Annotated in this window: 202 protein-coding genes (2 of these 202 cut by a window edge); 104 read left to right on the plus strand and 98 right to left on the minus strand. The window is 71.8% G+C overall.

The annotated features are described in order from the left end of the window. The 3 genes in view from aztC to aztB are tightly spaced (each overlapping or abutting the next) and all read right to left on the minus strand, a layout consistent with a single transcriptional unit that may run on beyond the window. Window positions 1–572, minus strand: the 5' portion of a protein-coding gene (gene aztC / locus JHE00_RS03850) for a zinc ABC transporter substrate-binding protein AztC (RefSeq protein WP_200314767.1). The gene continues 337 nt to the left of window position 1, outside the view; only the first 572 of its 909 coding nucleotides appear in the window; its start codon is at window positions 570–572; its stop codon lies beyond the left edge, outside the window. Then, the gene (locus tag JHE00_RS03855; RefSeq protein WP_200314769.1) at window positions 569–1,747 is read right to left on the minus strand and encodes a hypothetical protein; all 1,179 of its coding nucleotides are present in this window, start codon (window positions 1,745–1,747) and stop codon (window positions 569–571) included. The genes aztC and JHE00_RS03855 overlap by 4 nt, the downstream gene beginning before the upstream one ends. After that, window positions 1,744–2,595 (minus strand): zinc ABC transporter permease AztB, encoded by an 852-nt coding sequence (gene aztB, locus JHE00_RS03860; protein ID WP_200314771.1) that lies wholly within the window; start codon window positions 2,593–2,595, stop codon window positions 1,744–1,746. The genes JHE00_RS03855 and aztB overlap by 4 nt, the downstream gene beginning before the upstream one ends. A 50-nt stretch (window positions 2,596–2,645) precedes the next feature. Between aztB and aztA the strand changes: the two genes are divergently transcribed. Further along, the gene (gene aztA / locus JHE00_RS03865) at window positions 2,646–3,374 is read left to right on the plus strand and encodes a zinc ABC transporter ATP-binding protein AztA (RefSeq protein WP_200314773.1); all 729 of its coding nucleotides are present in this window, start codon (window positions 2,646–2,648) and stop codon (window positions 3,372–3,374) included. Here aztA and JHE00_RS03870 read toward each other — a convergent pair. Next, window positions 3,371–3,907, minus strand: a complete 537-nt coding sequence (locus JHE00_RS03870) for a GNAT family N-acetyltransferase (protein WP_200314775.1) — start codon at window positions 3,905–3,907, stop codon at window positions 3,371–3,373. The two genes, aztA and JHE00_RS03870, sit on opposite strands and share 4 nt — an antisense overlap. A 50-nt stretch (window positions 3,908–3,957) precedes the next feature. On the opposite strand from JHE00_RS03870, the gene JHE00_RS03875 reads away from it, so the two are divergent. Further along, window positions 3,958–5,523 carry a molybdopterin-dependent oxidoreductase gene (locus tag JHE00_RS03875; protein WP_200314777.1) on the plus strand — a complete coding sequence of 522 codons (1,566 nt, stop codon included), beginning with the start codon at window positions 3,958–3,960 and terminating at the stop codon, window positions 5,521–5,523. 89 nt (window positions 5,524–5,612) lie between these two features. Here the strand turns inward: JHE00_RS03875 and JHE00_RS03880 are convergent, their stop codons facing one another. Beyond that, window positions 5,613–5,918 (minus strand): VOC family protein, encoded by a 306-nt coding sequence (locus JHE00_RS03880; RefSeq protein WP_200314779.1) that lies wholly within the window; start codon window positions 5,916–5,918, stop codon window positions 5,613–5,615. Window positions 5,919–6,009: 91 nt separating this feature from the next. Between JHE00_RS03880 and JHE00_RS03885 the strand changes: the two genes are divergently transcribed. Further along, the gene (locus tag JHE00_RS03885) at window positions 6,010–6,708 is read left to right on the plus strand and encodes an HAD-IA family hydrolase (RefSeq protein ID WP_200314781.1); all 699 of its coding nucleotides are present in this window, start codon (window positions 6,010–6,012) and stop codon (window positions 6,706–6,708) included. A 22-nt stretch (window positions 6,709–6,730) separates the two neighbouring features. Here the strand turns inward: JHE00_RS03885 and JHE00_RS03890 are convergent, their stop codons facing one another. The 4 genes from JHE00_RS03890 to JHE00_RS35760 form a co-directional block, all read right to left on the minus strand. Beyond that, on the minus strand, window positions 6,731–9,793 hold the full coding sequence (locus JHE00_RS03890) for a BTAD domain-containing putative transcriptional regulator (RefSeq protein WP_200314783.1): 3,063 nt from the start codon (window positions 9,791–9,793) through the stop codon (window positions 6,731–6,733). 383 nt (window positions 9,794–10,176) lie between these two features. Further along, on the minus strand, window positions 10,177–10,317 hold the full coding sequence (locus JHE00_RS03895; protein WP_200314785.1) for a hypothetical protein: 141 nt from the start codon (window positions 10,315–10,317) through the stop codon (window positions 10,177–10,179). Window positions 10,318–10,487: 170 nt separating this feature from the next. Continuing rightward, window positions 10,488–12,224 (minus strand): bacterial transcriptional activator domain-containing protein, encoded by a 1,737-nt coding sequence (locus tag JHE00_RS03900; protein ID WP_200314787.1) that lies wholly within the window; start codon window positions 12,222–12,224, stop codon window positions 10,488–10,490. Continuing rightward, a complete protein-coding gene (locus JHE00_RS35760; RefSeq protein ID WP_200314789.1) occupies window positions 12,221–13,126 on the minus strand; it encodes an SseB family protein in 906 nt (301 codons plus the stop codon). Before JHE00_RS35760 ends, JHE00_RS03900 begins: the two co-directional genes overlap by 4 nt. Window positions 13,127–13,170: 44 nt before the next feature. Between JHE00_RS35760 and JHE00_RS03910 the strand changes: the two genes are divergently transcribed. Then, on the plus strand, window positions 13,171–14,853 hold the full coding sequence (locus tag JHE00_RS03910) for a right-handed parallel beta-helix repeat-containing protein (protein WP_200314791.1): 1,683 nt from the start codon (window positions 13,171–13,173) through the stop codon (window positions 14,851–14,853). A 10-nt stretch (window positions 14,854–14,863) separates the two neighbouring features. On the opposite strand, the gene JHE00_RS03915 is transcribed toward JHE00_RS03910, so the two are convergent. Genes JHE00_RS03915 through JHE00_RS03925 form a run of 3 tightly spaced genes read right to left on the minus strand, consistent with a single transcriptional unit; the run spans window position 14,864 to window position 40,936 of the window. Continuing rightward, window positions 14,864–40,177, minus strand: coding sequence for a WXG100-like domain-containing protein (locus JHE00_RS03915; RefSeq protein WP_200314793.1), 25,314 nt, complete (start codon window positions 40,175–40,177; stop codon window positions 14,864–14,866). A gap of 29 nt (window positions 40,178–40,206) precedes the next feature. After that, window positions 40,207–40,527 (minus strand): hypothetical protein, encoded by a 321-nt coding sequence (locus JHE00_RS03920; RefSeq protein WP_200314795.1) that lies wholly within the window; start codon window positions 40,525–40,527, stop codon window positions 40,207–40,209. Then, a complete protein-coding gene (locus tag JHE00_RS03925; RefSeq protein WP_200314797.1) occupies window positions 40,520–40,936 on the minus strand; it encodes a YbaB/EbfC family nucleoid-associated protein in 417 nt (138 codons plus the stop codon). The genes JHE00_RS03920 and JHE00_RS03925 overlap by 8 nt, the downstream gene beginning before the upstream one ends. Window positions 40,937–40,979: 43 nt before the next feature. Between JHE00_RS03925 and JHE00_RS03930 the strand changes: the two genes are divergently transcribed. Further along, the gene (locus tag JHE00_RS03930) at window positions 40,980–42,248 is read left to right on the plus strand and encodes a S8 family serine peptidase (RefSeq protein WP_200314799.1); all 1,269 of its coding nucleotides are present in this window, start codon (window positions 40,980–40,982) and stop codon (window positions 42,246–42,248) included. 65 nt (window positions 42,249–42,313) lie between these two features. Here the strand turns inward: JHE00_RS03930 and JHE00_RS03935 are convergent, their stop codons facing one another. From JHE00_RS03935 to eccD, 4 genes are all read right to left on the minus strand, one after another. After that, window positions 42,314–42,607: a hypothetical protein gene (locus JHE00_RS03935; protein ID WP_200314801.1), complete on the minus strand. Its 294-nt coding sequence runs from the start codon at window positions 42,605–42,607 to the stop codon at window positions 42,314–42,316. Between the two features lie 30 nt (window positions 42,608–42,637). Continuing rightward, a complete protein-coding gene (locus tag JHE00_RS03940) occupies window positions 42,638–42,955 on the minus strand; it encodes a WXG100 family type VII secretion target (protein WP_200314803.1) in 318 nt (105 codons plus the stop codon). A gap of 151 nt (window positions 42,956–43,106) precedes the next feature. After that, window positions 43,107–44,522 (minus strand): type VII secretion protein EccB, encoded by a 1,416-nt coding sequence (gene eccB, locus JHE00_RS03945; RefSeq protein WP_200314805.1) that lies wholly within the window; start codon window positions 44,520–44,522, stop codon window positions 43,107–43,109. A gap of 1 nt (window position 44,523) precedes the next feature. Continuing rightward, complete coding sequence (gene eccD, locus JHE00_RS03950; protein ID WP_200314807.1) at window positions 44,524–45,924, minus strand: type VII secretion integral membrane protein EccD; 1,401 nt, start codon at window positions 45,922–45,924, stop codon at window positions 44,524–44,526. Between the two features lie 36 nt (window positions 45,925–45,960). On the opposite strand from eccD, the gene eccCa reads away from it, so the two are divergent. Genes eccCa through JHE00_RS35765 form a run of 5 tightly spaced genes read left to right on the plus strand, consistent with a single transcriptional unit; the run spans window position 45,961 to window position 55,047 of the window. Then, window positions 45,961–50,037, plus strand: a complete 4,077-nt coding sequence (gene eccCa, locus JHE00_RS03955) for a type VII secretion protein EccCa (RefSeq protein WP_307831805.1) — start codon at window positions 45,961–45,963, stop codon at window positions 50,035–50,037. Window positions 50,038–50,095: 58 nt separating this feature from the next. After that, window positions 50,096–50,866: a hypothetical protein gene (locus JHE00_RS03960; protein WP_200314809.1), complete on the plus strand. Its 771-nt coding sequence runs from the start codon at window positions 50,096–50,098 to the stop codon at window positions 50,864–50,866. A 31-nt stretch (window positions 50,867–50,897) separates the two neighbouring features. After that, complete coding sequence (locus JHE00_RS03965; RefSeq protein WP_200314811.1) at window positions 50,898–52,946, plus strand: WXG100 family type VII secretion target; 2,049 nt, start codon at window positions 50,898–50,900, stop codon at window positions 52,944–52,946. Window positions 52,947–52,964: 18 nt separating this feature from the next. Beyond that, a complete protein-coding gene (locus JHE00_RS03970) occupies window positions 52,965–53,654 on the plus strand; it encodes a response regulator transcription factor (protein WP_200314813.1) in 690 nt (229 codons plus the stop codon). Between the two features lie 4 nt (window positions 53,655–53,658). Continuing rightward, a complete protein-coding gene (locus tag JHE00_RS35765) occupies window positions 53,659–55,047 on the plus strand; it encodes a sensor histidine kinase (RefSeq protein ID WP_200314815.1) in 1,389 nt (462 codons plus the stop codon). A 298-nt stretch (window positions 55,048–55,345) separates the two neighbouring features. Here JHE00_RS35765 and JHE00_RS03980 read toward each other — a convergent pair whose 3' ends face one another. Beyond that, window positions 55,346–56,287, minus strand: a complete 942-nt coding sequence (locus JHE00_RS03980; protein ID WP_200314817.1) for a hypothetical protein — start codon at window positions 56,285–56,287, stop codon at window positions 55,346–55,348. Next, window positions 56,284–57,402 (minus strand): type VII secretion protein EccE, encoded by a 1,119-nt coding sequence (locus JHE00_RS03985; protein WP_200314819.1) that lies wholly within the window; start codon window positions 57,400–57,402, stop codon window positions 56,284–56,286. The genes JHE00_RS03980 and JHE00_RS03985 overlap by 4 nt, the downstream gene beginning before the upstream one ends. Before the next feature lie 194 nt (window positions 57,403–57,596). On the opposite strand from JHE00_RS03985, the gene JHE00_RS03990 reads away from it, so the two are divergent. After that, entirely contained in the window at window positions 57,597–58,541 is a 945-nt protein-coding gene (locus tag JHE00_RS03990) for a sigma-70 family RNA polymerase sigma factor (protein WP_307831806.1), read from the plus strand. A 70-nt stretch (window positions 58,542–58,611) separates the two neighbouring features. Here the strand turns inward: JHE00_RS03990 and JHE00_RS03995 are convergent, their stop codons facing one another. From JHE00_RS03995 to JHE00_RS04010, 4 genes are all read right to left on the minus strand, one after another. Next, window positions 58,612–60,120, minus strand: coding sequence for an FAD-dependent oxidoreductase (locus JHE00_RS03995; protein ID WP_200314821.1), 1,509 nt, complete (start codon window positions 60,118–60,120; stop codon window positions 58,612–58,614). A 3-nt stretch (window positions 60,121–60,123) separates the two neighbouring features. Beyond that, on the minus strand, window positions 60,124–61,035 hold the full coding sequence (locus JHE00_RS04000; RefSeq protein WP_200314823.1) for an AurF N-oxygenase family protein: 912 nt from the start codon (window positions 61,033–61,035) through the stop codon (window positions 60,124–60,126). Between the two features lie 100 nt (window positions 61,036–61,135). Then, window positions 61,136–61,924 carry an IclR family transcriptional regulator domain-containing protein gene (locus JHE00_RS04005; protein WP_307831807.1) on the minus strand — a complete coding sequence of 263 codons (789 nt, stop codon included), beginning with the start codon at window positions 61,922–61,924 and terminating at the stop codon, window positions 61,136–61,138. 31 nt (window positions 61,925–61,955) lie between these two features. Beyond that, on the minus strand, window positions 61,956–63,134 hold the full coding sequence (locus tag JHE00_RS04010; RefSeq protein WP_230422790.1) for an FAD-dependent monooxygenase: 1,179 nt from the start codon (window positions 63,132–63,134) through the stop codon (window positions 61,956–61,958). Window positions 63,135–63,391: 257 nt separating this feature from the next. Here JHE00_RS04010 and JHE00_RS04015 point away from each other — a divergent pair, with 257 nt between their 5' ends. Together JHE00_RS04015 and JHE00_RS04020 are read left to right on the plus strand one after the other, a co-directional pair. Then, the gene (locus tag JHE00_RS04015) at window positions 63,392–64,603 is read left to right on the plus strand and encodes a bile acid:sodium symporter family protein (RefSeq protein ID WP_200314827.1); all 1,212 of its coding nucleotides are present in this window, start codon (window positions 63,392–63,394) and stop codon (window positions 64,601–64,603) included. A 136-nt stretch (window positions 64,604–64,739) separates the two neighbouring features. Next, window positions 64,740–65,306, plus strand: a complete 567-nt coding sequence (locus tag JHE00_RS04020) for a hypothetical protein (RefSeq protein WP_200314829.1) — start codon at window positions 64,740–64,742, stop codon at window positions 65,304–65,306. A gap of 90 nt (window positions 65,307–65,396) precedes the next feature. Here the strand turns inward: JHE00_RS04020 and JHE00_RS04025 are convergent, their stop codons facing one another. Next, window positions 65,397–65,825, minus strand: coding sequence for an organic hydroperoxide resistance protein (locus tag JHE00_RS04025; RefSeq protein ID WP_200314831.1), 429 nt, complete (start codon window positions 65,823–65,825; stop codon window positions 65,397–65,399). A 130-nt stretch (window positions 65,826–65,955) separates the two neighbouring features. Between JHE00_RS04025 and JHE00_RS04030 the strand changes: the two genes are divergently transcribed. Both JHE00_RS04030 and JHE00_RS04035 read left to right on the plus strand, forming a co-directional pair. Beyond that, window positions 65,956–66,606: a pentapeptide repeat-containing protein gene (locus JHE00_RS04030; RefSeq protein ID WP_200314833.1), complete on the plus strand. Its 651-nt coding sequence runs from the start codon at window positions 65,956–65,958 to the stop codon at window positions 66,604–66,606. Window positions 66,607–66,664: 58 nt separating this feature from the next. Beyond that, on the plus strand, window positions 66,665–67,273 hold the full coding sequence (locus JHE00_RS04035; protein WP_200314835.1) for a TetR/AcrR family transcriptional regulator: 609 nt from the start codon (window positions 66,665–66,667) through the stop codon (window positions 67,271–67,273). A gap of 158 nt (window positions 67,274–67,431) precedes the next feature. Here the strand turns inward: JHE00_RS04035 and JHE00_RS04040 are convergent, their stop codons facing one another. Further along, on the minus strand, window positions 67,432–68,022 hold the full coding sequence (locus JHE00_RS04040) for a TetR/AcrR family transcriptional regulator (RefSeq protein WP_200314837.1): 591 nt from the start codon (window positions 68,020–68,022) through the stop codon (window positions 67,432–67,434). A gap of 103 nt (window positions 68,023–68,125) precedes the next feature. Between JHE00_RS04040 and JHE00_RS04045 the strand changes: the two genes are divergently transcribed. From JHE00_RS04045 to JHE00_RS04055, 3 genes are all read left to right on the plus strand, one after another. Beyond that, on the plus strand, window positions 68,126–69,643 hold the full coding sequence (locus tag JHE00_RS04045; RefSeq protein WP_307831808.1) for an MFS transporter: 1,518 nt from the start codon (window positions 68,126–68,128) through the stop codon (window positions 69,641–69,643). 107 nt (window positions 69,644–69,750) lie between these two features. Then, window positions 69,751–70,056, plus strand: a complete 306-nt coding sequence (locus tag JHE00_RS04050; protein WP_200314841.1) for a DUF1905 domain-containing protein — start codon at window positions 69,751–69,753, stop codon at window positions 70,054–70,056. Between the two features lie 168 nt (window positions 70,057–70,224). Then, window positions 70,225–70,428, plus strand: a complete 204-nt coding sequence (locus JHE00_RS04055) for a hypothetical protein (RefSeq protein WP_200314843.1) — start codon at window positions 70,225–70,227, stop codon at window positions 70,426–70,428. A gap of 54 nt (window positions 70,429–70,482) precedes the next feature. On the opposite strand, the gene JHE00_RS04060 is transcribed toward JHE00_RS04055, so the two are convergent. The 3 genes from JHE00_RS04060 to JHE00_RS04070 form a co-directional block, all read right to left on the minus strand. Further along, window positions 70,483–72,006, minus strand: coding sequence for a catalase (locus JHE00_RS04060; RefSeq protein ID WP_200314845.1), 1,524 nt, complete (start codon window positions 72,004–72,006; stop codon window positions 70,483–70,485). Next, a complete protein-coding gene (locus JHE00_RS04065; RefSeq protein ID WP_200314848.1) occupies window positions 72,003–72,449 on the minus strand; it encodes a Fur family transcriptional regulator in 447 nt (148 codons plus the stop codon). The genes JHE00_RS04060 and JHE00_RS04065 overlap by 4 nt, the downstream gene beginning before the upstream one ends. A 115-nt stretch (window positions 72,450–72,564) precedes the next feature. After that, a complete protein-coding gene (locus JHE00_RS04070; RefSeq protein WP_200314850.1) occupies window positions 72,565–73,083 on the minus strand; it encodes a nuclear transport factor 2 family protein in 519 nt (172 codons plus the stop codon). An 89-nt stretch (window positions 73,084–73,172) separates the two neighbouring features. Between JHE00_RS04070 and JHE00_RS04075 the strand changes: the two genes are divergently transcribed. Together JHE00_RS04075 and JHE00_RS04080 are read left to right on the plus strand one after the other, a co-directional pair. Beyond that, window positions 73,173–73,928, plus strand: coding sequence for an SDR family NAD(P)-dependent oxidoreductase (locus tag JHE00_RS04075; protein WP_200314852.1), 756 nt, complete (start codon window positions 73,173–73,175; stop codon window positions 73,926–73,928). Then, the gene (locus JHE00_RS04080; protein WP_200314854.1) at window positions 73,925–74,650 is read left to right on the plus strand and encodes an SDR family NAD(P)-dependent oxidoreductase; all 726 of its coding nucleotides are present in this window, start codon (window positions 73,925–73,927) and stop codon (window positions 74,648–74,650) included. The genes JHE00_RS04075 and JHE00_RS04080 overlap by 4 nt, the downstream gene beginning before the upstream one ends. A 36-nt stretch (window positions 74,651–74,686) precedes the next feature. Here the strand turns inward: JHE00_RS04080 and JHE00_RS04085 are convergent, their stop codons facing one another. The 4 genes from JHE00_RS04085 to JHE00_RS04100 are packed head-to-tail and all read right to left on the minus strand — an operon-like array spanning window position 74,687 to window position 79,205. Beyond that, entirely contained in the window at window positions 74,687–76,705 is a 2,019-nt protein-coding gene (locus tag JHE00_RS04085) for an acetate--CoA ligase family protein (protein ID WP_200314856.1), read from the minus strand. A gap of 33 nt (window positions 76,706–76,738) precedes the next feature. Further along, window positions 76,739–77,560 (minus strand): enoyl-CoA hydratase/isomerase family protein, encoded by an 822-nt coding sequence (locus tag JHE00_RS04090; RefSeq protein WP_200314858.1) that lies wholly within the window; start codon window positions 77,558–77,560, stop codon window positions 76,739–76,741. A gap of 38 nt (window positions 77,561–77,598) precedes the next feature. Further along, a complete protein-coding gene (locus tag JHE00_RS04095) occupies window positions 77,599–78,237 on the minus strand; it encodes a 3,4-dihydroxy-2-butanone-4-phosphate synthase (RefSeq protein WP_200314860.1) in 639 nt (212 codons plus the stop codon). Further along, window positions 78,234–79,205 carry a phosphotriesterase family protein gene (locus tag JHE00_RS04100; protein ID WP_200314862.1) on the minus strand — a complete coding sequence of 324 codons (972 nt, stop codon included), beginning with the start codon at window positions 79,203–79,205 and terminating at the stop codon, window positions 78,234–78,236. The genes JHE00_RS04095 and JHE00_RS04100 overlap by 4 nt, the downstream gene beginning before the upstream one ends. 154 nt (window positions 79,206–79,359) lie before the next feature. Here JHE00_RS04100 and JHE00_RS04105 point away from each other — a divergent pair, with 154 nt between their 5' ends. The 7 genes from JHE00_RS04105 (at window position 79,360) to JHE00_RS04135 (ending at window position 86,086) form a co-directional block, all read left to right on the plus strand. After that, window positions 79,360–80,412: an LLM class flavin-dependent oxidoreductase gene (locus JHE00_RS04105; RefSeq protein WP_200314864.1), complete on the plus strand. Its 1,053-nt coding sequence runs from the start codon at window positions 79,360–79,362 to the stop codon at window positions 80,410–80,412. A 62-nt stretch (window positions 80,413–80,474) separates the two neighbouring features. Beyond that, entirely contained in the window at window positions 80,475–81,197 is a 723-nt protein-coding gene (locus tag JHE00_RS04110; protein WP_200314866.1) for a TetR/AcrR family transcriptional regulator, read from the plus strand. Between the two features lie 5 nt (window positions 81,198–81,202). After that, on the plus strand, window positions 81,203–82,435 hold the full coding sequence (locus tag JHE00_RS04115; RefSeq protein ID WP_200314868.1) for an acyl-CoA dehydrogenase family protein: 1,233 nt from the start codon (window positions 81,203–81,205) through the stop codon (window positions 82,433–82,435). Between the two features lie 9 nt (window positions 82,436–82,444). Further along, a complete protein-coding gene (locus JHE00_RS04120) occupies window positions 82,445–83,377 on the plus strand; it encodes a cyclase family protein (RefSeq protein WP_200314870.1) in 933 nt (310 codons plus the stop codon). 34 nt (window positions 83,378–83,411) lie between these two features. Continuing rightward, window positions 83,412–83,903: a flavin reductase family protein gene (locus JHE00_RS04125; protein WP_200314872.1), complete on the plus strand. Its 492-nt coding sequence runs from the start codon at window positions 83,412–83,414 to the stop codon at window positions 83,901–83,903. A gap of 104 nt (window positions 83,904–84,007) precedes the next feature. Beyond that, window positions 84,008–85,315 carry an MFS transporter gene (locus JHE00_RS04130; protein WP_200314874.1) on the plus strand — a complete coding sequence of 436 codons (1,308 nt, stop codon included), beginning with the start codon at window positions 84,008–84,010 and terminating at the stop codon, window positions 85,313–85,315. A gap of 369 nt (window positions 85,316–85,684) precedes the next feature. Beyond that, window positions 85,685–86,086 carry an STAS domain-containing protein gene (locus JHE00_RS04135; RefSeq protein WP_307831809.1) on the plus strand — a complete coding sequence of 134 codons (402 nt, stop codon included), beginning with the start codon at window positions 85,685–85,687 and terminating at the stop codon, window positions 86,084–86,086. 19 nt (window positions 86,087–86,105) lie between these two features. On the opposite strand, the gene JHE00_RS04140 is transcribed toward JHE00_RS04135, so the two are convergent. Continuing rightward, window positions 86,106–86,798: a TetR/AcrR family transcriptional regulator gene (locus JHE00_RS04140; RefSeq protein ID WP_200314878.1), complete on the minus strand. Its 693-nt coding sequence runs from the start codon at window positions 86,796–86,798 to the stop codon at window positions 86,106–86,108. A 168-nt stretch (window positions 86,799–86,966) separates the two neighbouring features. On the opposite strand from JHE00_RS04140, the gene JHE00_RS35495 reads away from it, so the two are divergent. The 3 genes from JHE00_RS35495 to JHE00_RS04150 all read left to right on the plus strand — a co-directional run bounded on the left by JHE00_RS35495 (window position 86,967) and on the right by JHE00_RS04150 (window position 88,227). Next, the gene (locus JHE00_RS35495) at window positions 86,967–87,092 is read left to right on the plus strand and encodes a hypothetical protein (RefSeq protein WP_268958181.1); all 126 of its coding nucleotides are present in this window, start codon (window positions 86,967–86,969) and stop codon (window positions 87,090–87,092) included. An 11-nt stretch (window positions 87,093–87,103) separates the two neighbouring features. Beyond that, the gene (locus tag JHE00_RS04145; protein ID WP_200314880.1) at window positions 87,104–87,280 is read left to right on the plus strand and encodes a hypothetical protein; all 177 of its coding nucleotides are present in this window, start codon (window positions 87,104–87,106) and stop codon (window positions 87,278–87,280) included. A gap of 392 nt (window positions 87,281–87,672) precedes the next feature. Continuing rightward, complete coding sequence (locus JHE00_RS04150) at window positions 87,673–88,227, plus strand: Uma2 family endonuclease (RefSeq protein WP_230422792.1); 555 nt, start codon at window positions 87,673–87,675, stop codon at window positions 88,225–88,227. Here the strand turns inward: JHE00_RS04150 and JHE00_RS04155 are convergent. Continuing rightward, window positions 88,224–88,709, minus strand: coding sequence for a MarR family winged helix-turn-helix transcriptional regulator (locus JHE00_RS04155; protein ID WP_200314882.1), 486 nt, complete (start codon window positions 88,707–88,709; stop codon window positions 88,224–88,226). The two genes, JHE00_RS04150 and JHE00_RS04155, sit on opposite strands and share 4 nt — an antisense overlap. Window positions 88,710–88,771: 62 nt before the next feature. Here JHE00_RS04155 and JHE00_RS04160 point away from each other — a divergent pair, with 62 nt between their 5' ends. Continuing rightward, on the plus strand, window positions 88,772–89,329 hold the full coding sequence (locus JHE00_RS04160) for a DUF6506 family protein (protein WP_200314884.1): 558 nt from the start codon (window positions 88,772–88,774) through the stop codon (window positions 89,327–89,329). 12 nt (window positions 89,330–89,341) lie between these two features. On the opposite strand, the gene JHE00_RS04165 is transcribed toward JHE00_RS04160, so the two are convergent. Beyond that, a complete protein-coding gene (locus tag JHE00_RS04165; protein ID WP_200314886.1) occupies window positions 89,342–89,851 on the minus strand; it encodes a hypothetical protein in 510 nt (169 codons plus the stop codon). 248 nt (window positions 89,852–90,099) lie between these two features. On the opposite strand from JHE00_RS04165, the gene JHE00_RS04170 reads away from it, so the two are divergent. Then, the gene (locus tag JHE00_RS04170; RefSeq protein WP_200314888.1) at window positions 90,100–90,447 is read left to right on the plus strand and encodes a hypothetical protein; all 348 of its coding nucleotides are present in this window, start codon (window positions 90,100–90,102) and stop codon (window positions 90,445–90,447) included. Between the two features lie 66 nt (window positions 90,448–90,513). Here the strand turns inward: JHE00_RS04170 and JHE00_RS04175 are convergent, their stop codons facing one another. Together JHE00_RS04175 and JHE00_RS04180 are read right to left on the minus strand one after the other, a co-directional pair. Further along, a complete protein-coding gene (locus JHE00_RS04175; protein ID WP_200314891.1) occupies window positions 90,514–90,747 on the minus strand; it encodes a hypothetical protein in 234 nt (77 codons plus the stop codon). 173 nt (window positions 90,748–90,920) lie between these two features. After that, the gene (locus tag JHE00_RS04180; protein ID WP_200314893.1) at window positions 90,921–91,916 is read right to left on the minus strand and encodes a sugar-binding transcriptional regulator; all 996 of its coding nucleotides are present in this window, start codon (window positions 91,914–91,916) and stop codon (window positions 90,921–90,923) included. 157 nt (window positions 91,917–92,073) lie between these two features. Here JHE00_RS04180 and JHE00_RS04185 point away from each other — a divergent pair, with 157 nt between their 5' ends. The 3 genes from JHE00_RS04185 to JHE00_RS04195 all read left to right on the plus strand — a co-directional run bounded on the left by JHE00_RS04185 (window position 92,074) and on the right by JHE00_RS04195 (window position 95,650). Then, a complete protein-coding gene (locus JHE00_RS04185) occupies window positions 92,074–93,384 on the plus strand; it encodes an MFS transporter (RefSeq protein ID WP_200314894.1) in 1,311 nt (436 codons plus the stop codon). A gap of 26 nt (window positions 93,385–93,410) precedes the next feature. Then, a complete protein-coding gene (locus JHE00_RS04190; RefSeq protein ID WP_200314896.1) occupies window positions 93,411–94,853 on the plus strand; it encodes a sulfatase family protein in 1,443 nt (480 codons plus the stop codon). 101 nt (window positions 94,854–94,954) lie between these two features. Further along, window positions 94,955–95,650 carry a flavin reductase family protein gene (locus JHE00_RS04195; protein ID WP_372440350.1) on the plus strand — a complete coding sequence of 232 codons (696 nt, stop codon included), beginning with the start codon at window positions 94,955–94,957 and terminating at the stop codon, window positions 95,648–95,650. Window positions 95,651–95,660: 10 nt separating this feature from the next. Here JHE00_RS04195 and JHE00_RS04200 read toward each other — a convergent pair whose 3' ends face one another. Further along, complete coding sequence (locus JHE00_RS04200; RefSeq protein ID WP_230422794.1) at window positions 95,661–96,263, minus strand: TetR/AcrR family transcriptional regulator; 603 nt, start codon at window positions 96,261–96,263, stop codon at window positions 95,661–95,663. A 105-nt stretch (window positions 96,264–96,368) separates the two neighbouring features. Between JHE00_RS04200 and JHE00_RS04205 the strand changes: the two genes are divergently transcribed. Beyond that, complete coding sequence (locus JHE00_RS04205) at window positions 96,369–97,418, plus strand: NAD(P)-dependent alcohol dehydrogenase (RefSeq protein ID WP_200314902.1); 1,050 nt, start codon at window positions 96,369–96,371, stop codon at window positions 97,416–97,418. 65 nt (window positions 97,419–97,483) lie between these two features. Here the strand turns inward: JHE00_RS04205 and JHE00_RS04210 are convergent, their stop codons facing one another. After that, window positions 97,484–98,026, minus strand: a complete 543-nt coding sequence (locus tag JHE00_RS04210; RefSeq protein WP_200314904.1) for a hypothetical protein — start codon at window positions 98,024–98,026, stop codon at window positions 97,484–97,486. Between the two features lie 97 nt (window positions 98,027–98,123). On the opposite strand from JHE00_RS04210, the gene JHE00_RS04215 reads away from it, so the two are divergent. From JHE00_RS04215 to JHE00_RS04225, 3 genes are read left to right on the plus strand one after another with little or no spacing between them, the layout of a single operon-like run. Next, window positions 98,124–98,441 (plus strand): type VII secretion target, encoded by a 318-nt coding sequence (locus JHE00_RS04215; protein ID WP_200314906.1) that lies wholly within the window; start codon window positions 98,124–98,126, stop codon window positions 98,439–98,441. Between the two features lies 1 nt (window position 98,442). Continuing rightward, window positions 98,443–99,162, plus strand: coding sequence for a hypothetical protein (locus tag JHE00_RS04220; RefSeq protein WP_200314908.1), 720 nt, complete (start codon window positions 98,443–98,445; stop codon window positions 99,160–99,162). A gap of 1 nt (window position 99,163) precedes the next feature. After that, the gene (locus JHE00_RS04225; protein WP_200314910.1) at window positions 99,164–99,553 is read left to right on the plus strand and encodes a hypothetical protein; all 390 of its coding nucleotides are present in this window, start codon (window positions 99,164–99,166) and stop codon (window positions 99,551–99,553) included. Window positions 99,554–99,575: 22 nt separating this feature from the next. On the opposite strand, the gene JHE00_RS04230 is transcribed toward JHE00_RS04225, so the two are convergent. After that, window positions 99,576–99,884: a hypothetical protein gene (locus tag JHE00_RS04230; RefSeq protein ID WP_230422795.1), complete on the minus strand. Its 309-nt coding sequence runs from the start codon at window positions 99,882–99,884 to the stop codon at window positions 99,576–99,578. Between the two features lie 124 nt (window positions 99,885–100,008). Here JHE00_RS04230 and JHE00_RS04235 point away from each other — a divergent pair, with 124 nt between their 5' ends. The 3 genes from JHE00_RS04235 to JHE00_RS04245 are packed head-to-tail and all read left to right on the plus strand — an operon-like array spanning window position 100,009 to window position 101,511. Continuing rightward, window positions 100,009–100,434, plus strand: coding sequence for a VOC family protein (locus tag JHE00_RS04235; RefSeq protein ID WP_200314912.1), 426 nt, complete (start codon window positions 100,009–100,011; stop codon window positions 100,432–100,434). A gap of 17 nt (window positions 100,435–100,451) precedes the next feature. Then, window positions 100,452–101,087, plus strand: a complete 636-nt coding sequence (locus tag JHE00_RS04240; RefSeq protein ID WP_307831810.1) for a GntR family transcriptional regulator — start codon at window positions 100,452–100,454, stop codon at window positions 101,085–101,087. Between the two features lie 10 nt (window positions 101,088–101,097). Continuing rightward, window positions 101,098–101,511, plus strand: a complete 414-nt coding sequence (locus tag JHE00_RS04245) for an OsmC family protein (protein WP_200314916.1) — start codon at window positions 101,098–101,100, stop codon at window positions 101,509–101,511. 21 nt (window positions 101,512–101,532) lie between these two features. On the opposite strand, the gene JHE00_RS04250 is transcribed toward JHE00_RS04245, so the two are convergent. After that, complete coding sequence (locus JHE00_RS04250) at window positions 101,533–102,345, minus strand: DeoR/GlpR family DNA-binding transcription regulator (protein ID WP_200314918.1); 813 nt, start codon at window positions 102,343–102,345, stop codon at window positions 101,533–101,535. Between the two features lie 134 nt (window positions 102,346–102,479). On the opposite strand from JHE00_RS04250, the gene JHE00_RS04255 reads away from it, so the two are divergent. From JHE00_RS04255 to JHE00_RS04265, 3 genes are all read left to right on the plus strand, one after another. Next, on the plus strand, window positions 102,480–103,790 hold the full coding sequence (locus tag JHE00_RS04255) for a homoserine dehydrogenase (RefSeq protein WP_200314920.1): 1,311 nt from the start codon (window positions 102,480–102,482) through the stop codon (window positions 103,788–103,790). Further along, window positions 103,787–105,109 (plus strand): SLC13 family permease, encoded by a 1,323-nt coding sequence (locus JHE00_RS04260; RefSeq protein ID WP_200314921.1) that lies wholly within the window; start codon window positions 103,787–103,789, stop codon window positions 105,107–105,109. The genes JHE00_RS04255 and JHE00_RS04260 overlap by 4 nt, the downstream gene beginning before the upstream one ends. A 125-nt stretch (window positions 105,110–105,234) precedes the next feature. Further along, window positions 105,235–106,167 (plus strand): HTD2 family dehydratase, encoded by a 933-nt coding sequence (locus JHE00_RS04265; RefSeq protein ID WP_200314922.1) that lies wholly within the window; start codon window positions 105,235–105,237, stop codon window positions 106,165–106,167. A 5-nt stretch (window positions 106,168–106,172) separates the two neighbouring features. Here the strand turns inward: JHE00_RS04265 and JHE00_RS04270 are convergent, their stop codons facing one another. The 3 genes from JHE00_RS04270 to JHE00_RS04280 all read right to left on the minus strand — a co-directional run bounded on the left by JHE00_RS04270 (window position 106,173) and on the right by JHE00_RS04280 (window position 109,662). Next, window positions 106,173–107,777: a GMC family oxidoreductase gene (locus JHE00_RS04270; protein ID WP_200314923.1), complete on the minus strand. Its 1,605-nt coding sequence runs from the start codon at window positions 107,775–107,777 to the stop codon at window positions 106,173–106,175. 81 nt (window positions 107,778–107,858) lie between these two features. Next, complete coding sequence (locus tag JHE00_RS04275) at window positions 107,859–108,164, minus strand: hypothetical protein (protein ID WP_200314924.1); 306 nt, start codon at window positions 108,162–108,164, stop codon at window positions 107,859–107,861. Then, complete coding sequence (locus JHE00_RS04280; protein WP_200314925.1) at window positions 108,157–109,662, minus strand: FGGY-family carbohydrate kinase; 1,506 nt, start codon at window positions 109,660–109,662, stop codon at window positions 108,157–108,159. Before JHE00_RS04280 ends, JHE00_RS04275 begins: the two co-directional genes overlap by 8 nt. Window positions 109,663–109,782: 120 nt before the next feature. Between JHE00_RS04280 and JHE00_RS04285 the strand changes: the two genes are divergently transcribed. The 8 genes from JHE00_RS04285 to JHE00_RS04320 are packed head-to-tail and all read left to right on the plus strand — an operon-like array spanning window position 109,783 to window position 120,341. Then, window positions 109,783–110,784 carry an Lrp/AsnC family transcriptional regulator gene (locus tag JHE00_RS04285; RefSeq protein WP_200314926.1) on the plus strand — a complete coding sequence of 334 codons (1,002 nt, stop codon included), beginning with the start codon at window positions 109,783–109,785 and terminating at the stop codon, window positions 110,782–110,784. Beyond that, on the plus strand, window positions 110,781–111,695 hold the full coding sequence (locus JHE00_RS04290) for a polysaccharide deacetylase family protein (protein ID WP_200314928.1): 915 nt from the start codon (window positions 110,781–110,783) through the stop codon (window positions 111,693–111,695). The genes JHE00_RS04285 and JHE00_RS04290 overlap by 4 nt, the downstream gene beginning before the upstream one ends. Further along, window positions 111,692–113,317 carry an ABC transporter substrate-binding protein gene (locus JHE00_RS04295; protein ID WP_200314930.1) on the plus strand — a complete coding sequence of 542 codons (1,626 nt, stop codon included), beginning with the start codon at window positions 111,692–111,694 and terminating at the stop codon, window positions 113,315–113,317. The genes JHE00_RS04290 and JHE00_RS04295 overlap by 4 nt, the downstream gene beginning before the upstream one ends. Further along, window positions 113,314–114,321: an ABC transporter permease gene (locus JHE00_RS04300; protein WP_200314932.1), complete on the plus strand. Its 1,008-nt coding sequence runs from the start codon at window positions 113,314–113,316 to the stop codon at window positions 114,319–114,321. Before JHE00_RS04295 ends, JHE00_RS04300 begins: the two co-directional genes overlap by 4 nt. Further along, window positions 114,314–116,050, plus strand: coding sequence for a dipeptide/oligopeptide/nickel ABC transporter permease/ATP-binding protein (locus JHE00_RS04305; protein ID WP_200314934.1), 1,737 nt, complete (start codon window positions 114,314–114,316; stop codon window positions 116,048–116,050). Before JHE00_RS04300 ends, JHE00_RS04305 begins: the two co-directional genes overlap by 8 nt. Beyond that, the gene (locus JHE00_RS04310; protein WP_200314936.1) at window positions 116,047–116,853 is read left to right on the plus strand and encodes an ATP-binding cassette domain-containing protein; all 807 of its coding nucleotides are present in this window, start codon (window positions 116,047–116,049) and stop codon (window positions 116,851–116,853) included. Before JHE00_RS04305 ends, JHE00_RS04310 begins: the two co-directional genes overlap by 4 nt. Beyond that, entirely contained in the window at window positions 116,850–119,027 is a 2,178-nt protein-coding gene (locus JHE00_RS35770) for a zinc-dependent metalloprotease (protein ID WP_200314938.1), read from the plus strand. Before JHE00_RS04310 ends, JHE00_RS35770 begins: the two co-directional genes overlap by 4 nt. Window positions 119,028–119,066: 39 nt before the next feature. Continuing rightward, a complete protein-coding gene (locus JHE00_RS04320) occupies window positions 119,067–120,341 on the plus strand; it encodes an amidohydrolase (protein WP_200314940.1) in 1,275 nt (424 codons plus the stop codon). 7 nt (window positions 120,342–120,348) lie between these two features. Here JHE00_RS04320 and JHE00_RS04325 read toward each other — a convergent pair whose 3' ends face one another. From JHE00_RS04325 to JHE00_RS04345, 5 genes are all read right to left on the minus strand, one after another. Continuing rightward, the gene (locus JHE00_RS04325; RefSeq protein WP_200314942.1) at window positions 120,349–120,969 is read right to left on the minus strand and encodes a GyrI-like domain-containing protein; all 621 of its coding nucleotides are present in this window, start codon (window positions 120,967–120,969) and stop codon (window positions 120,349–120,351) included. After that, window positions 120,966–121,526 (minus strand): PadR family transcriptional regulator, encoded by a 561-nt coding sequence (locus JHE00_RS04330; RefSeq protein WP_307831811.1) that lies wholly within the window; start codon window positions 121,524–121,526, stop codon window positions 120,966–120,968. The genes JHE00_RS04325 and JHE00_RS04330 overlap by 4 nt, the downstream gene beginning before the upstream one ends. Before the next feature lie 71 nt (window positions 121,527–121,597). Continuing rightward, window positions 121,598–122,167, minus strand: coding sequence for a DJ-1/PfpI family protein (locus JHE00_RS04335; protein ID WP_200314944.1), 570 nt, complete (start codon window positions 122,165–122,167; stop codon window positions 121,598–121,600). A gap of 9 nt (window positions 122,168–122,176) precedes the next feature. Then, window positions 122,177–122,821, minus strand: coding sequence for a VC0807 family protein (locus JHE00_RS04340; RefSeq protein ID WP_200314946.1), 645 nt, complete (start codon window positions 122,819–122,821; stop codon window positions 122,177–122,179). After that, window positions 122,818–123,711, minus strand: a complete 894-nt coding sequence (locus JHE00_RS04345; protein ID WP_200314948.1) for an alpha/beta fold hydrolase — start codon at window positions 123,709–123,711, stop codon at window positions 122,818–122,820. Before JHE00_RS04345 ends, JHE00_RS04340 begins: the two co-directional genes overlap by 4 nt. An 85-nt stretch (window positions 123,712–123,796) precedes the next feature. Here JHE00_RS04345 and JHE00_RS04350 point away from each other — a divergent pair, with 85 nt between their 5' ends. Continuing rightward, on the plus strand, window positions 123,797–124,363 hold the full coding sequence (locus JHE00_RS04350) for a TetR/AcrR family transcriptional regulator (RefSeq protein ID WP_200314950.1): 567 nt from the start codon (window positions 123,797–123,799) through the stop codon (window positions 124,361–124,363). A 184-nt stretch (window positions 124,364–124,547) separates the two neighbouring features. On the opposite strand, the gene JHE00_RS04355 is transcribed toward JHE00_RS04350, so the two are convergent. Then, window positions 124,548–125,786: a calcium:cation antiporter family protein gene (locus JHE00_RS04355; protein WP_200314952.1), complete on the minus strand. Its 1,239-nt coding sequence runs from the start codon at window positions 125,784–125,786 to the stop codon at window positions 124,548–124,550. A gap of 273 nt (window positions 125,787–126,059) precedes the next feature. Here JHE00_RS04355 and JHE00_RS04360 point away from each other — a divergent pair, with 273 nt between their 5' ends. Together JHE00_RS04360 and JHE00_RS04365 are read left to right on the plus strand one after the other, a co-directional pair. Continuing rightward, a complete protein-coding gene (locus JHE00_RS04360) occupies window positions 126,060–126,425 on the plus strand; it encodes an ArsR/SmtB family transcription factor (RefSeq protein WP_200314954.1) in 366 nt (121 codons plus the stop codon). A 323-nt stretch (window positions 126,426–126,748) separates the two neighbouring features. Beyond that, window positions 126,749–127,141, plus strand: coding sequence for an STAS domain-containing protein (locus JHE00_RS04365; RefSeq protein WP_200314955.1), 393 nt, complete (start codon window positions 126,749–126,751; stop codon window positions 127,139–127,141). A gap of 27 nt (window positions 127,142–127,168) precedes the next feature. Here the strand turns inward: JHE00_RS04365 and JHE00_RS04370 are convergent, their stop codons facing one another. Next, window positions 127,169–128,719 (minus strand): alpha/beta fold hydrolase, encoded by a 1,551-nt coding sequence (locus tag JHE00_RS04370; RefSeq protein ID WP_200314956.1) that lies wholly within the window; start codon window positions 128,717–128,719, stop codon window positions 127,169–127,171. A gap of 30 nt (window positions 128,720–128,749) precedes the next feature. Beyond that, window positions 128,750–129,703 carry a DMT family transporter gene (locus JHE00_RS04375; RefSeq protein WP_200314957.1) on the minus strand — a complete coding sequence of 318 codons (954 nt, stop codon included), beginning with the start codon at window positions 129,701–129,703 and terminating at the stop codon, window positions 128,750–128,752. Between the two features lie 74 nt (window positions 129,704–129,777). On the opposite strand from JHE00_RS04375, the gene JHE00_RS04380 reads away from it, so the two are divergent. Continuing rightward, entirely contained in the window at window positions 129,778–130,677 is a 900-nt protein-coding gene (locus tag JHE00_RS04380) for a LysR family transcriptional regulator (protein WP_200314958.1), read from the plus strand. Window positions 130,678–130,752: 75 nt separating this feature from the next. Here JHE00_RS04380 and JHE00_RS04385 read toward each other — a convergent pair whose 3' ends face one another. Next, window positions 130,753–132,123 (minus strand): FAD-binding oxidoreductase, encoded by a 1,371-nt coding sequence (locus JHE00_RS04385; RefSeq protein ID WP_200314959.1) that lies wholly within the window; start codon window positions 132,121–132,123, stop codon window positions 130,753–130,755. A gap of 218 nt (window positions 132,124–132,341) precedes the next feature. Here JHE00_RS04385 and JHE00_RS04390 point away from each other — a divergent pair, with 218 nt between their 5' ends. Together JHE00_RS04390 and JHE00_RS04395 are read left to right on the plus strand one after the other, a co-directional pair. Next, on the plus strand, window positions 132,342–135,629 hold the full coding sequence (locus tag JHE00_RS04390; RefSeq protein WP_200314960.1) for an error-prone DNA polymerase: 3,288 nt from the start codon (window positions 132,342–132,344) through the stop codon (window positions 135,627–135,629). Window positions 135,630–135,709: 80 nt separating this feature from the next. Continuing rightward, window positions 135,710–136,891 carry a 4-hydroxybenzoate 3-monooxygenase gene (locus tag JHE00_RS04395; protein ID WP_200314961.1) on the plus strand — a complete coding sequence of 394 codons (1,182 nt, stop codon included), beginning with the start codon at window positions 135,710–135,712 and terminating at the stop codon, window positions 136,889–136,891. Window positions 136,892–136,982: 91 nt separating this feature from the next. Here JHE00_RS04395 and JHE00_RS04400 read toward each other — a convergent pair whose 3' ends face one another. Further along, window positions 136,983–137,441 carry a GNAT family N-acetyltransferase gene (locus JHE00_RS04400; RefSeq protein WP_200314963.1) on the minus strand — a complete coding sequence of 153 codons (459 nt, stop codon included), beginning with the start codon at window positions 137,439–137,441 and terminating at the stop codon, window positions 136,983–136,985. A 53-nt stretch (window positions 137,442–137,494) separates the two neighbouring features. Between JHE00_RS04400 and JHE00_RS36045 the strand changes: the two genes are divergently transcribed. Then, a complete protein-coding gene (locus JHE00_RS36045; protein WP_372440354.1) occupies window positions 137,495–137,722 on the plus strand; it encodes a hypothetical protein in 228 nt (75 codons plus the stop codon). Here JHE00_RS36045 and JHE00_RS04410 read toward each other — a convergent pair. From JHE00_RS04410 to JHE00_RS04440, 7 genes are all read right to left on the minus strand, one after another. After that, window positions 137,685–138,455 (minus strand): endonuclease I family protein, encoded by a 771-nt coding sequence (locus JHE00_RS04410; protein ID WP_200314967.1) that lies wholly within the window; start codon window positions 138,453–138,455, stop codon window positions 137,685–137,687. The genes JHE00_RS36045 and JHE00_RS04410 overlap by 38 nt on opposite strands. 142 nt (window positions 138,456–138,597) lie before the next feature. Then, entirely contained in the window at window positions 138,598–139,035 is a 438-nt protein-coding gene (locus JHE00_RS04415) for a PPC domain-containing DNA-binding protein (RefSeq protein WP_200314969.1), read from the minus strand. Then, window positions 139,032–139,940: an NAD(P)-dependent oxidoreductase gene (locus tag JHE00_RS04420; RefSeq protein WP_200314971.1), complete on the minus strand. Its 909-nt coding sequence runs from the start codon at window positions 139,938–139,940 to the stop codon at window positions 139,032–139,034. The genes JHE00_RS04415 and JHE00_RS04420 overlap by 4 nt, the downstream gene beginning before the upstream one ends. After that, the gene (locus JHE00_RS04425) at window positions 139,937–141,388 is read right to left on the minus strand and encodes an MFS transporter (RefSeq protein WP_200314973.1); all 1,452 of its coding nucleotides are present in this window, start codon (window positions 141,386–141,388) and stop codon (window positions 139,937–139,939) included. The genes JHE00_RS04420 and JHE00_RS04425 overlap by 4 nt, the downstream gene beginning before the upstream one ends. Window positions 141,389–141,433: 45 nt before the next feature. Continuing rightward, window positions 141,434–141,904: an RpiB/LacA/LacB family sugar-phosphate isomerase gene (locus JHE00_RS04430; RefSeq protein ID WP_200314975.1), complete on the minus strand. Its 471-nt coding sequence runs from the start codon at window positions 141,902–141,904 to the stop codon at window positions 141,434–141,436. 30 nt (window positions 141,905–141,934) lie between these two features. Continuing rightward, on the minus strand, window positions 141,935–142,831 hold the full coding sequence (locus tag JHE00_RS04435; protein ID WP_200314977.1) for a PfkB family carbohydrate kinase: 897 nt from the start codon (window positions 142,829–142,831) through the stop codon (window positions 141,935–141,937). Beyond that, complete coding sequence (locus JHE00_RS04440) at window positions 142,828–143,814, minus strand: LacI family DNA-binding transcriptional regulator (protein ID WP_200314979.1); 987 nt, start codon at window positions 143,812–143,814, stop codon at window positions 142,828–142,830. The genes JHE00_RS04435 and JHE00_RS04440 overlap by 4 nt, the downstream gene beginning before the upstream one ends. 250 nt (window positions 143,815–144,064) lie before the next feature. Here JHE00_RS04440 and JHE00_RS04445 point away from each other — a divergent pair, with 250 nt between their 5' ends. The 4 genes from JHE00_RS04445 to JHE00_RS35505 all read left to right on the plus strand — a co-directional run bounded on the left by JHE00_RS04445 (window position 144,065) and on the right by JHE00_RS35505 (window position 149,724). Beyond that, a complete protein-coding gene (locus tag JHE00_RS04445) occupies window positions 144,065–144,538 on the plus strand; it encodes a hypothetical protein (RefSeq protein WP_200314982.1) in 474 nt (157 codons plus the stop codon). A gap of 7 nt (window positions 144,539–144,545) precedes the next feature. Continuing rightward, window positions 144,546–148,796 carry a cation-translocating P-type ATPase gene (locus JHE00_RS04450; RefSeq protein WP_230422797.1) on the plus strand — a complete coding sequence of 1,417 codons (4,251 nt, stop codon included), beginning with the start codon at window positions 144,546–144,548 and terminating at the stop codon, window positions 148,794–148,796. Window positions 148,797–149,282: 486 nt separating this feature from the next. Beyond that, window positions 149,283–149,558 (plus strand): hypothetical protein, encoded by a 276-nt coding sequence (locus tag JHE00_RS04455; protein WP_200314984.1) that lies wholly within the window; start codon window positions 149,283–149,285, stop codon window positions 149,556–149,558. 37 nt (window positions 149,559–149,595) lie between these two features. Beyond that, window positions 149,596–149,724, plus strand: coding sequence for a hypothetical protein (locus JHE00_RS35505; RefSeq protein ID WP_268958183.1), 129 nt, complete (start codon window positions 149,596–149,598; stop codon window positions 149,722–149,724). Window positions 149,725–149,878: 154 nt separating this feature from the next. Here JHE00_RS35505 and JHE00_RS04460 read toward each other — a convergent pair whose 3' ends face one another. Then, window positions 149,879–151,315 (minus strand): NAD-dependent succinate-semialdehyde dehydrogenase, encoded by a 1,437-nt coding sequence (locus tag JHE00_RS04460; RefSeq protein ID WP_200314986.1) that lies wholly within the window; start codon window positions 151,313–151,315, stop codon window positions 149,879–149,881. Window positions 151,316–151,507: 192 nt separating this feature from the next. Beyond that, complete coding sequence (locus JHE00_RS04465) at window positions 151,508–151,723, minus strand: hypothetical protein (protein WP_200314988.1); 216 nt, start codon at window positions 151,721–151,723, stop codon at window positions 151,508–151,510. A gap of 131 nt (window positions 151,724–151,854) precedes the next feature. On the opposite strand from JHE00_RS04465, the gene JHE00_RS04470 reads away from it, so the two are divergent. From JHE00_RS04470 to JHE00_RS04520, 11 genes are all read left to right on the plus strand, one after another. Next, the gene (locus tag JHE00_RS04470; protein ID WP_200314990.1) at window positions 151,855–154,236 is read left to right on the plus strand and encodes a helix-turn-helix domain-containing protein; all 2,382 of its coding nucleotides are present in this window, start codon (window positions 151,855–151,857) and stop codon (window positions 154,234–154,236) included. Between the two features lie 127 nt (window positions 154,237–154,363). Beyond that, window positions 154,364–155,584 (plus strand): hypothetical protein, encoded by a 1,221-nt coding sequence (locus JHE00_RS04475; protein ID WP_200314992.1) that lies wholly within the window; start codon window positions 154,364–154,366, stop codon window positions 155,582–155,584. After that, window positions 155,581–155,931, plus strand: a complete 351-nt coding sequence (locus JHE00_RS04480) for a hypothetical protein (RefSeq protein ID WP_200314994.1) — start codon at window positions 155,581–155,583, stop codon at window positions 155,929–155,931. Before JHE00_RS04475 ends, JHE00_RS04480 begins: the two co-directional genes overlap by 4 nt. Further along, entirely contained in the window at window positions 155,928–156,737 is an 810-nt protein-coding gene (locus tag JHE00_RS04485) for an ESX secretion-associated protein EspG (protein WP_200314996.1), read from the plus strand. Before JHE00_RS04480 ends, JHE00_RS04485 begins: the two co-directional genes overlap by 4 nt. Before the next feature lie 32 nt (window positions 156,738–156,769). After that, the gene (locus JHE00_RS04490) at window positions 156,770–157,117 is read left to right on the plus strand and encodes a YbaB/EbfC family nucleoid-associated protein (protein ID WP_200314998.1); all 348 of its coding nucleotides are present in this window, start codon (window positions 156,770–156,772) and stop codon (window positions 157,115–157,117) included. Next, window positions 157,114–157,446 (plus strand): type VII secretion target, encoded by a 333-nt coding sequence (locus JHE00_RS04495; RefSeq protein WP_200315000.1) that lies wholly within the window; start codon window positions 157,114–157,116, stop codon window positions 157,444–157,446. Before JHE00_RS04490 ends, JHE00_RS04495 begins: the two co-directional genes overlap by 4 nt. Further along, a complete protein-coding gene (locus JHE00_RS04500) occupies window positions 157,443–158,402 on the plus strand; it encodes a hypothetical protein (RefSeq protein ID WP_307831812.1) in 960 nt (319 codons plus the stop codon). Before JHE00_RS04495 ends, JHE00_RS04500 begins: the two co-directional genes overlap by 4 nt. Before the next feature lie 35 nt (window positions 158,403–158,437). Continuing rightward, entirely contained in the window at window positions 158,438–159,703 is a 1,266-nt protein-coding gene (locus JHE00_RS04505) for a hypothetical protein (protein WP_200315002.1), read from the plus strand. Window positions 159,704–159,718: 15 nt separating this feature from the next. Next, window positions 159,719–160,177: a hypothetical protein gene (locus tag JHE00_RS04510; RefSeq protein WP_200315004.1), complete on the plus strand. Its 459-nt coding sequence runs from the start codon at window positions 159,719–159,721 to the stop codon at window positions 160,175–160,177. A 13-nt stretch (window positions 160,178–160,190) separates the two neighbouring features. Further along, window positions 160,191–161,333, plus strand: a complete 1,143-nt coding sequence (locus JHE00_RS04515; protein WP_200315006.1) for an alpha/beta hydrolase — start codon at window positions 160,191–160,193, stop codon at window positions 161,331–161,333. A gap of 155 nt (window positions 161,334–161,488) precedes the next feature. Beyond that, window positions 161,489–162,526: an alpha/beta hydrolase family protein gene (locus tag JHE00_RS04520; RefSeq protein ID WP_200315008.1), complete on the plus strand. Its 1,038-nt coding sequence runs from the start codon at window positions 161,489–161,491 to the stop codon at window positions 162,524–162,526. Here JHE00_RS04520 and JHE00_RS04525 read toward each other — a convergent pair. Both JHE00_RS04525 and JHE00_RS04530 read right to left on the minus strand, forming a co-directional pair. Beyond that, window positions 162,493–163,101: a TetR/AcrR family transcriptional regulator gene (locus JHE00_RS04525; protein WP_230422798.1), complete on the minus strand. Its 609-nt coding sequence runs from the start codon at window positions 163,099–163,101 to the stop codon at window positions 162,493–162,495. The genes JHE00_RS04520 and JHE00_RS04525 overlap by 34 nt on opposite strands. Before the next feature lie 24 nt (window positions 163,102–163,125). After that, window positions 163,126–164,622: an MFS transporter gene (locus JHE00_RS04530; protein ID WP_307831813.1), complete on the minus strand. Its 1,497-nt coding sequence runs from the start codon at window positions 164,620–164,622 to the stop codon at window positions 163,126–163,128. 107 nt (window positions 164,623–164,729) lie between these two features. Between JHE00_RS04530 and JHE00_RS04535 the strand changes: the two genes are divergently transcribed. Continuing rightward, window positions 164,730–165,617, plus strand: coding sequence for a DUF2268 domain-containing putative Zn-dependent protease (locus JHE00_RS04535; RefSeq protein ID WP_200315010.1), 888 nt, complete (start codon window positions 164,730–164,732; stop codon window positions 165,615–165,617). Between the two features lie 18 nt (window positions 165,618–165,635). Here the strand turns inward: JHE00_RS04535 and JHE00_RS04540 are convergent, their stop codons facing one another. The 7 genes from JHE00_RS04540 to JHE00_RS04570 all read right to left on the minus strand — a co-directional run bounded on the left by JHE00_RS04540 (window position 165,636) and on the right by JHE00_RS04570 (window position 171,948). After that, window positions 165,636–166,559: a hypothetical protein gene (locus JHE00_RS04540; protein ID WP_200315012.1), complete on the minus strand. Its 924-nt coding sequence runs from the start codon at window positions 166,557–166,559 to the stop codon at window positions 165,636–165,638. Next, entirely contained in the window at window positions 166,556–167,941 is a 1,386-nt protein-coding gene (locus JHE00_RS04545) for a hypothetical protein (protein ID WP_200315014.1), read from the minus strand. The genes JHE00_RS04540 and JHE00_RS04545 overlap by 4 nt, the downstream gene beginning before the upstream one ends. A gap of 180 nt (window positions 167,942–168,121) precedes the next feature. Beyond that, on the minus strand, window positions 168,122–169,048 hold the full coding sequence (locus JHE00_RS04550; protein WP_200315016.1) for a hypothetical protein: 927 nt from the start codon (window positions 169,046–169,048) through the stop codon (window positions 168,122–168,124). Then, window positions 169,045–170,412, minus strand: a complete 1,368-nt coding sequence (locus JHE00_RS04555; RefSeq protein ID WP_200315018.1) for a V-type proton ATPase subunit F family protein — start codon at window positions 170,410–170,412, stop codon at window positions 169,045–169,047. The genes JHE00_RS04550 and JHE00_RS04555 overlap by 4 nt, the downstream gene beginning before the upstream one ends. After that, the gene (locus tag JHE00_RS04560) at window positions 170,405–170,716 is read right to left on the minus strand and encodes a DUF6403 family protein (RefSeq protein ID WP_200315020.1); all 312 of its coding nucleotides are present in this window, start codon (window positions 170,714–170,716) and stop codon (window positions 170,405–170,407) included. Before JHE00_RS04560 ends, JHE00_RS04555 begins: the two co-directional genes overlap by 8 nt. A gap of 259 nt (window positions 170,717–170,975) precedes the next feature. Next, window positions 170,976–171,596, minus strand: coding sequence for an antibiotic biosynthesis monooxygenase (locus tag JHE00_RS04565; RefSeq protein WP_200315022.1), 621 nt, complete (start codon window positions 171,594–171,596; stop codon window positions 170,976–170,978). 139 nt (window positions 171,597–171,735) lie between these two features. Continuing rightward, entirely contained in the window at window positions 171,736–171,948 is a 213-nt protein-coding gene (locus tag JHE00_RS04570) for a hypothetical protein (RefSeq protein WP_200315024.1), read from the minus strand. Between the two features lie 114 nt (window positions 171,949–172,062). Between JHE00_RS04570 and JHE00_RS04575 the strand changes: the two genes are divergently transcribed. Beyond that, window positions 172,063–172,680, plus strand: a complete 618-nt coding sequence (locus JHE00_RS04575) for a hypothetical protein (protein ID WP_200315026.1) — start codon at window positions 172,063–172,065, stop codon at window positions 172,678–172,680. A 315-nt stretch (window positions 172,681–172,995) separates the two neighbouring features. Continuing rightward, window positions 172,996–173,940: a GH12 family glycosyl hydrolase domain-containing protein gene (locus JHE00_RS04580; RefSeq protein ID WP_230422799.1), complete on the plus strand. Its 945-nt coding sequence runs from the start codon at window positions 172,996–172,998 to the stop codon at window positions 173,938–173,940. Window positions 173,941–173,946: 6 nt separating this feature from the next. Here JHE00_RS04580 and JHE00_RS04585 read toward each other — a convergent pair whose 3' ends face one another. The 5 genes from JHE00_RS04585 to JHE00_RS04605 form a co-directional block, all read right to left on the minus strand. Further along, window positions 173,947–175,362, minus strand: coding sequence for an Nramp family divalent metal transporter (locus JHE00_RS04585; RefSeq protein ID WP_200315028.1), 1,416 nt, complete (start codon window positions 175,360–175,362; stop codon window positions 173,947–173,949). Window positions 175,363–175,419: 57 nt separating this feature from the next. Continuing rightward, the gene (locus JHE00_RS04590; protein WP_200315030.1) at window positions 175,420–176,037 is read right to left on the minus strand and encodes a bifunctional 4-hydroxy-2-oxoglutarate aldolase/2-dehydro-3-deoxy-phosphogluconate aldolase; all 618 of its coding nucleotides are present in this window, start codon (window positions 176,035–176,037) and stop codon (window positions 175,420–175,422) included. 26 nt (window positions 176,038–176,063) lie between these two features. After that, on the minus strand, window positions 176,064–177,794 hold the full coding sequence (locus JHE00_RS04595) for an IlvD/Edd family dehydratase (protein WP_200315032.1): 1,731 nt from the start codon (window positions 177,792–177,794) through the stop codon (window positions 176,064–176,066). Between the two features lie 115 nt (window positions 177,795–177,909). After that, a complete protein-coding gene (locus tag JHE00_RS04600) occupies window positions 177,910–179,046 on the minus strand; it encodes a mandelate racemase/muconate lactonizing enzyme family protein (RefSeq protein WP_200315034.1) in 1,137 nt (378 codons plus the stop codon). Continuing rightward, window positions 179,043–179,711 (minus strand): GntR family transcriptional regulator, encoded by a 669-nt coding sequence (locus tag JHE00_RS04605; RefSeq protein ID WP_200315036.1) that lies wholly within the window; start codon window positions 179,709–179,711, stop codon window positions 179,043–179,045. The genes JHE00_RS04600 and JHE00_RS04605 overlap by 4 nt, the downstream gene beginning before the upstream one ends. A gap of 123 nt (window positions 179,712–179,834) precedes the next feature. On the opposite strand from JHE00_RS04605, the gene JHE00_RS04610 reads away from it, so the two are divergent. From JHE00_RS04610 to JHE00_RS04625, 4 genes are all read left to right on the plus strand, one after another. Next, window positions 179,835–180,431 carry a TetR/AcrR family transcriptional regulator gene (locus JHE00_RS04610; protein ID WP_200315038.1) on the plus strand — a complete coding sequence of 199 codons (597 nt, stop codon included), beginning with the start codon at window positions 179,835–179,837 and terminating at the stop codon, window positions 180,429–180,431. A gap of 5 nt (window positions 180,432–180,436) precedes the next feature. Beyond that, the gene (locus JHE00_RS04615) at window positions 180,437–182,614 is read left to right on the plus strand and encodes an MMPL family transporter (RefSeq protein ID WP_200315040.1); all 2,178 of its coding nucleotides are present in this window, start codon (window positions 180,437–180,439) and stop codon (window positions 182,612–182,614) included. A 161-nt stretch (window positions 182,615–182,775) separates the two neighbouring features. Continuing rightward, window positions 182,776–185,373, plus strand: coding sequence for a Na+/H+ antiporter NhaA (gene nhaA, locus JHE00_RS04620; RefSeq protein WP_200315042.1), 2,598 nt, complete (start codon window positions 182,776–182,778; stop codon window positions 185,371–185,373). A gap of 36 nt (window positions 185,374–185,409) precedes the next feature. Beyond that, the gene (locus tag JHE00_RS04625) at window positions 185,410–186,054 is read left to right on the plus strand and encodes a 4a-hydroxytetrahydrobiopterin dehydratase (RefSeq protein WP_200315044.1); all 645 of its coding nucleotides are present in this window, start codon (window positions 185,410–185,412) and stop codon (window positions 186,052–186,054) included. A gap of 2 nt (window positions 186,055–186,056) precedes the next feature. On the opposite strand, the gene JHE00_RS04630 is transcribed toward JHE00_RS04625, so the two are convergent. Both JHE00_RS04630 and JHE00_RS04635 read right to left on the minus strand, forming a co-directional pair. Next, window positions 186,057–186,836: a FadR/GntR family transcriptional regulator gene (locus JHE00_RS04630; protein WP_200315046.1), complete on the minus strand. Its 780-nt coding sequence runs from the start codon at window positions 186,834–186,836 to the stop codon at window positions 186,057–186,059. Further along, on the minus strand, window positions 186,833–188,419 hold the full coding sequence (locus JHE00_RS04635) for an SLC13 family permease (protein ID WP_307831814.1): 1,587 nt from the start codon (window positions 188,417–188,419) through the stop codon (window positions 186,833–186,835). Before JHE00_RS04635 ends, JHE00_RS04630 begins: the two co-directional genes overlap by 4 nt. Window positions 188,420–188,589: 170 nt before the next feature. Here JHE00_RS04635 and JHE00_RS04640 point away from each other — a divergent pair, with 170 nt between their 5' ends. Genes JHE00_RS04640 through JHE00_RS04660 form a run of 5 tightly spaced genes read left to right on the plus strand, consistent with a single transcriptional unit; the run spans window position 188,590 to window position 192,438 of the window. Then, window positions 188,590–189,669, plus strand: a complete 1,080-nt coding sequence (locus JHE00_RS04640; RefSeq protein ID WP_307831815.1) for an isocitrate/isopropylmalate dehydrogenase family protein — start codon at window positions 188,590–188,592, stop codon at window positions 189,667–189,669. Further along, complete coding sequence (locus tag JHE00_RS04645; protein WP_200315050.1) at window positions 189,669–190,088, plus strand: VOC family protein; 420 nt, start codon at window positions 189,669–189,671, stop codon at window positions 190,086–190,088. Before JHE00_RS04640 ends, JHE00_RS04645 begins: the two co-directional genes overlap by 1 nt. Next, complete coding sequence (locus JHE00_RS04650) at window positions 190,085–191,350, plus strand: four-carbon acid sugar kinase family protein (protein ID WP_200315053.1); 1,266 nt, start codon at window positions 190,085–190,087, stop codon at window positions 191,348–191,350. The genes JHE00_RS04645 and JHE00_RS04650 overlap by 4 nt, the downstream gene beginning before the upstream one ends. Then, a complete protein-coding gene (locus JHE00_RS04655; protein WP_200315055.1) occupies window positions 191,347–192,162 on the plus strand; it encodes a class II fructose-bisphosphate aldolase in 816 nt (271 codons plus the stop codon). The genes JHE00_RS04650 and JHE00_RS04655 overlap by 4 nt, the downstream gene beginning before the upstream one ends. 9 nt (window positions 192,163–192,171) lie before the next feature. Continuing rightward, a complete protein-coding gene (locus JHE00_RS04660) occupies window positions 192,172–192,438 on the plus strand; it encodes a hypothetical protein (RefSeq protein ID WP_200315057.1) in 267 nt (88 codons plus the stop codon). Window positions 192,439–192,475: 37 nt separating this feature from the next. Here JHE00_RS04660 and JHE00_RS04665 read toward each other — a convergent pair whose 3' ends face one another. Beyond that, complete coding sequence (locus JHE00_RS04665; protein ID WP_200315059.1) at window positions 192,476–193,657, minus strand: helix-turn-helix domain-containing protein; 1,182 nt, start codon at window positions 193,655–193,657, stop codon at window positions 192,476–192,478. 141 nt (window positions 193,658–193,798) lie between these two features. Here JHE00_RS04665 and JHE00_RS04670 point away from each other — a divergent pair, with 141 nt between their 5' ends. Together JHE00_RS04670 and JHE00_RS04675 are read left to right on the plus strand one after the other, a co-directional pair. Beyond that, window positions 193,799–194,140 carry a hypothetical protein gene (locus tag JHE00_RS04670; RefSeq protein ID WP_200315061.1) on the plus strand — a complete coding sequence of 114 codons (342 nt, stop codon included), beginning with the start codon at window positions 193,799–193,801 and terminating at the stop codon, window positions 194,138–194,140. A gap of 42 nt (window positions 194,141–194,182) precedes the next feature. Then, complete coding sequence (locus JHE00_RS04675) at window positions 194,183–194,944, plus strand: haloacid dehalogenase type II (protein WP_200315063.1); 762 nt, start codon at window positions 194,183–194,185, stop codon at window positions 194,942–194,944. Between the two features lie 238 nt (window positions 194,945–195,182). On the opposite strand, the gene JHE00_RS04680 is transcribed toward JHE00_RS04675, so the two are convergent. Next, window positions 195,183–195,413, minus strand: coding sequence for a hypothetical protein (locus JHE00_RS04680; RefSeq protein WP_200315876.1), 231 nt, complete (start codon window positions 195,411–195,413; stop codon window positions 195,183–195,185). 54 nt (window positions 195,414–195,467) lie between these two features. Between JHE00_RS04680 and JHE00_RS04685 the strand changes: the two genes are divergently transcribed. After that, window positions 195,468–196,199: a TetR/AcrR family transcriptional regulator gene (locus JHE00_RS04685; protein ID WP_307831816.1), complete on the plus strand. Its 732-nt coding sequence runs from the start codon at window positions 195,468–195,470 to the stop codon at window positions 196,197–196,199. On the opposite strand, the gene JHE00_RS04690 is transcribed toward JHE00_RS04685, so the two are convergent. Beyond that, window positions 196,145–196,948, minus strand: a complete 804-nt coding sequence (locus tag JHE00_RS04690; protein ID WP_307831817.1) for a sulfite exporter TauE/SafE family protein — start codon at window positions 196,946–196,948, stop codon at window positions 196,145–196,147. The two genes, JHE00_RS04685 and JHE00_RS04690, sit on opposite strands and share 55 nt — an antisense overlap. A gap of 85 nt (window positions 196,949–197,033) precedes the next feature. Between JHE00_RS04690 and JHE00_RS04695 the strand changes: the two genes are divergently transcribed. Then, window positions 197,034–197,795, plus strand: coding sequence for an AraC family transcriptional regulator (locus JHE00_RS04695; protein WP_200315067.1), 762 nt, complete (start codon window positions 197,034–197,036; stop codon window positions 197,793–197,795). Window positions 197,796–197,850: 55 nt separating this feature from the next. Here the strand turns inward: JHE00_RS04695 and JHE00_RS04700 are convergent, their stop codons facing one another. The 3 genes from JHE00_RS04700 to JHE00_RS04710 are packed head-to-tail and all read right to left on the minus strand — an operon-like array spanning window position 197,851 to window position 200,848. Next, window positions 197,851–198,327, minus strand: a complete 477-nt coding sequence (locus JHE00_RS04700) for a MarR family winged helix-turn-helix transcriptional regulator (protein WP_307831818.1) — start codon at window positions 198,325–198,327, stop codon at window positions 197,851–197,853. A gap of 17 nt (window positions 198,328–198,344) precedes the next feature. Next, the gene (locus JHE00_RS04705) at window positions 198,345–200,381 is read right to left on the minus strand and encodes a molybdopterin cofactor-binding domain-containing protein (RefSeq protein ID WP_200315069.1); all 2,037 of its coding nucleotides are present in this window, start codon (window positions 200,379–200,381) and stop codon (window positions 198,345–198,347) included. Then, complete coding sequence (locus JHE00_RS04710) at window positions 200,378–200,848, minus strand: (2Fe-2S)-binding protein (RefSeq protein ID WP_200315071.1); 471 nt, start codon at window positions 200,846–200,848, stop codon at window positions 200,378–200,380. Before JHE00_RS04710 ends, JHE00_RS04705 begins: the two co-directional genes overlap by 4 nt. Before the next feature lie 26 nt (window positions 200,849–200,874). On the opposite strand from JHE00_RS04710, the gene JHE00_RS04715 reads away from it, so the two are divergent. Next, window positions 200,875–201,987 carry a hypothetical protein gene (locus JHE00_RS04715; protein ID WP_200315073.1) on the plus strand — a complete coding sequence of 371 codons (1,113 nt, stop codon included), beginning with the start codon at window positions 200,875–200,877 and terminating at the stop codon, window positions 201,985–201,987. Window positions 201,988–202,021: 34 nt separating this feature from the next. Here the strand turns inward: JHE00_RS04715 and JHE00_RS04720 are convergent, their stop codons facing one another. Continuing rightward, window positions 202,022–202,684, minus strand: coding sequence for a GNAT family N-acetyltransferase (locus tag JHE00_RS04720; protein ID WP_307831819.1), 663 nt, complete (start codon window positions 202,682–202,684; stop codon window positions 202,022–202,024). Between the two features lie 49 nt (window positions 202,685–202,733). On the opposite strand from JHE00_RS04720, the gene dprE1 reads away from it, so the two are divergent. Then, the gene (gene dprE1 / locus JHE00_RS04725; RefSeq protein ID WP_200315075.1) at window positions 202,734–204,131 is read left to right on the plus strand and encodes a decaprenylphosphoryl-beta-D-ribose oxidase; all 1,398 of its coding nucleotides are present in this window, start codon (window positions 202,734–202,736) and stop codon (window positions 204,129–204,131) included. Between the two features lie 34 nt (window positions 204,132–204,165). On the opposite strand, the gene JHE00_RS04730 is transcribed toward dprE1, so the two are convergent. Beyond that, on the minus strand, window positions 204,166–204,885 hold the full coding sequence (locus JHE00_RS04730; protein ID WP_230422800.1) for an alpha/beta hydrolase family protein: 720 nt from the start codon (window positions 204,883–204,885) through the stop codon (window positions 204,166–204,168). Window positions 204,886–204,991: 106 nt separating this feature from the next. Beyond that, a complete protein-coding gene (locus JHE00_RS04735; RefSeq protein WP_200315079.1) occupies window positions 204,992–205,906 on the minus strand; it encodes a PaaX family transcriptional regulator in 915 nt (304 codons plus the stop codon). A gap of 274 nt (window positions 205,907–206,180) precedes the next feature. Here JHE00_RS04735 and JHE00_RS04740 point away from each other — a divergent pair, with 274 nt between their 5' ends. Together JHE00_RS04740 and JHE00_RS04745 are read left to right on the plus strand one after the other, a co-directional pair. Continuing rightward, entirely contained in the window at window positions 206,181–207,644 is a 1,464-nt protein-coding gene (locus tag JHE00_RS04740) for an aromatic amino acid ammonia-lyase (RefSeq protein WP_200315081.1), read from the plus strand. A 47-nt stretch (window positions 207,645–207,691) separates the two neighbouring features. Continuing rightward, window positions 207,692–209,392 (plus strand): FAD-dependent oxidoreductase, encoded by a 1,701-nt coding sequence (locus JHE00_RS04745; protein ID WP_200315083.1) that lies wholly within the window; start codon window positions 207,692–207,694, stop codon window positions 209,390–209,392. A 105-nt stretch (window positions 209,393–209,497) separates the two neighbouring features. Here JHE00_RS04745 and JHE00_RS35510 read toward each other — a convergent pair whose 3' ends face one another. Further along, window positions 209,498–210,061: a permease-like cell division protein FtsX gene (locus tag JHE00_RS35510; protein ID WP_200315085.1), complete on the minus strand. Its 564-nt coding sequence runs from the start codon at window positions 210,059–210,061 to the stop codon at window positions 209,498–209,500. Between the two features lie 85 nt (window positions 210,062–210,146). On the opposite strand from JHE00_RS35510, the gene JHE00_RS04755 reads away from it, so the two are divergent. From JHE00_RS04755 to JHE00_RS04770, 4 genes are all read left to right on the plus strand, one after another. After that, window positions 210,147–211,295, plus strand: coding sequence for a low temperature requirement protein A (locus JHE00_RS04755; RefSeq protein WP_200315087.1), 1,149 nt, complete (start codon window positions 210,147–210,149; stop codon window positions 211,293–211,295). Window positions 211,296–211,400: 105 nt separating this feature from the next. Further along, window positions 211,401–211,808 (plus strand): RidA family protein, encoded by a 408-nt coding sequence (locus JHE00_RS34900; RefSeq protein ID WP_200315089.1) that lies wholly within the window; start codon window positions 211,401–211,403, stop codon window positions 211,806–211,808. Beyond that, a complete protein-coding gene (locus tag JHE00_RS04765) occupies window positions 211,801–212,688 on the plus strand; it encodes an amidohydrolase family protein (protein ID WP_200315091.1) in 888 nt (295 codons plus the stop codon). Before JHE00_RS34900 ends, JHE00_RS04765 begins: the two co-directional genes overlap by 8 nt. Then, the gene (locus JHE00_RS04770; RefSeq protein WP_200315093.1) at window positions 212,681–214,018 is read left to right on the plus strand and encodes an MFS transporter; all 1,338 of its coding nucleotides are present in this window, start codon (window positions 212,681–212,683) and stop codon (window positions 214,016–214,018) included. The genes JHE00_RS04765 and JHE00_RS04770 overlap by 8 nt, the downstream gene beginning before the upstream one ends. On the opposite strand, the gene JHE00_RS04775 is transcribed toward JHE00_RS04770, so the two are convergent. Then, the gene (locus JHE00_RS04775) at window positions 214,005–214,925 is read right to left on the minus strand and encodes a LysR substrate-binding domain-containing protein (RefSeq protein ID WP_200315095.1); all 921 of its coding nucleotides are present in this window, start codon (window positions 214,923–214,925) and stop codon (window positions 214,005–214,007) included. The genes JHE00_RS04770 and JHE00_RS04775 overlap by 14 nt on opposite strands. A 47-nt stretch (window positions 214,926–214,972) precedes the next feature. On the opposite strand from JHE00_RS04775, the gene dapA reads away from it, so the two are divergent. Genes dapA through JHE00_RS04790 form a run of 3 tightly spaced genes read left to right on the plus strand, consistent with a single transcriptional unit; the run spans window position 214,973 to window position 217,289 of the window. Beyond that, window positions 214,973–215,881: a 4-hydroxy-tetrahydrodipicolinate synthase gene (gene dapA, locus JHE00_RS04780; RefSeq protein WP_200315097.1), complete on the plus strand. Its 909-nt coding sequence runs from the start codon at window positions 214,973–214,975 to the stop codon at window positions 215,879–215,881. Beyond that, on the plus strand, window positions 215,878–216,618 hold the full coding sequence (locus tag JHE00_RS04785) for an RraA family protein (protein WP_200315099.1): 741 nt from the start codon (window positions 215,878–215,880) through the stop codon (window positions 216,616–216,618). The genes dapA and JHE00_RS04785 overlap by 4 nt, the downstream gene beginning before the upstream one ends. Next, window positions 216,615–217,289: a flavin reductase family protein gene (locus tag JHE00_RS04790; protein WP_200315101.1), complete on the plus strand. Its 675-nt coding sequence runs from the start codon at window positions 216,615–216,617 to the stop codon at window positions 217,287–217,289. Before JHE00_RS04785 ends, JHE00_RS04790 begins: the two co-directional genes overlap by 4 nt. On the opposite strand, the gene JHE00_RS04795 is transcribed toward JHE00_RS04790, so the two are convergent. Next, window positions 217,271–217,777 (minus strand): hypothetical protein, encoded by a 507-nt coding sequence (locus tag JHE00_RS04795; RefSeq protein ID WP_200315103.1) that lies wholly within the window; start codon window positions 217,775–217,777, stop codon window positions 217,271–217,273. The genes JHE00_RS04790 and JHE00_RS04795 overlap by 19 nt on opposite strands. 194 nt (window positions 217,778–217,971) lie before the next feature. Between JHE00_RS04795 and JHE00_RS04800 the strand changes: the two genes are divergently transcribed. Continuing rightward, a complete protein-coding gene (locus JHE00_RS04800) occupies window positions 217,972–218,337 on the plus strand; it encodes a hypothetical protein (RefSeq protein WP_200315105.1) in 366 nt (121 codons plus the stop codon). Here JHE00_RS04800 and JHE00_RS04805 read toward each other — a convergent pair. The 6 genes from JHE00_RS04805 to JHE00_RS04830 form a co-directional block, all read right to left on the minus strand. Next, window positions 218,325–218,507 carry a hypothetical protein gene (locus tag JHE00_RS04805; RefSeq protein WP_200315107.1) on the minus strand — a complete coding sequence of 61 codons (183 nt, stop codon included), beginning with the start codon at window positions 218,505–218,507 and terminating at the stop codon, window positions 218,325–218,327. The two genes, JHE00_RS04800 and JHE00_RS04805, sit on opposite strands and share 13 nt — an antisense overlap. A gap of 113 nt (window positions 218,508–218,620) precedes the next feature. Next, window positions 218,621–219,994 (minus strand): MmgE/PrpD family protein, encoded by a 1,374-nt coding sequence (locus tag JHE00_RS04810; protein ID WP_200315109.1) that lies wholly within the window; start codon window positions 219,992–219,994, stop codon window positions 218,621–218,623. Beyond that, on the minus strand, window positions 219,994–221,373 hold the full coding sequence (locus JHE00_RS04815; protein WP_200315111.1) for an MmgE/PrpD family protein: 1,380 nt from the start codon (window positions 221,371–221,373) through the stop codon (window positions 219,994–219,996). The genes JHE00_RS04810 and JHE00_RS04815 overlap by 1 nt, the downstream gene beginning before the upstream one ends. Next, complete coding sequence (locus JHE00_RS04820; RefSeq protein WP_200315113.1) at window positions 221,366–222,715, minus strand: MFS transporter; 1,350 nt, start codon at window positions 222,713–222,715, stop codon at window positions 221,366–221,368. Before JHE00_RS04820 ends, JHE00_RS04815 begins: the two co-directional genes overlap by 8 nt. Window positions 222,716–222,750: 35 nt before the next feature. Then, entirely contained in the window at window positions 222,751–224,169 is a 1,419-nt protein-coding gene (locus JHE00_RS04825) for an FAD-dependent oxidoreductase (RefSeq protein ID WP_200315115.1), read from the minus strand. Between the two features lie 26 nt (window positions 224,170–224,195). Next, complete coding sequence (locus JHE00_RS04830) at window positions 224,196–225,533, minus strand: MFS transporter (protein ID WP_200315117.1); 1,338 nt, start codon at window positions 225,531–225,533, stop codon at window positions 224,196–224,198. A 237-nt stretch (window positions 225,534–225,770) separates the two neighbouring features. On the opposite strand from JHE00_RS04830, the gene JHE00_RS04835 reads away from it, so the two are divergent. After that, window positions 225,771–226,451, plus strand: coding sequence for a GntR family transcriptional regulator (locus JHE00_RS04835; RefSeq protein ID WP_200315119.1), 681 nt, complete (start codon window positions 225,771–225,773; stop codon window positions 226,449–226,451). A 28-nt stretch (window positions 226,452–226,479) separates the two neighbouring features. Here the strand turns inward: JHE00_RS04835 and JHE00_RS04840 are convergent, their stop codons facing one another. Both JHE00_RS04840 and JHE00_RS04845 read right to left on the minus strand, forming a co-directional pair. Then, entirely contained in the window at window positions 226,480–227,184 is a 705-nt protein-coding gene (locus JHE00_RS04840; protein WP_200315121.1) for an isochorismatase family protein, read from the minus strand. After that, on the minus strand, window positions 227,181–227,937 hold the 3' portion of the coding sequence (locus tag JHE00_RS04845; protein WP_200315123.1) for a dihydroorotase. It continues 656 nt past the right edge of the window; only the last 757 of its 1,413 coding nucleotides appear in the window; its start codon lies beyond the right edge, outside the window; it ends in the stop codon at window positions 227,181–227,183. The genes JHE00_RS04840 and JHE00_RS04845 overlap by 4 nt, the downstream gene beginning before the upstream one ends.

A 227,937-nucleotide genomic window follows, 5' to 3' on the forward strand; every position in this document is an offset into this window, starting at 1 on the left:
ACGAGCTTGCGCCGCTGCTCGGGGATCTCGGCGAAGCGCTCGGTCATCCACCGGTCCAGCTCGTCCACGCGCTCCAGGTACGCGGCGGCGTTCGCCCGGACAGCGGCTTCGTCCACGCCCTCGACGTCGCGCACCACGCGTTCGGTGATCACCTCGACCGCGGTGCGCACCCGCGCGGGGTCGGTCCAGAAGTGCGGGTCGGACGCGCCGTCCTGCTCGTCGCCGCGATAGCGGATGGGGTCCACCTCGTCGCCCACCGCCAGCGTCGGCACTCCGGCCTCGGCGGCGGCGTCGACGTTGCGCTGCACGCCCTCCTCCAGGCCGAGTCCGTTGTGGACGACCAGCCCCGCCTGCTCGAGCATCGCCGCCTCCTGCGCCGAGATCGCGAACGAGTGCGGGTCGGCGTTGGGCTTCATGAGCACCGTCACCGGGGCCTCGTCGCCGACGACCTCACGGGTGAGGTCCCCGAGGATGTTGGTGGTCACCACCACGCCGCCACCCGAGCCGGACGCGGTGCACCCGGTGAGCGCGAGCAGCAGCGCGAGGACGAGTGCCAGCGGGCGCGCCCTCACCGGCCCGTCTCCACGACGTGCGACGGGGTGATGCCGGTGTCGAACGTGCGGGCCACGCGCAGCGAGTCGTTGTAGTCGATCTCGTGGACGCGCTTGCCCGCCGGGTCGTTGACGTAGGCGCGGTTGGTGTCGACCTGGATCGACGGCGTCGCCCCGTCGGGCACGCCGCCCTCCAGCAGCGGCCTGCTCGCCTGATGCTCACCGGTGACGGCGTCGTAGGCGTGCAGCACCCCGTCGGGCGTGAGCGCGAGCAGCGGCGCGCCCTCCCCGACGACGTTCACGGCGGCCACGGACCCCGTCTCGACGAAGGTCCACGCTCGTTCGGACACGTCCAGCGACCAGACGCCGCGCTCCCCGGCCGTCGCGGCGAGCGTCGCACTGCCCGGCCGGTGGGTGAACTCCGACGCGCGCTCGCCCTCGGGAACCGGCTCGGGGTACGGGATCTTCTCGCCGGTGAACTCGCCGTCGTCCTCGCTGACCAGCAGGGCTCCGTCGGCGCAGCCGAACACGACGCCACGCCGCGTCACCGCGGTGCCCTCGGGCTCGGGACAGCGCTCGGCGACGGGAGAACCGCCACTGCCGTCCCGGGCGGCGACGCGCAACTGATCGCCCTCGGCGAGCAGCAGCTTCTGCTCGTAGGGCACCGCGAGGCCGTCGAGGGACTCGCCGGGCGGCACCTCGCCGTCCTCGAGCGCGGGGCGGTCGAGCACGCTGGTGGTGCCATCGGCCAGCGGCACGGTCGTGACGGCCGGGTCGGTGTGCGCGGCGACGGCCCGGCCGTCGAGCCTGCCCGCCCCGCCGATGGCGGCGCGGTAGTAGTGCACGTGGTCGCCGTGGTCGACCATCCAGGCGCCGCTGTCGATCACGTGCGTCGCGCCGCCGGTGGCGAGGTAGGCGAAACGGCCGTCGGTGCTGATGTCGCGCACGCCCGCCACGTCGTCGAGTTCGGTGACCTCTTCGGTCAGCAGGTCGAGCACCCGGACGGCGCCACTACCCGCGTCGGCGAGCACGAGCCGCGACTGCGCCTCGGCGGTCTCCTCGGCGCCCTCGACGTAGCCGTGCGGCACGCTCGACCCGGCGGGCTCGGCAGGCGCGTCAGGTTCGGCGCCGCCGCAGGCGCTCAGCAGCAATCCCGCGGCCGCCACCAGCACGGCGGCCTTGTTGTGTCCTCTCACGATGACGTCGCGATCCCCTCTTCGGTGGTGGTTCGGCTGTCGCGGACGCGACTGGCCAGTGCGGAGACGAAGAACAGCGCCACGGCGACGGCGGCGATGGTCGCGCCCGCCGCGGTACCCCAGTGCCACGAGACGAGCAGCCCGGTGCCGGTGGCGAGGCAGCCGAGCAGTGCGGCGCCGAGCATGATCAGCGGGATCCTGCTCGCCCAGAACATGGCCGCCGCGGGTGGCGCGATGAGCAGGCCGAACACCAGCAGCGTGCCGACGACGTGGAACGACGCGACGATCGCGAGCGTGAGCAGGCCCAGCAGCACCGCGTGGGCGAGCTTCGGTCGCAGGCCGAGGGTGTGGGCGGTACGGGTGTCGAAGCTCAGCGCCAGGAACGCGCGGTAGCCCAGCGCCGAGACCACCGCCGCCACCCCGAGCGCGACGGCCAGCTGAACGAGGTCGGTGTCGCGGACCGCGAGCACGTCACCGAACAGGAAGCCGGTGAGGTCCACGGCGAAGGACTGCGAGTGCGACACGATGATCACGCCGATCGCGAGCATGCCGACGAACAGCAGTCCGATGGCCGTGTCCTGGGAGAACCGGCGCGAGCGCCCCAGCGCGGTCACGCCGAGTGCCATCACCCCGGCGCTCACCGCCGCGCCCACGAGCAGGTTGCCGCCCGCCATCGAGGCCAGCGCGACCCCGGGCAGCATCCCGTGCGACATCGCGTCGCCGAGGAAGGCCATGCCGCGCAGCACCACCCAGGTCCCGGCCAGTGCGCAGATCAGCGACACGAGTACGCCGCCCCACAGAGCCCGCTGGACGAAGGAGACCTCGAACGGGGCGAACAACCATTCCACGACGAGTCACCCTATAGTGAAAACGAATGTCGTTTCAAACAGAAGGTGTCATGACGCACAGCGAGAACTCGGGCGAGGTCAGGATCGACGGGCTGACGGCCGGCTACGCGGGCAGGACCGTGCTGCACGGGATCACCGCGCGCCTGCCGCACGCGAGCGTGACGGCGATACTGGGACCCAACGGCTCAGGCAAGTCCACGCTGCTCGGCGCCGTCGCGGGCGTGGTTCCCACCACCGGCGGCACCGTGACGCTGCCACCCGGCGTGCGCCCGGCGTTCGTCGTGCAGCGCAGCGCCGTGTCGGACCGGTTGCCGATCACCGTGCGCGAGACGGTGGCCATGGGCCGCTGGGCTCACCGGGGGCCGTGGCGCCGGCTGTCCCGAGAGGACCACGACGTCGTCGCGGAGTCACTGGCCGCGCTCGGGATCTCCGATCTCGCCGCGCGCCGCCTCGGGTCGCTGTCCGGCGGACAGCGACAGCGCGCGCTCGTGGCGCAGGGACTCGCACAGCGTTCAGCGGTACTGCTGCTCGACGAGCCCTCGACCGGGCTCGACGTACCCGCCCGCGAGGCCATCGCCACGGCGCTCGCCGACGCCGCCGCGGCCGGCACCACCGTGGTGCACGTGACCCACGACCTCGACGAGGCCGAGTCCGCGGGGCACTGCCTGCTGCTGCGGGAGGGACGGCTGCTCGCCGCGGGCGCGCCCGCGGCGGTGCTCACCGGCACCACTCTCGACGCGGCGTGGGGCCTGCGCCGCGCACGATTCGATGTGGACTAGCGAGGGCGGTCCGCGCGCAAGACGTGGTGCTGCCCGTCGTCGGCGGCGTTCTCGGGCTCCAGGTGGCCCGTCACCGTGTGGTTGTAGCCGGCCGAGCGCAGCGCCGACCACGACGCGACGTTGCTCGCCACCACGGGAACGACGATCGCCGGGGCGTCGGGGTACTCAGCCCAGCACAACCGGGTGAACTCGCGGACGAGACCGGTGCCGAGGCCCTGACCGAGCACGTCCGGCTCCCCGAGGAAGTAGTCGATCGTGAGCGCGCCGGCGGGCACGTCCGCGAGCTCGATCAGGTCCTGATGGTCGTCGGGGTAGTCGAAGATCCGGCAGCGCTGCGCGAAACCGATGGGCCTGCCGTCGAGCTCCACCACGAAGTCCTCGGAGGGCTCGGTGCCCTCGATGCTGCCCGCGAAGTCGCGCTCCACCGCCTCGTCGCTGGTGTCGTGCTGCCAGAACCGGTCGACGTGCGGCGTGCGCAGCCACCGCTGGATCACCGGGAGGTCCTCGCGTGTCGTGCGCCGGAAGCTCAGCACGTCGCCGAGCTTATCCCCATCCGTGGCCGCGGCGGCTCCGAATTCCGGGCATGACCGCACGCGAACGGGACGTTGGCACCCCACGGCTGAGCTGGTGGCACGCCGTGCTGCTCGGCGTCCTCGCTCTGGCAGCCGCACTGGCCGCCGGGCACCTGGTGGCCGGGTTCATCAGTGTCAACGCCTCCCCCTACCTCGCGGTGGGCAACGGCGCGATCGACCTGACGCCGACGTGGCTCAAGGACTACGCGGTCCGGACTTTCGGCGTCTACGACAAGATCGTGCTGCTCGGCGGTATGGCCGTGGTGCTGGTGCTCGTGTCGGCGCTGGCGGGTCTGGCCTCCCGGCGTCGCCCGCTGCCCGGGCTGACGGTGATCGCGGTGTTCGGGCTGGTCGGCGTGCTCGCCGTCGCCGTGCGCCCCGACCTCGACGTCGTCGCGGTGCTGGCCCCGCTGGCCAGTCTCGGCATCGGGGTGGGCGTCTTCGCCTGGCTGCACCGGCTCGGCCTCGCCAGGGCGGGCGCGCGCGACGCCGAGGAGTCCACGACGGAGCCCAGCAGGCGCGTGGTGCTGCTGGCCGGTGCCGGGGTGGCGCTCGGCGCCGGCGTCGCCGGCGCGGGCGGTCAGCTGCTGACGCGCACCAAGGACGCGGCGTCGTCGCGGGCCGCCATCGGCAGGCTGGTGCCCGCCCAGCGGGCGCCGGCCATCCCCGCGGACGCGGACTTCGCCAAGCTCGGCACGCCGACGTTTCTGACCCCCAACGAGAACTTCTACCGCGTGGACACGGCGCTGACGGTGCCCCAGCTGCGGGCCGAGGACTGGAGTCTGCGCCTGCACGGCATGGTGGAGCGGGAGCTCACGGTCGACTACGCCGACATCCGCGACCGCCCGCTCGTCGAGCGGACCATCACCATGACCTGTGTGTCCAACGAGGTCGGCGGCGAGTACGTCTCCACGGCCAACTTCATCGGCATCGACCTCGGCGACCTGCTGCGCGAGGCCGGTATCCAGCGCGGCGCCGAACAGGTCTTCTCCACCAGTGTGGACGGCTACACCGCGGGCAGCCCCGTGGCGGCGGCACTGGACCGCGACCGGGGCGCGATGCTCGCCATCGGCATGAACGGCGAACCCCTCCCGCTGGAGCACGGCTTTCCCGCCCGGCTGGTCATCCCAGGACTTTACGGCTACGTGTCGGCCACCAAATGGGTCACCGATCTCGAGATCACCACGTGGGACGCCCGGCGGCCGTACTGGCTGGAACGCAACTGGGCCAGGGAGGCGCCGATCAAGACGCAGTCCCGCATCGACACGCCGAAGGGCTTCGACTCGGTTCCGGCGGGCACGGTGCGGGTGGCCGGGATCGCGTGGGCCCAGCACACAGGAATCGAGAAGGTCGAGGTGCGGCTCGACAAGGGGCCGTGGCAGGAAGCCGAGCTCACCCGCGAGGTCAACCTCGACACCTGGCGCATGTGGTGGGCCGAGCTCGACGTCCCGGCGGGCAGCCACCAGGTGGTCTGCCGCGCCACCGACAAGTCCGGCCACACCCAGACCGACGAGCGGATGGGCACCGTGCCCGACGGCGCCACCGGCTGGCACGTCATCACCTTCACCGCGGCGTAGGCGGCCCTCGACCAGCCCGGCCGGGGTGGCTGCCCACACCCACGATCCACCCCGGCCGGGTTTCCACCGGGTTCAGCGCCGCCGGGCGGCTACACCTCGGAGTAGAAGCTGAGTTTGTTCCCGTCGGGGTCGAGGAAGTCGAAGTAGTCGACGGCCCCCGGGACGTGCTCGAGGTGCCCGACCTCGATCCCCGCACCGACAAGACGTTCCCGCTCCGCGGCGGCGTCACCGACTCCGAATCGGGTCACCACTTCCGCCGTGCCCAGCTGGAACTCCACCACGCCGTCAGCGGGGGCGAGGTCGGGACTCGACAACTCGAATACCTGCCGATACGACGTCACGGCGCGGTCGAGGTCGCTCACCGGGAGCCCGACGGTCACGCTCTGCACGTCCATGCCTTCATTCTGGCGTGCCGCGCTGTGACACCGTGGACCCCGGCATCGCCGCCGTCGGGACGGACACCCAGGCCATCGAGTGAGGAGCACCATGTTCGACAACTACGACGCGCTGAGCTTCGACTGCTACGGCACCCTGATCGACTGGGAGGCGGGCATCGCCGCGGTGATCGGGCCGTGGGCGCGCCGGTTCGACTCGACGCTCACCGACGAGCAGGTGCTCGTCGCCTACGCCGACGAGGAGGCCAGGGTCGCCAAGGAGGCTCCGGCCACCCTGTACCCCGACGTGCTCGCCGAGGCGTTCCGCGCCACCGGCCGCAAGCTCGGGCACCCCGTCACCGACGCCGAGGCCGAGCGGCTCGGGTCGTCGGTGCCGGACTGGCCCGCGTTCGCCGACTCCCACGACGCGCTCGCAGCACTCGGCGAACGGTTCCAGCTCGTCATTCTCTCCAATGTGGACCGGCAGAGCTTCGAGGGCAGCAGGCAGCGCCTCGATGTCGAGTTCGACCACATCATCACCGCGCAGGACGTGGGCAGCTACAAGCCAGCGCAACGCAACTTCGACGTGCTCACCGACTACGCGCGGGACAAGGGCCTGCGCCTGCTGCACGTGGCGCAGAGCCTGTTCCACGACCATGTTCCCGCGCGGCGAGCCGGCCTGCCCGGTGTGTGGATCAACCGCAGGCACGACCGGCCGGGCTGGGGCGCCACCCCCGACCCTGGCCGGTCGGTGACGCCGGACTGGGAGTACCCGTCGATGGCCGCGTTCGCCGAGGCGGCCCGGGGCTGACGAGCGGGTGCGGACGCCGCGCTCACGCGGGCGCGGCGTCCGCGCCCAGCTCGCGCTCGGCCGCGTCCAGTACCTTGCGGACGTCCTCCACGTGTGGGTGCCGCAGGTCCTCGAGGATGACGATGGCCTCGCGATAGCACTCGAGCGCCCTGGGGATGCGGCCGATCTCGCGATACAGATCGCCGAGCGCCTCGAGGTTCTCGGCCTGCCCGGACCGGGACCGGTGCCGCCGGTCGATGTCGAGCGCCTGGTTCAGCGCCCGCTCCGCGTCGTCGAAGCGGCCCAGCTTGATCAGCGACTCCCCGAAGCTGTGCAGGGTGGAGGCGCAGTTGCGCGGGTCGTCGATCTCGTTCATCCGCTCGAGCGCCTGGCCGAAGAAGCCCAGCGCCTCGGTGTACTCACCGAGCAGTTCGTGGACGTGGCCGAGGTTGTTCAGCACGCGCGCGCCCAGGAACCCGTTGCCGCGCGTGAGGTCGATCTCCCGTGCTTCCCTGAGCAGCCCGATCGACGCCTGCAGGTCACCGCGCATCGCCACCGCGGCGCCGAGGTTGTTCAGACTGCGCAGCAGGCAGTCGGGGTCGTCGAGCTCGCGGCTGATCTCCAGCGACTGCCGCAGGTGCCCCACCGACTCGTCGGGATTTCCCCGCTGTCCGTAGGCGATCCCGAGGTCGCTGAGAGCCCACGCCTCACCGAACCGGTCACCGTCGTTGCGGGCCGCGAGCAGTCCCTTGTGGGCGATGGCGATCCAGATCGTCCAGTCACTGCGGCGTTCCAGGTAGGCCCGCAGTACGAGCGACTGACGCCACGCGACGCCCCACAGCTCGTGCTCGATGGCCACGTCGATCGCGGCGACGAGCGTGGCGTGCTCGGTCTCGAGCCAGAACAGAGTCGCATCGGTGCCGTCGAAGGACGGGACGGCCGCGGGTGCGGGTATCCCGTCGAGCGGCACCTCGTCGCTGCGCACGAGGACCCGCCGGGCGGCCGCGCTCGCGTGCAGGCACCACTCCAGCAACCGGGAGATCGCCTCCCCGCGATGCTCGGGCGCGTCCTGCGCGACGAGGTCGCGGGCGTAGTCGCGGAGCAGATCGTGCAGGCGGTACCGGTCGCCCGCCACCGCGCTCACGAGATTCTCGTCCGCGAGGTGGTCCAGCACCCGCTGCGCGACGGCGTGCGCGACCCCGGCCAGCGCGGCGACCGACCACGCGGTGAAGTCGTCGCCGGGATGCAGACCCAGCAGCCGGAAGACGCGCTGCGACTCCGGGCTCAGCGCGAGGTAGGACAGGTCGAAGGCGGCGCGCACGCGCCGGGTGCCCGCCGCGAGCTCGCTCGTGCGGTCCTCGGCCGCCCGCAGCCGGGAGGCGAGGTCGCCGATGCTCCACGTGGGCCTGGCCTGCAGGCGATGGGCCATCAGCGCGACCGCGAGCGGCAGCCGTCCGCACAGGTCGATCACCTTGTGCGCCGCGGCCTCCTCGCCCGCGACCCGGCGTTCGCCGATCACTCTGGCGAGCAGGGACCGGCCGTCGGCGGGCGTGAGCACGTCGAGCGGGAGCAGCTGCGCGCCGTCGAGTGCGAGCGCGCGGCGGCTGGTGACCAGCACCAGGTGCGTCGGACCCGCGGGCAGCAGTGGCAGGACCTGGTCCTCGCTGGCCGCGTTGTCGAGCAGCACCAGCACCTTCTTGTCGTGCAGCCGGTCCCGGTACAGCGCCGCGCGGGCGTCGGTCTCGGCCGGGATCTGGTCTCCGGACACGCCGAGCAGGTGCAGGAACGAGGCCAGTACCGTGGCGGGGTCCGCGGCGGGCTGGTCGGCGTGGCCGTTGAGGTCGACGTAGAGCTGCTGGTCGCCGTACTTGCCCTCGGACAGCAGCCGGTGCGCCAGCCGCACGGCCAGGCGGGTCTTGCCGACCCCCGCCATGCCGACGATGCTCGTGATCGCGGTCGCGGTGCCCGCCTCACCCGCACCCGTGAGGTTGCCGTGCAACGTCCGCAGCTCGGCCGCGCGGCCGGTGAACTCGGCGATGTCGCGGGGCAGTTGCCGGTGCGCGCGGGTCACGGTGCCGACCGGCGCCGGGCGGTCCACCTCCTGACGCAGCACCCGCTGGTGCGCCTCGGCCAGCTCCGCGCCGGGAACCACACCGAGCTCGTCGGCGAGGTGCCTGCGCAGCTCCGAGAACACCGAGAGTGCCGCGGCCTGCTGCCCGCTGCCGGCCAGCGCGATCATCAGCGCGGCGTGTGCGGCCTCGTGCAACGGGTCGGACTCCACGACCTCGCGCAGGGCCGCGACCGCGTCGCCGTGCCTGCCCGCCTCCGCCGAGACCTTGGCATAGTCGAGCACCACCGAGTTGCGTTCCGCGCCCAGCGCCACCGCGGCGGGATGCACGTGCAGCACGGGCAGATCGCCGAGCGGGTCGCCATCCCACAGCTCCGCGGCCTGCCCGAGCGCGGCGCACGCCCCGGCGAGGTCTCCCCGCTGCCACGCGAGCTTTCCCTCCTCAGCCAGCTGCCGGAACCTCAGCACGTCGAGCTGCTGGTGCGTCACCGTCAGCTGGTAACCGAGCTGGGTCGCGGTCAGCACGCGGCCTGCCTGGGCGTCACCCTGACGCGACGCCAGCCGCCTGCGCAGGCGCGACACGTTGGTCTGCAACAACTCCACGGCGGTGGGCGGCGGTTTGCCCTCCCAGACCACCTCCATCAGCTCGTCCCTGCTCACCGGCGCGTTCGGCGAGAGCGCGAGCATGCCGAGCAGCAACCGCTGACGCACCGAGCCGAGGTCGACGTCGCGGTCGTCCACCCGTACCGAGAGCGGCCCCAGCACGCGCAACCACAGGTCGTAGCCAGGGGTCTCGCTCTGCTGGACGAGCAGCTCCAGATCCGCCGTCTCCTCATGGGTCAGTCCGAGAGCGAGAGCGAGTCTGCGCAGCGTCGCCAGCCGGGGTCTGGCGACGCGGCCCTGTTCGAGGTCCCGCAGCCAGGCGACGCTCATGCCGGCGAGATCCGCGGCCTGCTGCTGGGTCAGTCCAGAGCGCGCGCGGAAGTCACGGATCGATTGGTCCAGCCTCCGGCCCTGACGGCCAGACGTGGCGTTCATTCCGCTCACCGTGCCGCACGATGAGATCGGCTACGTAGCACCGAGGTCATGTCGGGGGCCCATCCGTCCTGATTCGCGGACCATGTCTTTGCCCAGCCTCGGATGCCGGAAACGCGAAGTTGGTTCCCTTCTCCTCGGCCGCAATCCCCCACGCACACCCACCGCACCGTCCCGGGAACACGCGGACCCAGCCACGAGCAGTCCTCCTCCTTCCCGGGACACGGCGGGTGATTTGTCCGACCCTACCGGCAGCGCGAACACGGCGCGCCCAGGGTCACGGATGGTCTCCAGGCGGTCGTCGGTGACCGAGCAGCGGACCGACTCGGTGGCGCGACGCCGGGCCCTCCGCGGCGCCGCGACCGAAGTAGACGATGGGTGCGGGACTAGGACGCTCTGGCGTAGCTGCCCCGGCAGACACACGCGGACTCGCGGGAGTCGATGCCCCCGGAGTCCTCGTCGAACACGGTCTCCAGAATCCAGCCGGTCCCGCCACAATCGCGGCAGGGGTTCTCCTCGCTGCTCATCACGGCCTCCGTTGCACGTTAGGCGAACTGGAGCACAGCATCGCCGCAGGCGCTGACAGACCACGGACAGTGCGCCTGCCCGGCCGGAACCGGCGAACCGCCTGTTCACGCATGTGCGGGAGAACTCGTACGGTGCCGCTACGACTCGACTACGGACAGGCATCGCTCGCCTACGGAGCCGGAGCGAGCGGCTGCTGCCAGCCCAGGCGCGCGAGGAGCCTGCTCGTGGCGGCGTCCGGCTCGCCGCCCATCGAGGCGAGCGCCGCGCGCAGGTCCTCGACCGTCCGGCCGACGCGCTCGGGCTGGTGCTCGGACTGGAAGAGCAGCAGGGTGCGCCACAGTCCCTCCATGCGCGGCAGCAGCACAAGCCCCCGCCGCAGCGCCCACTCCACTCCGGCGACGTCGCCGCCCGCCATCGCGAGCTCAGCGGCCCGGCGTACACAGTGGACGCTTCGGGCCCTGAGGTCCTCCATCGCGCCGTCGAGAGCGAGCCGTACCGGCGCGGTGAACCCGGCGGTGTCGAACAGTTCTCCTCGCACGAGCCCGAGCGCGTTGGTGAGCCTGGCTCGTTCGGTGCTGGGCTCACTGCCACCCGCCAGGTCCAGGAACAGCTGCCAGTCGACCCGCACCCGGGGCGACAACCTCCAGCCGCCACCGGAGTCCCGCAACCGTGGCGCGCCCGACTCCTCGGCGCCGAGCCAATTGTGCAGGTGGCGCACGACATCGGCGGCCGAGTGGCCTGCGACCTCGGCCAGCAGCGAGGCGGACAGGCCTCCCGGCAGAATCGCCGCGGCCGCCACGAGCTGCGCGAGAAACGGCCGCCGGTCGGGCGGCACGGCGCCGGGGGCCTGGACCTCCAGCGGACCGAGCACCCGCACCTCGGCCTTGGCGGGCGCACGCAGCACCACGGTGCGCTGGAACCCCGTGCCGCCCTCGCCCTCGGCGAACCAGACGGGCTCCCCTGGTGAGGGAGCGCCGGGGTCGAACGTCGCGGGCACCACCGCGCTGCCCTGCGCGAGCAGCAGTTCGCCCCGCAGTGTCGCCAGCACGCCGGCGATCGACTCGAACCGCAGACCGAGCGGGCCCAGTTGCGCCTGCCCGTCGGGGCCGACACCCACGACCCACCGTGCCGCGTAGGCCTTGCCCGTGCACAACACCACCACGGCTCCGCGCGCGTCCTCGGCGAGGTGGGCGAGCCGGTCGAGATCGGGAGCCGACGGCGGCCTGGCCACGATCACCACCAACACGCCCTGGGGCTGGCGCAGGAAAGCCTCCGCGATCGTCACCGCCTCCGCGGCCGAGACGGCCCTGCGGACCCTGCCGGGGGCAGGGAGCACGACGTCGACGCCGAATCCGGCGAGCAGCACCGTCACCTCCCGGGACCACGGGTTGGTGACCAGCTCGAACGCGATCGCCTCGAGCAACCGCACCGCCTGCGTCTCGTCCCCGTCCACGGTGACGAGCCCACGCGCCTGCCTCAAATCGACGAGCACGTCGCACTCCTGGACGCGCCCGAGCGTCACCACGGCGGGGAAGCCCGCGGGCAGGCGACGGTCGGAGCCGAGATCCGCAATGGACAGTGACCACGCCTGCCCCGGCGGCCCGGAGGGGTCCGGCCGCCAGCGGCCCGGCGGCCGTCCACCGGAACCGCCGAGCCGCAACGCCACGTGGTCGCGGCCGACGAACAGCGCATGCACCGCCGGCGGCTCGCCCCGGGCCAGTTCGCCCAGCGCGGCCGCGGTGAGCGCCGAGGCGCGGACGTCGCGCATCACCCACGCTCCCGCCAGCAGCTCGGGCCGAGGGAGCGGCCGTCTCCACCGGCGCCACAGTGGCGGCCCGGCGGCGATCGCGAGCCCGAGCAGCGCGCCGCCCACGGCGAGGCAGGCGAACAGCAGTGGCGCGGTCACCGCGCGCCGTCCGGTTCCAGGCCGGTGAAGAGATCCAGCAGCACGTCGCCGGGCAGGATGAGCTCGGTTCGTGCGCCCGGGTCGAAGCACAGGGCGTGGTCGGGCCCCGGCCAGCGGGCCAGCAACAGCACGAACGGCACCTCGACGTGGTGCCGCCGCGGACCACTGGTCGCCTCCAGTCCCGCGCGCGAGCTGAACACCGGCACCAGCGGCGAGTCCCGCGGACCGACGGTGAGCCACGGGAGCTCGCGGGCGAGCTCGGCACCGGAGACCTCCCGCTCGGTGGGGACGAACACGGTGGAGTCGAGCAACAGCGCCAGGAACGCGTCGGTGTCCTGCCGGTCCGCGGCGTCCCACAGCGCGGACTGCAGCGCGCCCGCGGGCGAATCCGTACCCGCCCCCTGCTCCGCGCCGAGCTCGTCGAGACAGCTCTGCCGCAACAGACTCACGATGTTCTCCGTCATGGAGTCGGCGAGGGCCTCCACCGGCACGATCTCGTCCTGGCCCTCGCGCAGCTGGGTCACGGAATCCACCGGCAGGGACACCGAGATCGGCGAGCCGGGGTTGACCGCGAGGTGACGGGCCGGGTCCTCCCATCGTGCGCGCAACGACGGCAGATCTGTGTCGTTGTGCCCCCGCGCCAGCCCGCCCAGGCTCCACGCCAACGTCTCCGCAGAGGTATAGACCATAACGTGTTCCCGGGACAGCGGAATCCGCCTCGTCAGGCTCTCCCAGTCGGCGGTGTCGGGCGCCGGCAGGACCGGCAGCAGCAACGGGCTGCGCAGCAGCAGATTCGCGTACTCCGCTCCGTCACCGGTTTCGAGCGCGGCGACCATCGCCCGCTCGGCGTCGTTCGCCGGCTCCCACGACATGTCCACCGGGCCATCACCGTCCTCTGTCACCAATACAAACCCGGTGACGCAAGGGCAGGGTATGGTCGGCGACGATGCCAAGGACCTTGCTCGTCGCACCGGGTCAACGCGGTGCGCACTCCTCGATCACCGAGGCGCTCGAGGCCGCCGACGACGGTGCGGTCATCTCGGTGAGCGCCGGCGAGTACGAAGAGACCCTGCCGGTGCGGGGCCGGGACGTCACGATCGCCGCCCGCGAGAACGGCACCGTCACGATCACGCCGATGCCGCGCGACGAGCCCGTGGTCTCCGCCGTCGGCGCCAGGGTGACGCTGTCCGGACTCGTCCTGCGTTCGGGAGACCGCCCGGCCGTCGAGGTCCGCGGCGGCACCGCCCGCGTCACCGACTGCGAGGCGTCGGCGGGCCACGCGGCCGCGATCAGCGTCACGGCCGGTGCCGACGTGGAGATCACGGGCACGCGGGTCACCGGAGGGCAGGTCGGGCTCGTCGTCGAGGAGTCCGACGCGGTCATCGATCGGTGCGAGGTGCGAGACATCGCCGACGACGCCGTGATCCTGCGCCTCGGCGCGCAGGCCACCGTGCGCCATTCCACAGTGGCAGGCTGCGGGTTCCGCGGCATCTACCTGTACCAGGCAGGCGGCTCGCGAGTGGAGCGCTGCGACATCTCGCACACGGGCGACGCGGGCATCGCCGTCGCCGACCAGACCTTCCCCGTGATCGACGAGTGCTGGGTACACGACACCCAGGGCCCCGGCATCACCGTGGGCCGAGGGTGCGGCGGAACGGTGCGCAACTGCCGCGTGGAGAACACCGCGGCGCCGGGCATCCACGTCGACGCCGACGCCAGAACCGAGATCACGCAGGACTCCGAGGGTCCCTCCACGCCGCAGGTCGGCGCCGCGAAGGCGACGGCGGGCAGGCAGGACGCCGAACAGGTGGAGAAACTGCTGGCCGAGCTCGACGGCATGATCGGGCTCGCCGGGGTGAAGCGCGAGGTGCGCGCACTCATCGACGAGCTGCAGGTCAACGAGTGGCGGCGCAGCGAGGGCCTCAGCGTCGGCGCGGTGAGCAACCACCTGGTGTTCGCGGGCGCACCCGGCACCGGCAAGACCACGGTGGCCCGGACCTACGGCAAGCTGCTCAAGGCACTGGGCGTGCTGCCGAACGGCAACTTCCGGGAGGTCTCGCGGCGCGACCTGGTGGGCCAGTACATCGGGCACACGGCGGAGAAGGCCGCGTCGGTGTTCGACGAGGCGCGCGGCGGCGTGCTGTTCATCGACGAGGCCTACACGCTCTCGCGTTCGGGTGGCAGCGGCGCCGACTTCGGCCAGGAGGCCATCGACACGCTCGTGAAGCTCATGGAGGACCACCGCGACGAGGTGGCCGTGATCGTCGCGGGCTACACCGGCGAGATGCTGGAGTTCCTCGACGCCAACCCGGGTCTGGCATCGAGGTTCGCCAAGAACATCGAGTTCGAGAACTACAGCCCCGAGCAGCTGGTGAAGATCAGCGGCCGCATCGCGGGCGGCGACGACTACCGGCTCACCGGCGATCTCGACGCGGCACTGCTCGAATGGTTCGCCCACGTGGAGCGCGACGACAACTTCGGCAACGCGCGCGAGGCGCGCAAGCTCCTGGAGCGGATGCGTAAATCGCAGTCGACGCGCCTGCGGGGCCTCGGCCGCAGGCCGAGCAGGAACGACCTGCTCACGCTGACCCTGGACGACCTGCTGGACGCGATCCGCCAGGACGACTGAGCACAAGGCGTCACCTCGTCGCTCCGTACGCCAGTTCGGCGAGTTCCCGGTGCACCAGCACCCACTGGCCGTGCACCCAGGCCGACGGGTGGAACACGTGGTCGTCGAGCAACCCCAGCATGGTCCGCTCGTCGGGGTGGCCGGCGAGCGCGGAGCGGAACCGGAGCTCGGCCTCGGCCGCGTCGGCGCCGGGAACCTTGGCGTCGCGCATGGATCCGGGCTGGAACGGGTAGAGGTCGACGCCACTCCTGGTGCGATGCAATCCGTGGGCGCGGAGGAATTCCGCCACCACGGGCGACGCCAGCCGCAGCCGCGTGAGCGCACGCTCGTCCACGGTGACCTTGTCCTGGACAGTCCGCGGGTGACGGTCCGGGTCGGGATTGCCGCCGGGCACCGTCTCGGGGCGCGGACTCGTACTCCCCGCCCGGGTGCCGACCAGGGTGCCGAGCTGGTCGTCCCAGTGCTCGCTCAGGACGTCCGACAGCTCGAGGCCCCGCGCCGACACCCGTTCCCCGGTGAGCCGCAGCGCCCGGCGCAGCAGGACCGACTCGTCGCCCGGCGCCTGAACGGCGTAGTGGTGCAGTGCCAGTAACTGGCTCCTGGCGCGCGGATCCGTCAGCTGCCGGAAGGTCGCGGCGAACTCGTCGGGCAGAGCGCCGGAATCGCCGCGCACTCCGGCGGTCCAGAACGACAATGCGTTCTGGACTGTGTCGAACCGAGTCCGCTCGTCGAGGAAGGGCAGGTACTGCTCCGAGGGTGGCCGTGCGTTCACCGCGCTCACCGGGTAGGGCCCCACGCTGTTGTCGTCGTCGAGCACGATCGGACGCCCCTGACCGTCGACAATGGCGGCCACGACCTCGGGGGGACCGTCCTCTGTTTCACGGAGCAAGGTCCAGAGGTCCCCCTGAGGGGAGCGCAGCCTGCCGCCTTCGACGTACAGCGGCCTGAACCCGGCGCCGTCAGCACGCGCCACGATGGCCCTCGCGCCGGCTCCCGCGCGAGCCAGGATGCCGCTGAGTTGGTGCGTCAGGGACCTGCTCCGCCACGCCCAGCTCGACCTCGAACCGGTTCGGACGTCGTCGGCGGAGAACACGGTCTGGAACCGCACGCCGCGGACGTCGGCCATCCGGCCGAAGACCCCGGCCTCCACGCCGATCGGGCGGTCGCGGTCTCCTCTGGCGAAGCCGTCCGTAACCGGTTCCAGGCTGGTGCGCGAGTCCAGGATGCCCGGGCCTGCCAGGAAGAGCTCGGGTTCGTAGACGTAGGTCCGCTCCTGCTCGCTCAGGGGAGCGAGCCCGCCCGGTTCACCCACCGGTGCGCCGACGGTCACCTCCACCCCGTCGGCACCGGTCACACCGGAATCCCAGTGCGCGTCGAACACCGGGCCGGAGTTCAGCCGCGCCCACGTCACCGGGACGCGTCCGGCCAGGTCCTCGCGATCGCGGAACCCGAGCTCGCTGATTCGATCGTCGAGGTCCGCGAACCAGGGCCAGATGGCGTCCAGGTCGTCGGTCCCTCCCGCGAGATAGCGATGATGGGGCGTCGTCGAGAGCCGGGTGAACAACGTCCGCGCCGACTCGGCGTCAAGCCCCCGCGGCCACTGCCGGAGCAACCACGTCTCCATTTCCACGCCGTCCCGGGCCGCAGCGGTTTCGACGCCGTACAGGACATGCTTCAGTGCGTACGGATCGCCTCGCGCGGCCTCGACCATCGCCCGGAACCACGACCGCGCGGCTGGCTCGCCCAGCCCGCGGGCGAACGCGAGGATCGGCTCCGCGTCCTTCGCCGCTCTCGACACCGGAACGTCGCGGCTCCACTGGTCGGCGAGCTCCTGCTTCAGAGTGCTGCCGCGTGCCTCGGCCCTGGCTTCGGTGAGCCGCAGGGCCCGGTCCAGCAGCCTCCCGGCCGGGAGGCCCTCGGCGGCCGCCGCCCGCGCGGCGTGCTCGGCCAGTTCCACCAACCGGCTTCGCGCGCTCACCTCGGTCAGGCCCGCGAAGAGGTCGGTGAACTCCGCGGGCACGCCCACCGGGATTGCCAGCGTGCCCGCGACCAACGCGCCGGCGAGATCAGGGTGGGCCCCGATGGCGCGATAGGGCTCCGAGGGCGGCCGGGCGTTCACGGGGCTGACGAACGCGTCCCGGTTGACCAACGGGTTGCCATCAGCGTCCACGGCCAGCACCACGAGCTGCCACGGATGCGTGGCGGGGCTCGGAAACACGGGTTTGCCCTGTCGGTCGGTCGAGGTCGCCGTGATCCGCCCACCCTCGTTGAACCAGGCGACGAACTCGTACGGTGGAGTCACTCCCCGCCGGAGCGCGACGTCCGCGGCCTCGGGCCTCGTCCCGTCGGGCAGCCTGGCCACGAGTGCCTTCGCGCCAGGGCCGGCGACCTTCAGCACGCGGGACAGCCACGCCCGGTCGTCGCGCAGGCCGAGGTCCTCCAGGCTCGTCCGGCCCCGGCCGTGCCCGACGGGTGGTCCGTGCTGGATGAGCGTCTGGAACCGGGCCCCGGTGACGTCCGCGACGCGGCCGAAGACCCCGACCTCCCTGCGGTAGGGGCGGTCCAGCTCTCCGGCGTGGAAGCCGTCTTCCGTGGGGAGCAGACCGTACGCGGGCCGGTGATCGCGGCCCGGCGCTCCGGCGAGGAACCGTTCGACCGGATACTCGCCATAGGCGCCCCGCACGGCTCGCACCCCTCCGGGCTCGAGCGGCGGAACTCCCACGTTGACGTCGACTCCGTCTGCTCCGGCGACGCCGATGGCGAGCCCACTTTCCCCTGGCAGCAGGTAGGCGGCGCTGTTGCGCAGGACCCACAGTTGCGGATTCGCGGTGTCGAGCGCCTGCCGCTGGTCATCGGGCAGCGTCGCGAGATCAGCACTCGCCCTGTCCTGGAGCCGTTGGTCGAGCCGCGCCACGTCCTGCTCGGTCGCTCCCGGGGCCGGCTCGTGGTGGTCGACCGTCCGAATAGGACCAGGTGAGGTCGCAGCGTCCGCGGCGGCACCGCTCCAGTCGCGCGCCTGGCGGGCCAGCACCGTCTCCGTGGACGTCGCGGTCCAGGTCGCGGTGGATCCGATGCCGGTGATGGCGTCGGCCAGCCTGACCGGGTCGCCGTCCACCGCCGCCGCCAGCGCGCGCAGCTGCAACCGGGCGTCGCGGTCGCGCAGGCCGAGGTACAGGGTCGCGGACTCGGACACCCGCAGTGCGGCTTCGGTCGAGGACGGCGGACGCAGCACGTCCGCGAGGTCGGCGTCCGGGTGCTCGTCCCGCTGGATACCGCGCAACCTCTCCCACCAGCGAACCCGCTCATCGAGCGGCAGCGCCTCCAGCACCGCCGGCGTCGGCGGGCGGGCGCTCAGCGCTCCGCGGGGCGCTCCTGGCACGGGCACCGGCCGGGCCGCGGCGTCGGCCACCAGTACCTCGACGGTGCTCACGCCCGCGGAGCGCTCGTCATCCGGCAGGCGGTCGCTCTCGGTGCGCGCCACCGGATCGACGAAGACGACACCGCGTCGTCCGTGGTAGGCGCCGAGCACGTACGGCTCCTGCCCGTCCCCGCGCAGCGCGATCACGGCGGACGCACGCGCCCCCGCACCGGTCAGCACGGCGCGGATCGTGTCGGTGGAGGACTCGAGCAGAGCGGCTCCCTCGCCAGGCCGCAGCGACTGCCACCGGCTCCCGAACCGGTCCTCGAGTGTGCCGAACCGGTCGGCATTCAGCGTGACTGCCTGACTCGCGACGCCGTCGGTGTCGGACTCGCCGAGGATCGGCGGGGCGGCCAATGCCGGGTGCCCGTTCATCGTCCGCAGCAGCGCCAAGGTCGCGGGAAGCGGCAATCCCCCCGACGACCGCAGGGAGTCCGGCCACGACAGCGTCACCAGATCGAACGCGTCGTGCGCTGACAGTTCCGGCTCCTGCCCCGGTGCCAGCTCGCGCTGACGGGCGACCCGCTCGGCGAGGATCTCCCCCGCCAGTCGCTCGACCTCGCTGGGTTTGACCGCCCGATCGAGTGTCCCGAGCAACGCCAGTTCCCTGACCAGACCGCCGGCGAGCGGAGCGTTCGCGACGACCGCGTCGACCCCGCGCCGGGACTCGGCCCCCAGGTTCGCCACCAGCGGGGCGGCGTCCGCGCGCAGCCGATCCGCCGTGTCCGGAGTGGACGCACCGGCGAGCTGGTGCGCGATCAGCTCCAGCTGCGCCAGCCGGCCCGCGACCGCGCGGATGTCGCGAGGCGTGCGCGACCACCACCCGCCCGCGCGTGCCCCGGCCTCGGCGACGCCGTGCGCCAGCGCCCGGCCCAGCAGGCGCGGTTCGATTCCATTCGCGACCTGGACCGTGACTTCCGGGTGTCCCCGCTTGCGCTCGACGGACCCGGTCGAGAAAGCACCATCCGGCAGCTCGCTCTCGTGCACGAAGATCACCACGATCTCCTGGAAACCGACGCGGCCGACCCGGCCGGGGCGAGGAACTCGGTAGGCGTGGTCCACGAGACGTGCGGGGTGATGACCTTCCCAGGCCGACCGTACGAAACGATCGGGAGCGGCACCTCCGGTCGCCTCCGGGTCGAGTGGCACCACCAACCCGAGTTCGCCGACGGCGCGGATCACGTCGTCCTCACCGATCCGGTGGCTGCCGAAACCGCTCTCCCAGGCGGAGTTCTCCGGCGCCGGGCCCTGCTCCGCGGGAACGGCCACGACACCGTCGGCGGCGGGCCGCCCTCCCCAGTCGCCGCCGGTCGCGTTCGGGGCGGCCTGGTCGCGGATCATCGCCGTCAGCGACGGCCGGGCTCCGGCGTCGTCGACGCCTCGCCTGCCCGTGGCGTCACGATCACGGGGATCCGGGCGCACGTCGGCGTCTTTCGGCGCCGAAGGTCCGGGCGGAATCGGAGGCGGGGTCAACGGCGGGACCGGCGGTTCGGGGACCGAGTAGGACCACGGCGTCGTGTCCGGGGTGCGGTCCACCCCGAGCGCGTCGGTGAGCGCGGTGACATCTCGGTCGATCTCCGTGGCGATCTCGGCGAGCGTGCGGGAGTAGAAGAGCGCGACCTGATCGCGCAGCGGCGACAGCGGAGCGCCGTCCCAGTTGATCAGGAACCGCAACAGCTCACCGGTGAGGAACTCGCCGCGGTTGTGCCAGGCCTGGGCGGTCACTCCGGTCGCGGCGGCGCCGACCGAGACGGCGAGCTGGGTGGAGACACCCGCCACGTCGAACGGCGTGCCGTCACCGGTACGCAGCCCCGCCTGCGTGGTGCGGCGGACCATGCCCGTCGCCGCGCCGGGGCCCAGCTCGGCCAGCGCGAGCGTCCCGCGGCCCGGCACGCCGGTCGGCCCCTCGTGGTAGACGCTCACGAGCTTGCGCAGCTGGTCGGTGATCCCGGTGTAGCCCTCGGCCGCGTCGGTGGGGCTCAGCAGGATGAGCGCGTGGGTGTCGCCACCGTTGGGCAGCAACATCGACGGCATCCCCGGGATCCAGGGCAGCACCCGCACCACCATCTCCTGCCGGTGCTTCGCCTGCGCCTTCGAGCCGAGTTCGTAGGGCCCGGGACGGCCGACCTTGTCGATGAACAGGCGCAGCTCGCCGCGGCCGAGGACCCCGGCCTCCGCCAGGTGCGGGACCGCGCGGGCCAGCTCGCCGGACGCGGCGTGCTCGAGGAAGCCATCCACCAGGGAACGCGGAGACGCCTCCGTCGACTCGCTGCGCTGGAGGTACCAGTCCTGCCGCTGCGCGGGCAGCACTCCGGGAGCGCGCTCGGCCAGCCGGGCGGCTCCGCTGATCGCGCCGTGCAGTTCGCGCATCGCGAGCTGCACGGTGTCGTCCATCACCGCGGGCACCGCCGTGTCGTCGCCGATCGCCCTGAGGGCGTTCTGCGCCGTCTTCTCGGCCCCCGACCGCACCGTGATCGCCCTCGCTCCCCCGTCGAGCACCGACTGGACCACCCCGACACCGTCGCGGATGGCGTCGGCGGGTTCACCCGCCGCTGAGGACACCGCCGCGTTGGGCCCGCCGCTGCTCGCGCCCACGAGACCGGTGTTCAGCGCGAGCTGTGAGAGCGAGCGCGACCACAGCACGGCCTCGCGGTCGAGTGCGTCGGCGACCTTCCGGTCCACCTCGTCGATCAGCACGCCCGCGCTGGAGTAGCGCGGCGACTGCAGGGACACCGTTCGCCGGGGGTGGGAGAACTCCGCGTGCACGACACGCGGCGCGAAGTCCTGCCGCATCGAGGGCGAGGCCCCCACGACGATCCGCAGTTGCAGCGTTCGCAGCCGCTCCGGACGTCGGCCGGGCCGCGTCATGGTCACCTCCACGACGCGTGCGTCGCCCTCGGGGTCGCCCTCGCGGACTGCGGTCACGAGCGGATGGGCGGCGGCCGTGGTCCGCACGCGTTCGGCGACCCGCGCGGTCAGCCCGAACCGGTCGGTCGGTACCGGCGCGTCGCGTTCGGGATTCGCGGCAGCGGGCGGCTCGGGCGCGTGCGCCGTGATCTCCTTGCGGAGCCGGGTGATGATCTCGGTGGCCGAGGACAACGTGCCCAGTGCCGTGTGGGCCAGCCCGTTGAGGGTCAGCGCGCCGTCCGGTTTGTCGTAGCCGAGCTTGGCCCTGCGGGCGTCGGTCCACAACCAGCCCTTCAGCCTCGCCGCGCGCGCGGCGGCCTGGGCCGCGGCCGCCACCGCTGCGCGCTTGCCCGCGCTGCCGAGGAGCAGCTGCGAGACCGTGTCCAGCTGCCCCATGGCCTTGCCGAACGCCAGCACGATCACGGCCTCGAACGGCAGTGTCAGGTAGTTCTGCTTCAGGTACTTCCAAATGCTCGGCATGTTCCACAACGTCGAGCCCTTGTGCAGCACGCTGAGCAGTTCCTGCGACAGTGACTGCCACAGCAGCTCGTCGCTCGCGCCGGCCAGGCCCTCGGAGTAGACGATCTCGTAGGACAGCTCGGACGTGCGCCAGTCGCCGTCGACGAGCCGCTGGGTGGAGAAGTCCCGTGGGTGAGCGACGAACGCGATGTCCACGTGCTCACCGGTGCCCAGTTGCACCCGCAGCCGCTCCGCGTCGGAATCCCAGCGCACCGACCGCAGTCCGGTGATCAGCTCCCTGAAGGATCCTTCGGCGAGCAACGCGGTCGGGATCGCCCTGCCGCCCTCGCCGCGCAACGCGTTCGCCAGGTCCGTCGCCGCGTCGCCGACCCTGGCCTCGAGCCGGGCGCGCGCCCGCGGTGTTGCCACGGCGTCGCGCGACGGGGGCGCCGGCTCCGGCAGCGCCACACCGTAGCGCGCCGCGAGCGGGGTCAGCGCCGCCACGGCCGACCGCAGCTCGCCGGCCAGCCTGCTCAGCCCCGGCCCGCCGAGGCCGCCCCGCCAGGCCGCCATCAGCCTGCGCATCTCGTCGCCGGCGAGGATGCGCTTGCCCGCGAGGACGAAGTCCAGGAAGACCTTGCTGACCGTGCCGTAGCCGTAGCCGATCAGCGCCGCGTACAGACCGAGGGGATCGCCGCCGAACCCCAGGCTCGTGCCCAGGTGATAGCCGGCCGAGTTGCCCACGATGTGACCGGCCCCGGTATAGCCGCCCAGGCGGAGGAATGCACCGAACTCGTTGAGCTGCGAGATGTGCTCGGTGATCTCCGCGGTCAGCAGTTCCTGGAGCGCGGCGTCCAGATCGGACAGTGACGCGTCGCGATCGACCAGTACGACCATGCGCCCGCCCTCGACCACGGCGTCGTCCCGCCGGGCCGGACCGAGCACCTGGCCCTCCGGCAGGTCGGCCACCTCGAGCTGCAGGGTGAACCCGGGGCGCAGCAGGGCCGAGCGCCCGCTGCCCGACCACCAAGTGACCAGGAACGAGTTCTCGTCGCGCGGTTTGTCCGGCACGGCGTAGTCCTCGATGGCGTGGTCGCGGGCCGAGACTCGCAGCTCCGTGGTCGGCGTGATGACCACACGGTGGATGTTGTCGCCGGACGTACCCTGTTCGAGCGGGTCCGCGTAGTGGTTGTGCTCGAGCACCACTGCCATGCGCGAGACCTTGTGCTTGAACAGCCAGCGCGCCCTGGCGAGTCCCGGCGCGGGGTGCTCCTCCACTTTCCGGAGCCGGTCGACGAGTGCCAGCCCGTGCTCGGTCAGCCGCCCGTCGAGGCCGCGCCGCCGCACCGCCTCCGGCAGCCATCGCCTGCGCCGCTCGCTGCCGTGCACCGCCTCGTTCAGGCCCGCACCGTTGTCCCGGCCCGCGTCGTCGCCGTTGATCACGCGCCGCAACAGCTCCTCGACGTCGCGCAGTTCGGCGAGATCGCCGTCGGGGAGTGCGAACTCGTCCGCGCGCGAACCGGTGTGCCCCTGGTCGCGGAGCGCGGTGACCAGTTCCTCGTGCCGGGCGAGCAGTGTGAGCATGCGGTCGAGCAGCGCCACGTCGCCGTCGCTGAGCCGCATCCGCCGTGGCGGTCGCGGGTGGCCGGTGAACGCGCTGGGGCGATCGCCCGCCGAGACGGGCCCTGCGGCGCGCTCCGGGTACGCCAGTTCCAGGTACCGCTGGAGCACGCGGTCGGTGAGCGCCCTGCTCCGCTGCAGGTCCTGGGCTGTCCTGACCAGCTCGACCTCCAGCCGGGCGGCCAGGTGCAGGCCGTCCGCACTGTCCTCATCGGACACCCGGTGGCGGTAGCGCAGCGTACGGGCGAGGTCGGAGAGCACCGGCGTGTACTGGCGGTAGCTCTCGGCGAGCCGCCGCTCGGCTGAGGCCAGGCCAGCTCCGCCCTCCGGCTGAGCATGGCGGTCGGCGAGTTCGGCGAGCTCGTGGGCCAGTGTGTCGGCGCGCTCGGCGAGCAGTTCCAGATCAGGGACCGCGTCGCCGGTCCACAGCAGCGATTCGGTGAGCGCGGCCAGCTCGTCGCCCGCGCGTTCGTCTGCCGCGGTCAGCTCGGTGACCCGGACCGCCGCCGCGAGCTGCGGGGCCTGCTCACCGGGTGTCGTGGGCTCCGCGGCAGGCGCCGCGGCGAGCATGTCCGCGACGCGACCGGGCAGCTCGGCCAGCGCGGCCCGCAGCGGAACTCCGAGCACCGGCACCAGCGCGGCGCCGATGTCCGGCACCGGAGGTAGTAGTACCGTCGCGGCGCCGTCGAGCGTGGCGCCGTCGGCGCTCACGCGCAGGCCGGGCAGCACGAGCGCCGCCTCGGTGGCCGCCGGGTCCGCCCGCACCTCCACCTCCAGTTCGAGCCCGTCCGGCCAGCGCAGCAGCCAGCGCTTCTCGCCGGTGAGCTCGGCCGTCACCTCGGAGCGGTCGAGGAAGGCGCCGACCGTCTCGGCCAGCCCCTCGGGAACCGTGGCGCCGTCGCGCACAGGCAGGCTCGGCAGCGGCACCCGCTCGCCGGGCACAACGAGACTGGGTGGTGCGCTCGCGCCAAGCGGTTCGGGCGGAGCGGCCGGGGGTTGCGGCGGGTCCGTCCGCTGTTCGGGAACCGGACCGGGGCCGTCGTCAGGGGGCAGCACGGGCATGTGCTGCGTGCTCGTGCGCAGCAGGGTCGCCGCGCCGTGGTGCACCAGCGGCGCGTGCTCGCGCGCGTAACCACCGGCGTCGACCTCGGTGACCGCGAGTCCGAAGTGCGCGGCCAGCAGAGCGGTGAGCCCGCCCTCGAACTCACTGTCCACAGCGGAGGAACCGGCGCGCAGGGCGTCGAGTGCCGCGCTTTGGTCGCCGTGGGTCACCAGCTCCGGCACGGCAGACCACAGCGGCCTGCTGTCCACCGGCAGGTCCAGTTCCGACTCCAGCGCGGCGACCAGTCCGGCACGCAGGTCCGCGGGCGTCTCCACGCCGTGCGACTCGGCGAGCAGGGCCCGGTCGGTGGCGGGCAACGCGCGATAGAGCGCCCGGAACGTGGCGTCCGCACCGAGCGCGGTCCACTCGGTGCGCGCCACGCTGCGGTCGAGGTACCGCAGCTGCGCGGGCGTGAGCGCGTTGGGGTCGCCGACCACGCGCGCGAAGTCCTCGGCGGCGAGGTCACCGCTGAACCGCGAGCCCGGCAGCTGGGTCGCGACCCACGCGCCGTAGGCGACGCCCCAGCGGTCCACCGCGGCCGCGATCCGGTTCGCTCCCGGCCCGAGCAGATCGGGCCCGTGGTAGGCCTGTCCCACCGGCTTGTCGTAGTAATAGCGCTCGGCGACGAGCCGCACGGTCTCGTCGAACCCGGACCGGGCGACGGCGGGAACGGTCCCCGGAGGGTCCAGTGCCTCCAGCGGCGGGATCCGGGCAGGACGGGTGGCGACCGCGCCCGCGAGCCAGCCGTCCTCGACGATCGCGCGCCGCTGGTCCGCGCCGAAGATTCCGTGCCGCAGAGCCAGCTCGCCGGCGAGGCCGCGCAGCAACAGGGCGTCGCGGGTGTCCACCGGGGCGGTGATCCCGGCCTGGCGAAGCACGTCGCCGAACGCGGCCAGTTCGACCTCGGTCCGGCCGAACCCGAAGAGTCCGGCCAGCGCGGGGGCGGTTCTCGGCACCGGTCCGGCCGCAGCGGCGGACAGGGCGGATCGCAGGACCGCACCGAACTCCTGGCCGGCCGCCATCGCCTGCCGGTGCAACGCTCGCAGGTCCACCTCGTGCGCCACGGCGCGGGCGAGGTCGGCCGCGGTGAACTCCGCAGCGCGCAACGCCTCGTGCAGATCCGGCTGTTCGCTCTCCCATGCCGCGTCGGCGTCCGGGCGGACCCGCGGTGCGGCCGTCGTGTCCTCTCCCGGGGTGAGGACACCGGGTTCGGCGCCGTCGGGGGTCACCCAGTACCGGTGCACGGTTCCGTCCAGCGTGGTGACGTCCAGCCTGAGCTCGGCGTCGAGCTCCGTGGCCAGGGCGTGGGCGGCGCGCACGGGCTCCGGTAGCGCCGGGGGAACCCGCGGGGCGGGGCCGCCGACGACGAGCGCTCGCGCACGCCCGGCGTCGGCGAGCATGTCCTGTCCGGCCTCCGCTGCCTCGGCCCACTCCCGGTGGGCCCGCGCCAGCCGTGCCGGATCGCTCTTTTCGCGCGCGTCCAGCAACGCCTGGCCACGCTCGCGCACGAGTAGCGCCGCCGCCGTGGCCCTGTCCATGGCCGCCGCGGCGGCCACCACGGCGCCATCGGGGTCGGCGCGCCGGATCTCGGCTGCCACCTGCTCGACCCACGTGGCCGCCGTGCCGTGCGCCGCGACCTCGGCGGCGGTCTCGTCGAGAGAGAGCCGCACCAGCGAACCGGGTGGCAACCCTCCCGGCACCGCCCTGCGCGCGGCCAGTGCCGGGTCGTCGTGCCGGAGCAGCTCACCCAGGTCGAGGCGGGGTGCGTTTCGTTCCCGCGCCTCCAGTAGCACCCGCACGTCGTCGTCGCCGTAGCCGGTGAGCCCCAGCGCGGTCTCGACGTCCCACGGCACGCGGCGCGCGTCCCTCGCGGAAAGCTCCCTCGGTGAGGGGGCGGCGGGCCCGGGTTCGAGCGCACTCGCGTACGGCGCCAGCTCGGAGGGAACCGTGCTCAGCGCGGTCTCCGTGGGCACGTACACCTCGGCGCTGCCGCGGCGGGTACGCACACTGCCGTCCACGGTCTCACCGTCGGTGTCGAGCAGTTCCACCCTGACGGTGTGCGGCACCCGGAAGACCGCGGTCCGTCCACTGTAGCCGGTGACGCGCACTCCCTCGTCGCCGTCCCGCAGGCGACCGGACGCGTGGTCGGTGTGACCGAGGAACTCGGCTCCGGCCGGATCCTGGTCGAGCCGGAGCACTAGCCGAACCTGCTCACCGCGGTGCGGCCAGGGCCGCGGCCGTTCCAGCGCCAGGATCAAGCCATCCGTGGCCAGCCGGGCGTAGGCGGACTCCAGACTCGCCTGGCTCAGGAGCGTGTCGACCCGGTTCAGGGTGTCGAACTGCCGCGCGCGGAAGCGGCGGCTGCGGCTGAGCGGGCCGTGGTCTGCGGGGTCTCCGTCGGGGACGTGGCTCGCGGCCGGGACGACACCGCGCCCGGCGAGCACGCTCAACACGAGCTCCCGCAGCGGACCGGCACCGTCGGCCCGCGCGGTGGAGCCGACGGGACGTGCGGTGTGCAGCGACCTGGCGACGACGGGAGTGTCGCTGCCGGCGGCGGTGACGAGATGGTCGGCGGGATACGACGGCGCGCGTACCGCCGGGTCGGCGACAGGGGCGCCGCGCACCAGTCCGCCCTCGCCCACCGCGTCGGCGGCGACGGGCAGCCCGTAGTGGTACGCGTCGGACTGGGCCATGCGCGTGACGAGCGACCCGCCCACCTCGACGCTGTTCAGTTCCACCCCACCCTCGGTGAACAGGGTCAGCTGGTGCACCACACCCGGTTCGTCCCCGCCCCACCGGTGCACCTGCGTCGGGCCCTGCCGTGCCTCGACCGACACCGATCCGTCTGCACCGAAGTCCACGCGGTCCGTCCGGACCCCGCTGTCCGGCGCGCCCAGCGGCTCGACCCGGTCGCGGCGCACGGTCGCCGTGTGCCGCACGACGAACCGGTCGCCGTCGTCGGTGCGACCGGAGAACACGTGGCCAGCCTCGCCCGCGACCGCGCGGTGCAGGACCTCCTCGATCCGCCCCGCGTACTCGGTGACCTGCCTGCCGCCCGCGCCGTCGAGCGAGTACCCGGATTCGGCGAGCAGCGTCCACAGTGCGTCCGCGAAATCCTCGCGCCCGCCCAGGTCGAGCACCCGCAGATGGGGCAGGGCGTACGCGGGCGCGGCCTCGTCCTCGGGCAGGCGCACGCTCGGAACGCCGGTCCCGGCCGGGACCTCGCGGATGGCGAGCAGCAACGTGGCACCGGTTCCGAGCGAGGCTCCCGAGAAGATCACCGGCGCCGCGAAGTCCCCGGTCCCGGAGTCGCGTTCGGACACCTCGATCGCGACCGTCACCTCGGCGGGCTCGCCGGGCCGCCCCGCCTCCACCGCGATCCCGGCGGTGCCGAGCAGGCGGCCTGGTTCCGCCCGCAGTGGGGCCGCCGCGTCCGGCTCCGCGTCGAGGCGCACCGGCAACGGCTCACCGAGCCTCAGCCGTACCCGGAAGTCCCGGGGGCGTGCTCCGCCGAGTGACCACACGTCACCGTCGGCCGAGGCCACCTGGGCGAACCGCCCGGCCAGCCGTTCCCGCAGCCACGGCACGGTGATCGTGTCGTCGGCGGAGCGGCCGGCGAGGTGTGCCGCGAGCTCTGGCACGAACGGCACCTGCTCCATCGGCGTGGCGGTGACCAGTGCGAGCCGCTCCCCCGGATCCACCGTGGTCGGCGCGGCAGCCGGTTCCACAGTGGACTCTTCGAGCTCGGCGGCGCCGTCGCTGGGCACGGCGGGCAGGGCCACGACCGGATCCAGGTCGGGGTCGCGCGCCTGGAACGCCCTCCCGAGCCAGTCGGGGTGCGCCTCGACGAGCACGCGCCGGGAGCCCGCCGTGTAGCGCCCGTGCAGGTACGCGTCCCCGGCGAGCGCGCGCAACCGCTCGAGCCCGCCCCGGTCGAGCGCGGCCGGGATCCCCGCGCCCGCGAGCAGTTCGGTGAAGCGGGTGAGCGCACCGGAGTCGAAGCCGAAGAGTCGCGCGACGGCGTTCAGGTCCACGTCGGGCTTCTCGGCACCATCGATGTCCGGTGCGCGTTCGGCGGCGAGATCCGCTCCGGCGGGCAGGGCCAGCACGAACCGCTCGCCGCGCTCGGCCGCGAGTTCGGCGGCGAGCCGGAAGCCGGAACCGAAGCGCTGGTGCAGCACGCGCAGGTCGACCTCTGCCGCGACCAGCGCGTACAGGTCGACCCCGGCCAGGTCCCGCAGTGCCCGCTGGAACGAACGGTCGGCGTCGGCGACGGACGCGACCTCGGCGGGTTCGCCTTTCGCGGTGAGCCTGTGCAGTGCGTCGGGCAGCGCGCCGGCCGACACCGACCGCACCGCCATGCCCGTGAGCAGCATCCGGTGTCCGGGATCCTCGGGAAGAGGCGGCAGCACGACCTCCACCACGTCGTCCACCACCCTGGCGAACACCCCGCCGGTCCCGGAACCGATCCGGAACCGGACCGGACCGGCGACGCCACCGCCGAAGTCGAACCGCCAGCCGTCGCCGACCCGCTCGGTGTCGACCGGCTGGCGGGCGAGCACGTCCTCCAGCGTGGCGTCCAGCGCCTCCGCGTCCGTTGTGGTGGGTCCGTCGTAGTGCACGAACGGACCGTCCAGGCGTGCGGGGGCCGGTTCGGGCCGCACCGGCCCGGTGCCTCGGTCAGGGAAGACGGTGGCCACGTCGACCAGCTGCCCATCGGAGGCGGAACCGGGCGGCAAGGGCCCGGCGCCTCGGTCAGGGAACACGGTCGCCACGTCCACCAACGGTCCACCGCCATCGGCTGTCCCGGCGTCCGAGGGCGAGCCGTCCTCGGACACCGGCGGCGCCACGGCGGCGCCCGGCCCCCGCAGTTCCAGAGGTGGCCGCGGAACACGCCCCGCGAGCCGGTCCGGGCGTCCGGGAGACAGATCCACCGGCGGCGACTCGTCAGCCTTCCACTCCATCGGTGGCCGCGGAATACGCCTCGCGAGCCGGTCCGGATACGCCGGACCGAGATCCACCGGCGACGACTCCGGCTGTTCGGGCTCCCGTGGTGGCAGCGCGGGTGTGTCCGACTCCGGCAGGGTCGGCGCGTCGCCGGTGCCCCGGAACGAGTCTGCGAACGGGACGCCGTCCGGTCCGATCCAGCGGCGCCTCGGCGTACCGCTGTCGACACTGTCGACGACGCCGGCGACGCGCAGTTCGGCGAGCACCCCGCGCGCGATGTCCACCGGGTCGAAGCGCAGGTGCCCGATCCACCGCCCAGGGCCGGGCACGAGGTCGTGGGCCGCGCCGGTGCGCTCGTTGATCAGTTCCTGGGCTCGCACCGCCGTCTCGTGCACCGCCTCGGCGCGCGCCCGCCAGGGTGCCCAGTCCGCCGTCGCGTCGCCGAGACGGCGCCTCGCGTCCGTGGGATCGCCCAGTGCCGCCTGCCGCGCGGCCGCCAACTCGTCCCTGGCGTCGCCGAGCTCCAGCATCGAGGCGCGCAGCTCGCTGAGCCGCGCCCTGGCGTGCTCGAGCTCCGGCGGCCTCGCGCTCCGAGGCGTTACGGCACGCAGCGCCGACAGTGCCTCGTCGGTCTCCAGCAACAGGCGGCCCACCGCGGACATTTCCGCCTGCTGCGCGTCGTCGGTGAACACGACCAGCGGATGCTTGCCGACCTGCTCCCGCACCAGTCGCGCGACGGTCACGTACGGACGATCGGGAGAATAGCCGGGATCCGCGACGGCCTGCCGGAGCAGGTCGGCAACGGCGAACCGCGGCGCGCGGCGCAGCGTCCGGCGCAACGCCTTCGGCACGGCTTCGCCCCCGCGAGGGTCGGCGAGCACCGCCTGCTCCTCGGGCGTCCTGGGCGAGCGCACCCGCTGATCAAGGACCTGGGGGACGACCTCCGCCCGGGTCTTGAAGTAGACATCCCCAGTGACGACCGCCGTGCGGGTCTCCAGCGGGCGCACTGTCGGCTGCCACGACACGGTGAGCGCGTGCTCGGCCCGCGCCGACCACATGGCTGTTTTCGCACCGATGAGCATGTGGTGGTCGACGCGGCGGCCGCCGGTCTGGGTGTTGGACTGCCCACCCGAGAAGCTCAACTTGCCGGTCGCCGAGGGGTCGAGCGCCCCGCCGAGCCCTGCCGCACCGGTTCCGAGGCCGATCGGATCCTCTGCGGACGGACCGATCAGGCCCGCCGCGGTGGCGCTCGCGCTCATGCCCCGCCGGGTGTTCTGGATGGACCGGGTCTGTTCGCCGATGCCACCCAGCGACTCTGCTCCCTCGGCGCCCTCCCAGCGTTCGACCCTGACATCGAACAGGCGCGTGCTCAGCGACACGGTCACGGTGCCGCCGGGCACGGCGTCGAGAACCACGGGAACAGCGCCGTCGGCGCCGTTCATCGACGCGAAGTAGGCCTGGAGCACCATGGGCCCCAGCGCGTCGCTGATCCTCGCCCGGTGCCGCCAGACCCGGTGACCGAGCATGTCGGTCTGCCCGAGCATGCGCAGCGCCTCGTCGACGAGGCGCTCCCGCTCCACGAAGATCGCTCTGACGTCGCCCGGCGTGAGCGCCCCCTCCCGCAGTCTGCGGAAGTCGAGCGGGCGCGGCTCGGCCGGAGTCGCGTCGCTCACCGCCCTGGCCGGGTACTCCAGGACGAGGTCCGCGCCGAGAACACTCTCGAACGCATCATCGGGCTCCCGGCCCCACAGCCACCTCGCGGCAGTGGAGATGACGCTGGTCGCCGACCCGGCGGGTCCGCTGATCCCGACACCGTAGGCGGGTTCGACCCGGACCGAGGCAGTGAGGTCGAGCCGGGCACGGATCCGGTTGTGACCCGACCAGTCGAACTCACCGGAGAGGTGGGTCCGCTGCTGTGCCGTCGTCGCATCGTCCTGGTGGGAGCGGCTGGCGATCGCGCCCCCGGAAAGGTCCGCACCGACCGCGTCGAGCGGACCGGTCTCGTCCGTGAACTGCCCGGGCAGGTCGAAGCCGATGTCGCGCGAACGGGTCGCCGTGACACTGCTCATGAGGTGCTTGTGCCCCTCGATACCGATGCCGTCCTGCTTACCGATCACCTCGGGAGTTCCGAGCCGGGCGCTCAGCCGCACCACCAGGTTCTCGGTCCAGAGCTTGCCCCGCACGGGCAGTACGAGTTCGAGCCCACCGGAGAGCATCGAGTCGATGGTGGCCGTGCGGCCGAGGCTCACGACGTAGGACTCGAGCACGTCGACCAGGCCGGGCTGCCGGTCCAGCAGCCCCGGCTTCGCCTGGTCAACGAGTCCGCGCAGCCACGCCAGCGCATCGGCGTCGGGCGCGAACCGGACTCCGGCGTTGGCACCGAGCCCCTTCTCTCCGGGTCTGGTCAGCTGCGGTGGCGGCGCTGCGTCGCGGATCTCCTCGGGTGCCTCGGGATACCGGGTCGTCAGGCGGGCCAGCTCCTGCCGGTATTCGAAACCCGCCACGACCGGATCCAGCGTGGCGGCCGTGGCGGCGCCGGGCACCAGGCGGGGATCCGCCTCCGGATACGTCCCCAGGATCGCATCGAGCACCGGCCACAGGTTCCGCGCCGCCACGAGGTCCCGTTCGTCGGTGACCAGCCGAAGTGCGGCCTTCGCCAGAACAGCACGGTCGAGGTCCCGGTCCCCGCTGCTCCAGGCACCGAGGGCGTCGGCAACCTCGGCCGCGGGCATCGGGAGCATGCCGCGGCCGTAGAGCTCCAACGCGTCGACCACCGGCAACGCGTATACCGCCGTCAACGGCACCTCGACGGCGTGTCCGGAGTCGACGGTCACGACGCCCTCGGTCGTGAACACGTGCACGTCGTCCACCGGCCCGTCCCGGTCGCTCTGCGAGGTGACGCCGAGCGAGCTGGCGAACGAAGAGCCCCGCCCCAGTACGCCCGCCTCCTGGGTGCCGGGGTTGCCTCCGAGTTTCTCCGCGGTGGAGGCGAGACTCACGCCGATGCCCGCGGTCGTACCGCGGCCCGACCCAGCGCCTGTCTCCGACAGAAGTGCGGTGACAGTGAGCACGTCGGGTGCCTTGCCGACCCAGGTCGGCGGGCCCGGTTCACCGCGCAGGACGATCCGCCCCGAGTTACGCAGGAACGGCGCGGACGTGCCGTAGCCGGAACCGAAGACCCTGGGCAGGTGGGACAGCAGGTCCGCGTACCCACCGAACTGCTGCAGCACGGGTTCGCTGACCGGAGGCGAGATCTGGGGCGTATCGGTCGGCGAGCCGAGCAGGTTCCACGATTCCGCCTGCCCGCGCCGCGACAGGCCCTCGCCGACCACCGTGCGGATGGCGTCCTGCACAGCGCCCGCGTCGGAGACGTGCAGCGGGACCGCGCGTTCCAGGACCTCCGTGCTCGTCGGCGTACCCGACGGGACCGGATCGCCGGTGGTCAGCCCGTGGCTCAGGAGCGCTTCGACCCGCGTCTCGCCCGCCTGCCGACGGAACAGCTCCTTGTCGCCGTCCCGCACGACGACCTCGAAGGACACCGGCACACTGAACCGCGCACCGGTGCCCCGGTCGTTCCACAGCGTGTACCAGCCCGCGCCGTGGCGCGCGCTCAGGCTCGGTTGCACCGTGCCGTCGCCCGCGGCGGACGGTGCGACGTCGACGGTGTTGAACGCCGTACCCCCGCCGCTGAGCTCGCCGCGCCCAGCGGCGGTGTACGAGCTGGACCCTGTCGTCACCTCGGAGCCGAACATCAGGTTGACGAGATGGTGCTGGTCGCTCGCGCCCCGGTACACCGCGGCTCCGGTGTCCACAGTGGCCTCGACCGAGAGGGTGACGCCGCGCCAGCCTCTCGCCGAGAGCTTGTCGCGCTTCCACAGGGTGAACGACTTGCCGGTCTGGGCCGCCTCGTTGAGCCACACGGCGATGCTCGCGTCCGACAGCTGGTCCTCGAGCCACAGCCGCGATTCGTGCCGGGAGTCGATGGCACCGCGATGAGCCCGCGACACCAGCGCTCCGCGATCGCCGGAGCCACCGCGGTTGTCGAAGATGCCGCGGTTGTCGAAGATGCCGCGGTTGTCCAGCACCACCGTGCCGTTGCTGGGATCCAGCCTGGTGACATAGCCGTTCTCGACCGCCCAGTCCAGCACGGTCGCCCTGAGGTCCGACCCGTCGAGGGACTCCGGCAGCACGTGCGCCGGTCCGATCCCGACCCCGAGGAAGGGCGGGAACCGGGCGGCATCGCCGTTGTGCCCGCTCGGGACGGGCAGGGCACGCACCCGCTCGACGACGATCGGTCCCCCGGGGGTATCCCTGTGCTCGGTGAGCCTCGCACCGTCGGTGCCGGTGAGGAAGGCATCCTCCGGAACGGGCAGCCCCCAGTGCGCGGCGGACTCCTCGGCAACGCGCAGTTGGAGCTCACCCGAGAACGATCGCGGAAGAGCCCTGGCCGGCTCCTCGACCGGCCGGACGGTGACCGACGAGCGATACGGCAGCCGGTACACCAGGGTGTTGCCGGTGTAGCGATGGTCCCGCAGCAGCAACGTGTCCCGATCGACGCCGAGCGCTATCGTCCGGGTGCGGCTGACGAGGCCGGACACCGTGGTCGTGATCAAATCGGTCAGCTTCAGCCCGCCGAGCAGTGCGACCGAAGCATGGTCGGAGAACGTCTTCGCCCCGCTGTAGCCGGAATTGACCCTGTTGTCGGTGCTCAGGTACGGCTCGCGCATCGGCGCGCTCTGCAGCGTCGCGTCCTCCGTAGCGAGCTCGATGTCGACGTGCACGACGTGGGTCAGCCTCGCTCCCACCCGGATCGGGATCTCCACCGTCCCGCCTTCGGCGGCCGCTGTGCGCAGCCGGGACTGCAGGTTGTGCAGCTCGGTCCGGACGCTGTCGTGGACGGTGCTGCCTGGCCGGAGTTCGGGCTCGCTCAGCACCAGCTCGGACATCACCGCATCGGCGATGTCGTCGAGTCCGCTCATGCCGTACACGTGCCCGCCCGGTACCCGCGGGTCCCGGCGGTCCGGCGGGCTGGTCGCCACCCGGCCGGGCGGCGGACGGAGGAACCCGTCGCCCGACCACACTGTCAGTTCGGCGGTTCTCCCCGGCCCCACCGGCTCCCACGCGCCACCGGGGTCCCGCATGGACAACTCCCACCGCACGGGCACCCCGACGAGTGTGGCGCTCTCGTGCCGCAGGTGGTTGAAGTCGATGGAACCGCCGGCCGCGGTGCCTGCCCGGCCGCCGGCCGCCCAAGTGGTCGACTTTCCGACCTGGACGGTCAAGCCCGCCGAGACAGGAGCCAGCTGCCTGCTCACCGGGTCGGTGAGCTCGTCCACGTTCGCCTTGCCCTGCTGCTGATGAGCGAACTGCCTGGTCCGGGTGGCACCGTCGGCGCGCGTCGGAAGCTGCTTGTGAGCGAGTTCGGCGGCAACGAGGTCGGTCGGCACGATCCGCGGCGGGCCAATGGGTACCGGCCGGAACCGGAACTCCGTACCGCCGAACACGAGGATCACACCGTCCGGCGAGACCAGCCGGTCGAACCTGCCTCGAAGCACCTGGTCCAGGGATTCGGCGGTGACCTTCTCGGTGACGCCCCGCGCGGTCAGCTCCGCGACCAGCCCGGCCACGCCCGGCAACGGGCCCTGCGGCAGTCCGGTCTGCAACAACAGCTCCGGTGGGCGACCGGCCACCTCCTCGGCCGTGGGAGCGGAGGACTTCGCGCTGTCGTCAGGGACACGCTCACCGCCGGGCGTGCCCTGGGGTTCGTGCCCGGTGTGAAACTCCATCCCCGCGTGCGCAAGGGGGCCTGGCCTGGGCAGGACGTCGCCGGGCTGGAGCCGGTCGCGGCGGTGCCGCTGCAACGCGATGTCGGTCTCGACATCGGTCCGGGAAGGCAGGCGAACCGACCCGGATCCCCGCGGCGTGTTCACCACGGACTCGCCAGCGCCGTGACGCGCCAGCAAGGTCCCGGTCGTCTCGAGCCGAAGCGAGAACGTCTGCCTGCCGAGGCCGACGTGCCGCCAGCGCGTCGTCAGGCCCGGATCGCCGTCCGCCCAGCCGTCGTGGATCAGCCCGACCGAGCCGTACCCGCGGCGCGCCAGCAGGTCCAGCACCGCCTGCGCGTCGCGCGCGTAGGTCGCGTGGTCCGGCAGCCCGATGGCATAACCGTCGCCCTCCGGGAGCACGATCGCGTCACCCGCCGCCTCCCGGACCGTGTCCGCGAGGTGCCGCGCGTGCGCGTCGCCGTCGCTGCCGCGGCCGTCGGCGGCGGGCAGGTGCGGCGGCGCCCCGCCGAGGTCGAACGTCTTGCGCACGAAACCCTCGTACCGGGGAGCACGGGTGACGTAGCCGCCTTCTCCAGAGCGGCCCGGCGCGTGGACGGGACTCTGCGCGACGTCCTGCACCGTGGCCTGAACGTACTGATAGGACAGCGTGCCGTCCTGCCATGCCTGGTGCAGCCGGATCGCCAGTGCCGCCTCCGTGCCGCCGCGACTCAGCATCGCCACGAGCACGGACTGGACGTAGCGCGGATGGCCCTGCTCGTAACGGTTCGGGTCGGTGCCCAGCCCGTCGCGCGAGCCCAGGCTCGCGGCGGGGCCTTTCACCTCGACGACGCGGTAGCCGACCGCGTTGCCGTCGGCGTCGCGTTGCTCGTAGACGAGGTCGAACCGGCCCGCCCCCGCCAGCGGGATGTCCACGGGCACCAGGGTGTGGGCCCGCGGCAGCTCCCGCTCGGCGAGGTGCATGGCGTGCGCTCCGGCGACGTTGCCGAGTTGCTCGCCGATGTCGCGGCGAACCCGGTTGAAGCCGCTGCGATCGTGCTCGTCCTGCCTGGCGGTCCCGAACGGGCGCAGCGCCGGCCGCGCCTTGCCCGACGACAGCGCGGCCGCGTCGGCCACGGCGTCCTGGATCCGCGGCCGGTTGGCGGCCAGCCAGTCGGCCTCGTCGATCCCGTACCGCGTTCCCTCCGCCTCGACGCCGCTGTCCGGAAACGAGTCGCGCCCGCCCCGGACGGGGTCCCCGAGATACTCGGCGGAGAGTGCCGGGATGTCGGTGTTCTTGACGCGGTACAGGCCGTCCGAACCGCGTTCGATCATGGGCACCTCGTGACCGAGGTACGTCGGGCGGCCGACCCGCCGTTGGATGACGTGCGGCGGATTCTGGTTCGGCCGCTTGTAGTAGCGCTGGTACAGATCCTCGGCGACCCGCCGGTCGGTGCCGTTCAACGCCGACAGCAGACTCTCATGCGCTTCGCTCTCCGGGATCTCCTGGTGTCCGTCCCCCTGGCTCCGCGCCGGTGACCCTCCGGTGTAGTACTCGACACCGGGGTTGCGGCCCAGTGGGCCCGATGTCCGGCGAACCGGCTCGCCATCCTCGCGGAAGGCCGCCTGCTCCTGTCGCCACCGCTGCCGTGCGATCTCGGTGTCCGCGTCGGCCTTGAGGACCTCGGCTCCCTCGGGCAGGCGCACCTGCCGGGCGAGCTCCGGTTCCGGCACCGCCGAGAGCAGGATCCGCCGGCGCTCTGGTCCACCACCTTCGGCCCCGTTGCGCGCGGTGCGCGACTCCGGGGTCTCCAGTCGCAGCGAGAAGCTTCGCTCTCCTGTCACTGGAGGCCGCCACGTGGTGGACAGTCCCGGATCGCCGTCCGCCCAGCCCGCGCGCAACGGCGCCTCGGCACGGTAGCCCCGTTCGACAAGCCCGTTCATCGCCGCCTTGGCGTCGGCGGCGAAGGTGGCACTGTCCGGCAGCCGCACCACGTAACCGTCGCCGTCGGGGAGCACGAGCGCATCGGGCACCGACTCGCGGACCGTGTCGACGAGGTGCCGCGCGCCCGGGTCATGGGCGAGGCGCACCGCACCGTCGGCCAGCTCACCTTTGCCTGCGACGGCTTCGTGCAGCGCGGTCAGTCCCGCCCGCAGCGCCTCGTCGGTGCCGGTGACCGGCACCTCGACGACGGCCAGTTCGCGCTGACGCTCGATCCCGTCGAGCACACGGGTGCGTGGCGGATGCACGCGGCCCGCGCCGGGAGCGAGAGCGTCCTGTACCGCGACGGCGACATCCACCGTCACAGTGGGAAAGCGCACCCGGACCGAGCCCTCGGCGGGTTCCACGCGCACGCCGTCCCGCTCGGGACCGAGCGTTTCCAGGACGTCCGCGACCCGCTCGGCCGCGCTCGCGGCATCACCCGGACCCGTATCCGAACCGGTGTGGACGTCGAGCGGAACGGGCGTGAGATCCGCGGAGCCGGGGACGCTCTCGCCCAGGTGCACGAGCACCTGGTCCAGCAGTGCGCCGGTAGCGTCGGGGAACGCGGAGATCACCACCTCGGCGGGCCGAGTCTGGCTCCATTCGCCGCCGTGGCTGGCGAAGTCGCCAGCGCGGACCACGGCCTCGCCGCGTTCCAGCCCGCCCTCGGTGGAGGTGTCGACCGTGAACTCCACCGTGGTGCGCACGCCGGGTCCGTAGTTGAGGGTCACGGTGCCGTCGTCCACGGTGACGAACCCGTACTCGGTCAGCCCGCTCAGCTGCGCCGCGAGCGCGCGGCGGGCGACCTTCTCGTTGCGCGGAACGAACTCGGTGCTGTCCTCGGTCTCCAGGCGGGTCCGCTCGCCCGTGCGGACCTCGTCCGGCGTCGCGCCGTCTCTGCTCGCGTCCGGGGTGCCCCTGGTCGCATCCGCCTGCCCGGCGTCCTCGATTACCCCGGGAGCCTCCTGCCCGGACGACACACCCTCCGCCTCGGCATCGGACACCGCGGCGTCCGCAGGGCTTGCCGCGGTCGCGTCCGGAGCACCCGGCTCCGGCGGGGTCGCCTCCCCGGGCGTGTCCCCGGGTGCCTCCCCGATCGCCTCCCGTGTTCCGCCATCCAGCGGAACACGGTCCACCGTGGTGTCCGGCGGCGCATCCGCCGCGGCGTGCGACGACGCGGGCTCTCTCGCCACCTCCGGTACCGAGTCCGGCTGCGGAACAGCCGCGGTCTCGCGGTCCGCGGTGGAACCGGCCGTCGTGCGCGGCGACGTGGGTCCCTCCACCGCCGGGCCGCCTTCGGCGACGGCGTCGGCCGCACCGGTGCGCTGCTCGCCGAGGACAGCGCCCTCCGGCTGCCGCGGTGCGCCGGGTTCCGCGGGACGGGACGCGGGTGCGGACAGCGTCGCCCTTCCCGCGCCGCCCGGCTTCGCCGCGGCTTCTGACCCTCCGGCGCTTCCGAGCGTCTGGCCGGCTGCCGTCGCGGGCGCCGCTGCGCGCGCTCCCGCGGCCGCCTCCACGGCCGCCGCCTGTGCCGCGACGTCGGTGCCACCGATGAACCCCACCGGAACCGAGGGCGGCCGCCACCCGAGGTAGCTGAACTCGCTCCAGTTGAGGCGCAGGGTGGACAACTCGCCGTGCGTCTCGATGACCCGTTCCCACGCGCCACCGATCGCGCCGCCCAGCGCGGCCTTCCCGATGTCCTCCACCGTCCACGGCGCGTTCACGTCACCGCGGCTGGACCGGACCGGAAGCTGGTAGTCAAGGGTGGGATCGAACGCCATCGTGAGCAGCCTGCCGCCGGAGTCTCCGAGCACACCGCCGATCGCGCCGGTCGCCATGTAGCCGCTGGTCCGGCTCGCCATGCCCATCGGAGCCGCGCTGAGCGCACCACCCACTCCCGCGGTCACCGTGGAGCCCAGCCGGTAGTCGTAGCCGTCGATGCCCCACATGCCCAGAGGCAGGCCGCTCTGGGCGACGACATCGGCGCCGGCCGCGATGGCACCGCTGAACGCCGCGTACCCGACCATGCGGCGGCCGAGCAGCCCAACCGGGTTCACACCGCTGCGCGCCGCCTGCGCCACGGCATCGTCCACAACGGACCGGGCGGCGGGCGAGAGCAATGCCGTGCCACGGGTGCCGCCCTTGGCCCCGGCGTTCATGGCGAACTGCCGGGCGAGCTCCCGGCGAACCGCGGCTCCGCGCAGCTCCCGCAGCACGCTGCGGTCGGCTCCGTCCCTGATCGCCTGCCTGCGCGCCACCTGCTGCGCGTTGTGCGCCCACAGGCGTGACGCGGGGCCGCTCAGCGCACGCTGTATCGCCCCGGCACCCGCCGGGGCCGGGGTCCGCCTCGCCGCCGCACCCGCCGCCGCGCCTGCCAGGTCGAGACCCGCCTGCTGCGCGGCGCGCTGCGCCACGGAGTTGCGACCGGCGGTCAGACCCGCCCGGCCCGCGGCGCCGAGTCCGGCGCGTAGCTGCGACAGCGCGACCTTGAAGCCCACCGCGCGCAGCGCGGCGAGCGCCGCCCTCATCGCGATCCTGATGCCGACACTGCTGGCGGTGATCGCGGGCCCGATGGCGAGCAGCGTGGCCCCGAAGGTCGGGATCGCCGCGGCGATCAGGACGATCACCTCGACCATCATGATGAACACGTTGGCCAGGAACATCCCCTTGGCGAGCACGACCTGCTGGTAGAACTCCTGAACTCCGCGCGACAGGTTCTGCTGGGTGTCGAGCAGGTCAAAGGTCGCCTTCGCGAACTCGGCCATCCGCAGGCCCAGCTCCATCGCGGCGCCGTCGCCCTGCCAGCTGAGCTGGATCCCGGAGGCCACGCCGTTCGCGTTCTCCATGACCGCGGCGGTGGCCTCGGCCTCGGCCGCCCATGCCTCGTAGAGCTGTTGGAGATTGTCCTCGTCGACCCTCGGGTACTCCCCCAGGATCACGTCGAACAGGGTCGAGGCGTTGACCGGAATCGGGAACCCGGCCCCGATCGTCGCTGATCCCGCGGCGGACATCGCCGCCAGAGCGCCCGCGTTCTCGGCGTACCAGTCGTTGAACTCCGCGATGTAACCGTCGACCTCGCGGAAGAAGTCCTGGACGGCCCAGACCGCGTCGTCGCTCCACGCCATCGGTTCCCCCTACCGATCCGAACACACGCTCAGAGAGTGCCGTGGTCGACGGCGTCGACGTTCTCGGTGTTGGTGTTCTCCTGTCCCTCGTAGAGGTCCATGGCGGTCTGGCAGTTCTGGCCGATCTCCACCAGGGAACCGCCGAGCTCCTTCTTGTTCTCGAAGACGGGAAAGGTCGACGGATAGTTCGACCGCATCGTGTCGCCGAACTTGTCGTCGCCGAACACCTCCAGTGCGGCGATCTCGGCCCAGTCGCCGGAATCCCGGAACTCGCCGCCGAGGTCGACGAGTTGCCCGCCCGCCGACCGGATCTCGTTGGGACTGGTGTTGATGCTGATGTAGCTACTCACGATCGACCTTCCGTTCGGCGACGATGTCGGCGTCACTGCGGAACGCCTGGTGGACCGGATCCGGCCTGCCCGGCTGGAACCGTTCCCTCAGTTCGGCGACCTCGGGCGGAAGCTGGTCGTACATCAGCTCTTGCGACTTCTCGACGACCTGGCTCACCGCCTGCGAGGCGGCGGTGAGGATGGCCGAGCGCAGGGCGTACGCGTCCGGTCTGCGGAACACCCGCGGGTCGATCTCGAGGTCCACCAGCTGCCCCCTCGGCCCCACGACCACCTTCACCGTGCGGTCCGCCGACCACGCCGTTCCGGACAGCTCCATCAGCCGCTGCTGGGTGTCCGGAATGGACGCCATCGCTTTACGCAGCTCGGCCATGATGCCTTCCATCGTGGATCTGCTCGGCATCTCCTCCATGACGACTCCTCCCCCGGTTGCCTCGCGTGGCTACCGTTCTCTTGTGTACGTAACACGCCGTGCGCAAGCCCTGTCCTGCGCTGCCCTCGCCCTCACGGCGGTGGCGGCCGTTCCCGCACCCGCGCTCGCACAGCAGTGCCTGCCCGAGGGCGGGCAGATCGCGCAGGTTCCGTGGGCGCAGGACCTGCTCGCGCCGGACCTCGCCTGGCAGGCGGGCACGGGCGCGGGCCAGCGCGTGGCCGTGATCTCCACTGGGGTGGGCGACTCGCCCTTCCTGGCGGGCACGGTCACCGGCAGCGTCGACCTCGCTCCCGCCGACTCGTCCACACAGCGAAGCGGCAGGGCCGACTGCCTCGGCACCGGAACCGGCGCGGCCGGCATCGTCGCGGGCGCCGAGCTGGCGGGCACCGGTTTTCGCGGAGTCGCGCCGGACGCGCGGATCCTGTCCGCCAAGGTCGTCGGCGACGCCTACCCTTCCGGCGCGCAACCCACCGGCGCGGTCGCGCCCGATCGGATCGCCGACGCCGTCGACTGGGCCGTGAGCCAGCAGGCGTCGGTGATCGCCGTGACCACGGTGTCCTATCACGACAGTGCCAGACTGCGCGCGTCCGTCGATCGCGCGATCGCCGCGGACGCGGTGGTCGTGGCGGCCGTCGGTGACGCGAGCCAGAACGATCCGCCAGCGACGGTCCCCTACCCCGCGGGCCACCCCGGGGTGCTCGGCGTCGGCGCGATCACGCGCACCACCGAGCTCGCGGGATTCTCCCGGCCCGGCGAGGTCGACCTGGTCGCCCCCGGTGACGACGTGGTCGCTCCGTATCCCGGCGGTGGACTCGGCACGGCCGCGGGCACCGCCTACGCCGCCGCCTACGTCGCCGGTTCCGCCGCGCTCGTCCGGTCGTACCGGTCGGATCTGTCCGCTCAGGACATCACGAACCGGCTGCTGGCCACGGCCACCCCGGCGGGAGAGGGCACCGGTAGCGCAGCCTTCGGGCACGGCATCGTCAACCCGCACCAGGCCGTGCTCGCGGGGACCGCCGCGGGGGTTCCCGAAGCGGTGCCACCCATGACGACCGAGGCCGTGACCGCCCAGGAGATCGCCAGGCAGCAGGACACCGAGCGCAGCTCGGCGCTGGCGTTCGGACTCGCCGCGGCCGGGATCGCACTCGCGGTACTGCTCGCCGCCGTGGTGGTGCTCGGTCCCCGAGGGCGACGTCGCCGCTGGCGCAGCGGACGAGCGCTGGAGCCCACTCCGGCGAGCGACCCGCAGGCCGCGCCGCTCGGCGGCCTGTTCGGCGACCGCGGCAAGTGAGCTACCGGCCCTTGCCCTGAAGCGGTACCTCGCAGGGCAAGGGCCGAGCTCGCGACCGGGGCCGCTCAGCCGAACAGGCCCGCGCACCGGTTGTCGATGCCCAGCATGTCCGCCCCGGCCTGCTGCGTCACACAGCCGCTCTGGCGTTCCTTGTCGGCGAACTCGTCGAGCTTGGTGTTGCACTGCGTCTGCGCCGTCGCGTACATCTCCGATGCCCCACCCTGCCAGTCCTCACCGCAGGTGTTCTTCATCTTGGTCCCCAGCTCGGCCACCGCGGCCTTGCACTGCGCCGCGGCCTGCATGAGCATCGCACCCGTCTCGTCGATGCTGCCGAACTCGTACCTGATCTGTTCTGCCATCGAATACGTTCCTTTGCCGTCGCTGATGATTCAGAGCCGCGAGAAGTTCATGCCGCCACCGCCGTCGAAGTTGATGCTGCGGGCCGCCGCGGCACCGTCGTCGTCGCCACGGGTGACCTCCTGCCGGGTCTGCGTGACGCCTTCCCTGAGCTGCTGCAGGACGGCGCGCAGATACGTGGCGGTCTCCTGGGCGGCGGCCTGCTGGGCGGAGAAGGCGTTGTAGCTGTTGCCCTTCCAGCCCGCGGACACCGCGGCCACCTGGCTCTGGACCCCGTTCATGATTCCCTGGATCCGTGAGTTCGTGTCGTCGATGTGGTTCTCCAGCGCGAGAACCTGCGCATCGGTCAAGTTGAGAGTCAACGCGGGTCACCCCAAAAGTCGTCCTGACTGTCCACGCCAAGCTTGCGCGCCGCCGCTGACAACCCGCCGACACGCGAATCCCTCCGGTCCGCCACGGAAAACGCAGGTCGCGCGACTACGGGAACGAGGTACGGGTGAACTACGGTTGGGCTGGCATCGCAGGCCGCAACGCCGCCTCGGGCGACAGTGTCGGCCCTTCGGGGATGCGCTGCACCAGCGCCGCGGGCAGATCCACCAGTGAGGCCGGGTCATAACCCAGCGCGGCCAGCACGTCCTCCGAGGGCACCGGGTAGCGAATGCCCACGTCGGTCACGAGATTGATCGCACCCGTCTCGGCACGGTCGGACGGCAGCGCCCGCACCAGGGCCGCTCCACCCGGCGGCACCAGCACAAGGTCGGCAAGCTTGGTGCCCGCGCCGGACTCCACCGTGGTCGGGATGCCCTCCGTCAGCCCGGCGGCGTCGCGGGGGATCGTCACGCGGGGTGCGGCGCGCGCGTCGGTGGTCTCGGCGCACAACGGAGTCGTCCCGTCCGAGGGCACTCCCACGAGCTCCGGCGGTGTGGCGGGTGGCGCCTGCTCGCCCGTGGCCGGGGCGAGCACGTCACTCGAGGGCAGGGAGTTCGCCACAGCGGTGGGGACTTCGCGTGGTTCCACCGCGTACTGCCCGAGCACGATGCGGGTCTGGAGCTCGGTGAGCGCGGCGATGCCGTCGCTCAGCACGAGATAGTGCTGCCGTCCCTCGCCCACCGGGTGGTACACGAGGTCGCCGACGGTGAGGTCGCTCGCGGCCTGCGACGGGGAACCCCTTCCTTCCACGGCGATCGGGCCGATGTCCTGCCCGGATGGCAGGCCGTTGAGCCAGGCACCACCGACCTCGATCACGGGCCGCCCCGCGCCGTACAGCGACCGCACGACGTCCTCCGGCCGCTCGCCCACGATCCGGTAGCGCTGGTTGTGCCAGACCAGGTGCGGGGTTCCGTCGTCGGAGTCCCGCACCAGCGCTGCCCGCTCGCCCAGCGGCGCCCCTTCGGGAGCCGACTCGCCGATGCGCAGGGCCGTGGTCGTGGCCGGAGCGCCCGAGGCGTCCCGCACCGGCACACTGCACAGCGTCCAGGGCGTGCCCGCCACCCGGTCGCCCGGTGGGAGCGAGTCGGGTGCGCCCGGGATGCCGACGGTCGGCGCCCTCGGGACTCCGGCGAGACTGCTGCCCGCGACGCGCTGCGGCTCCGCTCCCTGGCCGCCCAGCAGCCGGGCCGAGGCGTAGTTGAGCACCGGGCGCAGCGCGCCGTCGACGTAGACGTAGCGCGTTCCGGTCTCGCGCTCGATGATGACCGAGCCGTCCTCGCGCCAGCCGTCGCCGCCGACGCCGGTGAGAGCGCCGACCACGCCGAAGCCCGCGGCCACGAGCACGGAGATCATCACGCCCGCGAAAACCGCGCCGACGCCCCGGCGCAGCGGCGCCTGCTCGGGGTCGGTCTCCCGCACCATGATCGAGGAGACGACGCGCTGCACCATGAACTGGTACGAATGCAGTTGGTCCCGCCTGGACGGCATGTCAGCCGATCCCCGCCATGAGCCCCTGCACGTAGGTGAACAGGCCGGTGAGCAAACAGGTCAGCGGCACCAGCGCCAGGATCGCCACCACGTCGAGCACGTCCGCGATCCGGCCGAGGTAGGGCGAGGGGTTGCGGCGGCTGTAGGTCAGCCCCGCGAACGCGACGAGCCCGACGATCGCCACCAGCGCCACGAGCAGCAGCAGGCGGGCGGTGTTGGTCTGGGCCATGCCGACGAAGCTCGCCAGCACCAGCGCGGCCGACACGGAGCCCGCGACGAGCAAGGGCACCCGCTGACGTCCCACGGCGAACAACCGTGCGCGCAGCAGCAACGCCACCGCGACCGCACCGAGCAGGATCAGGCTCGTCGTGCCCGGCGACAGCGCGAGCACGACACAGCTGAGCACACCGGCGACGGCGAGGCCGGCGAGCAGGCCGGACAACATCTCGTCCGTGCGCACCGCGGCGGCGAACACCCCGGTCGAGGGCGGCACCGGCTCGTCGGCGAGCAGGTCGGCCGAGCTCTGCGGCAGTGCGGGCATCGGCAACCTGCCGAGCCGGATGGCGAGCATCGGAAACGCCGGCAGCAGCCCGATTCCCACGGTCAGCACCACGGCGGCGGAGCCGTCAGCGCCGAGCGGACCGGCCAGCAGCGCGCCGAGCACCCCCAGCAGCCCCGCGGTGACGGCCGCGGCGAACACCCTCGCCATCGCCGAGACGCCGAGGTAGCCCACCACGCCGAACACCACGACGGTGACGGCCGCCAGCAGCAACTGCGGCGACCCGAACTCCGCCGGCGTCGCGTGCGCGGGACCCGTGACCACCCAGCCGCCTGCCAGCGCGTAGAGCAGCCCGGATCCCGCGAGCACGGCACCCGCGCCCGCGTCGGGGATCGCGCGAGCGACGGCCGCGCCCGCCGCGGTCAGCACGAGTGCGACGCCCAGCAAAGCCAGTCCCGGCAGCAGCCAGGGTGGTTCGAACACGAGCAGGAACGCCGTGCCGACGGCCAGCACCACGGCGCACACGGCGAGCGTGCACCGCCGGGTCGCGTCGCCGCCCCAGCTGCGCCCGTGGCGGCGGGCGCCACTCGCGATGGTCTCGACGACGTCGTCGTACTCCGGCTCCGGCCACTCGGCGTGGCCCGGCACCAGGTGCATGACCTCGCCATCGCGGACCTCCTGAGCGCCCAGCGTCCGGCGCGAGTCCACCCGTGTGCCGTCGGGCCTGCGCAGCACCCAGCCGCCGTGCCGCTCGCCCGCGTCGGGGGCGTCCGCTCCGGCGTGCCGCAGGATGTAGGGCAGCAGGTCGGCGACCGCGACGTCCTCGGGCAGGGCGACGTCGATCGAGCGCTCCGGCGTCGCGATGGTCACGCGCGCGAGCGCCGTGCCGGAAGCAACTGTCATCGAAGGTCCGTTCGTGTGCAGCATGGCGTTGCTTGAATGGTAGGGACGAGAGGCAAGCGCGCCCGCGCGCTGCGCCCGGTCCGTCCACACCAGACGCACGAGGAGTCGATCTTGGGGACCGTGATCGTCAAGCGGCCGCTGCGCCGTCCGGCGCCCGAGCTGCCGTCCGGCGACGTGGTGCTGGAGCCGCCCCCGGAGAACCCCTCGCCATCGGGCAAGAGCTGGACCAGGATGCTCATGATCCTGCCGATGCTGGGCATGGCGGGCGGCATGGCCGTGATGATGGGAGCCAGCAGGGGCTTCGGCCCGATCATGTTCGTCGCGGGCGGGCTCATCGGCATCGGCCTGCTCGGCATGGTCGCGTTCCAGGTGCTCAACCAGGCCGGCCAGGGCGCCAGCAAACAGGACATGGTCGTGAGCCGCCGCCGCTACATGCGCAGGCTCAGCCAGCTGCGCGCGCAGGTGCGCGAGACGATCACCCGCCAGCGCGAGGCCATGCTCTACCGGCATCCCGACCCCGACCGGCTCTGGTCGACGGTGCGCAGCGCCCGCCTGTGGGAGCGACGGCCGGGCGACTGGGACTTCACCGTGGTCCGCATCGGGCTCGGCCAGCAGGAGCTGGCGACGCCGCTCGTGCCGCCGGAGACCAAGCCGATCGACGAGCTGGAGCCGCTGTGCGCGATGGCATTGCGCAAGTTCGTCACCACCTACTCCACCGTGGCGGACCTTCCGATCGCGGTGGCTCTGCGCGGGTTCTCGCAGATCTACGTCACCGGCGAGCGGGCGCGCACCCGCGGCTTCGCCAGAGCGCTCGTCGCGCAGCTCGGCGGATTCCACGCTCCCGGCGACGTGCTGCTGGCCTTCTGCGTGCACCCCGAACAGCGCGAGCGCTGGGAATGGGCCAAGTGGCTGCCGCACGCCCAGCATCCGACGAAACTGGACGCCGTGGGTCAGCTGCGGCTGGTGGCCTCCACGGTCATCGCGCTGGAGGCCATGCTCGACGACGTACTCGCCAGCCGGCCGCGCTTCGACGCGCGAGCGGCTCCCGTCGACGGCGCCGCGCACCTGGTCGTCGTGCTGGACGGCGGCGCGAAGGACGGCTCCGAGCACCTCATGGTGGAGGGCGGCACCGAGGGCGTCACGCTGCTCAACCTCACCGACGCCCCACCGCGGATCCTCGACGCCACCACGCTCGTGCTGGAGATCGCCGACGACGGCTCGCTCACCAGCCGCACGATGGACGGCTCCGGCAGCGTCGGGCGCGCCGACGCACTCGCCGAGCCCGACGCGCACGCGCTCACCAGGGCACTCGCGCCGCTACGGCTGTCGGCGCTGGCCGTCAGCGGGGAACAGCCGCTCGCCGGAACGCTCGAGCTGACCTCGCTGCTCGGCCTGGGCGACCCGTACGAGTTCGCGTTGTCGCGGGCGTGGGCGTCGCGGGCGAACCGCGACCGGCTGCGGGTGGCGATCGGCGTGCAGGCCGACGGCAGGCCGATGGAACTGGACCTCAAGGAATCGGCTCAGGACGGGATGGGACCGCACGGCCTCCTGGTCGGCGCCACCGGCTCCGGCAAGTCGGAGCTGCTGCGGACGCTGGTGCTCGGGCTGGCCGTCACCCATGATCCCGAGATCCTCAACCTGGTGCTCGTGGACTTCAAGGGCGGCGCCACCTTCACCAAACTCGACCGGCTTCCCCACACCAGCGCGGTGATCACCAACCTCGCCGACGAACTCCACCTCGTCGACCGCATGCTCGACGCCATCCAGGGCGAACTCCTGCGCCGCCAGGAACTCCTGCGCAAGGCGGGCAACTACGGCTCCCAGCGCGACTACGAGAAGGCCCGCGCCGCGGGAGCGCCGCTGGAGCCCTTGCCCGCGCTGCTGGTGATCGTGGACGAGTTCTCCGAACTGCTCACCGCCCGGCCCGACTTCATCGACATGTTCGTCCAGATCGGACGCGTCGGCCGATCCCTCGGCGTGCACCTGCTGCTCGCCTCCCAGCGGCTCGAGGAGGGCAAACTGCGCGGACTCGACTCGCACCTGTCCTACCGCATCGGCCTGCGCACCTTCTCCGCGATGGAGAGCCGTGCCGTGCTCGGCCTGCCTGACGCCTACCAGCTGCCGCGCTCGCCCGGCAACGGCTACCTCAAGACGGGCACTGACGAGCTAACCCGCTTCCGTGCGGCCTACGTCTCCGGCACGCACCGGCGCGACGGCGCGGAACGCACCGCCGACGCGGGCGGCACCAGGGCCGACCCGGTGCGGGACTTCTCCACCCGCTACGCCGTGCCCGTGACCGACGACCCCGCCGAGCAGACCGGGCAGACCAAACAGCCTCAGGACACCGACGACCCCGAGGACACCGCCGGCGCGGAGACGCTGCTCGACGTGCTGGTGGATCGCATGCGCGGCCAGGGCAAAGCGGCCCACCAGGTGTGGCTGCCGCCGCTGGCCGAACCGCCGACACTCGACCAGCTGCTGGTGCCGCTCGTGCATCACCCGGAGCGCGGGCTCACCACCGAGGCCACCGGCGAGCACGGTGCGCTGCGGGCGGTCGCCGGGATCATCGACATGCCGTTCGAGCAGAAGCGCGAGACCTACCGGCTGGACCTTCAGGGAGCGGGCGGCAACGTGGTCGTGGTCGGCGGACCGCGCAGCGGCAAGACCACGGTCGTGCGCACCATCGTCAGCAGTCTCGCGCTCACCCACACCCCCGCCGAGGTCCAGTTCTTCTGCCTCGACTTCGGCGGCGGCGGGCTCACCGCGATGCGCGAGCTCGCCCACGTCGGCGGCACCGCCACCCGCCGCGAGGTGGACCAGGTGCGGCGCAGCGTCGCCGAGGCGCACAATCTGCTGCTGGAGCGGGAGCAGCGCTTCGCCGAGCACGCCATCGACGGCATGGCCACTTATCGCAGGCTGCTGCGGTCGGGCAAGTTCGCGGAGGACAACTTCGGTGACCTGTTCCTCGTCGTGGACGGCTGGACGACCCTGCGCACGGAGTTCGAGGACCTCGAGCCGGTCGTCGCCGAGCTGGTGAACCGGGGCCTCGGCTTCGGTGTGCACGTGGTGGCGACGTGCAACCGCTGGATGGATCTGCGGATGAACACCAAGGACATGTTCGGCACCACACTCGAACTGCGGCTCGGCGATCCCGCCGACTCCTCGGTGAACCGCCGCAAGGCCGCCACCGTGCCCGAGCAGGCTCCCGGCCGGGGCCTCACGCCGGACGGCATGCACTTCCTCGCCGCGGTACCCCGGGTGGACGGACGCTCGACCGACGCCGAGCTCACCGAGGGAGTCGGCCACCTCGTCGGCGCCGTCAACGAGGCCTCCTCCGTGCGGGCGGCGCCTCGGGTACGGCTGCTGCCCGCCACGCTGCCGTACTCGACGCTGCCCGCTCCCGACGAGCGCGGCATCCCGATCGGGATCGCCGAGCGCGACCTGCGCCCGGTGCACCTCGACTTCGAGACCGAACCGCACCTGCTGCTGCTCGGCGACGTCGAATGCGGCAAGAGCACGTTCCTGCGCGCGCTGGCCACCGGCATCATGTCCCGGTACGGGCCCGAACAGGCCCAGATCGCGCTCATCGACTACCGGCGCAGCATGCTCGGCCTCGTTCCCGAGGACTACCGTGTCGGCTACGCCACCACCCGTTCCACCGTCGAGCAGATGGTGGGACTGACCGTGAACGCGATGACCAAACGGCTGCCCGGCAGCGACATCACGCCCGAACAGCTGCGCGAGCGCAACTGGTGGAGCGGGCCCGAGCTGTTCGTGCTCGTGGACGACTACGACCTCGTGGTGCCGCAGTCGCACGACAACCCGCTCACCCCACTGCTGGAGTTCATGACGCAGGGCCGCGACATCGGTCTCCACCTGGTGGTCACGCGGCGCTCCGGCGGCGCGTCGAGGGCGCTGTTCGACCCCGTCATCGCGCGCATCCGCGACCTGGCCTCCCCTGGCATCCTCATGTCGGGCAGCAAGGAGGAGGGCCCGCTGCTCGGCAACCTCAAGGCCGAGCCGTTGCCAGCGGGCCGGGGCAGGCTGATCACCCGGCGCGGTGGTGCGCAACTGGTGCAGCTGGCGCACCTGTCGCCAGGGGTTGCCGCGTGAGGCTTGACTTGACAGTGACAGCTCTCGTCCCACGTACACGGCGGCACCCGGAGGCCCCATGAGCAATCTCGACGCCGACCTCGGTTCCTTCCGCACGTTCGGGGAGAACGTCGCGAGCCTGCGCGAGGGCCTCCAGGACCACCTCAGCGCCGAGGGCGCGCTGTTGCAGGGCGGGGCACAGAACAACCAGTTCAGCACCGGCTTCTTCCCGCCGGGACGGGAAGCCGAGAGCGTCGCCCAGTGGAGCGCGGAGGAAGCGCAGCTGTTCCTGGCCGACGCGATGCAGAATCTCACGGTGCTGTCGTCGGCGGCGCACATCATCGCCGACCTCTACGGCAGCGGCGACGACATGGGCGCGGTGAACCTCAACACCATCCAGTTCGCCTTCGACTCGCCCGGCGCCAGCAGGCCTGCCGGGCTGTCACCGCACGTCGACGGCACCACGGTGGAGGACCTCTACGACCAGCCCGCGTCCGGCGGCGGCGCCGCACCGAGCTCCGCCCCGGGTTCGGACTCCGGTTCCGCTCCCGAGCCGGAGCAGTACACGACGCACCAGACCCACCCGCACGCCGGACTCACGCACACCCAGCATGTCACCGAGGTCCGCGACGAGAACGGCGATCTGGTGCGGCGCACCATCAACCACGAGTTCCACCACAGCGACGGCACGGTCGAGATGCACACCGAGAAGCAGGATCCCGACGGCAGCGCCGAAACCTCGGGCCACCGCACCATCACGCCCCAGGGCGACCCGGTGACCACCGACGACTGGACCGAACTGGCCGAACAGCAACAGGCCGAGATCGAGCAACAGGCCCCCGGACTCTGATCCGTCCGACCACCAGACAGGGGGAGGACGCATGTCCGGCGACGACTACTACGGCGCGAACCAGCATCACGGGCCGAACGGGCCCGGGCACTACATTCCCGGCGAGGACGACAGCAGTGTCGCCGACAACTGGCATCCGTCGGTCATGGGCGGTCCGCCGCCCACCAGCGCGCAGAAGCTCGAGTACGGGGTCGCCGAGGGGGCCAGCGGCACCACGATCGAGGCCATCAACCTCGAGATCACGGGCGAGCAGCCGGGCAACGTCGACGATCGCGCGGGTCAGTTCGACAAGCTCGCGAACCAGCTCTCGACAGTGAGCAGTGACCTGCGAGCCCAGGTCGAGGGACTGGACGCCAACTGGGAGTCGCCGTCGGCGAAGGCCGCGTTCCTGCTCAGGGTCGGGACCACGCTGATGTACCTCGACGACTGGCAGGAGTCGGCCAGCGACAGCGCCAGCGCGCTGCGCGGACTCGCCGGTGTCATGCGCGAGACGCAGGAGGAGATGGCCGACCTCTGGACGAGGTACGAAACGGAGTTGGCAGACTCCCGGCCTGATGGGTCCAGCGGCGCCTACCTGCCCGCCAAAGACGGAGGCAACGCCGAGGTCAACGAGAATGTGGGCAAGCCGACCGAGTCCGAGACCAAGGAGAAGTACAACCAGCTCGCCATCACCTTGGCCAAGGGTGCCGCGGCGGACTACCTGCCCTACACGCAACGCATCGCCGGGGCGCGGGGACCCAAGATGACGCCGCTCGACGGCGTGTTCCACCCGGGTGCGTTCGGGCTGCCGAACCTGCCGGGCGGCCCGCCGGGCGGTGCACCCGGAGCACCGCCCGGTTTCGGTGGCGCCCCGCCGCCGGCGTTCGGCGGCGGCGCCACGACGATGGCCGCGCCTCCTCCCGCCGCGGCCTCCGCGTTCTCCGCACCACCGCCACCGCCCGCGTTCGCCGGATCGGCGGCTCCCACGGGCGTGGCGCCACCCGGCTTCACCGGCGACACCGCACCTCCGCCAGGCGCGCTCGCCCCACCAGGGCCGTCGGCGATGCCCGCTCCCCCACCGGGCATGACCGCTCTGACACCGAACTCGCTCACCGGAATGCCCCGGCCCGGCGGGTCGCCGCGACCGCCCGGGACGCTCACCGGGGCGAGCACGCCGCCCGGTTTCCGGGCCGGTGGAGGCGCGCAGAACCTCGGGGTGCTGCGCTCGCCGGGGATGACGGCACCGAGTTCGCCGACGTCGCTGACCGGCGGGGCGCCTGGCAGCACTCTCGGTACGCCCCCGGGATCCGGTCTGAACCCGGGCACCGGAATGCCCCCGGGGTCCGGCATGCCGCCCGGACAGCAGCCGAACCGCAACGCGGCACAGCGACCGGGAGACGGACGCGGCGCCCCCGGCGCGCCGGCGTTGCCGCCCGGCGCTCCCGGCCTGCCTCCGAACGGAACACGTCAGTCCACTCAGGACAAGTCCGCCCCGGACGGATCGGCTCCGGCACACCGGCAGCAGGAGGCGTTCCTGGCCCCACCGGGCGCACCACCGCCGGTGCTCGGCGCGAGGGACCGCAAGCAGACCCGCCCCGGCGGGTTCGCCGAGGCGCCCACGGCCGCCGCGAGCGCACCCGGCACCGACGCCGCCCCGCCGGTGCTGGTCAACCAGCGCCTCGGGCCGCCGCGCCGCACCTACACCGAACAGCGCGCCGAACGCAGGGCCGCCCAGCGGCAACGTGAGCTCGACCGGCGTCGCGGAGCCACCCCGGCCTCGGAGTTCGTCAGGGGACTTCCCGACGACGCACCGGCCGTGCTGGCGGGGCGCACCGAACCCGCCCGCACGGAACAGCCTCGGCTCGAGGCGGAGGTGCCCGCGGCGCTGCGCCCGAGCACCGCGGTCCCCGAGGTACCCCTTGCCCCAGCGGTTCGGGCCGATCGCTCGGATCGCCGCGTCTCCGCCGAGCCCGCCCGGAAGCCCGCCGCGGTCACCGACGAGAACGCGTGGGAGGTTTCGACGCCTGGAGGTCCCGTGGTGTCCGGATCGGACTCCGCCGCACCCGCTCGCCCCGACACCGCGCCCGTTCTCGGCAGATAGCGGGCGACGGCAGCGACTGTGCGCGTTCTGATCGTGGAGGACGACGACGCGGTCGTCGGGGCGCTGTCGGCCGTGCTGCTCCACCACGGCCACGACATCCGGGTCGCCAGGACCGCCGCCGAGGCGCTCGTCGCCGTCGACCCCGTCGACCCCGTCGTCGGCCATCTCGACGTGGTACTGCTCGACCTCGGGCTGCCCGACCGGGACGGCACACTCATCTGCCGCCGGATCCGGGCGAGCACCGACGCGGCGCTGCTCATCGTCTCCGCGCGCGACGACGTGCGGTCCCCGGTCCACGGGCTCGACCTCGGCGCCGACGACTACCTCGTCAAGCCCTACGACTCGCGCGAGCTGCTCGCCCGGCTCAACGCCGTGGTCCGCAGACGCGCGGTGGCACGCGCGGCACCGCCGCCGCCCCGCGTGCCGTACTCCGGCAGGGTGCGGGTCGACGTCGGCGGCCGCGAGGTGACGGTGGACGGATTCCCGGTGCGACTGACCCGGCTGGAGTTCGACATTCTCGAACTGCTCGCCCGCAGCCCCGGCGTCGTCGTGCGCTACGAGCAGATCATCAGCGAACTCTGGGAGACGTCGTGGCGCGGCGTGCAGCGCACCCTGCAGGTGCACATCGCGTCCCTGCGTTGCAAGCTCTCGCCCGCCGACAGCATCGAGACGGTGCGGGGCATCGGGTACCGGCTCCGGGACGGCTGACGCGGTGCGAGCCAGGTTGCGCGCCGTCATCGCGCTGCTCATGGCCGGGGTCGTCACCGCACTGTCCGTGCCGCTCGCCATCAGCCGGATCGACGTCGGCCAGCAGGAACTGCTCACCCACCGGCGCGATGAACTCCGGGGCCTGGTGTCGATGGCCGAGGCCGGCAGCACCGGCGGCGGCCGCGGCTCGTTGCTCGCCGAGTTCCGGCGCTACGAGCGGGTGCACGACGTGCGGGTGGCACTGTTCGACCCGGCCGCGGGCGTACGGCTCGCCTCCAGTGACACGTCCCGCTGGGCGGACGCCGACGTGCGCGCACGCGTGACACGGGCACTGGACGGTCGCCGTGACATCGCGGGCCCGCTCGTCCTGCCGTGGCACGACCGCGATCTCGTGGTCGCCGAACCGGTGACCCGGGACGGAGCCGTCCTCGGCGCGCTGGTGACCCTCTCCCCCAGCGACGAACTTCGCCGCTCGGGCGCCGTCGTGCTGGGACTCATCGCGGTGGTCGCGATGCTGACGCTCGCGGGCTGCGTCGCGGTGGCCTCGCGCATCGCGTCCTGGGTGCTGCGGCCCATCGAGCAGCTCGACCACGCCGCGCACGAGTTCGGCTCCGGCAGGCTCGCCACGAGGGTCGCCGCCGCGGGCGGTCCTCGCGAGCTGCGCAGGCTCGCCGGCACCTTCAACGTCATGGCCGCCCGCGTGGAGGCGGCGATCGACCGGGAACGCCGGTTCGTCGCCGACGCCTCCCACCAGCTGCGCAACCCGCTGGGCGCGCTACGGCTCCGCATCGACCAGCTGGAGTTCGCGTTGCGACCCGGCCACGAGGAGGAACACGATCACGTGCGGAGGGAGGCGGAACGGCTCGGGCGGATACTCGACGACCTGCTGCGGCTCGCGCGCGCCGATGCCGGAGTGGGCGAGCCCGCGCTCGTCGAGGTCAGTGGCATCGTCGACGAACGGCTGTTCGCGTGGGCGCCGTTGGCGAGGAACAGGCGCATCACGGTCGTCGGTGGTCCACACGCGACCGCACACGCGTGGCTGGAGCCAACCGCGCTGAGCACCTCGCTGGACGTAGTGCTGGACAACGCGCTCAAGTTCACGCCCCGCGGCGGGACCGTCACCATCCTGCTCCAGCGCGAGGGCGCCGAGCTCGCGCTCTCCGTGAGCGACACGGGACCCGGACTCGAGCGCGACGAACTCGGCCGCGTCACCGACCGGTTCTGGCGCAGCCCGCGGCACCAGAACGTCGCGGGAACGGGGCTCGGACTCAGCATCGCCAGGGAGCTGCTGCGCACGCACGGCGGGCGCGTCGACCTGGCATCGGGCAGCGACGGCGGGCTCACCGTGCGGCTCGTGTTCCCCGCCGCCGAACACAGCCTGCGGCACCGGTAGCCGGTCGATACTCGCCGGGATGCTCAAGTATTGCTCAAGAAAGCTGCGTGGCCGGACCACGCACCCGTAGCTTGTCGTTGTCGCGCACGGACAAGGAGGCCCGGGGATGCGAGCACACCCGGGCCTGCTCGGCCGTGCGGCGAGCACGGGCACGCGGCGGTCCACTGTGTACCGGTCCAGTCCGCGGCGTGCGCCGAACCGGGGCGTGCTCCCGGTTCTCCGGCTCACGCGGCCGGATCGAGGATCCCCCACGCCCTCCCCCCGGCGTGGGGGATCCTCCCGTTCCCTTCACCGTTGCTCAGCGCAGACCGGGGCGGCCGAGTGCTGTGTGCTCGGCCCCGCTCGGGTTCGTCCACACGTAGCGGATCCCCGCGCCGGTCTGCAGCGCGAGCATGTCGTCCTGGAGGAGCTGCAGGGCATGCACATCCCTTGCCGAGAGCCCGCGAGCCGAAGCGAAGGCACTCGCCTCGTCGGCCGTCAGCCGTTGCGTCAGCACCACGTCGGCCGCCTGGAGCTCGCCCACCCCGCCCGGAGTGAGCCGCCTGCGCACGACCAGGCGCGTCTCCCAGGGCACGTCCACGGGCTCGGTCCCGTCGGCGCCCTCGCCCTCACCGAGATCGTCCACCCGCAGCAACGGGACATCCGCGGACGCACCGGTGCCGAGAGGGGAACCGGGAGGCAGCACGGCGACCCGGTCGGTGCGTCCCGTCGCCCACTGGCCGAGATGGCGCCAGGCCCCGAACCGGCCGGTGAAGACCACCGCCCTCGCGCCGAACCCGAGCGAGCGGAACACCACGAGCTGCGCGCACCAGAGCCCGCCGAGCAGCACCACGCGCGCCGGACGCGGACCGAACAGCGTCAGCGGCACGGGGCCGCCCGCCTGGTCCCTGCCCAGCGACAGGCCGACCGACCAGCCAGTGAGCTGCACGCGGTCGAGCTCGGCGTCCGGTGCCGTGTGCCAGCCGACGCGCAGCCTGCTGAGGCCGCGATGCCTGCGGGTCCGCCAGTGCGCCTGTGCGGCCGGGTCACGACGGACGACCTCCTCGGCAGGGGGTGGTCCTGGTGGCGCCGAGGGCGCCGACTGCGGCCGGGCGGCTGCCGGTGGCGCGGCGGGTGCCCGCGCTGACGCGCTCGCCTGCGCCGCGTCAGCGTTCTCCGCAGGCACGGGCGCGGACGGAGCCGGGGCGGCGAGGTGCCCGCCCTCGGGGTGTTGCCGAGGGCTGAAACGGGGTGCGGTCACCGGGCCCCACCCCCGCTCGGCGCGGTGGCGTAGACGGCGGGAGCGTGCTCACCGTCGAGGCGGAACAATCGCCCTCCGAGTCGTTCGGCGAGCTGCCGCGCGCTCGCGCACGCACGCTCGTAGTCGGCCGCCACCGCGGCCACCCGCACCAGACACCGCAGTGCCATGCCGTCACCGACCGGTTCCAGCAGCAGCGTCAGACTGGTCTGCCGCGCGGGCAGTTCCCGCAGCGCCGCCAGCAGCGCGGTACCCCGCTCGGCGTCGGGCCAGGACTCGAGCCAGAAGCACCCGTGCCGCACGTCCCCCGCCTGCCACGAATCCCACCGCTCACCGACCCGGGCGGCCGTGGAGCCGAGCCCACAGGAGCGGGTGAGCGCGTCGAGCAGCTCGTCGCTGCTCAGTAGCCGCGTGCCGAGCCCGCGCCTGCGCAGGACGCGCCCGGCTCGCCTGGTCAGCTCAGCCAGCACCGCGGGCACGTCCACGCGGACGTCGGCGTCGTCCACCATGGACTCCGCCACGGCGCCGGAGTCGAGGCGCACCGCCACCCAGATCGCGCCGTCGGGCGGACCGGCGCCGGGCACGGTGTGCGTCACCACCTGCAGCACGGCGCCCGACTGCTCGGCCTCGCGGACCAGCCGCGCCAGCGCCGCGAGCGGCAGGGGCGGTCTCGTCCGGTCCTCCGGCGCTGGTACGACCTCGAGCGCGGTGAACCAGCCCGCGCCGTCGCTGCCCATACCGAGCGGAGCTCCGCCGGGGCCGTCGATGTTCTCCACCACCAGATCCGGCACCAGCTCGCGCACGGCGCTCAGCCGCACATCGCCGTCCCCGTCACCCGCCGCGCCCAGCCTGCCGCGGTAGCGCAGCCACAACAGCAGGTGCTCGCTCCACCAGCGGCCATGCGAGCGCCCGAACGTCAGGACGACGGCGAGCACCCCGACGACCGCACCGGTGATCAGCGCCCACAGCTCCTGGACGACCACGACGAAAATCGTCACCTGGACGGCCTCGAACACCAGCAGTCTGCCCACGCCGACCGCGCCCACGCGGCCGGGACGCCTGCGCGAGCGGAACCACGATCCGGGCGGCACCGGTGCTGTCCGCGTGCTTCTCACCACTCATCCGACGATAGCCACACGACGCCAGGCTCCCCCGTAGTCGATCCGCACCTGCTGTCCGCGCGTGCGGACGCACCGCGCTGACCTGCGGCTGCGCGAGCCGCTACGGGTCGCGCGACGCCCGGAGTGACGTCAGCGGGGTCGGCGAATCTGGGTACCACCGGAAATAACTGGGCACTTGAAGGGAACCGCTGGTGTCCGCACCTCAGATCGACAGGACCCCGCCGACGAGCCAGGGTCCGAACTCCGACCTGGTCGGGACCTATCTCAACGGCCTCAAGCGCACACAGCTGCTCAGCCGTGAGCAGGAGGCCGAGCTGGCCAAGCGGATCGAGGCAGGCCTGTTCGCCGAGCACCTGCTCGCCGAGGGAACCGACTCCTACGACCACGGCGAGCTGCACGAGCTCGCCGAGCTCGGCAGAGCGGCGAAGAAGGAACTGCTCGAGGCCAACCTGCGCCTGGTGGTCAGCATCGCCAAGCGCTACACCGGCAGGGGCCTGGCGCTGCTCGACCTGATCCAGGAGGGCAACATCGGGCTGATCCGCGCGGTCGAGAAGTTCGACCACACGCCCGGGTTCAAGTTCTCCACCTATGCCACGTGGTGGATCCGGCAGGCCGTCAGCCGCGCGCTCGGCGAGCAGAGCCGCACCATCCGCATCCCGGCGCGGGTCGTCGACCGGGTCCAGCGCGTCAGCCGCGCCCGCAGGGCTCTCGCGGCCGACCTCGGCTACGACCCGAACCACTCCGAGCTCGCCGACGAGCTCGACGTGCCCGTCACCGAGGTCATCGAGCTGCTGTCCTATGACACCGAGCCGATCAGCCTCGATCAGACGGTCGGCGACCAGGGCGACCGTCCACTGTGGGAGGTGCTGCGCGCACCTGATGGCTCGGAGGGCGAGAGCCCGGCCGGCAGGGCGCTGCGCGGGGAGATCGACTCCGTGCTCGCCATGCTCACGGAGCGGGAGCAGCAGGTGATCCGCCTGCGGTTCGGCCTCGACGGCGGCCGCGAGCGCACGTTCGAAGAGGTGGGCCGCGTCTGCGGGGTCACGCGCGAACGCGCCCGTCAGATCGAGAAGCGCACCATGCTCAAGCTGCGCGACCCCGAGGTCTCACAGAGCCTGCTCTCCTACGCCTCCTAGTCGTCGCCCCAAGCCCGTGCCGGGCCGGTGCCGGCGGCTCGCCGGTCCGGCACGGATCCACCCGGGATCGTCACCGGCCCGCCCGCCACCGCCTCGGCAGCAGCCGCGAGGCGCGGCGGCGGGCCGGGACGAGCCGGCCCTGCGCGACGTCGGCCAGCAGCGTGCCCACGGTCTCGGCCGCACACGCCCGGTTGGCCCCGATCCCGCCGGAGGGTCCGCGCTTGATCCAGCCGACCACGTAGGTCCCGGACATCCCCTCGACCCGGCCGCCCGAATGCGGCACGGTGCCCGTGTCCTCGGCGAACGGCAGGCCGGCCAGTGGCGTTCCCCGGTAGCCGACCGCGCGCACGACCTGGCCCGCGTCGATGCGCTCCTCGCCCTCCGCCGCGCTGACCCGCAGGGCCCGCACGTGCGCGTCGCCCTCGATCGCGGCAGGCGCCGAGTGGAACCGGAACACGATCCGGCGCCGCCCATCCGCCGGTGCCGCCGACCAGTCGACGGTCTCGCGGGCCACCTCGCGCAACAGCGCGGCCTTCTCGCCGGGCGCGGCGGCGTCCAGTGCGCTCGCGGTGCGCGGATCACCGGTGTCGACGACCAGCTCGACCTCGTCCTGCCCGGTGAGCGCGAGCAGTTCCGGCGTGGTGAACGCGGCGGACTCCGGGCCGCGACGGCCCAGCAGCACGACCTCGCGCACCTTGCTCGACCGCAGCTGCGCCAGCGCGTGCGGCGCGATCGTGGTGCCCTCGAGCCGGGCGGGGTCGACGGTCAGGATGCGCGCCACGTCGAGCGCGACGTTGCCGTTGCCGACCACCACGACGCGCTCGGCGGAGAGATCGACCGCCTCCGGCGGCACGTCGGGATGGCCGTTGTACCAGCCGACGAGTGTGGTCGCGGCGATGCTGCCGGGCAGCTCCTCTCCCGCGATACCGAGGCTGCGAGCCGACGACGCGCCGACCGCGTAGATCACCGCGTCGTGCCGCCGCGCCAGTTCGCCGACGGTGACGTCGGCACCCACCTCGGTGCCGAGGCTCAAGCGCAGCCGGGGGTGGTGGTGGAACCGCGCGAACGTCTCGCCGATCCGCTTCGTCGACGGATGGTCGGGCGCCACGCCGTAGCGGATCAGCCCGCCCGCGACGTCGAGCCGGTCGATCAGCGTGACGCGCGCGTTGGTGTGCAGCAACAGGTCCTCGACGGCGTACATGCCGGCAGGCCCGGTGCCCACCACGGCGACATCGAGCGGCGGGAGGTCGCTGGGCACGTCGCGGGTGAACACCGGCGGGCCCCACGCGTGGAAGTTCGGCCCCACCTCGGCGGCCGGGGCCTCGGAGCCCGCGTAGTAGTCCGCGTTGACCTTGGCGTAGACCTCGAACGGCCCGCTCAGCGCGTCCACCGGGAAGATCGCGTCCACGGGGCACGCGTCGGCGCACGCGCCGCAGTCGATGCAGGTGCGCGGGTCGACGTAGAGCATCTCGGTGGTCCCGAAGTCCGGCTCGTCCGGAGTCGGGTGGATGCAGTTGACCGGGCACACCGACACGCACGACGCGTCGTTGCAGCAGGTCTGGGTGATCGCGAACGCCATGGCTCAGATCAGGTTGGCGCGCTGGTAGACCTTCATCGACGCCGTGGTGAGCAGACCGGCGGAGTCGAGGAACTCCATCAGCCCCGAGCAGCTCGAGCGCAGCATCGACTTGTAGTGCTGGTTGGCCTTGGCCTCGCGCTGCGCACGCTTCGAGTCGAGTCCGGCGTTGGCGTAGACATCCCGGTTCACCATGCTCGTGACGATGAAGTACGAGGCGATGGCCACGACGAGACCGTTGTACTGCCTGCGCAGCCTGCCCGCGCCCTTGAGCCGCTCCTTCGTCTCCTCGCGGGCGAACTTCATGTGCCGCGACTCCTCGACCACGTGGATGTTGTTGATGGTGCGCACGAACGGCACCACGCGCTCGTCGCGCATCCAGTCGCGCTGCATGACGTCGAGGACCTCCTCGGCCACGAGGATCGCGGCGTAGGCGGCCTCACCCGTGGCGGTGGTCTTGAAGAACCGGCCCAGCTCCACCGCGAGACGCCTCGGCCGGTACGCGGGCGCGTTCAGCTTCGCGGCGCCGCGGGCGAACATGATGGAGTGCCTGCACTCGTCGGCGATCTCGGTGAGCGCCCACTGGAACGCGGGGTCGGTCGGGTCCTTGGCGTAGAAGTCCCGCAGGACCATCTGCTGCAGGATCATCTCGAACCAGATCCCGGTGCTCGCGACCGAGGCCGCCTCGTGGCGGGTGAGCTCGCGCTGCTGCTCCGGCGTCAGCTCGTCCCAGTAGGACGTGCCGTAGAGCGTGCTCCACTCCGGGCTCGCACCGTGGTAGGCCGGGTCGAGCGGGGTCTCCCAGTCGACCTCGGTCACGGGGTCGTAGGACAACGTCTCCGACGAGTCCAGCAACCTGCGCGCGACCTCCTGGCGGCCGGGCTGCGCGTCCTGGTCGTGGGTGTCGACGCTGGTCATGGGGCGCTCCCTTGCGACGGATACCTGTTACCACGATTTACAGTTACCAACGGTAACACGCATCCGTCGCGGCACGCGAGCGGTGGAGCGTAGGTGCCGGTCAGAGAATGCGGCCGAGGCCCGCGGCCTGCTCACGCAGTACGGGCAGGAACTTCACGCGCATCTCCTCGATCGAGGCCCTGGCGGTGAACGTGCTCGCCGTCATGGCGGCCCGCACGCGACCCGCGGAGTCGGCGACCGGCACGGCCATCGACCGCACGCCCAGCTCCAGCTCCTCGTTCGTGAACGCCACACCCTCCGCCCTGGCCAGCTCGACCCTGCTGCGGATCTCCGGGATGGTCATCAGCGTGTTGGACGTGGTGCGCACGGGCTCGCACGAGTCGAGGTAGGCCGTCAGCTCCGCCTCGCCCAGCCCGGCGAGCAGCACCCGGCCCGACGCCGAGGCGTACGCGGGCAGCTGCGCCCCCATCCGCACGCCCGTGTTGACGATGCGCTGAACCTCGGCCCTCGCCACGATCAACGCCGAGCCCGCCTCGTAGACCGCGACCGACACCGACTCGGCGAGCTCGTCGCGCGCCGCCAGCACGAACGGCTGTGCCAGCGCGGGCAGCCCGGCCGCCTCGAGGTAGGCCGCGCCCAGCCGCATCATGCGCGGCGTCGGACGGAAGTACCCGCCTTCGTGCTGCAGGTAGCCGAGTTCGCGCAGGGTCAGCAGGCACCGGCGGGCGGCGGCGGGGGTGATGCCGGTCGCGCGCGCCGCGTCGGTGACCGTGAGCTGCGTGCGCTCGGCCGTGAAGGCCTCGATGATCGCGAGCCCTTTGGCCAGGCCCGCCATGCCCTCGGGTGGCCGCTTGCCGCCGGCCGTGTCGCTGTCGTTGTCGTTCGCCACGGTTTCGTTATACGAAAACTCGGCTCGTGGTTCAAGTGCGCGCGAACTCACCGGCGGTGCGCTCGACATCGTGGTCGTACAGCCAGGCCCGCAGCTCGCCCGACGCGGAGATCTCGGCATCGCGCTGACCAAGGTCCTCGTACTGTGAGTCGTACCGGCGGCCGTTCGCCCTGGCCCCCTCCTGCACCTTCGCGGTGCGGGGACGACGGAACCGCTCGTAGGCCCGCAACGCCTCGGGCGCCTCGGCCGCGGTTCGACCGGCCAGCAGGACGGCCAGCGCCACGCCGTCCTCGATGGACTGGTTGGCGCCCTGGCCGAGGTGCGGCAGCATCGGGTGCGCCGCGTCGCCGAGCAGGGTCAGCCTGCCGTCGGTCCACCTCGCGAGCGGCTCGCGGTCGAACAGCCCCCACCAGTAGGTCTGCTCCACGCGCGCGAGCAGCTCGCCGATCAGTGGATCCCAGCCCTCGAACGCCGCCCGCAACGCGTCCGGGTCGCCCTGGCCGGACCAGGTCTCCTCGGCGGCCTCGTCGCTGGGCAGGAAGCCGACGTAGTTGAGCAGGTCGCCACCGCGCACCGGGTAGACCATGAAGTGCTTGCGCTCCCCCATCCAGACCAGATGGACGCCCCGGGGCCAGCCGGGCACAGCGGTGGCGTCGATGAGCCCGCGGTACGCGACGTGTCCGGAGTAGACCGGCGAGGCCGGCTCGACGACGTGGGGCTGTAGCACCGAGTGGATGCCGTCGGCGGCGATCACGACATCGGCCTCGGCGGAGGCGCCGTTCGCGAACATCAGCCGCGCGGACCCCGCGTCCTGGTCGAACCCGGTGCAGCGGTGTCCGGTGTGGACGATCCCGGCAGGCAGCGCGGCGGCGAGCGCTCCGAGCAGGTCCGCTCGGTGCATGCCGTAGACACCGTGCGCGCCCTCGGAGTCGGCAGTCCTGATCGCGCCGACCTTCGTGCCGTCGGCCCGGCAGTAGCGGGACCCGTCGCCGACCCGGCCGCCGAGCTCGTTCACCGCCTCGCCGAGACCCATCCGCACCAGCTGCCGCACGCTGTTCGGGGTGATCAGCACGCCGGCGCCGACCTCGCCCAGCTCGGCGGCCTGCTCGTACACGGCGACCTCGACGTCGCGCCGCACCAGTGCGTTCGCCGCGGACAGTCCACCGATGCCGCCGCCGACGATCGCCACCCGCAACCGACCGTTCCCCATGAGGCCACTCCAAGTTTTCGCATATCGAATACTGTTCGCAACTGCGCTCACGGTAGGACGAGACTCTGACACTGTCAACGTCGCCACCGAGCACACCGTTGACGAGCAGCGCTTCCGCAATCGCCGGCGGGGAGCGGCTTGACAGCAGCGAAGCAAGCTGCATGATGATATTCGGATTTCGTTGCATGTTTCGCTATTCGAAAACCGCGACCTCACCGCACCGCGCACCGTCGCGCACACCGAAAGGTCAGCCGGCCATGACGACTCGCACGACGTTGAAGATCGGCTCACAGCTCGCGTTGATCCTCGGCGCGCTGGCTCCACTGGCGACGTCCGGATTCACCGGGATGCCGCTGACGGAGCACCCGACGATGCTCCTGCTCAACGTGGCACTGTGGATCATCGGGCTCGTCCTGGGCTACCGGGCTTTCGTGCTGACGCAGGACTTCCCCGCCGACCACCCGGTCTGGCTGCGCGTGTGCCGGTTCGTCACCACCGGCTCGGCGACGCTGCTCATGCTCGGCATGACCTTCGGCTTCACCTACCACCAGAGCATCGGCACGTCGTTCTTCGGCACCAACTTCACGACGGTCCTGATGATCACGCTCGTGGTCATGGGCGTGCAGATCGCACCGTCGGACTGGAAGGCCGTCGCCAAGGACGCGCGCGTGGTCTCGCTCGTCGTGCTGATCCGCTGGCTCATCATGCCGCTGACCGGGTACTGCGTCTCGTTCGTGGTGTTCCACCTGTTCCTGGAACCCGGCATCGCCAACAGTCTCGCCATCGGCATGATGCTGCTGTGCACGTCGCCGCCCGGGGCGGCGTCCAACAGCCTCACTCTGCTGAGCAAGGGTGATCTCGCGCTGTCGGTGTCGGCGACCACCATCAACGTGCTCGTGGCTCCATTCCTGCAGCCGCTGCTGATCAGGTTCTTCGTCGGCGGCACGGCCAGCGTCGACACGATGGGCATGTTCCTCGATCTCGCCGGGTTCGTGCTGGCGCCGGTGGTGCTCGCGAGCATCTTCGGTGCACTGTTCCCCGGCTTCGTCCTCAGGATCAAACCGGTGCTCGGTCCACTCGCCGTGGTGTCGCTGGCCTGCGTGCTCATGGGCACGATCTCCAAGGGCGCCGAGACGATCCTGGGCAATCTGAACGTGCTGCCGTACGTACTCGTCGCGTGTGTCATCCAGGGCCTCGCCGGGCTGACGCTCGGCTACGTGGTGCCGAAGTACCTCGGCTTCACCCGCGAGCAGCGGATCGCGTCCAGCTTCGAGGTCGGGGTCGAGAACGCGGCGATCGCACCGGCGCTCGCCGCGACGTACTTCAACCCGCTGGCCATCGTGCCCGCGATCGTCTACGGCAAGACGCAGAACATCCTCGCCGTCACCATCTTCGTGCGGAAGTTCCAGAAGCAGCACGACGAACTCGAACAGGACCGGGCGGCGGCCGCCGAGAACCGAAACTCCTGATCACAGCGTCCAACCCCGCGCGATGTGCGTACGACTGATAGAAACGGACATCGAAGCGGCCGCCCAGCCGGAGGGCGGCCGCCCGATGCGGGGAGGCGTTATCGACCGTCGCAGACTCTTGATCACCGTCGCCCTGGTGGCAGCGGCCGGAGTGCTCGGCGCCGGATTCTGGGCAGGGTACAAGCAGGCCGGCGACGAGGAACGGGCCACAACGGTGACCAACGCCGGAGGCGAACCGGTGCAGGGCCGCGCCAACGGCGGCCCGACCGAGCCCGAGGGCAAGCCGGCCGCCAACTCGGCTCCCGAGGACGTGGCCGGGGAATGGCTGAAGGAACAGCAGTCCCTCTACGCGGACGACACCAGGCCCGACTCGTGGCTCAGCCGGATCGAGGGACTGTCCACACAGACGATGCAGTCCGCGCTGTCCCAGTTCCGGGACGGCAACGGCGGAGCGGCGTGGGAGAACTTCCAGGACCAGCAATGCAACCGCACATTGCGGGACCTGCGGACCGAACCCGCCGACCGCGAGACCGGCGACGACTCCAGCACCTGGGTGCGGGCGCGCGGCGTCGCGGTCACCGAGTGCGCCTACCGGCCCGAGAACCCACCGTTACCCGCGGAGACGCCGGTCACCGCGACGCTGGAGCTGACTCGCGAGGACTCCGGCGAGTGGCTGGTGAACACGCGCATCGAACAAGCCTGACGAGCCAGGCGAGGTCCACTATGGACTCTGTAGTCGCCGGAAGTTTTGGGCCGGGACGGCGGGGGCACCACCGTCCCGGCCTCCCCCCTCTCAGGCAACCGTCGCGTCGACGGTGACGTCGATGTTCCCCCGCGTGGCGTTGGAGTAGGGGCACACGCCGTGCGCGGCCTCGACGAGCTCGTCGGCGGCGGCCTGGTCGAGACCGGACAGTTCGACGTGGAGTTCGGCGCTCAGGTAGAACCCGCCCTGTCCGTTCGGGTGCACGCTCACCTCGGCGACCACGGCCGAGTCGGTGATCGTCGTCTTGCGCTGCGCGGCGACGGCCTTGAGGGCCGAGTGGAAGCACGCGGCCCACCCGGCGGCGAAGAGCTGCTCCGGGTTGGTCGCCCCGCCGGGGCCGCCCATCTCCTTCGGGATCGCGAGCGAGACGTCGAGCAGGCCGTCACTGGTCGCGGCACGGCCTCCCGCCCTGCCGTCGCCGGTGGAGGTCGCGATGCCGGTGTAGACGCTCTCGGCCATGTACTTCTCCCGTTTCCGCCTGGTCTTTCGCCCGCCGCAGGTAGACGAACTAGTAAGTCTGCACGCTAGCACGATCATCTCCCCGTCGCCCGCGGCCCACCGGGCGGCTCAGGTAGCGTTCCGGGTACCGATGACGACTCCGCGCGCACTGACCGACCTGCCCTTTCACCGCTATCTCGAGGACACCGACGAGGTACCCGGACCGTCGTCCGATCACGAGGTGGCCCACTACCGGGGCACGGACTTCTCGGACGTGCGCGCGGACGGCGCCCGCCTCACCGAGTGCGCCTTCTCCGACACCACCTTCGGCGCGAGCCGGTGGCGCGGCGCCCGGTTCAACGACGTCTGGTTCCAGGGCTCCCAGCTCGTGGGCACCGACCTCGCCGAGAGCCAGTGGCTGGACACCGAGTTCGTCACCTGTGCGCTGGCGGGCACGGCGACCTTCGACGTCACGATGAACCGCGTCGTGTTCCACGGCTGCAAGCTGGTCTCGGTCAACCTGCGGGAAGCGCGGCTCGACGACGTCACGTTCTCCCACTGCGTCCTGCGCGACGTCGACTTCGCCGGCGCCGGTCTGCGCCGGGTCTCGTTCCCGGGCTCGGAGCTGCTGGGCGTGCATCTCGACCAGGCCGTCATGGACGGCGTGGATGTCCGCGGCGCGGGCGAGCTCGACCTCCGTACGGGGCGAGGGAGCCTGAAGGGACTGACGATCACCCACGCGCAGCTCGCCGAGCTCGCGCCACTGTTCGCCGCCGCGCTGGAGATCACGGTCACGGACTGACCCGCGTCACACGCGCTAGCCTGGACGACGGGACGGGACTGGGAAACGGGGAGAACCGATGGCGGCCACGGGACGGACGGCGCACGCCGAGGTGCAGGCACGGCCCTCGTCGGCACGGCAACGGATCCTGGCCGCCGCGGACGACCTGTTCTACGGCGAGGGAATCCGGGCGGTGAGCGCGGACCGCGTCATCGCCGCCGCCGCAGTCAGCAAGGTCACCTTCTACCGCCACTTCCCCACCAAGGACGACCTCGTGGTGGCGTACCTGCACGGCCGCGCGGACTGGGAACGCAACGGGATCGAGAGCATGCGGGCGGCCCACCCCGGCGACCCGGAGGGCGCGTTCACCGCGATCGCGCAGTCGATGGTGGACGCGGGCTGCACGACGGAGTTCCGCGGGTGCCCGCACATCAACGCCGCGGCCGAGTACTCCGACCCCGACCATCCGGTGCGCGAGGCCGTCGCCGAGCACCGCGCGTGGTACACGGGCGTGCTCGGCGAACTGCTCGCCGAACTCGGGATCCGCGACCGCGGCGAAACCATCGAGCAGTTGATGATGCTGCGCGACGGCGCGCTGGTCACGAGCTATCTGGACCGGCGTCACACCCTGCGCGCCACCACGCTCGTCGGCGCGTGGCGGGCCGTGCTCGACGCCGCACAGCGCTGACCGTTCGCGCGCACTGTTGGTGAGTGTCCGTCCGCTCTCCGCGTTGGCCTGTCCTGGACCGCTGGTGTCCGTGCCCGATTGCGCTGGTGACCTCGCTCATCGGCGCGCCGTACTTCGTGTGGCTGCTATACCGGGCCGCACCCGGGCGCGCTGAGCACTCAGCCGGAACCGGCGAGGTAGTCGTCGACGACCCTGGCGCAGAAGCGCTCGTCGTTGGGCCGCCTCGTGATGAGCGTGTTGAACAGCAGCGGGCCGACGAGCTGCGCCGCGGCGTGGTCGATGTCGCGATCGCCGAGGCACTCGGTGAGCACCGCGTCGAAGGGGCCGCGCAGGTTGTCCACGATGCGCTCGCGCAGCGCCGCGAGCCTGCTGCGCTCGTCGTCGGACGGCGCGTCGGTGGTCAGCCCGACGGTGGCCAGCCAGACCACGGCCGCCAGCGCGGGCGCGGACTCGATCTGCTCGGCCTGCGCTCGCACCAGCCGCAGCAGCCGGTCGCGCGGCGCGCCGCCCGCCGCGGGCAGCCGCAGCGGTGGCAGCAGTTCCTGGAACGCCGCCGCCAGCAGCTCCACGTTGTTCGGGAAGTGGCGGTACAGCGTGGACCGGGCCACGCCGCTGCGTGCGGTGACCGCGTCGATGGTCACCGCCTTGACGCCGCCCTCGGACAGGAGCTCGACGGCGGCGGACAGGATCGCCGAGCGGGACCGGTCCAGACGGGGATCGCGCCGGTGCGACGTCTCGTGCGTGCTCACGACCGGATTCTCCCTCCCCGCAGCCGAACGCGAGATTCAGAACTGTCAGTCCTGTTACGATACCGACGTTCTCGTTTCTCGACGCAAGCGAGGTGCGATGCGGGTGAGTGCCGGTCCCGCCGAGGTCCTGTCCCAGTCCACCGGGCGACGGGCCTGGACCGTCGGCCTGATGTGCACCGCCGTCGGCCTGGTCATCGCGATGGTCACGATCGTCAACACCGCCCTGCCGTCGCTGGCCGCCGACACCGGCGTGGACCAGGCTCAGCAGACCTGGATCGTGGACGTCTACACGCTCGTGCTCGCGGCGCTCGTGCTGCCGGCCGGTGCGCTGGGCGATCGCTACGGCCGCCGCGGCGTGCTGATCATCGGGTTGTTCGTGTTCGCCGTCAGCTGCGCGGCGCCGCTGGTCGCCGACTCCCCCACCTCGCTCATCGTGGCGAGGGCGACCACGGGTCTGGGCGCGGCGCTGATCATGCCCGCGACGCTGTCGATCATCAACGCGAGCTTCCCGCCCGAGCGCCGGGGCCGGGCCATCGGCATCTGGGCCGCCGTCGCCGGGCTCGGCGGACTCGGCGGACTCGTGCTCGCGGGCCTGCTGCTCCGCCACTTCTCGTGGCACTCGGTGTTCCTCGCACCCGCGGCGCTCGCCGTGGTGCTGGCGCTCGCCTGTGTCACGGTGCCGTCCTCGCGGGAGCGGAATCCACAACGGATCGACACCATCGGCGCCGTGCTCAGTGCCGCGTCGATCGGCGCTCTGGTGTTCGGCATCCTGCGCGCCGCCGACGTCGGCTGGGCCCACGCCGAGGTGCTCGTGGCTCTCGTCGCCGGCGTGCTGCTGGGCGTGCTGTTCGCGTGGTTCGAGGCGCGCACCCAGGCACCGTTGCTGGACGTGCGGCTGTTCACCAACCGGGCCTTCGCGACCGGCGCGCTGTCGGTGACCCTGCAGTTCACCGCGGCGTTCGGGGCACTGTTCGTGATGGCGCAGTACCTGCAGCTGGTGCAGGGCTACGACGCACTGACCTCCGGGCTGGCACTGTGGCCGATCGCGGTGACCCTGCTGCCGTTGTCGATGGCCTCGGCCCCGCTGGCCCAGCGGTTCGGGCTGCGCGCGCTCACGTGCGCCGGGCTCTCGATCCTGGTCGTCGGCGCGCTCCTGCTGGGCAGGCTCGGCCCGCAGAGCTCCTACACCGAGCTCGCCATCGCGGTGTGCGTGCTGGGAGCCGGGATGGGCATCACCGCTCCCGCGGCCACGAGCGCGATCCTCGACAACGTCCCGCCCGACAAGTACGGCGTGGCCTCCGCGGTCAACGACGCGACACGCGAGATCGGAGCCGCGCTCGGCATCGCGCTGGCTGGCAGCGTGCTCTCGGCCAGCTACACCGCCTCCGTGCGCCCGTCGACGGCCGCGCTGCCGCCCGAGGCGCAGGAGCTCGCCGACGGCTCCCTCGCCGGTGCGCTGGCGATCGCCGAGCGTTCCGGTCCCGCCGGTGAACCGCTCGCCGACGCGGCCCGCACGGCGTTCGCGGAGGGCATGTGGCGCAGCGAGCTGGCGCTCGCGGCGATCCTGGCAGCCGGTGTCGTGGCCGTCGCGTTCCTCCGGGGGCGGCGCGGCACCGCGTGATCCCGCCACGCCGGATCGCCGGGTGTCGCCGGAACTCCTCCGCACGAGGCACCCTGGGAGGACACTGCGGTGTGAGGGTCATCCACCCCCGGCTGAGGAGGACCACCATGACCGGCACGGCACACTCCGGTACCGAGATCGGCCCGCTCGACAAAGAGTTCACCGCGACCCTGCTCAGGAGCCCGGCCAAGGGCGGCTGGACCTACGTGACGATGGAGCGCTCCGCCGAGTTCTTCGGCACCCGCGGCCTGGTGAAGGTGCGCGGCACCATGGACGGCCATCCCTTCCAGGCCTCGTTCATGGCACTCGGCGACGGCACCCACAAGCTCCCCGTCAAGGCCGATCTCCGGCGCGCACTCGGCAAGGACGAGGGCGAGACGGTCCACGTCCGGCTGCAGGAGCGCCTCGGCTGACGCCACGGGGTCCGTCCACGCCGGACGGACCCGTCTGTCTCGGTCTCACTGTCCTATGCGAGCACGCGAATAGGTCAGCCCGTCAGGTGGAGTTTCTTGAGATCCCCTGTGCTCTGGGTGACATTTGACTCACGGAGTGTCGCGTTCCGCGAGGAGGAGGAATCCGAGATGGGCTTTTGGACCGAGGTCAACCGTGCGCTCGACAAGTCCGCGGACCGGGTCGCCGACCGCAGGGGCAAGGTCGTGCGCACCACGAAGAAGGTCGTGGACGGACTCTGCGTCGGCTGCCTGCGCCGGACCGCGAAACAGCAGTGCGGTGTGCCCTGCTGCGGCCGGACGCAGTGCGTGCGCGTGGTGATCGAACGGATCTGACCGCGGCGGCGGGGGTCATCGAGGGGGTGGCCCCCACCGCCGCGCCGCCAGGGCTCAGGCCTTGCTCCGCATGCTCCTGCGCGCGGGGTTGCCCTGCTCCCCCGCCTTCGGATCCTTCTCGTCCTGCTTGGCGCGCACACCGTCCTCGATGCGGCCGCCGAGGTCCTTGTCGACGTTGTGCCAGTACTCGAACGCGCGCTCCAGCACCGGCTCGGTCACACCGTTGAGCAGGTGTCCCACCACGTTGTCCACCAGGCGCTCACGCGCGGCGTCGTCGAGGACCTCGCGCACCATCGTGCCCGCCTGGCCCCAGTCGTCGTCCTCCGCGTGGGAGACGTAGGCGCTGCGCGTGATCGCGCCGTCGGTCTGCCAGGTGGGCGGGCTGCCGTAGCGCTCGGTGTCGGCGGCGGGCCCGCCCTTGGTGTTCGGGGCGTACACCGGGTCGCTGGTCTTGCGGTACGCCATCGCGCCGTCCTTGGAGTAGGAGTGCACCGGCGACGTGGGCGCGTTGACGGGCAGCTGCTGGTAGTTGCCGCCAATGCGGTGCCGGTGTGCGTCGGCGTAGGAGAACAGCCGCGCGAGCAGCATCCGGTCCGGGCTGGGACCGATGCCGGGCACGAGGTTGTTCGGCTGGAACGCCGCCTGCTCGATCTCGGCGTGGTTGTCCGTCGGGTTGCGGTCCAGAGTCATCCGCCCGACCTCGATCAGCGGGTAGTCGCCGTGCGGCCACACCTTGGTGAGGTCGAACGGGTTGAACCGGTAGTTCTCGGCGTCGCCGTAGGGCATCACCTGCACGTAGAGGGTCCAGCTCGGGTACTCGCCCTTCGCGATGTGCTCGAACAGGTCCCGCGTGTGGTAGTCGGTGTCGGCCGCCGCCATCTGGTCGGCCTCGTGCTGGGTGAAGAACTCGACGCCCTGATCGGTCTTGAAGTGGTACTTCACCCAGAATTGCCTGCCCTCGGCGTTGACCCACATGTAGGTGTGCGAGGTGTAGCCGTTCATGTGCCGCCACGTGCGCGGGATGCCGCGATCGCCCATCAGCCACGTCACCTGGTGCGCCGACTCCGGCGACAACGTCCAGAAGTCCCACTGCATGTCGTGGTCGCGCAGGTTGTTGTCGGCCCTGCGTTTCTGCGAGCGGATGAAGTGCTGGAACTTCATCGGGTCCTTGACGAAGAAGACCGGCGTGTTGTTGCCGACCATGTCGTAGTTGCCCTCGGACGTGTAGAACTTCAGCGCGAAACCGCGGGGATCGCGCCACGTGTCGGGGCTGCCGCGCTCGCCCGCGACCGTCGAGAACCTCGCGACGAGCTCGGTCGTGACGCCCGGCTGGAACAACGCGGCCTTCGTGTAGGCGCTGACGTCGCCGGTCACCTCGAAGTGTCCGAACGCGCCGCTGCCCTTGGCGTGCGGCTGGCGCTCGGGAATCCGCTCGCGGTTGAACTGCGCCATCTGCTCGATCAGGTAGCCGTCCTGCAGCAGGATCGGCCCGGCGGGCCCTGCGGTGAGGGAGTGCTCGTCGCTCTCTGCCGGGATGCCGGCGTCCGTGGTGGTGAAGGGTCGGGTGGAATCCGTCATGACGTTGTCTCCTTGCTCGCGGTACAGGCTGGGCACCAGCCCCAGAACACGATTTCCGCTTCCGCTATCCCGAATCCCCGGCTGTCGTCGGGAGCCAGGCAGGGGGCCGCCCCGGGCACGCAGTCGACGTCCTCGGTGCGGCCGCAACCCCGGCAGACCAGGTGGTGGTGGTTGTCGGCCACGCGGGTCTCGAACAGCGTGGGATGGCCGGCGGGCTGGATCGTCCGCACCAGTCCGGCGGTGGTGCACGCCTTCAGGACGTCGTAGACGGCCTGGTGCGACACCGAGCCCAGCACGTCGCGAACCCCGGCTCTGACCTGTTCCGCGGTGGCGTGCGGGTGGCCCTCGAGCCAACCCAGCACGGCCCGTCTCGGGGCGGTGACCCGAAGTCCCACCGCGCGCAACCGGCCCGCCGTATCGCGGCCCCCATCTACACCTGGCATCCAGGTGAGCTACCCGGACTTGAATGGCTCAAAACAACGCGAGTGGGTGACCGGCCAGGCTGCGCGTTCGCCGAACACCTGAGACAAGACGCGCTGGAGTAGGCGAACGCCGAGTTCACCCCGTGACGCGGCGGGACAACGCGCGAGTGAGCGGGGCGGCCGGGTCGGCGTCGCCGCGGGAGCCGCGTGTCCACGTGTCCGGACTCGGCACGGCGGGCGCAGGCGGTGCGGCGTGCTCCCAGTCCAGCACCACGGTCCGGCGCGCGATCAGCCAGCGCCCGTCCCTGCGTTCGAACACGTCGACGTAGCGCAGTCCCTGCAGCACGGCTTGCGCGGCGGGATCGACGGATTGCCTGCGATAGAGGCAGTAGGTCTCCACGTCGGCCCGGTCGCCGTCGAGCGCGATCGTGGGCACGCCCAGGAAGTGGTAGGTGCCCGACAACGTCGCGCCATAGGCCTCGAAGAACGCGAACAGCTCGTCCACCGGGCCACTGAACCGGCCGTGGTCGTCGGTGGCGTCCGGGTGATAGCAGGTGCGGGCCAGCGGCCGGTCGCCGCGATCGATGGCGTGCGCGTAGCGGCACAGCACATCCGTGATCTCGGTGCGGGCGAGCAGGTCGTCGATCGCCGTCATGCGATTGACAATGACGCACGCGTCATGTTTGAGTCAAGAGGTTTCCCCGATCGTTCCACTGTGGACTCCCGAGCAGAGAGGTCGTGGCCATGACAGGAGAATCCGGCAGGGTCGCGGTGGTTACCGGTGCCGCGTCGGGCATCGGCGCGGCGATCGCGCGGCAGTTCTCCACCGAGGGCGTGGCCGTGGTCCTGCTCGACCGCGACGACACTCGGGCGACCCGCGAGTCCTGCCGGGGCGAGGTACTGGAGCTTCCGTGCGACGTCCGCGACGACACGGGCGTGGAGTCGGCGCTGAGCCGCGCGGGCGAGTGGCGCGGCAGGCTCGACGTCGTGGTCAACGCGGCGGGCGTGCTCGCGCGCGAGAGCATCGCCGAGAGCCGTTGGGAGACCTGGAACGCCGTGCTGGACATCAACCTCACCGGCACGTTCCGCGTGGTGCGCGCGGCGCTGCCACTGCTGACCGAGGGTCCCGCGGAGGCCAAGCGCATCGTCAACATCGGCTCCGGCGCCGCGGACCGTGGCTACGCCTACCCCGCCTACACGGCATCGAAGGGCGGTGTCGTGGCGCTCACCCGGGAGCTCGCCGCCGAGCTGGCACCCCGGGGGATCACCGTCAACGCCGTCAATCCCGGCTTCGTCCGCACGGCCATCAACGACGACGCGTGGTCCGACGCCGACGCCAGACAACGCTGGGAGAACACGATTCCGCTCGGGCGCATGGGCAGGCCCGAGGAGGTGGCCGCCGTGGCGTGCTTCCTCGCCTCCCCCGCCGCCGGTTACGTCACCGGCCAGGTGGTGCGCGTGGACGGCGGGCGCTCGGCGATCTCGGCGAGGCCGGCGTGACGGGCGGGCGGGTCGCGGGCAAGGTCTGCGTCGTCACCGGCGCGGCGGCCGGACTGGGCGCCGCGATAGCGCGACTGCTGAGCGAGCACGGCGGCATCGTGGTCGGGTTCGACGTCACGCCGGGCGACACCGGATGGCAGGTCGACGTCCGCGACGACCACGCCGTGGCGCGGGCGATGAACCGGGTCGCGGCCGAGCACGGGCGGATCGACGTCCTCGTGAACAACGCGGGCATCGCCGGGCCACGCAAGCCGTCCCACGAGGTCAGCGCCGAGGAGTTCGACGCGGTGTTCGCCGTGAACGTGCGCGGTACCTGGCTGTGCACCAAGTACGCCATCCCGCACATGCCCGAGGGCGGCAGCGTGATCACCATGTCGTCGATGTACGGACTGGTGGGCAACTCGCTGCTGCCCGTCTACCACGCCAGCAAGGGCGCCGTGCGACTACTGTCCAAAGCGGACGCCGCCGCCTACGCCCCGCGCGGGATCCGCGTCAACTCGGTGCATCCCGGCTCGATCGAGACCGGATCGGCGACCTCGGTGCGCCAGAGTGACGACGAGACCGCCCGTTCCTACAACGCCCGCACGCTCGCGGCGATCCCGCTCGGTCGTCGCGGCGAGCCGCTCGACATCGCTTACGGCGTGCTGTACCTCGCCTCCGACGAGTCGCGCTACGTCACCGGCAGCGAGCTGGTCATCGACGGCGGCTACACGGCGGTGTGAGCCCGGCGCCTCCGCTGGGGCGCCGGGCCCGTCCGGCTACGCGAACCGCGTGACCACCGCGTCGGCGGCCCAGCACTCGGTGGGCGTGACGATGAGCGGGTTGATCTCCACGGTCTCGTACTCGCCCAGCGCGGCGCCGGTGAACGCCTCGCAGACGGCGGTCAGCGCCTCGACCGCGCCGGCGTGGCCGCTCACGCCCACCTCGGCGAGCAGGTGCTCCGCGTCGCCGGGCCGTAGCGGGAGCCTGCGGGTGAGCGAGCGATTGGCCAGCTCGGTCGCGGTGCCGCCGAGCCCGACCACCACGTAGCGGCCCAGCACGGGATCGGTGTTGAGGCCCACCAGCAGTTCCCTGCCGAACACCATCTCCTCCACGAGGTAGCCCTCGATGTCCTCGGGCGACAGGCCCGCCGCGACGAGGTTCGCCTCGAGCTGCTTGGCCGTGGCAGGCAGCTCGGCCGTCTGCGTGACGCCGAGTGCGACGCCACCGAAGCGGGACTTGTGGCTGATGGGCGCGATCACCTTGACGGCGAACGGCGCGCGCAGTTCGGCCGCCGCGCCGGCCAGCTCGTCGCCGGGCGCGCTCACGCCTCGCACGACGGGTACGCCGGCGGCCTCGACCAGGTCCCGCGAGGCGGCCTCGCTCAGTACCCGCTGTTCGGTCCCGGCCCTCGCGTCCCCGTTCTGCGTGGCCAGCGCGGGGAAGAGCTTGGCCAGCGCGGAGAACGTCAGCCGCAGGTTGTTCAGCACGCCGACGTGCGGATGCCGCTCGCGGTAGCCGCGGACGAACTCGGTGCCGGGAACCGGTGCCATCGAGGTGATCACCAGCGGCATCTCGTTCTCCGCCGACAACCGGGCCAGGTCGTTCCAGTTCCACGTGTGGATCGACTCGTGCGCCGTCTCCGAGGGGAACTGCACGCTCCACGGCAACAGCACCAGGCCCGTGTTCGGGTCCTTGAACACCGTGCCGTTGATGCTGTCCTCCCCCTCGCGGCGCTTCACGCCGATCACGTCGAGCGGGTTGTCGATGAACGAGCCGGGTCCGGCCAGCTCCCGGATCCGCCGCACGGTCGACTCGGCGAACACCGTGAGGTTCACGCCGTAGCGCTCGGCGAGGTCGCTGCACAGCGCCGCCGCTCCACCGGAGCCACCGAGCACGGAGACCGCGCGCTCGCGTCCCTTCTTCACGCCGAGCAGGCACAACGTGGCCAGGCGCATCAGCTCGTCCACGCCGTCGGCGCGCAGCACGTCGTGTTCGCGCAGCAGCTCGGAGAACACCGAGTCGGTGCCCGCGATGCTCGCGGTGTGCGACAGCACGGCGCGCTGGCCGCGCTCGGAGACGCCGGACTTGAGGATCACGATCCGCTTGCCGGTCTGCCTGGCGTAGGTGAACGCGCGGGTGAACGCGGGCAGCTGCGTCCCGGACACGCCCTCGAGATACACGCACACGACGCGGGTCGTGTCGCGACGCAGTGCCTGCTCCAGCGCTTGCGGCACGCCCAGCACGGCGCCGTTGCCGGTGGAGGCACAGAAGTCGACGCCCAGGTTCTCCTCGGTCGCGGCAGCGAGGAACGCCGAGAGCAGCGCCCCGCTCTGCGACACGATCGACACCGGACCCGGCCTCGCCTCCAGCCACATGGGTTCGGCGACGGCGCAGACGCGCTCGGCGAAGTCGGCGAATCCCACGCAGTTCGGGCCCCACAGCCGCGTCCCGGTGCCGGACACGATGCGCACCAGTTCGTCCTGCAGCCGGCTGCCCTCGTCGTCGCGCTCACCGAAGCCGTCGGTGACGAGCACGATGTCGCGCGTGCCCGCGGCGGTCAGCTCCCGCACCGCCTCCACGCTGGCCTCCCGCCGGATCGCGACGATGGCGGCGCGCGGCGTGGCGGGCAGCGCCGCGACGCTCGGGACCGTGGTGAGCCCGGCGATCGTGTCGTGGTTGGGGGTGACCGGCACGACCTCCAGCTCCGGGTTCAGGGTGCGGAGGTTGTGCAGCGCGCAGGTGGTCCAGAAGTTGCGGGGGGACGCGCCGACGACGGCGACGACGGGGCGGGACACGGCGATGAGTCTCCTTCGATCGGGGCGGGCGGATCAACGGGCGAGCGAGCCGCCCTCGGCATACCAGGTGCGCGCCGCGGAGATGCCCAGCTCGGCGAGCTTGCCCGCCATCCAGCGGTTGCCCTCGGAGGTGTGGATGAGCGCGTCCCAGCCCGCGCAGGACTCGATCGTCTCGCGAAAGCCCTGCCGCACGAGCACGTCGTTGGCGGCGCGCTTCTTGATCTCCAGCATGTCCAGCGGGGTCTTCGCGATCTCGGTGGCGACCTCGCGGGACTTGGCCAGCACGCCGTCCTCGGGCACCGAGTAGTTCGCCCAGCCGCGCTGCGCGGCCTCGGGGCCCATCATGTGGCTGCCCGCGGTGTAGGAGAGCTCCTTGGCCTTCTTCGGGCCCACGGCGTACATCGCGGCGGGTCCGAGCATCCCGCCGCCGATCGGCAGCACCGGCCAGGCGATCTTGGTGTCGTCGCCCACCACGGCGAGGTCGGCGCACGCGGGGATCAGCGTGGCGCCGCCCATGCAGTAGCCGTGCACGCTCGCCACCACCGGCTTGGGCACGTCGAAGACCGCCGCGAACGCCCGGATGTGCGCACGCAGCCGCAGCCAGTCCTCGTGCGCGGTGCGGTGGGTGTAGCCGCCGTCGCCCGACGGCGCGGGCCTGCTGACGTCCCAGCCGACGCTGAACGCGCGGCCCTCACCGCGCACGATGATCACCGACACGCTCGCGTCGGCGCCCAGTTCGTGCAGTGCGGACTCGTAGTCGGCGAACAGCTCGCCGTTGAAGGCGTTGAGCTTCTCGGGACGGTCGAGCACGACCTCGGCGATCTTTCCGTTCCGCTCGATGCGGACGACGCTCATGGTGGCTGCCTTTCGTTCTCGGGGGGGGGGGGCGCGGCTCAGCGGTGGGCGGCGAGCCGGTGTGCGCGGACGGCGGAGGCACGGAGGTGGGGCACGCCGAGTCCGGTCGCCCACGGCGCGAGCTCGGGCAGGCGGGCGGCCCGCAGCGGATCTCGCTCGGACACCAGGCACGCGCCCGCGGCGGCGAAGCCCGCACCGGCGAGCCCCACGAGGTCACAGGCCGCTTCCCAGACAGCGGCCCTGCCGAGCACACCGTCGTCGTGGGCGCGGTAGGTGATCACGTGGCCGGGCCGCGTGAACCGGTCGGGGCTGGTGCCCGGCTCGCCGAGCAGTGCGATAGTGCGGGCGCGGGCGGTGGCGGAGATGCCGGTGCCGGTGTCCTCCGCGTCCACCGCGACGCCGTAGGCGGGCGCGTCACCGCGCCCGTAGGTCATGGGTGCCAGCCGAAGCCGGTCGGCCTCGCCCTCGGGCAGGGCGACCACGACGAAACCGGACGTGTGCCGCACGGTGAGCGCGAGCAGTTCCGTGCTCGCGTCCCTCGCCGCGAACACCAGCTGGCAGTCCGCGTGCGGGCCGAGGTCATCGACGAGCAGCACCGGCCTGCCCCCGCGCAGCGCGTGGAACACCGGATCCGGGATCACCCCGGTGTCCGGTGTGGACTCGTGCAGGATCGTCATGCCGGCACCGCCGAGAAGATCGTGCGCGGGTTGTCCACGAGCATCACGTCGAGATCGCGTTCGCTCACCCCGGACTCGCGCAGCGCGGGCAGCACGTCGTCGCTGATGTGACGGAAGTGCCAGTCGGGCAGGTGCTTCTCCTTGTAGCCGGGCGGGAAGTTGTGGCTGTGGCAGGACGCGTCGTGCGAGAGCACCAGCCGGGAGGCGTAGCCGCGGCGCACCAGCTCGGCCACGGTGGCAACGCGCCGGTCGAAGGCCAGCCGGTTGTTCAGCCCGAAGCGGTCCATGCCGAGGTAGGAACCGTTGTCCAGCAGGCTTTGCAGGTAGTCGAGGTCCTCCGAGTCTCCGCTGTGCCCGACGATCACGCGGGTCAGGTCCACGCCCTCCTCGGCGAAGATCTTCTGCTGTTCGAGGCCGCGTTCGGTGGACACGTCGGTGTGCGTCGAGATCGGCACTCCGGTCTCGCGGTGGGCGCGCGCCACGCCGCGCAGCACGCGCTCCACGTCGGGCGTCACACCGGGAAGATCGGTGGCGCACTTGAGGATTCCGGCCCGGATGCCCGTACCGGCGATGCCCTCGGTGATGTCGCGGACGAACATGTCCGCCAGCGGGTCGTCACCGCCGACGAGACGGCCGGGGCCACGGAACTTCAGGTAGTTCGGCAGTTCCGTGAACGTGTAGAAGCCCGTCGCAGCGATGATCCGCACGGGAGACCTGTCGGCGACGGCGCGCACCCTGCGGATGTCGCGGCCCAGGCCGAGCACGGTCAGGTCGACGATCGTGTCGATGCCCGCGGCCTCGAGCGCGACCAGTTTCGCGACCGCGTCCTCGGTTCGCTGCTCGTCGTCCCACGTCTCCGGGTAGTTGACCTCGTACTCGTGGTTGATGACGAACACGTGCTCGTGCATGAGCACGCGCCCGAGCTGCGTGGAATCTGCTTCGCCGGTGACGGTCTGGACGGTGGCCATGCGGTCTGGTTCTCCCTCTGGCGACGGCGGTGTCGGGGGCTCCTGCCCGTTGACAATGACGCGCGTGTCATGTTTAGTCAAGTGCGTCTTCACCCGGCGCTGCAAGGGTTTTCGTCAGCGCAGTGTTCTCATCACCGGGTCGTATTGGAGTGCCATGAGCAACGTCGCCACCCCGCACTACGGAATCTTCAGCCTGTCCAACGTTCCGCCGTGGAACACGCACAACGAGGTCGTCAACAAGGCGCTCGAACAGATCGTGCACGCCGACAAGCTCGGCTTCGAGGAGGCCTGGGTCGCCGAGCACAATGGCCGCCGCTACGGGATCGTCGCCTCGGCCCAGCTGTTGCTCGCCGCCGCGGCCGCGGCCACGGAGCGGATCCGCGTCGGCTCGGGCGTCTCCCGGCTGCCGATGCACCACCCGCTGCGGCTGGCCGAGGACTACGCCTACGTCGACCAGCTCTCCAACGGCAGGCTCAACTTCGGCATCGGCAAGGCCTACGACCGGCTGGAGTTCCAGGCCTACGGCATTCCCGAGGACGAGCGCGACGAACGCTACGACGAGGTCTTCGAGATCGTCATGCAGGCTTGGAGGACGGGCAAGGTCAAGTTCTCGGGCAAGCACTACCAGGTGCCGGCCGAAGGCGAGGTGGCCGACGAGATCGAACTGTTCCCCGAGGTGCTGCAGAAGCCGACGCCGCCGGTGTTCGTGATGGTCTCCTCCAGCGAGGAGTCGTTGCGCTCGGCCGCGCGCCGCGGGTTCTCGTTCGTGCTCGGCCAGCGCCCGACCCGCGACGACGTGCGCCGCCTGGTCGGCGTCTACCGCGACGAGGCCCGCGAGGCGGGGCACTCGTTCGACACCATCGACGAGAACATCGCCCGCGCCTCCCAGCTCAAGGCGATCCACGTCGCCGACAGCCACGAGCAGGCCCGCCAGGAGTACGAGCACGGCTACATGTGGTACGTCAACATCCTGAGCAACCGCGCGAAGGTGGGCCTCGGGATCGACGAGCTCACCTACGACGAGTACATCGACCGCAAGACCCTGATCCTCGGCAGCGCGGACCAGGTCGCCGAGGAGCTCGCCTCGTTCCACAGCCACACCGGTCTCGGCGGCCTGGTGGCCTGGTTCGACGCCGGAAGCCAGCCGCAGGAACAGGTCCTTCGCTCGATGTCGATGTTCGCGGAGAAGGTGCGCCCACAGCTCTGAGTAGACGACAATGGCGCCGGAAATCCCGGATCCGGGACGACGCGCGAACGAATGGGGACACGATGGCGACCGGCGAGACCACGAACGGGAAGCGCAAGGGAGCCCGCGCGGCGGCCCGCCCGCAGGCGGACTCGCAGCCGAGGACGACCCGGGGCCGCAAGACCCGCGAGCGGCTGCTGTCCGCCGCGCGCACCATGTTCGAGAGCAAGGGCTTCCTCGACACCCGGGTGTCCGACATCTGTGACGAGGCCGGGCTCGCCCACGGCACCTTCTACATCTACTTCCCCACCAAGGAAGACATCTTCTACACCCTGGTGGACGAGGTGGTCGCCGACCGTTTCCTGCTCACCGCGGTGCCCGACGACTTCGAGGGCAACGTCGCCGACCGGTTCGCCTACACGCTGCGCCAGTACTTCGACGAGATGCGGCGGGCCAAGGACTTCAGCCGCATCGTCGAGCAGGTGGCGACCTTCGACGAGCACATGCGCGAGAACCGCATGGCGATCAGGCGCAAGTTCCGGGGCCGCATCCAGCACGGGATCGAGCGCCTGCAGCAGCAGGGAGCCGCCGACCCGGACATCTCGGCGGAGCTCACCGCGGAGGCGATGGTCGCGATGATCAACAACTTCGCCTACATCAACCTCATCCTCGGCGAACGCGACGACCTCGACCTCGATCAGGTCGTCGCCACCCTGACCAACATCTGGGCGCGGTCGCTGTCGCTGGACATCGAGAAGGCCAACGCCAACGACGCCAAACGCGCACCGAAGACGAGAAAGACTTAGCCCCCATGGATTTCACTGTCCCTGACGAAGCGAAGGAGACCGCGCAGGCGGTCGTCAGTTTCGTCGAGCGCTACGTGGAGCCGATCGAGCGCGAGTACGCCGACCTGCTCCAGGACGAGCGCAAACGGTTCGACGAGCGCGGGTTCCTGCAGCCCGAGGTGCTCAAACTCAAGAAACAGGTCCGCATGGCGTCGGCCGAGGCCGGCTTCTACACCATGTTCGGCGACGAGTCGCTCGGCGGCGGCGGGCTCGGCGAGGTGGCGCTCGTCCACATCCAGGAGGAGCTCAACCACGCGTGGGGACCCAGCCGCCCGCTGGTGCACGAGAACGTGGTCCCCTCGGTGTTCACTAACGGGCTGAGCCCCATCCTGCGCGAGCTTGACCCCGAGGTCCGCGCGCGGCTCGTGCCCGGCATCGCCTCCGGGGAGAAGACGCTGTGCTTCGGCCTGTCCGAGCCGGGCGCGGGATCCGACGTCCAGCGCATCCGCACCCGCGCCGTGCGCGACGGCGACCACTGGGTGCTCAACGGCTCCAAACAGTGGATCACCAACGCGCCCTACGCCGACTACTGCATTCTGTTCGCCGTCACCGACCCCGAGGCCAACCGGGAGCGCCGCGGCGGCATCACGGCGTTCTTCGTCGACACCAGCAGCGACGGTTTCGAGTGCAGCAGCAACATCCCGATCCTCGGTCACATCGGCTCGCACCACGGCATCATCAGCATCGAGGACCTGCGGGTGCCGGCCGAGAACGTGATCGGCACGGTCCACAAGGGACTCTCGCTGGCCCTGCTCGGCATCAGCAAGGGCAGGCTGTCGATGTCGGCGATGTGCGTGGGCCTGGCACGCTGGTCGCTGGACAAGGCAGTGGACTACGCCAGGCAGCGCGAGACGTTCGACAGTGTCATCGGCGACCACCAGGCCGTCCAGATCAAGCTCGCCGAGATGGCCATGGACATCTACGCGGCCAAGTCGGTCGTCGGCCGCACCGCGGCGCTCGTGGAGAGCAAGCAGCGTGCGATCAAGGAAACCTCCATCACCAAGGCGTTCTGCACGGAGATGCTCGGCCGCGTCGCCGACTCGGCGATGCAGGTGCACGGCGCGATGGGGCTGTCCAACGAGCTGCGACTGCAGGAGGTCTGGCGCCACGCCCGCACCCTGCGCATCCCCGACGGGACCTCCGAGATCCAGCGGCGGACCATCGCGGGCAGGCTCCTCTCCGGCGACACCGACCTGTGAGGTGAGGCGATGACCGCGCTCCCGAAGTACTCCGAACTGCCCCGGCTCGACGACGTCGGCTCCCACCACGCGTGGGACGTGTTCGGGCCCGGGGACGAGCTGGGCACGCTCAACCTGCTCGACGCCGAGGCCGTGCGCCACGCCACCGGCCTGGTGCGCACCGGTGAACGCGTCGGGATCAGCCTCCCGCTCGACCAGCCCGACCCGCCGCTGTTCCGCAGGGAACCGTTCCAGCACACGGTCAAGCGGATCGGCAGCATGTGGGACGACCGGCTCGACTCGTTCTTCCCGCAGTGCTCGACCCAGTGGGACGGCTTCCGCCACCACCGCGTCCGCCAGCACGGGTTCTACGGCGGGGTGCTCGACGATCCCGCGCCCGGCAACCCGAGGCTGAGCATCCACCACTGGGCCCGCGCCGGCATCCTCGGCCGCGGTGTCCTGCTCGACGTCGCCGCCCACTTGCCCGGCGTCGACCCGCTGTCCGAGCACTCGATCACCCCGGACGACCTCCGTGCGGTGGCAAGTGCGCAAGGAACCGAGATCCGCCCCGGCGACATCCTGTGCCTGCGCACGGGCTGGCTCGCCGCCTACCGGGCGCTGGAACCCGAGGGCAAGGCGGCGATCGCGGCCGAGAAGGCAGGGCTCAGCTCCGCCGGTCTCGCGGCCGACGAGTCCACCGCGGAGCTGCTGTGGGACTGGCACATCGCCGCCGTCAGCGCCGACAACCCCGCCGTCGAGGTCACCCCCGGCGACGCCGCGGTCGGCAGCCTGCACCGGCGCCTGCTCGGGCTGCTCGGCATCCCGCTGGGCGAGCTGTTCGACTTCGACGAGCTCGCCACGCGGCTCGCGGCGGAGTCGAGATCGGAGTTCCTCTTCGTCTCGGTCCCGCTGGCCGTGCCCGGCGGACTCGGCTCCCCCGGCAATGCCGTCGCCGTGCTCTGATTCGACCACTCCCTGACCGGAGAAGGAGCAGCACATGGCTCTGCCCGATTGTTCCCGCGCGCCCGTGGCCGGCCGCGTCCTGCGCGACGTCCTCGGCTCGTTCTGCTCGGGGGTCGTCGTGGTCACCGCGGGCGGCACCGAGCCCGCGGGGTTCACGTGCCAGTCGTTCGCCTCACTGTCGCTCGACCCGCCGCTCGTGACCTTCGCGCCGGGCCGGACGTCGCGAACGTGGCCGCACATCAGACGGGCGGGCGCGTTCTGCGTCAACATCCTGGCCGACGACCAGCAGCACCTCAGCGACCAGTTCGCCAGATCGGGCACCGACAAGTTCGCCGGGGTCGCGTGGTCGCCGAGCGAGCTGGGCTCCCCCGTGCTCGACGGCGTGATCGCCTGGGTCGACTGCGTCCTGTGGGCCGAGTACGACGGCGGCGACCACACCGTCGTCGTCGGTGAGGTCCGGGCGCTGGCGAGCGATCCACGCCGCGCCCCGTTGCTGTTCCACCGCGGCGCGTACTTCGCGTCCTGACCCTTTCCCCACCACCGTGTTCCGGGCCGGGCCACCCCGGTCGTAGTTCCGCCTGCCCGCTTCCCGGGCTCCCCCGTGTCCACTCTCAGCGAAGAGAGAGCGATATGTCGAGGCTCCAACCCAAACGCGCCGCCGCCGCGAGCGTCATCGGCACCACCATCGAGTACTACGACTTCTTCATCTACGCCACCGCCGCCGCGCTGGTGTTCAACAAGGTCTTCTTCCCCTCCCTGACGGGGATGACCGGCACGCTGGTGTCGCTGTCGACCTTCGCGGTGGCGTTTCTGGTGCGGCCACTCGGCGGCGTGATCATCGGGCACCTCGGCGACAAGGTCGGACGCCGCCCGATGCTGGTGTTCACGCTGACCATGATGGGCTGCGCGACCCTGCTCATCGGGCTGCTGCCCGGCTACGACTCGATCGGGGTCGCCGCGCCGGTGCTGCTCATCCTGCTGCGCGTGCTCCAGGGCTTCGCGATGGGCGGCGAACTCGGTGGCGCGGTGCTGCTGACGATGGAGCACAGCCAGCCGGAGAAGCGCGGGTTCTACGGCAGCTGGGTGCAGATCGGCGGGCCGCTGGGACTCGTCGTCGCCACGCTCGTCTTCCTGCCGCTCAACCTGTTGCCTCAGGAGGAGTTCCTCAGCTGGGGCTGGCGCGTGCCGTTCATGCTCAGCGCCGCACTCGTCGTTGTCGGCTACGTCCTGCGCCGCACCATCGACGAGAGCCCGACGTTCACCGAGATCAAGCGCACGGGCAAGGTCGACAAGGCCCCCGCGCTGACGATCCTGCGCACCTACCCGCTGCGCACGCTGCTCGTGGCCTGCACGACGCTCAGCGGCGGCGTGGCGTTCTACATGATGTCGGTGTTCGGGCTGTCCTACGCCACCGAGAACCTCGGGCTCACCCGGCAGACGATCCTGCTCATCGTCATGGTCGCGATGGTCCTCGACTGCGTGTTCGTCCTCATCTCCGGCATCGTCTCCGACCGCGTGGGCAGGCCGAAGGTCATGATGTTCGGCATGATCGGCAAGGCGGTGCTCGCCTTCCCGTGGATCTGGCTGCTCGACACCGGAAACGCCTGGGTGATGTTCCTGGGCTACCTGCTGTTCTGCATCCCGCACGCCGCGGGACAGGGTGTGGCCGGTGTCTTCTACGCCGAGGTGTTCCCCGCGAAGGTCCGCTACTCGGGACTCTCGATCGGCTACACGCTCGGCATGATCGGCGGTAGCGCCATCGCGCCGATGGTCGCCACGAGCCTGGTCGCCGCGTGGGGCACCACCGCGCTGGGCTGGTACATGCTCACGATGAGCCTGATCTCCACGGCGTCCACCACGATCATCCTGCGCTCGGCGAAGATCTCGGGCCGTGAGGTCGAGGAGCCGAAGGTGGCCAAACCGGAACTCGCGAGCTGAACCGGGCGTGACCGCCCGCGGTGCGGGCGGTCACGCCGCACACAACGGCCTCACCCAGGCAAGTGATACGCGGGGACACATTCGCCTTCCCGCGTGTTAGCTTGCAGTTCTCGGCACGCGCCAGGAATTGCCGGGGCAAGGGGATCAGGTCGTCGCGGTCGCGTACCCGCCGGCATGGCAGGGGACGCCATCAGATGCCCGCGTGTCCTATGTACACATCGGGGAGTCGGGACACCGCAGGGCATCCGGGTAGGACGCGACCGCGCGACCGAGGGGAGGCGAAATGCGTACTCGGGATCGGAATTTCCGGATCGTCACTTTCTCGTCGGATCGATCATGACGTCGCCACAATCTCCGGACCACCGCCGAGTGGAATCGTGCAAAGAATTAGAAAACACTTCGTATTCCGGCGGCCATGATTCAGCGGCGTTCTCCGTCACCGTCGCGACGACGGCCACGGGCTGCGAGCTCGTCACGGTGCTCGGCGAGATCGACGCGGCGACACTGGCCGAGTTCGGTTCGGAACTGGCCGCGCTGCCGCATCGCGGGGCGTACGCGGTGGTGGTGGACCTGGCGCGCGTGCGGTACTGCTCGTGCGCGGGCGCGCGCGAGCTCCTGGACCTGCGCGACCGGGCCGAGCACGCCGGCGTGCCGCTGGCACTGGCGGTCGAGACACACGCGGTGCGCCGGGTGCTGGACGTGCTCGGTGTCGCACCACTGTTCACGCTCCGCAGGAACGCCCGCGCGGCGCTCACCGCGGCGGCCGGCTGACGGGTCGGCGTCGACGTGGCTAGGGAAATGGCAGGTCGGGCGCGGACAGTCCCGCGTCGGGATCCAGCTCGACTCCCCCGGAGCGCAGGGTGTCGTCGAGGATCGCCCACACCCACCGGGAGAGCAGCCCCACCAGCTCGTCCCTGCGGAGCTCGCTCGGCTCGTCGAGCCAGCGCGCCACCGTCGCGTCCACCATCCCGACCAGACCGAACGCGACGGGCTGCGCGACCAGTGTCCGCAACCCGAACGTGGTCAGGTAGTACTCGAACAGGCGGGTCAGATGCTGACCGATCGTGGTCTTCACGTCGTTGACGGCGTCGCCGTCCGGATCGCGCTGGGACAGCGCGTACATGCCCAGGTAGAGGTACAGGTGCCTGCGCTCCGACAGGAACCGCGTGTGGGTGTCGATGGCCGCGGCGATCATCTCGCGTGGCGAGCCGTGCAGGTTCCACAGCGGCGCCAGCTCGGCGTTGAGCAGCTCCACGACCCGGGAGGCGATGGCGCGGTGGATGTCGCTCGCGTCGGCGAAATGCTTGTAGAGCCTGGTCCGCGCGACGCCGGCCTCCTCGGCGATCCGCTCGATGGGCAGGCCGGGCCCGTGGTGGGCGATGGCGCGCAGGGCGGCCTCGACGAACTCGCGCCGCCGCCGCTCCCGCTGCCCCGCCCAGCGGGTCGTGCGACCGTCGATGCGGGAGGACGCCGGGGAGGGCATACGGAGAGTTTACCGCTCGTGAACCGAGAGCGACCCGCACATATCTGATACATTGCCGTACCTATTAACACTGGTCGAACCATAAGGGGAGATGGAGGCCGAAGTGTTATCGCACCTGCACGCGGCCGGGACCCGCGTCACCTCCGCGCTCGCGCACCGGGCGGCGTCATGACGCAGCCGGATCAGAAACAGAGACAGGACGACGCCACGCCGATTCTCGAGCGGCTGCTCACCGAACGAGGTGTGACACTGGAACCCGCGAGCTCTCCGGAGCCCGCCGACTCCGAGGACTGAGGGGGACGGGCATGTCCACGGCTGACGACCTGCACGACACCGGATGGCTCGCCGAACAGGCGACGGCGGCGCTCGACTCCATCTCGAACCTCTATGACGAGGCGATGGCCGGCCTCGAGAGCCAGGACGCGTCCCCCGCGGCCGATGGCGGCGACGGCAAGGCCAAGACGAGCGCGACCGGAACCTGACCGCCCCTCCGTCCATTCCGGACACTGCGCCCGAAACCGCGCTGTTGCCGGGTGTCGCGCTGATCGCCTACGATCGGCCGACCCCCGGACGGTCGCTCATCGCCCGCGAGGTGACCACGCGGCGGGCACGACGTTTCCGCAGGACGTACCCGAGTGGACGATTGCCTGAACTCCCGACCAGCACGCGTTCGGCGCAACGCGCGAGGAGTTTGTCGTACGCGGGTAACCGGTCGGCCATCCGTGATGACACCCGGTGGTGACCGCCGGTGGTCCGCGCCCGTTCCACTGCTCTGATCGTGTCCAGCAGGGCTCCACACCACTGCGGTTGGCGACAGCGAAGCTCTAAGCTGTCCCGAGTCCGCGTTTCGGTATCACGCGATTGTGGGGAGATCATGGCACCAGTCCCGGTGTTCGGACATCGCGAGCCGTTGACGCGTAGGGATCTGGAGTCGATCGCGGATGAGGATCACCGTTACGAGCTGGTGGATGGGGTGCTCCTGATGAGCCCATCACCCCGCCCGCTGCACCAGCGCGTCGTGGCGCGGGTCCTCGCCGCCGTGAGCGTGCACTGTCCCCGGGACTGCGAGGCGCTGCCCGCACCCGTGGACGTGGTGCTCGCCGACGACACCGTGCTCATCCCGGACGTCGTCGTGGGCCGCAGGAGCGACTACACCGAGCGCGCGCTGGCCGGGACGCCCGTGCTGGCGGTCGAGGTGATCTCGCCGTCGAGCAGGCTGATCGACACCGAGCTCAAGCGGGCGCGGCTCGCCGAGGCCGGTTGCCCGAACTACTGGCTCGTCGACCCGTACGTGCCGAGCGTGCTGTGCCTCGGCCTGCGCGACGGCGCCTACGTGACACTCGACGAGGCGCGGCGCGACCAGACTCTCGCGCTGACGGTGCCGTACGCCGTGACGCTCAACCCCGCCGACCTGGTCTCCGACTACTAGTCCTCACGTTCGTGCGGCCGCAACAGGCTGCGCAGCAGCCCGGCCACCGCCTCGCGCTGCGCCGGATCCAGTGGGGCGAGGAACTCCTCGTCGGCGCACAACACCACCCGCAGCGCCTCGTCGGCGACCCGCTCGCCGTCCGAGGACAGGCTGACGAGCACTCCCCTGCGGTCGGCGGGGTCGGCCGTGCGCTCGATGAGCCCGGCGTCCGCCAGCCGGTCCAGCCGGGCCGTCATGGCTCCCGAGGTGACCAGAGAAGACCGGGCGAGCTCCCGGGGGTTCACCGGAGCCGACACCCGCCGCACCGTGTTCAGGACGTCGAAGTCGCCGAACGACAACCCGAGCGGTTTGAGCGCGCCGACCAGCGCCTGTTCCAGATGCCGGGCGCACAGCAGCAGCCGACCGACCACCTCGAGCTGACTCACCTCCAGACCGGGCCTGCTGTCGTGCCAGGCCGCGATCATGCGGTCGACGGAGTCCATGATCCGAGTGTAGCTTGGCGCTAAGTAGTTCAACACCAAGCTATCTGCCGTGGAGGTGCCCGATGTTCCGGAACCTGTTCCTCGTGCTCGTGGCCGGCGGGGACCCAGCCGACCGCGTTGTCCGCGAGGACTCCCTGGCCCGCACCGTGATCGTGCCCGTTCCCACCGTGGCCACCGCGGCCACGGTGGCCGCCGGAGAGGACGAGCCCGACCTGATCGAGCTCTACGGCGGGCTGGGCGCCGACGCGGCCGCCGCCGTGCTGGCCGCGGCACCCGGCGCGGCGGTCGGCTACGCGGGCGAGAACGGCGGACTCGCGGGCACGGCCGTGCTCTACGAGGCGCCCGGCGCCGACCCGGCCGCGGACCGTTGGCACTTCGGCGACACCACCGTGGTCGCGGTGCCGTCGGCGGACGCCGCGCCCGAGGTGGCGGCTGAGCTCGTGGCCACGGGTGCCACGCGGATCGAGCTGTGCGGCGGCTTGGGCCCGGTCCCGGCCGTCGCGGTGCGCGCGGCGGTCGACGTCCCGGTCACCACGGTGTTGTTCGGGTTCGAGTCCATCCCGGCCGCCGCCCGTTACCGGGCGCGGTTCGAGGCGGCGCTGTCGGCCGCGCACTCCTGAGCACTCCGAGGGTCAGCTGCGGACGAAGTCCGCGAGCATCCGAGCGGTGTCCTCGGTGTCCCAGTCATCGGGCAGGGTCTTACCCGGCTTGGTCTCCAGTTCCGCGGACGCGAACACGCGACGCTCGGCGTCGAGGATCTGCGCGGTCTGCACCGCGCGCCCGTTCGGGTAGGTGTAGTCCTGCACCACGACCGGCACACCCTCGATCTCGTGCTCGCTCATGCCGGGAGTGTCCGCGCTCAGCGTCGTGTCCTCGAACCCCTGCTCCGACTCGGTGCGGCCGAGCACGAAGGTGATCGACGGCTCGCCGAACTGGCAGATGTAGCGCTCGCCGTCCTCGCCGAACGTGCTGACGCCGGATCCACGGGGCTTCGGAGTGGTGGTGCCGACCTCGGGCGGGTCGAACAACTCGCAGCCCGACGCCGACTCGATAACGGGGACCTCGTTGACCTCCTCGGCGTCGGTGAGCTGCTCGTCCAGGAACTGGACCCACTCGAAGGAGATGGTCGGTGGCCCGCTCACCGGCTCCGACGAGCAGGCGGACACACCAGCGGCAAGTGCGAGCACGACAGCGGGGATGACCTTCCGTGAAGAGCGCATGTCCCTGCGACGCCCGACGCGGCCGGATCGTTCCTGCCGGGCGGCCGCGAACTTCGGCGCGAATCTCCGTCACGGTTCGCGGGCGGGCGCGTCCCACCACCACGGGCACGGGACGAGGAAGCGGGGGACGGCAGATGACAGTCGCAGGGGGACCGCCATCACCGGACCACGTGATTCAGCTGCGCCGCAGGCTGAATCTCCTCGTCGCCGCGCTCACTCTCACGGAGACACGGTCCGAGGTGGACACTCTGGTGGCGGCGCTGGCCGACACGGCGGCGGCGGCCGAACAGTGTGTGGGGCGCGTGGCTCCGGCGGCCGTGGCCGAGATCCGCGGCGGGCTCGCCGACGCCAGATCGGGCCAGTTCGACGGCACCCGGAGCGCGCTGCTCGCGGCCAGTCACCAGCTGACCGGCCTGCTGCGCGACGGAGTCGCGAGTCCTACGCTCGGTCTGCGCTCAGCTCGTTCTGCAGGACGGCCTGCGCGGGATCGGAACCCGGCGACCCGCCGAGACGGCTGACGATCTGGTCGAAGATGGGCGTCGGCTCCCCCGCCGCGTCCACGCTGATGTTCTCCGGTGCGTCGCTCATATCGCTGCCTCGACGTCGACGATCTGTTCTGACTTGACCCAGCTCGGCTCGCGGTCGACGGCCGAGTCGACCGCCTTCACCGGTACCCACCACGTGGTGGTGTAGCGGTCGAAGATCGGTTCCGCCACGATGGTCGCCCTGCGGCACACGCGGCTCCAGTCGCGGCGGCGACCGGCCAGGTACGTCACCCGCGCCCCGATGCCGAGACGACTGTGCTCACACACGGACATCTGCCCTCCCCCACATTCGCGATATCCGGATACCCGTGGGCTCCGGATTTCCTCCCCGCAGCGAGGCTAACAGCATCCGCTGTCACTGCGCGTGCTCAGTCACTTGGCTGAGGGATGACCCACCCTCGGGGAGCAGGTGCGGCGCTCTGGTCCCGTTCAGTGGACCGATAGCGTCAGATGTCGTGTGACAGCAGCGCGCGGGCGAGTTCGTCGTCGGCGACGAGGGTGTGCACGAACCCCGTCGCGACGGCCGCGCGGGTGGCCGTCGCGCGGTGGGCTCCGTAACTGGACGTGATCAGCTTCGGTACCGCGCGCAGCGTCTCCGAGTCGATGCCGACCACCCGGTCGTCGAGGTCGCTGGGCACCGGCGTGCCGTCCTGGTCGAAGACCCGGCCCGAGAGCTCGCCGCACGCGCCGGCCTCGGCGAGCCGCCGCTGCTCGTCGGCGGTGAGCAGGTCGTACACCGCGGAACCACCCGGCTGCCACGCGCCGACGGAGATCAGCGCGATGTCGAGCTGGCGGAACCGCGCCATCGCGGCCGCGATCTCGGGCTGACGGCGCAGCCCCTCCGCGGTCTCGACGTCGGACACGACGAGCGGGGCGTAGATCGGGTGCGCGGCGGCGCCTCCCGCTGCCGCGGCGACGGTCCGCACGACCTCGACCGACCCCGGCACGCCGTCCGGCGGGTACAGTGCCCCGGCCAGCTGGAGCACCGAACGCGCGCTGAGCCTGCGGACGTGCCGGGCCATCGACACCAGCGCGCGGCTCCACGTCAGCCCCACGACACTCGCCTCGGTGGACTCCTCGGCCAGCGTGGCCGCCAGCGCCCTGCCCAGCTGGTCGACACCACCGCCCGCGCTCTCGATCACCACGGCCCTGCCGATGCCGAGCTCGTCGCGCAACCGGGCGGACAGGTCGTGATCGACCCGGCCGGGCCTGCCGATCTCGATCCGCACGAGCCCGTCGCGGCGGGCCTCCTGCAGCAGCCGGGCGACCTGGAAGCGGCTCAGCCCGAGCGCCTTGCCGATGGTGACCTTGGACTGTTCCTGGAAGTAGTAGCGCCGGGAGATCGTGATGGCGAGCGTGGTCTCGTCGCCTCCGGCCAGTGCGTCGCGTTCCACCGCGGACGGCTCTCCGGCCGGCAGCGGCGCGGATCCGTCATCGAGCACGTCACCCTCCTCTGCACACGATTCCCCGCCGGTCAGTCTTCCGTCCGACGCGCCGGGCCGTGCATCCGGCCTTGACTCGCGCCGCATGCACAATCCATGATGCCTCACATCTGAGAGTTACGTGCGCTCATTTGAGAGCCCAACGGCGGGAGTTCACATGGCCGACGCGAGTTCCGACACCGCGACGGGGAGTCGGATCACGACGCGACGCGCGCTCATCGCGTCGGTGTCGGGGTCGTTTCTGGAGTGGTACGACTTCTACCTCTTCGGCATCGCCGCGGGCCTCGTGTTCCCGTCGCTGTTCTTCCCCGGCGCCTCGCCCACCGTCGCGATGATCCAGTCCTTCGGCGCGTTCGCGGGCGGGTTCCTCACCCGCCCGATCGGCGCGGTGCTCTTCGGTCACTTCGGCGACCGGATCGGCAGACGGCGAATGCTGATGATCACCGTGATGCTCATGGGCGGCGGCACGTTCTTCATCGGCCTGCTGCCCACGTACTCCTCGATCGGTGTGCTCGCGCCGATCCTGCTGATCGTGTTCCGGCTGGTGCAGGGACTCGGCATCGGCGGCGAGTTCGGCGGCGGCGCGCTGGTGGCGCTCGAGAACGCGCCGAAGGGCAAACGCGGCGTCATGGGCAGCATCCACCAGATGGGCACGCCGATCGGCCTGCTCACCGCCACCGGCGTCTTCGCGCTCGTGCAGCTGCTGCCCGACTCGACCGTCGAGGGCTGGGCCTGGCGCATCCCGTTCCTGCTGAGCGGCCTGTTCGTGTTCGTCGCGTTCTACATCCGCCGGAACCTGCCCGAGACCGCCGCGTTCACCGACGAGGAGCGCAGCGCGCCCAAGTTCCCGTTCCTGACCCTGCTGCGCGAGCACCCCAAGAACATCCTGATCGCCACCGGCGCCCGGCTGGCCGACGCCGTGACATTCAACGTGATCAACGTCTTCGGCATCGCGTTCGCCACCACCCAGCTCGGCCTGCCGGAGCACATGATGCTCACCGGGTTCGTGCTCGCCTCCGCCGTCGAGATCGCGACGATCCCGATCATCGGCCACATCTCCGATCGCATCGGGCGCAAACCCGTGTACCTGTTCGGCATCGCGGTGTGCGGCACCCTGGGCTTCGCCTACTTCCCCATCCTGGAGACCGGCAACACGCTGGCCGTCTGGACGATCATCATCGTGATGCTCGCGGTCGGGACCGGCTGCATGTTCGCGATCCAGGGCACGCTGTTCGCCGAGCTGTTCGCCACCCACACCCGCTACACCGGACTCGGTGTGGCCTACCAGTCCTCCGCGCTCATCGGCGGTGCCCCGACGCCCGCGATCGCGACGGCGCTCGCCGCCGCGTTCTCCCAGTCGTACTGGCCCGTCGCGATCTACATGGGAGTGGTCTGCGTCGTGAGCTTCGGCTGCATCCTGCTCGCCTCCGAGACCTACCGCGACGACCTCGTGAGCTCCCCGCAGTGACCAGTACGAAAGGAACGCGACAGCACATGCCGTCAGCCAGCCGCCCGAACATCGTTCTGATCATCACCGACCAGCAACGGTTCGACACCATCGCCGCACTGGGCCACGACCACGTCGACACGCCCCACCTCGACCGGCTCGTGCGCGAGGGCACGGCGTTCACGCGCACCTACGTGAGCGCCCCGTCGTGCTCGCCGTCGCGGGCGAGCCTGTTCACGGGCGTGTACCCGCACAGCCTCGGCGTGCTGCGCAACGAGGAGCTCTGGCGGCACTCGTGGGTGGAGTCGCTGTCCGAGTCCGGCTACCACTGCGTGAACGTCGGCAAGATGCACACGCACCCGTGGGAGACGCCGATGGGCTTCCACGAGCGCACGGTGGTGGAGAACAAGGACCGCGACCACCCGAACGTCCCGTTCTTCCACGACCAGTGGGACAAGGCGCTGTGGATGCTCGGCGAGCGCAAACCCACCCGCACCACCTACCGCGAGCGCGCCGACTACGGCGAGCGTCTCGGCGCGTTCGAGTGGACGCTGCCCGAGGACATGCACTCCGACGTCTTCGTGTCGGGGCACGCGCGCTGGTGGCTCGACACCTATCCCGGCGACGAGCCGTTCTTCCTGCAGATCGGGTTCCCCGGCCCGCACCCGCCCTACGACCCGGTGGCGCGCCACCTCGAGCCCTACCAGGACCGCGACGTTCCGCTGCCCGTGGTGTCCGACGACGACCTCGCGGGCCAGCCCCGCGCGCTCAAGGAGCTGCGCGAGCACCACCAGGCCAACGACCACGACGCGATCGTGCATCTCGCCTCGCCGACGGAGGAGCAGTCGGCGCGCCAGCGCAGGCACTACTACGCCAACATCACGATGATCGACGAGCAGCTGGGCCTGCTGCTGGAGGCGCTGGAGCGGCGCGGAGTGCTCGACGACACCGTCATCATGTTCACCTCCGACCACGGCGACTGCCTCGGCGACCACGGGCACAGTCAGAAGTGGACGATGTACGACCCGAGCGTGCGCGTGCCCGCGATCGTGTGGGGACCCGGCCGGGTCGCCGAGGGCAGGCGGGTCGACGCACTGACGTCCATGATGGACCTCGGCCCGACGATCCTGGAGCTCGCCGGGCTCGAGCCGCCCGCGTGGATGGAGGCCGAGTCGCTGATGCCGGCGCTGCGCGGCGAGCCGTGGCAAGGTCGTGCGTACGTGTTCTCCGAGCACGCGCGCGACATGATCCTCACCGGCACCGAGCTGATGACCATGGTGCGCGACGAGCGCTGGAAGCTCGTCGAGTTCGTCGACTCCGACGAGGGTCAGCTGTTCGACCTCGACACCGACCCGGACGAGCTGCGCAACCTCTGGGACGAGCGCGACGACGAGGTCACGGCGGCGAAGTCGCGGCTGTCGCGCGTGCTCGCCCGCTGGCGCGCGCAGAGCGCGTTGCACACCGCCGACATGCACAGCGCGCACCGCTGAGTGGCTCCGGGACGAAGGCGCGTCGCGTCTTCGTCCCGGCCTCATCGCGAGGGCCGATTCCCGCCAGCGACGGGATGCGCACGCCGCCGAGACTGGTCGGTGTGACTCCGGAAAACCCTGCGCACACGGCGATCGAGCCGGGCATCCTCTACTTCGGAACTCCCGTGGTACTCGTCTCCAGCGAGAACGAGGACGGCTCGGCCAACCTCGCGCCGATCTCGTCGGCGTTCTGGCTCGGCTGGCGGGCGGTGCTCGGCATCAGCGCGCGATCGCAGTCCACGCGCAACCTGCTGCGCACCGGCGAGGCGGTGCTGAACCTGCCCTCGGACGCGCTCGCCGCCCAGGTCGACCGGCTCGCGCTGACCACCGGTTCCGACCCCGTACCCGAGGGCAAGCGCGCTCGCGGCTACGTCCACGTCGCCGACAAGTTCGGCAGAGCGGGGTTCACGCCGGCGCCGTCGGAGACCGTCGGCCCGCCGCGCGTGGCCGAGTGCCCGGCGGCGATGGAGGTGGTGCTCGAGGCGGCGCACCCGATCGCCGAGGACGACGAGCTCCAGCGCGGCGGCATCGTCGCGCTGGAGGTCCGCGTACAACGGGTGCTGGTGCACGACGCGATCCGCCTGCCCGGCAGCGCCGACCACATCGACCCCGACGCCTGGCGACCGCTGATCATGAGCTTCCAGAAGCTCTACGGCCTGAGCCAGCAGGCTTATCCCTCGACGCTGGCCAGCCTCCCGGAACGCCTCTACCGCGGCCCCGACATCGACCGAGCGCGCACCACGCCGGCCCGGACGTGACCGGCCGGGCTCAGCCGCTCGTGGCCGCGTGCCGGTGACCCTCGATGGCGATCCGCGCGGCGGCGACGGACTTGCCCACCACCTGCTCGGGCGGATAGCCCTGCTTGGTGAACACGCCGTCGAGCCAGAACATGCCGTAGCCGTGAGCCTGGGTGAACAGCTGCTCCATGAGCTCCAGCGCGTTCTCGGGCCGGTCGGACACGGTCAGGCACAGCATCAGGAACTGGTCGGTCAGGCGCCGGGTCTGTTCGTGCAGTTCGGTGTACGCGCGGCCCTGGAGTCCGTCGGCGTAGATCACGTTCATGCCGGCCCGCCGTTCGATGAGGTAGCCGGTGTAGGCGCCCGCGGCCGCGGCGAGCGCCTCGGCGGGGTCGGCCAGGTCCTCGGCCGCGGCGCGGACCCGGTCGGCGAGCTGGCTCGCGACGGTGGTGGCGACGGCGGCGAGCAGGCTCTCCCGTTCGGGGAAGTGCCGGTACGGCGCGCCGGGACTGACCTTGGCACGGCGCGCCACCTGGGCGACCGAGAACCCAGCGAGTCCCTGCTCGGCGATCAGGTCGAGGGAGACCCGCACGAGCTCGGATCGCAGGTTGCCGTGATGGTACTTCTCGCCCATGGCCTGGATCACATCTTTCGATCGGAATATGTAAGAGACCTCTTACGTCGAACTGTGAGAGGGCCCTTACATCGGGGCTCGTGATCCATCATCCCAGGAGGTCTGATGAGCACCACGACGCACGCCATCGCCGCACCGGCACCCGGCGCACCGCTCGAGCAGACCACGATCCAGCGGCGAGACCTGCGTCCCGAGGACGTCCTGATCGACATCGCCTACGCCGGGATCTGCCACAGCGACATCCACCAGGCGCAGGAGGACTGGGGCACGGCCATCTTCCCGATGGTCCCCGGTCACGAGATCGCGGGCGTGGTCGCCGCCGTCGGCTCGAACGTCACCCAGTACCGGGTGGGCGACCGCGTCGGCGTCGGCTGCATGGTGGACTCGTGCGGCGAGTGCGAGTACTGCCAGGCGGGCACCGAGCAGTTCTGCGTGAAGGGCAACGTCCAGACCTACAACGGTGTCGGCTTCGACGGTGAGAACACCTACGGCGGCTACAGCAAGCAGATCGTCGTGAAGGACGCGTTCGTCTGCCGCATCCCGGAGGGCGTCGAGCTCGACGTCGCCGCTCCCCTGCTCTGCGCGGGCATCACCACCTACTCGCCGCTGCGCCAGTGGGGCGCGGGCCCCGGTAAGAAGGTCGCGGTGGTCGGGCTCGGCGGCCTCGGCCACATGGCCGTGAAGCTGGCGGTCGCGATGGGCGCCGAGGTGACGGTGCTGAGCCAGAGCCTCAAGAAGCAGGAGGACGGCAAGCGGCTGGGCGCGACCGGCTACTACGCCACCGGCGACGAGTCGACCTTCGACGTGCTGAGCGGGACGTTCGACCTGATCCTCAACACGGTGTCGGCGAAGCTGCCGATCGACTCCTACCTCGGCCTGCTGCGGGTCGGCGGTGCGATGGTCAACGTCGGCGCTCCCGGCGAGCCACTGTCGTACAACGCCTTCTCGCTGCTCGCGGGCAACAAGACACTGGCGGGGTCGATGATCGGTGGCATCGCCCAGACGCAGGAGATGCTGGACTTCTGCGCGGAGCACGGCATCGGCGCCGAGATCGAGACGATCTCCGCCGAGCAGGTCAACACCGCCTACGAGCGGGTGGCGAACAGCGATGTGCGCTACCGCTTCGTGATCGACACGGCGACCATCGGTTCCTGACCGGAGGAAGCGTCGAGGGCCTGGCAGCGCGGCTGCCAGGCCCTCGTGTGTTTCTCACCCGGCGATCAGCGCGTGGTCGGCAGCTCCGCGGCGAAGGCGCGGCTGGGGTTCTCGATGAGCACCGCGGAACCGTCGTCCGAGGCGCGCGCCCCGATCAGCCGGGACATGCTGCCCCGCACGAACGGAAACGCCGACAGCGGCATCAGCGCGAACCCGGCGACCGCCACGCCCGCCAGCCACGGCATGCCGTCGGTGACCGCGGCGACGATCAGCGACCCCGCGAACAGTGCGAGCCCGCCCAAGAAGAACACGCACGCGACGGCGAGCCACCGCGCCCTCGTCCGGACGCAGCGCCGGCACAGCGGCCAGCCCTTGACCTCGGCGACGCGCACCTTCTTGCCGTGCTGATCGAGCCGCTCGGCCATCGCCAGCGCGCCCCGGCCCTGCACCTGCCCGAACCGGCTGCCCTGGATCTTCACCTTGGACTGGAGCAGGAAGTCCTTGTGCTGGACCGCGGGTTCGCCGTGCCGCGAACAGTGGCGCGGCAGATTGCCCGGCCGGCCGACGAACTCGGCCGGAACCGTGACGACCTCGGCGCGATGCGACACACGACACTCCTGTCAGTTTCGGCGGAACTTCAGCGGGTCCGAAGTGTAGCCTCCCGAAGTCCAATCGATTGTTTAACACCGAACACACGGGGGGATCATGGGTGGCTTCAAAGCCGAGCCGAAAATGATCACGACGTTCGGCGAGGAGCTCGACGGGCTCGTCACCGACGCGAACGCGGCGAAGACCTACACCGAGGACCACCTGAGCATCAGCGCCGGCGACGCCGGGATCTTCCAGACCGTCGTCGGTGTGGTCGAGGACGCGAAGGCCGCGCTCACCGAGAACTACGAGCGGCTGGCGAAACTCCAGCAGAGCGCGGCATCCGAAGTGGACAAGGCGGCGATGATGTACGCCGACACCGAGCGGGCCGAGGCCGAGCGGATCGACAGCACCTACCCCGGGGCGGGTGAGTGACGTGGCGGACTCACCTTCGGCCCAGCTCGCCGAACCCACCGCGTCCGACCCGGTTCCCGACCTCCTCGAGGGCGTGATCGGCGTCAGCCAGTACATCAGTGTCTCCTACTGGGTTGGCGAGGCGATCGGACTGGTCACCGGCGTGAACCCCGGCGAATGGGTCGCCGAGAAGTTCGCGGGCGACTACGAGGCCATCCAGAAGGCCGGCATCGCCTGCGAGAACCTGGGCGCCTTCAACAGCGACTTCGCCAACGTCATCACCACCGGGCTGACCACGGTCGGCGATGGCTGGCAGGGCAACGCGGCCGACACCGCGAGCGAGTACTTCACCAAGGTCGCGAGCGCGATCGCGGACCAGGAAGCCACGTTGAGCGCGATGGGCCGCGAGTTCAAGCAGACCGCCATCGGCATGTACGAGACGGCGAACGCGGTCAAGGGCCTGCTCGAGACGCTCTTCGACTACCTGATCGCGATCGGCATCGAGCTCGCGGCGGCAGCCGCGAGCAGCTGGACCGTCATCGGCCCGATCCTGTCCGGCGCCGCGGCCGTGGTGACGGTCAGCAAGGCGATGGGCACCTGGGGCAAGGTCCTCGACGCGCACACCGCGGCGTGGAACGCGGCGCAGGGCCTCGTCGGCGTCATGGCGGGCTACCTGAGCACGCTGCACGACCGCGACCTGCAGGCGCTGCCCGAGAGCAACTACGACCACCCCGGAGTATGAGTTGAGCGGCAACGACGGCAACGACAAGGAACCCACCCTCGACATCGCCCGCGGGGACGCCGCGCTGTCGAAGCACCTGAAGAACTCGCTGGGGGTACTGAAGGACAAGGTGGACGATCCCCAGTTCAAGCGGCTCGTCGACGACATCGTCTCGGGACGGCGGAGCCTGCGGGACATGGCGAGCGACCCGACCTTCACCCGGGCGCTCGACCCGCTCGTCGAGCAGGGCGCGCAGACCTACCGGGAGCTCTCCGACGAGGACAAGGAGGAGCTCGCGCGGCAGGGTGAGGAGCAGTTCGAGCAGCTGCGCGAGGACATCGAGAACCCGTCGGCACCGCGACGCTCCGACGACGGCGACGACGACCTCAGCGACCGCACCTGGATGCGCTGAGCGCGTCGCGGACCGTCAGGGACTAGTCCGACGTGGACGGTCCTCCGTCCAGCAGCTCGCGCTCCCAGTCCTCGAGCGCGGGTTCGACCGCGGACGCCGGAGGCCTGCCGCCTCCGGCACCGCGGCCGGGCATGCCCTCGCGCCAGCGTTCGATCTCCGGCAGGCGCGACGGCAGCCAGCCCGGCACACCGCCGTCGATCTCGACGTCGGGCTCGGGGAACGGATGCGCCGAGCCCGACGGGTAGCGACGGCGCCACTTCTCCACGGCGTGCCGGGTGAGGCCGAGCCGCTCGGCGAGGCCGGTCACGCCCAGGTATCGCGTCGTGCCCATGACCGCACTCCCTTAACGTTGTCTTCGATCGAGACAACGTTAGCACGATTCGTTTGTATACAAGTGGTAGCTATGTATACTTCGTCTCGTCAAGTATGCGCACCGCCAGCTCAAGGGGGCCCCGATGACGGCCAAGCCCAGCTTCCACCTCGCGATCCCGGTGGACGACCTCGTCACGTCGAGGGAGTTCTACGGCAGCGTCCTCGGCCTCGACGAGGGCCGCTCCGCGGACAAGTGGGTCGACTGGAACTTCCACGGCCACCAGCTCGTCACCCACGTCGCCCCGCGCGCGTCGGGCGCGCCCGAGGCGCACAACCCGGTGGACGGCCACGAGGTGCCGGTCCCCCACTTCGGACTGGTGCTGCCGATTCCCGACTTCCACGCGCTGGCCGAGCGGGTTCGCGGTGCGGGCATCTCGTTCGTGATCGAGCCCTACGTCCGGTTCGCGGGCGAGCCGGGGGAACAATGGACGATGTTCCTCCTGGACCCCTCGGGCAATGCCCTCGAGTTCAAGGCGTTCCAGGACGAGGCGCAGCTGTTCGCGAAGTAGCACCACGAGGAGGCCGAGTGGGCACGAAGGTCGACCAGGTCTACCGCGCGCTGCGCGACGACATCCTCGCGCACAGGGCCGAGCAGGGCGCGGCACTGGACGAGGCTGCGCTGGCCGGGTCGTTCGGCGTGTCCCGGACACCGGTGCGCGAGGCGCTGCGGCTGCTGCAGAGCGAGGGCCTGCTGGTCGCGGGACCACGGCGGCAGCTGTTCGTGGTGGATCTGTCCGACCGGCACCGTCGCGAGGTCGCGATCCTGCGTGACGCCCTCGAAGGCAGCGCCGCCGTGGAGGCCTGCGAGCAACGGCGGCCGGAGGACTTGGACGCGCTACGGCTGCTGGTCCTCAAACAGCGCAGGGCGGCCAGGTCCGCCGACGCCGAGGCGTTTCTCGGCCTCGACGAGGAGTTCCACCGCGACCTCGCCGGGGTGGCCCGCATGCCGACGCTGTCGACCCTGCTGGGCCACCTCGGCGCCTTCGTGCGCCTCGCGCGGATCGGCGAGCCCACCGGAGCCGACCACATGCTCGGCCTCGCCGACGAGCACGATCACCTGCTGGACCTGCTCGAGGCCCGCGACGCCGAGGGGCTCAGAACCGCGCTGAGCACACACATCCACGACACCGGGCAGCGTTCGGCGGGTCCGGCGGACGGGTAGGTTCGGCGGCATGACGGAATCTGAGAGGTCGGTCCGGATCGAGCGCGTCGGCGCGGGACGCTACGTCGCCCACAACCCGGACGGCGCGACCCTGCCCATCGGCGGCGACGGCTTCAGCCCGGTCGAGCTCCTGCTGGCCGCGATCGGCAGCTGCACCGCCATCGACACCGACGTCGCGACCACGCGGCGCACCGAGCCCGACTCGTTCACCATCACCGTCAGCGGTGACAAGGTGTCCGATCGCGAGAGCGGCAACCGCATGGAGAACCTGGCCGTGACCTTCGCCGTGCGGTTCCCCGAGGGCGAGGCGGGCGACGCCGCCAGGGCCATGCTGCCGCGCACGGTCGCGCTCTCGCACGACAAACTCTGCACCGTCAGCCGCACCGTCGAGCGCGGCACCCCGGTGCGCACGATCATCGAATGATTCCCGTGCGGCGTGGCCGATTCAGGCCACGCCGCCGTCGGTTTCCGACTCGGGCACGCTCGCGCGCACGAGCTCGACACCCAGCTCCTCGATCCGGCCCGCCGCCTCGTCGTCGAGACCGTCGTCGGTGACGATCGTGTCGACTTCCTCCAGCCGCAGCGCCCGGTAGCGCGCGAAGCGACCGAACTTGGCGCTGCCCGCGACGAGCACCGGCGTCGTCGCCGCCGCGAGGACCGCGCGCTTGACGTCGACCTTGGCCTCCACGGGCGTGGTGACGCCGTGGCGGATGTCCCAGGAGCTCGACGACAGGAACGCCACGTCGAGCGAGAGTTCCGTGAGCGCGAGTGTGGCCAGTCTGCCCACAGTGGACCGGTTCGCGGTCTCGACGCGACCACCGAGGCAGATGAGATCCACCCCGGGCTGGTCGAAGAAGTCCGCGACCGTCGCCAGATCGTTGCTGACCACCGTCAGGTCGTGCACGCCCTCCAGGAACGGCCGCATCGCCTGGATCGTGGTGCCCGCGTCGAGGTAGATCGTCATCGAGTCGCTCACCATCGCGGCGGCGACGCGGGCCATCGCGACCTTCTCCGTGCGGTCGGTGACGGCCTTCTCGGTGCGATCGGGCTCGCGGACCAGCCTGCTGATGATCTTCGCGCCACCCGGCGTCGCCTCGACGCTTCCCTGCGATTCGAGCGCGGTGATGTCGCGCCGGATCGTCATGTGGCTCACACCGAGCAGGTCGGTGAGCTGCCGATAGCTCAGCACCTGCTCACGCCGGAGATGCCGCAGGATCTCCTGCCGTCGCTGCTCGGGGATGAGCGGCGCCCTGGTCATGAACCACCTCCTCGCCGCGCACAGTCTATCCTGTGAACATTTGGTACATGATTGTAGAAAATTAGATTCTGTGTCAGAGTAGCGCCCGCCTACTGCTACGTGGCGCACGGCAATTCAGTCCGATTGGAGCAACGGTGATCCATCCCCATGCCGCGCGGGAGCACCCGCCCGTCCGCATCGCGCTGACCGGCGCGAACGGCGGGTACGGTCGCACCCTTCTCGCGCAGCTCAGGCGCACGCCCGAGCTGGTCCCCGCGGTACTCGTCGACCCCGACGCCGCCGGGGTACGCGGCACGTTGAGCGAGCTCGGTACCGACCCCGGCTCGATCACCCTGCTCCCCGACGCCACGGACCTGCGCTGGGACGACGTCAACGTGCTGGTCGAGGCGAGCGGGCACGTCGGCGCGGGCACCGCCTACGCCGAAGCCGCGCTGGCACACGGCGTGCACGTCGTCATGGTCAGCAAGGAGGTCGACACCGTCGCCGGCGTCGCACTCGCCGCGCGGGCCGAGACCGCCGGGCTGCGCTACCTGCCCGCCGACGGCGACCAGCCCGCCAACCTGCTACGCCTCGTCGACTGGGTGTCGGCCACCGGTCTGGACATCGTCGCCATCGGCAAGTCCGGCGAGTACGACCTCGTGTTCGACCCCGGGCGCGGCACCGTCGAGTACGCGGGCACCACGATCGACGCACCCGGCCTGGCCGCTCTGCTGAACCTGGGCGACGACGCGCGCACGACCCTGCGCGAGCGCGCCGCGCTGCTCACCGCGCTCAAGCGCTCGGCCGCGGCCGACCTCTGCGAGATGACCGTGGTGGCGACCCGCACCGGCGCCGTGCCGGACGTCGAGGGCCTGCACTACCCCGTCGCCCGCATCGCCGAGCTCGCCGACATCTACGCCGACCGCGAGCGCGGCGGCGTCCGCGGCCGGGACGGCATCGTCGACGTGTTCTCGGCGCTGCGCCTGCCCGGCGAGGCGAGCTTCGCAGGCGGGGTGTTCGCGGTGGTCCGCACCGACGACCCCGTGACGTGGGAGGTGCTGCGCGGCAAGGGACACGTGCTCAGCAGCGACGGCTCCCACGCGTGCGTCTACTGGCCCTACCACTTCATGGGCGTCGAGACCCCGCTCACCATCCACGCCGCCGTCACCGGCGAGGGCGTCGCGCCGCGCGCCCGGCCGACGACGCTGCTCGCCGCACGCGCGGTCACCGCGCTCGACGCGGGGACGAACTTCCGCGTCGCCGGCCACCACCACGAGATCAACGACGTCGCGCCGGTCATGGTCGATCCCGACGCCGGGGCGGCGCCGTACTACCTGCTCGACGGCGCCCGGCTGCGGCACCCCGTCGAGGCGGGCGCACTCGTGCGGATCGACGACCTCGACGACGTGGCACCGGCACCGCTGGCCGCCTATCTCGACGCGACGTCGCAGGAGGTGCGCGCATGAGCGCCGAGATCATCGCACTGATCGTCTTCGCGGCGGTCTTCGCGATCTCCGCCATCCGCAACGTCCACATGGGAGCGCTGGCTCTCGTGGCGGCGTTCTTCGTCGGCATCGGCGTGGTGGGCGAGAGCCTCGACGACATCCTCGCCGACTTCCCGGTCGACGCGCTGCTGATCCTGCTCGGCATCACCTATCTCTTCGGCATCGCCAGGGAGACGGGCACGATCGACTGGCTCGTCGACCGCTCGGTCCGGTTCGTCGGACCGCGGGTCGCGCTGCTGCCGTGGGCGATGTGGCTGATCGGTACCGCCGTCGCGTGCATGGGCACGTCCCACGCCGCGTTCGCCGTGGTGCCGATCGCGATGTCGCTGGCGACGACCCACCGGATCAGTCCCACGCTGATGGGTATCGCGATGAGCTCGGCGATCGTCGGTGGCGCGCTGGCCCCGACGAGCATCAACGGCATCACGGTCGCCACCGTCGCCCAGAACGCGGGCCTGCCCTACAACGTGGCGCTGATGTTCGGGCTCTCCGTCGGCGTCAACGCGCTGGTTGTGCTGGTCGCGTTCTTCATGTTCGGCGGCCGGGAGCTGATCCGCCGCTCGCGCGAGGGCACCGCGGCGCTCGCCGAGTCCTCGGCCGGAACCGGTGGCGGCGGTACCGCGACGCTGACCGCCGAGGACACCACGACCTCCCGGCTCACCGGCCTGCAGATCACGGTGCTGGCCTCGCTGGTCCTGCTGGTCGTCGGCTTCTTCACGCTGACCGTGCTCGACGTGGACGTGAACCTCGGTGTCGTGGCGCTGACCATCGCCGTGGTGCTGTCGCTGATCGTGCCCGACGTCGGCAAGCGCGCGATGTCGAAGGTCGACTGGGGCACCATCCTGTTGCTGGGCGGCATCCTCACCTACGTGGGCGTGCTGACGCGGCTCGGCGCGATCGACCAGCTCGGCGAGTTCGCCCGCTCGGTCAACGTGCCGCTGATCGCGGCGATCGTGATCTGTGTGATCGCGGGCCTGGTCTCGGCGTTCGCCTCCACCATCGGCATCCTCGGCGCGCTGATCCCGCTCGCGGTACCGCTGCTGGTCCCCGGCGGCGGGCTCGAGATGACCGGCTTCATCTACGCGCTCGCCATCTCGGCCTCGCTCGTCGACTGCGCACCGTTCTCGACCACGGGCGCGACGATCGTCGCCTCGGCGGCGGACAACGAGCGGCCGACGCTGTCCAAACGGCTCACCGCGTGGGGTTTCGCGATGGTGATCATCGGCCCCGCGTTCACGATCCTGACGATGGTGGTGCCGCAGATGCTGTTCAGCGGCTGACCCAAGTCTCTCCCCCTCCCCCGGCGAAGGCCCCGGTGCACCGGACACGGTGTGCCGGGGCCTTCGTGCTGCCCGGGATCTCGACGGGATTCCGGTCCGTCCGCGAAGTCTATAGAGTATTGAGCATGAGCCTCCGCGCCGACGACGCCGTCGACCAGCCGTTGCCCGATCCCTGGACCTCCGCGCGGCTCGACCCGCCGGTGGACGCGCCCGGCGACCTGGTGGCGATGGTCGCCGACTTCGCCCCTCCCCCGCTGCACGCCACGTGCGTGCTCGACGCGTGGCGGGCGCAGGCGCTGGCCGGGGTGCTCGGGGTGGAGCCGCCCGCCGAGCGCGAGGGCGACGCACTGCCGCTGGGCTGGCACGAGGTGTACTTCCGCGACCCGCTGGCCCGCGGCGACCTCGCCGAGGATGGTCACGCGGCCGAGCACGGCCTGATGCCCCGCGAACGACCTCGCCGGCGCGTCTTCGGCGGCGCCTCGCTCACCTCGGTCCGGCCGCTGCGGCTCGGCGACGACGTCACGCGCACCAGCCTGCTGGAGGACTGCCGCATCAAGGCGGGCGGCACCGGGTGGCTGCTCCTGCTCACCGAACTGCACGACTACGCCGTGGCAGGTCACACCGCGTTGCGAGAACGGCGCCGCGTCGTGCTCCGCCACGACGGCCCGGCGCCCACGACATCACCGCGCACGCCCCGCCCCGCAGCCTCCGAACCGGCCGCACCGGATGCGGCGCAGACACTCACCTTCGACCCGGTGACCCTGTTCCGGTTCAGCGCACTGACCTACAACCCGCACCGCATCCACTACGACCACCGCTACGCCACGCAGGTGGAGGGCCACGCGAACCTGCTCGTGCACGGCCCGCTGAGCGCGCTGAGCCTGCTCGACCTCGCCCGCAGGTCGTCGCCGACCCCGCTGAGCCGCTACGACTTCAGCCTCAGTTCACCGGCCTATGTGGACACCGCATTGGCGCTCGCCGGCAGCATCGCCGACGGCCGGTGGTCGCTGACGGGCACCCAGGACGGCCGGAGGGTGATCACCGCGACGGCGAGCTGAGCGGCTCAGCCGATCCGGTCCGCCATCAGCTCGCCCGCCATGATCGAGACGAGGTGGGTGTTGGCCCTGGGCACGGACGGGAAGATCGACGCGTCCACCACGTACAGGCCGTCGACGCCGCGCACGCGACAGGTCGGGTCGACGACGGCGCCGGGGTCGGTGTCCGCGCCCATCCGGCAGGTGCTGGTGCCGTGCTGGGCGTCCAGGACGCTCTCCAGCAGGTAGTCGTCGAGCAGGGCGTCGGAGTCGAGCGCGGCGAACAGCGCCGCGTTGGAGTGCTCCAGCGAGCCGGACAGGATCTCCGTCGTCTCCGGCCGCCGGGCCAGCTCGACGGTCGCGCGCACGCCCGCGCGCAACACGGCCAGGTCCCGCTCGTCGGAGAGCATGCGTTCCCGGACCAGCGGCTGCGCCAGCGGGTCGAGCGAGGTGAGCGTGAGCTCGCCGCGGGAATGGTTGTGGTTGAGCCACACCAGGAACGCGCCGGCGCGGCCGTCGGTGTCGGCGTGGGCCATGGCGAGCACGTTCTGGTTGTTGGCGACGATCATCAGGTCGTGCGGCGCGCCCTCACCCGAGCTGGCTCGCACGCACACGTTGGTGTGCCGGTCGTGTGGCGACCGCACGGACGCGGACTCGATGAGCGGCAACGTCACCAGCGCGGCCGGGTGGTCCTGCATCCCGCGGCCCACCGGCAGGTCCGCCCTGACGTCGACACCGAGCGCGCGCAGGTCCCCGGCGGGGCCGATCCCGGAGCGCAGCAGAATCGCGGGCGAGTGGATCACCCCGGCGGCGAGCACCACCGTATCGGCGTACTCCGTGCTCGCCCGGCCCTGCTCGATGACGCGGACGCCCACGGCCCGGTCACCCTCGAAGACCACGTGGTCTACGAGCGCGTCGCCCCGGACGGCCAATGTGGACAGTTCACGGGCGGGCTCCAGGTAGCCGTCGTTGACCGAGACCCGCCTGCCGTGACGTGAGTTGATCGGGTAGGGCGACACCCCTGACGCGTGGGGCGCGTTGACGTCGGGAGCCCAGTCGTGGCCTGCCGCGAGCGCCGCGCGGGCCAGCGCGGCGTCGACGCCGCCCCACTGCTCCCGCGGCATGCGGTTGATCGGGGTCGGACCGCCCCGGCCGTGGTATGGCTCGTCGCCGAAGTCCTCGTCGTCCTCGAGCTTCACGAAGTACGGCAGCACGTCCTCGGGCGCCCAGCCCGTGCAGCCCGCCGCCGCCCAGTCGGCGAAGTCCTCGACCGGCGGCCGGATGGCGATCTGCCCGTTGACCGAGGAGCTGCCGCCGACGCCCTTGCCCCGCACGTAGAAACCCTGGTCCTGCTTGTCGGTGCGTGAGGACTGCAGGTCGACCCAGACCAGCCGCATGGCGACCTCGGGATCGAGCAGCGCGACGACCGGGTTGGGCGAGCGCCACGCCTCGTGCATCTCCGCGGAACGGTAGTCCGGTCCGGCCTCGAGCAGCAGCACCCGCTTGCCCTGCCTCGCGGACCGCGCCGCGAGCGCCGCGCCTGCCGACCCCGCGCCGACCACGATCAGATCCCAGCCACCGTCCGCCACGTACTCTCCCTCGACCGCGTTCACGCGCGGCCGGATGGCCGCCATATCGCCACATTCCGGGAGGTTTCACCCGGCGTCAAGGACGGACCGCTCGGGTTGGGTGACCGAACGGGAAACGGCGACCGGTCACAACGGACCCCGGGCGCTCAGCTGCTCCACCGCGTCGGCGGCCTCCTTGAGCCCGGCACCGGTCCGCTCCCGGTAAGTCTTGACCGCCTTGACCTTCTTGCCCTGACGGAGCAGGTCCACCACCTCGGGCATGTCGGGCTCCGCGAGCGTGACACCGGCGTTGTCGAGCAGGGCGTCCAGCTTGCGCTCGATGAGGTTCAGTCGTCGGGTGGTCTGCTCGTGCCTGCGGTTCGCCGAGAGGGAACCGACCATGATCGCGCCCGCGACCACGAGAAAACCCAGCAGTACCAGTTCGTCATCCACGTTCGTTCCCCCACGACGCCAGTTCGTGCACCACCGGCCGGGTGGCCGGGTAGAGGTCAAGGTACAGCCGGTGCAATCGGTCGTAGTGCTCCGCCAGCGCCGGATCGGGCTCGTGGACCTCCCGCACCGGATTCCACGTCTCGGCGTCGGCGTCGCCGATCGCCTGTGCCGCGAGCAACGCGGCGCCGTAGCTCGCGCCCAGCGTCACCGACGGGATCTGCTGTGCCATGCCGGTGATGTCGCTGACGATCCGGGTCCACAGCCCGCCCTGCGTGCCGCCACCGACGGCGATGATCCGGTCGAGGTCGGCGCCCGCCTCCCGCAGCGCGGTGATGTTGTGCCGCACTCCGTGTGCCGTCGCCTCCAGCGCCGCGCGATGCAGGTCGCCGCGCGTGTGCGCGAGCGTGAGCCCGGCGATCACGCCGCGCGCGTCCGGGTCGGCGATCGGGGTCCGCTCGCCCGCGAAGTACGGCAGCATCAGCAGCCCGCGCGCGCCCGGTCCCGAGCGCTCGGCCTCGGCGAGCAGTTCGCCGTGTTCCGGCTCGCCGACGATGCCGCGCAGCCACTCGGTCACCGCGCCCGATGTCGCCATGCCGCCCGCGAGGCTGCGAGTGTCGGGATAGGCGCCGAGCGTGCCCCACAGGTTCGGCACGGTGAGCCGCTGCCGGGTGGTGGCGATCAGGAACATCGTGGTGCCATACATGATCATCAGATCGCCCGGCCGCTGCGCGCCGACGCTGACGGCCTCGGACCACGCGTCGACGGTCCCGGTGATCACCGGAAGCCCCTGTGCCAGGCCGGTCTCCGCCGCGGCCCGCGCCGTGACGTGCCCGGCGATGTCGCCGGGCCAGCGCAACGGAGGCAGCTCCAGCCACGGAGCCACGTGCCTGGCCCACGGGGCGTACCACTCCAGCGCCCGCGAGTCGTAGAGCGGCACCGCCTGGCTGGCCGAGTGATGGTCGAGGACGTACTCACCGGTCAGCCGCGATGCCAGCCACGAGCTCGTCAGGTACAGCCGCCGCGCCGTGGCGGCCACCTCGGGTTCGCGCTCGGCGACCCATGCGAGCTTCGGCCCGATCGCCTGGGTGCTCAGCAGTGAGCCGCACCGGTCGAGCACGGCCTCGGCGCCGAGCTCCTCGCCCAGCCGCGCGATCTGCTCGGTGGCGCGGGTGTCGACGCCGTAGAGGATGGCGGGGCGCAACGGTTCCTCGGTGCCCGGCTCCTCGTCGCCGGTCAGCACGACGCACGGGCCCATGCCGCTGACGCCGACCGCCTCGACGCGACCGGCGTCCAGGCCGAGCAGTTCCGCCGTGATGTCGCGGAATTCGGCCCACCACACCCGAGCGTCCATCTCGACGTGCCCCGGCCTCGGCCGCGAGACGTCGTGCGCGCGCACCGCGGTGGCCACCACGGTGCCGCTCTCCCGCTCCACGAGTACGCCCTTGGTACTGGAGGTGCCGACGTCGATGCCGAGCACCAGCGAGTTCGTCCTGGTCACCGTGTCACCCCACCACACCGGCGCGCTCCGGCACAGACCAACCTGAGCTGACACGTTAACTGGCTGTATCGCTCATATTTCGCTATTGACTTGAGAGGAACCGTCACTCATGGTTCCTGCATGGGAGAACTCGTCAGGCTCGATGATCTGGACCGGCGGATCGTCGCCGCGTTGCAGCTCAACGGCCGGGCGTCGTGGAAGAAGGTCGCCGCGGTGATCGACGCCAAGGAGTCGACCGTCGCGCGCCGCGGCCAGCAGCTGATCGAGTCGCGCGTCGTCGGCGTCACCGGCGTGCTGGACCACCTGCGCTGCGGGCTCGGCATCTCTCTGGTCGTGCGGATGCGCTGCAGGCCGGGCCGGGCCAACGCGGTGGCCGACGCGCTCGCCGACCTGCCCGTCTCGCGGTTCGTCACCGTCGTCTCCGGCAGCGCCGACGTGGCCGCCGAGGTCGTGGTGCGCGACCACCGCGAGGTCGCCACCGTGCTCGTCGACCACCTGCCGCGGCCCGACGACATCGTCGAGTCGGAGTCCATGGTGGTGGTGCGCAAGTTCTCCAACTTCGAGGAGTGGGACACCGGGCTGCTCGGCCCGGACGCGCCCGCGCTGCTGCGCCAGCCCGCACCGTTCGCGGGGCCGCAGGGCTGGCACGAACCCGAGCACCTCACCGAGCAGGAGTTCGCGATCGCCGGGGTGCTGGCCGAGGACGGCAGGGCCTCCTACGCCCAGATCGCCACCGCGGTCGGCGCCAGCGAGTCCACCGCGGCCCGGCGCGTCGACTCGCTCGTCAACCGCGGCTGCCTGCGCTTTCGCACCCTGTTCGAGACGCCCGTGCTGGGCCTGGACGTGAACTTCATGCAGTGGCTGGCCGTGGAGCCCGCCGAACTGGAGAACGTCGGCACCCGGCTCGCGAACGAACAGTCCACCCGGTACGTGAGCGCGACGACCGGCCGGTTCAACCTGTGCCTGCACGGCGCGCTGCCCGGTTACGGCGACCTCTACGACTACCTCACCAGGGTCATCGGCGCGCTGCCTGGCGTGCACGCCGCCGACATGACGCTGCAGGCCCGCACGCTCAAGCGCGCGTGGGTGCGGCTCGACGAGGACGGCAGGCGCGCGTCATGAGCGAGGCGACGCCACCGTGGCAGTGGCCTGAACGGACCTGGCGCGGGCACGTCGAGCGCGTCCGCGCGGGCCGTCCGCTGACGCCGACGCGGTGGCCCGGCGGTGCGCGGGTCGCGGTCGCGCTGTCCTTCGACGTCGACCACGAGACGATCCCGTTGCGCGACGGCGAGACCAGCCCCGGCAGGCTCGCGCAAGGCGAGTACGGCGCGCGGGTCGCGATGCCGCGCATCCTGCGGCTGCTCGCCGAGCACGACGTGCCCGCGAGCTTCTTCGTGCCCGCGGTGTCCGCGCTGCTGCACCCCGCCTCCGTCGAGGAGTGCGTCGCCGCCGGGCACGAGATCGCCGCGCACGGGTGGATCCACGAGCGCAACACACTGCTGTCGGCGGCCGACGAGCTCGACCTGACCGGCAGGTCGCTGGACACGCTGGAACGGCTCAGCGGGACGCGCCCGGTCGGTATCCGCACGCCCAGCTGGGACTTCTCCGAGTCCACACTGGACATCATCAGGACACTCGGGTTCCGCTACGACTCGTCGCTGATGGCCGACGACGAGCCCTACGAACTGCTCGCCGACGGCACCCCGACGGGCGTGGTGGAACTACCGGTGGAGTGGATCCGCGACGACATGCCCTACCTCGGGATGGAGCGGCATTCCGCGCTGCGCCCCTACACGCCGCCGCGCGCGCTGCTGGAGATCTGGCGCGACGAGTTCGACGCCGCACACGCCGAGGGCGGCCTGTTCCAGCTCACCCTGCACCCGCACGTCATCGGGCACCGCTCTCGTCTGGTGGTGCTGCGGGAACTGCTGGCGCACATGCGCGCCCACACCGATGTCTGGTTCGCCACGCACGCGGCCGTCGCCGACGCCGCGCTCGCCGTCACCGCGCCGCCGAAGGAGGCCACCCCGTGACCCCACCCTCCTCGCCACCGTCCGTCCGGCTGCCAGGCCGGGGCAGACGCCGCCGGCGCGGCACCCGCGCGCTCGCCGTGGTCACCGCCGTGGTGTGCGGGAGCGCGCTCGCCGCGTGCTCGACGTCCACCGCGGGCCCCGCGGAGACCGGCACCGTGCGCACGGTGCTCAACAGCGACCCGTCGAGCTTCGATCCCGCACAGGCGCAGGGACAGCAGACGTTCCAGGTGGCGAGCCTGCTCTACGACACGCTGCTGCGCCGCGACAGCGACGCGCGGCTCGTCGGCGGTCTCGCCACCGACTGGGCCACCGAGTCGGCCTCGGAGTTCACGTTCACGATCCGCGACGACGCGACGTGCTCCGACGGCACGCCGATCACGGCATCGGTGGTCGCCGACTCGTTGCGCAGGCTCGCCGACCCGGCCACGGAGTCGACGTGGAAGAGCCTCGTCTTCGGCCTCGGGGACGTCGACGTCGCGGCCGACGACCGCGCCTCGACGGTGCGGATCTCGCTGTCGGAGCCGTTCACCACGCTCCCGCAGGGGCTCGCGATCCCGCAGTCCGGCATCGTCTGTCCCGCCGGGATCGCCGACGCCGAAGCGCTGGAGGCCGGCTCCGTGGCGGGCGCGTTCTCCGGGCCGTACACGGTGCAGGAGGCCCAGCAGGGCCTCAACTACACGTTCGCGCTGCGCGAGGACTACGCGGCGTGGCCCGAGTTCTCCACCCCGCTCACGGGCGAGCCGCCGCGCAGGCTCGAGATCGGCGTCTCCACCGATCAGTCCACTGTGGCCAACCAGATCCTGGCCGGTGACCTCGACCTCGGTCAGTTCGCCGACCCCGACGCGGTCAAGCGGTTCACCGCGCAGCCCGACCTGCACCAGTACCAGGTGATCTCGGCGACCGCCTACGTCGTGTTCAACCAGCGCGAGGGCAGGCCGTTCGCCGGCAGGCCGGACCTGCGGCGCGCGGTGGCACAGGCCATCAACCAGGAGGCGTTCAACGCCATCTTCACCAAGCGGACCGCGGATGTGCTGACCTCAGTGACCCCGGCCAGTTTCCGGTGCACCAACACCGATCGCTCGCTGCTGCCCGAGCACGACCCCGACGCGGCGTCCGAGCTGCTGAGCGACGTCAGCGGCGTGCAGCTGATCGGCAACACCGCCAACCGGCAGTTCAGCGGCGGAGCCGACTACCTCTTCGCCGCGCTGACCGAGGCGGGCGCCGAGGTGAACATGAGCAAAGTGGACAACGCCACGTTCTGGAGCACGATCGCCGAGGGCGGCTCCGACTGGGACATCGTGTTCCTCGGCGACCTGAACTCGGTGGGCGCGATCAGCGCCTCGCTCGACCGCGTGATCGGCCCGAGCGTCGAGGACGGTGGCCGCAACTACAGCGCCTCGGACAACCCCGAGGGCGAGGCCGCGCTCGCGGAAGGGCTCGCGAGCACCGACCCCGAGGCGCAGTGCGACGCGTTCGACCGCGCCCAGCGCACGCTGTTCGAGCGCTCCGACATCGTGCCACTGGCGGGCAGCCCGCTGACCTACGTGACCGGGCCGGATCTCACCGTCTCGGTGTTCGACGACTACGTCGACCTGGCGACCATGCGAGTGGGGGCGGAATGACGACGACAACGGCAACGGATCGGCCGCGCGCACGCAGAGTGCGCGGAGGATCGTCGTGGACGTCGTTCGCGCTGCGCCGCCTCGGCGGGCTCGCGGGCGTGGTCGTGGTGGCCGTGGTGGTGACGTTCGTGATCGTCCCGCTGATTCCCGGCGATCCGGCGGTGAGCGCGGCCGGACCCGACGCCACCGTGGACCAGATCGCCAGGGTGCGCGCGCAGCTGGGACTCGACCAGCCCATGTTCGACCGCTTCCTCGACTACGTGGGCGGATTGCTGCAGGGCGATCTCGGGCATTCGTTCTCGCTCAACGCTCCCGTCTCCGACGTGGTGCTGCGGCGGCTGCCGTTCACCGCGGCGCTCGCGTTCGGCGCGCTGCTCGTGGTGCTGGCCGTGGCGGTGCCGCTCGGCATGGCGGTCGGCGCGCTCACCCGCGGCGGCAGGCGGCGCAGGCTGGACTCGGCGTTCGGCTACACCACGGCGTTCGTCGCGGCGATCCCGCCGTACGTGCTGGCGACGTTGCTGGTGCTGCTGTTCGCGGTGACGCTTCAAGTGCTGCCACCCGCCTACACGCGCTCGCAGCCCGGCGTGTCGATGCTGCTGCCCGCGCTCGCGCTCAGCATCCCGTCGATCTGCCTGATCGCGAGGGTGGTGCGCAGGGAGACGGCCGTGGTGCTCGAACAGGACTACCTGCGCACCGCGCGTGGCTGGCGGCTCGGCACGGTGCGCACGGCGTTGCGGTACGCACTGCCGAACCTGCTCACGAGCACGCTCACGCTGAGCGGCATCATCCTCGTCGGCATGCTCGGCGGCGCGATCAGCGTCGAGACGGTGTTCAGCTGGCCCGGTCTCGGGCTCGGCGTCGTCAACGCCGTGGCCACCAAGGACTACCCGCTGGTGCAGGGCATCGTGCTGGTGCTGGCGGTGCTCTCGGCCCTGATGACCATGCTCGTCGACATCCTGCTCGGGATCGTCGACCCCCGGGTGCGAGGAGGCCACCATGGCTGAGTTGACCCAGCAAGCGGGCACCGCCCCCGCGACGCCGGTGTCCCGGCCGGGACGGTTGCGCTGGAACGCCGCCCTGATCGCCGGGACCGTGCTGCTCGTGGTCACCGGCGTGGTCGTCACCATCGCGGCGCTGACGATGCTCGAGTCGGCCGAGGGGCTGAGCCCGGACATCGCCCAGCCCGCGTCGGCCGCGCACTGGCTCGGCACCGACGACTTCGGCAGGGACCTCTTCGCCAGGGCGCTGGTCGGGGCGCAGGCGAGCCTGCTGATGGCGTTGGCGGCCACCGCGATCTCGATGACCGCCGGAGTGCTGATCGGCACCGCGATCTGGACGGCGCCCCGCCGCGTGCGCGAGTTCGCGCTGCGGATCGTCGAGATCACGGTGTCCTACCCGGAGCTGCTGGTAGCCGTGGTGCTCGCCGCGATCCTCGGTGCGGGCCGCTGGCAGCTGGTGGTGGCCGTCGCGCTGGCGAACATCCCGGCGACGGCGCGCCTGGCCGCCAACCTCAGTGGTTCCATCCACCAGCGCGACTTCGTGACCACGGCGCGCCTGACCGGCGTGCCGCGTCGCGCGCTGATCAGCAGGCACCTGCTGCCGAACATGGCCGAGCCGCTGCTGATCCAGGTGGCGGCCGCCTTCTCCACCGGGCTCGTGGCGATGTCGGCGCTGTCGTTCGTCGGCCTCGGCGTGCAGACGCCGGACTACGACCTGGGCAGGCTGCTGGCCGACGCGCTGCCCGCGATCTACTCCCGCCCGATCGAGGTGGTGGGGCCGACGCTGTTGATCCTGGTGCTCTCGATCGGCGCGATGCTGATCGGTGACGGGCTCGCGGCGGCGGCCGACCCCCGGGTCAACCGGACGGCCCCGCGCACGCCGCCCGCCACCACCGAGCCCCGGCAACGTGACTCCGCCGACGCTCCCGAACCCGCCGAATCGTCGGCGCCAGTCCAGGTCCGCGATCTCGTGGTGCGCAGAGCCGACGGGACACCGCTGGTGCACGGGGTGTCGTTCGACATCGGGCGCGGCGAGATCCTGGGCGTCGTCGGCGAGTCCGGCAGCGGAAAGTCGCTCACCGCGCTGTCGCTGTCGCGGCTGCTGCCCGAGGGGCTCACCGCCGAGGCGTCGCGACTGCGCGTGGCGGGCGTCGACCTGCTCGGCCGTACCACGCGCCGCGAGCTCGCCGACGCGGTCGCGATGATCTACCAGGACCCGGGCACGACCTTCAACCCCGCGCTGAGGATGGGCAGCCAGCTCACCGAGGTGCTGCGCGTCCACCGGGGCAAGTCGGCACGGGAGGCCCGCGAGATCATCACCGGGCTGCTGGAGGACGTGCACATCGTGGACCCGCCACGGCTGCTGCGCTCGCATCCCTACGAGCTCTCCGGCGGCATGCGCCAGCGCGCCATGATCGCCGCCGCGCTGGCGGCCGAACCGTCGCTGCTCATCGCCGACGAGCCCACCACGGCTCTCGACGTGACGGTGGCGGCGGGCATCCTGCGGGAACTGGAGCGGATCCGCGACGAGACCGACACCGCCACCCTGTTCATCTCCCACGACCTCGGGGTCGTCGAGGAGTTGTGCGACCGGGTACTGGTCATGAAGGACGGAGTGATCGTGGAGGAACTGTCCGCCGAGCAGCTGCGCTCGGGCGAGGTCACCGATCCCTACACCCGGATGCTGCTGGAGTCGGTGCCCCGGCTCTCGACGACGCCGGGAGCGGGCGCATGACCGCCGAGGGACTGTCCGTGGAGGAGCTGACCGTGCGCTTCGGCCGCGGCGCCCGGGCCACGACCGCGCTCGACGGCGTGAGCGTCGCCGTGCCCGCCGGGCACACGGTGGGGCTCGTGGGCGAGTCGGGCTCCGGGAAGTCGACGCTGGCGAAGGCAATCCTCGGCATCGTGCCCACCGAGTCGGGCCGGGTGCTGCTCGACGGCACCGACGTGAGCGGGCTCGGCAGGCAGGAGCGGCGGGCGTTCCTGCGCAGGGTGCAGCTGATCCCGCAGGACCCGTACTCGTCGCTGAACCCCCGGCGCACCATCGGGCAGACACTGGCCGAGGCGCTCGACCCTGCGAGGGCGCGGGTCGGCAGGCACACCGACGCGATCCACGCGGCGCTGGAGGACGTGGCGCTGCCCGCCGATGCAGCGCATCGGTATCCGCACGAGTTCTCCGGCGGCCAGCGTCAGCGCATCGCGATCGCCCGCGCGCTCGTCACCCGGCCCGAGGTGGTGATCGCCGACGAGATCACCTCGGCGCTCGACGTGTCGGTGCAGGCGGAGGTGCTGAGCCTGCTGGCCCGGCTGCGGCAGGAGCGGGACCTGACGATGCTGTTCATCTCCCACAACCTGGCCGTGGTCGAGCAGGTGAGCGACGAGGTGGTGGTGCTGCACCACGGCCACGTGGTGGAATCCGGCACGGTCGGCGACGTGTTCGCCGACCCGGCCTCGGACTACACGCGCTCGCTGCTGGCGGCCGTACCGGGCCGGCGGGACAGCCCCGCCTCCGCGAAGAAAGGTGCCGCGCTCAGGTGAGTTCCGACTTCAGTGCCGCCACGGAGTTCCTCGTCCACGCCACGATCACCGGTGGTCTCGGCCTGTCGGCGACCGGTCTGGACCGCGGCGAGATCGGGCCGTCCCTGGTGTGCAGGGCCGATCCGCATCCGGACGGCGACGAGGTGACCGTGACGGCGTGCAACACGGCCTTCGGGCACTCCGGTGAGACGCCGGCCGAGCGCGCCGCGGCGGTGCGCTCGTTCGCCGAGTCCGCGCTGGCGCGCTGCCCCGTCACCACCGACGGACGGTTCGACCCCGCACCACTCGGACTGACCGACCTGGTGGGCGCGGGGCAGCGGCTCACCGACGCCGCCGAAGCGCCGTTCGTGCTCGACCGCGAGCTCAGCCGCGTCGAGCACGTCACCGGCTACGGCGACGTGCTGGCCGTGGAGTCGGTACTGACGTTCAGGGAGGAACGCCCCCGGCCCCGGCCCCAGCCGGTCACCGGGCACTCGCCGCGCGCGATGGGATCACCGCACCCGCCCGGGTCGCACCCGGCACCGGCGGGCACCGTCAGCGTGCGCCAGCAGGTGGCGCTGCGCGGCCTGCCGGAGCCGGGCTACACCCCGGTACCGCTGGACCCGACCGTCGGGGCCACGTCGAGCGTCGCCGTGCACCGGTTCGACGAGATCGACGTGCGCGACGCGGAAACCCCGCTCGCGACCAGGTTTCGCCTCGACGAGCCGATCGTGTTCCACCTCGACCCCGCGATGCCCGTCGCCGTGCGCGAGGCCGTGCTCGAGGGCGGGAACTGGTGGCAGGAGGCCTTCGCCGAGGCCGGGCTGCCCGGCGGCTACCGCGTGGAACCGCTGCCCGACGGCGCCGACCTGACCGATCCCCGGCTCAACGTCGTGCTGTGGGTGCACCGCGCCGACCGCGGCTGGTCGATGGGCATGACGCAGCTCGACCCGCGCACCGGCGAGATCCTGCGCGCGGTGGTGCGGCTGGGCTCGCAGCGCATCGAGCAGCTGCGCGCACTGACCGAGAGCGTCCTGGCTCCCTACGACCACGACCGGGGCGGCGAGATCGTGGCCGAGGTGGTGGCGTCGCGGCTGCGGCAGCTCGCCGCGCACGAGATCGGCCACGGACTCGGCTTCGCCCACAACTTCGCCTCGCACGGTCATTCCCATCCGTCCGTCATGGACTATCCCGCTCCGGCGTTCGCGCTCGACGGCGAGCGCCCCGCCGCCCCGGCGCCGTACGCGACGGGGCCGGGGCCGTGGGATCACCGGCAGGTGCGCGCCCTCTACGGCGACGGCACCGGCGACGGCACCGGCGACCTGGCCCCGGCTCCGCTGTACGTGACCGACGCCGACGCCCGCACCGACGACGCCGCCGACGCGTGCGGCGCCACGTGGATCGCCGCGGGCGACCCGCTCGCCGAGTTCGACAACCTCGTGGCCGTGCGTGCCGCGGCGCTGCGCCGGTTCGGCCCCACCGTGGTGCCACCGGGCAGCGACGCCAACGAGATCGAGCGCCGGTTCCTGTTGCTGTACCTGCTGCACCGGCACCAGGCCACGGCTGTCGCGAAGCTCGTCGGCGGCACCGAGCGGCGCTACGCCGTCACCGACGGCGCGGCGTTTCCCGGCGCCGCCACGCCGATTCCGGCACAGCGGCAGCGCGCCGCGCTCGAGCGGCTCGCCTCCGCACTGACGCCGGAGTTCCTGGAGATCCCCGCGCACGCGCGCCCGCTGCTGGTCAACCCGGCCGGCGGACGACCGCGCCGGGAGGGCCAGTTCGACCACCGCACCGCGGGCGCGTTCGACGCGGCGGCCGCCATCGCGGCCGGCACCGACGTCATCGCGGGCCCGCTGCTGGCTCCGGCCAGGCTCAATCGCGTCGCCGACGGTGGCGGCCTCGCCGAGCTGCTCGCCCTCACCGTGGGCCGCGCGCTGGAGCTGCTGACCGCGACCGGGCGTGATCCCCGCACCGAGACGATCGGCTGGACCGTGCTGCGCCGCTTCGAGCACACCGTGGCGGCACCGCAGCTGCACCAGCACACCCGGATCGCCGCGATCGAGGCGGTGACCGACGGCCCGTGGCTGCGCGAAACGGGCCGGGCCGCCGTCCGCTCACGCTGGGCCGCGATCGAGCGCCACGCCTTCGACCATCCCGCAGAGCTGCCCGCCCCGCCGCTGGGCACACCGATCTGACCGATCCAGCACCGAACGACCGAGGAACGAGGACCGACGATGTCTCCTGCCGCCGACCTGATCACCGGACTGGCCGACCGCATGCCCGAGCTCACCGCTGTCTACGAGGACCTGCACGAGCACCCCGAGCTGTCGTTCCAGGAAGAGCGCACGGCCGCGCTGGTGGCCGCCCGGCTCACCGAGGCCGGGTTCGACGTCACCACCGGGGTCGGCGGCACCGGCGTGGTGGGTGTGCTGCGCAACGGCGACGGCGCGTCGGTGCTGCTGCGTGCCGACATGGACGCCCTGCCGGTGCGCGAGATCGAGAGCGTGCCCTACCGCAGCACGGCCACCGCGGTGAACCCCGACGGCGACACCGTGCCGGTGATGCACGCGTGCGGGCACGACACACACGTCACCGCCCTGCTCGGTGCGGCGGCACAGCTCGCCGCGCGCCGGGAACACTGGTCGGGCACGGTGCTCGCGGTGTTCCAGCCCGCCGAGGAGATCGGCGAGGGCGCCCGCGCGATGCTCGACGACGGCTTCCTCGACCGCTTCCCCCGCTACGACGTGGCGCTCGGCCAGCACATCACGTCGGCGCCCAGCGAGCACCTCTACGCGTTGCCCGGGGTGTTCATGGCCGCCGCCGACAGCCTGCGGGTGACCGTGTTCGGCCGTGGCGGGCACGGCTCGATGCCGCAGGCCACTGTGGACCCGATCGTCATCGCCGCCTCGATCGTGCTGCGGCTGCAGACGATCGTGTCGCGCGAGATCGCCGCCACCGACGTCGCGGTGGTGACCGTGGGCGCGATCCGGGCCGGTGCCAAGGAGAACGTGATCCCCGCCGAGGCCGAGCTGAAGCTCAACATCCGCACGTTCGACCCCGCCGTGCGCGAGCGTGTCCTCACCGCGGTCGAGCGGATCGTCAAGGCCGAGGCGGCCGCGGCCGGGGCGCCGAAGGAGCCGGAGATCGCGCCGATCAACGACTTCCCGTTGCTCGTCAACGACGAGGAGGCCACCCGGAAGGTGATCTCCGCGTTCACCGAGACCTTCGGCGAGGCCAATGTCCACGACACGTCGCGCAAGCCGGGCAGCGAGGACTTCGGCTGCTTCGGCACCGCGGCCGGGGTGCCGTCGGTGTTCTGGAACTTCGGCGGTTTCGACCCCGCGCTCTACCCGGACGGCCCTGCCCGGCCGCAACCCGCCGTCGCGGCGGGCACGGCTCCGGGCAACCACTCCCCCGAGTTCGTGCCGACGGGAACGGAGCCGACGCTGCGGCGGGCGACGGAGGCCATGCTCACCGCGGCGGCGGTGTGGCTGGGCCGCGCGGGCTGAGACCGCGCTACCCGGCCTCGGCGACCGGCTGGCGCAGGACGGTCTTGAGCTTGGCGGGCACCGTCCTGCGCGGGTCGCCGAGGTAGATCTCGTGGTGGGAACCGGATTCGCGCAGGCCGTTGTCCGGGATCCAGCGCTCGTGGAGCTCGGTCAGCGCGGGTGACTCGTCGTCGTAGGAGCCGACGTGCAGCAGCTGCGCGCACCGGCCCTCCGTGAGTGCCTCGTGCCGGACGTCGGCGATGCCGGGCAGTTTCTTCTTCGCCAGCGCGGCCTCCTTGGCCTGTTCGACGGCGTCGGTGGTGACCCACTCGGGCTGGTGGATGAGCATGGTCCAGCTCCACCGGCTCTTGGCACGGGTGGCGAACACGTCCGGATCGTCGGAATACCACAGTCCTTCGAGCGGGCCCACGACGAAGTCCTGTCCGCCGCCGCGCTTGGTCGCGAACTTGACCGTGTAGGCGACGCAGTAGAGCGCCTGGACGGCGGCGGCGTAGGCGGGTGCGGTGTTGGGGTCGCCCGTGCCGTCGATCGCGAGATAGCGCAGCTCGGGCACGTCGACGAGCGACCACGTGGTGTTCCTGGGCGCGTACAGGGCTTTGAGCTCGCGCTTGACGTCGTAGGCGGTCATGACGGTGCCTCCCCGGGACTGTCGGCGAGTGAGCGGCGGTAGCGCGACAACCACGCCTGTTCCGCCTCGAGCTGGGTGAGTGAGAAGTCGAAGATCGCGCTGACGAAGTCCGGCGCGTGTGGCTGGGCCCGCTGCGCGGCGCGAACCGCGTCGGCGCGCTCTGCCAGCTCGCCCGCACGCCGCTCGAGCGCGGCGCGCAGGCGGTCGCCGGGCACGGCGGGCTGGTTGGCGAGACCGATCAGCAGCGGGGGGAACACGGGCCGGAACTCGGCGATGGCCGCCTCCGCCGCCTCGGCGCAGGCGCGCCTTCCCGCGTCGGTGGCCGCGTGGGGTTTGCGTTCCTTGCCCCTGCCCGAGGTACCGCTCGGCTCCACCGGTTCGATCAGCCCGCGCTCGCGCAGCCTGCCCAGCAGGTAGTAGATCGAGCTGAACCCGATCTCCGTCCATTCCCGCATACCCCGGGCACTGATGACCTCGTCCAGCTCGTAGCCGTGCCGAGGCCGTTCCACGAGCAGCCCCAGCAGGGTCAGCTCCGCCGCGCTCAGCGTGTCTCGCACGCCAGTTATTCTAGCACTAGAATAACCTGGCACGAGACGACGCTCGACGGCCCTCGACGGCGCTGCCGGAGTCACGACGCGGGCGTGTGCCGCGCGTACTCGAGGTTCGCGGCCACCGCGTCGGCGCGCTCGCGTCCGGCGATCCGTTCGACCAGCCACAGCGCGAGATCGATGCCCGAGGTCACGCCGCCACTGGTCACCAGGTCACCGTCGTCCACGACGCGCTCGTCGACCACCTCCGCGCCCAGCTCGGCGAGCTCCGCCGTGGCGGCGTGGTGCGTGTTGGCGCGACGGCCCCGCACGCGACCGGCGTGGGCGAGCAGCATGGTGCCGGTGCAGACACCGGCGAGCACCTCGGGCCGAGCCTCCCGCAGGATCGGCAGCCAGTCGCCGCGCCGTGCCTCGCCCCACGCGCCGGTCTCCGCACGCGCGCCCCATCCGCCGCCGGGAACCAGCAGCACGTCCGCCCCGGGCGCATACCGCGCGTCGGGCAGGAACGGCACGCCCGACGAGGTCGGCACCGGCTCCGGCTCCCCGCGGGCCACCAGCCGGAGGTCGAACCCGGCGCCGCGCAGGACCCGCACGGGACCGAACACGTCGAGGTCGTCGACACCGGGAAAGACCACCACATCGACTCGCATGAGCCCTGCCTACTCGCGCGGGCGTGCCCCGGCAACAGCGGCGTCGGCGTAGCGTGCCTCGACCCGGCCCGCGCACCACATCGTCCACGCCGACAGTGCCGCGATCACGGCCAGCAGCAGCACGAGACTGAGCCCCGCCATGAGGTCGGGCGAGAGCACGTACACCAGCGGCACGCGCACGATCGCCTCGAGCAGCAGCGCGACTCCCCACACCGCGGACATGCGCACGAACGCCCGCCGGAACTGGGGAACCTCCGCGCAGAGCCGGTCGATCTCCGCGCGTTTCGCCTCGTTCGACCCCGCCCGCACGGCCACGAGCACCAGCGGGTTGCGGCCCGCGCAACTAGCGAGCAGGACCAGCGCGGCCACCCCTGTCCCGAAGGACTCCTTCACGAGCACGAACCTCGCGTCACCGGAGACCACCGACAACACCAGGCCCACCGCGAGCACGGCGGCAAGCATCGCCGCGAACCCGTCGAACGAGCGCTGCCGCACGCCGACCCAGGCCAGGCGCGCCGCCGCGAACACCGCACCGGCGAGCAGCGAGACCTGCTCGCTCTGCCCCGCGAGCCGCAGTCCGTAGTACGCGGCCAGCGGCAGTCCCGCGTCCCACAGCAGCAGCGCGAGCAGCGGGCTGCCGCCCTTCTCCGTCATCGCGCCGCTCGCCCGCGCTCGACCTCGGTCAGAAACTCCAGCAGCCTGGCCTCGACCCGCTCCGGGTCTTCGCCCGCGATAGCGTGGGTCGCCGACGGCCAGAGCTCCACGCGCACATCGGGCAGCAGTTCCCGGGCTCTCGCGGCGGCGCGCCCGCCGTCGTGCATCACGCTGCGGCCCGCGATGAACACGAGCACCGGCACCCGCACCGCGCGCAGCTGCTCGTCGGTGAACACGGCCGGGGTCGGCAGCGCGATCGTGTAGGTCCGCATACCCTCGTCGATAACGGTGGCCACCGGGTCTCCGGAGTCCACCTCGGCGCCGCCGGAGACCCAGTCGAGAAACGACGGTCGCGCCCACCGGCGCACGCCCGGCACCAGCGTGAGCGCCGTGCGCGCCAGCAGCTGCAGCGGGAACCGCGCGAAGGTCTGCACCGGGTCGATGAGCGTCAGCGACGCGAGCCGCTCGGGCGCGCGCACCGCGAGGTTGGCGGCGAGCCAGCCGCCGAACGAGTAGCCCACGAGGTGCACGGCGGGCTCGTCCAGCTCGGCGAGCACGGTGCTCAGCCACGCGGCCTGGTCGGCGGCGCCGCGGATGGGCGCTGTCTGCTCGCTGCGGCCGGGCTCCCCGATCAGGTCGAGGGCGTAGACGGGACCGTGCGCGAGCAGACCCGCGAGGTTGGGCTCCCACATCACGGCCGTGCCCGCCCTGCCGGGCAGCAGCACCAGCGGTGTGCCGCCCCGATCCCCGAAGCGGTACACCCTGGCCGTGCCGAAGGCCGTCTCGATGTCGCGCTGCTCCGCCGGTTCCGGCAGCGCGCCGAACCCCCGGTCGTACGCCTCGTCGTACTCGGCTCGCGCCTGCGGCGACACGAATCCGCCCAGTCTCATGACCATCCTCCCCGTTGGCGATACGATCGTACGATAAACAAAGGCGTAAGCTTTTGCAATCCGATCGTATTGCCAAGGAGGTACGGTGCCGCGGCTCGTGGATCACGACCAGCGCAGGCGCGCGATCGCCGAGGCCGTCCGCAGGATCGCGGCGGACCGGGGACTGGAGGCGGTCAGCGTCGGCCAGGTCGCCACCGAGGCGGGCATCTCGAAGGGCCTGGTGCAGCACTACTTCCCGTCGAAGGACGCGATGCTGCGCTATGCCACCACGACCCTGCGCGACCAGGTCGACCACCGGGTGCCCGGCGACGAGCCGCCCGACCTGCGCACGCTGGCCGTCTCACTGCTCCCGCTGAACGAGGCCGGCCGGACCGAGGCGCTGGTGGCCAACGCGTTCCTGTTCAGGGCACTCAAGGACGAGGAGATCGCCGCCCGCTTCCGCGAGGGCTACACGCAACTGCACCGGATACTCACGGCGCTGCTCGGCGACGCCCAGGCCAGCGGCGACCTGGCGGCCGGGCTGGATCCCGCACAGGAGGCGGACCTGCTGCTGGCCGTGGTCGCCGGCCTGGGCGACGCGGTACTGCTGGGCCACCGCGAGGCCGACGAGGCCATCGCACTCGTCGACCGGCACCTGTCCCGGCTGCGGTGAGACCCGGGTTCCCGATTGTCCATTACGGACACTTTTTCATCGATCAGATCTCGCGTCCGCGCATCGCGCTCGCCTCCCCTCTCCCCAGTCGTCTCTACCGGCCCCCGGCGAGGGGACCCAGGAGAAAGGAGACGGGCGAGCGCCGCTGGATACCCGCGGTGCCCGCCCGTTGTCGGGGAGTCTTCTAGTGCGTGCCCGCCAGCTCCGGCGAGGTCTCGTCGTCGCGCTCCTCGACGTGCTTGCGGAACGGCGCCATCAGGGTCGGCACGATGTGCTTGCGGTTGTGGATCAGCGCGCCCAGCGCCAGCACGGCGTAGATCCCGCACAGCACGTAGCGCGCGGTCTGGCCAGGCAGGGCGAACTGCGCCGCGAACAGGCCGAGCAGCGTCCAGGCCGCCCAGCGCGGGAACTTCAGCGCCAGCAGTGCGGCCACGCCGAGCACCGTCTGGGTGGCGGTGAGCAGGAACTCCTCGATCTGCCTGGCGTCGAGCTGCAGCCCCATGCCGCCGCCACCGAGCAGGTAGGCCAGCGGGATGCTGCCGACCAGCAGCGTCCACTGGTTGACCTTGCTGGAGATCAGCGTGCCGATGGCGTCGCCCGCCTTGCCCCGCACGGCGAACAGGATCGCCACGATGAACTCCGGCGCTTCCGAGGCCAGCGGCGCGAGCCACTGCACCAGCAGGAACTGGTCGATGCCGAGCTGGGTGCCGGTCTCGATGAGCGCGTCGGCGAAGGGCTCCGCGCACAGCACGATCACCACGGCGGAGAGGGTGAACAGCGAGACGACCAGCGTCCGGCGGGCGCGCTTGGGTAGCGCGCCGATGGTGGCGGCGGGCCCGACGAGGTGTGGTTCTTCGGCCTCGGCTCGTGAAACCTTCCACAGGTAGAACACGAAGAACCCGAGCAGCGCGCAGCCGAGGATCAGCGAGATCTGCCCGGTCAGCGGCACCACGAACGCCACGACGGAGGCGATCGCGAGGAAGCCGAGCTCCACGCGGTGGCCCGACTCGAGCACCAGCGCGCGCACGGTCCGGCCGGTGCGCCGCTTCGCGAGGACGAGGGCGATGATCACCACCACCGACCAGCCAAGGCCGAGCAGCAACCGGTTGGAGCCGGTCATGTTGGCCGCGGCGTAGGCGACGTACTCGGGGTTCGAGCCCGCGGTGTAGGCGAAGTAGAGGTCGACGGCGTACTCGGGCAGCACGGCGATGACGGCCAGGATCGCGATCGCGAGTCCGCCGGAGATGTCGACCTGCGCCGACTCCGCGGCCCAGGCGAGAACGAAGGACGACGCCACGACGGCCATCCCGAACAGCAGCAACGCCAGTACCGGCATCACCGCCGCCCCGGAGAACCGCAGCACCAGAGCGGGCACGGTCAGGGCGGAACACAACGCAAGCGGACGCACCAGCTTGCCTGACATCGGCGGGTTCCTTCCGGACGGGCGGCCGGCCGGGACACGGGGGCCTCGGCCAGCGGACAACAGCAGCTGGCCGAAGGTCTCGCCCACCCGCCGTGAACGCGGGCCCCGCCGCCGGAGACGAAACCGTCTCAGCGTGTCGACGTGCGGACTTGCGGGCTACTCCCCTTCGGAACGCTCACAGCATCGACCCGGTTCTGTTGTTTTCGCAACCAACGAAGTGGATCAAGGTGGCCCGTGACAGCGATTACGGCATGCGGAACAATCGCGTGTGAGATGACGAAATCCGCTGGCCGCCGGGCAGGAGAACCGGCCATCACCGGCACCGAGGCCGAACCGACCGCGCCCCAGCTGACGGCGGCCGCGGCCACGTTCGCGCTCCTGTCCAGTCCGGCCCGACTGCACCTGATGTGGCTCATCGCACACGGCTCCTACGACGTCAGCACGCTGGCCGAGCGCGTCGGGATCAGCATCGCCACCGTGAGCCAGCACCTCGCCAAGCTGCGACTGTCCGGCGTCATCACGGCGCGCCGCGAGGGCAGGCGGCACCTCTACACCGTGGACGACCCCCACATCGTCGCGCTGCTCACGCAGATCTTCGAGCACATCGCCCCGGACGGCAGCGTCGCGCCGGAGCTCTGAGAAGCGGACCTCACGGGGGACACAGTGGATACTTCACTGTGGACGGACGTTGGGGCGGAAATTCACCAACTCGAAGCGGCCTCGGAGGCCACCCCGGTGGCGCGGAGTCGCGTTCGCGGGACGATGCCGCTCCCGCTGACCCGCGTGATCATGAGCCCGCCTCGCACCGGCGGTACGGCACTGGCCGGCATCCCCGGCCAGCCGGCGGTGGCGCTCTCGTACGGTTCGGCAGGCGCGCCAGGATCCGCGGCGCCTGACCCGGCCCGGCATGCCGCTGCGCTGCAGCGCTTTCGCATCGGTGCACCGGGGAGGAGGATGGGTGTATGTCCATCCCGGGTCCGAGCGCTCGCGAGCCGAACGGCACCCACGCCGCGGTGGTCTCGGTGCGCACCGAACGCCGCGGGGACGTGCTGGTGCTGGCCGTGGCCGGCGAGATCGATATGGCGACCGCGCCCCGGCTCGACGATGCGATCGCCGGCGCCACGCGCGCCAGACCACGCGTGCTCGTGGTGGACCTGTCCGAGGTCGTCTTCCTCTCCGCCGCGGGAATGTCCGCCCTGATGCGGGCCGCCGACGACACCACCGCGTACGCGGGATCGTTCCGGGTGGTCGCCTCCACTCCGCTCACCCAGCGCGTCCTGGAGCTGATGGGACTGGACGACGAACTGGAGGTCCATCGCGACCTCGAGGCCGCCTGCCGGGAGCCGAACAGCTAGGGCGGTGCCGCCCCGGTGTTCGTCCACTCAGGACGCCGGGCACGTCCGGTCCGCGTCGGGCAGCACTCCCTCGACGAGCCAGCGCACGGCCTCGTCCGTCGCGCACGCGGTGCGGCCCAGCACCCCGTGCCGGTGGTCGTCGGCAGAGACGAGTACCGCGCGGGAGCCGAGCGCCTCCCGTACCGCACGCACCCCGTCGGCCGGAGCCCGGTAGTCGCCGGTGTGCTGCAGGATCAGCACGTTCGAGCCACCGCTCCAGCCCCGCGAGGTGAGCGCCGGCCGCGGCTCGGCGGGTTCCACGGGCCAGTACGCGCACGGGCCGATCTTCGAGAACTGCCCCCGGGTGACCGGCCAGCGCTGGCGCTCCCGCTCGAAGTCGCCGCGGTTCGCGGCGGGATCGCGCTGCCAGCCGGGCTCGGCGCAGCGGATCGCGTAGTAGGCCGAGACCGCCTGCCGCAGGCTCTGGCCCGCGGCGAGCTCGCCTCCGTCGTCGCCCAGTCGTTCGGCCAGCTCGCGCTCGCTCGGCGCGCCTGGCACGCCGGCGAGGAAACCGAGCGACAGGGCCAGCGGCTCCAGTTGAGCGTCGTCCTGCAGCGCGGGCACCAGACGCGCGCTCTGCAGCGCGGCCGCGTCGACGGCGGTGCCGTCGAAGGGCACCGGTGTCCTGGCGAGCTCGGCCGCCGTACGCACGTACAGCGCCCGGACCGCGGCGGCGTCGGAGCCCAGGTGCCAGTCGCGGTCGCGGCGGGCCATGCTGGTGGCGAGTTCGGTGAACCGCGCGTCGGCCGCCCTGGCCCCCTGCGACTGCGCCTCACGGGCGGTCACCGTGAGGTCGGACGTACCGTCGAGCACGACCCTGCCGGTGCCGCCGGGAAAGACCGTCGCGTAGGTCAGGGCCAGTTCCGTGCCGTAGGAGTTGCCGTAGAACGAGACCCGCTCCCGGCCGAGCGCCTTGCGAAGCTGCTCGACGTCCCTGGCCGTGTTGGCCGTGGTCAGCTGGCTCAGCAGCGCGTGGTCGAGTGAACCGCACGCCTCGGCGAAGGACCGGGCCGTGGCGGAGTCGCGCTCGACCGTCGTCGGCGCGCTCGCGCCCGCGACCGCCGCGGCGGTCCCGTCGTCGACGGGGCAGTCCACCGGGGCGCTGAGACCCACACCCCGCGGGTCGAACCCGACGAGGTCGTAGTGCTCGCCGAGCCGCCCATCGGTGAGGCCGTCCACCCCGAGGGTGTTGAACAGCCCCGGCGCGCCAGGACCGCCAGGGTTGGACAGCAGCACCGGCCGGTCCTCGCCCGCCGACAGCCGCGAGACCGCGATCTCGATCGTCTCGCCGTCCGGGTCGGCGTAGTCGAGCGGAACCGGGAGCTCGGCGCAGGTCAATCCGGGCGTGTCCGGGGACGGCCCGCCGGGCACTGACGGGCACGGGCCCCACTGGAGACGCGGCGCGGACAGGCCCTCGGTCAGCCTCGGCAGGGTCGAGTCGGGGCCCACCGCGGGCCCGGGGGAACGCTCGGGCTCCGGCGAGCACGCGACGGCCAGCACCAGCACCAACCCCGCGCCCGCAGCCCTCGTCCCCCGCATCCCCGCGAGAATAGGGGCCGCGCTCGCGACTCAGCCCACCGCCGCCGGTGCGGGTTCGGCCTCCCGCTCGGTGCGGTGGCGCCGGGAGCGACCCGACGCGAGCAACCACACGGTCGCCAGCACGGTCACGCACCCCGCGAACTGGGTCACCGACGGCACCTCGTCCAGCACCAGCGCGCCGAGCAGGGTCGCTCCCGCGGGCTGCAACAGCAGCAGCGTCGACGACAGCGCGGGTGCCAGCCGCGGCAGGCCCGCGCCGATGAGCAGCCAGCCCAGCGCCTGCCCGAACAGCGCCACCAGTGCCAGGCACACCCACGCGCGCAGCGGCAGGTCCACCGAGATTCCGGTGGTGGCGACCCCGGCGACACCCGCGACGGCCGCGGCCGACGCCGTCGCCGTGAACACCAGCGTCACCAGGTGACGTGGGAAACGCTCGCCGCAGTCGCGGCTGAAGTAGAGGTATCCGGAGTAGGCCAGGGCCGCCAGCAGCGCGAACACCGTCCCCCGCACCGGATTGCCGCCGACGCCGCCCGTGCCGACGACGCCGCCCGCCAGCGCCACGCCGAGCAGCAGGACCGGCAGCGCGACGAGGAACCGGCGCGCGAGCGGTACTCCCGCGAGCACGCGCATCACGAGGGGGAACAGCACGACCTGGAGGTTCACCAGCACGGTCGAGATGCCGGCGCCGACGTCGCCGATGCTGACGTTCCACAGCAGGAAGTCCAGCCCCAGAAACGCTCCGCCCACCAGCGCGGTGCCGAGCATGGCCGGCCCGACGGGCCCGTGCCTGCGCAGTTCCCGGACGAGCAGCGGCGCCAGGAGCACGAGGGCGAGCACGCAGCGGTAGAACGCGGCGGTCGCGGCCGAGACGTCGGCGAGCGCGATCAGCACCGCCGACACCGACAGCGAGCCGGCGCCGAGCGCGACCCACGCCGCGGGCGACCCCGTCAGAACGGGAGGGAGGAGGTTTCGGGGGTTGACCACGCTCTCTACCTTGACGAGCCGCACACTTCAGGACAAATTATTGTTAGTGAGGACATTTGCTTAGACTTGCTTAGATGTTGAGCTGGGAACGTCTCCGAGTGCTCGCCGCCGTCGCCGAACACGGCTCGATCGCGGCCGCCGCGGCGGCACTGCACGTCACCGGGCCCGCCGTCACCCAGCAGATCCGCAAGCTCGAACGCGAGGCCAGGGTCGCCCTGATCGAACCGGACGGCCGGGGGGTCCGGCTCACCGCCGCGGGCCACATCGCCGCGCAGGCGGCGCGGGGCGCGGCCCGGCTGGTCGGCCAGGCCGAGCGCTCGCTGGCCACGATGGACGGACAGGTGGTCGGCCCGCTGCGCATCGGCGCGCTGAACAGCAGCTTCGGCCCGCTGCTCGGCCCCGCGCTGCGCGCGCTCACCGACGAGCACCCCGAGGTGGTGCCCACGGCCCGCAGCGGCGAGGCCGTCGACATGGTGCCGCTGCTGTTCACCAGGGATCTCGACCTGGTGATCGTGGAGAGCTGGTCCAGCCTGCCGGTGCGCGTACCGCCGCGGATCCGGCTGGAACCGTTGACGGTGCACGAGATCGCCCTCGCCGTGTCCGCGCGGCACCCGCTCGCCCGGCACGACACCATGACGCTCGCCGAGGTGCGCGATGAGGTGTGGACGGCGTGCAGGCCGGGAACCGACCACCACGACGCTCAACTGCAGGCCATGCGCAGGCACGGGATCGAGCCCGACATCCGCTACGTCGTCGACGACTTCCTCACGCAGATGACCCTCGTGGCCGAGGGACTCGCCGTCACGCTGGTCCCCCGGCCCGCGGTCGCGGACTCCCCGGGCGTGCGGCTGCTGCCGGTCACGCCCGGCCTGACCCGGACCATCGCGATGGCGACGCGGGAGGGCCCCGCGACACCGGTCGTCGAGGCCCTCACCGCCAGGCTGCGCGAGGTCGCCGGCCTGGCCTCGCCCTGACTCCCGATGATGAGCGCCCAGTCCCTTGTGGACACCAACGACACGGAGGCACCGGAGCGGACCGCCGGGTAGCGCTCACGGCCGGATGTTCTGGTTGAGGTGGAACAGGTTGTCCGGGTCGTAGCGGCGCTTCACGTCCACCAGCCGGTCGTAGTTGCCCTTGTAGTTGCTGCGGATCCGGCCCTGGTCGTCGTCGGCCATGAAGTTGACGTAGCCGCCCTCCTCCGAGTGCGGGGCGGTGGCCGCGTAGTAGTCGCGGACCCACTGGACGTTGGCGTCGTTGTCGGCCGGGTCGGGCCACATGCCCGCGATCACCGTGGCGAAATTGGCGTCGCGGTAGGCGAAGGCCGTCTCGTCGGGCGCGACCCGGTGGCACGCGCCGTTGATCGGGTAGATGTGCATCGTCGAGTTGACGGCGGGCACCTTCGGGCCGTGTTCCAGGTGCGCCGCGATGATCTCGTCGGTGAGCTCGGTGACGAAGTTGGCCTTCCAGTAGTGCTGCAGGCCCGGTGGCACGAGCGCGTCGAAGGCGCTGTTGAGCGCCGGGTACGGCATCGGCCCGACGTGCTCGGCGACGGTGGGCGCGACGTCGCGGATCGGTTGCAGCGCGCGCTCGGCCTCCTCGGGCGCTCCGGTCCAGCACGCCACGAACGCGATGAACGGCTCGCCGTGACGGCTCTCCGGGATGAACGGCAACGGCGGCGCGATCTGGAAGGCCGGGAAACCACCGAGCTGTTCCGGTGCGCTCTGGATGTACTCGCGGTAAGTGCGCAGCAGGTCACCCGCGGCGTCGAGCTCGAAGAACATCGGCCCGCCGTAGATGTCGGCCACGGGGTGGAGCCGGAACTCGAACGAGACCACGACGCCGAAGTTGCCGCCGCCCCCGCGCAGCGCCCAGAACAGGTCCGGGTTCTCGTCGGGGCTCGCCACCCGGAAGTGCCCGTCCGCGGTCACCACACCGGCAGAGAGCAGGTTGTCGCACGACAGCCCGAACCCGCGGTCGAGGTAGCCGATGCCGCCGCCGAGCGTCAGCCCGCCGACACCCGTGGTGGAGATGATGCCGCCGGTGGTCGCGAGCCCGAACGCGTTGGTCGCCGCGTTGAAGTCACCCCACGTGGCGCCGCCCTCGGCGCGAGCCGTGCGAGTCGCGGGGTCGACCCAGACGCTGCGCATACCGGACAGGTCGATCACGACGCCGTCGTCGACGGTGCCGAAGCCGGGCACGCTGTGCCCGCCGCCGCGCACGGCGATCTCGAGCCCGTTGTCGCGGGCGAAGCGGACGGCCGCCATGACGTCGCCGACGTTGGCCGCCCTGACGATCGCCCTCGGGCTGCGGTCGATCATGGCGTTGTGCACGACGCGGGCGTCGTCGTACAGCTCGTCGCCGGCGATGATCACCGGGCCGCGGACGAGCTCGTGCAGGGTTTCGATGGTGGGGGCGGCCATGGTGCCTCCTCGCGGACAGTCTGGGCCGACGTGGACGCCCGTAGCTCACTCCGCTCGCCCGTGCGTCGATAGAGTCACAAGGCCCCCCGTTTCCATCCGCCCGTGTGGCGGGTCTCTCCCCCAGTTGACTTCGCCGCGAATCCGGCGCACTCTCGAACACGCGTTCGATTTTCTGGTGCTGTCTTCCCCGCAGTCACCGTGCAGACGCGGGAGTACATGTGGCGTTCAACAGTCCTGGGGTGTCGTGGGCCGAGCTGGAGCGGGCGCTGTCCGGCCGGGAGGTGGCGGACCCGCCGGAGTACGCGGCGGAAGCGCCGAGGGCGCGGCGGCAGGCGAGCTTCGAGTCGCCCGAGCTGCGGGTGCCCTACGCGGAGCTGCACGCGCACTCGTACTACAGCTTCCTCGACGGCGTGTCCTCTCCCGAGGCGCTCGTGGAGGAGGCCGCGCGGCTCGGGCTCGACGGGCTGGTGCTGACCGACCACGACGGCGTTTACGGCGCGGTGCGGCTGGCAGAGGCGGCTCGCGAGCTCGGCGTGCGCGTGGGCTTCGGCGCCGAGCTGAGCGTCGGCCTGACCGGTCCGCAGAACGGCGTGGCAGACCCGGAGGGCACGCACCTGCTGGTGATCGCCCGCGGGGTGGAGGGCTACCGGCGGCTGTGCCGGGTGCTCACCGCGGCGCACCTGCGCGGCGAGGAGAAGGGCCGACCGCTCTACGAGCCGGACGAGGTGGTGGAGGAGCTGCGCGGCCACGCCGTCGTGCTGACGGGCTGCCGCAAGGGCGCCGTGCGCCAGGCGTTGCGCGACGGCGGCCCCGCCGCCGCGCACGCCGAGCTGCGCGGGCTCGTCGACCGGTTCGGACGGTGGCACGTGGCGGTGGAGCTGGTGGACCACCAGCGGCCGAGGGACTCGGCGCGCAACGACCTGCTCGCCGGGATGGCCGCCGACCTCGAGGTGCCCACGGTGGTGTCCAACGAGGTGCACTACGCCCGGCCCACGGACGTACGCCTGGCGCAGGCGGTCGCGGCGGTGCGGGCACGGCGCAGCCTCGACGAGCTGCGGGGCTGGCTGCCCTCGGCGGGCACGGCGCACCTGCGCTCGGGAACCGAGCAGCTGGCGCGCTTCGGCACGCGCTACCCGGGAGCGGTGCAGCGCGCCGCCGTGCTGGCGGTGAGCTGCGCGTTCGACCTCCAGCTCGTGGCGCCCCGGCTCCCGCCGTTCCCGGTGCCGGAGGGCCACACCGAGTCGAGCCACCTGCACGCGCTCACGTGGGAGGGCGCCGCGCGCCGGTACGGCTCCCGGCAGGATCGCCCCGACGCGTACGCGCAGCTGGATCGCGAGCTGGCGATCATCGAGGAGCTCGGCTTTCCCGGCTACTTCCTGGTGGTGTGGGACATCGTGGAGTTCTGCCGCAGGCGGGGGATCCTGTGCCAGGGCCGGGGTTCGGCGGCCAACTCGGCGGTTTGCTTCGCGCTCGGCATCACCAACGCCGACCCGGTGAAGTGGGGGCTGCTGTTCGAACGGTTCCTCGCGCCGGAGCGGGACGGCCCGCCGGACATCGACATCGACATCGAGTCCGATCGGCGCGAGGAGGCCATCCAGTACGTCTACGAGACGCACGGGCGCCGCCACGCCGCGCTGGTGGCCAACGTGATCACCTACCGGGCGCGCTCGGCCGTGCGCGACATGGCCAAGGCGCTCGGGTTCTCGCCGGGACAACAGGACTCCTTCGCCAAGCAGGTCGACCGCTGGGGCACGCGCGCCACGGCCGAACCCGCTCCCGGCGAGCAGCCGATGCCGCCCGTGCTGGTGGAGCTGGCCAACCAGCTCGGCGACGCGCCCCGGCATCTCGGGATCCACCCCGGCGGCATGGTCATCACCGACCAGCCGATCTCCGAGGTCGTGCCGGTGGAGTGGGCCCGCATGCCCGGCCGGACGGTGTTGCAGTGGGACAAGGACGACTGCGCCGCGATCGGACTGGTGAAGTTCGACCTGCTCGGCCTCGGCATGCTCTCGGCGATCCGCTACGCCATCGAGCTGGTGGCCGAACACGAGGGCGTCGAGGTGGACCTGGCCGCTCTCGACCTGGCCGACCCGGCGGTGTACGACATGCTGTGCGCCGCCGACGCGGTCGGGGTCTTCCAGGTGGAGTCGCGCGCGCAGCTCGCCACGCTGCCTCGCCTGCGGCCGCGCGAGTTCTACGACCTCGTGGTGGAGGTGGCGCTGATCCGCCCCGGCCCGATCCAGGGCGGCTCCGTGCATCCTTACCTGCGCCGCCGCGACGGCGAACCGTGGCAGCACGCGCATTCCCTGCTGGCCAACAGTCTGGATCGGACACTCGGGGTGCCGTTGTTCCAGGAACAGGTGATGCAGATGGCCATCGACGTCGCCGATTTCTCTCCCGCCGAGGCCGACCAGCTGCGCCGCGCGATGGGCGCCAAGCGTTCCGCCGCGAAGATGGCGCGCCTGCGCAGGCGGTTCTTCGCGGGTGCGGCGGCCAATGGCATCACCGGACCGGACGCGCAGCGGATCTTCACCCAGATCGAGGCGTTCTCCGGCTACGGCTTTCCCGAGGCCCACTCGCACAGCTTCGCGCTCATCGTCTACTCCTCGGCCTATCTCAAGCACTACCACCCGGCGGCGTTCACGGCCGGGCTGCTGCGCGCACAGCCCATGGGGTTCTACTCGCCACAGACACTGGTCGCCGACGCGCGCAGGCACGGTGTCGCCACGCGCGGCCCCGACCTGAACGCCAGCCTCGCCCACCCCACGCTCGAAGCCGATCCGACGAGCCACGGCGGGCAGGCCGTCAGGCTGGGCCTGGCGGGGGTGCGCGGACTCGGTGAGGACAGCGCCACCACCGTCGTCGACGAGCGCACCGCCCGCGGCCCGTTCGGCGACCTGGCCGAGCTCGCCCGCCGGGTCCCGCTCACCCAGGCCCAGCTCGAGGCGCTCGCCACCGCCGGAGCGGCCCCAGTCGGCGAGCTCGCCGACCGGCGCGGCGCGCTGTGGGCGGCGGGAGCGGCGGCCCGCGACCGGCCCCGGTACCTGCCCGGCACGGCGCCGGGACTGGCCGCGCCCGCACTGCCGGGAATGACCGCGCTGGAACTGGCCGCCGCCGACGTGTGGGCCACCGGCATCACTCCCGACGGACATCCGGTGGAGTTCGTGCGCGCCCGCCTCGACGAGCTCGGCGCGCTGCCCGCCGCCGCGCTGCCCGGGGTCGAGGACGGCACCCGCGTGCTCGTCGGCGGCGCGGTGACCCACCGCCAGCGGCCCGCGACCGCGGGCGGCATCACCTTCCTCAACATCGAGGACGAGACCGGCATGGTCAACGTCCTCTGCTCGCCCGGACTCTGGAACCGCCACCTGCACACGGCCCGCAACGCGAGCGCCATGCTGGTGCGCGGCATCGTGCAGAACGCGGCCGGGACGGTCACGCTGGTGGCCGATCAACTCCGGCACCTGAACCTGGCCCGGCTCACCACCGGCTCCCGCGACTTCCGTTGACTCTCGCCCACCGGGCCCGGACTCGTTGCGTCACCGCGCCGGAGCCGGAAAGATGAGCCGGCGGAGCTGGGGAGGTCACGATGACCGCGAGTACCCGTGTCGCCGTGTTCGGCGCAGGCCCCGCGGGGCTGGCCGTGGCGAACATCCTGCACGACAGCGGAATCGACTGCGTGCTGCTGGAGGCCCGCGGTCGCGCGTTCATCGAGCAACGTCCCCGCGCGGGCTTCATCGAGGAATGGGCCGTGCGCGGGCTGGCCGCGCATCGTCTCGCCGACGAACTCCTGCGCACGGCGCCGACGCACACCGGGTTCGAGTTCCGGTTCGAGGACGCGCGCCACCCGTTCGACTACGAACGCTGGGCCGGGCAACGGCACTACGTCTACCCGCAGCAGCTGCTGGTCACCGACCTCGTCCGGCGCTACCTCGAGCGCGGGGGCCGGGCTGTGTTCGAGGTCGGCGACGCGCTGCCGCACGACATCGAGTCGGACGCGCCGTTCGTCACCTACACCGACCCCGAATCGGACCGGCCCGTCCGGCTCGACTGCGACCTCATCGCGGGCTGCGACGGCGCGCAGGGCGTGACCAGACGGCACGTGGGCGGCCGGACGCTGAGCCACGACTACGGCATCGGCTGGCTCGCCCTGCTCGCCGAGGCGCCGCCGAGCGCCGACGGCGTGGTGTTCGGTATCCACCCGCGCGGGTTCGCGGCACACATGGCGCGCACCCCGCAGGTCACGCGGTTCTACCTGCAGTGCCCGCCCGGCGACGCCGAGACGAACTGGCCCGACGACCGGGTCTGGACGGAGCTGCACGCCCGGCTCGGTGTTCCGGACGGGCCGATCGCCGACGGACCGATCATCGAGAAGCGCGTACTGGACATGCACAACTACGTCACCGAGCCGATGTCACGCGGCAGGCTGCACCTGGCCGGCGAGTCCGCCCACCTCGTCGCGCCCATCGCGGCGAAGGGCCTGAATCTCGCGCTGCACGACGCGTTCCACCTCACCGCGGCGATCCGCGCGCACTACGACGGCGACGACGAGCCGCTGGCGCGCTACTCCGAGACGTGCCTGGCGCGAGTGTGGCAGTACCAGGAGTTCTCGCAGTGGCTCTCCGACATCTTCCACAGCTCGACGCTCGACCCGCCGCCCGATCCGTTCCGAGCGCGGCTCGCGCAGGCGCGGCTCCGCCGTCTGCTCGGTTCGCAGGCGGCGGCCGCGTCGTTCTCGGAGATCTACATCGGCAAGGCGGCCGACTTCTGACGTCGTGAGTCCACAACGGACGGTCAGGGCCTCGGGTCGTCCTGGCACAGGGAGCCGATCCAGGTGTCCCTGCGCTCGCCGCGGTGGTGGCTCAGCCCTCGCACGGTGCCTTCGACCCGGAACCCGCACCGCTCGGCCACCTGCCGCGAGGCCAGGTTACCGACGTAGGCCTTCCAGTGCACCACGGCGAGGCCGCCAGTCGCAGCGACCGGCTCATCACGCGCTTGCCGCGCGCCCACGGCGCCAGCACGAAACCCACCTCGGCCGCACCGTGGCCGTCCAGGCGCAGGTCGACGTTGCCGGAGTAGCGGCCCTCGTACTCGATCGCGAACCCCGCCTGCGTGCCGTCGAGCCACGTCCGCTCCACCAGCGCGAGGAACTCGCGCGCGTCCGCCACTCCGTAGGGCACCGGCACGCTCGTCCAGCGCCGCGACTCCGGGTCGCGGGACTGCAGCACGATGTCCGGCACGTCCTCGGGGCGGTGACGCCGGAGCAGCAGACCGGGTTCGACCACCAGCTCCGGCACGGTGGGAAGCGGCGTGATCGTCATGGCGCGAGTGTCCCGCCGGGTCCGCCCGCAGTCCACCGGATATCGACTGGCTAGTGCGGGCCGCCGCCGCGCGGTTCGTCGCTGTCGCGCTCGCGCGCCAGCCGGATACCGTCGCGGACCGCGGCCCGCACCACGTAGTACAGCGCATACAGAAACACCGCCACGACAACGACGTACAGCAGGACGCTGACGACGGTCGCCGAACCAGTTCCGATGTTCATCGGGGCACTGTAGCCCGGAGAGCTACCAGATCTCGCCGACCCACTCCGGGTGGTCGATGAACGGGTTGCGGTTGTTCTGGAAGTCCTCGTAGATCACGGTGTTGCGGTTGCGCTCGAACTCGTCCGGCGGGTCGGCCTCGTGCCATTCCAGCAGCACCGACAGCCTGCCGATGTTGGGCGCGGAACCGTTGTCCACCTGGTCGTTGGGCTCCAGGTCGGCGAAGCCGTCGGTGCCCTCGTAGCGCACGGACATGTAGAGGATCATCCGCGCCACGTCGCCCTTGACCTCGTCGCGCGGCTCGAAGCTGTCGTCGTCGGTGAAGTTGCCCGGCGCGCCCTGGACCTCGTCGCCGCCGTTGTCGAAGTCCTTGTTGTCCCGCGTGCTGTTCACCTGCACGTCGGTCGGCCGCAGGTGGTGCAGGTCCGTACCGGGGCCGGGTGCGGTGCCGAAGTCGCCGTGGGACTTGGCCCAGACGTGCTCGCGGTTCCAGTCGCCGCTGCCGCCGCCGTTGCGGTCCTTCGCACGGGATTCGCCGCTGTAGAACAGGACCACGCTGTTCGGGTCCGCCGGGTCCTCGTCGGAGGCCTGCAGCCCGTTCCACACGTCGTCGTAGGACAGCTGCTCGCTGACGCTGATGATCTCGTGCAGCTTGTCCTTCAGAGCCTCACCGGTCAGGCCCTCGGTGCCGGCGTAGTAATCGTCCTGTGCCACCGCCGACGGCGCGAACAGCCCCGCCGCCACCACCAGTGCGGACAGTGTGCCCGCGAGAGTACGTCCGGCCCGAGCGCGCATGCGTTCTTCCTCCGTCCGCCTGCGGCCACCGGCGGGGCGGCCGCGTGATCGTCTGCCCGCAAGCACGCTCCCACGCGGCCGTTCGGCCCCAGTACCGACGAACGTCGCGAACACCCGTGAACATCGGGTGTCCGGGCGGCGATCACTTCGCGACGATCTGCGCCACCCCGTTGGCGTCGGGCGCGCGCCCGACGTTCTCGGCGTCGAACACGAGCAGCAGGATCTCGCAGAGGTAGAGCACCACGCAGCCCGGTTCGATGTGCCCGCCGACCGCGCCCTCGGCGGTGGAGACCACGCCGTGCAGGTGTGGCTCGCCGTCGAGGATCAGCCCGTTCATCGACGCGAGCTCGAACGCCACGTCGTGCCACTCCGGGTGTGCCTCGCGCACCGGGAATCCCGTGGTCTCCACCATGTGCAGGTGGCAGTCACGCAGCGTGCCGATCGCCGAGACGACGGCACCGGTGCGGATGCCGTGCTCGGCGATGGCCTGCCCGAGCGACTCGAGGATGTCCTCCCCCGGCGGCACGCGGACCACCAGCCCCCGCGACGGAACTCCCACGTCGTGCACGTTCACCGTCATGTCACCCGCTCCTGTCGCTCGGCGATCTCCTGGTTGGTGAGTCGTTCGTACACCCGGCTCAGCGCCTGGTTGCCGTGGGAGTCCTCGCCGTGCGCCATCGCCTCCAGGTAGAGGTCGAGCACACCGGAGGCCGCGGGCAGCGGCACGTTGTTGGCCCCGGCCGCCTCGAGCCCGAGCCGGAGGTCCTTGACCTGCAGGGCGATCCGGAATCCCGCGCTGTCGTCGCCCGCGATCATCTGCGGGCCGAGGTTGTCGAGCACCCAGCTCGCGGTGGCCCCGCCGAGCAGCGCCTCGCGCAGCTTGCCGAGATCCACGCCGAGCGAGCGGCCGAGGGCGAACGCCTCGCACACCGCCTGGATGTTGATGGCCACGGCGACCTGGTTGCACACCTTGGTCGCCTGCCCCGCGCCGATGGGACCCATCCGGGTCACCGTCGCCGCCATCGCGTCCAGCACGGGCGCCACGCGGTCGAGGTGCTCGTCGCTGCCACCCGCCATCACCGAGAGCGCGCCCTCACGGGCTCCCTTGACGCCACCGCTCACGGGCGCGTCGACGTAACCGAGCCCCGCGGCGAGGCTGGCCGCGCCGAGCTCCTTCGTCGCGACCGGCGAGATGCTGCTCATGTCGATGTGGACGGTGCCGGGCCTGGCGTTGGCGATCGTGCCGCCCTGGCCGTGCACGACCTCCTCGACGTGCCCGGTGTTGGGCAGCATGGTCACCACCACGTCGGCTCTGGCGAGCAGCCCGCGCACGTCGCCGGTCACGGTCAGCCCCTCGGCCTCGGCCCGGTCGCGCGCCTCGGCGAGGACGTCGTAGACCTCCACGGTCAGGCCCGCGCGCGCGATGTTGTGCGCCATCGGCGTTCCCATCACACCGAGCCCGAGAAAGGCGATCACGTCGCTCATATCGTCTCCTTGTCGTGGTCGCGGACCGCGGCCTCGCGCGCCTCGAAGTCCTCGTCGTCGACGTTGGCCTTCGCCGGGTCCCAGCGGATCAGCAACAGTGCCAGCAGACCGAGCAGCGGTGCGGCGGCGAGGACGAACAGCGCGTTGAGCCCCAGTGCGGCGGTGAGCACCGGCCACATGACGAGGCCGAGCGTGCCGCCGAGCCGGTTACCGAGCTGGATGAAGCCGACGCCGGTGCCGCGGATCGAGGTGGGGTACGACATCGTCGCGATCACCACGCCCTGCGTACCGGGTCCGGCCGCGTGACCGAAGATGAACGCGCCGAGGCAGACGCACGCAGCCACGATGGCTCCGGGGAACAGGCCACGGCCGAGGATCGCGACGAGCACCATCGACGTCATGGTGATGCAGAAGCCGATGATGGCGAGCCTGCGCACGCCGATCCTGGAGGCGGCGAACACCGCGACGAGGCCACCGGCCACACCGAAGATCGCGTTGAACACGAGCGGGCCGAGGATGCCGGTGAGCACCGACTCGCCGAGCACCTGTTCCACCACGATTCCGATCGAGAAGCCGACCGCGTAGTACTGCAGTCCCTGGCAGAAGTTGACGATCAGCGAGAGCACGGTGCGCATCCGGTAGCGCGCGGTCCAGAGCACGTTGAAGGCCCTGCGCGCGGGCACGCCGGTCTTCTCCACGGTGAGCACGGCGTCCGGCGCAACCTCGACGTCCACCCCGTAGGCCTTGCGCAGGACCTTGGCCACGCGATGCAGGTCCCCGTTCTGCGCGAGCCAGCTCGCCGACTCAGTGAGGTACTTGCGCCGCAGCACGAGCACGATGATCGCGGGCACCACGCCGATGCCGACGACCCAGCGCCACAGCGACGAGATGTCGGCGCCCAGCGCGCCGTAGATGTGGTAGCCGATCAGCAGCAGCAACCACGTCGAGGCGACGGCGACGTACCAGACGGGCGCGTACATGTTGAGCGCGCTGCCCTTGCGCCGCGAGTCGGAGTACTCGGCGATGAAGCTCAGCGCCACCGGATAGTCCACGCCGACGGCGAAACCCATCAGGAACCGCGCGATGATGAACGTCCACGGGTCGGGAGCCAGCGCGCACGCCAGCGTCGCGACGATGAGCATCACCAGGTCGGCGGTGAAGACCTTCTCGCGGCCGATCCGGTCCATGAGGATTCCGCCGGAGAGCGAGCCGATCAGCGCGCCGACGAGGATGATCCCCGACGCGAAGCCGAGCTGCAGCGCCGAGAACTCGAACTCCTCCTGGACGTAGGTGAGTCCGAACGCGATCGACGTGAAGTCGAAGGCATCCATGAAGATGCCTGCCAGTGCGATGATGACGATGAACCGCGAGTTGCCGTGCCTGATCACGCCGTCGTTGATCAGGCGCTGCACGTCACTCGGGTGGCGGAGGATGATCTTCTTTGACATTGTCCTGCTCTGCCGGTCGGGGGTGGTGGTTCGGGTGCGTGTCGCTCAGAGCCGGTCGGCGAGTTCGCGCGCACCGTCGAGTTCGAGCTGGTGGAGTTTCTCCACGCGGCGCCGGGTGTCCTCGTCGTTGTCGAAGCGCGCGTCGAGATAGGCGACGAGCACCTCGCGCGCGGTCGCGGGGCCGATCAGCCACGCTCCCATCGCGAGTGCGTTGACGTCGTCGTGCTCGACGCCCTGGTGCGCCGAGTACACGTCGTGGCCGAGCCCGGCCCTGATGCCGGGGATCTTGTTGGCGGCGATCACGGCGCCGACCCCGGTGCCGCAGACCAGCACCGCGCGGTCGGCCTCGCCGCGGCGGACGAGGTCGCACGTGGCGAAGGTGACGTCGGGGAAGTCGACGGGTGAGTCGTCCTGCGCGCCGCTGTCGATGACCTCGTGGCCGAGCGCGGTGAGCACGTCGACGACGTGGCTCTTGAGCGCGAAACCGGCGTGGTCGTTGCCCAGTGCGATTCTCATGGTTCTCCTTCGAACATCAGGTGGAGGCGCTCAGCCGGTGGCCGCGACGCCGAGCTCCGCGATCGTCGGGATCGCGGCGGTCGCACCGATCCGGGACACCGCCGTCGCGGCGGCGGTGCTGGCGAGTTCCATCGCCGCTCTGGGATCCGCGCCGTCGGCGAGCGCGGCGGCGAGGAATCCGATGTAGACGTCACCGGCGCCCGTGGTGTCCACGACCTCGGTGACGCACGAGGGCACGGGAACGCTCTCGCCGTCGCGCACGAGCAGCGAGCCCCGCGCGCCGAGTGTCACCAGCACCGCGAGCCGTTCCCGGCGGGCCAGCTCGCGCGCCGCGTCGGCGGGATCATCGTGGCCGGGGGCGAGGTGTCCCGCCTCGGCGGCGTTGACGACGAGCAGGTCGACGTCGGCCAGCAGCGTGGCCGCGTCGGGGCGGTAGGGCGCCGCGTTGAGCACCACCGTCGCGCCTGCCCGCCGGGCGCTCGCCGCGGCGAGTCGCACCGTCGCGAGCGGCAGTTCCAGTTGCAGCAGCAGCACATCCGCGGCCGCGATGGTCTCGAGGTGGGCGCGCACGTGGGCGTCGGGCAGCAGCGCGTTGGCGCCGGGCACCACGATGATCGCGTTCTCCCCCGCGTCGTCGACCGCGACCACGGCGGTGCCCGTGGGGCCGGGCGCGGTGAAGATCCGCGCGGCGATGCCCTCGGCCGCGAGCAGGGCGCGCGTGGACTCCCCCGCGCCGTCGGCACCCACGGCGGCGATCATCGTGGTCGCGGCTCCGGCGCGGCGCGCGGCGACGGCCTGGTTGAGCCCTTTTCCGCCGAGCTGACGCGACAACGACTCGGCCGTCACGGTCTCGCCGGGCCGCACGTGCTCGGACAGGCCCAGCCGCGTGTCCTCGTTGACGCTGCCCACCACCCAGACGCGGCTCACGACGCGCGGCCCGTCGTGCCGCGTTCAACGAGGCTGGTGCTGAGCGAGACGGTGCGCACGTCGGTGTCGCCGGTCAGCTGGCGTTCGAGCTCCTCAACGGCCCGCGCGCCGAGCTCACCGATGTCCTGTGCGACGGTCGTCAGTCCAGGGTGGACGAGCGCGGCGAGCACGATGTCGTCGTAGCCCACGATGCTGAGGTCCCCTGGCACGCTGCCGCCGCGGGCGAGCACGGCGTTCATGGCCCCGATCGCGGCGAGGTCGTTGGCCGTGGTGATGGCGCTCGGCGCGGCGGGGCCGTCGAGCAGCGCGCGCACGGCCGCGGCACCGGACTCGACGGTGAAGTCGCCGTCGACCACCCTCGGTTCCAGTCCGGCCGCGCGCAGTTCGCGCTCGTAGCCGGCCACGCGCAGGTCGGTGACGTCGAGCCCGGGCGGGCCGCTGATGTGGGCGATGCGCGTGTGCCCCAGCTCGATCAGGTGCCGGACCGCGAGAGCGGCGCCCTCGACGTGGTCGGTGACGACGGTGGAGAGGTCGGTGACGGACTCCGAGCGGTCGACGACGACGAGCGGCCGCGAACCCGCCGCCTCGCGCAGCTGTTCGGCCGAGTCGAACGGGTTGCCCACGACGATGAAGCCGTCCACGCCCCGCGCCCGCAGCACGCTCAGGTCCTCGCGGGCGGAGTCGGCGCCGAGCGCCGCGGTGAGCAGGATGGTCTGGCCGCGCGCCTTCGCCGCGCTCTCGGCTCCGGCCATCAGCTCGGGGAAGAACGGGTTCGTGATGTCGGGAACGAGCAGGCCGAGCGAGTGTGAACGGCCCGACGACAGGCTGCGCGCGATCTCGTTCGGCTGGAACCGGTGGCGCTGCGCGATGGCCCGCACCCGCTCGACGGTGGCTGCCGAGACGCGTCCCTTACCGGTCAGCGCACGCGACGCGGTGGCCACGGACACGCCGGCCTCGGCCGCGATGTCTCGGATGTTCGTCACGTCTGGTCCACTCTCGCCGTTGATGTGCGTAACCGGTTGCGCAGCAGAAGGTAACCCTCGGATCGCGGATGCGCAACCGGTTACGCACATCGCTCCCACAGAGCGGGAACGCGAGCCGCGCCGGAGCACGCGCGGCCGTCACGACGCTAGATAGTCCACAGTGGACACTCAGGTCGATCGCTCGGGCTTCAGTTGATGTTCTCCCGCTCGTAGGCTGGGAGGTCACGCAAGTCCTCTCGAAGGAGGCGCCATGGCTGCCAACGGATCCCGGACGACGACCACACCGGCTGCCGCTCCGCGCACGGCGACCATGCGACTACCTTTCGTCACGGCGGAGTTCCGCGCTCCCGACGTGCATCTGCCCCGCGTCTCGATGCCGCAGGTCTCCCTGCCGCACGTGCCGGTGCCCAGCAGGGACGAGCTCACGGCGGCCGCCCGCACGGCGCAGGACTACCTGCCGTCACCGAGGCAGGCCGTCTACTTCGGAGGGTTGGCGGCGATGGTGGCGTTCGAGCTGATCGAATGGCCCGTCGCGCTCGCGATCGGTCTGGGCACCGCGCTCGCCGGACGCGGAGAGACCCCGGCGACCTCGGCGACTCCGGCACCCGCTGCCGCCAAGCCCGCCGCCGCGGCCACGTCGAGATCGTCCGGCGGCGGACGTTCCCGGTCCTCCTCCGCCAAGTCCTCCACCAAGAAGGCCGCCCGCGACGGCGGATCCTCGTAACCGCGGGATGCGCCTGCCGAACCCGGTCGAGGTGGCCCTGTCGATCGCCAGGCCGGTGGCCGCCTCGCTGCACGAGATGACAGGCCCCGATACCTGGCGCGGACGCTGGCGGTCGGGCGAGCGCACGCACGTCGAGGTCCGCGGCGTGCACCAGCCGGGGACCGAGCGCGCCGCCGCCGACCTCGAAGCGCGGTTGCTCGAGGTCCCCGGCGTGCGCGCGGCCGAGGTCAACAGCGTGTTCGGCCGCGTCGCGGTGAGCCACGAACCCGACGTCCCGGTCGGCGAACTCACCACGGCGATCTCCGAGATCGAACGGTTGTGGCAACTGCGCGGCCGGACTCCGGCCGGAGCCCGGCATCCCGCGAACCCTGGCCCTGCCGTGCGCGAGCTGCTGGCGATCGGCATCAACCTCGCCGGCTTCTCGTACTCCGTGGCGGGGCGGCTGCTCCCGCTGCCGTCGCTGCCGCCCGTGGTGCCCGCCCTGCTGTCGCTGGTCGACTCGACACCGCGGCTGCGGGCGCCGGTGGAGCGTGCGCTCGGCGGACCGGCGACCGACGCGCTGTTCGCCGTGGGCGGCTCGCTCGGGCACTCGCTGGCACGGCGTCCTGTCACCCTGGTCGCCGACACCGTGTACCGGTTGTGCCTGCACCGGGAGATCACCGCACGGCGCAGGGCGTGGCACGAGTGGGAGGGACGCCCGCAACGCGCTGCTCCCCTGGTCCCCGTTCAGCGCGCCGCGCCGCTGCCGTACGGGCCGGTCGAACGCGTCGCCACGGCCTCGGCGGCACTGGGACTCGCCGGGTCGGCGGCCTCGCTCGCACTCACCCGGGATCCGCGGCGCACCACCGCGATCGTGCTGGCGGGCGTGCCCCGGCCCGCCAAGACGTGCCGGGAGACCTTCGCCGCGCACCTCGGCACCCACCTCTGCGGCTCCGGCGCGCTGGTGCTGGAACCGGAGGCGCTGCGCAGGCTCGACCGCGTGGACACCGTCGTGCTGCACCACGACATCCTGCGCACGGGCAGGCGGGTTGTCGATGAGTTGCTGGCGAGCGTGCCGGACCTGCCCGCGGCCGTGGTGCTGCGCCACGCGCACGACCTCGTCGGCACGCCCCGCAAGGGAAAGCGCGGCACGGACTGGTCACTGGCGTCACCGGGGGACGTCTCGTTGCCCGGCACGCTCGCGGGAGCCGCGGCGGGCACGGCCGTCGTGGTGCTCCGCCGCGGCAGGCCGGTCGGTGTCGTGAGTGTGATCGCCGAACGGGAGCCCCTGGCCGAGGCCGTCGAGCACGCCGCGGGAGAGGCGGGCACGGTGGTGCACGCCGACTCCGGGCTCACCGCGACGGTGCGGCACCTGCAGGCGGAGGGCCACGTCGTGGCGGTGGTGTCGGCGGGCGCCAGGCGCGCGCTGCACGTGGCCGACGTCGGCATCGGCGTGCACGGTCCCGGCCGGGATCCGCCGTGGGACGCGGACGTACTGTGCGGCAGCCTCGCGCAGGCGTGCGCGCTGCTGCGCGCGGTCGGCTTCGCGCGCCGCGCGAGCCGGCACGGCACCGCACTGGCGATCTCGGCGTCGGCGCTCGGGGCGCTGTTCGGCACGCTCGGCCCCGCGGGCACGGCGGCGAGCCGAGCGGCGTTCCCCGGCAACTTCGCGACGTTGCTCGCCGTGGGAGCGGGCACGTGGGCCGGGATGGAGGCGAGCAGGCTGCCGGCACCGGTCCCCCAGGACAGCACGCCGTGGCACGCGATGTCGCGGCGTGCGGTGCTGCGCCGACTCGACAGCGGCAGACAGGGACTCGCCGAGCGCGAGTCCGCACGGCGCAGGCAGGCCGAGCCCGCCGGTGACCAGGGAACGGACCCGGGCGACTCGGGCCTCGTCGTCGCCGCGGCGGAGGAACTCTCCGGTCCGCTCACCCCCGCACTGGCCGCCGGAGCCGGTGTGTCGGCCAGCCTCGGGTCGGTCACCGATGCCGTGCTGATCACGGGCGTGCTCGCCGTCAACGCGCTCATCGGTGGCGCGCAACGGGTCGCGGCCCAGCGCGAGCTGCGCAGGCTGCTCGACACGAGCGCGCTGCGCGTGTCGCTGCGCCGACCGGACAGCACCCGCCCCGAGCGGGTCGAGCTGCTGGCGCCGGGCGACGTGCTCGAACTCGCCGCGGGCGACGCCGTGCCCGCCGACTGCAGGCTGCTCGAGGCGCGGTCGCTGGAGGTGGACGAGTCCAGCCTCACCGGGGAGTCGCAGCCCGTGGCGAAGACCGCGCGCCCGTCGGCGGCGCGGGCGATCGCCGACCGCACGTCGATGCTCTACCGGGGCACGGTCGTGGTGGCGGGCAGCGCGGTGGCGGTGGTGGTGGCGACCGGCGCCCGCACCGAGGCCGAGCGCGCGGTGCGCGGCGACGGCGAGCGCGCCCCGGTCACGGGCGTCGCCGCACGGCTGGCGGAGCTGACGCGCACGACCCTGCCCGCCACGATCGGCGCGGGAACCGGGCTGCTGCTCGTGGATCTGTTGCGGCGCAGGGGTTTCACCCGCTCACTCGGCCGCGCCGTGAGCCTGTCGGTGGCGGCGGTGCCCGAAGGACTCCCGTTCGTCGCGACCGTCGCCGAGCTCGCCTCGGCCCGCAGGCTCGCCTCCCGGGGCGTGCTCGTGCGCAGCCCGTCGACGATCGAGGCGCTCGGCCGGGTCGACGTGCTGTGCTTCGACAAGACGGGGACCCTCACCGAGGGCCGGATCCGGCTGCGCGCGGTCTCCGACGGCACGCGGACCCTGCCGCTGTCCGAGCTCACCCCGGAGTTGACCGACGTGCTCGCGGTCGCGGTCCGCGCCGGCCCGTGGCGCGACGGGGACGCGGCTCTGCACGCGGCCGACACCGCCGTGCAGGCGGCGGCCGAGGAACTCGGCGTCGGTGCCGAACACGGGTTAGGCGGCCTGGACTGGCTCGACGAGCTGGGCTTCGAACCGTCGCGCGGCTACCACGCGGTGCTCTCCGCCGCGCTGGACGGCTCGGTGCTCAGCGTCAAGGGCGCACCGGAGGCCGTCCTGCGCGCGTGCACCCGGCTGCCCGCAGGCCGCGGGCCGCTCGACGACGACGCGCGGGCCGCGATCGAGGCCGAGGTCTCGCGCCTGGCGAGCCACGGCTACCGCGTGCTGGCGGTGGCGGAGCGCCGCGCGTCCTCCGCACCGGAACTGCTGACCGCCCGGGTACGCGAGCTCGAGTTCCGGGGCCTGCTCGCGCTCGCCGACCCCGTGCGGCCCACCGCGGCCGCCGCCGTGGCCGAGCTGCGCACGGCCGGTGTCGACGTCGTGATGCTCACCGGCGACCACCCCGGCACCGCCGAGGCCATCGCCACCGAACTCGGCCTCGGCGACGGCGGGCGGGTGCTGACCGGAGCCGAGGTGGACGACACCGGCGACGACGAGCTGGCCGCGCGGCTGCGGGACGTCGCGGTGGTCGCGCGGGTCAGCCCGGCGCAGAAGGCGCGCATCGTGCGAGCGCTGCACCGGGCGGGGCGGGTGGTCGCGATGACCGGCGACGGCACCAACGACGCCCCCGCGATCCGCCTCGCGCACGTCGGCATCGCGGTGGGAGCCAAGGCCACCGCGGCGGCCAAGGAGTCCTCGGACCTGCTGATCACCGACGACCGCATCGAGACGATCACCGACGCGCTGGTCGAGGGCCGCGCGATGTGGGCCTCGGTGCGCGACGCGCTCGCGATCCTGCTGGGCGGCAACCTCGGCGAGGTCGCGTTCACCGTCGTCGCGGGTCTGTTGAGCACCCGGGACGCCCTCAACGCCCGGCAGCTGCTGCTGGTCAACCTGCTCACCGACGTGCTGCCCGCGATGGCCGTGGCGGTGCGACCGCCGCCGGGCGTCGAGGCGCGGGAGCTGCTGGAGGAGGGCCCCGACGCCTCGCTGGGCGGCGTGCTCACCCGCGAGGTCACCGTGCGAGCGGTGACCACGGCCGCCTCGGCGCTGGCCGCCTGGCTGCTGGCCCGGCCGGTGAGCACCGGCAACCAGGCGGCCACCACGGGGCTCGTCGCGCTCGTCGGCGCCCAACTGGGACAGACGATGGCGGTGCGCGGCCGGACCCCGCTCGTCCTCGCCGCGGGAGTCGGGTCGCTGGCGGTTCTGGTCACGGTGGTGCAGGTGCCCGGAATGAGCCGGTTCTTCGGGTGCAGCCCGCTGCTGCCGCACCAGTGGGGCGTCGGACTCGGCGCGTCGGCGGCGGCGATGGCGGCGGAGTGGCTGCGTCACCGCACGTGACGCCGTGAGTGCCGCCGTCGGGCGTTCCGCTCGGATTCACCGGCGGGACACCCGGCTCGTTCCACGCTCGTCACCCGCGACGGGGATGGTCGCGGGTGACCGTTTCTCGTCAACTCAGGAGCCCCGCGATGACCGACTTCTTCGCCACCGTTATCGCCAAGATCGCCGCGAACCTCATCGAATCCCTCGTGCTGCGGGTGGCCGAGGCACTGTTCGGCGGCACGCCCCGGCTCGCCGCGGCCTGACTCCGGCAGCGCGATCCACTGTGGACCGGCCGTCGGCGGCACGCGCGACGGTCGAGATCGAGGCGTGCTTCTGCTAGCCTGCCTCCCATGCGGCTGCCCCTAACGTCGAAGCGAGACGTAGTAGTGAGGCGCGCCGGCTGAACCCAGGTCGCCGGCGCGCTGTCGGCGACCCCACGCTCACGGGGAACCCTTCTCGGGACCTGGCCCGGATCCTGTCGATCCTCGAAGCTGGAGATCCCCCATGACCGTCGAACTCGGCACCTCGCCGCAGTCCCTGCGCGCGGCCTTTCCCATGCGCCGTCGCATCGCCACCTACTTCACCGGTGGAGTCGAAGGCCTGTCCACCCTGTCCGCCGCGCTGCACGAAGGCGGCTACCAGGTGCACGACCTGACCGTCGACATCCGCGACGGCGTCGCCGAGAGCAGCGTCGTGTGCACCATCCTGACCGCCGACCTCGACCAGCTGCTCGACGACCTGCGCGAGCTGCCCACCGTCGTCTCGGCCGAGCGGTTGTGACGCCGGGGCGTGTCGCGCGCGCCCTGGTGTTGATCGGATGAGCGCGCCGGGCCCCACCGCGCACCCCGCGGATCGCGTCAGCCCGGCCGACACGTGGCGGTGGCTGCCGCCGGTGGCGCTCGTGCTCGCGGCCGCGGGCGTGCCGGTCTGCTGTGCGGCTGGGTGAGGGCGTACAGGAGACCGATCTGGCTCGCCCACCTCGCCCGAACTCGGGCTCGGCGCCGCCACGGCGCTCTGGGCCGGGTACTGAGCCCGGCGAACGCACAGCGGCCCCGTGCCGGTCTCGCTGGACCGGCACGGGGCCGCTGTCACGTCCTCGCTCAGTGCGCGATGGCGACCGAGCGCGTGTTCAGGTATGCCTCCATCGCCTCGGGGCCGCCCTCGGAGCCGTAGCCCGAGTCCTTGACGCCGCCGAAGGGCAGCTCGGCCGACGGCATGGCGGGCATGTTCACCCACAGCATGCCGACCTCGACCTTGCGGGTCAGCTGGTCGGCCGTGGCCAGCGACCGGGTGAAGGCGTACCCGGCCAGGCCGTAGGAGAGCCGGTTGGCCTCGGTGATCGCGTCACCCAGGTCCTGGAAGCCGCGAATCGCCGCGACCGGGCCGAAGGGCTCCTCGTTGAACAGCTTGGCGTCGGCGGGGACATCGTCGAGCACCGTGGGAGCCCAGAAGTTGCCCGCGTCGCCGATGCGCGAGCCGCCCGAGAGCACCGTGGCGCCGCGCTCGACGGCGTCGGCGTACAGGGTGGACATCGCGTCGATGCGCCGGGAGTTGGCGAGCGGACCCATCTCGGTGCCGTCGGCCAGCCCGTCACCGACGTTGAGGCCGGTGGCGAACTCCGCCAGCGCCTTGGAGAAGTCCTGGCGCACGGAGTCGTGCACGAGGAACCGGGTCGGCGAGATGCAGACCTGGCCCGCGTTGCGGAACTTCGCCCTGGACATCGCCTTGACGGCGAGCTCGACGTCGGCGTCCTCGCAGACGATGACCGGCGCGTGCCCGCCCAGCTCCATCGAGACGCGCTTCATGTGCTGGCCGGCCAGCGCCGCGAGCTGCTTACCGACCGCGGTCGAGCCGGTGAAGGTGATCTTGCGGATCGCCGGGTGGGCGATCAGGTACTCCGAGATCTCGGCCGGGTTGCCGTACACCAGCGCGAGCACCCCGGCGGGCAGGCCGGCGTCCTGGAAGGCGCGCACGAGCGCGGCCGGGCTGGCCGGGGTCTCCTCCGGCGCCTTGACGATCATCGAGCAGCCCGCGGCGAGGCCCGCACCGAGCTTGCGCACGACCTGGTTGATCGGGAAGTTCCACGGCGTGAAGGCCGCGACCGGGCCCACCGGGTCCTTGACGACCAGCTGCTGGATCGCGGGGTTGGCGCGGTGCGGCACGGTGCGGCCGTAGACGCGGAAGCCCTCCTCGGCGAACCAGTCGATGATGTCGGCACCGGCGAGGATCTCGCCCTTGGCCTCCACCAGCGGCTTGCCCTGCTCCTGCGTCATCAGCGCGGCGATCTCGTCGGCACGGGTGCGGACCAGCTCGGCGGCCGTGCGCATGATCTTGCTGCGCTGCGCGGGCGTGTAGTCACGCCACACCTCGAAGCCGCGGCGCACCGAGTCGGCGGCGAGGTCGAGGTCCTGCCTGCTCGCGTGGGCCACGCGCCCGATGACCCGGCCGCTCGCCGGGTTCTGCACGTCGATCGTGCGCCCCTCGGCCGCATCCAGCCACTGATCGTCGATGAAGAGCTGGGTGTCTGGATAGGTCATCGAGAAGCCTCCCTCGGGGCGTGCTCTCGCACGCGGCGTCTGCGGACGATGTTCGGCGCGACCGCGGCACCACGGGACCCTGCGGAGCGCGGCGAGGCGTTGCCACCACGACGGCGCCACGCGGATCGAACCGGGATAGCGGTCGCCCCCCGACCGTATCGGCAACGGCGATCGCGCACGTCATGTGATCGGTCACGATCTCCGGCCGGGTGGCAGGAGCAGCAGCATCAGCGCGCCGAGGCAGCCGCTGCGCCGTGCTCCGGAACGGACCTCGAAGTCGCCACCCTCCTCGGCGCCGGGGTGCCGCCGCCGGTAGTGCAGCGCGAGACGCTCGGCGCCCTCGGCGTCGTCGCCCCACGGCGTGCGGTAGCCGCACTCGCCGCACCAGTACCTGAACTTTCCCGGCATCCTGTTCCTCCTCGCCTCGGCCGAGTCTCACCTCCGGCGCAGGTCAGGCACCAGGTCGACCACCTGCCATTCGTGGCCGGTCGACCTGACTAAGATCATCTGGCCCCACCGCCTTCCTGGAAGGACCCGACGTGGCCAACCGGTTCGGTGTCCTCCTGCGCGACGCGAGACGGAAGGCCGGGCTGACCCAGGACGAGCTCGCCGTGCGCTCCGGGGTGGGTGTGCGGACCATCCGCAGGCTCGAGACCGGCAGCGGCACCGACCCGCGCATCGGCACCGTCACGCTGCTCGCCGACGCACTGGACGTCTCGCCCGACGAGCGCCGCCACCTCCTCACCGCCGCCGACGGCCGTGACCCCGGACCGGAACCGGCACCCGAGCAGGCAGGGACCCCGGCGCCCGCGCGCGAGCCCGAGCGGCCCGTGCGCCTGCCCGCCGTGCCCGCCGAGGTGGCGGAGGCCGCCGACAACCTGGCGAGGGTGATCGCGGCCCGGCTGCGGCGCGAGGAGGAGCTGCGCCGGGTGCACGACCCGTTCCCACTGCCCGTGCGGTGGAGGCAGGCACCGGAGCACCTCGCCGATCACTGGGACAACATCTGCCGCGTGCCCGCCGGCGTCACGGCCACCCCGCTCGACCTCTCCGGCGAGGTCCGCGACATCGCCCGCGCCTACCGGGACGTGCCGTCGCGACGACTCGTGGTGCTCGGCCGCGCCGGTTCGGGCAAGACGGTACTGACGCTGCGGTTCGTCCTCGACACGCTCGCCGCACGCGATGCGGGCGACGCCGTTCCCGTCGTGTTCAACATCGGCTCGTGGGACCCCACGGCGACGCCGCTGCGCACCTGGCTGGTCGACCTGCTGCACCGCGACCAGCCCGGTCTGGCCGCCGCTGCTCCCGGCGGGGCCACGCTCGCGGCCGTGCTCGTGGACACCGGGCGCATCCTGCCCGTGCTCGACGGCTTCGACGAGATCGCGGGCGGCCTGCACCGTCCCGCGCTGGAGGCGCTCAACGCCCTGTCGATGCCGCTGCTGCTGACCAGCAGGTTCGACGAGTACGAACGGGCCGTGACGGCGGTTGACGTGCTCACCTCGGCCGCCGTGGTGGAACTGACCGACCTCACCCCCGACGACCTCGCCGGGTACCTCCCCCGCACCGCCCGCCGGGTCACCGCCGCCGACGGCGCCACCGGAACCCGGTGGGACGTCGCGCTGGCCGCGCTGCGCGAGCACGAACCCGCCGAGGGGAGCGCGGCGGCGCACCTCGCCACGGTGCTCACGACCCCGCTGATGGTCGGGCTCGCGCGCACCGTCTACAGCGACTCCCGCGACCGCGACCCGGCCGGCCTGCTGGACACCACCCGTTTCCCCACCCCCGAGTCCATCGAGGAGCACCTGCTCGACACGTTCGTACCCACCGTCTACAGCGGCGAGGCGCCCTCGTCACGGGGCGGGGCCGCGCAGCGCGGCTGGGAGGTCGACCGGGTGCGGCGGTGGCTGGGCTTCCTCGCCGACGATCTCGATCGGCGCGAGACGACCGACCTCGAGTGGTGGCGGATGGGTGGCCCGCTGCGCCGCTCGACCCGCGCCCTGCTCGTGACGGCCTTCGCGTGCCTGGGCACGACGCTGGCCCATTGGCTGTTCTTCACACCGACGGCAGGGCTCGTCTTCGGCCTTCCCCTGTCGTGGAGCCTCGTACTCATGGACGGGCTGCTCAGCGGCATGGTCGTCGGAGTCCCCATTGGTGTGGTGTTCCTGCTGACGGTGGTGCGCACGGGCGGAGTCGCGGAGCCGACGAGGATGCGGGTACGGCTGTTCGACCGGTCCAGCAGACAGCCGGGCTTCCCGCGCAAGGTCGCCGGCCGGTTCGCCGCGGGAGCACTCGGCGGTGTCATCGCCGGCGTCGCCTACGGCGTCGTGGGCATTTTCGTGAAAGCTCTCGCACCGTACCTGCCTCTCCCCTCCGACCCGGTCGCGCTGGTGCGGCTGCTCGTCACCGACTCGATCGTCTACGCCATCACCTTCGGACTCACCTGCGGTGTGGTGCTGGCTCTCGCCGCCGCGCTGGAGGCACCCGCCAACCTCACGACGGCGACCAGTCCTGCCGACCTGCTCTCGGCCGATCGCACGACGACATTGCGGCTGGCCGGCACGCTGGCGGTCACGCTCGCACTTGGAGTCACCGTCATCGGGTTCCCCGCGTCGGCCGTCGTGGACGCCCTCGCCGGTTCTCAGTGGTTCGCGATCACGTGGGACGCGCTGGCCGGCCTGACGATCGGGGTCACGGGCGCGCTGGGCGCGGCCGTCGGCTACGTCGTGGCCTTCACGGCGTGGGGAGACTGGCTGGTGTTCACCCGCGTCCGCCTTCCGCTGCTCGGCAGGCTGCCGTGGAAGGTCAACGCGTTCCTCGACGACGCCTACCGCAGGGGCGTGCTGCGCCAGTCGGGCGCGGTCTACCAGTTCCGCCACGCCCGGCTCCAGGAACACCTCGCGAAGGCCCATCGCACCGGCCGCTGACGCCTTTCGCCTGGTCAGCACCACCGGCCACGGATGGCCTCCTCGTGACCTTCCGCGCGAACGCCGCCCGCCGGGAGCATTCCGGTCACGCCGAGAGAGCACTCGGTGACCGGAAAGGGGTTCTGGGGTGGCAAGCGAGACGTCAGCGGCGGCGACGGGCACGTCCGGCGGATGGGACGTGTACTTCGGCAGGCCCGCACCGCCCGAAGGTGGAGTGAACTGGGACGCGTACAGCCACGACGAGCTGTACCAGATGCTGTGGCAGGACGCCGACGTCGCCGACGTCAGCACCATCGCCGCGGAGTGGTCCGAGCACCGGGCCGCGCTCGTCAACCACGCCGAGGTGCTGCGCGAGCAGCGGGCCGCGCTGGTGGAGAGCTGGCAGGGCACGGGCGCCGAGGAGGCCGCACGCAGGCTCGGCGTACTGGCCGAGCGAGTGGAGAAGATCGCCGAACTGGCCCACGCGGGTCAGCAGGCCGCGGAGCAGGCGGCCGACGCGCTGGCCAGGGCACGGGCCTCGATGCCGCCTCCGCCGGGCGACGCGTCCGCGCCGATGACCGACCCGGCCACCAACTGGGCCGGGCTCACGTCCGCCCCGGCCGGCACGCCGTCGGCGATTCCCGGCGCGTCCGCGTTCCTCCCGCCGCGCCCTGAGACAACCGCTTCGACGGCACCGAGTTCGGCGGCCGACCCTGGCGCCGCGTTCGGTGCCGTCGGCGGGGCGGGGTTCAGCTTCTACGTCGGCGCGAACACCACCGACCTGCAGAAGCAGCAGGCGGTCCGTTCGATGCAGACCTACGAGTCGAGCCTGACGAGCTCGAGCCAGCTGATCGGCCAGGCGCAGGGCACGATCCCCGCGGCCGCCACGATGCCGCGCAGCGCGACGACCCCGGCCGCCGCGGGCAAGCCCCGAGGCGCCCGGTCAGCGGCCGGCGGGCCGTCGTGGCACCAGCTCGTGCGCTCGGGAAGCTCCAGCGGGATCGCCGCGCCGGGGCCGGTCTCCGGCGCGGCGCTCGGGGCCGTCGCGGGCGGTGTCGCGGCGGGGATGGGCGCCGCGGCCGGACCCGGGGCCACGAATCCACTGGGCCAGGGCATGCGGGTCGGCTCGATGCTGCCCGGCGGGCCGGGCTCGCCGGCCGCGCTGGCCGCCGCCGAGACGGCCGCCGCCCGCTCCGGCGCGATGGGCGGCATGGTGCCGCCCGGCGCCGGCACGCGGGGCAAGGCCGACGACGAGGACCACGAGAACCACCTGCCGACGATCGACCACCGGCTCTTTCCGATGGAGGAACCGGGCAGCGAGGCGGTCATCGGCCTGGGACAGGGCTTGGGACAGGAGGAGCACCGGTGAGCGCACGCGACGGACTCGAACTCGAGCTGGACCTGCTCGGGCAGCGAATCACGACACTGGCGCAGCTCGGCGACCTGACCGGCGACCTGGTGGCCACGGCCAGCAGGCTCGCAGAGCGGTTGCCGATGCTCGGCACGGCACCGCCCGCCGTGCACCTGGCGATGCGGCTGCGCGAGGCCGCGGGCGGCTCCGGGCTCGCGGGCGAGGTGGAGGCCACCGAACGTGAGGTCCGCGAGTACCAGCAGATGCTCGACGAGGCCAAGACCAAGTACCAGGACCACGAGCAGCGCTCCGGTGAGGACCTCGCGGCTGGCGCCGAGCGAGGCCGGGAACGGGGCCGGCCATGACACTCTCACTCGAGTCGCCGCCCGAGCCCGCCGTCCGGTTCGGACTGGCGGAACTAGACCTGCTCGCCACCTACGCGGGCGCCCGGCCGCCGTTCCCGTTGCGGGTGCCGTCGGTCGGCCGGATCGAGGATGAGCGCCGCGCGCTGCTGGGCTCGGCGGGCCAGGCGCTGGCCGAACGCGGGCTGGCGACGGGCAACGGCCCGCTCGGGCTCGCGGCCGACCTGGTGGAGGCGCTGCGCGGGCACCGCAGCACGGTCGACCTCGTCGTGGCCGAGGGCACGGAGACGACCGGCGTCGTGGCGATGGTGTGCAGGCACCACACCGTGGTGTGCCGCCAGTCGATCGGCGGCGAGCCCGGCCCGGTCACGGTCACCCGCGTCCGGACCGCGGCACTCACCGACGAGTTCACCGTCCGGATCCCGAAGGCCGCGCCCGCGCCCGCCCTGCCGATCACCCTGCCGCCCGGCGTCGTCGGCGACGCGACGCGGCTGCTCGAGAACACGACGGGCGAGGCCGCGCCGCTGCGGCGGGCCCGCGAACTGGTCAGGGAACGCGGGGGCGACGAGTCCGCCGTCGACGCGCTCGTGACGCTGCTGCCGTCGGTGGTCGGCCGGGGCCAGCTCGGCGTCGTCGTCCGACCCGAGGGCGGCCACGCCGAACGGCCACGCGAACTGTCCTGGTTGGACGGATCCCGCGGCAGGGTCAGGGTCGATCACGACGAGCGCGGCTGGGTGAGCGTCAACCCGTTGCGGCACAGCGAACTCCTGCGGGAACTGCGCGACGCGGCGGCACTCGCCCGCGGCTGAACCACACCACACGACAGCAGAGGGGACACATCATGGAACCAGCACAGTGGCTCGCGGACTACCGCGACCGGCTCGAACGCGCGGCTCACGGCGCACGCCAGGCCCAGGAGAGCCTGCGCGAGGCAGGGGCGACGGCGAGGTCGCCGCGGGGTGAGGTGACCGTCTCGGTGACCGCCACCGGCGCGCTCGACGGCGTTTCGCTGACCCCGATGGCGCGCAGGCTCGAGGCCGAGGCACTGGCCGAGCTGATCGTCGCCACCGCACGGGAGGCTCAGCGGCAGGCGGCCTCACGCACCACCGAGGTGATGGCGGGCTACCTCGGTGACAACGCGGCGCTCACCCAGATCACCCGGCACGTGCCCGCGGAGGTCGTGCGATGACCGGCACCCCGTCGTACCAGGTCGATCCCGAGCAGCTGCGCTCCCACGCGAGCAGGCTCACCGCGCACGCCGACCAGCTGGCCACCACCGGCGCGGCGCTGCCCGCGGAAATGGGAGCCCAGTCGCTGGGCGCGTTCGCACAGTTCATCACCGCGGGTCTCGGCTCGGCGATGCAACGCACGATGGACGCCTTCGGGCACGCGTCCTCCACAGTGGACACCGTGAGCGGTGCGCTGCGCCGCGCGGCCGATGAGTACCAGAACTCCGACTCCGACCACGCCACCGGACTCACCGGCATCGGTTCGCGCCTCGAGGAGGGCCCACAGTGACCACGACGACAGCGGCGACGCCGGAGACGCCGGAGCGCGACGGCGATGAGCGCTCCGCGGTGGAGATCAGCACGGCGCTGGCCGACCTGCGGCTCGCCGGCGACTCCGTCGACAGCAAGGAATTCCTCTCGGTGGAGCTCCTCGGCGAACCCGTGGTGTCGCTGAGCATGCTGGGCTCGACGGCGAGCCCGTTGTCGGCGCTGGCCAGCGCGGGCTGCGACTTCCTGACCCCGGTGATCTCGTTCCTGGAGGAGCCGCTAGGCCAGCTGCGGGGCGAGCCGGACTCGGTGTCGGGTCCTGCCGGGCAGCACGAGGACGCCGCACGCGGTGGCAACGCCGTCGCGCAGGACTACGGCTCCACGGTGGAGAACGAGACCAGCGAGTGGTCCGGCGCGGGCAAGCAGAACTACACCGAGACCGCCACCAAACTGGTGGACGGCATCGCCTCGGTCGCCGAGACGGCGGCCACCAACGCCAAGGCGATGATCGCGGCCGGCGAGGTCGTGGCACAGGTCGTCGACATCGTCACCAGGCTGATCACCGAGGCCGTCGGCAAGATCGTGCCGATCATGACCGAGGCGATCGCCGCCGCACCGGCCACGTTCGGGGCCAGCATCGCGCAGGCGATCCCCCAGTGCGTCGCGATCGCCGTGGACTACGCCGGGCAGATCGCCGGCAAGCTCGCCGCGCTGCTGACCACCGGGGAGAACCTGGTGAAGCTGATCGAGGGCGCGGTGGGCGTGCTCGAGGTCGTCAAGGAGGGCCTCACCGTCATCGGCGAGCTCGCGGGCGGCGACTCCGCCGGCGAGCAGGAGCCGACCGAGTCCACGGAGTCCACCGAGTCCGACGAGGACACCGGGACCGGCAGCGACACCACGACCGAGATCGAGCCGGACGACGAGCCGGCACCCGAGAACCCGCTCGACGGGGACTGGACGCCACTCGCCCGGTCCTGAGCCGCGCGACGACACACCGACCAACTGGGGGCACCATGAGTTTCACCGTCGACAAGGAGGCCGTCGCCGACTTCGGCTACTACCTCGGAGCCGAAGCGGGCCAGGCACTTCCGCTCATCGAACGGCTCGCCCGCGACGAGGGCATGAGCGACCACGGCTTCACCGGACTGCTGGAACCGCTCGGCGCCGCGGTCAACGGGCCGTCGTCGGTGCTGGTAGGCACGGCGTTCAGCGAGATGCAACGCAAGCTCTGCGACCTGGGTGACGGCGTGCTCTCGGCCGCCAGCAGCTACGGCGTCGTCGACCACAGCAACGCGGCCCTGATCCAGCGCGCCGGGCTGGAGGGCGACACCAACGAGGAGATCGCGTTCGGCGGTTACGGACGCGACGGCTTCGACAACCACACCGAGGACGGCGGCTCCCGGTTCCAGTACACGCAGACCGACATCCCGGACATCGAGCGGCCGGACACCAAGTACTCCGACGACGTCCCCAGTCACGGCATGGAACTGAAGGTCCTCGACTGGATCTGGTCGGAGTTCAACATAGACGGTGGCAAGGGTTTCACCGACTCGATCATCTCGCCGCTCGCGGGCAACTACAAGAGCATCGAGGCCAACGGCGAGGCCTGGGAGAGCGTCGGGAAGAACTTCGGCCTGCTCGCGGCCAACCTGGGCGCCAACTCCACCACGCTGGCCACGCACCACTGGGAAGGCCCGTCCGGTGAGCTCTGCAAGGAGTTCCTCGACGTGTTCTGGGACAAGGGCGCCGCGTGGGCGGGCGAGCAGATGGGACTGTTCGTCTCGAGCGGGTTCGCCAAGATCGCCGACGTCTCCAAGAAGATCGCCGACATCGCCATCCGGTGCATCAACACGATCATCAAGGTGGCCAGGAAGATCGCCACCAAGGCGCTGCCCGTGGTCGGCTGGGCCTGGACGGCGATCCAGTCGGCCGGCAAGTGGCTGGGCAAGGTGATCGGCATCGACATCGACGATCTCTACGACGACATCATGCTGATCAAGCACACGGCGCAGGAGGTCTTCGCGCTCTACCAGGCCATCAACGACATCGTGACCACGATGCAGGAGTACTTCACCACCATCCAGGAGCTCGTCGAGACGGTGCGGGCGATCCCGGAGATCGGCGGTCTCTCCGATGCCGTGAGCACCGCCGAGACCATCAACGGCAACCGCGAGCAGCTGCGGCAGCAGCAGGACCGGCTCACGCAGTCCGTCGGGGACGCCCGGGGCGCGCTGACGGAGCTGGACGGTATCGCTCGCGACGTCGCGGGCTCGCGCTGAGCGAGAGGAGCACTCATGAACCCGGCAGGGATGCGCACGCCCGCGATGGAGCGGGCCGAGCGCGAGCTGGACGCGCGCATCGACCACGCCTACGCCGTGATGTACGAGGCGGAGGCGGAGATCGAGCAACTGGAGCGGGATTTCGGCGTGGTCGAACCACCGTCCGATGAAGACGTCGAGCGGGTGAGGGCGTTCGTCCTCGGCCACGGGAGGACTCCGGAGTGGACGCCGGTGCTCGACCGCGTGGAGGAGGGCGTGCTCACCTGGCGCCAGATCGTCGAAGGACTCGCCACCGGCTCCACGGGGCGCGAGATCGCGGCCGCGTTCGCGTCGTTGTCGCGGGTGCCACCGGCCGATGCGGACACGCTGGTCGCGATCGGGGTGGCCCGCGAGACCGAACCGGAACCACAGCAGGAACCCGACGACGAGCCGGGACGCCCACGCCGCCGGATCGTCCGGTTCGGGCCGGAATAGCGAGGAGGAACGGATGAGCGGGAGCACCAACCGCGCCGCCGGGTTCCGTCGTGTCGTGGGGGCACGACGGCACCGGGCGAGAGGAAGACTAGCGGCGCTCGGCATCGCGCTCGCCCTGGTGAGCGTGCTCGGGCTGACGGGAGCCGCCCCCGGTGCCGTGGCACACGCCGCGCCCGTCTTCACCGACGGGCACGGGCTCACCGTGGTGCAGCAGCCGCGGTGGGTGGACGAGCACGAGCGGACGTTCACGTTCACGGTGCGCACCGGCGAGGTGCCCCGGTACTCGGCCATGCGGGGCCAGGTCTCCGGTGAGCACGTGATCATGGTGACGCTGCCGGAGGGCTACGACGCGTCCGGCGAGACCCGCTACCCGGTGCAGTACCACCTGCACGGCCACCCCGACTACCCGAACACCGCGACGAACCAGCAGATGTTCGAGGAGTCCACGGCGGGCGGCGTGCCGCTGATCAGCGTGGCGCCCAACGGTTCCGGTCGCGGCTGGTACGCGAACTGGACCGATCCGCCCGAGGAGCTCGGGCAGCAGAACTGGGAGAACTTCCACCTGGGCCAGGTGATCCCGTTCGTCGACGCGAACCTGCACACGGTCGCGAACCGGGACGGCAGGGCGATCTCCGGGCACTCGATGGGCGGCTTCGGCGCGTTCCACTACGCCGAGAGCAGGCCGGAACTGTTCGGCCACGTCGGCAGCTTCTCGGGCGGTCTCGACCTGCTGAACCAGGCCCAGCGTGCCGCGGTGGTGGCCACCACGCAGCTCCCCGGCAGTGGCACGCCGACGGTGCCGCCGGACGCGATCTTCGGCTCGCCGGTGTGGCCATTGGACACGGTGTGGAACGAGACGAGCCCCGCGCAGCACGTGGAGGCGCTGCGCGGCATGGGCGTGGCGATGTACACCGGCAACGGCGGCGACCTGACCGACAACCCGCCGCAGGCGATCGCCGAGAGCGTCGTGCGCGACACCACCCTCGTCACCAGGGACCACCTCGTGGCGGCGGGCATCGAGCACACGCTCGTCGACTACGGCGACGGCAGCACGTGGGCGCGGGGCTGCACCGGCAAGCACGCCCAACCCGCGTGCCTGAAGGCGGACATGACCCACTACGTCTCCCTCCTGATGCAAACCCTGACCCACCCCTGACGCCCGTGACCCACCGTGACCGCGGTGAAGGGCACCTTTACTGCATCCAACGCAGTAAAGGTGCCCTTCACCGCATACGGGGGTGACGAAAGTGAGGGGTCGGGGTTGCGGTTCGGCAGGTGTGGACCGGGCCGGGGGTACAGAGACTGGGCGGCATGAGAATTCTTGCTGTCGTCGCCGCGGTGGTGCTCGCGCTCGTGGCGCCCGCGTCCGCGTCCGCTCACACGTCGGTGGCCCTGCCCGGGCCCGGCGGGTCGTACCCGATCGGGCAGCGCACACTGCACTTGACCGACCCCGACCGCGCCGATCCGTGGCAACCAGAACGACGCCGCGAGCTGATGGCCACCGTCTGGTATCCAGCGTCACCAACGGGGCAGAGTGCCGACTACGTGACCCAGGCGGAGTCGGCGGCGATGGTGTCCGGGCTCGGGCTGGACCTGCCCGCCGACGCCTTGCAGCACATCGGTACCCACGCGGACCGGAACGCGCCACCGCTGCCCGCGGGTGGGCAGGGCCGCGCGCTCGTGGTCCTCTCCCCCGGCGCGGGCAACCATCGCGCCACACTCACCACGCTCGCGGAGAACCTGGCCTCGCGGGGCATGGTGGTCGCGGCGATCGACCACGCCTACGAGGCCGCCGACGTCGAGTTTCCCGGCGGCCGGGTGCTGCCGTGCCTCGCGTGTGAGGCTCAGGGGCAACCGTGGCCGGACGCCGTGGCGAACCGCGCCGACGACGTGTCGCTCGTGGTGGACCACCTGCTCGCCCAGGGATCTCCGCGCATCGACCGCACCCGCATCGGTATGGCTGGCCACTCCGCGGGCGGCGCGGCGACCGCGGAGGCGATGGCCGCAGATCCCCGGATCGCCGCCGGGGTGAGCCTGGACGGGCCGCTCTACCGCGAGGTCGCCGTGGACCGCCCGTTCGCGTTGTTGAGCAGCCCCGTCGGCGAACGCGAGTTCGGAGACGGCTGGGACGCCGCGTGGCCCGCGCTGACCGGCTGGAAGCAGCGCAGGCACCTGCCGGAGACCGGCCACTCGTCGGCCACCGACAACGGCTACCTCATCGACGCGCTCGGACAGCGCGACACCGTGCCGCCCGACGCCTGGGACCGGCTGTACGGCACGCAGGACCCGGCCGAGGCGCTCGGCTTCTTCCGCGACTACCTCGCCGGGTTCTTCCGCGCCACGCTCTGACGCGTGCCGAGCGCCTGCGACAGCACCGCGTGCACGTGATCGACGTCGGGTTTCGCGCCCTCCAACAGGATCGCGGCGCACAGGCCGTCGGAGGCGGCCACCACGGCGTCCACCGCACACGGGTCTGCGGTGCGGCGCCGGGCGAGCTCGGAGACGGCCTCGCGCCAGCGACGCGCGACCGGGCGCAGGGCTGGGCGGCGGGCCGCCAGGGTCGACAGCTCGCGCTCGGCCAGCGCGCGAGCGCGGCCGGGGCCCGCCGACTCGGCGATCAACTCCGCCAGGCCGCGCAGCTCGTCGCTCTCGCCGTCGAGAACGAGCCGGACCCGCTCGGTGTAGTAGTCGGCCACAGTGGACAGAGCTGCGACGAGCAGGTCGTCGAGGGTGGCGAAGTAGTAGTTGCTCAGGCTCGCGGGCACCCCGGCCTCGCGAGCGACCGTGCGATGGGTGACGCCTGCCGCGCCGTCGCGCTGGACCACCCGCAGCGTCGCCTCGATGATCTCGGCGCGGCGGCGCTGTCCCCTGGCCCTGCGCCCGTCGGTGACGGGTTCGGCCGACGTCATCGGCTGTTCGGTCATCGCACCTCCTCGGCTCCGGCGAGCCTAGCCGGAGCGCGCGACGTCCGGCTCGGCGTCGAGCGGGCGCACGCGGCGCAGGGCCAGCGTGCAGAACACGGTGGCGACCGCGATCACCCCGCCCGCGGTCACCGCGGAGACGTTGAGGCCCGTGGTGAAGGCGGCACTCGCGCGCTCGAGCACGGGGGCGGGTGCCCGCTCGGCCACCGCGGCCGACAGGCTCTCGGCCGCGGTGGTCTCGCCCGGCATCGCCGCCCGGTAGACCACGGTGGTGAGGCTGCCGAGCAGCGCGACGCCCACCGCGATGCCGAGTTCCTGCACGGTCTCCGACAGCGCGGCGGCGGAACCGGCCCGCTCGGGCGGAGCGGCGCCCACCACCAGGTCCGTGCCCAGCGCGGCGATCGCTCCGAGCCCGAGGTACACGAGCGCGAAACCGGCGACGACGACGACCGGGCTACCGGGTCCGACCAGCGCGAGCAGGCCGTAGCCGACGAGCGAGATCGCGAGCGTGCCCGCCATGACCGTGCCGGGTGGGAGCCGCCGCGCGAGCACCGGCGCGGCGATGGCCGCGACGAGCATCGCCAGCGCGGGTGGTCCCATCCAGATCCCCGCGACCATCGGCGAGTAGCCCTCGACCAGCTGGAGATACTGCGTGACCAGGAACATCACGCCGCCCACCCCCATCAGGCCGACGAGCAGGACCGCCAGTGCCGCCGAGAGCGCGCGGTCGGCGAACAGCCGCACGTCCAGCAGCGGCGAGGGCAGTGCGAGCTGTCTGCGCACGAACACGACACCGGCCACGCCACCGACCACCAGCGCGAGGCCCGTCCACGCGTCGAGGTCCCCGGTCGCGGCGTGCTTCACCGCGTAGACCAGCGGCAGGATGGACGCGAGCGACAGCGCCACGCTGAGCAGGTCGATCCGGTGCGAGGTCGGCGCCCGGTACTCGGGCAGCACCAGCGGCCCCGCGATCAGCAGCACCAGCACCACGGGCACGGCCACCAGGAACGCCGAGCCCCACCACCAGTGCGCCAGCAGCGCGCCGCCGACGACCGGCCCCGCGGCCATACCGAGCGCGAACATCGTGGCCCACACGCCGATGGCCAGCGCCCGTTCGCGCGCGACGGTGAACAGCGTGCCGATGAGCGCCAGTGTGGACGGCATGAGCGTCGCCCCGGCGACACCGAGCAGGCCGCGGGCGGCGATCAGCAGCTCGGCGCTGGTGGAGTACGCGGCGATCACCGACGCGACGCCGAAGGCCGCGGCGCCGATCAGCAGCAGCCGCCTGCGCCCGATCCGGTCCCCGAGCGTGCCCATCGTGATCAGGAACCCCGCGATGAGGAACCCGTAGGCGTCCATGATCCACAACGTCTGGGTGCCGCTCGGGTCCAGGTCCGTCACCAGGCTCGGCAGCACGAGGTACAGCACGGTGACGTCGAGACCCAGCAGCATCGTGGGCAGCGCCAGCAGGGCGAGCCCCCACCACTGTCTCAGTCCCGCACGGCTCGTTCCGGTGTTCTCCACGACTCGTTCCCTCCACGGCGGACTAGTTGAACACTAGTACTAGTTGTGCATGCGTTCAACTAGTGAGGCTGGAGTCTCCTGTCGCTGGAGGCTCTACCGTCGTGGACATGACGATCACGGTTCTCGACACCTACCCCGCGATGCGCGCGATCCTGGACTCGCCCCCGGCCGACCGGCCCGGTCTGCTGCGGGACATGATCGAACCCGCCGCGGGGATGTACCGGTACTTCCCCGGCGAGGTCGACCTGGTCGCGATGCACCACGCCGGTTCGGGTTTCCCGCTCGACCGCGACGAGCAGCGTTGCGCGGAGGCGCTGGAGGCATTGCACGACGCCGACGCGTGGGGCCGGATCGGACGGGCGCTCGAGGCCGCCGTCGCCGCGCAGCTCGCGGCGACCCCCGGCATCACGGTGCCGGACCTCACCGTCCCGATCGTCCTCGGCGATCCCGGCGACGAGCATTTCATGGGACCGAACCTCGGCATGAACGCCAACGGCAGCGTGCCGGGACACGTGTTCCTGAACTTCTGGCCGTACCCGGAGAACCTGGCCCGGCTGGAGGCCACCGCGGTGCACGAGCTGAACCACAACCTGCGCTACAGCCCGGGCGGGGTGGTGTGGGATCCGGCGTCGGTGACGGTCGGCGAGCAGGTCGTGTCGGAGGGACTGGCCGACGCGTTCGCCCGCGAGCTCTACGGCGACGACCTGGGCCACGCCCGCATCGGCGTGCCGCACCTGCACGACGACGCGGTGTTCGACAAGGTCGTCTCCGGGCTCGACGTGACCGGCATGCACAACTTCACCGCGTGGGTGCACGGCGACGCGAGTGCCCTGCGCTACGGCGCGACCCCGGTCGGCCTGCCGACGGGCGCGGGCTACGCGGTCGGCAACCGGCTGGTCGACGCCTACCTGGCCGCGACCGGCCGCACCGCCGCGCAGGCCCTGCACGCCGACCGCGACGAGATCATCGGCACCGCACTGGGCCGGTCCCGTTAGGACGGGCGATCCTCCCCGTCAGCGTGCCGTCGCCCGCTCGGCGAGCCTGGCGAGCCTGCGGCCCTTGTCGGTCAGGTTCTCGACCCGGCCGCGGAGATGGCGCGCGCGGCCCTCGTCCATGGTCGAGAGCTCACCCAGCAGCTCGGTGTAGTCGGTGACGAGCGATCGGTACCTGGTCACGAACGAACGCTGGTCCTCCGTGGCCGTGCCCGCGTTCACCCGCCGCCGCAGCCGTGCGTACACGCCGTCGAGCTCGATGATCTGCTGTGCCAGCACGGCGGCCGCCGCGCCGAGCGCGCTGCGGGCGTCGTGCGCGGAGTCCCTGCGCTCCTTGCGCGCCGCGGCGAGCCTGCCCGCCCGGCGCGCGGCGAGGTAGATGATCGTGGCACCGACCAGCACGGCGCCGATCGCGGCCGCGGCGATGAGGTAGCGGGGCAGTGACGGGGTGACCGTGCGCGCACCGTCCGGTACCAGCTCCGCCTTGACGAGCTGGTCGTAGTTCACGGCCACGAGCTTGAGCGCCTCCAGCGGCCGGTCAAGGAACTGGTCGATGCCGCGGCCGATGATCGTCTCGATGACCACGCCTTCGCCGATGTCCTCGGTCGTCCGCGTGCACGGGTAGGAGTCGTAGTCCTCCTCCCCCGGGCTGAGCGGGAGCAGCACGGTGCCACGGGTCGCGCCCTCGGTGCCGTCGCAGACGTCCCGCAGATCGGTACCCGGTTCGAGGAACGCCACGGTGAGGCGGCGGTTGCCGATGATCCGCTCGGCGGCGGCCTCGTCGATATCGATGCCGGGCGCCACGTGGACCGAGGACCCGCGCAGGTCCTTCGCGACCGCGCCGTCGAACAGTCCGCCCGTCCACAACGCCCAGCCCGCGAGCGCGGCGCAGCCGAGCACGGCCATGCCGAACAGGGTGCCGAAGAACTGGGTCAGCCGCCTCATCCGAGCCCGCCTTCGAGGTAGTTGCGCGGCCGGTAGTCGGTGCGGCCGAGCAGCCTGGCGGTGTCGTCGAGCTCGCTCTCGGCGTCGTCGAGCAGTGCCCGTACCTGCCGCGCCGGAAGGTCGGAGTCCAGCGCGTCCCGTGCCGCGTCCAGCTTGCCGATGCCGCGGGTCAACGCGGGATCGCTGCGCTCGTCGGTCAGCCCGGACACCTCGATCGCCAGCGCGGTGAGCCCGGCGAGACGAGCGCGCGGGCCCGGCGTGCGCGCCGTGTTGTGCCGCGACAGTGGCCGCAGCGACAACACTACGAAACCCACCACGCAGGCCGCGAACAGCCACGGCAACGCCGGCAGGGTCACCGTCAGCGGGTCCGGCGGCTCGTACGGCAGCGGCCGGTCGAACAGCCCGGCGTAGCGGACGTCGGTGACGTGGTTCAGCCACACACCGAGCACGTTGGCCTGCGGGTAGCCGTCAACGCTGAGCCGCTCGTCGAACCGGGAGTAGAACATGGTGGAGACCAGCTCGGCGAAGTCCGTCGCGTTCGGACCGTCGTACTCGATCCACGAGCCGTATAGCACCACGACCGGCCGGTCGGGAAAGAGCCGCGTCAACGCGGGCCCGTACCGGGCGATCGGCTCACCGATGTCCTGCGTGGGCAGGGCGACGTAGAGCGCGTCCTCGTCCGGGAACGCCGTCTCCGATGGCCGTTCCGGGACTCGCTCGAGCGTCGCGCCGTCGGCCACGTGCACCCCGTCGGCGCGCAGGTCGGCGGCGACGGTGTCCAGCTCGGCACCGCTCGGCTCGCGCCACCGGAACTCGGGCGTCGTCTCCGGTTCCGGCTCCTCGCGCTCGGCCACCTCGGTGATCAGTGTGATCAGCCGGCCGGTGACGTCGGCGGTGCCGAACTGGGTCCGCCACCCGGACAGACGATCGGCCACGACCACGTAGCCGTCGCCGGTGATCTTGGTGCCGAAGATGGCGATGGTCGCGTTCTCGACCTCGCGGACCTGTGAGCGCTCGTCCTCGTCCAGTCCGGGCGGGGCGACGATGATGCGGATGTCTGCGTCGCCGATCGCCTCGGCGACGTCGCGCTCGTCCCACCGTGCGACCGCGCCGGGCAGCCGCACCACCGGGTCCGCCGCGACCATCGCGGTCATCTCCTCGACCGAGGGCAGCGAGCTCTCGCCCCGCGCGCCGGTCTCATCGCTCTCGGCGTCCTCGTCGCTCTGCTGCCCGGCGTCGGACGGCGACGGCGAGCGCCCGTAGCTGACGTCGATCCCCTGCGTTCGTTGCGCCAACAGGAAAACCACGAGCGTCACGACGGCCGCGCCGAGCAGCGACCAGCGCACCCACTCCCTCGTGCGGCGGGCCGTGCGCTCAGCCACGACGAGACTCTCGGCTCGCGACACCCGCGGCGACGAGCCGGATCGACCAGAATGGGGACACGTCGCTGAACTCCCGAATGCTCGAGCACTCAGGACGAGCGCTGCCGTGGCCCCCGATTCTGCCGGATCAATCGCTCCCGCAGATCACGATCCGGCCTTTTCGTCGCAACTCACACCGGATCACCGGCCGTTGCTCGACGTTGTCCGGTCGACGATCTCGGCCAGGTTGCGAGCCCTGCGGTTCATCACCTGGACCTTGTCGATGAGTGCGGCCGTGCTGCTCTCGTTCGCCTTGGCGAGTTTGGCCAGCAGCCTGGTGTAATCGCCCACCAGCGTCGGATACCTCGCCACGAACGAGCGCTCCTTTTTGGAGGCGGTCGAGCTCTTCACGCGCCGCCGCAACCGCGAGTACGAGCCGTCGAGCTCGATGATCTGCTGAGCGAGCGCCGCGGCTCCCGCGCTCAGCACGCGGCGGGAGTCGTGCGCGGCGTCCCTGCTTTCCCGGCGAGCCGCGGTGAACCTGCCGACCCTGCGCGCGCCCAGGTAGACGATCGTCGACCCGAACACCACCGCCCCGATCGCGGCTGCCGCCAGCAGGTACCGGGGCAGCGACAGGGTGATCACGCGCGCGCCGTCCGGCACGACCTCCGCCTTGACGAGCAGGTCGTAGTTCACGGTCATGACCTTGAGCGCCTCCAACGGCTCGTCGAGGAACTCGTCGATGCCACGGACCGTCAAGGCCTCGACGGTCGAGCTGGTGCCGACCTCGTCGCTGATCCGGTCGCACGCATAGGTCTCGTAGTCGTCCTCGCCCGCGCTGATCGGCACCAGGACCGTACCGCCCGTGGCGTTGCCGGTGTCGTCACAGACCCGGCTCAGGTCGGTGCCCGGTCCGACGAACGCGACGGTGAGGGCGCGGTTGCCGATGATCCGCTCCGCGGCGGCCTCGTCGACGTCGACCTCGGGTGCCACGTAGACCGACGACACGCGCAGCTTCTCCGCGACCGGACCGTCGAACAGCCCGCTCGTCGCCAGCGCCCACACCGCGAGCGCACCGCAGCCGATCAGGGCCACCACCGCACCGACGAACAGACCTGGTTTCCTCATCGGAGCCTGCCCTGGAGGTAGTTGCGCGGACGGTAGGCGTCGCGGCCGAGCAGCCGGGCGGTGTCGTCGAGCTCGTTCTCGGCGTCGTCGAGCAGCCTCCGCACCTGGCGGGCGGGCAGCTCGGACTCCAGCGCCTCTCTGGCCGCGTCGAGCTTGCCGATCCCGCGCGTCAGCGAGGGATCGCTGCGCTCGTCGGTCAGCCCGGACACCTCGATGGTCAGCGCGGTGAGCCCCGCCAGGCGTGCGCGCGGGCCCTGGAGGAGCGACCCTCGGCGGCTCGACAGTGGTCCGAACGACAGTGCGACGAAGCCCACCACGCAGGCCGTGAACAGCCACGGCAGCGCGGGCAGGGTCACCGTCAGCGGATCAACCGGCACGTACGGCAGCGGCCGGTCGAACAGCCCGGCGTAGCGGACGTCGGTGACGCGGTCGAGCCACACACCGAGCACGTTGGTCTGCGGGTAGTCGTAGCGGGAGAGCCGGTCGGCGAAATGAGCGTAGAACACGGTTGCCGACAGCCGGGCGAAGTCAGTCGCGTTCGGACCGTGGTACTCGATCCACGAGCCGTACATCACCACGACCGGCCGGTCCGGGAAGAGCCGCGTCAACGCGGGCCCGTACCGGGGCACCGCCTCACCGAACTCCTGCATGGGCAGCGCGACGTAGAGGGCGTCCTCGTCCGGGAACGCCGCCGCCGAGGACTCCTCTGGCACGCGCTCGAGCGTCGCGCCGTCGGCCACGTGCACCCCGTCGGTGCGCAGGTCGGCGGCGACAGCGTCGAGCTCGGCGCCGGTCGGCTCCCGCCACGGGAAGTCGGAGCTCAGCTCCGGATCCTCCCGTTTCTCCAGGCTGCTGATGAGCCTGACCAGGTGGCCGGTGATGTCCCCGGTGGCGAACTGGGAGCGCCAGCCGGTGATCCGGTCGGCGACGGCCACGTACAACCCGCCGGTGGACCTGGTGCCGACGACGGTGAGGACGGTCTCCTCGAGATCGGCCTCGACGGTCATGACGCGGCGTCGCTCGGCCTTGTCCAGCCCTGGTGGGGCGACCAGGATGCGGACGTCGGAGTCGCCGATCACCTCACGGACGGCCTGCTCGTCCCACCGCGCGATCGATCCGGGCAGCCGCACCACGGGATCGGCGGCGATCATCTCCTTCATCTCCGGGACCGACGGCACGGTGGCGTCGCTCAGCGAGACGTCGTCGTCCTCCGTGATCCCGGACTGCGAGGGCGACTGCCCATAGCTGACGTCGACGTCCTGCGTTCGTTGCGCCAGGAGGAAGACCACGAGCACCACCACGGCAGCGCCGAGCAGCGTCCAGCGCGCCCACTCCTTCGTGCGCCGGACGGTGCGCTCAGCCACGACGGGCCTCGCGCCAGAGCCGGTCGGCCCGCTCGGCCAGCGCGGCCGCCTCGTCGGCCGCGCCAGCGCCGCCCCGGTCGGCGGCGATCGACTCCGCGCGCGCGAGCAGCTGTTCGGCCTCCGCGACCTGGTCCTGACACGCGTCGCGGCTGACCGAGGCACTGTCGATCGCGGCCCTCGCCGTGGACCACGCCGTGCGCCGCCGCAGGTCACGGGCCCGCAGCCGGGGCAGCAATGTACTCGCGACGCCGGCGGCGACGAGCACGACGCCACCCACGAGCCAGATCAACCAGGACGGTGGCACGCTGCTGAACTCCTGAGTGTGCGAGCACTCAGGGTGAGCGCTGCTGTGGCCCTGATTCTGCCCGATCAACCGAGCGCCGAGATCACATTCCGGCGTTTCCGTCGCACATTCCCACCGAAATGATCACGGTCGGTCCCGCCTCGACCGCGAGCGGTGATCGAAGTCCATTGTGGACCAGTGGGTACCGGGTGGTACGACGGCGCTGACGCACCACCCGGACTCCGGCGGCGCAGGCGGGTGGAGGCCGCCCGCGCCGACGTCACACCAGTTCGGGCACGTGCAGGTGCGCGAGCGTCAGTTCGAACTCACCGACGTCGAGCAGCTCGGCCCCGACGTCACCGAGCACGGCGGCCCTGATCTCGTTGGCGCGCTCGCGGTTGCGGCCCAGCGACTCGATGCTGTCGTAGGCCACCGACACCACGCAGCGGCCGGAGTCGCGGTCCATCATCATGCTCGCGCTGCAGAACCCGTCCAGCCGTTCCACCGCGGGCAGCGCGGACTCGGTGAACACGGCCACGAGCTGGTCGATCCGGGCGGGATCGACCCGCATCCACGTGGCGCGGGCGCAGGCGCTCGCACCCGCACGGTGATCGCGGTGCAGCGCACCGATCTCCCACTCGTCCACGGTCACGTCGCCGCCGAGCCGTTCGGCCACCTGGTCCCGCAGCACGTCCGCGGCCTTGGCGCTGGCGTGCATGGCCTCTCTCGACTCCCACGCCGTGGTGACCACGCAGCGCCCGTCCTGCCGGTCGACGAGCATCGACAACCCGATGCACCCGTCCATCTCCATGACCGTGGGCATCACCTTGTCGCGGATGTGCGCCACCCCGTCGTCGATGGCTTCCGTCCTCGCCCGGATCGTCGTGGATCGCGCGTACACGATGCACCTCCCGCCGTCGGGGCGGCGCCCCGGTGACGCCACCGTGAGGCCCACGCTCCTCCCCCGGTTCCGCACGGGCAAGGCCGGGCGCGGCCGGAGTTTGTCACCCGCAGCGCGAGCCTCGCCGGTCAGCTCGCGGTCACGCGGCGTGCTGGCAGGCGGGATAGGTGAAGTAGCCGGCGTCGCCGCCCTGGTAGTAGGTCGTCTCGTCCGCCGGGGCGATCGGCAGGGCTGTGCGCAGGCGCTCGACGAGGTCCGGGTTGGAGATGAACGCGCGGCCGAAGCTGATCAGCTCGGCACCGAGCCCGAGCCAGTGGCCGGCCTCGGTCCGGCCCGCGTGTTTGGGGCTCATCGGCAGGACGACAGCTGCCTTAAGAATTCTCACCTGTACGAACATGGATCAGGTGGGGCAAAATGTAAGGCAAGACCAATCTGCAAACATCGCAACAGGGCAGTCGAATCAATCATGAAGAAACTGATCATCGCGGGGACTATCGCACTAGGCGCTTTCGGCATTTCGGCGTGCGGCGGAGGTGAAGCAAGCCCGGAAGATCCACAGCAGTCCGTCTGGATGGATTCCGGAACGCCACCCGAGAACGACTCGGGCGTACCAATCGAGCCTTGGGAGACAAATGAGCGCGGAAACATGCCCCTCACCGAGGGCGACACGTTCACCTTTCCCTCTGCGATGGGCGCGGAGGGCGACGCGAGCTTCACCTTGACGAAGGTCGACACTGAGCCAACGTGTGATCCTGATGCTATGGCATACGCGGACAATCCACCAAAGGTGATACTTTTGCACTTCACTGTCCAGACCGGAAGTGATCCCGAGACGATCTCTTGGCTTACAGATGTCTTTGCCGGCGAGTCATTCAAGTACTTGGACAATGGTGTCAGTCGATCTCTGCCCAACATGGTTATGTGCACATACGACTCTGGCGCGGACCCGTGGTCCTACGGCCAGAACCAGAAGTATGAATCAATACTGGAAACCGGCGCGACGAACGAGCACGGCACACTGATCTTCGAGAACTTCGATTACCAGTACTACGGTGGACCTGCAGGATGGGAAATTCAGTACTAGACCCAGGTCATCCATCAGGGCATAAAAAACCCACGAGCAACGCCACATGATTATCAGTGATTCAGTCTGCCGCGGGGAAGCCGTGGGCAAACAGTCAGCCGGTGTCATCAGATGTCACGCGCGAGGAAGATCGTAATGATACGCGACCGCGCCCATAAGTCACCAGATGTACCCGTATGTCCACAGATGGTGAGGTGCAAGTCAGAAACGCGGTGACGACAGCTGCGATCTTGCGGCGATCCGAGTACGTTCCACAGCCATGCCGGAGAACCCGGCCCGTACGACGCCAGTGGGGGATGTCAGAAAGCGGAAAGCATGACCCGAAAAGCCTGGGCGACGCTGTGCGCGCTCTGCCTGCTCGTCCCGGCCGCGGGCGGTTGCCTGCAACGCGGCGAGTCGGCCGGAGTCCCGTCGACCCCCTCCAGCTCGTCGAGAACGGCCTCCGCGCCGGTCGCCCACCAAGCTCCCACCACCCCGGACGACTCCGGGCCACCCCGCTCGAGCACGCCATCGTCCACCAGCGTGCGAGCCGCCGCGCCGCCGCCGGAAACTCCCCCACCACCTGCCACCAGCTCCACCGCGCGCCCGCCTGAGGCCGCGTGCACCGATCCGGTCTGGCAGAGCAGTGAGCCCGACGCGATGGAGAACCTGGGCGGCTACTGGGTCCACAACAACGCGTGGAACAGTGGCCCGGGAATGAGCCAGACGATCCGCGCCTGCTCGGAGAAGTCGTGGAACGTCGAGGCCTCCGGCATGACGGGCGAGGACGTGAAGAGCTACCCGAACGCCCACCACGACATCGACTACCCGGACGGCAGGCACCTGTCGACGTGGTCCACCATCACCAGTCGCTTCGCGGGCGCCGGCCCCGGCAAGGGCAGCTACAACGTCGCCTACGACCTGTGGCTCAACGGCATCGGCTGGGCCGACGGCCACACCGAGGTGATGGTGTGGACGGAGACCCACGGCGGCGCCACGCCGCTCGGCAGGGTCGTCGCCACCTACACCGCGCCGGACGGCAAGGCCTACGACGTGTGGAAGTACGGCTCCCCCGCCGAGATGAACGTGGTGTCGTTCGTCTCCAAGGACCCGCAGTACGCGGGCACTCTCGATCTCAAGGACCTGATCGACTGGGCCGTCGCGAGCGGCTACGTCCCCGCCGATCCCACGGTGAACCAGATCGACTACGGGATCGAGTTCAGGGACACGGCGGGAACGAGCCGCTTCACCGCCTCCGACTTCGCGGTGACCATGCGCTGAGCGACGCTACGAGCCCGCGACCTTGATGCCGAACACCTCCAGCACCGTGTAGATCGCCAGCAGGAAGATGGCGATGCTGCTGATGACGAACGCGGCGGTGAGCCAGCGGTTGCGTTTGAAGCGCGCGTCCACCTCGAGCGTGCGCAACCGCCACACGGCGATGAGCACGGCGAGCAGGAAGATCCCGGTCGCGATCGCGCCGATCTGCATCATCACCAGCGGCGACTGGACGAACAGGAACATCACCAGCCACAGCACGGGCAGGGTGAAGGTGAAGATTTTCAGCACCCGCGCGCGAACCGTGACGTCGTGCCAGTCGATCACCCCGAGCAGCCCGAGGGTGTTCGTCCACAGTCGAGGGACGGCGGCCGCGGACGCGATGTTGGTCGAGAACAGCACCACGATGGCGCCGAACAGGAACAGGATCTCGGCCCACGAACCCAGCGTGTCGGTGTAGATCCGCGACACCGTGGTGATCACGGCGTTGCCCTCGGGTACCAGGTTCTGTGGATGCAGCACGCTCGCGCCCACCACGTAGAAGGACAACGTGGTGACCGTGCAGATGAGCCACGACACGAACACGTCGAGCTGCATCACCTTGATCCAGCCCTCGGCACGCGTGGCCCGTTCCTCGGTGCCGTCGTCGGGGCCGGTCCAGCGCGCGTAGCCCTTCTCCAGGCACCAGTAGGTGTAGTTGGTCATGTCGTCGGCGCCGACACCGGTGGAGCCGAACATGGCCACGGCGAGACCCACAGTCCCGGCGGGGATCGCGAAGCTCAGGCCGTCGGCGAAGTCGCCGGGGCTGTAGGAGAACGGGGTGAACGGCAGCACCAGCACGATGGCGACCGTGCTCAGCGTGAAGATCGCGACCGACCACGTGGTGAGCGCCTCGACGACGCTGTAGCGGTTGCTGCGCAACAACCCGATCGTCAGCGCGGTGATGAGCACCGCCCACACCGACAGCGATCCGGAGCTCAACGGCTCGCCGACGATGGGCCACAGGATCGAACACGCGGCGGCCGTTCCGCCGATCACGCCGCCGCGTTGGAAGTTCTTGGCGAGGTCGAGTCCGATCCAGAGCCAGTTGATCCAGCCCATGCGGCCGATCTTCGGCGGGACGGTGGCGTACCCGGCGAGTGCGGTCTTGCCGTTGAGGATCGCCCAGCGGGCCAGCTCCATCTGGACCCAGACCTTGACCGTGGCGCCGACGATCACCATCCACAGCAGGACGAATCCCGCGCGTGCGCCCAGCGAGGTCGTGACGATCAGCTCGCCCGAACCCACCACCGAGGCCGTCAGGATGATGCCGGGGCCCAGGTATCGCAGCCGACCGCGCAGTGTCGTCGGCGCTTCCCTGGTGTCCTCGGCACGGAGCCGGTAGGCGTCCTCGAGCTCCGCCCCCGGCGCGTCTTGGGTTGACATGGAAAGGCTTCCTTTCGGCTCGGCGTCGTTGCCGGTGTCCGCCGCGGCGGAGTTGCGCTAGCGGGTCGCGGCCACGAGACGGCGTGCCTGCTCCGTCAGCGCGGCGGTGTCGGCCGGGTCGCCGAGCAGCTGGACGCCGACGCCCACGCCCGCACAGCCCGCGTCGAGGCACTCGCGCGCGAGGTCCGGGCCGACTCCGCCCGTGGCGAGCATCGGCACGTCGGGCAGCGGGCCCTTGAGCTGGCGCACGTAGTCCGCTCCGACGGGCGCAATCGGGAACACCTTGACCAGGTCGGCGCCGAGCCGGGTGGCGCGGACGACCTCGGTGGCGGTGAATGCGCCGGGGATCACGCCGAGGTCGAGTTCCTTCGCCCGCTCGATCACGGCCTCGTCCACGTGCGGGCAGACGACGAAGCGCGCGCCGGCGTCGGCGGCGCGGGAGACGTCGTCGCGGGTCATCACGGTGCCCGCCCCGATCGGCAGGTCGCCGCCGTACTTCTCGTGCAGCGCCGAGATCGCGGCGAACGGCTCGCCCGCGTTGAGCGTCACCTCGAACAGGCGGATGCCCTGCGCGTACAGCAGCTCGGTGAGCTCCAGACACTGCTGCTTCGACTGACCGCGGTAGATCACCATCGCGCGGTGCTCCAGCACCCGGCTCAGGACGTCGTTGGCCATCGTGTTCCTCTCTCGCGTCGGGTGTGTCAGAGGTGCCTGCGGGGCACGGCGTGTCCGCGCCTGCCCGTGAGGAAGTCGAAGTCGGCGCCGGTGTCGGCCTGGCGCACGTGCTTGCGGTACAGCCACGCGTAGCCGGAGCCGGTGTTCTCAGTGGGGGCGAGCTCGGCGGCCCGGCGGCGCAGCTCGTCCTCCGGCACGTCCATGTCGATGCGCCGCCCCGGCACGTCGAGCGTCACGGCGTCGCCGGTGCGCAGCAGCGCGAGCGGGCCGCCGGCCGCCGCCTCGGGCGCGACGTGGAGCACGACCGTGCCGTAGGAGGTGCCGCTCATGCGGCCGTCGGTGATGCGGACCATGTCCCGCACGCCCGCGTCGAGCAGCTTCTTCGGGATCGCCAGGTTGCCGATCTCGGGCATGCCCGGGTAGCCGGAGGGCCCGGCGTTGCGCACCACGAGCACGGTCGAGGCGTCGACCGGGAGGTCGGGCGAGTCGGCCTGGTCGTGGTACTCCTCGATCGTGTCGAAGACCAGCGCCGTGCCGGTGTGGTGCACCAGGTCCTCGGACGCGGCCGACACCTTGATCACGGCGCCGTCGGGCGCGAGGTTGCCGCGCAGCACGGCGGTGTGGCTCCCGGCCTCGCGCAGCGGTTCGGCGCGGCCGCGGATCACCTCGGGTCCCCAATTCCGCGCGTCGGCGCAGTTGTCGCCGAGGCTGCGTCCGGTGACGGTGGCGGCGTCGGTGTGCAGCAGGTCGCCCAGCTCCTTGATCACCGCGGGCACGCCGCCCGCGTAGGCGAACTCCTCCATGAGGAACCGGCCGGAGGGCAGCAGGTCCACGAGCAGCGGGACCTGTTCGGCGAGCGTGTCGAAGTCGTCGAGCGCCAGGTCCACCTCCGCGCGGCCCGCGATCGCGAGCAGGTGCACCACGGCGTTGGTGGAGCCGCCGATGGCCGCGTTCACGCGGATCGCGTTCTCGAACGACCTCCGGTCCAGAATGGACGACGGGGTCAGTCCCTCCTCCACCATCTCCACGACCCGGCCGCCCGCGTGCTCGGCGATGCGGTACCGCTGCGCGTCCACCGCCGGGATCGCGGCGCTGCCGGGCAGCGACAGGCCCAGCGCCTCGGTCAGGCACGCCATGGTCGAGGCCGTGCCCATCGTGGTGCAGTGCCCCGCGCTGCGGGACAGGCACGCCTCCGCGGTGGAGAAGTCCTCCTTGCTCATCCGGCCCGCACGGACCTCTTCACTGAACTGCCACACGTGCGTGCCGGAACCGGCGTCACAGCCGCGGAACTTGCCGTTGAGCATCGGTCCGCCGGTGACCATCACCGCGGGCAGGTCGGCGCTGAGCGCACCCATCAGCTGGGCGGGCACCGTCTTGTCGCAGCCGCCGAGCAGCACCACGCCGTCGAGCGGGTTGGCCCGCAACGTCTCCTCGACGTCCATGGACATGAGGTTGCGGAACAGCATCGCGGAGGGCCGCATCAGCGTCTCGCCGAGCGAGATCGTCGGGAACTCGAGCGGAACGCCGCCTGCCATCAGCACGCCGCGCTTGACCGCCTCGGCGACCTGGCGCAGGTGGGCGTTGCAGGGTGCCAGGTCCGACCAGCTGTTGCAGATCCCGATCACGGGCCGCCCGTCGAACATCGACGCCGAGTACCCCTGGTTGTACATCTTCGACCGGTGGACGAAGCCGAGCTTGCCGTCGAGGCCGAACCACGCGGCGCTCCGCCGGGGGGACACGTCGTTGTCTGGATGCATCGTCGCTCCACAGTGAGGCAGTTCTACATGCAAAGTAGATCCGCAGCATAGATTTTTACAAAGTTACATGCAATATCTGGGTACAGTTGTCTCCCGCGAAGATCCGCGGGAGACGTCAGTCGCCGGTCGAGACCTCGGTGTCGGTCACCGCGGCGACCGCCGTCTCGTCGAGTCGGGCGCCCAGCCCGGGTGCCTCCGGCAGGTCGATGAGGCCCTTGTCCGGCACGGGTGGACCGACCAGCAGCGGATCGCGCAGCGGGTTGTCCCTGACGTCGTACTCGAGCCCGGCGACCGGGTCGGACATCGCCGCCAGCTGCAGCGTCGCCGCGAAGGCCACCGCGCCGCCGTAGAGGTGTGGCAGCACGGACTTGCCGTGAGCGCCGGCGAGCTGGCAGATCGCCAGCCCCTCGGTGAGCCCACCGGTCTTGGCGAGGTCCGGCTGCAGGATCGCGATCGCGGGCGAGGCGGCGAAGTCCCGGAACTCGGCGACGCCGTAGAGGTTCTCCCCCGTCGCGATCGGCAGCCCGGTGCGGCGGTGCAGCTCCTCCAGCCCGGCGAGCGGGTTGCCCCGCAGCGGCTCCTCGATCCACTCGACACCGGCGTCCGCGAGCAGCGGCGCCATGGCGACGGCCTCAGCGACGTCCCACGCCTGGTTGGCGTCGGCGTAGAGCGCCACGTCCTCGCCGATCGCCTCGCGTGCCTCGGCCAGGTTGCGCTCATCGGCCGCGCGGCCGAAGCCGAGCTTGACCTTCACCGCCGTGTGCCCGTCCGCGACGCACTCGCGCGCCTTCGCGGCGACGTCGCTCGGGCCGAGGCTGCTGGCGTAGACCGGCAGCCGGTCGCGGACGCGGCCACCGGCCAGCGCGCTCACCGCCGTGCCCGCCCGCTGCCCGGCGAGGTCCCACAGCGCCAGGTCGGCGCCGCTGATGGCCTGCCGGATCGGCCCCGGCGCGCCCCACTGCCTGCCCAGCGGGTCGAGCCGCGAGCACAGTTGCTTGTGCAGCGCGGAGATCCGCGTCGCGTCCTGGCCCAGCAACAGCGGGAACACGCCGTCGCGCAGTGTCGCGATGCGCTCGTGGGCCGCCCACGGCGGGTAGTTGATCCAGCTCTCGCCGCGGCCGGTGAGACCGTCGTCGGTCGTCACCTCCACGAGCACGATCGAGCGGTCGCGCAGCGGAGAGAACGACATCGCGATCCCGTCGCCGACGGGCGCCCGCAGCACGCGGAGGCGGGCCCCGACGATCCGGCTCACTCGCCGGCCTCGGTCTGCTGCAGCAGCACGGTGCGCAGGCGGAAGATGTGGGCGCGGGCGGCCTGCTCGGCCGCCGTGGCGTCGCCGGACTCGATCGCGGTGAGGATCGCGCGGTGGTCGTCGATCGCCTGCCGTGGGCCCGCGGTCACGGTGGTGGTGCGCATGGCCAGCCGCACCTGGGTCTGCACGTCGTCGAGCAGCCGCACGAGCTCCGGGTTCGCGGCGGCCTCGCGGATGAGGCGGTGGAACCGGAGGTCGGCCTCGGTACTCGCGGCCAGATCGGCGGTGCGCATCGCGGCCTCGTGCTCGTCGAGCGCTTCCTTCAGCGCGCGCACCAGCTTGCGGCCCGCGTTCTCGACGGCCAGCCGCGCGGCCAGCCCTTCGAGCACCTCACGGATCTCGTAGATGGAGGCCAGTTCGGCGGTGCCGACGCGTGCGACGACGGCGCCGCGACGCGGCTCCTCGCGGGCCAGCCGCTCCTGCACGAGCCGGAGCACCGCGTCGCGCACGGGGCTACGGCTGACCTCGAGCGACTCGGCGAGCGCAGGCACACTCAGGCGCGCACCGGGAGCGAGCTCGCCGGTGAAGATCATCTCGCGCAACCGTTCGTAGACCGCGTCGGCGACCCTGGTGCGCGTCGCGGTCTTCTCGTTCACTCCGACCATGGCCGGAGTTTACATGCAAACAGAAAGATTTACATTTCCCATCGATCAGGGTGATCGAGACCACCGACCATTTCGGTCGGTATACCTACCGTACTGGTCGGTACCGCGCGTAAGGTCGGAAACATGGCACGCACCTTCCGGCAGGACGCGGACGAGCGGATCCTCGACCGCGCCGCGGCGCTCTTCGCTCAGCGGGGCTTCGCCCACACCTCGCTGCAGGCTCTCGCCGATGCCGTCGGGCTCTCCAAGGCCGGACTGCTGCACCACTTCCCCAGCAAGGAAGCGCTCTACGACGCCGCGCTCAACATGGGAAAGGTGCAGGGCGAGGCGCTCTTCGACCCGGCGCTGCGGCTGCCGGTCGGGCCGGAGCGCGACCGGCTCGCCGTGGAGCTGCTGATCGACTTCGCGCTGGAGCGCCCCGGTCTGGTGGCGCTGGCGTCGCGGTCGATCACCACGCTCGGCAGCGAGGAGGAGGACCCCGCCGACGCGACCGGCGCGTTCGCCTTCGAGGTCTTCGGGGTCGATCCGGAATCGGATGACCCCGAACGAGTGGCCAGGGTGGCGGGAATGCTCGGCGCCCTGGTCGTGCTCATCCTGGTCGCCAACCACCTGGGGGACAAGACCACGTGGCGGCGGCACATCATCTCGACCTGTCTCGACACGCTCGGCCACCGTAGTCCGGGCCTCCCGTCAACCGACCACGCTCAGGTGGAGGCCTGATTCGCATGGCAAAGCTGTTGTACCGACTCGGCATGGGCGCCCACCGGCGCAGGCTGGTGGTCGTTCTGTTGTGGCTGGTGGTGCTCGCCGGATCGGCACTCGGCGCCGTGACGCTGGCAGGCAACACCTCCGACTCCTTCTCCATCCCCGGTCAGGAATCGACCACGGCGATGGAGAAGATCCAGCAGGAGTTCGGCTCCGGCGGTGGCGCTTCCGCCCGCGTGGTGGTGCAGGCGCCCGAGGGGCAGACGCTGACGACGCCGGAGAACGCGGCGCAGATCGGCGAGCTCGTGGCCGAGCTGAACACGTTGCCCGGCGTGACGTCGGCGACCGATCCGCTGGACCCGAACGCTCCCGCCGTCAACCCGGAGCAGACCACCGCCTACAGCACGGTGACCTACGACGCCGGCCCCGGTGAGGTCTCGGCGGAGGAGCGGGACGCGCTGACGGCCGCCGCGGACGACGCCCGCACCGGAGGGCTGACGGTCGAGGTCGGCGGCGACATCTCGCAGCAGGCTCCCGAGATCGGCGGCGCCGCCGAGATCATCGGCGTGGTCATCGCGCTGCTGGTGCTCGCGCTGACGTACGGAACACTGATCACCGCTGGGATGAACCTGTTGACCGCCGCCGTCGGCGTGGGCATCGGTGTCCTCGGCATCACGATCGTCACCGGCTTCACCGAGCTCAACTCGACGACGCCGATCCTCGCGACGATGCTGGGCCTCGCGGTCGGTATCGACTACGCCCTGTTCATCATCAACCGGTATCGCCAGGAACTGCGGCAGGGTGCCGACGTCGGCGCCGCCATCGGCACGGCGGTGGGCACCGCCGGTTCGGCCGTGGTCACGGCGGGCATCACGGTGGTCATCGCGCTGGCGGGCCTCGCCGTCGCGGGCATCCCGTTCCTCACGCAGATGGGTATCGCGGCCGCCGCGACCATCGTCGTCGCCGTGCTGATCGCGATCACGCTCGTGCCCGCGGTGCTCAGTTTCCTCGGCCAGCGCGCACTGCCCCGCAAGCAGCGCGCGGCCGCGGCCGAGCAGAACGAGGTCGCCGAGCGCGGTTTCTACCGCGGCTGGATCAACGGCGTGACCAAGCACCGCGTGGTGTCGCTGCTGGTGTCGGTGCTCGCGCTGGGCGCCGTCGCGATCCCGGTGGCCTCCATGCAGACCACGCTCGTGCCGACCGCCCCGGAGGGCTCGACGCAGGCCAAGGCCGAGCAGCTGCTCGCCGACGGCTTCGGCGACGGCGTCAACGGTCCCCTCGTGGTGCTGTTCGAGGGCGACAACGCCGCGCAGCAGGCCACGCAGGCCTCCGGCGCCATCGCCGACCTCGGCGACGTCGCGCTGGTGGCGCCCGCCATGCCGAACGCGGACAACACCGCGGCGCTGCTCAACGTCATCCCCAAGTCCGGCCCCGCCACGGCCGAGACCGAGCAGCTCGTCAACGACCTGCGTGACCAGTTGTCCGATGTGGACGGCGTGAACACCTACGTCACCGGCTCCACCGCGGTGAGCGTGGACGTGTCCCGCACCGTGGACGAGGCGCTGCCGGTGTATCTCGCCGTGGTCGTGGGACTGGCGCTGGTCCTGCTGGTGCTGGTGTTCCGGTCACTGCTCGTGCCGCTGATCGGCGTCCTCGGGTTCCTGCTGACCATCGGCGCCTCGCTCGGCTCCACGGTCGCGGTGTTCCAGTGGGGCTGGCTGGCCGACGCGGTGAACCTCGACTCCACCGGGCCACTGATCAGCCTCACCCCGATCATCGTGATCGGCATCCTGTTCGGGCTCGCGATGGACTACCAGGTCTTCCTGGTCTCCCGGATGCACGAGGCCTATCACCACGGCCGCTCACCCAAGGACGCCGTGACCATGGGCTTCCGGCAGGCCGCCCCGGTGGTCGTGGCCGCGGCGCTGATCATGTTCTCGGTGTTCGCGGGCTTCGTCCCGTCGGGTGACGCGACGATCAAGTCCATCGCCTTCGCGCTGGCGGTCGGCATCCTCGTGGACGCGTTCGTGGTCAGGATGGTGCTCGTGCCGGCCGCACTGGCCCTGCTCGGCGACCGCGCGTGGTGGCTGCCGGGCTGGCTGCGCTGGCTGCCGGTGCTCGACGTCGAGGGCACCGCGCTCACCGAGAAGAACGACACCGCACGCGACGACGAGAAGGCACTCGCGGGCAACCGGTAGCGCACGAGAAGGCGGCGCCGGCCCCTGTCCCTCACGGACGGGAGCCGGCGCCGTCGTGTGTCCGGAGGACGGCACCGGGAAGGCTGGCTAGGCTTACGGGTCGAACGCCTCGCGCAGCGGCGCGCCGGAAGAGGCACCCCTCCGACGAGAGGATCCCGTCCGTGACGACCCGCACCGCGCCAGCCGAGCGCCAAACCGTGCTCACCCGGCTCTCGGAGCGCATGTCGCAAGCCGTCACCGGCGAGACCGCGGGCGCTGCCCTGCTGGTGGCCGCCACCGTGCTCGCCCTGGTGTGGGCCAATTCCCCGTTCGGCGGCAGTTACGAACAGCTGTGGCACACCGAGTTCTCGGTGAGCTTCGGCAGCGCGGAGGTGTCGCAGGACCTGCGCCACTGGGTCAACGACGGCCTGATGGTGTTCTTCTTCTTTCTCATCGGCATGGAGGTCAGGCGCGAGCTGTCGATGGGAGAGCTGACCCATCGCGACCGGCTCGTCGTGCCCACCGCCGCCGCGGTCGCGGGGCTGGTCGTGCCCGCGCTGGTCTATCTCGCGATCAACAGCGACGGCCCGGGCGCGGCGGGCTGGGGTGTCGCGATGGCCACCGACACGGCGTTCGTGCTCGGCGCGCTGGCCCTGCTCGGCAACCGCGTGCCGGCCCAGCTTCGGGTGTTCCTGCTGTCGTTGTCGGTGGTGGACGACATCGGCGCGCTGTCGGCGATCGCGCTGTTCTACTCCGACGACATCGACCTCGGCGCGCTCGGCATCGCGGTGCTGTGCGTGTTCGCGTTCATCGCGCTGGCCAGGTTGAAGGTCTGGCGCGGGCCCGCGTACTTCGCCGTCGGCGTGGTGATGTGGCTGGCGATGTACAGCTCCGGGGTGCACGCGACGATCGGCGGCGTGGTGCTGGGCCTGCTCGTGTCGGCCTACCCACCGCGGCGCACCGAGGTCGAGCAGGCCGGTGCGCTGGCGAGGGCGTTCCGGCAGTCGCCGCAGGCGTCGCTGGCCCGCGCCGCGAAGCTCTCGGTCGAGCGGGCGGTGTCGCCCAACGAGCGCATCGGCACGCTGCTGTCGCCGTGGAGCGCTTTCTTCGTCGTCCCGGTCTTCGCGCTCGCCAACGCCGGGGTGCGGCTCGACGGTGACCTCCTCGGCAGGGCGCTGTCCTCCCCCATCACGCTCGGCGTGTTCGTCGCGCTGGTGCTCGGCAAGCTCTTCGGCGTCGGCATCGCGGCGAGCGCGGTGGTGAAGTCGCGGCTCGGCGCGCTGCCGCCCGGGCTCGACCTGTCCACGATCTGGGGCGGTGCCGCGCTGTGCGGCATCGGCTTCACGGTGTCGCTGTTCGTGGCCGACCTCGCCTTCCCCGACCCGGCGCTGCGGGAGGAGGCCACGGTCGGGGTGCTCGCCGCGTCGGTGGTCGCGACCGCGCTCGGGGTCGCGCTGCTGCGGGTGGCCGGTGCCCGCAACGCCCAGCGCCATCCCGAGCACACGCGCCTGGCCCAGCCCGTCGACCCGGAGACCGACCACATCCGCGGCCCCGAGGACGCGCCGTTGACCCTGGTCGAGTACGCCGGGTTCGAGTGCCCGTTCTGCGGTTACGCCACCGGCGTGGTCGAGGAGCTGCGGGAGCGCTTCGGCGACGACCTGCGCTACGTGTTCCGGCACCTGCCGCTGACCGAGATCCACCCGAGGGGCGACCTCGCGGCCGAGGCGTGTGAGGCGGCGGGCGCGCAGGGCGCGTTCTGGGCCATGCACGACCGGCTCTTCGCGCACCAGGACCAGCTGGAACCGGGCGATCTCGTGGACCACGCGGCCGCGCTCGGGCTCGACCTCGAACGGTTTACCCGGGAGCTGGGCAGCGGCGTGCACGGGGCACGGGTGCGCGACGACGTCTCCGGCGCCGACGCCAGCGGCGTGCACGGCACTCCGACGTTCTTCATCAACGGTGTGCGTCACACCGGCGCGACCGAGACCGAGGAGCTGGCGGCCGCGCTGCGCGCCGCACTGCCCGGGGCGCCCGCGCAAGAGCCGCCGCGCGTCGTGGAGACCAACGGCGCCACGCCGGTGACGCTGTCTCCGCCGGTGGCCCTGCCCGCGCTCGACGATCCCGGTGGCGAGGAGACCCCCGACGGGGCGGGCGCGTTCCCTCGGCTCGACGCCACGCAGCTGGCCGTGCTGCGCCGGGTCGGGCGGCGCAGGCGCACCACCGCTGGCCAGGTGCTCCAGCGCGGAGGGTCGACCGACTCCGACTTCATCGTGGTGCTCGAGGGCACCGTGTCGGTGCTGGAGCCGGGTGAGCACGGCGCGCCGAGGATCAGCGCGATCCACGGCCAGGGCCGGTTCATCGGCGGACTCAACCTGCTGTCCGGGCAGCGGCCGGTGCGCTCGATCGTCGTGCGCGACCCCGGGGCGGTGCTCGTCGTGCCGCTCGACCGGCTGCGGACGGCGCTCAACAGGGACACCGGCCTCGCCGACACGATCCTGCGGTCGTTCCTGCTGCGCAGGGCGGTGCTCATCGGCAGGGCCACAACGTTCCGCGTGATCGGCGACCGCCGCACCCAGGAGAGCCGCGAGCTGCACGAGGTGCTGGCCGAGGGCGACATCCCGCACGAGTGGCTCGACCCCGTCGACGATCCGGCGGCACGGCGGCTGCGCGAGGAGGTGGCTCCCGGCTCCGCCGAGCCCGTGGTGCTCGCGCCGGACGGCCGGGTGCTGCTGCGCCCGACGCTGGACGAGCTGCGGCCGCCGCCGGGCACGGCGGACTGACGCGCCGGCGCCGCTGACCGCATCTAGGGTCGGGACATGACACAACCGAACCCGGCTCTCGGCGTCGAACAGGTCGAGCTGGCGGACTGGCGGTGGTTGCTGGGGATGCTGCGAGCGCGGTTCGAGGCCGGTTCGTTCGGAGCGGGAGCCGAGTTCGTCGCCGTGGTGGGGCGCCTGTGCGACGCCGACGACTCGCATCCCGACGTCGATCTGCGCGCGGGGCAGGTTCAGTTCGTGCTGCGCGACCACGACACCGGCGGGGTCACCGAACGCGAGGTCCGGCTGGCCGAGCGGATCAGCGCGCTCGCACTGGAACACGGGCTCACGCCGGTCCCGGACCGGGTGCAGGTGCTGGAGCTGGCTCTGGACACGCCGGAACGCGAGGCGGTGCTGCCGTTCTGGGCGGCCGTGCTCGGCGGCGACGAGACGGCCGGTCAGGTCGCCGACCCGGCGCGCGAGCTGCCGCCGTTGTGGTTCCAGACCACCGGTTCGACCGCACCGGACCGGCAGCGCTTCCACCTCGATGTGACCGTGCCACCGGAGCTCGCCGAGGAGCGGATCACCGCGGCGATAGCGGCGGGCGGCCGCGTCGTCGACGACGGCCACGCTCCGGCCTTCGTCGTGCTGGCCGACCCGGACGGCAACAAGGCCTGCGTCTGCACGGAACTGGGGCGGGACTGAACCTAGGGCACTTCCGGCTGGTTGGTCTCCTGCCAGTACTGGAAAACAGCCGACAGGTGCGCGCTCATCGCCACTCTCGCTCCGGTCTCGTCGCCCTCCACGATGGCGTCGAGGATCGCCTGGTGCGAGCGCACGGCCTCCTTGTACGCCGAGGGCAGCGCCAGGTTGTGCCTGCGCACGGTGACCAGACTGGTGTGCAGCGACGACAGGATCAGCTCGATCACCTCGTTGCCGGTGATCCGCGTGATGATCGAGTGGAACGCGACGTCGGCGTCGGCGGCCGCCGCCAGGTGCCCCGGAGACTCGCGCAGGGTGCGCATCGACTGCTGCAGCGCCTCGACGTCGGCCGGGCTCGCCCGCACCGCCGCGACCCCCGCCGCATGGGACTCGATGAGCTCACGCACCTCGTGGATCGAGCGGTAGTCGAGGCGGTTGTCGCGCAGGTACAGCACCAGTGCCTCCTGCGCCCGTTCGGGCGCCACGGCCGTGACGGTGGACCCGCTGCCCCCGCGGGGCGAGACGACGCCTCGCCCCGTCAGGTGGCTGATCGCCTCGCGGATGACCGGCCGGGACACCCCGAACTCGGTCGCGAGGTCCCGCTCGTTGGGCAGCTTGTCACCGGTCCGCAGCGAGCCCTCGCGGATGCGCCGCAGCAGGTTGCGCACCACGTCGTCGGAGCGGCGCGCGTCGGGGTCCGTTCTCCGGCTGGGGGATGGTGCTGACAGCGCTGCCTCCTCGTGGCGTCCGTTCGGCTGGGACGAGTCTATGCCCGCGTCACTCATGTCAGGCCCAGAACGCTGCCCATCACGAGCACGCCCACGGTCACGAACACGGCGGCGAGCACGTCGAAGACGATGCCGCTGCGCACCATCTTCGTGATCGGCACCGCACCGGTGGCGTAGACGAGCGCGTTCTGCGGAGTCGAGATCGGCATCATGAAGCCGAACGACGAGCCGAACGTCGCGGCGAGGCCGGGCAGCATCGGATCGACCCCGGCGGCGATGGCGATCGGGATGACGATCGGCACCACGATGCCGACGGCGGCGAGGTTGCTGCCGATCTCGGAGATGAGGATCGCCAGCAGCACGGCGGCGAAGGTGAGCACCACGACGTTGGCACCGCCGAAGGCCGAACCCAGCGCACCGCCGACCCGCTCGGCCAGGCCGGTGTCGGTGAGCTGCGCGCCGAGCGCCGCGCCACAGATGATGAACAGCAGCGTGCCCCAGTCGGTCTTGACCGCGTCCTGCCAGGTGATCGTGAAGGTGCGGGTGCGCCGCTCGGTGGGCAGCAGGAACAGCAGGCAGGCGCCGAGCACGGCGACGATGCCCTCGTCGAGGGTGTCGGCCAGCGTCTCGTAGACGGCGGAGTCGGAGCCGAACACGAGCGCGGAGATGCCGGGCAGCAGCCAGCCCACGACCACCAGCGAGAACACGATGAGCGTGTTCCACTCGCCGCGCGTGAGCGGGCCGCGGGAGTCGCGCTTGGCCGCCATCGAGGCGGCGAGGCCATCGAGCTTGCTCACCTCGGGCTTGTTGAGCTTGACGAGCAGCAGCAGGAGCGCGGCGAAGAGCGGGATGGCGAAGGTGAAGGCGATGGCCGACCAGTTGAAGAAGCTGATCTGCTGTCCGCTCGCCGACTCCAGCAGGTCGCGGCCGATGAGCTGGTGCGGCGCGCCGACCGGGGTCAGCACGCCACCGATGCTCGCGCTGAAGGCCAGCATCAACAGCAGACAGGTGGCGATCCGCAGCCGGGTCGGGTCCTGCGCGCCCGCCTGCTTGGCGATGGCGACGATGATCCCCAGCACGGTCGGCAGCAGCATCGCGACGGTCACGGTGTTGCTGACGAACGCCGAGAACACGGCCGTCACAACACCGACGGCGACGATCACCCTGATCACGGAGTTGCCGACCCAGCGCGAGGCCAGCACGACGTAGGCGGCGCGTTCGGCCAGCCCGTGCTTGAGCAGTCCTTGCGAGAGGAAGAACGCGCCCAGGTAGAGCAGGACGATGGTGTTGCCGAAGGAACTGAGCACGTCGTCAGCGCCGTTGACTCCGAGCACGACCATGAGCGCGACGCTGAGCAGCGACGTCGCCGGGATCGGCATGGCCTCGGTGAGCCAGAAGATGACGGTGAAGGCGAATACCGCGGCGAGTGCCTGCTGGTTCCACGGCAGGTCGAGCGGCAGCACCAGCAGCAGGAGCGCGACCAGCGGACCGAGCACCAGACCGGAGGTCTGCCTGCGGCGTTCGAACTTCGCCTCGGCCTCGGTCATGGTCGACTCGTCGATGCCTTGATAGGCCTTGAACTGCTCCAGCCCGGCCGGGGCCGCACCACCCGAGGCGGGTGGGTCCACTTTTTCGCTCACGTGCTCGTCCTTTCCACACTGAGGGACGGCCGCAATATTGGTCTTACCGCTTTGAGCTGTCAAGCGTGAGTTCTCGGGGTTGCGTCGCATAATGCATGCCAGGTAGACATACCGGTGATTCAAAGCGGTATGACCAAAGGGGTTGGCAGCAAGTGGGTAACTACACCGTCGTGGCACTACCCGGAGACGGGATCGGCCCGGAGATCACCGACGTCGCGCTGAAGGTGCTCGACCGGGTGGTGGAACTGGTCCCCGGACTGGACGTCACCGTCGACTCCCACGACGCGGGCGCCGAGCGGTGGCGCAGCACCGGCGTCGCGATGCCCGACGAGACCTTCGACGCGTGCGAGTCCGCCGACGCCATTCTGATGGGCGCCATCGGCCTGCCCGACGCGCGGCACCCCGACGGCCGCGAGGTCAACGGCGACGTGATCTTCCGGCTCCGGTTCGCGCTCGACCTCTTCGCCGGCATCCGCCCCGTGCGCAGCCTGCCCGGCGTCGCCGACACCCTCGCGGGCGGCAAGCCGATCGACTACGTCGTGGTGCGCGAGAACGTCGAGGGTCTCTACGCGTCGCGGACCGGCGGCACCAACGTGCGCGGCGAGGTGGCCACCGACACGATCGTGATCACCGCCAACGGCACCAGGAAGGTCTCCGAGATCGCCTTCGGGCTCGCGACGAAGCGCGGCGGCCGCCCGCTCGACGGCCGCAAGATGGTGACCTGTGTGGACAAGGCCAACGTGCTGAGCTCGTACGCCTTCTTCCGCTCCGTGTTCGACCAGGTGGCCGACGAGCACACCGACATCGAGCGCGACCACGTCTACGTCGACGCGATGACCGCGTTCCAGGTGCAGCGGCCGGACCACTACGACGTGGTGGTGGCCGAGAACATGTTCGGCGACATCATCTCCGACCTCGCCGCCGCGACCGTCGGTGGACTCGGGCTCGCCGCCTCCGCCGACGTCGGCTACGACCACGGCATGTTCCAGCCCGCGCACGGTTCCGCGCCCGACATCGCGGGCCGCGACCTCGCCAACCCGACCGCGATGGTGCTCTCCACCGCGATGCTGCTCGACTGGCTGGGCGAGCGCCACGACGACAAGGCCGCCCTCGAGGCCGCCGCGAAGATCGACGCCGCCACGCTGAAGGTGCTCGCCGAGGGCACCACCGTGACCGCCGACCTCGGCGGCTCGGCGAGCTGCACCGCGATGGGCGACGCGATCGTCGCCGCCCTCGACGGGCAGGCGTGATGGCCCAGGGCACCACGGTCTCGCTGATCGACCATGTCGCGATGGCCACGCGGGACGCGTCGGCCACCGCCGGCTGGTTCGAGCGCACTCTCGGGCTGCGCCGCGGGCACGACGAGGTGGTGGAGGACGCGGGCGTGCGGCTCGTGTGGCTCTACCCGGGCGAGCACTCCCCCGGCGGGCAGGCCGCGGCGATGCAGATCGTCGAGCCGCTGCGGCCGGGCCCGGTGCGCGACCATCTCGACTCGCGGGGCGAGGGCCTGCACCACGTGTGCTTCGTGGTGCCCGATCTCGCCGGTGCGCTCGGCGAACTCGCCGAGTCCACCGAGCGGGCCTTCACCGGTGGTTTCGGTTACCCGTGCGCGTTTCTCGACCGGCAGCCGGAGGGGTGCGCGATCGAACTCGTGGAGAGGGCGGCATGAGCGGCGAATCCAGGCCCGGCAAGGTGGTCGTCCTCGACGACGACCCGACGGGAACCCAGACGACGCACGACATCGACATGGTGCTGGCCGACATCGACGCGGGGCTGCGCCGGTTCGCGGCGAGCGACGACCGCGGCGTGTACGTGCTGACCAACACGCGTGCGATGACGCCCGCCGAGGTCACCGAGCTCCTCGGCGGGCTCTCCCGGTCCATTCACGACACGGTGGGCCCCGACGCACTCGTGGTGCTGCGCGGTGATTCCACGCTGCGCGGCCACATCGCACTGGAGATGAACCTGCTCGGGCTGGCCGACGCGGTGGGCGTGATCGTGCCCGCGTTCCCCGCGGGCGGGCGCACGACCAGGGACGGTGTCCACTTCGTCCGGACAGCCGAGGGCGAGCTACCCGCGGCCGAGACGGAGTACGCCAAGGACCCGGTGTTCGGCTACAGCCACAGCAGGCTCACCGACTGGGCCCGCGAGGCGGGCCTGACCGGCGACCGGACGCCGCTGCCGCTCGCCGAACTGCGCGAGCGCGGAGCGGAGGCCGTGACGGCGGCACTGCGCGCTGCCCGGCCGGGTTCGGTGCTGCTGCCCGACGTCGAGACCGACGACGACATCGCGCTGATCGCCGAGGGCATCACCGCGGCCAGGGAGTCGGGACGTCGCGTGGTCGTCCGCTCGGCGGCGACGCTGGCCGCCACGCTCGCGGGTACCTCGGCCAAGCAGGTGGTTCCGCCCCGGGCGCAGGCTGTGCTCGTGGCGTGCGGCTCGCACACCGACGGCGCGACGCGGCAGCTGGAACGCCTCGGCGCTCCGGTCCGGTCGCTGCCCGACGCCGAGCGGCTGCTCGATGAGAGCGACGACGCGGCGGCCGAACTCGACGCGCTGGCCGCGGCACTGCGCGCCGAGCTGGCCGAGACGGGCCTGGCCGTGGTGGCGAGCCCGCGCAAGCGCAGCGCGGGCCACGGCGGGCTGGAACACGGCGCGGCGATCATGAGCGCGCTGGTGCGGGTCGTGCGTGCCACGGCCCCGGCGGCGGACGTGGTGGTGACCAAGGGCGGCATCACCGGAGCCGACATCGCCACGCGGGCGCTCGACGCCGACGTGGCGCACGTGCTCGGTCAGGTGGTCACGGGTGTACCGCTGTGGCGGCTGAGCCGCACCGGAACCGGAGCCGGGTACCAGGTGGTGGTGCCGGGCAACGTCGGCAGTGACGACGTGCTGCGCGACATCGTGGACATGGTGCGGGGCACGGCGTGAGGAACCAGCTCGCCGAGGCCCGGCGTGAGCGACGTCCGCTCGGCGCCTTCACGTGCTACACCCTCGACACCGCGGCCGGGGTGCTCGACGCCGCCGAGTCGGCGGGCGCTCCGGTGGTGCTGCTCGTCTCCGACGCGGCGTTGCGCGCACCGGCGGGCCCGCGCCTGCTCACGGCGCTGGTGGCGATGGCGCAACGAGCGGCCGTTCCCGCGTGGGTGCAGCTGGACCACTGCCCCGACCTGGAGCGCATCCGGCAGGCGCTCGACCTCGGCGCGGGCGGGGTGATGGCCGACGGCTCGCGGCTCGACGACGCCGCCAACCTGGAGTTCACGCGCGAGGCGGTCGCGCTCGCGACGCCGTACGGCGCGGCGGTGGAGGCCGAACTCGGCCGCATCGAGGGCGACGAGGACATCGACGTCGCCGCCGCGGCAGGCGCCTTCACCGACCCGGCGGCGGCCGAGGACTTCGTGCGGCGCACGGGAGTCGACTGCCTGGCCGTGGCGATCGGCAACGTGCACGGCTCCTACCGGCACGAGCCGCGACTGGACTGGCAGCGGCTGGCCGACATCGCGGACCGGCTGCCGGTGGCGGTGTCGCTGCACGGCACGTCCGGCCTGCCCGCCGATCAGCTGCGGCGCGCGCACGAGCTCGGGGCGGTGAAGTTCAACGTCAACACCGAACTGCGCCGCGCGCACGTCGGCGAACTGCGCCGGGCACTGGACGAGGCCCCGGCGAGCACGGATGTGCTGGCGTTGACCGAACGCCTCAGGGCCACGGCGGCGGAGACGACGGGCCGGTTCCTGCGCCCGTAGGGTGCGCGGATGCCCGACAATGACGATGCCGCCCGCAGTCGTGCCGTGGTGCTCGCCGCACTGCTGATCGCCATCGAGCGCCGCGACGCCCTGCTGGCCGCGCTGTGGCAGACCGAGGACGAGCAGGGCGCGCGCGACGCGGTCCAGCGGGTGCTGGGCGTGTCCGAAGTCCAGGCCCGCGCGGTGCTGGACCTGCAGCTGCGCAGGTTCACCCCGGCGACGCTGGAGAGTCTGCGCGCCGAGTACGACCAGCTGCGGCACCTGCTGGAGGACTAACCCGGATCGAGAGTCCGATGTGGACTAGCACCCGGCGTCAGACCTGGATCCCCGCCCAGCGCGCGAACCCGGCGAGCGTGTCGTCGCGGCGACGTCCCTGCTCGGCGATCCCGCGCACGGTCTCGTGCACCTGAGGGTGGAAGCGGGTGTTGTGCGGCGCGATCGCGCGCGCGGTGTTGAGCTGTACCAGCGCTTCGCCTCGATCGCCGTGGAGCAGGTACGCGCGTGCCATGTCGATGTGGTGGTGGGCGACGCGTTCGGGCCGGGCGCGGTCCTCCACCCGGACCAGCGTCGAACGGCGGACCGACTCGGTTCCGTCGTACTGCTCGACCGGCAGCGCACACCAGTGCACCAGCACGTTCGTCGCGGACGCGTCGATGCCGTGGACCGGTCGCTCCGGCGGGGAGAACTGCTCGATCAGGGCCTTCGCCTCGCTGAGATACTCGTCGGCCTCGCGGCCGTCGCCCGCGCGCGCGGCGAGCACGGCCGAGCGGAGGTCGAGTTGCACGGCCACGGCCAGGTCGACTCGATCGGTGCCGAGGTGTGCGCGTGCCCTCCCCAACATCCGTAGCCCGGACCGGTAGTCGCCGTGCCGAAGGTAACGGGTGGACCGGTGAAACGCCGAGATCGCGATCCGCCGGGGCTCGCCCGTCGACGGCGCGAGCTGAATGTGCCGCTCCGACGCGAGCGCGGCGACGTCGGCCTGCCGGAACTGACCCGCGACGCTGGCCGCCATGCGATATCCATCGTGCAGCAGGGCCCGTCCTTGTTCCCCAGCGACACCGTCGCGATCGGCGAGGACGTAGAGATGGTGCAGCAGCGCCGGGATTTCCCTCGCCGTCTCCGTGTAGCGGAGCCCACGGAGGCGGCGGGAGAGATCCGCCGCTCGTTCGGTCGCGACCGCGAGGGTGAGCGGCTGTCCGTCTGGCCGTGGATCGTCGTGGGAGTCGAGCGCCCTGCGCAACTCTGCCAGGCTCGCGGACTCGTCGCTGGGTTGCCCGACCACCGCGACGTGCTCGGTGCCGTTGAGATGATCGGCACCCACGCCGAGAGCGTGAGCAACGGCGCCGACGAATCCCGAGGACGCGGGTTTGCTCCCTCGTTCCACCTGGCTGACCAGACTCATCGAGACATGGGCGCGCTCGGCGAGTTGCTGCTGCGTCAGGTTCGCGAGCTTCCTCGCCGCCGCGACGCGCTGGCCGATGGACTGCTCGGTCATCTGGACTCCCTGCCACGGGGGTGCGTCCGCACTGACTGTACCGGTGCGAATGCTGTGCGAGTTCGTCCACGTGCTCGCTCCTAGCATCAAGAAGATGACAGAGAGCTACCCTCCCGCCCGTCACCACGGGCAGGTCCTCCGGTGAGTTGGCTGCTGCGCGGCGACGGGCGCGTCACCAGGATCGGCGCCGACGGCTGGCCCGTGCGCGGCGACGAACACGGAGTCGCACCATCCGCGCTCCTGCGCGACACGGCATGCCTGCTCGATGGGTGCGAACCCGGGCTGCGGCTCACCAGGACGACGTCCGAGCACGTCATCGTGCCCGACGGCGCCGTGTTCCTGCGCGAGTGGATGCGCGGTGCCGCCGTGGACCTGGAGGGCGTCACCGATCCCCCGGCGACCGCGCTCGACGCGGACATCCTCGATCCGCTCACGCCGCTGGTCGAGTTCGCCCACGAGGTTCGCGCGCGCCTGCGTTGCTGACACAGTGGACACCGCACCTCACCGCCGAGCACGGAGGAGCCGATGACCACCGCGCAGCCAGGACCACGGGTCGAGGCCGTTCTCTTCGACACCTTCGGCACCGTCGTCGACTGGCGGGCCGGGGTGGCGGCCGCCGTCGACTCCTTCGCCGAGCGCCACGGTCTCGACCTCGACGGCCAGGACTTCGCCCTGCGCTGGCGAGCCCGCTACCAGCCCAGCATGGAGCCGGTGCGCACCGGAGCGCGCGAGTTCGTGTCCCTCGACGTGCTGCACAGGGAGAACCTGCTCGAGGTGCTCGGCGAACACGGCATCGACGCCGGGACGATCGAGCCGGGTGAGCTCACCTGGCTCGTCGAGGCGTGGCACCGGCTCCCGCCGTGGCCGGACAGCGTCACGGGTTTGCGGAGGCTGCGCGAGCGCGCGCTGATCGGGCCGCTGTCCAACGGCAACCTCGCGTTGCTGGCACGCATGGCCAAGAACGCGGGGCTGCCGTGGGACGTCGTGCTCGGCTCCGACGTCACCCGCGCCTACAAACCGCAGCCGGAGTCCTACCTGCGCGCGGTCTCCCTGCTGGGACTCGAGCCGGGCGAGGTCATGCTCGCCGCCGCGCACAACAGCGACCTGCACGCGGCCGCCTCGGCCGGCCTGCGGACCGCGTTCGTCGCCCGGCCCTCGGAGTTCGGTCCCGGCCAGACCACCGACCTGGAGCCCGCTGGCGACTGGGACCTCGTCGCCGGTGACCTCGTGGAACTCGCGGATCGCTTCACCGGCCCCGCCTGGTCGGTCGACCGGCGGGGCCGGTGACTCAGCGGTCCAGCTCGGAACTCCAGAAGCCGCACCGGTGCCGCTCCGCCGGGTTTCCGCTGTGGACGAATGTCTCGGTCGCGGATCGAGCAGCCCCGCTGCTCGGGTGTTCCCCGCCTGTCGAAGCCGGTCCACGTGCGAATCATCGCCGAGGCGAGCCCCCGCCGCGGTCCGGTCAGCGGGATGCGGTTGCCCTCGACGTCCAGCGGCTGCGAACCGCAGGCGCGATGACCCGGCCTCAGCCAGCGTCGGTGTCGAGGTCCACCTCGACGTCGTAGATCAGGCGCGCGGGTTCGCCGTTGGTGATGCCGACGAAGATCGGCTCTCCCGCGGGCAGCCGCCCGCGCCTGCGGACCTCGTCGAGCGCCGCGAGCCGCGACTCATGGTGCCCACGACCCGACTTGTACAGCTCCAGGATCCGGCGCGCGGTCTGCTTGTCGCTGTCGACCTGCACTCGCAACAGTGGCATCGCGCCTCCTTTAACGTTGTTAAGTTACATGCACTACGTTATAAGGTGGCGGGTGTGGACGCGAACGAATTGCGCGAGGCCGGGTCCGTGTGGTTGCGCGACGAACCCGCGCGCAAGCGCAGGGCCACGCCGCTGAGCCGGGAGCGCATCGTCACCGAGGCCGTCGCGCTGCTCGACGAACACGGCACGGCGAAGCTGACCATGCGCAGGCTGGCCGAGTCGCTCGAGGTCACTCCCACGGCGCTGTACTGGCACGTGAAGACCAAGGACGACGTGCTCGACCTCGCAGAGGACCACGTCTTCGGCGAGGTCGTACTGCCCGAGCCGGGCGAGGACTGGCGCCACGACGTGCGGACGCTGATCCGGCGGTGGCACTCGGCGATGGCGCGGCACCCGTGGTCGACCGAGCTGATCGGCCGTCCCGCGCTCGGCCCGAACGTGCTGGCGCGCACGGAGTTCCTGCAGTCGGCGCTGACGCGGGGCGGGTTCGCCGGGCTCGAACTGGCCGTCGCCACGCGGGTGCTGGCGAACTTCGTGATCGGCGCGGCGCTCACCGAGGCCACGTGGCGGCGCAGCGGTGACCCGGTGACCCGCGCCGACGCCCGCCGGCACGTCGAGGCCCACCGCGAGCGCTACCCCACCCTGGCGGCCTCCGGCCATCTCGACGACGGGCGCTGGAGCGACGAGGAGCTGTTCGACCGGGGACTCGACGTGCTGCTCGCGGGGCTGCCTCAGACCGTGGTCACGACCATGGACACCGCGACGAGCGCCAGCAGGCCCACGTAGGTCCAGGCGTAGATCCCGTCGGGGATTCGCGGCGGACGGCGCCGCAGCACCACGATCACCGGCAGCGCACCGACGAGCAGGGCCGCGGCCGCGCCGAGGTCTACGGCGCCGACGAGCAGGATCCCGCCGTCTGCGGTGATCGCCGAGCGCTGGGCGAGGAACACCACCAGCGCGGGCGCGGCGATGGCCAGCGTCAGCGGGTTGGCCAGCGTCGTCGCCACGCGCATGGGATGACCGGCTCGGCGCAGCAGCGGCACCGTGAGCACGCTGCCGCCGACGCCGAGGAACGACGACACCACGCCGATCGGCAGCCCCGCTCCGGTCGCGAGCGTCGCCCTCCGCGGCTCCGGCTCGCCGCCTCCCGCGGGACGCAGGAAGCCCGGCCGGGCGAGCAGGTCGACGATCGTGCCGGTCACGTAGGCGACGAAACCCCAGGTGATGACTGCCGAGGGCGCGACAAGCGCGGCGACGGCCCCGGCCGCGCCGCCCAGCGCGAGCAGCCCGACGAGCAGTGAGCGGCCTCGGAGCAGCCCGAGCACACCGCGGTCGGTCGCGGCGGTGGCGACCAGTGCGTTGACGACCATGACGACGCTCGACGTGGCCACGGCGACGTGCGCCGCGTCGTCGCCGAGCCCGGCGTCCACCGCGACGATCACGGGCACCGTCACGAACCCGCCGCCGAAGCCGAACAGCACGGTCGTCGTCCCGGTCACGAGGCCGACGCCGAACAACAGGAGAAGCTCGCTCACGAGAGTCCATTCCAGCCGACCGAGCCGTGGCCGACAATCGATGACTCGCCACGTTCTTTCGAGACCCGGACACTAGCCTGGCCGGATGCGCAACGTGCCCTACGCGGACTACGACCTGGTGCCGCGTGACGTGCTGCCGATCGGCACCGACTACGAGCCGGGGCACGTGCTGGACTGGCACACCCACCGGCGCGCGCAGTTCCTCTACAGCGCCACGGGCAGCATGATCGCCGAGACCGACGAGGGCACCTGGACCGTCCCGAGCGACCGCGCCGTGCTGATCCCGCCGGAGACCCGGCACCGCATCCGGATGCTCGGGGCGAGCACCCGCAGCCTCTACGTCGAACCGGCCGCCGTGCCGTGGTGGCCCGGCGGCTGCACGGTCGTCGACGTCCCGCCGCTGCTGCGGGAGCTGCTGCTCGTGGCCGTCGACTTCGGACCGGACTACGACCTCTCCGGCCGCGAGGGCGCCGTCGCGAATCTGCTGCTGTTCGAGCTCGCGGCGCTCGCTCCCCTGCCGTTCCACATCCGCGTGCCCTCGGCTCCCGAGCTCGCCAGGCTGTGCCGGGACTACCTCGCGCACCCCGAGCCCGGCGTCACCAACGCGGACTGGGCCACCCGCCTCGCGCTGAGCGAACGGGCCCTCGCCCGGCGCTTCCGCGCCGAACTCGGCATGAGCCCCGCGGCCTGGCGGGTCCGCGCCCGGCTGGTCGCGGCCGTGCCGCTGCTGCGCGAACACGCGATCGCCCGCGTCGCCGGGGACCTCGGCTACGCCTCGCCCGCCGCGTTCACCGCGGCGTTCACGCGCACCTTCGGCCTGCCGCCCTCCGCGCTGCGCGGCACGTGAGTCCTCCGAGACCGCGATGATCAGCACGGCGCCGACGACGCCGGTGCGGGGCGCCTCAGAGCGAGGGGTCCTGGGCGGCCGCGTTGATCAAGGCGATCAGCTGGCCACGGAAGTGGTCGTAGTCGTCGACCGCCCCCAACAGCAGCTCGGACTCGCGTTCCTCGCGCCGGGCGGCGGTCAGCACGCGGCGTCCGGCCGCGGTGAGCTTGACCGAGACGCGGCGGCGATCGTGCCGATCCTGGGTGCGCACGATATGGCCGGTGCGGTCGAGGTGCTCCACGGTGCGGCTCATGGTCTGGTCGGTGACCCGGCACAGTGTCGCGAGCTCGCGCTGGGAACGTGGCCCGTCGGCAAGGTGGAGCAAGGAGATCAGGCCGGCATGGGTGAGCCCGTGGCCGGCGAGGACGTCGTCGAACCGTTTCTCGACCAGACGGGCCGCCATGGACAGCAGACGTCCCGTCGGCCAGTTGTCGACGTCGGTGCTTACCCGGTCGGGGCGGCGCGCGACCGCCAGCTCGTCTCCTTCGGCCACCAGGCCATCATCCCAGATCAGCCCACGTCGCTCCCGAACGGCATGCCGGTCACGTCCGTTCCCGTCGCCGCTGCCAGCGCCGATGCGATGGCGGCCGCCGCCGGTGGATAGGCGAGCTCGCCGAGTCCGCCGATGTCGGCGCCGGAGGACACGACCGTGACGTCGATGTCGGGTGTCTGGTCTATCCGCGCCCACGTGTAGTCGCTGAACGAGGACTCGACGACGCTCCCGGATCGTACGGTGACCTGCGCGCCCAGGACGGTGGACACCGCGTCGAGCACGCAACCTTCGACCTGGGCGCGGACGCCGGACGGATGAAGCGCGACACCGACGTCCACAGCCACGTGTACCCGGAGGACGCGGCGCGACGCCGCGTCCGCGACGGCGACGACCGCGATGGCGGACCCGTAGTCGAGATGACACGCCACCCCTCGTCCGGTGCCGGGGGCGGGGTGGCGGGACCAGTGCGCACGGGCGGCCGCGTGGTCCAGGACCCGTCGTAGCCGCGAATCGGCCGGCAGCAGGCGCCGGCGCAGCTGCACCTGGTCGAGACCGGCCCGTGTGCCCAGTTCGCTGAGGAAGCATTCTTCGGCGTATCCGAACTGGCCCGCGTAGACCGCGCGCCAGAAGCCGGTGCGCAGTGGGGCGGGCTGGACCGTGATGGTGACATCGCCCGGCACGGAGTACGGGAAATGATCACCGCTTGCCCGGATCACCGCCGGATCGGCGAACGGCGGGACCACGGTCAGCGGCCAGGTCACGACCTCGTGGGAACGCCGGACCGGGAGCCCGGAGTCGTCGGTGACGGCGGTGAGCCGGTGCACCGACATCGGCCGGTAGGAGTCGTGGCGGGTGTCGTCGTCGCGGGTCCACAGCACCGAGACCGGCGCGCCGGCGCGTGTCGAGCAGGCGACGGCTTCGAGGACCGCGTCGGGCTCGATCCGCCGTCCGAACGCCCCGCCGGCCAGCGTCGCCTCGACCCGGATCGAGGCCGGTGGCAGGGCGAGCTGCTGTGCCAGCGCGGTGCGCAGGCTGCCGGGATCCTGGGTGGGGGCCCAGACGATCGCCGCGTTGGGGCGGACGTCGGCGGTCGCGTTCATCGGCTCCATCGGAGCGTGGGCCAGCAGCGGAAGCCGGTATGTGCGCTGCGGTCCGCTCGGCCGGCCTTGTGCGGGCAGCGCCGCTTCGAGGTCTGCCAGCCACTGCCGGGAGTCGGCGGCCGGCGTGCCGGCCCGCCAGGTCACCCGCAGCGCGTCCCGTCCGCGCAGAGCCTGGTGTGTGGTCCTGGCCAGTACCGCGATGCCTCCTTGGCCCTCACCGGGCGAGGTGAGCGGAAAGACGTCGAGCACGCCGGGCAGTGCGCGGGTCGCACGGTCGTCCACCGTGTCGGGCTTCGCGCCGAGCCAGGGCGGACGCGCCACGACGGCGACCAGTGCGCCGGGCGGGCGGGTGTCGAGGCCGTATCGCGCGCGGCCGGCGACGATGTCGGCCGTGTCGACCCTGCCGGAGGTGGTCCGGCCCAACAGCCGCCACTGGTGCGGTGGAGTGAGCGTGACGGGAACGTCGGCAGGGTCGATCGCCGCCGCGTCCGCCACGAGCGCCCGATAGGGCAGCCGGCCGCGGCGGGGATGGCAGACCTCGCCGTCGACGGCCGTGCATTCCCCGGCCGGCACCCGCCAGCGGAGTGCCGCTGCCGTGACCAGCAGACATCGCGCGGCGGCCGCGGCGCGCCGGAGCGGCTCATGCAGCTGCCTGGTCGAGGTCGAGTTGGCGACCGCTTGGGAGCCGAACCGGTCCGTGTCCCCGGGAGCCTGCTCCACCCGCACGTCGTCGGCGCCCACCGCAAGCTCCTCGGCCACGAGCAGTGCGACGACCGTGCGGACTCCCTGGCCGATGTCCGGTCGCGGAGCCGTCGCGGTGATCCGGCCGTGCCGGTCCACCCTCACCAACACCGTCGGGGCGAGCTCTCCCGTGGCCGCCAGCGCCGGCACCGGGATCGCGATCACCAGTGCGCCCGCGCCCGCGCCGTGCAGGAACGTTCGACGGGAGATCATCGGGCCTCCCTGAGCAGACCGGCGGCGTGGCGGACGGCGGCCAGGATGCGCGGGTAGGTCCCGCACCGGCACACGTTGTCGCGCAGCGCGGCCGCGATCGCGTCGTCGTCGGGATCGGGCTCGCGTGCCAGCAACGCCGCGGCCGCCATGATCTGACCGGGCTGGCAGTAGCCGCACTGGGCGACGTCCAGCTCGCGCCAGGCCCGCTGGACGGCGTGTTGCCCGCGCGGGGAAAGGCCCTCGATGGTCGTCACGTGCCGTCCCTCGCTCTCGGCGGCGGTCACCACGCACGGGCGGTGAGCTTCACCGTCCACATGGGATGTACAGGCACCGCAGACTCCGACCCCGCATCCGTACTTGGGCCCCGTGAGGCCCAGCGACTCACGGAGCACCCAGAGCAGCGAGGTGTCCTCCTCGGTCTCGACGTCGTGACGTCGACCGTTGACCAGCAAGCGGTAGCGGGGCACCGGACGGTCCCTCCTATTCGTTCAGTGTGCTGAGCATATTGGCAACCGACGTCACGCCGCGCAAGGGGTTCCTCAGCATGCTGATCATGTGCATACTACTCAGTATGCTGAACGATACGCGCCGCCCGGTGCGGTACGTCGTGCTCTTCGGGGTACTGGGCAGCGCCGTGCTCACCGGGCTGGTCTGGCTGCTCGGCCAACGGCTTCAGGGCATCGTGCTGCTGCCTGACCAGGGGGCGTCCTGGTACTACTGGAAGCTGCCCGAACCGACCGTGTGGACCAGGGCGACCGCCTGGCTGGGGTATGCGCTGCATCAACTCGCCTCGTGGGGGCTGATCTACTACGCCCAGACCCGGGTCCGCCGCTACACCACCGGCCTGCATCCGGTGAACGTGATCGCTCTCGCGGTGAACGGGCTCTTCATCGCGCTGCACACCGTACAGACACACCTGTTCTACGACGGGCTCGCGCAGGACGTGTCCATCTTCAGCTCGCAGGGCGCGGTGGTCCTGTTGCTGGTTGTCGTGCTGGTGATGGAGAACAAGCGTCGCGGAATGGTGCTGACCTGGTCGGCGCCGATCTCCACCGAGGTCATCAGGATCGCGCGCAAGTACCACGGGTACTTCTTCAGCTGGGCCGTGATCTATACGTTCTGGTACCACCCGATGGAGGCCACGAGCAGCCACCTCATCGGCTTCTTCTACATGTTCCTCCTGCTACTGCAGAGCAGTCTGATGTTCACCACGACGCATACCAACCGGTGGTGGACACTCACGCTGGAGGTGCTGGTGGCAGTGCACGGCACGATCGTCGCGGTGGTGAACTCCGGCCCGAACGGCATGTGGCCGATGTTCCTCTTCGGTTTCGTAGCAATCTTCGTGCTCACCCAGATGCACGGTGTCGGACTCAGCAGAGCCGCGCGTTGGTGGCTCGCGGGCGGTTTCGCCGTCGCGCTCATCGCCGTCTACTCGTGGCGCGGGTTCTCGATGATCGACGAAGTGATCCGGATACCCGCGATCGAATACCTGATCGCCGCGGTGATCGCCTTCTTGATCTGGGCGGGAATCCGAGTGACCAAAGCCGTGCGCAGGTCGCCGTCGAGTGTTGACGCCGGTGAGAACGACCGGTCCCGCCTCTGAGCCGACTGCACAGACCACAGTGGACGGGCGCGAGTCAGCGCCGCGCCGGGGTCCGTCCGATCACGACGGACGCGCGCTCGGTCCAGCCCAGCGAGCGGTAGAGGTGCCGTCCGTCGGCACTCGACACCAGCAGCCCCGCCGAGGCGCCCCGGCGCGTGGCCTCGCGGGTCAGCGCGCCCATCACGACCCGGCCGAGCCCGCGCCGCCGGTGCGCGGCGTCGGTGGCGATGCCGTGCGCGACGGCGTCGGTTCCGCGCACCGCGATGGTGCCGCGGGCGGCCAGCGCGCCGGAGGCGTACCGGACCTCGGCCCTGGCGACCGCGCCGTCGCGCGTGGTCCGCACCGCGTAGCCCTCCGGCGCCGCGACCGCCGTTGACTGGTCGTGAAGGTCGGTGGTCATCAGCCACTCGGGCCGGTCGAGCACGTCGAGCCCTCGCTCGCGCAGCTCGGCCAGCGCCTCGGCGGGCCGCGTGGTGGGCACCGTCAGCCAGCTGATCCGCCTCGCGGTCACGACCTCGTCGGCGAGCCGCCGCAGGGTCGGGGGATCAGAGCGCAGCGCGATGACCTCCGCGTGCCGCTCGGGCGTACCGATCTCGACGCGCAGACCACCGGGCGACTCCACGGCGTCGGCCAGTCCCATCGCCATCGCCCACCCGGCCTGCCAGCGCCGCGTCAGGCTCTCCAGCTCAGCACTCACCCGTGCAGCCAACCACGAACCCGCCGCAGGACTTGGCTACGCTCGCGGCATGGCTGCCGAACTCGCGACGGACCAGCGGATCGTGACCCAGCGGCGGGAACTGCGCGGCTGGGGCAGAGCGTCGGGCACGGTCGCCGACGTACTGAGCGCCACCGACGTCGACGGCGTCGCCGCGGCGGTGCGGCGGGCGGGGCCGCGCGGGGTGATCGCCCGTGGACTCGGCCGCTCCTACGGCGACCCGGCCCAGAACGCGGGCGGCCTGGTCGTGGACATGACCGGCCTGAACCGCATCCACCGCATCGACCCGGCCGACGCGACGGTCGAGTGCGACGCGGGAGTCAGCCTCGACACGCTGATGCGCGCGGCACTGCCCCACGGGCTGTGGGTGCCCGTGCTGCCCGGCACCCGGCAGGTCACCGTGGGCGGGGCGATCGCCAACGACATCCACGGCAAGAACCACCACAGCGCCGGGACCTTCGGCAACCACGTGCTGTCGATGGACCTGCTCACCGCCGACGGCGAAGTCCGTACGCTCATGCCCGACGGCCCGAGCGCGCAGCTGTTCTGGGCGACGGTCGGGGGCCTTGGGCTGACCGGGATCGTCGTGAGGGCGCGAATCCGGCTCACGCGCACCGAGAGCGCGTACTTCCTCGTCGACTACGACCGCACCGGCGACCTCGACGAGACGATGGAGCTGCTCTCCAACGGCTCCGACGAGGCCTACGAGTACTCGGCCGCGGTGCCCGACACCATCACCACCGGCCCCCACCTCGGCAGGGCCACGTTCTCGCGCGGCTCGCTCGCCGGGTTGGAGGACCTGCCGCCCAGGCTGCGCCGCGATCCGCTGCGGCTCGACGCACCACAGCTGGCGACTCTGCCCGACGTTTTCCCCAACGGCATGGTCAACCAGCTCACCTCGCGCCTCGCGGGCGCGGCCGCGCACCGCATGTTCCCCAAGCACGCCCGCGGCAAGATCGCCAACATCTCCCAGTTCCTGCACCCACTGGACGTGCTCGGCGAGTGGAACCGGGCGTACGGCCGCGCCGGGTTCCTGCAGTACCAGTTCTCCATGCCCTACGGCGCCGAGCGGGAACTGGCCGATGTCGTCCGTACCATCGCGCATTCCGGGCACCTGTCGTTTCTCAACGTGTTCAAGCGCATGGGCGAGGCGGGCAGGGCACCGCTGTCGTGGCCCCGGCCCGGCTACATGCTCAGCCTCGACTTCCCGATGAAGGACGGTCTGGACCGCCTCTGCCAGGAACTCGACGAACGGGTGCTGGCGGTGCGGGGCAGGCTGTACTTCGCGAAGGACTCGCGGACCGCGCCGGAGATGATCCGGCACATGTACCCGAGGCTGGGCGAGTGGCGCCGCACGCGCGACGCGGCCGACCCGGAGGGCGTCTTCGTGTCGGATCTGTCGCGCCGCCTCGGCATCACCGCTGCCTGACACGCCCTGACACGCCCTGACACGCCCTGACGCGTCACCGCAGCGTGGCCAGCTCCCCTGTCACCACGGGCCACGCGGCGCTGCGCGGGTCGATCACCTCGAAGTGCGCCGCGCCCGGCACCACCACGAGCTTCGCCGCCGGATGCGCCTGTGCGTACGACTCGCTGACCGACACCGGCAGCCGGTCCTCGGTACCGTGCACGAGCACGACGGGGCACTCCGGCGAGGGCATCCGCGTCGGGTCGAGGTCCGCGCGCCCGTCGGGCGGGCCTCCGAGGAACTCGGCCACCGCGCCCTCGCCGAGCCCGAGCCGGTGGGCCAGCATCAGGTCCGCGACCGGCGCGAGCGCCACGGTGCCGAGCAGGCCCGTCGGCGGGCAGGCCACCGACGCCCAGAGCGCCAGGTGCCCGCCGGCGGAGTGTCCGGCCAGCACCACCTCGTGCGCGCCCACCTGCTCGGGCAGGGCGCTCAGCGCGGCGCGCACGTCGGCGACCATCTCGTCCGGCTTGCCCGGCAGGCGCCGGTACTCGATCGACACCACCGGCCAGCCGTCCTCGCGCAGCGCCACCGCGAGCGGGCGGGTGTGCACCCGGTCGTACTCCGCTCGCCAGTACCCTCCGTGGATGAACACCACCAGCGGGCGCCCGGTGTCCGTCGCGGGCAGCCACGCGTCGGCGACGTGCTCGGGCTCGCCGCCGTAGCGCAGCGTGCGATCGGGCTCCGGTGCGGGACGGGTGAGCACGGAACGGTCCATCAACAACTCCTCGGGTGTGGCGTCGGCTGTGCGGTCCTGGCACCTCGCGGCCGGTGAGCTCGATCGCGCCGTTCAAGTAAATTACGAGCGCCCCGAGCCGGACAGATTACTCCACAAAGGACAGTCGGGTTCGGGTCGGCTCAGGACGCCGTCGTGGCGCGACGGTCCGGTCCCCCACCGCGCCGACCAGCTCCGGCGCGTGCTCGCCGACGATCTGGCGAACCCGGTACACCGCGGGCGTCCGCAGGTCGTCGTAGGCGCCTGCCCAGAGCCGCCGGGCCTCCCACGCGGGCCAGTCGGCGGGCAACAGCTCCGACGGCAGGTCCGGGACATCGTTGACCAGATCGATCCAGCGCACCATCAGCCGCGTCCGCACCGCGAGCGCCTCCGCGGGCGCCACGAGCCCGGCCGCGACCCGGCCGCGGATCGCGGCCGCGTGCTCGACGAAGCGCTCACACTCGTCGCGCACGGCGTCGAGGTCCCACGCGTCGAGCACCCTGCCGAAGTCGGTGCCGCTGCCGGACTCGGCGCCCACCAGTACCGTCGCCGCGGCGATCCCGAGCTCCGCGATCAGCGCGCGCACCTGCTCGTCCACCGCGCCGGGACACACCCACACGCCGTCGTACAACGGGGCGAAGCCCAGCCACCGCAGCCGTCTGCGCAGCCGGTGCCGCTGGTCGCGCTGCTGCTCCGGCACCGAGAACGCCACGCAGGTCCAGCGACCGTCCCACTCCTGCGCGACGGCGCCGAAGTCGACGAGCCTGCGCCACACGCCGCCCAGCGCCGCCCTGCCCTCGCCGGTGAGGCCGTACCGGGTGGACCGGCCCACCTTGCCTGCGGTCAGCAGCCCGCTCTGCGCGGAACGGCGGAGCGCTGCCCGCGCGGCGACGACGGAGACGCCGTGATCGCCGAGCATGTCGGCGACGGCACCGGCGGGCGCGGGCGTGCCGTCGGCCATCCAGTAGTCACCGAACAGCGTGCGCAGCAGGCTCTGGGACGGCGTCGACGAGTGCTCGGGCATGGCGACCACGATAGGTGAACAACCCCTGGCGACGTGCTCAGGCGACCACGAGAACAGATACCTGTCAATGTGTCGCTCGTTGCGCAGACCGAGCACATCGAGCTGGCGGGCCCCGTCGAGACCACGCGAATGCCCGAGGTGGGCGCGCAGAGCGTGCCGCTCACGGTCACCCGGGCGAGGCCCTGAGCGGCGCGAGCGGCCGTGTCTCGGTGACCAGACACTTTCCGGCCCGGCCAGGCACCCCGACGGCCGCGCCCGCGGGTACAAAGCGGGCATGGTTTCCGAGACGACGACGCGAGGTGTGGTGCTCGACGGCCGGTCACTGACCGGTGACCAGGTGATCCAGGTGGCCAGGGCGCACGTCCCGGTGGTGATCGGCGAGCAGGGCCGCCGCGCGGCCGAGGCCGCGTGGTCCACCGCCGAGCAGCTGGTCACCCGCAGGTCCGTCTACGGCCGCACTACCGGGGTCGGCGCCAACCGCGTGGAGGCCGTCGGCGCCGACGCCAGGCAGGGCCACGGCGTCCGCCTGCTGCGCAGCCACGCGGGCGGCGTCGGCGACCTGCTGGCCGAGGACGAGGTGCGGGCCATGCTCGTGGTGCGCCTCAACCAGATCCTCGCGGGCGGGGCAGGCCTGCGGCCCGGGGTCGCCGACGCGCTCGCGGACGCGCTCAACGCGGGCAGCTACCCGGCCGTGCACGAGTTCGGCGCCATCGGCACCGGCGATCTCACCGCGCTGTCCGAGACCGGGCTCGCGCTGCTCGGCGAGCTGCCCTGGCTCGGCACCTCACCCGGCCCGGAGCCGATCGGACTCGACTCCGGCGACGCACTGGCGCTGATCAGCAGCAACGCGCTGACCATCGGCATCGCCGCGCTCGCCTGGCACGAGGCCAGGCGGCTGCTGGAGGTCGCGCACACGGTGACGGCGCTGTCGTTCCTCGCGGTCGACGGCTCGCCAGAGGCCTACGCCGAGCGGGTGCACGCCAGCAGGCCGCACTCGGGTCAGGTCGAGGCCGCCGCGCGGATGCGGGCGCTGCTCGACCCCTCCGAGCGGCCCTCCGCGCGCCTGCAGGACCCGTTCGGATTCCGGTGTTTCCCGCAGATCCACGGACCGGCACTCGACGCCGCAGCGCAACTGTCCACAGTGGTCGGTGTCGAGATCAACGCGGCCGCGGAGAACCCGCTGATCTCCGCCGACGACGACACCGCCTACCACCACGGCGGGTTCCACTGCGCGTACCTGCGGCACACCCTCGACGGCCTGCGCCTGGCGCTACTCGACACCGCACACCTGTCGACGGCCCGGCTCGCGGCGCTGCTCGACCCGAGGTTCACCGGGCTGCGGCCGTTCCTCGCGCTCGGCGAGAGCGGCAGCTCCGGCGTGATGATCCTGGAGTACAGCGCCAACTCCGCACTCGCCGAGGTCCGCGCGCTGGCGGCACCGGCCGGGCTCGGCAACGCCGTGGTGTCGCGCGGGCTCGAGGAGCACTCCAGCTTCGCGTTCCAGTCGGCGCGCCAGTCGCTGCGCTCGCTGACCGCACTGCGGCTCGTGCTCGCGTGCGAGCTGGTGACGGCGGTGCGCGCACTGCGCCAGCGGGGCCTGCCACCGCGAGCGGGCACACCGTTGCGCGCCGCCTTCGACCTCGCCGCGGCCAAGCTCAGCGCCGAGATGAGCGACCGCAGGCTCAGCGCGGACGTCGAGATCGCCGCGGCACTGCTGGCGGATCTCGCCGCGCTCTAGAAAAGCGAACCGGTGCCGCATCCAGAAACGCCCCTACAGTCGTGTGCATGTCCGGCGCACTGCTCGTGGCCGTCGACGAGGACGCGGAGGTGCTGCGTTCCGTCGAGCGAGAGCTGCGCGAGCGCTACGGGCAGCACTACCGCGTGGTCTGCGTGTCCGCGTCCGAGCAGGCGCTGACCCGGCTCGAGGAACTGGCGGACCAGGGCGAGGACGTCGCGCTGGTGCTGGCGGGACAGTGGCTGTCCGGGATGACGGGCAGCGAGCTGCTCGACCGGGTCCGCAGGCTGCATCCGCACGCGCGGCGCGGGCTGCTCATCGCGTGGGGCGACTGGGGAAACCGGGCCACGGGCGAGGCGATCTTCGACGCCATCGCGCGCGGGCGCATCGACCACTACCTGCTGCGGCCGTCGGACTCCCCCGACGAACTGTTCCACCAGGCGGTCTCGAGCCTGCTCCTCGACTGGACCGAGGCCCGGCGCACGGCGCCCTACACCATCTACGTCATCGGTGAGTCCTGGTCCGGCCGGGCCTACGAGCTGCGGCAGGTGCTCGGGCGCTGCGCCATCCCGCACTCGTTCCACCTCGCCGACTCCACCGAGGGCAGGGCGCGCCTCGCCGACGTCGACGACGGCGTGGAGCTGCCGGTGGTGATGTTTCCCAACGGCACGATCCTGGCCAACCCCAGCGACGCCGACATCGCGCTGGCGTCCGGTTCGCCGGTGGATCCCGAGCGCATGGAGTTCGACCTCGTGATCGTCGGCGCGGGGCCGGCCGGGCTGTCGGCGGCCATGTACGGCGCGTCGGAGGGGTTCAGCACCCTCGTGATCGACGAGGGCGGGCTCGGTGGTCAGGCCACCTCCAGCTCGCTGATCCGCAACTACCTCGGTTTCCCCCGTGGCGTCAGCGGCCGCCGCCTCGCACAGCAGGCGTACGACCAGGCGTGGGTGTTCGGCGCGAAGTTCGCGTTCATGCAGGGCGCGGTCGATCTGGCCCGGCGGGACGGCGAGCTGGTCGTGACACTGTCGCACGGCGCGCGGGTGCGCTCCCGCGCGGTGCTGCTGGCGACGGGCGCGAGCTATCACGAGCTCGGCGTGCCCGCGCTGGAGGCGCTCAGCGGCGCCGGAGTCTTCTACGGCGGCCCGACCTCCGAGGCGCCCGCGATGTCCGGCCGCGACGTCTACGTGCTCGGCGGAGGGAACTCGGCCGGGCAGGCGGCGCTGTACCTCGCGCGCTACGCCCCGCGCGTGACCCTGGTGGTGCGCGGCGAGTCACTGCTCTCGGGCATGTCGCTCTATCTGGCGCGCGAGGCCGAGGCGACGCCGGGGCTGCGGGTCCGGACCGGCACCGAGATCGTCGGCGGCGGAGGCGAGGGCAGGCTGGAGCACCTCGTGCTGCGCGACCGCGCGACCGGCGACGAGCAGACCGTGGCCGCGGACGCGCTGTTCATCATGATCGGGGCACGGCCGCACACGGCGTGGCTGCCGCCGGAGGTCGCCACCGACGAGCACGGCTTCGTCCTCACGGGAACCGACGTCGGCGACATCTGGCCACTCGAGCGCGACCCGCATCTGCTCGAGACGAGCCTGCCCGGTGTCTTCGCGGCGGGCGACGCCCGGCACGGCTCGGTGAAGCGCGTGGCCTCCGCCGTCGGCGAGGGCTCGGTGGCGATCCAGTTACTGCACCGCATGTTCGCGGCCCACGAACTGCACCCCCGAGGCCGAGCCCGAGAACCCGCCCCCACCCCCTGACCACCCCGCGCCCCCGCATTCGCCGATGCGGTGAAGGGCACCTTTACTGCGTTCAACGCAGTAAAGGTGCCCTTCACCGCAGTCTGGGGCAGTCAGTGGGGGCAGTCAGCGGGACGGTGGACGGGGCATGGTGGGCGGCTTCGGGCAGGCTTTCTGGACTACGATCTCGGCGTCGGGGAACTCCTGGCCCAACGGCTCCTCGAGCTGCGTCGCCGTGGTGCCCTCGCGCGCCATCGCCAGCACGGTGGCGCCCATGTCCTCCGGACTGACGATGTTCAGCATCTCGGGCTGATCGGCGTAGACCTCCCGGAAATCCTCGAAGGTCTCGGCCTGGGTGCGCTCCCGCACGCTCTCGAACCGGTCGTCGTCGCTCAGCTGCCGCGCGACCTCCCGCATCGTGCCATCGGCGTCGTCGTCCTCGAAGTACAGACTGACCTGCCGCACGCAGGAGTCGTACTGCTCCGGCGTCAGCACCTGGATCCCCGCCTCGTACGGCGATTTCCGCGCCTGCCCCGGATCGTCCCCTTCGTCCGGACCACCGGCCCACACCAGCGCGCCCACTCCGAATCCCGCGCCCAGTGCCACGACGGTCAGCGCGACCATGAGCCACCACACGACACGCGGCGTGCGGGGCCGACCGGGGTACTGCGTGCTCGACTCGATGCTCACGCGCTCAGCGTGGCAGGTTCCCGCGGGCGAGGACGTGCGATGGCACCCACCGGACACCACCCGGAGCAGGGCGCATGATGACCGGGTGAGCGAGACACGGGCGCCCGCGGAGCGCGGGGCGAGCTGGCTGGAGCTGTTCTTCGACCTCGTGGTGGTGGCCGCGATCGTGCAGCTCGCCCATCTCCTGCACGGACACGCGGTGCACGGCGAGGACGTGCTCCGGTTCGCGTTGCTGTACTTCGCGATCTGGCAGACGTGGGCGGCGTTCACGCTGTACTCCAACGTGGCCGCGGAGAGCACGCGCAGACGGACGATGTTCGTCGGGATGGGCGGGATCGCCGTGATGGCCGCGGCCGTGCCTGGCGCGTTCTCCGAGCACGCCGAGGTGTTCGCGGTCGCCTACGTGGTCACCAGGATCGTGTCCTCCAACGTGTGGCAGCACCGGGGACAGCTGCTCGCCGCGTGGCCGCTGGCCCACTTCGGTGGCGGGCTCGTGCCGTGGATCGTGTCACTGTGGACGGACGGTCCGACCAAGTACGTGCTGTGGGCCATCGGGCTCGGCATCGACCTGGTGGCCACCGTCCTGCTCGGACCGGAACGCTTCGAGCGCGGGCTCAGCCATCGCGCGCGCAGGCAGGAGCGGCGCGAGCGCAGGCACGGCCGCCGGGCGATGCCGCGGCTGAAGGTCGCCGAGGTCGAACAGCCGCACCTGGTGGAGCGGATGGGGCTGTTCGTGATCATCGTGCTCGGCGAGGGTGTGCTGCAGATGGTGCGGACCGCCGAGGAGGCGGACTGGGACCTCGAGCTCGCCGTCGCCGGGTTCGCCGGGTTTCTGTTGCTGATCGCCCTGTGGTGGCAGACGTTCCAGTACGGCTTCGGCCGCGCCTCCGACACGCGCAGGATTAATCTCACGATGGTGGTGCACTTCGTGATGACGGCGACGATCACGATGATCGCGGCCGGTCTGGGCGGCACCGTCGGAGCGCCGGGGCGGCCGCTCGATCCCGGCCTGCTGTGGGTGCTGTGCGGGGCCGTCGCGGTGTACGCGGGAGCGTCGACCCTGCTGTCGGTGCGGCCGCGGTACTGGGCGGCAGGCGCGCTGGTGGTGGCGGCGGCGCTGGTGCTCGGCGCGCTGGGCGGCGAGCTGCGCGCGTGGGCCGTCGCGGTGGCCGTCACGGTCGTGATGCTCGCCCAGGTCGGCCTGCTGGCGATGACGCGCCTCCGTACAGATTGATGCATTTGAGGCATGGATCAGCGCCCACTTTCGTTTGATAGCCCAGGTCAGCGCTCCCTAGTGTCTGCTGTGTTCTGACCCGCTTCGGACGAAGGAGTCCGCACAGTGAACAGGCGAAGCATCCATGTCGACGGGTTCTCGCACGAGAACCCGGTCCCGGCGGCGAGCCGGATCGGCGATCTCGTCGCCACCGGCGCCGTGCACGGTGGCGGCAGGGGAAGCGATCCGGGCGAGTTCCCGGCGGACTTCGGCGACCAGGCCGCCGCGATGTTCGACCGCGTCGCGGCGATTCTCGCCGCGGCGGGCGGCAGCCTCGACGACGCGCTCAAGTTCTCCCTGCGACTCTCCGCGGCGGAGCACCGCGCCGAGCTGAACCGGCAGTGGTGCACCCTGTTCCCCGACGCGGAGTCCCGGCCTGCCCGCCAGGTCAGCATCGGCACGACCCAGCCGCACATCCTCGTCCAGTGCGAGGTGCTCGCGGTCATCGCCGGGAACGGAGGCGACGATGCCTGAGTACGCCCTGTACGACTCGCAACCCCGCGAGCCCCGGCTGCCGTCGCCGCCGGGCGCGTGTGACAGCCAAACCCACATTTTCTCCGACGCCGCACGCTTTCCGACCAAACCGGACGCCGCCTACGTCGTGCTCGAGGCTACCGTCGAGGAAATGCTGCGCATGCACAAGACGCTCGGCATCGAGCGCGGCGTCATCGTGCAGTCCACCGCCTACGGCACCGACCACGGCGCGCTGATCGAGGCACTGCGGATCGCGGGGCCGTCCTACCAGGGCTGCGGCGTCGTCGACGACTCGGTCGACGACGCGCAGCTGGAACGCATGCACGAGGCCGGTGTCCGCGGCGCGCGGTTCAACTTCCATCCGAAGCTCAAGAACGCGCTGCCCACGCCGGAGCAGGTGAAGCGCACCGCCGAACGCGTGGTGCCGCTGGGCTGGCACCTCAAGCTGCACATGAACGGCCTGGACCCGCGCGAGGTCACGCCGCTGCTCGCCGACGTCGACACCGACGTGGTGATCGACCACATGGGACCGTTGCAGTACGGCCACGGCCTCGACGACCCGCATTTCCGGCACGTGCTGGAGCTGCTAGAGCGCGGCAACTGGTGGGTGATGCTGTCCAACGGCGACCGCCGCTCGGTCGCCGGGTACCCGTGGGACGACGCCACGGCCTACGCCCGCGCCTACGTGGAGCACGCGCCCGACCGCGTGCTGTGGGCCACCGACTGGCCGCATCCGCTGCACCAGGGGCCCGTGCCCAACGACGGTGACCTGCTCGACCTGCTCGCCCGCTACGCCCCGGACGCCGAGGCACGACACCGGATCCTGGTCACCAACCCGCAGCGGCTCTTCGGTTTCCCCGGCGGTGGGCACGATGAGTGAACGCGACGTGACCGCCACACCGGCGCAGAGCCCCGACCGGCTCTCCCCCGCCCACCGCAAGGCACTCGGCGCCGCCGTGCTCGGCTGGACCGTCGACATGTACGACCTGCTGGTGATCCTGCACGTCGCGTCCTACGTGTCGGCGGCGTTCTTCCCCGCCGAGGCGGGTTCGCTCGTGGGCCTGACCGCGACCTACGCCGCGTTCGCGGTGAGCCTCGTCGTGCGCCCGCTGGGCGCGCTGGTGTTCGGCTCGTTCGCCGACCGCGCCGGGCGCAGGCCCGCGATGGTGCTGGCCGTGATCGGCGCCGGCGCCGCGACGGCGCTCATGGGCGTCCTGCCAGGGGTCGCGACCCTCGGGTTCGTCGCGCCGGTGCTGCTGATCGTGCTGCGCATCGTGCAGGGACTGTTCGTCGGCGGCATCACGGCCTCGACCCACACCCTCGCCACCGAGTCGCTGCCCGAGCGCTGGCGCGGGATGGCAGCGGGACTGATCAAGGGCGGTGGCGCGAGCCTGGCCGTGGTCCTGATCAACCTGCTGGTGATCGCGCTGGTCGCACTGCTGGGCCAGGACGCGTTCGCGAGCTGGGGCTGGCGCGTTCTCTTCGTGGTGGCACTGGCCGGATCGCTGCTGAACTACCTCGTGCTGCGCAGGGTCGAGGAGTCGCCCGCGTGGGTCGCGCGCAACGCCGCCCGCGACACCTCCGCCGCGAAGATCCGGCCCGGCCGGGCACTGTTCTCCCGCCAGTGGCGCACCGTCACACTGGCCGCCGTCGCCATCGTGTTCACCGCCTCCGCGCCCTACTACCTCACCACGGGCATCCTGCCGACGGTCTACAAGCAGGTGCTGAACATGTCGCAGGACTCGGCGAGCCTGTTCCTGATCGTCAACGTGGTGCTGTCGGCGGCGGTCGCCGTGGTGTGCGGGCATCTCAGCCAGCGGGTGGGCCGCAGGAAGGTCTTCCTCGTCTCCGGCACGGCCTGTCTGGTGCTGATTCCCGGGCTGTACCTGGTGATGTCGACCGGGCCGGGCGAGTGGCTGTTGCTGGTGTGCGGCGCCCTGATGGTGATGGCCTCCGGCGCGATCAGCGCGCCGCTGATCATCTTCGTCAACGAGCTGTTCCCCACCGAGATCCGCTCCACCGCCACGGCGTTCTCCTGGAACGTCGGTTACGGGCTCAGCGGCATGCTGCCCACCCTGGTGACGGGCATCAGCGCGGGCGTCTCGTCGATCATCCCGACACTGATCGCGGTCAGCGCGGTGCTCTCGGTGGTGTTCTTGATCCTGACCGTGCGAGCCAAGGAGACGCGCGGTGCGCTCAACGAGAGCTGACGGGCGGCGCGAGCCAGCCCTGCTCACGAGCGGCGCGCTGGAGCGTCTCGGCGAACAACACCACCGACGGCCGCGCGTCCAGGCGGTGGACGAGCCGCACGGGCAGGTGGGCGAACTCGTCCACCACCGGCACGAAGGCGATGCCCGAGGGATGGGTCAGCCCGGCCGAGGCGGGCAGCAGTGCCACGGCGTTCTTCTGCCGCTGCAGAGCCATGATCCGGTTGCCGGGCACGGTGTTGCGCACCGTGTTCGGTTCGAAACCCGCGGCGTCGAAGACGTCGTCGAGCAGTGCCTGGTAGCCGGGCGCGAGCGACACGGGCGTGGTGACGAAGCGTTCGTCGCGCAGCTCCACCAGTTTCGCCTCGGTCCGGCCCGCCAGCGGGTGGGTCTCCGGCATGGCGACCACCAGCGACTCGTGGCGCAGCAGCAACGACGTCACGTCCGGATGGTCCGGGTGGTAGCGGACGAGCCCGCAGTCCCAGTCGCGGCGCAGCACACCGGAGAGCACGTCGGACTCCCACAGTTCCACCGCCTCCACCGTGACGTCCGGCAGCGTCCGCTCCACCTGGCCGAGCAGCACCGGCAACGTCTCGTAGCCGACGGAGAGGGTGTAGGCGAGGCGGATCGTGCCGCTGGTTCCGTCGGCGGTGCGCACCGCCCGCCCGACGGCCGCGTCGAGCCGGCGCAGCACGTCGCCCACCTCCACGGCGAACTCCTGCCCCGCGGGAGTGAGGCGCACGTTGCGACTGTCCCGGACGAACAGCTGCACGCCCATCCGCCGTTCCAGCCGCTTGATCCGCTGGCTCAGCGCGGGCTGCTCGATGTGCAGACGTGCCGCGGCACGGGCGAAGTGCAGTTCGTCGGCGAGCACGACGAACGAGCGCAACACCGCGACGTCCACGTCCATCCCGCGATCGTAACCACCCCCACGACGACCCCGGAGAGGAACACTTGATGGCTGATGAGAAGAAGCGGCTGCGCGGCTCGATCGCCCCGCTGGTCACCCCGTTCGACAACGACGGCGGGCTCGACCTGCCGACGTTGCGCCGCCTGATCGAGCACCACGTCGAGGCGGGCAGCCACGGGGTCTCCGTCACGGGCACCACCGGTGAGCCGGGCGCGCTGACCCTCGACGAGCGGCTCAGGATGATCGACGCGGCGTCCGAGACGCTCGACGGCAGGCTGCCGTTCGTTCCCGGCACCGGCACCCACCAGCTGCCGGACACGATCGCGATCACCAAGCGCGCCGCCGAGGCCGGCGCCGACGCCGCGCTCGTGATCGTGCCCTATTACGCCAGGCCGACCCAGGAGGGTCTCTACGCCTGGTACCGCGACATCGCCGAGGCCGTGGACATCCCGATCCTGATCTACAACATCCCCTCGCGGACCGGGGTCGAGATCTCGCCGGAGACGGTGGGCAGGTTGTGGCGTGACGTGCCGAACATCGTCGGCATGAAGGAGGCGAGCCCGGACTTCGCCCACGCCAACTTCGTGCTGCGCGAGACCGGGCCGGAGTTCCTGCTGTTCTCCGGGCTCGAGGCGCTGTGCTTCCCGCTGCTGGCCATCGGTGGCGCCGGGTTCATCAGCGTCACGGCGAACCTGGTGCCGCGCGAGATCGCCCGGCTCTACGACGCGGTCGCGGAAGGACAGTGGGACGAGGCGCGCGAGCTGCACTTCCGGCTGCTCGACCTCAACGACGTGGTGCTCACCGAGACCAACCCGACGGCGGTCAAGTGGCTGATGTCCGAGGCCGGGCTGATCGGCCCCGGGCTGCGCGCGCCGCTCGTGCCGCTCTCGGAAGCGGGCAGGCGGAAAGTCGGCGCCGCCGCGCGCTCGTGGGGACTGCTGGAGGGCGCACTGTGACCGTCTCGACCGACTCGACCTGGGCACCCGTGCCCGCCGACGTCGACGCGAACCTGACCGGCGTCAGCACGGCGACGGTCGCGAGCCAGCTGCTCAAGCTCGGGCTGCGCGACCAGTTCCTCGCCGGAGTGCGCCCGCTGCGGCCCGGGCAGCGGCTGATCGGCGCGGCGTGGACGTTGCGGACGATCCCGGCGCGGGAGGACCTCGAGGGTCTGCTGCCCGGCACCAAGCCGGTCGCGGGACTGTCGCTGTTCGACGCGATCGAGTCGACGCCCGACGGCGCCGTGCTCATCGTGGACGGGCACGGTCAGTCGCGCACCGCCACGGGCGGCGACATCCTCGCCGAACGGCTGCGGGTGCGTGGCGCGCGCGGGCTCGTCACCGACGCGGGACTGCGCGACGTCGCGGGCCTGGCCGAGACGGGGCTGCCGTGCTACTCGGCCGGCGCCACGGCCAACGTCAGCAGGGCGTATCTGCGCGTGGTGGAGCAGGACGTGCCGATCGGCTGCGGCGGCGTCGCCGTCTACCCCGGCGACGTGCTCGTCGGCGACGACGACGGCGTGCTCGTGGTACCGAAGGAGTACGCCTCGCAGGTGGCCGCGGGCGCTGCGGAGCAGGAGGGCCTGGAACGCTTCATCGGCGAGAAGGTGCGCGCGGGAGCGTCGCTGCGGGGCCTGTACCCGGCCTCGGCCGAACTGCTGGCCGAGTACCGCGCGAGCACCGAGGAGCGGCGATGACCACCGTCCTGCCCGCATCGCTGACCCCCGAGCAGACCTACCGGCTGCTCACCGGCGTCGTCGTGCCGCGCCCGATCGCGTGGGTGAGCACGCTGTCGGACGAGGGCGTGCTGAACCTGGCTCCGTTCAGCTGCTTCACCTTCGTCTCCAACTCCCCGCCGATGCTGGGCATCAACGTCGGGCGCAAGGCGGGGCGCCGCAAGGACACCGGGCGCAACATCCACGACCGCGGCGAGTACGTGGTGCACATCCCCGACGAGTCGATGGTCGAGGCCGTGCACCTCAGCGCGGTCGAGCACCCGCCCGCCACCAGCGAGGTCGAGCTGCTCGGACTCGAGACCGTCGAGTCCGACCTGGTCTCCGTGCCCCGGCTGGCATCCGCGGCGATCGCGCTCGAATGCCGCCTGCACTCGGCCACCGAGTACGGGCGGACCGGCGCGGAGTTCCTCGTCGGCGAGGTGGTGGCCTTCCACGTGCGCGACGGCCTGCTGGAGAACGGGAAGATCGACACGGCGGCGCTCGCGCCGATCGCCCGCCTCGGTGGACCGAACTACGCCGGGCTCGGCGCGGTCACGACGATGTCCGCGATCGCGCAGACCCCGAAGTCGGTGCTCAGCGAGTCCGGCGCCACCGGTCAGTCAGCTCAATCAGCTCAGTCAGCCGGTTCCTGACCGGGAAAAGGCACGTCGACCGCGCTGCAGTAACGCTCCCAGAGCTCTGCTGCGCGGTCGGCGGGCCAGCCCGCCTCGATCAGCACGGCCACCAGCAGGATTCGGGCGACCCCGGCCGCGAGGTCGGGGTGCTGCCCGCGCAGGCGCATGGCCGCGGCCTGTGGCCCCGCGCGGATGTAGTCGTGCAGCACCAGGCTCATAGCGCGTTCGGACGGTGATCGACCGCTGGCCGCCTCGAGGAAGCGGTCGGCGGCGGAGTCGCCGTCGGCCACCGGATCGCCAGCCACCAGCACGCTGATCGCGGCCAGCGCGAGCTCGTGCCGGGCGACGGGCGCATGGGTGTCGGCGTGGTCGACGAGCCAGTCGACGCACTCGGTGGTTCCGGTCTTGCAGGCGTCGTCGAGCGTGGCGGCCAGCAACAGCGGCATCGGAGGCCGCACCCGCGGCGTCCGGCTGTCCAGCCATCTCTCGAGCGGATTCCTGGTCATCGCACTCCCCTCGCGATGCGCCCTGCGCAGGGCGTCCTGACGGCGGTGTTGCTGAGGGGGTTGCAGGGAGTCTAGTACCGCTCACTCGACGGAGTGACAGTGGGCCGTCAAGAGGACGTCAAAGCCCGCCCCTGGACCGTCAGGCCGGTGGCAACGACCCCGGCGGCACCGCCGTCGCGCGGTGGACTGTGCTCATGACGGTCCAGCGGAGGCGCGCCATGCCCGGCGAGATCGGATTCCCGTGCGGGGTCGCGATGGGCGCGCTCCTGTGTCTGATCTCGGTGGCCGCGGGAGGGACCGGCGCGCCGTGGGTGGTGCTCGGCGTGTTCGCCGTGGGCTGCGCGGCGGTCGGAGCCGCCACGACGCTGCCCGCCTCCGCCGCGACCGCGTGCTGGTGCTGGGCCCTCTACGCGGGCTTCGTCGTCGGCAGGACGGCACAGCTCGTCTTCGACACCCGCACGGCGGTGGCGGCCGTGGTGCTGCCGGTCGTCGTCCTGGCGGCGAGCAGGCTGCCGCTCACAACCCTCCTGGCGCGACGAGGCCGGTCTCATAGGCGATGACGACAAGCTGCGACCGGTGTGGTGAGCAGCCTGCCGACGCGTGTCCGGGCCGTGGCGGCGCTCCTGACCAGCGACTCGGCGATCTCGGCAGTGGACCGGCCTGGAGCGAGGGCTGCGGCCCGCACGACGGCGAGTGCGAGCAGCGCGTCGTCGTGGGCGACGATCCGCATCGGCCGCCCGCGGGTCGTCGGAGCGGTGTCCTCGAACAGGAATCCGGCGGCTCCAGCCCGGCGCGGCGGCGAGGGTGTCCGACGTAAAGCGACCCCGATGTGCCCCGAGAGGATCAGCTCCCGGCCGCGTCGGAGAGCGCGCGCACCGCCGACATCTGCACGGTGTCACCGTCCAGCACGCCCCGCACCGCGGCGTCGGCCGCGTCGGCGGGGATCCCCGCGTCGGCGCAGTTCTGCCGGAACTTCCCGGCCACGCGCCCGGCGCCCCAGGGCCGCGTGCCGTTGCCATCGACGTCCTCGACCCGCACCACGCGCGTCGTGCCGTCGTCCCATTCGGCCTCGAGCTCGGCCGGGAACACCGTGGGATAGCCCGAATCGGTCCAGGGTTCCCACTCCATACGCGAGGCGAAGCGCACCACCTCGGCGTCGGGCTCGCCGGTGAAGTCGTCGAGCCCCACCCGGCCGCGCACCGCGCGCAGCGCCACGACATACGGCAGGCTCCACCGGGCCTCGTCGGCGCGCACCGGGCTCTGCTTGCGATCCCACGGCAGCGCGATGACGTGCTCCTGGCCCTCGGGCACCCGGCACAGCACCCGCCGCAGCCTGCGGTGCTCGCCTTCGGCCAGCCCCAGCCTGCCGATCGCCTCGACGAACGGATGCAGGAAGTGACAGCACGGCAGGCCCTTGAACGCCGCGTCAGCGAGATACCAGTGGGAGCCGAGGCCGGCCACCGACTCCCGGAACCGCTCGGCGGCGGAGGCATCCCTGGCGTAGAGGCCGAAGAATCCGCGCTCGCCCTCGAACACCGTCGACGCGCCGGTGATGCCGCCCCGCACGAGCTGCACGGCCGACACCGCGGCCTGCGCCGCGATGCCCGCCTGGGCCGCCTTGCTGCTGGTGCCGCCGGCCAGGAACGTGAAGTTGCCCGCGGAGAAGCTGGCCGCGACACCGGCCACGTCGATCAGCCGGGCCGGATCGAGCCCGCTCACGAGCGCGGCGGCGAGTGCTCCCGCGATCGGGCCCGCCACCGACGTGCCCTGGAAACCGACCCGCTGGAACCCGCTCGGACTGGCCAGGCCGAGCCGCACCAGCACCTCCCAGCCCAGCGCGAAGGCCCTGACGACGTCGCGGCCGTCGGCTCCGGTGTCCTCGGCCATGGCCAGTACCGCGGGCGCCAGCACGCTGCTGCCGTGCATGACCGAGCCTGTGTGGGTGTCGTCGTACTCCAGCGAGTGGATGAGCGTGCCGTTGATCAGCGCGGCCTCGGCCGGTCCGGCACCGGTGGCGGCACCGAGCACCGTGGCCTTCCCCGGCGTGGCGGGCCGCAGCCCCCGCGCCGGTCCCCGCCGCGACGCGGCCAGGCCCACGCCGATCGCGTCGAGCAGGTGCAGCCGCGCGGCGGTCTCGATCTCGGCGGGCAGCGTGCTCGGCAGCGACGCGATCCGCTCCACGAGCGATTCGGCGACGGTGCGCTCCTCCGGCGGCATCAGGCTCCTTCCCCGAGCAGGGTGGCGAGCACGTCGCCCAGCGGGGCGTCCAGCTCGAGTGTCCGGCCGGGATCGGTCAGTGCCCGCGCCCCGGCGGCGAAGCCGGGTCGCAGGTCCGCGGTGAGCGTCCCGAACTTGGTGAGCAGGTCCTCGCGCGAAAACGGCCGGTCCGGACCGCCCGCCGCGGAGAGCACGGTCTGTTCGTGCGCGGTGCCGTCGGCGAGCACGACCCGCACCGTCGAGGGGCGATCGTGCGGCGCCGCGGGCACGTCGGTCCACTCCTCGACGCGCACCAGCCGCCGCAGGCGCGCGGTGCCCGGCTCCCGCAACGAGGGCGCGCCGAACACCGCGACTCCGGTGTCGCGTGTGGACAGTACGGTCGCCACGGCGTGGGGCAGCGAGAACCGGCCCGCGAGCGTGGTCGCGGGTTCGGCGTTGCGCAGGGCCGCGGCCAGCGGGTGGGTGCGCACCTCGATCGCGGCGATCGCCGACGCATCGGCGGGCAGCCTGCTCACGAGCTCACCCGCCGCCTCGACGGTCGAGTGCAGGTACTGGCAGCAGGCGTAGGGCTTCTGGTACCCGTCCTCGACGCCGTAGCGCTCGCCGAGCCCGTCGGTGAGCTGCGACTCGGCCGCCGTGGCTCCACCGGCGTCGGCGAACACCTCGCGCAGGACCTCAGGTGCGGCGGTGAGCCCCGCCGCGGCCGAGTCCGCCGCGGCGAAACCCAGCTGTGCGCCCGCGCCCGCCCACGCGTTGCGGACGGTCGCGCCGTCGACGGCGTGGGAGAACGGGCCCGACGGCGACATCGACGCGGCACCCAGCACGGTCCGCGCGAACCGCTCGGCGGGCAGGCGGCGGGCCGCGGCGAGCGCGGCCGCCGCGCCGATCGGCGACAGCGTGGCGTGCGGGTGGCGTACCAACGGCAGCGGCGGCCGGTACGCCCGCGCGACCCGCGTCACCACCTCGTAGCCCGTCACCAGCGCGACGAGCAGGTCACCGAACGTCCCGCCCTCGGCCTCCACCTCCGCGAGCGCCGAGGGCAGCGTGTAGAGGGAACCGTGGCACGTCGCGGGCCGGTAGCCGCCGTCGAGCTCGGTCCAGTTGGCCGCGATCGCGTTGGCGAAGGCGGCCCGCCTGCGCTCGGCCCGCCCGCCCGGCCTGCCGACCACGGTCGACTCCGCACCGGGCGCGGCCACGGCCTGCTCGGAGATCGCCCCGACCTCGGCCTCGGCGTGCGCGGTGAGCATCGCGGCGAGGTCGTCGCACACGATGGTCACGGCGGTGCGCAGGACGTGCTCGGGCAGCGCGGCCGCGCCACGCTGGGCGGTGTCCGACGCCCACGACAGGAGCTCGGCCGTGCGCACGGCGGTGTCAGCCACGAGCGCCTCCCGCTGGATCGGGCACCTCGGACACCTCGGCGGCCTCGGCACGCGTGGCGGCGACGTGCCTGCGGTGCGCCAGTGCGGCACAGGTGGCGGCCACCAGCGACAGTCCGACGATGTAGGCGGCCATCGCGGTGTTGCTGCCGGTCACGCTGTAGAGCCAGGTGGCGATGAACGGCGTCGTGCCGCCGACGATCGTGGTGGGCAGCGCGTAGCTCAGCGACGCGCCGGTGTAGCGGGTCTTCGCGGGGAACAGCTCGCAGTAGATGGCGGGCTGCGGCGCGTAGGCCGCGGACTGCACCAGTGCGAGGCCGATGATCATGCCGAGCAGGATCACCAGCGAGTTGCCCGTCTCGATCATCGCGAAGTAGGGGAACGCGAACGCCGCCGCCAGAAGGGCACCGATCATCACCTGGCGCCGCAGCCCGATGCGGTCGGCGAGCCAGCCGAACAGCGGGATGGAGACCAGGTAGCACAGCGAGACGATCGTCAGGTGGTTGAGCGTCTCGCCCTTCGGCACGTCGAGGTTGTCGGTGACGTAGGCGAGCGTGTAGGTGGCCACCGTGTAGTACAGGGCGTTGTTGGCCGCGGCCAGGCCCGCGCCGAGCAGCACCGAGCGCCAGTCCTCACGCAGCACGTCGAGCACCGGCATCGCGGCGACGGCGCCTTTTTCCTTCGTCTCCTCGAAGTCGTCCGACTCGGCCAGACCCCGGCGGATGGCCAGGCCCACGACGACGATCACCGCGCTGGCGAGGAACGGGATGCGCCAGCCCCAGTCGCCGAAGGCGTCGCCGCTGATCGCCGACGAGCCCGCGATCACGAGGCTGGCCAGCAGGAGACCGGCCGGCGAGCCGAGCTGGGTCGAGGACCCGAACAGGCCCTTGCGCTTGGCGGGCGCGTTCTCTACAGACAACAGTGCGGCGCCGCCCCACTCACCGCCGAGCGCGATGCCCTGCGCGACCCGGCACACCGTCAGCAGCACGGGCGCCCAGACGCCGATCGAGTCGTAGGACGGGATCAGACCGATGACCACGGTCGCACCGCCCATGATCAGCAGCGTGGCTATGAGCACGTTCCGTCGCCCGAGCCGGTCACCGAAGTGTCCGAACAGGACACTGCCGATCGGGCGGGCGAGGAATCCGACCGCGAACGTCGCGAACGCGGCCAGTGTCCCGAGCACACCCTCCTGCGTCGGGAAGAAGACGTCACCGAAGACCAGTGCCGCGGTGGTGCCGTAGATGAAGAAGTCGTACCACTCGAGCGTGGTGCCCGCGAAGCTGCCGAGCGCGGCTCGCCTGGACTGGGCCGACGAGGGACCGGACGAGGTGGATGTGGACACGGGGGATCTCCTGGAAGAGGTCGGGCGGGGTGGAGTCAGGCGGGATGCGCGGCGGCGTGCCCGCCGGCGAGCATCCCCAGTCCGAGTGCGCTGAGCAGACCGTTGCCGGAGGAGTAGCCGGAGCCTCCCGACCGGCCACTGACCCCGGCCGCGACGCCACCGGTCGCGTAGACGCCGGACAGCGGGCCGGCGGGGCCGAGCACGCGGGCGTGCTCGTCGACCTGGACCCCGCCCTGAGTGTGGAACAGCGCGGGCACCGCCTTGACCACCGCGTACGGGGCCGTCAGCGGGCCGCGGCCCCAGTCCGTGCGGCCGAACGGGTCGGTGGCGGTTCCGGAGGCGGCGGCCTCGACGGTGTCGAGCGTGCGCGCGAGTTCGGCGGCGTCCACGCCGAGGATCCCGGCCAGCGCGGCGGCGTCGGCCGCCTCCTTGACCCCGCCCGCGGCGAGCAGGTCGGCGAACTCCTCCTCGTGCGCGGCCACGGAGTCGCGGATGCCGGCGTCGAACACGACGTGCACGGGTCCTTCCGCCCTGGCGACCTCGGCGGCGAAGCCCGAGTAGCCCGCGGACTCGTCGCCGATGCGCCGCCCGTTGCCGTCGACGAGAAAGCCGCCGTGCTCGACGGTGGTCCACGACGTGATCGAACCGTGCGGGCTGGCGACCGCCGCGTAGCCCTGGAACGCGGCCTCGTTGCCCATCGACGCACCGAGGTCGAGTAGCCATCGCACGGCCTCGCCGGTGCTGCCGTGCGCGCCGAGGTACTCCAGCCCGGAGGCCTGCGGGGCGAAGCGCGCGATCAGCTCGGGGTCGGCGCCGAAGCCGTTCGCGGCCAGCACCACCGCGCGGCAGCGCAGGGTGTAGGTCCCCGAGCGACCTCCGGACACCACCACTCCCCTGACCGCGCCGTCCTCGACGACGAGCCGGTCGACCGGCGAGTGGGTCAGCACCTCCACGTCGGCGGCCTTGGCCGCGCGCAGCAGGTCCGCGATCAGGGCGTGCCCCTTGCGCGAGGGCGGCGCGTGCAGGCGCGGCACGCTGTGGCCCACGTGCTTGTAGTCGGTGATCAGCCGCAGATCCACGGCGTGGGAGTCGACCAGCCACTCCACGAGCGGGGCGCTGGCCTCGGCCAGGATCCGCACCAGGTCCTCGGCGTCGTGCGGGCCGGACTGGCGCAGCAGGTCGGTGGTGAGCCGCTCGGGCGAGTCGTCGATGCCGGCGTCGCTCTGCCAGCGGCTGCCCGCGCCGGGTACCGAACCGGTGGAGGCCGCGGTGTTGCCGCCGGGCCGTTCCTCCTTCTCCAGCACGACGGCGCTGGCGCCCCCGTCGGTCGCGGCGAGCGCCGCGGCCAGTCCGGCGCCGCCCGCCCCGACGACGACCACGTCCACGTCCACGTCCACGTCGGTGTCGGTGTCCTGTCCGCCCTGCTCGGCGAAGTGTTGCTGCGGCTCGTGCACGGCCGGTCCTTTCTGGTTCTCGACGCTCAGACGGTCCGCAACGCGGTACCGCGGGTCTCGGTGAGGGTCAGTGCGGTCGCGGCGCTGACGACGGCCGCGGCGATCAGGAACCACGCCGGCGCCAGCGAGTTCCCGGTGATGTCCAGCAGCCACAGGCAGATCAACGGCGCGGTGCCGCCGACGGCCATGCTGGCGAGGTTGAAGCCCAGCGCGATGCCGGTGTAGCGCACCCGCGAGGGGAACATCTCCGCGAACGTCGCGAAGACCACGCCCATCAGCGCCGACTCGGGCAGGCCGAGCACGACCTGCGCGCCGAGCGCGAGCGGGTAGGAGGACGCGCTCATCAGCGCGAAGCACGGCAGTGCGAGCAGTCCGAACGCGACAGCGGCGCCGAACAGCAGGGGCTTGCGGCCCCAGCGGTCGGCGAGGTGGCCGAACAGCGGCATCGCCAGGCACGACACGACCAGGGTCGTGGTGGTGGACCAGAACGCGGCGTCGGCGGTGAAGCCCGCGGTGCGCTGCAGATGCGTCGAGGCGTAGACGTAGACGACGTAGTAGCCGGCGAAGAGCAGGGTCGACAGGCCCAGAGTGCGCAGCAGCCCGGGCAGGTGCGCGCGCAGGAGCTCGGCGGCGGGCGCGCCCGCGATGCCGTCGCCCGAGGACAGTTCCTCGTCGCTCACCGAATCCTCGAGCCGGAACCGGATCCACAGGCCCACCAGGCCCAGCGGCAGACTCAGCAGGAACGGCACCCGCCAGCCCCAGTCGGCCAGCTGTTCCTCGGTGAGCACCGAGTTGAGCGTCGCGACGGTGACCGACGCGAGCAGCGCGCCGGTGAGCGCGCCGAGCTGCACGGTGGAACAGAGGAAGCCGCGGTGGCGCGGAGGGGACTTCTCGGCGACGTAGGCCGCGGCGCCGCCGACCTCACCACCGGAGGCGAGGCCCTGCACACACCGGGCGGCCACGAGCAGGAACGCCGCGCCGACACCGATGGCGGCGTAGGTGGGCAACAGTCCGATCGCGACGGTGGCCACACACATCGACAGGATCGTCGCCGCGAGGATGCGCGAGCGGCCGAGCTTGTCGCCGAGGTGGCCGAAGATGAGCCCGCCCAGCGGCCGCAGCACGAACGCCGCGGCGAACGTCGCGAAGGTGGCGAGCAGGGCCGTTGTCGGATCTGTGCCGCTGGCGAAGAAGACGACCGACAGGACCGTGGCCAGGTAGCCGTAGATCCCGAAGTCGTAGTACTCGACCACCGAGCCGACCAGGCCCGCGGACACGACCCGCGGGTCGATGGTCTCCGGCACCTCTGCCTGCCCTGCGCCGTCCGCGGGCACGGCGGGAGTGGGTCGCCCGTCGAGCTCCATCGTCAGCACCTCCTTGTCCTGCCGACACGGCCACGGTCGTCCGCGCCGTGGCCCCACGCTCCGCTATCCACTGACAACTGTCAACAGTTTGAGCGTGAAAGTCTTCGTACTGGTCAAATCAGCCCTGTCGGCGCTACCTTCTCTTACTGTTGACAGTTGAAGGGGTGCGTTGGCCGAGCGCACGCGCATGACAGGATTTCCGCAAACGGGTCGCGGCACCCGCGCGAAGGAGACCGGATGACCGAGCAGACTCGCCCGACCAAACTGGGCAGGCTGGCCACCTACGCGGACCGGACCCTGCCGGTGCTGCGCGAGATGATCCTCGACGGCAAGCTGCCCCCCGGCGAACGGCTCAACGAGGTGCACCTGTCCCAGGCGCTGGGTATCAGCAGGGGCCCGCTCCGCGAGGCCATCAACCGGCTCGCGGTCGAGGGCCTGGTCGAGGCCGTCACTCATCGCGGCGTCTACGTGCGCTCGTTCTCCGCGCGCGAGCTCTCCGACTTCTACGAGCTGCGCGTCGCGCTGGAGACCCACGCCGCGCGGCTCGCCGCCCGCTATGCGCCGCAGGAACGGATCGACGAACTCAGCCACATGCTCGACGAGACCGAGCAGGCGATGGGCAACGACGCGGCGGGCGCCTACCCGGCGAGCCCGGATTTCCACGCGCGCCTCTCGCGCCTCGCGGCCAATCCCCCGCTGCTGCAGTCGCTCACCGAGGTCGGCAGGAAGATCCAGCTCGCCAGGGCACGCTCGGCGCACCAGCCCCAGCGCGCCCGCGTCGCCCTCGACGAGCACAGGGCGATCACGGCCGCGCTGTCGGCGCGCGACGGCGAACACGCCGCCGCACTGCTGGAAGCGCACCTCACCAGCTCGCTCAACAACGCGCTCGCGGTGCTGCGCGCCGCCGAGCCGAAGTAACGCACCGCCCGCACCCCGGGCGGTGCGCTCACCGGCCCGCGGGCTCCGGCAGGGCCGCCAGCAGTGTGTCTGTCGTCGTGACATCGGCATACTTCTGCGCCATGTCGAAGAGATTGACCTCGTGCACCACCGGGCTCCGGTCGTACACGGCGTCGGCGGGAACGCTGACGCGGAAGTTGTACGAGAACGCGTCGGCGACGCTGGAACGCACACAGCCGGAAGTGGTGCAGCCGGTGACCACCAGCGAGTCGGCGCCCGCCTCCACGAGGTAGCTGACCAGCGGAGTGCCGAAGAACGCGCTCGGATGCCGCTTGGGCACCAGCACGTCGCCCTCGGCCGGAGCGACCTCGGCGACGAACTCGTAGCCCTTCGCCGGGATATCCATGATCCCCGGCACCTTCGCGCCGAGCCTGCCGTAGTCGTAGTTCTGTTTCGGCGCGACATGCGGGTACAGGATCGGCCAGCCGTTCTCGCGGAACCGCGCCACCAGCTTCGCGATCTGCCCCACCGCGGCCCAGCCGGTCTCGCCGCAGCTGGTCGGGAACTCCTCCACCGCGGTCTCGAACGCCGCCGGAGTGGTGCCGACCGTGCGGTACTGGACGTCGATGATCAGCAGGGCTGGTCTGCTGCCGAGCCCCACCGGCTTGCCGAACCCGGCAAGCTCGTAGCGGCGGGTGGTCAGCTCGTCGATGACACCGGCGCCGCCCACCGTCCACGGATCCTGTGCTGTCATGCGTCCTCCTTCAGGGTGTCGGCGTGCGCGAGCGCCGCGGCGCCACCGCGCGAGCGCGACAGGTACGTGCCCGCCGGCGTCGACGACAGCACTCCGTCGCGGACGGCGAAGTGGCCGCGGACGATCGTGTGCACGACGCGCAGCGGGATCTCGGTGCCCTCCCACGGGGAGTACTCGGCGGCCGAGTGCTGCTGCTCCGCCCGCACCGTGGTGCCGCGGTTCGGGTCCACGACGGCGAGATCGGCGTCCGAGCCCACGCGGATCGTGCCCTTGCGGGGAAACAGTCCGAACAGGCGCGCGGCGCGCGTGCTCGTGGCGTCCACGAGCCGTTCCAGGTCGATGCCCCTGCGCAGGCCCTCCCCCACGACGGTCGGGAGCACCAGGCCGGTGCCGGGGAACCCCGCGGATGCCGACCAGATGTCCTTCTCCTTCGCGGTGCGGTGCCGCGCGTTGTGGTCGGAGCCGACCGTGTCGACCGCACCGGTACGCAGGCCCTCCCACAGCGCCTCGACGTCCTCGGTGTGCCGCAGCGGCGGGTTGACCTTGCCGTAGGTGCCGCAGTCGGAGTCGGTCGTGAGCGTGAGGTACTGCGTGCAGGTCTCGGTGAACAGGTTCTCGTAGGCCGAGCGCTGCAACGTCATGGCGTTCAGCGCCGCCCGGCTGCTCGTGTGCACCGCGTAGACCGACGCGCCGGTGACGCTCGCGAAGTAGGCCACGCGCTGCACGGCCTCGGCCTCCACCACGGGGGGCCTG

This window comes from Prauserella cavernicola (genome assembly GCF_016595675.1).
GTDB lineage: Bacteria > Actinomycetota > Actinomycetes > Mycobacteriales > Pseudonocardiaceae > Prauserella_A > Prauserella_A cavernicola.

What these genes read in the sequence shown, in the direction of transcription:
- JHE00_RS04425 (WP_200314973.1), bottom strand. Translation starts at nt 141,388, where the DNA reads ATGTCAAAGAAGATCATCCTCCGCCACCCGAGTGACGTGCAGCGCCTG.
- JHE00_RS04115 (WP_200314868.1), top strand. Translation starts at nt 81,203, where the DNA reads ATGGATTTCACTGTCCCTGACGAAGCGAAGGAGACCGCGCAGGCGGTC.
- JHE00_RS04110 (WP_200314866.1), top strand. Translation starts at nt 80,475, where the DNA reads ATGGCGACCGGCGAGACCACGAACGGGAAGCGCAAGGGAGCCCGCGCG.
- JHE00_RS04455 (WP_200314984.1), top strand. Translation starts at nt 149,283, where the DNA reads ATGACCGTCGAACTCGGCACCTCGCCGCAGTCCCTGCGCGCGGCCTTT.
- JHE00_RS04190 (WP_200314896.1), top strand. Translation starts at nt 93,411, where the DNA reads ATGCCGTCAGCCAGCCGCCCGAACATCGTTCTGATCATCACCGACCAG.
- JHE00_RS04795 (WP_200315103.1), bottom strand. Translation starts at nt 217,777, where the DNA reads ATGACCAGGAATCCGCTCGAGAGATGGCTGGACAGCCGGACGCCGCGG.
- JHE00_RS04370 (WP_200314956.1), bottom strand. Translation starts at nt 128,719, where the DNA reads ATGCGGGGGACGAGGGCTGCGGGCGCGGGGTTGGTGCTGGTGCTGGCC.
- JHE00_RS04160 (WP_200314884.1), top strand. Translation starts at nt 88,772, where the DNA reads ATGTTCCGGAACCTGTTCCTCGTGCTCGTGGCCGGCGGGGACCCAGCC.
- JHE00_RS04200 (WP_230422794.1), bottom strand. Translation starts at nt 96,263, where the DNA reads ATGGGCGAGAAGTACCATCACGGCAACCTGCGATCCGAGCTCGTGCGG.
- JHE00_RS04680 (WP_200315876.1), bottom strand. Translation starts at nt 195,413, where the DNA reads ATGCCACTGTTGCGAGTGCAGGTCGACAGCGACAAGCAGACCGCGCGC.
- JHE00_RS04520 (WP_200315008.1), top strand. Translation starts at nt 161,489, where the DNA reads ATGAGAATTCTTGCTGTCGTCGCCGCGGTGGTGCTCGCGCTCGTGGCG.
- JHE00_RS03915 (WP_200314793.1), bottom strand. Translation starts at nt 40,177, where the DNA reads ATGGCGTGGAGCGACGACGCGGTCTGGGCCGTCCAGGACTTCTTCCGC.
- JHE00_RS04000 (WP_200314823.1), bottom strand. Translation starts at nt 61,035, where the DNA reads ATGACCAGCGTCGACACCCACGACCAGGACGCGCAGCCCGGCCGCCAG.
- JHE00_RS04235 (WP_200314912.1), top strand. Translation starts at nt 100,009, where the DNA reads ATGACGGCCAAGCCCAGCTTCCACCTCGCGATCCCGGTGGACGACCTC.
- JHE00_RS04790 (WP_200315101.1), top strand. Translation starts at nt 216,615, where the DNA reads ATGACCACCGTCCTGCCCGCATCGCTGACCCCCGAGCAGACCTACCGG.
- JHE00_RS04840 (WP_200315121.1), bottom strand. Translation starts at nt 227,184, where the DNA reads ATGACAGCACAGGATCCGTGGACGGTGGGCGGCGCCGGTGTCATCGAC.
- JHE00_RS04450 (WP_230422797.1), top strand. Translation starts at nt 144,546, where the DNA reads ATGCGCCTGCCGAACCCGGTCGAGGTGGCCCTGTCGATCGCCAGGCCG.
- JHE00_RS04340 (WP_200314946.1), bottom strand. Translation starts at nt 122,821, where the DNA reads ATGACGGAGAAGGGCGGCAGCCCGCTGCTCGCGCTGCTGCTGTGGGAC.
- aztA (WP_200314773.1), top strand. Translation starts at nt 2,646, where the DNA reads ATGACGCACAGCGAGAACTCGGGCGAGGTCAGGATCGACGGGCTGACG.
- eccB (WP_200314805.1), bottom strand. Translation starts at nt 44,522, where the DNA reads ATGCCGTCCAGGCGGGACCAACTGCATTCGTACCAGTTCATGGTGCAG.
- JHE00_RS04770 (WP_200315093.1), top strand. Translation starts at nt 212,681, where the DNA reads ATGAGTGAACGCGACGTGACCGCCACACCGGCGCAGAGCCCCGACCGG.
- JHE00_RS04805 (WP_200315107.1), bottom strand. Translation starts at nt 218,507, where the DNA reads ATGCGGATCGTCGCCCACGACGACGCGCTGCTCGCACTCGCCGTCGTG.
- JHE00_RS04410 (WP_200314967.1), bottom strand. Translation starts at nt 138,455, where the DNA reads ATGCGCGCTCGGGCCGGACGTACTCTCGCGGGCACACTGTCCGCACTG.
- JHE00_RS04605 (WP_200315036.1), bottom strand. Translation starts at nt 179,711, where the DNA reads ATGGTCGGAGTGAACGAGAAGACCGCGACGCGCACCAGGGTCGCCGAC.
- JHE00_RS04015 (WP_200314827.1), top strand. Translation starts at nt 63,392, where the DNA reads ATGACGACTCGCACGACGTTGAAGATCGGCTCACAGCTCGCGTTGATC.
- JHE00_RS04310 (WP_200314936.1), top strand. Translation starts at nt 116,047, where the DNA reads ATGACCGCCGAGGGACTGTCCGTGGAGGAGCTGACCGTGCGCTTCGGC.
- JHE00_RS04060 (WP_200314845.1), bottom strand. Translation starts at nt 72,006, where the DNA reads ATGACGGATTCCACCCGACCCTTCACCACCACGGACGCCGGCATCCCG.
- JHE00_RS04800 (WP_200315105.1), top strand. Translation starts at nt 217,972, where the DNA reads ATGACGGTCCAGCGGAGGCGCGCCATGCCCGGCGAGATCGGATTCCCG.
- JHE00_RS04695 (WP_200315067.1), top strand. Translation starts at nt 197,034, where the DNA reads ATGCGCAACGTGCCCTACGCGGACTACGACCTGGTGCCGCGTGACGTG.
- JHE00_RS04525 (WP_230422798.1), bottom strand. Translation starts at nt 163,101, where the DNA reads ATGACCGAACAGCCGATGACGTCGGCCGAACCCGTCACCGACGGGCGC.
- JHE00_RS03965 (WP_200314811.1), top strand. Translation starts at nt 50,898, where the DNA reads ATGTCCGGCGACGACTACTACGGCGCGAACCAGCATCACGGGCCGAAC.
- JHE00_RS04735 (WP_200315079.1), bottom strand. Translation starts at nt 205,906, where the DNA reads ATGCCCGAGCACTCGTCGACGCCGTCCCAGAGCCTGCTGCGCACGCTG.
- JHE00_RS04285 (WP_200314926.1), top strand. Translation starts at nt 109,783, where the DNA reads ATGGGAGAACTCGTCAGGCTCGATGATCTGGACCGGCGGATCGTCGCC.
- JHE00_RS04570 (WP_200315024.1), bottom strand. Translation starts at nt 171,948, where the DNA reads ATGAGCCCCAAACACGCGGGCCGGACCGAGGCCGGCCACTGGCTCGGG.
- JHE00_RS04385 (WP_200314959.1), bottom strand. Translation starts at nt 132,123, where the DNA reads ATGGCCGCCCCCACCATCGAAACCCTGCACGAGCTCGTCCGCGGCCCG.
- JHE00_RS04730 (WP_230422800.1), bottom strand. Translation starts at nt 204,885, where the DNA reads ATGGACCGTTCCGTGCTCACCCGTCCCGCACCGGAGCCCGATCGCACG.
- JHE00_RS04585 (WP_200315028.1), bottom strand. Translation starts at nt 175,362, where the DNA reads ATGTCAACCCAAGACGCGCCGGGGGCGGAGCTCGAGGACGCCTACCGG.
- JHE00_RS04265 (WP_200314922.1), top strand. Translation starts at nt 105,235, where the DNA reads ATGAGCCTCCGCGCCGACGACGCCGTCGACCAGCCGTTGCCCGATCCC.
- JHE00_RS04415 (WP_200314969.1), bottom strand. Translation starts at nt 139,035, where the DNA reads ATGACGGTGAACGTGCACGACGTGGGAGTTCCGTCGCGGGGGCTGGTG.
- dapA (WP_200315097.1), top strand. Translation starts at nt 214,973, where the DNA reads ATGGCTGATGAGAAGAAGCGGCTGCGCGGCTCGATCGCCCCGCTGGTC.
- JHE00_RS04505 (WP_200315002.1), top strand. Translation starts at nt 158,438, where the DNA reads ATGAGTTTCACCGTCGACAAGGAGGCCGTCGCCGACTTCGGCTACTAC.
- JHE00_RS04065 (WP_200314848.1), bottom strand. Translation starts at nt 72,449, where the DNA reads ATGCCAGGTGTAGATGGGGGCCGCGATACGGCGGGCCGGTTGCGCGCG.
- eccCa (WP_307831805.1), top strand. Translation starts at nt 45,961, where the DNA reads ATGGTAGGGACGAGAGGCAAGCGCGCCCGCGCGCTGCGCCCGGTCCGT.
- JHE00_RS04205 (WP_200314902.1), top strand. Translation starts at nt 96,369, where the DNA reads ATGAGCACCACGACGCACGCCATCGCCGCACCGGCACCCGGCGCACCG.
- JHE00_RS03890 (WP_200314783.1), bottom strand. Translation starts at nt 9,793, where the DNA reads ATGAACGCCACGTCTGGCCGTCAGGGCCGGAGGCTGGACCAATCGATC.
- JHE00_RS03935 (WP_200314801.1), bottom strand. Translation starts at nt 42,607, where the DNA reads ATGGCAGAACAGATCAGGTACGAGTTCGGCAGCATCGACGAGACGGGT.
- JHE00_RS04105 (WP_200314864.1), top strand. Translation starts at nt 79,360, where the DNA reads ATGAGCAACGTCGCCACCCCGCACTACGGAATCTTCAGCCTGTCCAAC.
- JHE00_RS04305 (WP_200314934.1), top strand. Translation starts at nt 114,314, where the DNA reads ATGGCTGAGTTGACCCAGCAAGCGGGCACCGCCCCCGCGACGCCGGTG.
- JHE00_RS04130 (WP_200314874.1), top strand. Translation starts at nt 84,008, where the DNA reads ATGTCGAGGCTCCAACCCAAACGCGCCGCCGCCGCGAGCGTCATCGGC.
- JHE00_RS04230 (WP_230422795.1), bottom strand. Translation starts at nt 99,884, where the DNA reads ATGGGCACGACGCGATACCTGGGCGTGACCGGCCTCGCCGAGCGGCTC.
- JHE00_RS03995 (WP_200314821.1), bottom strand. Translation starts at nt 60,120, where the DNA reads ATGGCGTTCGCGATCACCCAGACCTGCTGCAACGACGCGTCGTGCGTG.
- JHE00_RS04120 (WP_200314870.1), top strand. Translation starts at nt 82,445, where the DNA reads ATGACCGCGCTCCCGAAGTACTCCGAACTGCCCCGGCTCGACGACGTC.
- JHE00_RS04320 (WP_200314940.1), top strand. Translation starts at nt 119,067, where the DNA reads ATGTCTCCTGCCGCCGACCTGATCACCGGACTGGCCGACCGCATGCCC.
- JHE00_RS04095 (WP_200314860.1), bottom strand. Translation starts at nt 78,237, where the DNA reads ATGACGATCCTGCACGAGTCCACACCGGACACCGGGGTGATCCCGGAT.
- JHE00_RS03880 (WP_200314779.1), bottom strand. Translation starts at nt 5,918, where the DNA reads ATGGACGTGCAGAGCGTGACCGTCGGGCTCCCGGTGAGCGACCTCGAC.
- JHE00_RS04495 (WP_200315000.1), top strand. Translation starts at nt 157,114, where the DNA reads ATGACCGGCACCCCGTCGTACCAGGTCGATCCCGAGCAGCTGCGCTCC.
- JHE00_RS04645 (WP_200315050.1), top strand. Translation starts at nt 189,669, where the DNA reads ATGGCCCAGGGCACCACGGTCTCGCTGATCGACCATGTCGCGATGGCC.
- JHE00_RS04090 (WP_200314858.1), bottom strand. Translation starts at nt 77,560, where the DNA reads ATGAGCGTCGTCCGCATCGAGCGGAACGGAAAGATCGCCGAGGTCGTG.
- JHE00_RS04360 (WP_200314954.1), top strand. Translation starts at nt 126,060, where the DNA reads ATGACGAAATCCGCTGGCCGCCGGGCAGGAGAACCGGCCATCACCGGC.
- JHE00_RS04595 (WP_200315032.1), bottom strand. Translation starts at nt 177,794, where the DNA reads ATGCATCCAGACAACGACGTGTCCCCCCGGCGGAGCGCCGCGTGGTTC.
- JHE00_RS04630 (WP_200315046.1), bottom strand. Translation starts at nt 186,836, where the DNA reads ATGAGTGACGCGGGCATAGACTCGTCCCAGCCGAACGGACGCCACGAG.
- JHE00_RS04380 (WP_200314958.1), top strand. Translation starts at nt 129,778, where the DNA reads ATGTTGAGCTGGGAACGTCTCCGAGTGCTCGCCGCCGTCGCCGAACAC.
- JHE00_RS04740 (WP_200315081.1), top strand. Translation starts at nt 206,181, where the DNA reads ATGGTTTCCGAGACGACGACGCGAGGTGTGGTGCTCGACGGCCGGTCA.
- JHE00_RS04650 (WP_200315053.1), top strand. Translation starts at nt 190,085, where the DNA reads ATGAGCGGCGAATCCAGGCCCGGCAAGGTGGTCGTCCTCGACGACGAC.
- JHE00_RS04050 (WP_200314841.1), top strand. Translation starts at nt 69,751, where the DNA reads ATGACCGGCACGGCACACTCCGGTACCGAGATCGGCCCGCTCGACAAA.
- JHE00_RS04035 (WP_200314835.1), top strand. Translation starts at nt 66,665, where the DNA reads ATGGCGGCCACGGGACGGACGGCGCACGCCGAGGTGCAGGCACGGCCC.
- JHE00_RS04185 (WP_200314894.1), top strand. Translation starts at nt 92,074, where the DNA reads ATGGCCGACGCGAGTTCCGACACCGCGACGGGGAGTCGGATCACGACG.
- JHE00_RS04485 (WP_200314996.1), top strand. Translation starts at nt 155,928, where the DNA reads ATGACACTCTCACTCGAGTCGCCGCCCGAGCCCGCCGTCCGGTTCGGA.
- JHE00_RS03895 (WP_200314785.1), bottom strand. Translation starts at nt 10,317, where the DNA reads ATGAGCAGCGAGGAGAACCCCTGCCGCGATTGTGGCGGGACCGGCTGG.
- JHE00_RS04745 (WP_200315083.1), top strand. Translation starts at nt 207,692, where the DNA reads ATGTCCGGCGCACTGCTCGTGGCCGTCGACGAGGACGCGGAGGTGCTG.
- JHE00_RS04625 (WP_200315044.1), top strand. Translation starts at nt 185,410, where the DNA reads ATGACACAACCGAACCCGGCTCTCGGCGTCGAACAGGTCGAGCTGGCG.
- JHE00_RS04155 (WP_200314882.1), bottom strand. Translation starts at nt 88,709, where the DNA reads ATGGACTCCGTCGACCGCATGATCGCGGCCTGGCACGACAGCAGGCCC.
- JHE00_RS35495 (WP_268958181.1), top strand. Translation starts at nt 86,967, where the DNA reads ATGACGCAGCCGGATCAGAAACAGAGACAGGACGACGCCACGCCGATT.
- JHE00_RS04395 (WP_200314961.1), top strand. Translation starts at nt 135,710, where the DNA reads ATGACCGCGAGTACCCGTGTCGCCGTGTTCGGCGCAGGCCCCGCGGGG.
- JHE00_RS04420 (WP_200314971.1), bottom strand. Translation starts at nt 139,940, where the DNA reads ATGAGCGACGTGATCGCCTTTCTCGGGCTCGGTGTGATGGGAACGCCG.
- eccD (WP_200314807.1), bottom strand. Translation starts at nt 45,924, where the DNA reads ATGACAGTTGCTTCCGGCACGGCGCTCGCGCGCGTGACCATCGCGACG.
- JHE00_RS04460 (WP_200314986.1), bottom strand. Translation starts at nt 151,315, where the DNA reads ATGACCTATCCAGACACCCAGCTCTTCATCGACGATCAGTGGCTGGAT.
- JHE00_RS04830 (WP_200315117.1), bottom strand. Translation starts at nt 225,533, where the DNA reads ATGGAGCTCGACGGGCGACCCACTCCCGCCGTGCCCGCGGACGGCGCA.
- JHE00_RS04540 (WP_200315012.1), bottom strand. Translation starts at nt 166,559, where the DNA reads ATGAGGCGGCTGACCCAGTTCTTCGGCACCCTGTTCGGCATGGCCGTG.
- JHE00_RS04030 (WP_200314833.1), top strand. Translation starts at nt 65,956, where the DNA reads ATGACGACTCCGCGCGCACTGACCGACCTGCCCTTTCACCGCTATCTC.
- JHE00_RS04270 (WP_200314923.1), bottom strand. Translation starts at nt 107,777, where the DNA reads ATGGCGGCCATCCGGCCGCGCGTGAACGCGGTCGAGGGAGAGTACGTG.
- JHE00_RS04075 (WP_200314852.1), top strand. Translation starts at nt 73,173, where the DNA reads ATGACAGGAGAATCCGGCAGGGTCGCGGTGGTTACCGGTGCCGCGTCG.
- JHE00_RS04550 (WP_200315016.1), bottom strand. Translation starts at nt 169,048, where the DNA reads ATGAGGAAACCAGGTCTGTTCGTCGGTGCGGTGGTGGCCCTGATCGGC.
- JHE00_RS04355 (WP_200314952.1), bottom strand. Translation starts at nt 125,786, where the DNA reads ATGTCAGGCAAGCTGGTGCGTCCGCTTGCGTTGTGTTCCGCCCTGACC.
- JHE00_RS04150 (WP_230422792.1), top strand. Translation starts at nt 87,673, where the DNA reads ATGGCACCAGTCCCGGTGTTCGGACATCGCGAGCCGTTGACGCGTAGG.
- JHE00_RS04675 (WP_200315063.1), top strand. Translation starts at nt 194,183, where the DNA reads ATGACCACCGCGCAGCCAGGACCACGGGTCGAGGCCGTTCTCTTCGAC.
- JHE00_RS04175 (WP_200314891.1), bottom strand. Translation starts at nt 90,747, where the DNA reads ATGTCCGTGTGTGAGCACAGTCGTCTCGGCATCGGGGCGCGGGTGACG.
- JHE00_RS04810 (WP_200315109.1), bottom strand. Translation starts at nt 219,994, where the DNA reads ATGCCGCCGGAGGAGCGCACCGTCGCCGAATCGCTCGTGGAGCGGATC.
- JHE00_RS04070 (WP_200314850.1), bottom strand. Translation starts at nt 73,083, where the DNA reads ATGACGGCGATCGACGACCTGCTCGCCCGCACCGAGATCACGGATGTG.
- JHE00_RS04835 (WP_200315119.1), top strand. Translation starts at nt 225,771, where the DNA reads ATGACCGAGCAGACTCGCCCGACCAAACTGGGCAGGCTGGCCACCTAC.
- JHE00_RS04765 (WP_200315091.1), top strand. Translation starts at nt 211,801, where the DNA reads ATGCCTGAGTACGCCCTGTACGACTCGCAACCCCGCGAGCCCCGGCTG.
- JHE00_RS04345 (WP_200314948.1), bottom strand. Translation starts at nt 123,711, where the DNA reads ATGAGACTGGGCGGATTCGTGTCGCCGCAGGCGCGAGCCGAGTACGAC.
- JHE00_RS04335 (WP_200314944.1), bottom strand. Translation starts at nt 122,167, where the DNA reads ATGCGAGTCGATGTGGTGGTCTTTCCCGGTGTCGACGACCTCGACGTG.
- JHE00_RS04615 (WP_200315040.1), top strand. Translation starts at nt 180,437, where the DNA reads ATGGCAAAGCTGTTGTACCGACTCGGCATGGGCGCCCACCGGCGCAGG.
- JHE00_RS04400 (WP_200314963.1), bottom strand. Translation starts at nt 137,441, where the DNA reads ATGACGATCACGCCGCTTCCCACCGTGCCGGAGCTGGTGGTCGAACCC.
- JHE00_RS04245 (WP_200314916.1), top strand. Translation starts at nt 101,098, where the DNA reads ATGACGGAATCTGAGAGGTCGGTCCGGATCGAGCGCGTCGGCGCGGGA.
- JHE00_RS03885 (WP_200314781.1), top strand. Translation starts at nt 6,010, where the DNA reads ATGTTCGACAACTACGACGCGCTGAGCTTCGACTGCTACGGCACCCTG.
- JHE00_RS04325 (WP_200314942.1), bottom strand. Translation starts at nt 120,969, where the DNA reads ATGACCGCCTACGACGTCAAGCGCGAGCTCAAAGCCCTGTACGCGCCC.
- JHE00_RS04705 (WP_200315069.1), bottom strand. Translation starts at nt 200,381, where the DNA reads ATGATCTCCCGTCGAACGTTCCTGCACGGCGCGGGCGCGGGCGCACTG.
- JHE00_RS04025 (WP_200314831.1), bottom strand. Translation starts at nt 65,825, where the DNA reads ATGGCCGAGAGCGTCTACACCGGCATCGCGACCTCCACCGGCGACGGC.
- JHE00_RS03910 (WP_200314791.1), top strand. Translation starts at nt 13,171, where the DNA reads ATGCCAAGGACCTTGCTCGTCGCACCGGGTCAACGCGGTGCGCACTCC.
- JHE00_RS35505 (WP_268958183.1), top strand. Translation starts at nt 149,596, where the DNA reads ATGAGCGCGCCGGGCCCCACCGCGCACCCCGCGGATCGCGTCAGCCCG.
- JHE00_RS04535 (WP_200315010.1), top strand. Translation starts at nt 164,730, where the DNA reads ATGACGATCACGGTTCTCGACACCTACCCCGCGATGCGCGCGATCCTG.
- JHE00_RS03875 (WP_200314777.1), top strand. Translation starts at nt 3,958, where the DNA reads ATGACCGCACGCGAACGGGACGTTGGCACCCCACGGCTGAGCTGGTGG.
- JHE00_RS04465 (WP_200314988.1), bottom strand. Translation starts at nt 151,723, where the DNA reads ATGCCGGGAAAGTTCAGGTACTGGTGCGGCGAGTGCGGCTACCGCACG.
- JHE00_RS04445 (WP_200314982.1), top strand. Translation starts at nt 144,065, where the DNA reads ATGGCTGCCAACGGATCCCGGACGACGACCACACCGGCTGCCGCTCCG.
- JHE00_RS04610 (WP_200315038.1), top strand. Translation starts at nt 179,835, where the DNA reads ATGGCACGCACCTTCCGGCAGGACGCGGACGAGCGGATCCTCGACCGC.
- JHE00_RS04300 (WP_200314932.1), top strand. Translation starts at nt 113,314, where the DNA reads ATGACGACGACAACGGCAACGGATCGGCCGCGCGCACGCAGAGTGCGC.
- JHE00_RS04145 (WP_200314880.1), top strand. Translation starts at nt 87,104, where the DNA reads ATGTCCACGGCTGACGACCTGCACGACACCGGATGGCTCGCCGAACAG.
- JHE00_RS04515 (WP_200315006.1), top strand. Translation starts at nt 160,191, where the DNA reads ATGAGCGGGAGCACCAACCGCGCCGCCGGGTTCCGTCGTGTCGTGGGG.
- JHE00_RS04775 (WP_200315095.1), bottom strand. Translation starts at nt 214,925, where the DNA reads ATGGACGTGGACGTCGCGGTGTTGCGCTCGTTCGTCGTGCTCGCCGAC.
- JHE00_RS04260 (WP_200314921.1), top strand. Translation starts at nt 103,787, where the DNA reads ATGAGCGCCGAGATCATCGCACTGATCGTCTTCGCGGCGGTCTTCGCG.
- JHE00_RS04140 (WP_200314878.1), bottom strand. Translation starts at nt 86,798, where the DNA reads ATGCCCTCCCCGGCGTCCTCCCGCATCGACGGTCGCACGACCCGCTGG.
- JHE00_RS04590 (WP_200315030.1), bottom strand. Translation starts at nt 176,037, where the DNA reads ATGGCCAACGACGTCCTGAGCCGGGTGCTGGAGCACCGCGCGATGGTG.
- JHE00_RS04125 (WP_200314872.1), top strand. Translation starts at nt 83,412, where the DNA reads ATGGCTCTGCCCGATTGTTCCCGCGCGCCCGTGGCCGGCCGCGTCCTG.
- JHE00_RS04510 (WP_200315004.1), top strand. Translation starts at nt 159,719, where the DNA reads ATGAACCCGGCAGGGATGCGCACGCCCGCGATGGAGCGGGCCGAGCGC.
- JHE00_RS04430 (WP_200314975.1), bottom strand. Translation starts at nt 141,904, where the DNA reads ATGAGAATCGCACTGGGCAACGACCACGCCGGTTTCGCGCTCAAGAGC.
- JHE00_RS04010 (WP_230422790.1), bottom strand. Translation starts at nt 63,134, where the DNA reads ATGGGGAACGGTCGGTTGCGGGTGGCGATCGTCGGCGGCGGCATCGGT.
- JHE00_RS03960 (WP_200314809.1), top strand. Translation starts at nt 50,096, where the DNA reads ATGAGCAATCTCGACGCCGACCTCGGTTCCTTCCGCACGTTCGGGGAG.
- JHE00_RS04575 (WP_200315026.1), top strand. Translation starts at nt 172,063, where the DNA reads ATGAAGAAACTGATCATCGCGGGGACTATCGCACTAGGCGCTTTCGGC.
- JHE00_RS04055 (WP_200314843.1), top strand. Translation starts at nt 70,225, where the DNA reads ATGGGCTTTTGGACCGAGGTCAACCGTGCGCTCGACAAGTCCGCGGAC.
- JHE00_RS04290 (WP_200314928.1), top strand. Translation starts at nt 110,781, where the DNA reads ATGAGCGAGGCGACGCCACCGTGGCAGTGGCCTGAACGGACCTGGCGC.
- JHE00_RS04100 (WP_200314862.1), bottom strand. Translation starts at nt 79,205, where the DNA reads ATGGCCACCGTCCAGACCGTCACCGGCGAAGCAGATTCCACGCAGCTC.
- dprE1 (WP_200315075.1), top strand. Translation starts at nt 202,734, where the DNA reads ATGGCTGCCGAACTCGCGACGGACCAGCGGATCGTGACCCAGCGGCGG.
- JHE00_RS04665 (WP_200315059.1), bottom strand. Translation starts at nt 193,657, where the DNA reads ATGACCGAGCAGTCCATCGGCCAGCGCGTCGCGGCGGCGAGGAAGCTC.
- JHE00_RS04660 (WP_200315057.1), top strand. Translation starts at nt 192,172, where the DNA reads ATGCCCGACAATGACGATGCCGCCCGCAGTCGTGCCGTGGTGCTCGCC.
- JHE00_RS04250 (WP_200314918.1), bottom strand. Translation starts at nt 102,345, where the DNA reads ATGACCAGGGCGCCGCTCATCCCCGAGCAGCGACGGCAGGAGATCCTG.
- JHE00_RS04580 (WP_230422799.1), top strand. Translation starts at nt 172,996, where the DNA reads ATGACCCGAAAAGCCTGGGCGACGCTGTGCGCGCTCTGCCTGCTCGTC.
- JHE00_RS03925 (WP_200314797.1), bottom strand. Translation starts at nt 40,936, where the DNA reads ATGGAGGAGATGCCGAGCAGATCCACGATGGAAGGCATCATGGCCGAG.
- JHE00_RS04215 (WP_200314906.1), top strand. Translation starts at nt 98,124, where the DNA reads ATGGGTGGCTTCAAAGCCGAGCCGAAAATGATCACGACGTTCGGCGAG.
- JHE00_RS04490 (WP_200314998.1), top strand. Translation starts at nt 156,770, where the DNA reads ATGGAACCAGCACAGTGGCTCGCGGACTACCGCGACCGGCTCGAACGC.
- JHE00_RS04365 (WP_200314955.1), top strand. Translation starts at nt 126,749, where the DNA reads ATGTCCATCCCGGGTCCGAGCGCTCGCGAGCCGAACGGCACCCACGCC.